The organism is Mesorhizobium sp. CNPSo 4671, from assembly GCF_057784245.1.
Genome location: NZ_JBWLUW010000005.1, coordinates 226,187 through 443,223 on the forward strand (window position 1 = coordinate 226,187; position 217,037 = coordinate 443,223).

Sequence of the window (217,037 nt, forward strand, 5' to 3'; positions counted from 1 at the left end):
GAACTGGCACTGCCCGTTCCAGCCGACCTGTCCACCGACGAAGATGAGCCGCCCGCGTGCCGCGACACCATTGGCGTAGCCGACCGGTTTGGCCCAGCCTTCCGGCTGCAAAATCTCATGCATTCATGCCTCCCGGTATTTCCGCAAAACCAAGTCTCAAAATCGAATACTCTTCAATTTCCCGTCGTGAGGCCGCGCCCATCACTTGCCGCGCGATGACCACCTTCTGCACGTCGGAAGCGCCCTCATAGATGCGCAGTGCTCGAATCTCGCGATACAGACTCTCGACGATGTGCCCCTTGCGCACACCGTCGCCGCCATGCAGTTGCACGGCCTTGTCGATCACCTCTTGCGCCTTGTCGGTGGCGAACAGCTTGGCCATCGCCGCCTCGCGGGTGACCCGCGCCGCACCCATGTCCTTGGTCCACGCGGCGCGGTAGACCAGCAGCGCGGCCGCATCGACGTCGAGCGCCATGTCGGCAATATGGCCTTGCACCATCTGCAGTTCGCCCATAGGCGCGCCGAACAGTTTGCGCTCTGCCACCCTCTTGATGCTTTCATCCAGCGCGCGGCGGGCAAAGCCAAGGGCTGCCGCACCAACGGTCGAGCGGAACACGTCGAGCACCGACATGGCGATACGAAAACCGTCGCCGGGCTTGCCGATCAGTGCGGCGGCCGGCAGGCGGACCTGATCGAAGGACAGCCGCGCCAGCGGATGCGGCGCGATCACTTCGAGGCGCTCGGCAATGCCGAGGCGCTTGGCGTCAGCCGGCACGACAAAGGCGGAAAGCCCCTTGGCGCCCGGTGCCTCGCCGGTGCGGGCAAAGACGATGTAGAGATCGGCAATGCCGCCATTGGAAATCCAGGTCTTTTCGCCGGTGAGCACATAAGCGTCACCGTCGCGGGTCGCCGTCATCTCGGTGTTGGCGACATCCGATCCCGAGCGCGGTTCCGACAGGGCGAAGGCCGAGATCGCCTTGCCGGCGCGGGTCTTGGTTAGCCACTGCTGCTGCTCCGCCGTGCCGAACAGGCTAAGCGCACCGGTGCCGAGCCCTTGCATGGCGAAAGCGAAATCGGCGAGACCGTCATGGCGCGCCAGCGTCTCGCGCGTGATGCACAAAGTGCGGACGTCGAGGGGGCCGGGATTGTCAGTGTCGACGGCTGTCGGTTTCAGCCAGCCGTCCTCCCCGAGTTTTTGCACCAGCTCGCGACAGGCGGCATCGACGTCATGGTGATCGACCGGCAAGTTCGTCGCGCACCATGCTTCCAGGCGTTCGGCCAGTTCGCGATGACGGTCCTCGAAGAACGGCCAGGAGAGGAAACTCTTGTCAGCCATCAATTGCCCTCGAACGCCGGCTTTTCCTTGGCCACGAATGCCTTGTAGGCGCGCTCGAAATCGCGCGTCTGCATGCAGATCGCTTGCGCCTGGGCTTCCGCCTCAATCGCCTGGTCGAGACCCATCGACCATTCCTGGTTGAGCTGCGTCTTGGTGATGCCATGGGCGAAGGTCGGGCCGGAGACGATGCGCGCCGCCATGTCGAGCGCGTCGGCTTCGAGTGCTGCCGCATCGACCAGCCTGTTGTAAAACCCCCAGCGCTCGCCTTCGGCGGCCGTCATGGTGCGGCCGGTGTAGAGCAGTTCGGCGGCGCGGCCCTGGCCGATGATGCGCGGCAGGATCGCGCAGGCGCCCATGTCGCAGCCGGCGAGGCCGACGCGGGTGAACAGGAAGGCGGTCTTGGCCTCCGGCGTGGCGATGCGGATGTCGGAACTCATGGCGATGATCGCGCCGGCGCCGACCGCGACGCCATCGACCGCCGCGATGATCGGTTTGCCGCAATTCAGCATCGCCTTGACGAAATCGCCGGTCATGCGGGTGAAGGCCAGGAGTTCCTTCATGTCCATCTTGACCAGCGGGCCGATAATGTCGTGAACATCGCCGCCGGAGCAGAAATTGCCGCCATTGGAGAGGAACACCACGGCATCGACATCGTCGGCATAGACAAGGTCGCGGAACGTGTCGCGCAACTCGGCATAGCTGTCGAAGGTCAGCGGGTTCTTGCGCTCCGGCCGGTCGAGCCGGATTTTCGCGATCCTGCCCTCGACCTCCCACAGGAAATGCTTCGGCTTGAGGCCGGCCATCCCGGTCATTCGCGTCCCTCCCAGTTGCTGCGGAACGAGGTCAGCATGCCGGTCAGCCGGCGGGCATCCTCCTCGCTGACCTTGCCCAGCAATTCGCCGATCCAGCCCTCATGCGCCGCGGCGATGGTGGCAAAGGATTTGGTGCCTTCGTCGGTCAGTCGCACCATGGACGTGCGGCGGTCACCATTGCGGCGCGCGCGGGCGACCAGTCCCTCTGACACGAGCCGGTCGACAATGCCGGTGACATTGCCGTTGGAGACCAGCAGGAAACGCGACAGGTCGCTCATCAGCATGCCTTCCGGCACGCGGTAGAGTGCGGCCATCACATCGAAACGCGGCAGCGTCGTATCGAATTCCTTCTTCAGGCGCTCGCGCAGTTCGGCTTCGATGGTGCGCGAAGCGCGCAGCAGCCTGATCCATAGGCGCAGCCTGTCCTTGCCGGGTCCCGACGGCGCGGGCAGGGGGCCGGCTACCATGTTTCGCCTCCTGAGATCGAGATTGCCTGTCCGGTGATCGATGCTGCCGCATCGCCGCACAGCCACAGCACGGCGGCGGCAACTTCCTGTGGCTGGATGAAGCGGCCCTGCGGGTTGGTCGAGGCGAGGCTGGCGCGCGCCTCACCGGCCGAGCGGCCGGTCTTTTCGATGATGCGCTGGATAGACTCCTCCAGCATGTCGGTCTCGACGAAGCCCGGGCAGACCGCATTGACGGTCACGCCCGATTTCGCCGTCTCGGCGGCAAGCGCCCGCATCAGTCCGACGACGCCATGCTTGGCGGCCACGTAAGGCGCGACATAGGCGTAGCCCTTCAACCCAGCCGTGGAGGCGACGAACACGATCCGCCCCGATTTCCGCGCGGCCATGCCGGCCAGTGCCGGCTTCACCGTCAGGAAGGCGCCGGTCAAATTGACGTCGAGCGTCCGCTGCCAGTCGGCCAGCGTGGTCTTGTGCGCCGGCGTGCTGCCGGCCATGCCGGCATTGGCGACGACGATGTCGAAGGCCCCGCGCGCGGCTTCCGCCGTCTGGTAAAGCGAGGCCATCGCCGTTTCATCGGTGACATCGGCGGCAATGGCGAAAATGCCTTCGCTTTCGCCGGCCACCTTGGCAAGCTCTGCTTCGCGGCGACCACAGATGGTCACGTCGATGCCCGCGCCCGCCAGCGCCAGCGCGATAGCGCGGCCGACACCGGAACCGCCGCCGGTGACCAGCGCATGCTTGCCGGCAATCGTTGTTGCGGCCGTCATACTTTCAGCCCTGCCGCAGCGTCACGCTCGGCCAGTCGGTAGAGCTGGTCGCGCCCGGGCAGATACGGATCCGGCCACTTCACGCCACGGTCACCGAGTGTGACGGCGGCATGCAGCGTCCAGTAGGGGTCGGCGAGATGCGGCCGTGCCAGCGCCACCAGATCGGCGCGGCCGGCCATCAGGATCGAATTGACATGGTCCGGCTCGTAGATGTTGCCGACCGCCATTGTCGCCATGCCGACCTCGTTGCGGATGCGGTCGGAAAACGGCGTCTGGAACATGCGGCCATAGACCGGCTTCGCCTGCGCCGAAGTTTGCCCTGCCGAGACGTCGCAGATGTCGACGCCGGCCTCATGCAGCAGCTTTGCGATCTCCACCGCGTCGGCGGGTGTGACGCCTTCGATGCCGACCCAGTCATTGGCCGAAATGCGCATCGAGATCGGCTTCTCCGCCGGCCATGCGGCGCGCACCGCATGGAAGATTTCGAGGGGATAGCGCATGCGGTTCTCAAGCGAACCGCCATATTCATCCGTGCGCCGGTTGGTGACCGGCGTGATGAAGGACGACAGGAGATAGCCATGCGCGGCGTGGATCTCCAGCATGTCGAAGCCGCAACGGTCAGCCATCTCGGCGGAGGCCACGAACTGGTCACGCACCAGATCCATGTCGGTGCGGTCCATCGCCTTCGGCACCTGGTTCTCAGGCGACCACGCAACCGCCGATGCCGCGATGACAGGCCAGTTGCCCGAGGCGAGCGGCACGTCGGTGCCTTCCCAGCCGAGCCTGGTCGAACCCTTGGCGCCGGAATGGCCGATCTGGGCGCAGATCTTCGCCTCGGTCTCGGCGTGGACGAAGTCGACCAGTCGCTTCCACGCCACCTCGTGTTCGGGCGCGTAGAAGCCGGGACAGCCGGGCGTGATGCGGCCTTCGGGGCTGACGCAGGTCATCTCGATATAGACGAGCCCCGCACCACCCTTGGCGCGCTCGGCATAGTGAGAGAAATGCCAGTCGGTCGGGCGGCCGTCGACGGCCTTGTACTGCGCCATCGGCGAGACGACGACCCGGTTTTGCAGCTTCATGTCGCGCAGCTTGAACGGCGCGAACATCGGCGCGCGGCGCAGCCTGTTGCCGCCGGCACCCGCCTGTCGCTGGAACCATTCTTCCGCGCCGCCCAGCCATTCGGCATCGCGCAGCCGCAAATTCTCGTGGCTGATACGTTGCGAACGGGTCAGCAGCGAATAGTTGAACTGCACCGGATCGAGCCCGAGATAGCGCTCGACCTCCTCGAACCATTCCAGCGAATTGCGCGCCGCCGATTGCAGCTTCAGCACCTCGGTGCGCCGTGCATCCTCATATCTGCGGAAGGCGGCATCGAGGTCTGGCTCGGTCTCGACATACTCGGCCAGCGCCACGGCACTTTCCAGGGCAAGTTTGGTGCCGGAGCCGATCGAGAAATGCGCCGATGCCGCCGCATCGCCCATCAATGCCAGGTTCTTGTAAGACCAGCGCTCGCACAGCACGCGTGGGAAATTGATCCAGGCCGAACCCCTGATATGGTTGGCATTGGTCATCAGCGCATGGCCGCCGAGATGTTTTTCGAAGATGCGCTCGCAGACGGCGATGGACTCCTGCTGCGACATCGCACCGAAGCCGAAGGCGGCCCAGGTCTGTTCGCTGCATTCGACGATGAAGGTCGCGGTCTCGCTGTCGAACTGGTAGGCATGCGCCCACACCCAGCCATGCTCGGTCTTTTCGAAGATGAAGGTGAAGGCGTCGTCGAATTTCTGGTTGGTGCCGAGCCAGACGAACTTGCATTTGCGGGTGTCGATGTCGGGCTTGAAGATATCGACGAAGGTGTTGCGCGCCCTGGAGTTCAGCCCGTCGGCGGCGACCACCAGATCATGCGTCTCCATGTAGGGGCGGGGGTCGGCGATGTCGGTCTCGAACATCAGCTTGACGCCGAGCTCGCGGGCGCGGCGCTGCAAAAGGATCAGCAGCCGCTTGCGGCCGATGCCGCAGAAGCCGTGGCCTGACGAGACCGTGCGCACGCCGTCATGGATGACGGCGATGTCGTCCCAGTAGGCGAAATGCTTCTTGATCCAGACGGCGCTGACCGGATCGTTTTTGGCGAGATTCTCGAGCGTTTCGGCCGACAGCACGACGCCCCAGCCGAACGTGTCGTCGGCGCGGTTGCGCTCGAACACCGTCACATCATGCGCGGCGTCCCTGAGCTTCATCGAAATGGCAAAGTAGAGGCCGGCTGGTCCGCCGCCGAGAACCGCAACCTTCATCTGTGCGATCTCCTCTTCGCTTGCTGTCTCGTCAAGTATCGCGCCGGAGGCAAGATATTTCAAGCTTAAAGTTTTATATCGAAATCATTGGGCGCATATCGGCAGCGCGCTTGCGTGTCGTCCCACAAGCGCGCCAAAAGCTCACTTTTCCGGGTTCTTCGGGCTCCAAAGCACCGTCTCGGCACCCTTCTCATAGGCCATGCCGTCGGGATAGCTGATCGCTTCCAGTTGCAGTCCCCAGGGCGCCTGGAAATAGAGGATGGTCTGGCCGGCGGCGGGGCCTTCCTTGACCGGCAAAGGCCCCATCCTGGTTTTGACACCCTTGCCATCGAGATAGGCCTTGGCGGCGGCGACGTCGTCGACATAGAGGGCGATATGGAAGCCGCCAATGTCGCTGTTCTTCGGCGTCAGATCCTTCTGGTCGGGCGCGGTGTATTTGAACAGCTCGATGTTCGAGCCATAGCCGCAACGCACCATCGTGACCTGCTCGATGACCGCCTTGGGATCGACGCCCAGAAGGTCTTGCATGAAGGTGCCTTTGTCGTCGGCGAACGGGCCGAACGACATTGCCTTCTTGCAGCCGACCACCTCGGTGAAGAAGTCGACCGCCTGCTTCATGTCGGGAACCGTGATGCCGGTATGGTCGTGGCCGCGCATGCCGGGGATCGAATCCGCGGAAGCCATGCCGGCGCTGCCAAGGATAGTGGCAGCGAGCGTTGCATTTCGAAGTATCGCCTTCATGTCAGTCCTCTCCATTGGCGGGACCTGGGTCTTTGCGGTCGCACGTCCGAAGCCCGCTTCTCGGCGTGCGTATGCATTCACGCCGGCGGCTTGGCCGCCGACGGGATGTCCAGCCATCCGGCGTCGATTTCAGGCAGCGGAATGGCTGCGATGAGGTCGCGCGTATAGGCCTCCCGGGGATTGTCGAACAAGGCGTCGGTGGCGCTGGCCTCGACGATCACGCCTTCGCGCATGACAATGACTTGCCGGCACAGCCGCCGGATGACCGACAGATCGTGGCTGATGAAGGCGACGGTCAGCCCCATCTCCGCCGCCAGTTTCTCCAGCAGGGTCAGGATCTGCGCCTGCGTCGACACGTCGAGGCCGGAGACGATCTCGTCGGCCAGCACGAATTTCGGTGAGAGCGCGAGCGCGCGGGCAATGCCGACGCGCTGGCGCTGGCCGCCCGACAGTTCGTGGCGGTAGCGGCCGGCAAAACTCTGCGGCAGCCCGACCCGCTGCAGCGCCTCGGCGACGCGTGCCTTCAGATTGTCGCCAAGCCCGTTCTGCTTCAGCGGCGCGGCGATGATGCTGGCGATGGTGCGGCGCGGGTTGAGCGACGACAGCGGATCCTGGAAGATCATCTGCAGGTCGCGGCGCAACGGCCGCAGCTCCGCCTCTGGCAGATGGGTGATGTCGCGGCCCTCGAAGCTGACGCTGCCGGCGCTCGGCTCAAGCAGCCTGACCAGCGCGCGCCCAAGCGTCGACTTGCCGGATCCGGACTCGCCGACAATGCCGGTCACCGAGCCGCTCGGCAGGTCGAAATCGAGACCTTTCAGGATCTCGGCCAAAGGCGCGCGACCGATCAACGGCTTGCGCGTCATGTCGGGCAGCGCGACCTTCAGCCCGCGCACGGAAAATAGCGGCTCAGCCATGCGGCGGCCTCCAGGCTTGGTCAGCGGCGGCGATCTCCGAAGCGAGCCCGGCCAGCACGGCATCGTCTACAGGCTTCAGCGAAGCAAACGGGTCCGTGTAGCGCGGCGTCGCCGCCATCAGCGCGCGTGTGTAGGGGTGCTGCGGCGTAGCAAAGAGCGCTGCCGTCTCGGCCTCCTCCACCACTTTGCCGGCATAGAGCACCGATACCTTCTGGCTGACCTTGGCCACGACGCCGAGATCATGGGTGACGAACAGGATCGCCGTGCCGTGCTCGCGCTGCAACGCGGCGATCAGGCGCAGGATCTGCTTCTGCACGGTGACGTCGAGCGCCGTGGTCGGTTCATCGGCGACGATCAGCCTTGGTTCGGCGGCGAAGGCGGCGGCGATCAGCACGCGCTGGCGCATGCCGCCGGAGAGCTCATGCGGATAGCTTTTCAGCACGCGGTCGGGGTCGCGGATCTGCACCTCGTCCAGCAACTGCCGGATGCGCGTGTCGGCCTTCCCGCCGCTCCAGCCGAGGATGCGCACCAGCCGGTCGGTCATCTGGGGGCCGATGCGGCGTGACGGGTTGAGCGCGGTCAGCGGATCCTGCGGGATCAGCGCGGTGCGTGCGCCGATCAGCGCGCGCCTTGCCTTGGGCTGCAGCTTGCCGAGGTCTTCACCCTCAAGCAGCATGTCGCCTTCGACGATGCGCACGCTCGACGGCAACACACCGAGCACCGCCTTGCCGATCATCGTCTTGCCGGCGCCGCTCTCGCCGACCAGCGCGCGGACCTCGCCGGGCTGCACGGAGAGTGATACCGAGCGCAGCACGCGCTGGCCGTTCGGCAGCACGGCGCTTAGATTGACGATGTCGAGACAGGCGCTCATCGCAGCACCGGGTCGAAACGCGCTTTCAGCGCCTCGCCGAACTGGCTGAACGACAGCACGGTGAGGATCAGCGTGATCAGTGGAAACACCAGCACCCACCAGGCCTGATGGATCGACAGCCGGCCCTCGGCGATGATGCCGCCCCAGGTCGGATCGTCGGTCGAGATCGACAGATTGACGAAGGACAGGATCGCCTCGACGATGACGGCGATGCCCATCTCCAAGGACAGCAGCGCCACGATCGACGGCACCACATTGGGCAGCACTTCGCGCAGCATGATGCCGATGCGGCCATAGCCGGCAATGCGGGCATTCTCGACATAATCCATGCGCGACTGGCCCATCGCTTCGGCGCGGATCACCCGGCAGAAGCGCGTCCAGTCGATGATGGCGATGGCGAGGATGACGGAGCTCAAGCCCGTGCCCAGCACCGCCACCAGCAGGATGGCGAACAGCACCGGTGGAAACGCCATCCAGATATCGACGATGCGCGAAATGATGCGGTCGGCCCAGCCGCCGAAATAGCCGGCGATCAGCCCGAGCGTCGAGCCGACGAGGCAGGCGGCGATGGCCGCGGCGAAGGCGACGATGAAGGCGATGCGGCCGCCGAAGATCAGGCGCGAGAGCAGATCGCGGCCGAGGCTGTCGGTGCCCAGCCAATAGCCGGGCTCGGCGCCGTCGAGCCAGAAGGGCGGCAGCCGCTCCAGCATCAGATCCTGCGCCAGCGGATCCTGCGGCGCGACAAGCGGCGCGAAGATTGCCGCCAGCAGCGCCAGCAGCAGCCAGCCGCCGGCGAGCCACAACCTGGGGCTCAGTCCGCGCCTTGAGGCCCTATCCATGGCGCAGCCTCGGATTGAGGAGCGCATACATCATGTCGACGGTGAGGTTGATCAGCACGAACAGCAGCGCGAAGACCAGCACGATGCCCTGGATCAGCGGCAGGTCGCGGTTGATGACGGCATCGATCGCCATGTTGCCGAGGCCTTCATAGGAAAACAGCCTCTCGACGATGACCGTGCCGCCGATGAGGAAGGTGAACTGCACGCCGACCAGGGTCAGCGTCGGCAGAGCGGCATTCTTCAGCGCCTCGCGCAGGATGACCTGCGTCTCAGAAAAACCCTTCACCCGCGCCAGCACGACATAGTCGAGGTCGAGCACTTCCTTCAGCGACTGTTTCAACAGCTGCGAGATGATCGCCGCCAGCGGCAGCGCCAGCGCTACCGCCGGCATCAGCATGTGTTTCAAGAGGTCCCAGGTCAGGTCGAAGCGCAGCCGCAGCAGGCTTTCGAAGAAATAGAACTGGGTGACGAAGGGCAGGTCGAGCTGCGGCGACACGCGGCCGGAAATGTCGAAGATCGGCACCAGCACGCCGAACAAAAGGATCAGCACCAGGCCCCACAGGAAATCGGGAATGGAAAGCGCCGCGCCGCTGGCGATGTCGATGCCGGCTTCCACCGCCGTGCCGAGTTCACGCGCGCCGAGCACCGCCGTCGTGCCGCCAAGCAGCACCGCCATGACAAGCGCGACGATGGCCAGCTCCAGCGTCGCCGGCAGCCGGTTGAAGACGAGGCCGAGCACATCCTGCCTGAGCGAAATCGAGGTGCCGAAATCGCCCCTGACGACGCCGGACAGCCAGATGAAGAATTGCTGCACGATGGTCTTGTCGAGCCCGTAGAGCGCGCGCAGGCGGGCGATGTCGTCATCCGTCGCACCGGGCGGCAGCATCATGGCGATCGGATCGCCGGGCGCGACGCGGATCACGACGAAGACGACGACGGCCACGCCGAACAGCGTGATCAGCATCGTCAGAAGACGGATCAGGAATCGTTGCAGGAGCATGTAAATCTTTGCGGGAGCCCGCAGGCTCGTATGCCGTAGAAATGCGCGCCGTCGCTATGGACGGCGCGCGGCAATTCCAGGCCGATATCAGGCCGGGGTCATCAAGGCGGGCAGCAGCGCGCCGGAAATGTGCTGCACGACATTGACCTTCTTGGAGTGCACGATCGGCTGGGCGTACTGGATCAGCGGCAGCACATAGGCCTCTTCGGCAATGTACTTGTCGACCGCTTTCCAGCCGGCGATGCGCTTGGCCTCGTCCTTCTCGCCCCAGAGCGGGCCGATCTTGGCATCGAGGTCGTCGGTCTTCCACGACGAATGCGGCGAGGGTCCGAACATGGCGAAGCCGGTCGAGGTGGTCGGATCGCCGATGGAATTGCCCCAGTTGTAGAACGCCGCCGGCGCCAGCTTGTGCGCGGCGCGCAGTTCATAGTGCTTGGCGATCTCGTAGACCTCGATCTCGGCCTCGATGCCGACCTTGCGCCACATGCCGACGATCGCCTGCACCATCTCGTAGTCCTTGGGCTTGAAGCCCTTGGTGGTCTGGATGGTGAACTTTGCCGGCTTCTTGGTCGAATAGCCGGAGGCGGCCAGCAATTCCTTGGCTTTTTCCGGATTGTGCTCGACCTTGATCGACGGATCGAAGGCCGCGTATTCCGGCGTCTCCAGCGTCGCGATCGGCAGGCCGTAGCCGCGCAGCAGCCGCTTGACCAACAGCTCCTTGTCCACCGCCATCACGGCCGCCTGGCGGACATTCTTGTCCAGCATGGCGTCCTTGTTGTTGAAGAAGATCATGCCGATGTCGGAGACGTTCTTGATCGAGCCGGCGAGTTCGCTCTTCTTGATGAGGCGGTCATATTCCTCATAGGGGATTTCAAGGGTCACCTGCGAGGAGCCGGACTCGATTTCGGCGACACGGCTCGCCGCATCGGTGACGAACTTGATCGTCACATTCTCGAAGGCCGGCTTGGTGCCCCAATAGTTCGGGTTGGCCTTGAGCCGCAGGAAGGCGTTGCGCTCGAATTTTTCGACCATATACGGACCGGTGCCGATCGGCGCTTTCTCGAAGCCTTCGGCGCCAACCTTCTCGTAGTAGGCCTTCGGCAGGATGTAGCCGGTCAGGAACGACATCCACTTGAAATAGACCGGGTCGAACTGCACCACGTCGCCGGTGATCTTGTTGCCGTCGATCTTGAAATTGTTGACGTTTTTCCAGACGAACTGGATCGGGTTGCCGGTCTTTTCGTCGCCCGCCCGCTGCAGAGACCAGACGACGTCCTCGGGCGTGAAGGGCGAGCCGTCATGCCATTTCACACCCTCGCGCACCGTCATCATCACCTTGGTGCGGTCGTCGTTCCAGCCCCATTCGGTGAGCAGGCCCGGCGCGAAGGACAGGTCCGGCTTTTGCGGAATGATCTGGTCGAACACCGACTGGTAGAGGCCCTGGATGGTCGGATTGACGGCCGAGGGTCCGGTTGTCGGATCCCAGGACGGCAGGTTGACATTGTAGGCGATGGTCAATTCGCCGGCAGCGGCCTTGGCTATTTTCGGCAGGCCAATGGCGGTCACGCCAAGGGCCGCGGCACTGTATCCCAGCAATTCGCGTCTGTTGATTTTCATGGTCGTTCCCCTTGTTGGTTATTGTCTTTGCGCGGCACTGTCCGTTCTTGGGTTCAGGCTTCGTGGGCAGCAGCGCCTTGCCTCTCGTCGCCTCGATAAAATCGTCGGAGCCTACCTCCCGCCAAGCTGTTGCGCGAGCATGAAACCCGAGGCCGCACCGGTGCCGGCGCCCGGCCATGTCGCGGCACCCGTGAGATGCAGATTGGTCACCGGCGTGTTCCAGCCGGCATAGCCCCGCGCCGGGCGAAACAAAAAGTTCTGCGCCAGATGGTGGCTGCCGCACACCTGGTCGCCGCCGACCAGATTCGGGTTCTCGCGCTCGAGATCGATGGGCGAGAACACCGAACGGCCGAGGATTTTGCTCCGCAGGCCGGGTGCATAGGTCTCGATGATGTCGAGCACGCGCTCGGCGTAGGCGTCCTTAACCTGATCCCAATGCGCGGGCGCGATCTTGGCCGACGCATCGCCCAGGATCTCGGCAGGCAGCATCCGCACCTGCACCCACAGCACATGCTTGCCCTGCGGCGCGCGCGACGGATCGATCGCTGAGGGCTGGCCGACGACCAGCACCGGTTCGTCCGGCAGCATGCCGGCCATCGCCTGCTGATAGGTGCGCGACATGGCGTCGAGCGACGGCGACAGATGCACATAAGCGAACTGCCGCAACTCGGCCCCGGCGCGCCAGTCCGGCAGGTCGTCGAGCGCCAGGTGGATCATCATCGTGCCTGGCGCATGGCGGAATTTCTGCATTGCCGTGTCGAAGCCGGTATTGCCGGAACCGCCGGGCAGCAGCTTGCTGGCCAGCGCCTTGGGCGCGACACCGGCGATGACCGCCTTGGTCGCTGTATGCGTCTCGCCGGAGGCGAGCCGAACACCGGTCGCCTTGCCGGCGGAAACGGTGATCTCGGCCACCTCGGCGCCAGTGACGATCTTGCCGCCGGCCGACGTGACCATGCCGGCCAGCGCCCGGATGATGGTATCGGCGCCGCCTTTGCCCAGCACCATGCCGAAACTCTGGTTGGCCATCGATTCCAGATAGGGGAACACTGCGCCGCCAGCGATGTCGGGAGCGAAGTCGAGATGCATGCCCCAGGTGGCGAGCGTCGCCCGCACATGCGCAGACTCGAAAGTTTCCTCCAGCCAAGCACGTGGCGACGACAGCAGCAGCCGGCCGGTGTCGAGCGCGCCGGCAACCCCCTTCTTGCGCCACAGGTTCCACGCGGTGCCTGCAAGCGCGCGGGCGCTCATCGGCGATCCCAGCAGCCGGAACAGATGCTCGGCCTCGGCCGGGAAGGCGGCAACCAGCCTGCGCCATGCCGCGGCGTCCGCAGCGGAGAAGGCAGCCATGCGCGTGGCGGTTTTTTCCAGGTCGTTGCTGACGCCGAACCAGCGTCCGTCCGGAAAGGCGCTGGCGAAACAGTCGGCGACCGGTATGAATTCCAGCCCCTGTGCTTTCAATTCATTTGCATATTTCTGGTGGAAGGCCGAGCCGGCAATAAGGCTCAGATTCATCGCGCCGAAATCGTGACGGAAGCCGGGAAGGGTGAATTCGCGGGTCTGCACGGCGCCGCCGATTGTTGCGCTGCGCTCGAAAATCCCGGTTTTCCAGCCTTTGAGCGCCAGATGCGCGGCGCATGCCAGACTGTTGTGGCCCGCCCCGACAAAGATGGCGTCGAACTCGCTCACGCCCCGTTCCCATTTCCTTTATGCTTAAAGATAATTGCAGATGCATATGTTTTCGTCTAGTAGGATATTAAGGGCCGAGACGAGCCTCGATCATCATCGACAAAGAGGGAACAGAGACCATGGACACCCAAAAACTCCTCGGCGAAGTCGCCGGCCAGCTGCTCTCAGGCGCCATCAAGGTGGTCGACCTCTCGGCGCAACTCGGACCGGACACGCCGCTGATCAAGCTGCCGCCGGAACTCGCGGTCGACACGCCGAAGGTCGAGATCCACTCGATCTCCCGTTATGACAAGAATGGTCCGTGGTGGGCGTGGAACTGGCTGAAGCTCGGCGAGCATTCGGGCACGCATTTCGATGCGCCGCAGCACTGGATCACCGGCAAGGATTATCCGGACGGCGCCACCGACACCATTCCGGCGCAGAATTTCGTCGGCCCGGTCAATGTCATCGACTGCTCCAAGGAAGCCGCCGCCGATCACGATTTCCTGCTCACCGTCGACCACATCAAGGCATGGGAAGCCAAGCATGGCGCCATCAACCCAGGCGAGTGGGTGGTGATGCGCACCGACTGGTACAAGCGCAACGCTTCGGAAGCCGAATTCCTCAACGCCAACGAAACCGGCCCGCACACGCCCGGTCCGACGGCCGAAGCCATCCAGTATCTGATAGCCAAGGACATCAAGGGCTGGGGCTCGGAGACGATCGGCACCGATGCCGGCAAGGCCGGCGGCATGGAGCCGCCATTCCCGGCGCACACGCTGATGCACAAGGCCAACCGCTACGGTCTCGCCAGCCTCTGCAACCTCGACCAGCTGCCGCCGAAGGGTGCCATCCTGATCGCGGCACCGCTCAAGATCGAGCACGGCACCGGCAGCCCGATCCGCGCGCTGGCGCTGGTGTCGGGGCAGTAAGGAGATCTTCGGGAGAAGATCATGCAGGTTGGCGAAGCGATAGAGAGGCAGGTTGGCGGCGCTCGCGCCCTACGGCGCCCCCCTCTGCCTTGCCGGGCATCTCCCCCACTTGGGGGGAGATTGGCGACTTTGGCGCCTCGCTCATTCCTGCAACGTCGGCGATTGGCGAAAGCCGAGATGACAATCGATCTCGATGTCCGGCAGGACAGAGGGGGGCGCCGTAGAACGCTAACCTATGCGCCTGAACGTCACTTCGCGACGACCGAGGGCATTCCCCAATGACCGCCCCCGATCACATCATCGTCGGCAGCGGCATCAACGCGCTGGTCTGCGCGGCGATGCTCGGCGGCAAGGGTGCGAAGGTGCTCGTGCTGGAGCGCAACGACCGCATCGGCGGCTGCATGCGCACCGAGGAGATCACCGCACCCGGTTTCATCCATGATGTGATGGCGACGACCTTCGTGCTGTTCATCACCTCGCCGGCCTTTGCGGCGTTGGGCGGCGATCTTGCACGGCACGGGCTGGAGTTCTGCCACACCGGCACGCCGACCGGCGTGCTGCGGCCGGACGGCAGCCATGCCGTGCTCACCACCAACCGCGCCGCCAACGTCGCCGCCCTCAACGCGATCGCGGCGGGTGATGGCGACCGGCACGCGGATGATGTCGGCGGCATCGAGCGCAATGCCGGCCTGCTGTTCGGCCTGCTCGGCGGCGCGCTGTGGTCCTATCCGACGGCCAAGCTGCTGGCCGGCGATGCCTGGCGGCGTGGCCCGCGTGGCCTTGCCGCCTTTCTCGGCGAAGCGCTGGCGCCGGCACGCGGCTGGCTGGAAAGCACCTACCAGTCCGAAACCATCCGCGCGTTGTGGGCGCCCTGGGTGCTGCATGCCGGGCTTGGGCCGGAAGACGCCTTCTCCGGCCAGATCGCCAAGGTGATCGCCTTCGCGCTGGAGGCCGCAGGCGCCCCGATCGTCAAGGGCGGGGCGAAGAACCTGTTGGCGGCCTTCGAGGCATTGATCACCGAGCGCGGCGGCGTCATCTCCACCGAAGCGGATGTTGCCTCCATCATCCTGGCTGGAGGCCGCGCCACCGGCGTGCGGCTGGCCTCGGGCGAAACGGTTCATGCGAAGAAGAGCGTGATCTGTTCGGTCACGCCGACGCAGCTTTATGGCCGGCTGCTGGGCAGCGAGGCGCCCAAAGCCGATATCGAGGCGACGCGGCAATATCGCTATGGCAAGGGCAATTTCCAGATCCACTATGCCTTGGACAAACCGCCGGCATGGCGCGGCGAAGGTCTGGACAAAGTGGCGCTGCTGCATCTGACGCCGGGGCTCGATGGCGTGTCGAAGGCCTGCAACGAGGCGGCACGCGGCATGTTGCCGGAAGTGCCGACCATTTGCGTCGGCCAGCCGCATGCGCTCGACCCGTCACGCCGTCCGGAAGGCAAGGCGATCCTCTGGCTGCAACTGCCCGAGGCGCCTCGCCACATCAAGGGCGATGCCGCCGGTAAGCTGCAGGCGCCGGCTGACGGACAATGGACCGACGCGCTGCGCGAAGCCTACGCCGACCGCGTCGAAGCCATCCTCGCCAGCCATATCGACGGCTTCAAGGGCAGCGTGATTGCGCGCCGCGCCTATTCGCCGGCTGATCTCGAAGCGATGAACATCAATCTGGTCGGCGGCGACCCCTATGGCGGCTCGTCGACCATCGACCAGGCCTTCCTGTGGCGGCCGTTCAAGACCAGCCGCAACCATAAGACCGGTATCAAGAACCTCTACCATATCGGCGCCTCCACCCATCCGGGCGCCGGCTTGGGCGGCGGCTCCGGCTTCCTCCTGGCGGGGAGGCTGTGATGGAGCAGAAGGTTGCGGAAAAGCGCCAGCGCATTTCGACGCTCGGTCAGATCGGCCTGCAGCAATTCGCGCCCTATCTGATGAACCGCATCATGGGCCGCTACAACGCCACCTTGCGTGATGATTTCCGCAAGCAGGGCCTGACCATTCCGCAGGTGCGCACGCTGGCGGTCCTGTCGGTCACCGATGGCGTCACCGTCAACGACCTCTCGGTCTACACGGTCATCGAGCAGTCGACCTTGAGCCGCACGCTCGACACGCTGGAGGGGCAAGGCTTCGTGCGGCGCGAGCAGGGCGTCACCGACAGCCGCATCCGCCATGTCTTCCTCACCGACGAGGGCCGCGCCGAGTTCACCCGCGCCTGGCCGGCCATGCATGACGCGTTCGAGGCGATGTTCCACGATATCGACGATACCGAATATGCGGCACTGATCGCCACGCTTTTGAAGATGCTGAAAAACATTCGCAAGCACGACATCTAGATGTACGCGCCGCCGACCAGCGGCGGCAAGGGAAGGAGGCAGAGATGGCCGAACGGTCTTTTGCCAAGGAAGTCGAAAAACTGAGGCTCGGCGCCGGCGAGGAGTTTGCCGGCGAGGGCATCCTCGCCATCACCAAGGCGCTGCTGCAATGCGGCGTCGGCTATGTCGGCGGCTATCAGGGCGCGCCGATCAGCCATCTGATGGACGTGCTGGCCGACGCGCAGGACATTCTGGGCGAACTCGGCGTGCATTTCGAGGCAAGCGCCTCGGAAGCCACCGCCACCGCCATGCTGGCCGCCTCGGTGCATTATCCCATTCGCGGTGCGGCCACCTTCAAGTCGACCGTCGGCACCAATGTCGCCTCCGATGCGCTGGCCAACCTCGCCTCCGGCGGCGTCACCGGCGGCGCGTTGATCATCGTCGGCGAGGATTATGGCGAGGGCTCCTCGATCATGCAGGAGCGCAGCCATGCCTTTGCCATGAAGAGCCAGGTCTGGCTGCTCGACCCGCGCCCGAACCTGCCGTCCATCGTCAAGGCTGTGGAAGACGGCTTCGAACTCTCCGAAATCTCCAACACGCCGGTCATGCTGCAGGTGCGCATCCGCTGCTGCCATGTGCACGGCCATTTCATCGCCAAGGACAACAAGCGCCCGCCGATGACGGTGGCCGATGCGCTGGAAGCCCCGCGCCGCGACACCGGCCGCATCGTGCTGCCGCCCGCCTCCTTCCTGCATGAGAAGGAGAAGGTCGCCAAACGCTGGCCGGCGGCGGTCGACTTCATCCGAAAGAACAAGATCAACGAATTCTTCGGCTCGGACCACGGCTCGGTCGGCATCGTCATGCAGGGCGGCATGTATAATTCCGTCATCCGCGCCTTGCAGCGGCTCGGCCTTGCCGACACCTATGGCGAGACCGATGTGCCGCTCTACGTGCTCAACGCCGTCTATCCCTTGATCGACGATGAGTTCCTGTCCTTCTGCGAGGGCAAGCAGGCTGTGCTGGTCGTCGAGGAAGGCCAGCCCAACTACATCGAGCAGGCCTTTGCCGCGATGCTGCACAAGGCCGGGCGTGGCACCCGATTGGTCGGCAAGGAATATCTGCCGATGGCCGGCGAATATACCGGCCAAGTGATGCTCGACGGCATCGGTACCTTCCTGCGCGCCGAGGCGCCGCATCTCTTGCCGGGCGAAGTGCGCGCGCCCAACAAGGTCGGCGACGGCGTCGACACCGCGGACCTGATCAACGTCGTGCCGGGCCGGCCGCCGGGCTTCTGCATCGGCTGCCCGGAACGGCCGATCTTTGCCGCGACAAAGCTGGTCGAACAGGAACTCGGCAAGCACCACATCGCATCCGACATTGGCTGCCATCTGTTCTCGATCATGCCGCCCTTTGAACTCGGCGCCACCACCATGGGCTATGGTCTCGGCCCGGCCTCGGCCTCGGCCTTCAATTCGCCCGACGCCAAGCGCCGCTCGATCTCCTTCGTCGGCGACGGCGGCTTCTGGCACAACGGCCTGACCTCGTCGATCGGCAATGCCGTGTTCAACAAGAATGACGGCGTCATCGTCATCGTCGACAATTTCTACTCGGCCGCCACCGGCGGGCAGGACATCCTGTCGTCGCGCGCGTGCAACAAGACCAAGTCGACAAAGCATCCGATCACCGAGGCGGTGAAAGGCATGGGCGTCAAATGGCTGCGCCATGTCGACCGCACCTATGACGTCGGCAAGATGCAGGACACGCTGCGCGAGGCGCTAACGACGGAAGAAAAGGGACCGAAGGTCATCGTCGCCTCGTCCGAATGCATGCTCAACCGCCAACGCCGCGAAAAGCCGCTGGTCGACAAGGCGATCAAGGGCGGTGAGCGCGTGGTGAAACCGAAGTTCGGCGTCGATGAGGACATCTGCACCGGCGACCATGCCTGCATGCGGCTGTCCGGCTGCCCGTCGCTGTCGGTGAAGTCGCTCGACGATCCGCTGCGCGATGACCCGGTGGCGAGTATCGACCAGAGCTGCGTCGGCTGCGGCAATTGCGGCGAGGTGGCGGACGCCGCCGTGCTGTGCCCCTCCTTCTACCGCGCCGATGTCGTGCACAATCCGAGCCGCTGGGACCGCTTCCTCGAATCCGCACGCCGCGCCACCATCGGCCTGCTGCAGCGCCGCCGCGAAAGCCGGCGCCTGACCTTCGCCGATGCTTGACGCTGTCCCGCCCTTTCGCGCCAAGGCCGGCGCCCAGGACGACGAGCGCGTCATCAAGCTTGCCGTGCTGGCGGTAGGCGGCCAGGGCGGCGGCGTGCTGGCCGACTGGATCACCGACGTTGCCGAGCGCAATGGCCATGTCGCGCAATCCACCTCGGTCGCCGGCGTGGCGCAACGCACCGGCGCCACGATCTACTATATCGAAATGGCCCGCGACACCGGCCGGCTGCCGGTCTTCGCACTGTCGCCCTCGCAGGGTGACGTCGACATCCTGATCGCGGCAGAGCTTATGGAAGCCGGCCGCGCCATCATCAGGGGCTTCGTCACGCCGGAACGCACGACGCTGATCGCCTCCTCGCACCGCATTGCCGCCGTGTCTGAGAAGATCGAGCCGGGCGACGGCCGCGCCTCGTCCTCCAAGGTGCATGCGACGGCGGAAGCGGCAGCCAAACGCTTCATCGCTTTCGACATGGAAAAGATCGCCGCCGACAATGGTTCGATGATCTCGGCCAGCCTGCTCGGCGCGCTGGCCGGGTCCGACGCGCTGCCGTTCACGCGCGAAAGCTACGAGCAGGCGATCGGTGCCGGCGGCCGCGGCGTCAAGGCCAGCCTTGCCGCCTTCGGTGCTGCCTATGACCGCGCGCGCGGCGCGGCCGCACCTGCGCCAAAGCCGGCCGAGCCGGCGATCGTCGAATCCGCCCTGGGGGCAGGGCGCGTGACCGGCCCGCAAAACCTGTTGCAGGGTTGGCAGGCGCTCGCCGCCCGCATCGACCTGATGCCAGTGGCGGTGCGCGACATGGCGCTGCGGGGCCTGAGAAAGGTCGTCGACTATCAGGACATCGCCTATGGGCGGGAGTATCTCGATCGGCTGGACACGGCCGTCGCGCTGGACGGCGCCGACCATGCCCATGCGTTTTCCATTGCCGCCGCCAAGCATCTCGCCAACGCGCTTTGCTATGACGATATGATCCGTGTCGCCGATCTGAAAACACGCTCGACGCGTGACAAGCGTGTGCGCAAGGAGGTCGGCGTCAAGGATGGCTCGATCCTGCAGGTGACCGAATATTTCCACCCGCGCATCGAGGAATTCTGCGGCACGCTGCCGGCGGGGCTGGGCAGCTATATCGAGAATCGGCCGAAACTCGCCGCCTTCCTCGACCGCCGCATCAATCACGGCCGCCGCATCCGCACCGACAGCTTTGCCGGCTTCGCGGCCCTCTGGTTTATCGGCGGCCTGCGCCGCTGGCGCCGTAGCCTGCTGCGCCACAAGGTCGAGATGAACCATCTCGATCGCTGGTACGCGCTGGCGCTCGGCCACGTGCCCCAGGATTACGCGCTCGCCGTCGAAATCCTCAACTGCCGCCGGCTGATCAAGGGCTACAGCGACACCCATGTCCGCGGCCAGTCGAAATTCGACCGCGTGCTGTCGGCGCTTCCCATGCTCGAAGGCCGGGCCGATGCCGCCGACTGGATCCGCCGCCTGCGCGAGGCGGCGCTGAAGGACGAGAAGGGCGACATGCTCGACGGCGCGCTGAAGACCGTGGCGACGCTCTGACCCGGTCCGGCAACCGGGGCGCCCTAATCCTGATAGACTCCACCGGCCGCCGGCTCCGTTTTTGGGCGCGGTGAACGCTGTTCATTTTTTGCTTGAACAATGTTCAAAACATGATAGATTACGATTATGAACGATGTTCAATTCTGGCGAACCGAAAAGCCACGGATGAGCATCAAGCACAGTAAGGAAGTTTAACCAGCTCAAGACTATCACTGAGATTGAAACAGCGCCTGCAACCCGCAGGGCCCACGGCACACCGCCGTAGGGTTCCGCCAAATGGAAATCGCCATGAACACGCATCTGATGTTGTCCCGGCGCTTTGCGCCTCTGTTCTGGACGCAGTTCCTGTCCGCCTTCAACGACAATTTCCTCAAGAACACACTGGTGTTCCTGATCCTCTTCACACTCGCCGCCGGCCAGGCGGCCTCGCTGGTCACGCTTGCCGGGGCCGTCTTCATGGCGCCCTTCCTGCTCTTGTCCGCCCTTGGCGGCGAGATTGCCGACCGCTTCGACAAGGCGCTGATCGCGCGTCGGCTGAAATTCGCCGAGATTGCCGCGGCGGCAGTCTCTGTCGCCGGCATCGCGCTGTCGTCGATCCCGGTTCTGATGACGGCGCTGCTGATGTTCGGCATCATCTCGGCGCTGTTCGGGCCAATCAAATACGGCATCCTGCCCGATCACCTCGAGCGCAAGGAACTGCCCAAGGCCAACGCCTGGATCGAGTCGGCCACGTTTGCCGCCATCCTCGGCGGCACCATCGCCGGCGGCGTCGTCTCGGCCGATGGCATCGGCGTCACCGTGTTCGGGCCGATCATGATGGCCCTGGCCGTCGGCTGCTGGTTCGTCAGCCGCTACATTCCGCCGACAGGTTCGGCGGCGCCCGACCTTGTCATCGACAAGAACATCTTCCGCTCGACCTGGCGCCAGGTCAGCGAATTGCGCACCGACACGCGCATCTGGCGCGCCGGGCTGATGACCTCGTGGTTCTGGCTGATCGGCGCCATCGTGCTGTCGATCCTGCCGACGCTGATCAAGGATTCGCTCGGCGGCAACGAGATCGCAGTAACCGTCTATCTCGCGGTGTTCGCCGCCTCGATCGCCATTGGATCGGCCATTGCCGCATGGATGTCACAGGGGCGCATCGTGCTTCTGCCCGCGCCAGTTGGCACCGCGTTGCTGGCGCTGTTCGGCCTGCATTTGGCCTGGACCATCTGGAGCATGCAGCCCTCGCCGAGGGCGGAGACCCTTGCCCTGTTCTTTGCCGGGCCAAACACGATCCGTGTCGCGATCGACCTCGCCGGCATGGCCATCGCCAGCGCCTTCCTCGTGGTGCCCACCTTCGCCGCCGTGCAGGCCTGGTCGCCGGAAGCGCGCCGCGCCCGCGTCGTCGCCGCCGTCAGCATCGTCAATGCCGGCTTCATGACGGTCGGCGGTATTGTCGTCGCCATGATCCAGACGAAAGTCTCCACCGGCGGGATCCTGTTCGGCCTCGCCGTGGCCAATGCCGTCGCCGCCTGGCTGATGCTGAAATTCCTGCCGACCAACGCCTTCCGCGACTTCGTCTCCATCCTGTTCCGCGCCTTCCATCGCCTGGAAGTCGAGGGCATGGACAACCTCAAGGCAGCCGGCAAGGCGCCCATCCTGGCGCTCAACCATGTCAGCTTCCTCGACGGTCCGCTGGCGCTGACGCTCACCGATGAGGAGCCGGTCTTCGCCATCGACTACACCATTGCCCAGGCCTGGTGGATGAAGCCGTTCATGAAACTCGCCCGCGCTTTGCCGCTCAATCCCGCCAAGCCGATGTCGACCCGCACGCTGATCAAGGTCGTGCAGGGCGGCGATCCGCTGGTCATCTTTCCCGAAGGCCGCATCACCGTCACCGGCGGCCTGATGAAGGTCTATGACGGCGCCGCCATGGTTGCCGACAAGACCGGCTCGATGGTCGTGCCGGTGCGCATCGACGGGTTGGAGAAAAGCTACTTTTCGCGGCTGACCTCGCAACATGTGCGCCGTCGGCTGTTCCCGAAGGTCAAGGTGACGATCCTGGAACCCGTCAGGCTCGAAGTGCCACAGGAATTGAAGGGTCGCAAACGCCGCGCCGCGGCGGGGGCTGCTCTCTATCAGGTGATGTCGGACCTCGTCTTCCGCACGCAGGACATCGACAAGACGGTCTTGGAAAAGATCATCCAGACGGCGAACGAACGCGGGATGGGAGAGCTTGCCGTGCAGGATCCGGTCACCGGTTCGCTGAGTTATGGCAAGCTGCTCACGGCGGCCGCCGTACTCGGTGAGAAATTCCAGAACCTTTATGCCGATCAGCAGACGCTCGGCATCATGCTGCCCAACGCCAACGGCTCTTGCGCCACACTGCTTGGCGTGATGTCGGCCGGCAAGGTGCCGGCGATGATCAACTTCACCGCAGGTGCCGCCAACATCCTGTCCGCCTGCAAGGCGGCGCAAGTCCGGACTGTGCTCACTTCTCGCGCGTTCGTCGAGCAGGCAAAGCTCGGCGCGGTCGTCGAGGAGATAGGCCGCTCGGTCGACATCGTCTGGCTCGACGATCTGCGCAAAACCATCGGTCTCAAGGACAAGTTGCTCGGCCTGCTGCGCAAGTCGACGCCGCGCGCGAAGCGCTTGCCCAACGACCCGGCGGTGATCCTGTTCACCTCGGGGTCGGAAGGCACGCCGAAGGGCGTGGTCCTTACCCACCGCAACATCCTGGCCAATGCCGCGCAGGCGGCCTCGCGCATCGACTTCCACTCGGGCGACAAGGTGTTCAACGTCTTGCCGATCTTCCATTCCTTTGGTTTGACGGCTGGCACGGTGCTGCCGCTGATTTCGGGTGTGCCGGTCTATTTCTATCCATCGCCGCTGCACTACCGCCTCGTGCCGGAACTGATCTACGCATCCAACGCGACCATCATCTTCGGCACGGATACGTTCCTCAGCGGCTATGCACGCACCGCGCACCCGTACGACTTCCGCTCGATACGCTATTGTTTTGCGGGCGCGGAGCCGGTCAAGGCAGCGACGCGCATGACCTATATGGAAAAGTTCGGCGTGCGTATCCTCGAGGGCTACGGCGTGACCGAAGCGGCACCTGTAATCGCCATCAATACGCCGATGTACAACAAGTCCGGCAGCGTCGGCAAAATCATGCCCGGAATGGAGTATCGCCTAGATGCGGTACCGGGCGTTGACGAAGGCGGACGTCTCTACGTGCGCGGCCCCAATGTAATGGCGGGCTATTTGCGCGCCGAGAAGCCGGGCGTGCTCGAAGCGCTGCCGGATGGCTGGCATGACACTGGCGACGTCGTCTCGGTCGACGAGGGCGGCTTTATCACCATTCGCGGCCGCGCTAAGCGTTTCGCCAAGATCGGTGGCGAGATGATTTCGCTCGCCGCCGTCGAGGCCTTGGCGGGGGAATTGTGGAAGGGCTCGTTGTCGGCCGTCGCTTCCGTGCCGGATGCGCGCAAGGGTGAGAAGCTCATTCTCATCACCGAGGCTCCCGGCGCCACGCGCCCGGATTTCCTGGCCTTTGCCAAAGCCAATGGCGCCATGGACCTGATGGTGCCTGCCGAAGTGCGCGTCGTCCAGAAAGTACCGGTGCTCGGCTCCGGCAAGCTCGACTTTGCCGGCGTGACCAAACTGGTGCGCGGAGAGGACGCGCCGGTCGCCAAGGTCGAGGCCGCCTGATCAAGGTGACGACAAGACGAACGCCGCTGAAGACCGTGGCGTCGCTTGGCGAGCGCTTTAACCTAACGAATATGTGATCGGACCACTCACCCGGCATTCAGCCAGGTGAGTGGTATGGTGTTTCCGGGAATGTCAACCATGGAGGACACAATCATGCTCACCAGATACATTCTGCCAATCGCAGTCGCAGCAGGCACGTTGATGCTGTCGAGCGTAGGCTCGCAGGCCCTGCCCATGGCAAAGCCCAGCGCCGCTCCGTCGCCAATCGAAAGCGTCGGCTGGAGATGCGGCCCTGGCTGGCACGTGAATCGGTGGGGAAATTGCGTGCCCAACCGTCGTCGCGTGATAATAGTCCGGCCGGGACATTGGCGGTACCATCACCACCATCGCTGGCACCACCGCTGGTGATCACTGAGCCGATCGACGCGGCGCCGCCTCCGAAGTGACCTGAGCGTTTTTTGCTAGAGGTGGCGTCCCCTGTGACGCCACCAGTCCTTTTCATACGACGAGATCACGCATCGGCTTCATCGCTGCGGATTCCGGAAACACCTTGTCGCCGAGCACGGCGGCCGAGAGGCCGAACTGGTCGGCGAGCAGGCCTTTCAGCACCGCCCTGACATCGCTGGTCGGCGCCAAATCGCGCTGTTCGTAGAGCTGGGCCGGCTTCAATCCCGGCCAGTCGGCGATCACGCGGCCGCCCTTGATCGCGCCACCTGCGAGCAGCACCACCGTGCCGGTGCCGTGATCGGTGCCAACCGTGCCGTTGATTTGCGCCGTGCGCCCGAACTCGGTGATGGCGACGACCGCCGTGTCCTTCCAGCGCTCGCCGAGACCCTTCTCGAACTCCTCGAAGGCGCCGTCGAGGCCGCCGAGCAGCGTGGCGAGCCGGCCGGTCGCGCCGCCTTCGTTGACATGCGTGTCCCAGCCGTCGAAGGCAAGGGCTGCAACGCGCGGCCCATCATCGGCCGCGATCAGCCTGGCCGCACCTTGCGCGGCCTGCCGCATCCCGGCGGCACTGCCGAGGCCGCCCTTCGGCTTCATAGCCTTGGCGCCCATCTGGTCGTCGAGCGCCATGCGGTCGGCGTCGAGACCTTTCTGCAGGGCCACCGCCAGCACCGGGTCGCGATGCTGGTAGAGGTCGAGAACCCGCGCCGCGAGATCGCCGGCAGGCTCCGGCAGCGATTGCGGCGCCCAGCCGAGCACGGGGGCAGCACCACGGATCACCAGCGGCGTCGAGGGGCCGACGGCCAGTCCGCCAAGCGTCGCCACGCGGTCGCCCGCCGGCAGGCTCTCCAGCGCCCGGTTGAGCCAGCCGGTGGCGACATGGCCTGGGCCGGCAAAACCACTTTCCAGCACGTCCTGCCCGTCGAAATGCGAGCGTTCCCGATAGCCTGTCGCCGCCGCGTGCACGACAGCGGCCTGCTTGTCCTTGAACAGGCGCGCAAACACCGGCATCGCTGGATTGACCGCGAAGAAACCATCGAGCGGCAGCGCCGCATGCGGGCCGGCGAGCGACAAAGCGATGTCGCCATGCAGGCCGGCATAATCGGGGTCGCCGACCGGACCGACCGCCGACAGGCCGTCGAGCGCGCCGCGCAGGACGATGACGATCAGGCGCGGATCGCGATTGTCGGCGGCACGGGCGAAACGCGGCAGATAGGCCCAGGCAAACAGGGCGCCGCCGGTCATCAGCACGGCGCGGCGGGAGGGGGTTTCACACAGCAGGCTCATGACTTGGTCTCCATGGGAGTTGTCGGCGCCGGACCTGTCGCTCGCGTTATCGTCTCTGGAATTCAGGCGCCATCAGCAGCAGCGCCAGGCCCTGCTGCTTGGACTCGGCACGGGCGACCGCTTGCCGCGTCTCCGGCGAGGCGGAAGGACCGATGACGGCGTCGAGCATGTCGCTGGGATTGCCGATATCCTTGACCTGGCGGGCCGCCTGCCAGGCGATGTCGAGGCGGATCTTCATGCCTTCGGCCGAGGCCCAGCTGTCCGCCTGGTCGGAAAAGCCGTTCGGCCCCGGCGGCTGCCAGAGCGGCTCGCCCAGCGCATTGAGCCAGTTGAGCGACTGGCCGGGATCGTTCGCCGGACCCGGGCCGGCCGCCCGGCGGATGGCGGCGATGTAGTCGAAGGGCGAGCGCATCTTGGTCAAGGGCGCCGACCAGGCTTCCGGCATGTCGATGAGGGTCGCCGCCAGTGCCCGGAGATTGCCGTCGCTCTTGGCGAAAACCTTGGCCAGGCGCGCGACCGCCGCGGGCGGCGGGTCGTCCGCGATGAAATGACGGGCGAGTTCCGTGGCGATGTGCTGCGCCGTCGCCGGATGGCTGGCAATGTCGTTGAGTGCCGCTTCGGCTTGGCCCATGCCGCCAGCCGGATAGGTCTTGCCGAGCAGCACCGCGTCGCCCGGCTCATGGGCATTGGCGTTGAAGACGGAGCTGCCGGGTTCGCCCAGCCGGCCTTCGCGCCCGGCCATCGTCCAGCCGGTCAGGATGCGGGCGAAGCTGGTGACATCGGCCTGGGTATAGCCGCTGCCGACGCCGAGCGTATGCAGTTCCATGATCTCGCGGGCGAGGTTCTCGTTGAGGCCGCGCTGGCGGTTTTTGCCGGCGCGGGAGTCCGGGCCGATCGACTGCTGGTTGTCGAGATAGAACAGCATCGCCGGATGCCGCTCGACCGCCATCAGCATGTCCGCGAAACGGCCGAGCACGAAGGGCCGGATGGCTTCCCGTTCGAAGGCGCCAGCGCTCGCCCGCACGATGTTGTCCTTCGCCACGGAGACGCAGAAATGGTTCGACCAGAAATAGACCAGGCGTTCGACAAAGCCGGCCTCGGCCCGCAGCGCCTTGTCGAAGCGCGCCTGGGCTTCGGCGCGAAACAGCGTGGCCTCGATCGGCGGTGTGGGTTTGGCCGTGGCCGCGGGCGGTGAAACGGGTTGGGCAGGCGCAATTGGGACCGATGTGGCCTGGGCCGGCATGGTCTGGGCGCTCGCCTTTGCCGGCTGTGCTGTGGCGGCCATATGCTCGCGGTCGAGCTTGCGTTGGAAATTCGCCGCCATGCTGGCCTGGATGGCCGGCGTGCTGCCCGGCAGGCTGGCATAGGCCGGATCGTAAAGCGAGATCAGGGCGATGTCGGGCTGCCGCAGTTCCGCCTTCAGGTAGCCGCGCGGGTCGTGGGCCACCCTGTCGCGGTCGCCGGGCCTTGCCCCGAGCCCGAAGCGGTTGAAAGCGACAAGGGCTGGATCTGGGGCTGGATCGGGCGGGGACTTGGAGGCCGGGATAGCCAAGTCAGCTCTCCATTGCTTGGGCTTCCCGCGCGCGGCGCAAGAAGCCCGTTCGAGCCGTTTCGTGCCTGTTCAACTGGGGTCAAGGGGCCGACGAAGGTGTCGGCCCCGCAGGCCCTTACCAGCGATGCCAGCGGTGCCAGTGACGGTGCGGATGCCATCCGTAGAAGGCCGGGCGATGCCAATAGTAGTAACCGGGGTAGACGACCACGCGATTGGGCACGCAGCGCCCCCAGGGATTGGGATGCCAGCCAGGCCCGCAACCCCAGGCGACGTGCTCGACCAGCGCCGGGGCGGCAAGCGGGGCCAGCGGCATCGCCGAGGATGCCGCAACCGTGGCAACCGTTCCTGTCACCGCGAGAGCGGCGGTGATCGCGTATTTTGTCAGATAGTTCATGACCATGCTCCGAAGGTGTCCGAGGTTGAAACCTGTCGGCACCAGATGGTCCGGCAGGTCCTGCCCTTCATTCCGTTAAACGGTCGCCGTCGGCATTTTCCGTCGGTCGTCACGGCGATTTTTTTGGCGGTGTCGACGGCTGCGGCCCGGCGCGCCTCGAGAGCCCTTCCGCCAGCACGCTGCGATCCTCGGCGGAGCCTGCCGCTGCGAACTCGATGATGCGCTGTTCCAGCCGCGTGCGCACGGTGACGTCGGCATTGCGGGCCCGCTCCAGGGCGGCCGCCAGGGCAGCCGTATCGAGGACGGGCTGCCGCAGCAAATCAGCCGCCTCGCGCCTGGCCTGCTGGCCGTCGCGAATGATTTCGCGCGACTCTTGGCGGATCTCGCGCAGCGCCTTGCGGAACAGCGTGCGCTGCTGGTCAGGAAGCCGGCCGCCGGCCGCCTCCAGCGAAGTGCCCTGGCCCTGCTTGCCGCTTTTTATCCAGACGGCCCCGCCGGCAAGCGCACCGGCCAGGAAGACGTTCAGCACCACCGAGGCGATGAGAAGGTTACGGCCGGTGCTCATAGGTCTTCCTCGATCGTCTCGGGTCCGGCATCGCCGAACGCCGTCGCATTGGCATCGAGCACGTAGTGGTCTGGCTGAACCTCGGGTGTAACGACGGTCACCAGGGCCAATCCGGCGATGGCGCCGGCGAGCCCGATGCCGGCAAGCCCCAACCCCAGCCACCAGAACCGCTGACGCCGGCGCCGGACGATGTGCCGGTTGGCAACCTGCAGGATGCTGTCGTGCAGCGCCCTGCCGGGGTGCGGGACACTGTAGCTGTCAAGCAGGGCGTCAAGCGTGCCGGCCTTTCGCGAAATGGCCTGGCCCGTCTCGCTTGAAGCAAAGGCGGAGGCTGCTTCGCGCTCCGCTTGCGGCCAGCGCCGCAAATCGCCGCCATAGGCTTCGGCCAGCGCGGCGAAACGCTTGACGTCCATTGCCGGGCCGTCCTCGATGTCTTCAGCCATATGTTTTCCCTTTGCCCCTTGCTGCCGCGTGCCCACGCGGGTCGGAAACGAGGCAGCCCCGCCGGACGCCGGCAAGGCGCGATGACTGTGCGCCATTCATGGCCGCGTTCTTCTCAGTCATGGACGCCATCCCTGGCCAATATCATGTGCAAGGCCCGCCGGCCGCGCGAGAGCAGACTCTCCAGCGCATCGACGCTGATCTCCAGGGTCGCGGCCGCCTCGATGTTGGACATCTCCTGATAATAGACCAGGATGATCGCCTCGCGCTGGCGCGGCGCGATCGCCTGCAGGGCCTGCTCGATCCGATGCGGCTCTTCGCGAGCATCGGGAAGCGGCGCCGGGTCGACCATATCCGGCAAATCGTCGGTCACCAACTCGCGGCGCCGGCGCAGCCGGTCGTAGCAAAGGTTGAGCGTCACCCGGTGGATCCAGCTGTCGAAGCGTGCATTGCCGCGCCGCCAGCTCGAGGCATGACGCCAGATGCGCACGAAGGTTTCCTGGGCGACATCCTCGGCCTCCGCCGCGTCGCCCAGCATGCGCACGGCAAGCGAAAGAATGCGCGGCAATTTGCGCGCGACGAGCGTCTGCACCGCCGCGGGATCGCCGGCACCGACCCGACGAACCAGCTCCTCGTCCGGATCGGCGCTCATCGGCTGGCGCACTCCCGATATCCATCACGCGTCATGGCCTCTTGGTCATTGCTCCGGCTTGGGAGCGGATTTGTGGCCTGGCATCTCGTCGGCCGTCAGAATGCCGTCGCCATTCTTGTCCAGTCTGGCAAAGCGCTTGGCGAAGAATGCGTCGAGCTCGGCGCGATCGATGAAGCCGTCATGGTTCGAATCGATGCGCGCAAAGGATTTGGCGGCGTCGCCCTTGACGTTGCGCTTGGCCTGAAAGGCCTCCCACTCCAGGAGGCTGATCTTGCCGTCGCCATCCGTGTCGGCGGCCATGATCGCCTTCTCCCGCCGCTTCTGGAACTTGGCCAGTGTGATGTCTGACTTGGCTTTTGGCGCGGCCGGCGCGGCGGCCGGCGGCGTGGCGCCAGGAGACGTGGCGGCAGGGGGCTGCGTCGCCGTCTGGGCGAGAGCCGCAACGGTCAGCAGGCTCAAGGCAGCGGCAAGGATCGAACGGCTTATCATGCTTCGGCATCTCCGGTTGGCGCGTCGGCCACGGCCATGCCATGGTCACGCTTCAACCGTTAAACGCCGCGGCGACGGAAATCCGTCGGTCGCCTGTGCCGATCATCCAATTTGGCGATGCCGCTTCAATGCTGGCCCCAGGCAGCGGCATGACACGCCATCCGGCGTCATCCGAATTCACGCCGGATCGGCCACCACCCGTGGCGAACGGGCAGGAGCTATGCCGATGGGTCGGCGGCCACCAATTGATCCGGCTTGAAACCCGCATGCTGCGGGATCCACACATCGCCCTCGCGGTTGAACCAGTGGCAGAGATACATGCCGGAAGCGGCACCGTCGCTGACCGTCATCTTCGGCCCTCCCGACTTCAGCCTGACGACGTCTCCGGTCTTGAAAGTATTGGGCATTTTCGACCTCCCATGCTGAGGCCCATGAGTTTCCCACCAAAGCTGAGTCTCGACAATGGCGGATATGGGGTGCCGGCAGCGCGATCCACCGCACCCCGCTCACAGGCCCTCGTCATTGTCGTCGTATTGCGCTCAGCCGAGTTCCTGGGCGAGGCCGATGAGAAGGCCTCCGGGTCCACGGATGTAGCAGAGCCGATAGACGTCTTTGTACCGGACGACTTCGCCTGCGAGCTGCGCGCCGCGCTTGCGGAGCCTTTCAAGCGTGTCGTCGATGTCGTCCACGGCGAACATGACGCGAAGGTAGCCCAGAGCGTTGACCGGAGCATTGCGGTGATCCTCGACGACAGGCGGCGTGAGGAAGCGGGACAGTTCGAGCCGGCTGTGGCCGTCCGGCGTGCGCATCATGGCAATCTCGACGCGCTGATCGCCCAGTCCGGTGACACGTCCGGCCCATTCGCCTTCGATCGTGGCCCGCCCTTCGAGCTCAAGGCCGAGCTCGCGAAAGAAATCGATCGTCTCTTCGAGATCGTCGACGACAATGCCGACATTGTCCATCCGTTTGAGCGCCATGTGTCCAATCTCCAAGGGGCCGTGCAGGCCGCAAACATAAAACTGCTCGCCAGGTGAGCAAGGGTTGATCCAGGGCTCTGGAGGCGAGCCTTGCAATGCGTCGCCGGTTTGAACTGACGGATTTTGAGTGATCGCTATGGCGCCACAAAGAGCAGGGCGCATATCCGCGGCTTTACGCTCGATGGCTTTGACCTTCGCCGAGGCCATGGCGGCGTAATTCCTTGACCTCGACCCACTGTGATCCTTCGTTCGCTACAGAGCCTCTTTGGCGAAGCGCGGACGCCGTCGCATCCTGAGCGTGCTCAAAATGACAGAGTTGATAGCGGAGCCGATACCAAACCTTCCGCTATCGCCTTTCTGAGCCACGATTTGGTGCCCGACATGGAGAACTTTGATTTCCTTGCGTCTGGAAGCCACGAAAACATTGATGGCTTCTTCCGGCCTCGTTTCGATCGGTTGTTGCCGTTCCCAAGCGTAATCGTCCCAGATAATGGTCCCGCCATTCTTGAGCAGAGGCCACGCCAGAAGGGAATCGACGTGAACCGCGTCCCGGTCGTGGGCACCATCGATATAGATCAGGTCGTAAGATCTTTTTTGGTCCTGCAGGTCGATCAATGCCTTGCTGGAAATCGACTTCAGCTTTGTGACGCGCCCGGCATACGAGGCCGTGTTGGCATCGAAGCGCCGTTCTACTTGGGCAAATCCGCCGGCCAAAGTTATGTATTCGTTCTGACCTCCAGCGAACGGATCGATGCACGTAATCCGCGACAGATGGCAGTACTCAAGAAAAAAGATCGCTGAACGTCCTTCCCAAGATCCGATTTCCAAGATGTTGAGAGGTCGATCCCGCATACTTGCAAGTAAAGAACTCCAGACATGGAAATTATTAGACGCCCAATCGGAGGAAAACTCTTTCCCGTCGTACCACTTAGCAAAATCGACCACTGCTCACTCCTCTATTCCAGGATTGTCTTGCGCCACTCTCCGCTTCAATGCAACCCGCAAGTGGGACCTATAATTGATCGTCATGTTATCGGGCTGCACGAACGTACCGCTTCCCAGCTTTATCAGCAGATCGGCGCGCTAAACCCGATGCAAGGCGATCTCACACCAAGAACAAAAAGGGCAAAAAGCGCCGCCAGGAAGTGCTGCCAGAGTGCTACGACGGCGTTTTTCGCTCTACGCCTCGGGAACCCGCAAACCCTTGGGAAATAATTGGTGCCGCTTAGGTGACTCGAACACCTGACCCCATCATTACGAATGATGTGCTCTACCAACTGAGCTAAAGCGGCCCGGGAGGCCAAGGCCTCCAAGATGGGCTGGGTGATAGACTCAACCGGCGGCGAATTCAAGATGCGACTTGCCAAATCATGCACGAGCGCTCGCCGCGGTCGAAACAAGGGCTTCACGCCACCCGGCATGCGGGAATCGCCAGCATGGTCCGATTTTATTTACCGGAATACCGCCAAGATGGACTTTGGACGGCCCGTCGAGGCAGAATGCGGCTGCCCGCCCGTTGATTGATTGGTCGCCTACCGCTAACCATCAGGGAAGATTGGGGCAATTTGCAGAGGGATCTCGCTTGGACGCGATCGAAAAAGCGATCCGGAACGCCTTGGAAAAGGGCAATGCCGAGGACCGCGCGTTCCGCGAAAGGGTCTATCGGTCGGCCTTTGCCGCGCTCGACCGCGCGCTCCAGGCCAATCCCGGCGTGACCGTGGAGGTCGCCATCAAGCGCCGCAAGGCGATCCAGGCGACGATCACCGAAATCGAATCCGAATTCCTGCCGGCGGTGCCGGATGTGGGCCTGGAGGTCGACGCACCGGCGGTCGAGTCCGCAGTCGCTGCGGCACCCGCGATCGAGATCGGCGACAAGACGCCATCGCCCGCCGTCACTGTCGACGGGCCCGCAGAGCCCGCGTCCGATGCGCCGCGCTCGCACGTGCTGCCGGTCGTTCCCGACATCATGCCGGACGCGACGCTTCCAGGTGCGCCGGCGATCGACATGTCCACCCCTGCCGCTTCGGGGGCAGCGACGGAAGTGGCGCCCGATCGCGATGAGCGGCGCATTCGTGGACGTCGCTTGCCGCTGACCGCCATTTTCTTCACCGTGACCCTGCTTGCGGCGATCGGCATCGGCGTGTTCTTCGCCATCCAGACCGGTGTGTTCAAGACGGCGGCACAGCTCAACACAGCGCCGCCGGAGGCGCCACCAACCGTCGAGGATGACGATTTCACCCCGGCTGACGGCGCCAACGCGCCGGCAAAGCCTGGTGCCGCGGACCAGTCGCGCAACTGGATCAATGTGTTCTCGCCGGCAGACCCGACGCATGTCGCCGCTCCGTCGGACGCCAAGGCCTCGGTGATGAAGGACGACACCGGTCCGTTCCTGCGCATCCAGTCCGGTCCCTCCGGTTCGGCAATCGCTTTCGATGTCGGGCAGGGCGTGCTGGAGAAGCTCGCCGGCAAGCACGCCGTGTTCGACATCATAGCGCGGGCCGAGGACGGCAAGGACACGCAGATCTCCGTCGATTGCAATTTCGGCGAGCTTGGCGATTGCGGCCGCAAGCGCTACGCGGTCGGCCAGCAGCGCAACGAATATCTGTTCGATGTGCAGTTCCCCGCCAAGCATCCGGGCTCGGCCGGAACCATCGCCGTCAATTCCGATTTCGACAAGCAGGGCAAGGCGGTCGACATCTACGAGATCCGCGTCTCGATCGAGCCGTAGGACTTTAGCGGTCGAGCAGCGCCTGCAGCGTCTCGATGCGGTCGGCTTCGTTGGCCGGCTTGTCCCACCGCAGCCGTGAGATGCGCGGGAAGCGCATGGCGACGCCGGATTTGTGCCGGGTCGAACGGTTGAGCCCCTCGAAGGCGACTTCCAGCACCAGGCCATTGTCGCGGTCGGCGCGCACTGAACGCACCGGCCCGAAACGCTCCACCGTGTTGTCCCGGACATATTTGTCGATCTGCTTCAGCTCCTCGTCGGTGAAGCCGAAATAGGCCTTGCCGACCGGCACCAGTTCCTCCTCGCCCTCAGCTCCGGACCAGACGCCGAATGTGTAGTCGGAGTAGAAACTCGAGCGTTTGCCATGGCCGCGCTGGGCATACATCAGCACCGCGTCCACCGTATGCGGATCGCGCTTCCACTTGAACCACGGGCCTTTCGGCCGGCCGGCCACATAGGGCGAATCCCAGCGCTTCAGCATCACGCCCTCGATGATCGGGTGCGGCGGCGCGCGGCGCAGGTCTTCCAGCGCCTGCCAGTCGGCGAAGGCGACGAAGGGCGACAGGTCGAAACGGCTGGGATCGAGCGTCTTGACAAAGGCTTCGAGGCGGCCACGCCGTTCCCGGAACGACAATGCGCGAAGGTCTTCGTCACCGAGCTGAAGCAGGTCGTAGCAGCGCATGAAGGCCGGATATTGCTGCTGCATCTTCGGTGTCACCGTCTTGCGGTTCAGCCGCTGCTGCAGGTCCGAGAAGGTTCCCGTCGCCTCTCGCGGGTCGCCGACGAGCAACTCGCCGTCCAGCGTCGCGGAAAAATGCATGGCGTCGGCGAGATCGGGAAAGGCGCCGGAGACATCGTCGCCGGTGCGCGAATAGAGCCGGCGGATGCCACCTTCCGCCACCGCCTGGACACGGATGCCGTCCCATTTCCATTCGGCCGCGTAGTCCGCCGGATCGAGCTTTTCCAGATCGCCGTCGCCGACAGGGTTCGACAGCATCACCGGGCGGAATAGCGCCATCGCCGTGTTACGCGGTTTTTCGGCCTTGCCTTCCAGCCAGGCGAACAGCCCCGTGTAGGGCGGCGATAGCCCGTGCCAGAGCTCCTCGATTTCGGCGACCTCGACCTTGCCGAAACCCGCCAGCGCCTGTTTGGCCAGCCGCGCCGAGACGCCGATGCGTAGGCCGCCGGTGACCAGCTTGATGATGGCAAAGCGCGCCGAGATGCCGGCGCTGTCGAGCAGGCTGGCCAGCACCTTCGGCCCGTCGGAGCGGCTTGCCGCCTGCAGTTTTGCCACGACCTCGCCAAGCGTCGGCTCACGGTTGGGGATCTTGCCTGATGTCTGCGGCCAGACCAGCGACACCGTCTCGGCGAGGTCGCCGACATAGTCGTAGGAATAGCCGAACAGCACCGGATCCATGCGTTCGGTGACCAGCATACGCAGCATCGCCGGCTTGACCGCAGCGATTGTGAGATCGCCGGTGATGGCGGCCAGCGCCAGCCCGCGATCCGGGTCCTCGACGGTTCGGAAATAGTCGACCAGCAGCGTCAGCTTGCCGTTGCGCGACGGCGTCAGCACCAGGCGGTCGAGGAGTTCGGCGAAGCGGTTCATGGCTGGGTGCGCCCCGCCAATAGCGAAAGCCGGCGCGAGGCACCCCTCTCTGGCCTGCCGGCCATCTCCCCCTCAAGGGGGGAGATCGGACGTCGCGCCGGCTTTCGCCAATTGCCGACGTTGCAGAAAGAGCGGAGCCAATGAGGCTGCCAATCTCCCCCCTTGAGGGGGAGATGTCCGGCAGGACAGAGGGGGGCGACATAAAGCGCTGCATCAACGATTGCTCTCATGCTCAATCGCCCTCATCCTCATAGCCCACCAGATGCAGTGGCCTCGCCGCTATGCCTTCCAGTTCGCACCAGCGGACCAGCGCTTCCTCGCGGCCATGCGTCACCCAGATCTCCTCGGCGCCGGTCTCCTTGATGGTGGCGGTGAGTTCGTCCCAGTCGGCATGGTCCGAGATGATCAGCGGCAGCTCGACGCCGCCTTGCTTGGCGCGCTGGCGGATGCGCATCCACCCCGACACGAAGCACGAGATCGGATCGGGAAAGCGCCGCGCCCAGCGATCGGCGAAGGCCGATGGCGGGCCGACCACGATGGCCCCGGTGAAGTCATCTTTGGCGCCCTCGACTGTCGCCGGTTCCAGCGTTCCCAGGTCAATGCCCTGGCTCTGGTAATACTCGCTGAGCCTGGCCAGCGCACCATGGATGTAGAGCGGCCTGTCATAGCCGGCGTCGCGCAACAGCCGCATCACACGCTGCGCTTTGCCCAATGCATAGGCGCCGACCAGATGCGAGCGTTCGGGAAACTGCGCCGCCGACTTCAGCAGGCGGGCGATTTCTTCCGTGTCGGGTGGATGGCGAAACACCGGCAGGCCGAAGGTCGCCTCGGTGATGAAGACGTCGCAGCGGATCGGCTCGAACGTCGCGCAGGTTGCGTCCTTGCGCCTTTTGTAGTCGCCTGAAGCGACGATGCGCATGCCCTGGTGCTCGACCGATATCTGCGCCGAGCCCAGCACATGGCCGGCCGGATGGAAGCTGACGCTGACACTGTTAAGGGCGATCGTCTCGCCGAGCCGTGCCGCTTGGGTCGTTCCGGCAAAGTCCTCGCCGTAGCGCAGGCCCATAATGTCCAGCGTCTGCTGTGTCGCCAGCACCGAGCGGTGGCCGGAACGCGCATGGTCGGAATGGCCGTGCGTGATCAGCGCCCGGTCCACCGGCCGCACCGGGTCGATGAAGAAATCGCCCGGCGGGCAGTAAAGGCCTTCGGGCCGGGGATGAAGCAGGTCGCTGGCTCGCATGGTCCCCAAGATAGGATATAATTCCGTTGCGGGAAGTCTGTTGCCACGGACTGCTGACTCCAGCATACAGCACCATCGGCCTCATGCGCCGATAGGACCCATGACATGAAACCGCTTCAGGCCTCGTCCGGCGACTTGAACGCCGATCGCCGCGCCGATTATGCCGAGATGCTCTTTGCGGATGGCGATCACGCCGCTGCGGCGGAATTGCTGCTCGGGGCACTCGAATTGACGCCGCAATGGGCGATGGGCTGGTTTCGTCTCGGCGAAATGCAGCAGGCGGCGGGTGCATCGGATCTGGCCGCGCAGGCATGGAGGGTGTCGCTGCAACTCGATCCGACGGATCGCCAGGGTGCCGCGCTGTACCTGCAATTGATCGGCAAGGCGCCGGCGTCCGACGCGCTCCCCAGCGCTTTCGTTGAAACACTGTTCGACCACTACGCCGGGAGCTTCGATGAATCACTGGTCGACAAGCTGGGTTACCGGCTGCCTGAGCTGCTGGATCAGGCGATTCGAACGGCAAGGCCGGGTCGCTTCCCGCTGGCGCTCGATCTCGGCTGCGGCACCGGCCTGATGGGGCAGAGGCTGCGGCCGATTGCCGGCCGGCTTGAGGGCTATGACATTTCGACCGGAATGCTGAAACGGGCGCGGGCCAAGGGCGTCTACGATTTCCTCGGCAAGGCCGATCTGCAGGATTTTTCCTATGCCGGCCCGAAGGCCGAGCTGGTGACAGTAGCCGACGTCTTCATCTATGTCGGCGCGCTCGACGGCATGGTGAAGACGATCGCCGGCTTGCTGGCCGAGGATGGCCTGTTGGCCTTTTCCGTAGAGAGGTTGAGCGGCAGTGGCGATTTCGTGTTGCTGTCATCGCGCCGCTACGCGCACTCTGAAACCTATGTGCGTGAAATCCTGGCCGCCAACGGATTTTCGATCCTGTCCCTGGAAACAACCGTGATCCGGCAGGATCGTCGGGAACCGGTCGACGGGCTGGTCGTTGTGGCCGGGAAAGTCCACGCAGCCTGAAGCGTTCACAATCGGGTCAATGCGGCGATCCTTCCCAACCTCAAAGGGGTACTGCCCCACTTGTCTCGGTGAAGCTTCTGCTGCGAAAAAGCCCGAATCGCGTGCGCGGTTAACACGGGGCGCGCGCGCGCGGAATATCAGGAGGGAGCATATTCGATGCGCTGGCACATGATGATCTTGGCATCTTGCCTGGCAACGGCCGGCTGCGTCGGCAATTCGATGTCCGAACGCCAGGACGCCAACATCGAGTCCTCCCTGCAGTATGACACCGTGCCATGCGATCAGTTGCTGGTGCAGCGCAATGACCTGGCGCAGCAGAACAACCTTCCGGTGACCGCAAAGCCGACCTTCTACAATCCCGCGATGGGTTTTGGCCCGTTCACGCCCGACATGCGCTCCAAAGCCCAGCGCGACAGCGACAAGGCGGCAGGCGAGATCGATGCCATGAACCGGTCGATCGAGCGCCGCGACTGCGGCAAGCCGGACAATCAGAAGAAGAAGCTCGCTCTGCCCAGTTGAAGATACGAAACAGCTATTGGCCGGGACTTTGTCGCGGACAGCAGGCCGCGTTCTCCTGAAGGTGCGATCGGATGAAACTCTCGGATCTTGGCGACCGCATCTGCATTCTGGGGCCGTCCAACAGCGGCAAGTCGACCCTGGCCGACGCGATTGCCCGCAAGCGTGGCCTGGAGCCCGTTCACCTCGATCTGCTTCATCATCTGCCCAACACCGACTGGGAGCCGCGTCCAAAAGGCGAATTCATTGCCTTGCACGACGCCGCGATCGCCGGCGAGCGTTGGGTCATGGACGGGAATTACTCGATCTGCATGCCGCAACGCTTTCAGCGGGCGACGGGATTGATCCTGCTGGATATCTCCACGGCGGCAAGTTTGTTGCGCTATTTCAGGCGAAGCTGGTTTGAGACGAACAGGCGCGGTGCCCTGGAGGGCGGGCGCGACAGCGTCAAATGGGACATGATCCACCATATTGCCGTGACCACGCCGAAAAACCGCCAGAGATACCAGGCGATGTTCGAGCAGCTCGACCTGCCAAAGCTGCAGCTATCATCTGTGAGGGCAATGAAGCAATGCTTCCGGCAGTGGGACCTGGCCAGGTAAGAGACCTGGTTAGTATCCCGCCTTGCGGTCCACCAGATTGTCCAACTTTTCGCCGCGCTCAAAAGCGTCCATCTGGCGCAGCATGATCGGCGCCAGGTGCATGGGATCGGAAGTCGCCGCGGCGTGCGGTGTCACGAACACCTTTGGATGGTTCCACAACGGGCTGGTCTTGGGCAGCGGTTCGACCTCGAACACGTCGAGGCTCGCCTCCTTCAGCGTACCGTCATCCAGCGCCCGCACGATGTCGGCATCCTTCTGCAGGCGGCCGCGTCCGGCGTTGATCAGCACCGAGCCGCCGAGGCCGTTGCGCTTGCGCAATTCCTTCAGCACGCCATAGTTGATGATGCCTTGGGTGTCCGGCGTCAGCGGCAAAAGCACGACAAGGATATCGGTCGCCTTGAGGAAGGGGATCAAACCGACCTCGCCGGAATAGGTCGCGACCCCTTGCATCGGCCGGTCGGTGCGCGACCAGCCATTGACCGCGAAGCCGAGCGACAGCAGCACCGAGGCCGCGGCGCGGCCGAGATTGCCGAGTCCCATAATGCCGACGGAAATGTCGCCGGCCGGTCGCTGCGGCGGCTCGTGCCAGATCTTCTTTTGCTGCTGCTGCCGGTAGAGCGGGCCCTGGCGATGATGATCGAGCACCCGCCAGACGACATATTCGGTCATGTATTGGGTAAGATTGTCGGCGACGACCCTAACGATCGGCACGTCGGGCAGGCCGGGGTCGGCGAAGACGTGGTCGACGCCGGCGCCGATCGAGAAGATGGCGCGCAGGTTGGGCAGCGACGACAACAGGTTCGGCTTCTGCTTCCACACCACCGCATAGGTGATGGACGGATCCTTGGCGCCGTCCGGCTCCAGCACCACCTCGCGCTCGGCCGACAGCAGGTCGCGCCAGCGCTGCGGATGAAAGCCGGTGACGGCAAGCAGGATGCGGCCTTTTTCCATTGCGGTTGGTCTAGTCCCTTTTAATGTCAATCACTGACTGACGATGCCGACCGGCGCCGTCTCTATCTTGAAGGCGGCCGAAATCAGCGCCCGAGTATAGCCGGTTTGCGGATTTTCAAAAATCTGCTGGGAAGGGCCGGCTTCGACGATCTGGCCATTGCGCATGACGATGACATCGTTGGCCAGCGCCCGGATGACCCTGAGGTCATGGCTGATGAAGAGATAGGCGAGGTCGTGCTTGGCCTGCAGACTGCGCAGGAGGTCGACGACCTGTGCCTGCACGCTCATGTCGAGCGCCGATGTCGGCTCGTCCAGCATGACGAAGCGCGGGTTGAGCACCATGGCGCGTGCGATCGCGACGCGCTGGCGCTGGCCGCCGGAAAATTCGTGCGGATAGCGGTTGCGGGTCGCCGGATCGAGGCCGACCTCGTTCAGCACGGCGGCCACCTTGTCGTCGCGTTCGTCGGGCGACAGCTTCGGCTCGTGGATCTTCAGGCCTTCCTCGATGATCTCGGCGATCGACATGCGCGGGCTGAGTGAACCGAACGGATCCTGGAAGACGATCTGTAGTTCGCGCCTGAGCGGCCGCATGGCGTTGAAAGTGAGCTGGTTGATGTCGCGGCCGTTGAACTGGATGGTTCCGGTCGACGAGATCATGCGCGCCAGCGCCAGGCCGAGCGTCGTCTTGCCGGAGCCGGATTCGCCGACTACGCCCAGCGTCTGGCCGGCGCGCACGGTGACATCGATACCGTCTACCGCCTTCACATAGTCGACCGTGCGGCGGAAGAAGCCCTGCTTGATCGGAAACCAGACCTTGATGTCCTTGCCGGTCATGACCGGCTTGGCGGTGGCGTTGGCGGCCGGCGGCTTGCCTTTCGGCTCGGCGGCCAGAAGGTGGCGTGTGTAGGGGTGCTGCGGGTTGGCGAAAATGTCCTCGGTCGGCCCGGTCTCGACGATCTTGCCCTTGGTCATCACGCAGACCCGGTCGGCAATCTTGCGCACGATGCCGAGATCGTGGGTAATGAACAGCATCGACATGCCCTTGCGGCTTTTCAAGCCCGCCAGGAGTTCGAGGATTTGCGCTTGCACGGTGACGTCGAGCGCCGTCGTCGGCTCGTCGGCGATCAGCAGTTCCGGTTCGTTGGCCAGCGCCATGGCGATCATGACGCGCTGGCGCTGGCCGCCGGACAGCTGGTGCGGATAGGCATCAAGCCGCTTCTGCGGATCGCGGATGCCGACCTCGTTCAGCAGTTCCAGCGTGCGCGCCCTGGCCGGGCGATCGGCCATGCCTTGATGCAGCTTCAGGATCTCGACGATCTGCTGCTCGATCGTGTGCAGCGGATTGAGCGAGGTCATCGGCTCCTGGAAGATCATGGTGATCTTGTTGCCGCGCACTTGCCGCAACTGCTTCTCGTTCATGGCCAGCAGGTCGGTGCCCCGGAACAGGATTTTTCCCGAGGGGTGGCTGGCGCTGGGGTAGGGTAGCAGCTTCAGCACCGACAGTGCCGAGACTGACTTGCCGGAACCGGATTCGCCGACCAGGGCCACCGTCGCGCCCTTGGCGATGTCGAAGGAGATGTGGTCGACGGCGACCGACTGGCCGCCGTCCTGGCTGAAGGCGACGCTGAGGTCCTGTACGCTGAGCAGGGGTGCTTCACTCATTTGAACGTCTTGCGCGGGTCGAAGGCGTCGCGCGTTGCCTCGCCGACAAAGACCAGCAGCGACAGCATCAGCGAGATGACGACGAAGCCGGAAATGCCGAGCCACGGCGCATTGAGGTTGCGCTGCGCCTGCTTCAGCAATTCGCCGAGCGAAGCGGACCCCGGCGGCAGGCCGAAGCCGAGATAGTCGAGCGAAGTCAGCGTCGAGATCGAGCCTGAGAGCAGGAAGGGCAGGAAGGTCAATGTCGCCACCATGGCGTTGGGCAACAAATGCCGGAACATGATGGTGTGGTTGGGCACGCCGAGTGCGCGTGCCGCGTTGACATATTCGAAGTTGCGGGCGCGTAGGAACTCCGCCCGCACCACGCCGACCAGCGCCACCCAGGAGAACAAAAGCATCAGCCCGAGCAGGATGAAGAAGCCCGGCGGCAGAATGGCGGCGACGATCAGCAGCAGATAGAGCACCGGGATCGCCGACCAGATTTCGATGAAGCGTTGGAACAGGAGGTCCGTCCAGCCGCCGAAATAGCCCTGCAGGGCGCCGGCGCCGACGCCGATCAGGGCCGAGCCGGCGGTCAGGATCAGGCCGAACAGCACCGAAATGCGGAAGCCGTAGATGACGCGCGCCAAGACGTCGCGCGCCTGGTCGTCGGTGCCGAGCCAGTTCCAGTTGCCGACGATGCAGGCCGGGTCATCGGCCCCTTTCGGATACTGGTTGCAGCGCATCTTGGCGTCATATTCCCATGACGGCTTGGCCGGTGCCGCTTCCGGAATGGCGTTGTTGACGGTCTGGTAGGAATAGCGGATCGGCGGCCAGATCATCCAGCCATTGGCGTTGATCTCGTCCTGGATCACCGGATCGCGATAGTCGGTCACGGCATAGAAGCCGCCGAATTTTTCCTCGGCATAGGCGACCAGCACCGGAAACAGGATCTCGCCCTTGTAGTAAGCGATGATCGGCTTGTCGTTGGCGATGAATTCGGCAAACAGCGACAGCACGAACAGGACGAGGAAGATCCACAACGACCAGAAACCGCGCTGGTTGGCTTTGAAATTCTGCAGGCGGCGCTTGTTGAGCGGCGACAGGAATGGCCGCTTGATTCGCGCGGGCACCGTCTCCGCGGTAGCACTGACCTCCGACATCAGATGTCTCTCCGCTCGAAATCGATGCGCGGATCGACCCAGGTGTACATGAGGTCGGACAGCAATCCGACGAACAACCCAAGCAGCGAGAAGATGTAGAGATTGGCGAACACCACGGGATAGTCACGCTCGACCACCGACCGGAAGCCGAGCAGGCCGAGGCCGTCGAGCGAAAAAATGTTCTCGATCAGCAGCGAGCCGGTGAAGAAGGCCGAGATGAAGGCGCCGGGGAAACCGGCAATGACGATCAGCATGGCATTTCGGAAGACATGGCCGTAAAGCACCTGCCGCTCCGACAGGCCCTTGGCGCGCGCCGTCACCACATACTGCTTGCGGATTTCCTCCAGGAACGAGTTCTTGGTCAGCAGGGTCGTCGTGGCGAAGGCCGACAGCACCAGCGCCGTCAGCGGCAGGGTCATGTGCCAGACATAGTCGGCGATCTTGCCCGGCCAGGACAGCTGGTCCCAATTGTCCGAGACGATGCCGCGCAACGGGAACCAGTCCCAGAACGAGCCGCCAGCAAAAAGCACCATCAGCATGATGCCGAACAGGAAACCCGGAATGGCATAGCCGACGATGACGACGCCGCTGGTCCAGACGTCGAAGGGCGTGCCGTCCTTCACCGCCTTGCGAATGCCGAGCGGGATCGAAATCACGTAGGACAGAAGCGTGATCCACAGGCCGATCGAGATCGAAACCGGCATTTTCTCGAGGATCAGGTCGAGCACCGAGATATCGCGGAAGTAGCTGTTGCCGAAATCGAACCGGGCGTAATTCCACAGCATCATGCCGAAGCGCTCGAGCGGCGGCTTGTCGAAACCGAACTGCTTCTCCAGCTTCTTGATGAATTCCGGATCGAGCCCCTGCGCGCCGCGATATTTCGAGCTGACGTCGCCGGCGGCGTCGAAGTTGGAGCCGCCCGCATCGCCGCCGCCACCGCCGAGGCGGTCGCTGCCGCCCTGATTGGTCAGCTTGGCGATGACCTGCTCGACCGGGCCGCCGGGCGCGAACTGGATGACGGCGAAGGAGATCGCCATGATGCCGAACAGCGTCGGGATCATCAAAAGGACGCGGCGCAGGATGTAGGCGCCCATCAGGCTTCCTGCCCTCTTTGGACTGCTGTCTCAGCCTTTGCCAATTTTTGCCGCCTTGCCCTTATCGACCCACCAAAGCGCCTCGACCGGAAAGCCGAAATCGGGCTTTTGTTCAGGGAAACCGAACATGTCCCAATAGGCGCTTCGGTGATTCGCCAGGAACCAACTAGGAATCCAATCGCATCGCGCGCGCAAGACCCGGTCGAGCGCCCGCATCGCGACGGTCAGGCTTTCACGGTCTTTTGCTACCCCCACCGTGTCGATCAGCGCATCGATCGCGGGGTCTGACGTGCCCGGCAGATTGCGTGAACCGGAGAGGTTGGCCGTCCTGGAATGGAAAAAGCCTTCGAGATCGTCGCGTGTCGGTGTCGCGCTGAACGAAAAAGCAGCTGACAGCAGATCGAAATCGAACGTCGCCTGCCTGGCTTGGTATTGCGCCGAATCCACCAGCCGGATCGTGGCGTCGATGCCGATCGCCTTCATGTTGGCGACCCAGGGCGAATAGACTTGAACGAAGGTGTCGTCGTCGACCATGAATTCGGCCGAAAGCCTGCCGCCCTTGCCGTTGACGACGAAATCGCCCGACCGTTTCCAGCCGGCTGCGGCCAGAAGCTTTGCCGCCTGGCCGAGCAGCTTGCGGTCGCGGCCGGAGCCGTCGGACGCGGGCTGGGTTACCGCCTCGCCGAAGACCGCCGCTGGCACCTGGCTTCGCAGCGGCTCCAGCAGCGCCAGCTCTTGCGGCGATGGCACACCTTCGGCGCGAAAATCCGATTTTTCGAAGCAGGATTGCGAGCGCTCGTAGGAGCCGTAGAAGAAGTTGCGTCGTGTCCACTCGAAATCGAAGCAGAGCGCGATCGCCTGGCGCACGCGCGGATCGCGAAACTGTTCACGCCGCTGGTTGACCGCCGTTCCCTGCATTGTCGGCCGCTTCTCGGCCGGGAATTCGTGCTTGATCACCTTGCCGGCGGTCAGTGCCGGGAAGTCGTACGCCGTCGCCCACACGCGCGAGGTGAACTCCTCGCGGTAGGTGATTTCACCCTTCTTGAAGGCTTCGAAGCCGGCCGTGCGGTTCTGGTAGAACTCGATGCGGATACGCTCGAAATTGTTCTGGCCGCGATTAACCGGAAGGTCGCGGCCCCAATAGTCCGCCACCCGCTCATATTCGATCCACGCGCCGGCCGAGAAGCGCCCGACCTTGTAGGCGCCGGAGCCAAGCGGCGGGTTCAACTGCGAAGAGTCGAACGGATTGGCCGTGTAGAAGGCCTTCGACAGGATCGGGAACTCCACGACGTTGAGCACGGTGCGGGCCGATTGCTTGCCGGAAAAAGTAAGCCGCAGCGTGCGGTGGTCGACGGCAACGGCCTCGACCATGTGCGTCAGGGAAAGCGACAGGTCGGGGTGGCCCTTGTCTTTGTAGAGCTTGAAGGTGAAGGCGGCGTCCTGCGCCGTCAGTGGTGACCCGTCATGGAAGTGCGCTTCCGGGCGAAGCGAGAAGGTGAAGGAGTTCCGGTCGTCGGACAGCGTTACGCCGTCGGCGATCTGGCCATAGACGGCGTCCGGTTCGTCGAGTGCCCGCACCATCAGCCCATCGAAACACATCTCCATGCGCGGCGGTGCATCGCCCTTGTCGGCGAAGGAGTTCATCGTGTTGAAGGTTTGTGTGTCCTGGTTGTAGCCCCAGTTCGGCGGCGAGAAATTGAAGATCCCGCCAGCTGGCGCGTCGACATTGACATAGTCGAAATGCGTGAAATCCGGTCTGTATTTGAGGTCGCCGAAGGCCGAGAGCCCATGCAGCTTGGTGCCGGTTGCAATGTCGGCGAAGGCTTTGCCCGGCAGCAATGCCGCGGCAGCGGCGCCGCCGCCCAATGCCAGGAAATCGCGGCGGGGCAGCACTGCCATCGATCGCCGCCCCATCAATTGCCACCCTTGTATTTGGCCGCCAGCGCCTTTTCCTTGTCGAGGTCGATCCACCAGGAGTCGGGATCATAGCCGGCATAGGCGGGCTGTTTCTCGGGAATGCCGAACTTGTTCCAGTAAGCCAGCCAGATCGCCGAGCGGTAATATTGCGGCACGACGTAGAAGTTCCACAAAAGCACACGGTCGAGCGCATGCGTGGCCGCGACGAGATCCGCGCGGTCGGTGGCGAAGATGACACGGTCGACCAGCGCGTCGACGGTCGGGTCCTTGATGCCCATGAGATTGCGCGAGCCGGGCGTGTCCGCGGCCTTCGAGCCCCAGAAGTCACGCTGCTCGTTGCCGGCCGAGTCCGATTGGCCGAACAGGCCCGTGACGACGTCGAAATCGAAATGGGTGACACGGTTGATGTACTGCGTCTGGTCGATGATGCGCAGGGAAGCGTTAACCCCGATCTTGCGCAGATTGGCGATGTAGGGACTGGCGATCACCTGGTCGGTGTCGTTCCAGCCGAGAATCTCGAACTTGAACGGTTCGCCGGTCTTGGCATTGACCATCTTGCCGCCTTTGATCACCCAGCCGGCCTTGGCGAAGAGATCGACCGCCTGTTTCAGGTACTTCCGTTCAGCTTGCGGCGAATCGTAGACCGGCAGCTTGAACTCTTGCGTGAAGAGCTCTGGCGGCAGCTTGTCGCGATATTTTTCCAGGATTTCCAGTTCCTTGCCTTGCGGCAGTCCGCTCGACGCCAGGTCTGTGCCCTGGAAATAGCTCGACGTGCGGGTGTTAAAGCCGAAAAACAAGGTGCGGTTCATCGACTCGAAATCGAACGGAATGGTCAGCGCCTCACGCACCAGCCGGTCCTGGAACAGTGGCCGCCGCTGGTTGAGGACGAAACCCTGCATCGGCTGCGGCGAGTGGCTCTCGAAACTCTTCTTGATGACGTCGCCAGCCTTGATGGCCGGGAAAGTATAGGCCGTCGCCCATTTGCGCGAGCTGTATTCGCGGTTGAGATCTTCCAGTCCGCCCTTGGTGAAAGCCAGCCATGCGGCATTGTCGTCTAGGATATAGGTAAAACGCTGCGTGTCGAAATTCTCCCGGCCGATCTTCACCGGCAGCTTGGCCGCCCAATAGTCCGGCACGCGCTGCCAGACGATTTCCGAGCCCGGCTTGAAGCTGGCGATCTTGTAGGCGGCTGAACCCAGCGGAATTTCCAGCGTCGGCTTGTTGACGTCGCGCTTCTTGCCGCTGGCGTCGGTGCCTTCCCACCAGTGTTTTGGCAGCACGGCAAGATCGCCGATGATCTTCGGCAACTCGCGGTTGCCTTTCTGGCTGAAATGGAACTCGACCTCGCGGTCGGAGATGGCAACCGCGTCGGTGACGTTCTCGAAATAGCGGCTGTATTGCGGGCTGTTGGCTTTCAGCACCTGGAACGACCAGATCACGTCGTCGACGGTGATCGGCTGGCCGTCATGCCACTTCGCGCGCGGATCGAGCCTGTAGGTCGCCGAGGAATAGTCAGCAGGATATTTGTAGGCATCGGCAATGAGCGGGTGGCTGGTGCTGCCCTCATCCGTCGCCTGCTCCATCAGCGTGTCGTAGAGCAGGCCGCCGCCGAAGCCGACGAGGCCCGCCGCCGGCGATCCCTGCACGATATAGGGGTTGAAGCTGTCATAGGTGCCGAGCACCACTGAATTCAGCGTACCGCCCTTGGGCGCGTTCGGGTTGACGTAGTCATAGTGCTGGAAATTGTCACCGTATTTGGAGTCGCCGATCAGCGATGAGGTGGTCCGCCACTCGTCGGCCCGGGTCGCCTGCAATCCCGCCGCCAGCAGGCCCGCCGCCAGCAGCGACTTGAGAAGCGTTCGGCCAACCGTCATGCACTATCCTCTTCGCGATGCGTGCCAGATCATCCAGAAGGGCAATCTAGATGATTTGGCGCGCGTGAAAACCGCCATGCGCGGCTTTGTCGCCGCATATGCGTTTTTCCTAACAAAAAAGCCGGGCTGAACCCGGCTTTTTCAAGATCGTCGCGATGCCAATTCGTTTATTTGGCCGGAGCCGCGGGAGCTGGTGCTGCCGGAGCCGCAGGCTTGGCGGGCGCCGCACCGTCAGCCGGCTTGGCCGGAGCGGCTGCATCGGCCGGCTTGGCCGGCGCCGTTGCGTCGGCCGCGGCACCCGGTGCCGGCAGCGGCTTGGGATTGTCCGACAGCGTGCGCAGATAGGCGATGACGTTGGCGCGGTCCTCGTCCTTGGGCAGGCCGGCGAAGCCCATGGCCGTGCCCTTCACGAACTTCTTCGGCGAGGTGATGAAGTGGTTGATGTTGTCGTAGGTCCACTTCTCGGTGCCGCCCTTGGAAAATTCCTTCATGCCGGCCGAATAGGCAAAGCCTTCATGCTCGGCGACCGGGCGGTCGACGAGGTCCCACAGATCGGGGCCGACCTTGTTGGGGCCGCCCTTTTCGCCGGAATGACAGGCCTGGCACTTCTTGAACACGGCAGCACCGGCCTCGATATTGGCGGTCTGCAGCAGATCGGCGATCGGCTTGGCTTCGGCGGCGGGTGCCGCCGGGCCGCCTTCGGCGGGCTCCGTGGCTTCGATGATGAAGCCGGGCTTTTCCGGGGCCGGCGAGGCAAACAGCGCGTCCGACACCAGGCCGACCGAGAAAACGACGAATACGGTTCCGAGCAATCCGGCGAGCAGTTTGTTGACTTCGTTGGAATCCATACGCCCCTTGCTCCCTTTTCCGGCGGACCGAACCGTCCACTCCGTCCGTCGGTATCGAGACCTGCCCTCCAGAGCCGGTCAAATCGGGCGGAAACTAGGTCTTTTGCTCGGGCGTTGCAACACCTATAAGGGCGCTGCCAGTGAGACCTTTTGCCACTTTTCCCCTCCTCTTTTCGAACGCCTTGCCATAGCGATGTCCACCTTGATCCTGATCCCGGCCCGCATGGCCTCCACCCGCCTGCCGGGCAAGCCGCTGGCCGACATTGCCGGCGCCCCGATGATTGTCCATGTCGCCCGCCGCGCGGCCGAAGCCGGCCTCGGCCGGGTGGTGGTGGCGACCGACACGCAAAGCGTCGCCGAAGCGGTGCGCACGCATGGTTTCGAGGCGGTGATGACGCGCATCGACCATGAATCCGGCTCTGACCGCATCTACGAGGCGCTGGTCGCGCTTGATCCCGGGCGCAAGGTGGAAACCATCGTCAATGTCCAGGGCGACCTGCCGACCATCGATCCCGGTATCATCGCCGCTTCGCTAAGGCCGTTCGAGAATGCGGCGGTGGATATCGCCACGCTCGGTGTCGAGATCGTCCGCGACGAGGAAAAGACCAATTCCAACGTCGTCAAGATCGTCGGGTCGCCGCTGTCGGCCACCAGGCTGAGGGCGCTCTATTTCACCCGCGCCACAGCACCTTGGGGCGAGGGGCCGCTCTATCACCATGTCGGCCTCTACGCCTATCGCCGCGCGGCACTCGAGCGCTTCGTCGCGCTGAAGCCGTCGCCGCTCGAGCGCCGCGAGCGGCTGGAGCAGTTGCGGGCGCTCGAAGCCGGTATGCGCATCGACGCCGAGATCGTCCAGTCGCTGCCGCTCGGCGTCGACACGCCGGAAGACCTTGAGCGCGCCCGAACGATCCTTTCAAACTGAGAAATTCGAACCTAGACACTGTGAATCGAGACTTGGCTATGCCTGAAAAGACCAACAGAATATCCTTCCAGGGCGAGCCGGGTGCCAATTCCGACACCGCCTGCCGCAACGTCTATCCCTCGATGGAGCCGTTGCCGTGCCCGACCTTCGAGGACGCGTTCAACGCGGTCGAGACCGGCAAGGCCGATCTCGCCATGATCCCGATCGAGAACACCATCGCCGGACGCGTCGCCGACATCCACCATCTTCTGCCGGAATCGCGGATGCACATCGTCGGCGAATATTTCTTGCCGATCCATTTCCAGCTGATGGTGCTGCCCGGCGTCAGGCGCGACGAGATCAAGACCGTGCATAGCCACATCCACGCGCTTGGCCAGTGCCGCAAATACATCCGCAAGAACGGCTGGAAGGCGGTCGTCGCCGGCGACACGGCGGGTGCGGCCAAGATGGTCTCCAAGGTCAAGGACCGCACTATGGCGGCGCTGTCGCCGACGCTGGCCGCGACGCTCTACGGGCTCGACATCATCGAGGAGAATGTCGAGGACACCGATTCCAACGTCACCCGTTTCGTCGTCCTGACCAAGAGCAAGCAGTGGGCTGAGCGCCCTTCACCGGACGTCAAGATGATGACCACCTTCATCTTCCGCGTCCGCAACGTGCCGGCCGCGCTCTACAAGGCTATGGGCGGCTTCGCCACAAACGGCATCAACATGACCAAGCTGGAGAGCTACCAGCTCGGCGCCTTCACGGCGACGCTGTTCTACGCCGACATCGAGGGCCATCCCGACGATCCGCTGGTCAAGCTGGCGCTGGACGAGCTTCGCTTCTTCTCCCGCGAGGTGCGGATCCTGGGCGTCTACCCGGCCAGCGAGTCGCGCGAGCAGTGGAAGGTGGCGGACTGATCGCTGTTGAGCATGATCTCGGACAAACGGAAACCGTTTGTCCGAGAAAACCGGTTCCCACTTTCCGGGATCATGCTCAAATCACCGCGCCCAGCGGCACATAGTCAATCTCGAGAAATTTCTCGACCTCCGGCACCCAGCGGTCGCGCACGAAGGCGACATGGTCGGGATGGTCGTTGTACCTGGTGTAGGCGGCCTGGTCGGCGAACTCCATCGAAAAGCCGAACCGATAGTCGTTCTTGGGGCTGATCTGCCGCAACTGTTCGAAATGCGTGACGCCCCGGATCGCGGTGAGGATTTTCTTGGCATCGACGAGGAACCGCTTTTCCTCGAGCGAGTGCGGTGCATGCTTCAGCGTGAAGACGACGGTGTGCCGGATCATTTGTCTCTCCTGCAGTGACTTCCAGTATTGGCTATTCGCTGTCGACCCAGGCGCGGATCAGGTGATGCGCGATCGCCCCTTTCGGCGGTGTGACCAGATTGTCGGCATGCTCCCGGGCCAGCATCAGGCGCACCTCGTCGCGGCCGAACCAGCGGCAGTCCTCCAACTCGTTGAGGTCAGGCTGGATGTCTTCGTTGAGCGGCTCGCCGAAGCAGCCGATCATCAGCGAATAGGGGAACGGCCATGGCTGACTGGCGTGGTAGACGACGCGGCCGAGCCGGATGCCGGCCTCCTCCAGCGTTTCGCGGCGCACCGCCGCCTCGATCGTCTCGCCCGGTTCGATGAAGCCGGCAAGCGCGGAATACATGCCCGGCGCGAAATGCCGGCCGCGCCCGAGCAGGCATTTTTCCCGCGTCGCCGTCAGCATGATCGCCACCGGGTCGGTGCGCGGGAAATGTTCGGTGCCGCAATTCGGGCAATGCCGCTTGTAGCCGCCGGCCCGCATCTGCGATTCGGTGCCGCATTTGCTGCAGAAGCGATGGCTGGCATGCCAGGCGAGCAGGGCAGCCCCTTGCGCCATCGCGCCGGCGGCCGCATCGTCGATGAGCCCTTGCATATAGACCGATCGGTAGTCGATCGCCTTGACGGTCTCGGGCAGCTGTTCGGCGTCGATTGCGACTGGCATCGCCAGCACCGGCCCCTGTTCGGAAAAGCCGAGCAGCACAGCCCCGGCAAAGGAAGGCTTGAAGGGCTCGCTGTCGGCGGCGCCGAACCATGGGTCCAGGCGGTCGCCCTGGCCGAGCTTCAAGTGGAGCCGGCCGCCATTCATCAAAAGCAGCCGCGTCGTTGGATCCGCCAGCGCCTTGTCGACCGAATCGTCGGCGCGATTCTCGGATTGCCGGTCGATCGTGTTGCCGGCAAAGCCGACGAACTGGCTCGGCTCGCGCAAAGGCGCGTCAAACAGGCGGAAGCTCATACGGACTCTGGATGCTTTGGGATGAACACTGGGGAAGGCTTATAGCGCCGCCCTTATCGTTTCGGCAAACCGGCGCAGGTCGGAACCTTGATAGGGCTCGCGCAGGCCGTGCCCCCACACCGGGCCGGGCCAACCGGGATCGCCTTCGGACCGTGCGACGATATGGATATGCAATTGACGCACGATATTGCCGAGCGCGCCGGTGTTGATCTTGGTGCAGCCGGTCACTTTCTTCAGCGCCTGCGCCACCATATTGGTCTCGAAGGTCAGCATCGCCTGGTCGAGCGGCGTCATGTCGTGGATTTCTTCCGCTCCTGGCCGCTGCGGCACCAGAAGCAGCCAAGGCCAGCGGCGATCGTTCATCACCCGCAATTCGCACAGCCCAAGCCACATCAACTGCTCGCTGTCCGCCTCCAGCCGGGCATCCAGCGTGAATCCGGCCTTCAGGCCCGGCAGCATCGGCGTTTCCCTTGCTTTTCTTGGTTTACTCAAACCATGAACGCTAGAGCGGCTACATCGGGGCTGCAAGCGAATCTCTTGTGTGATCGCGCCGATTTGCCTGCGCACTTGCATTTCGTCGCGCAATTGCCGATATGGACAGCGGGAGGTTGGTGGTGGACGATCCACTCGCCAACCGGGTCAGGTCCGGAAGGAAGCAGCCCTAACGAGCCCGGAACGGGTCATTGTTCCAGCCTCCCACCTCTTCGGCCCTCCTCGCCACATTGACGACGCATTGCAGCGCGGGCGAGATTATGCGCAGGAATCGGCGCCTTTGGGCGCGGCCTTTTGGAGCTTAACGGGCGAATGAGCGAAGCCGGAAATTCGGGGCCAAAAAGCCTGGAGCCAAAAAGCCCGGATAATGAAAAGGCTGCTGCCTACCGCGTTCTGGCGCGCAAATACCGCCCGTCGAATTTTTCCGAGCTGGTCGGCCAGGAGCCGATGGTGCGCACCCTCACCAACGCCTTTGCCACCGGCCGCATTGCCCAGGCCTGGATGCTGACCGGCGTGCGCGGTGTCGGCAAGACCACCACCGCGCGCATCCTGGCGCGGGCGCTGAACTACAAGACATCATCCGTGGACCAGCCCTCGGTCGACCTTGCCGTGCTCGGCGAGCATTGCCAGGCGATCATGGAAGGCCGCCATGTCGACGTCATCGAGATGGACGCCGCCTCGCATACCGGCATCGACGACATCAGGGACATCATCGAGCGCGTGCGCTACGCGCCGGTCTCGGCCCGCTACAAGGTCTACATCATCGACGAAGTGCACATGCTGTCGACGCAGGCCTTCAACGGCCTGCTGAAAACGCTGGAAGAGCCGCCGCCGCACGTCAAATTCATTTTCGCCACCACCGAAATCCGCAAGGTTCCGATCACTGTCTTGTCGCGCTGCCAGCGCTTTGACCTCAGGCGCATCGATGCCGGTGCGCTGGTCGCGCATCTCTCCTCGATCGCCGCCAAGGAAGGCATTTCGGTCGACGACGACGCGCTGGCGATGATCGCGCGCGCGGCGGAAGGCTCCGCCCGCGATTCGCTTTCCATCCTGGATCAGGCGATCGCGCACGGCGCCGGTTCCGTCAGCGCCGAGGCGGTGCGGGCCATGCTAGGCCTGGCCGACCGCGCCCGCATCGTCGACCTGTTCGAACATGTGATGAAGGGCGATGTGGCGGCAGCGCTTGCCGAATTCCGCACCCAGTATGACACCGGCGCCGATCCGGCCGCCGTTCTGACCGATCTCGCCGAGTTCAACCACCTCGTCACCCGGCTGCGTTTCGTGCCGACCGCCATGGACGATGCTTCGCTGTCGCAGGACGAGCGTGAGCGCGGAGCCGATTTCGCCAGGGCGCTGTCGGTCAGGGTGCTGTCGCGCACCTGGCAGATGCTGCTCAAGGGCATTCCCGAGGTGCAGTCCTCCAACCGGCCGGTCAGTGCCGCCGAAATGGTGCTGATCCGGCTGGCGCACGCCGCCGACCTGCCGACATTGGACGAGGCGCTGCGGTCATTGGACGGGGCGGCACCGGCTCAGAATGGCGCATCGCGCCCGAACGGCGCGCCTGCGGGCTCCGGCAACGGCAATGGCGGTGGTGCGAGCGCGGTGGCGCAGACGCGCATGCCGTCCGGGTCCGGTGGCGCGCAGACCATGCGGCTGGTCGAGGCCACGCCCGCGCCGGCCGCCTTCGTCGCGCCGCCCGCGCCAGTGTCCGAGCCGCAACACGTGCCGGTCAGGTCGCTGGCAGACATCGTTGCCCTTGCCGACGCGCAGCGCGACATCGCCTTCAAGGTGCTGGTCAAGCGCTGCATCCGTCCCGTGCGCTTCGAGCCCGGCCGCATCGATGTCAGCCTGACCGACGATGCGCCGAAGTTGCTGCTCAACGATTTGACGACGAAACTGCGTGCCTGGACCGGCCGCAGCTGGCTGGTGTCGCTGTCGAAGGAAGAGGGCGGCCAGACGCTGGCCGAAATGGAATCGACCAAGCGCGAAAACGCCTTCCTCGATGCCAAGAGCGATCCGACGGTTGCCGCCATCCTGGCGCGCTTTCCCGGTGCCAAGATCATCGACGTGCGCATTCCCGACGCGCCGGAGGCAGACACGACCGAGGCCGAAGTGCCGGTCGAGCCGCCGGCGGATGACGACGAGACCTGATAAACCAAGACAAGGATCGGACCATGAAAGATCTTCTCGGCCTGATGGGCAAGGCGAAGGAAATGCAGGCCAAGTTCCAGGCCATGCAGGATGAGATCGCCACGGTCGAATCCGTAGGCCATGCCGGCGGTGGCCTGGTCAGGGTCACCTTGAGCGGCAAGTTCGAGATGAAGGTGCTGAAGATCGATCCGTCTCTGTTCAAGGAGGACGATGTCGAGATCCTCGAGGACCTGATTCTTGCCGCCCACAATGACGCCAAGGCCAAGGTCGAGCAGATCATGCAGGAAAAGACCAAGGCGCTGACCGCCGGCCTGCCGATCCCGCCGGGAATGAAACTGCCCTTCTGATGCATGTCGCCCAGAACCGGTGCAGCGGTTTTGGGGCAACGACATGCATGAAAGTTGAACCCAGCGACGATGCGCCCATGACCGAAGAGCCGTCCGAAAGACTGATCGAGCAGCGTATCCGCAACAGGATCTACGAGATTCTGGAAATCCTCGCCGATAGCGATGCCGGCGTCGATATTGTCGGCATCAAGAGCTATTTCTACCTGTTCGAGGATTACGTGCACCGCCCGTCGATCGAGGCCAGCACATCGGCGCTTTCGAAGGAGGAGCGCGCGGTCGTGCTGGAAATCGCCGAATTCCTCGAGGCGGCCTCCGAAACAAATCCTGATTTCACCAGGGCCGAATTCATCGACAGCGACTGGCCGGGAAGGATCGCGCCGGCAGCCAGGAACGCGCGGGCACTGTTCCTTAGGCGCGGCCTGTTTTCAGAGAAGGTCGAGGAACTTGAGCCTGGTCAGCCGGCCACGATCGCGGCCGGGCGGTAGCGATTCCCCGGAAAACCTGACGCGGTTTTCGGCCAGCAATTGCGGCGAAACCAAGAGAGAGCGGTCATCGCTTTTGTGAAATGACGGCTCGATCTATCTGGAAAGCCTCGAAATTGTGCCTTTTCGGCAACAGTATGTTGTTAATAACGTTTTAGCCATCATTTTGCCTGAAAGTGTCTCATTCTTGCCGCAGCCTGGGGGCGGGCATCGAAGTGAGAGGGTAACCTGTTGATTGTTACGCGATGGAAGGCGCCGCTGTTGCTCGGCGTCATCACGTCTCCCCTGTTCCTGGCCGCCTGCAGCCAGACCACCTCGCATGGCATGTCCGTTGCAAGCCTGACCGATGCCATCACGCCGAGTTTCCTGAGCCGGCCCTTCAGCCACACGCCGAAGGACAGGGAATGCCTGGAAAGGGCGATGTTCTTCGAATCCAACCGGTCGAGCCGCGACGGCATGATCGCCGTCGGCACGGTGGTGATGAACCGCTTGCGCTCCGGCAACCACGGCAGCACCATCTGTGACGTGGTGGGTGAACCCGGGCAGTTCGCGCCGGGCGTCATGACCAGGCCGATGAATTCGCGCGCAATGCCCGATGTCGAGGAAGCCGCCGACGCCGTGCTCAAGGGCGAGCGCAAGGCCAAGCTGAAGAACACCATGTATTTCCACACCGCCGGCCTGCATTTCCCCTACAAGAACATGCACTACACCATGGTCGCCGGCGGCAACGCCTTCTACGAAAAGCGCGGCCGCAACTGGCAGCCGTTGCCCGATGAGCCAATGGTTGCCTCGGTGGCGCCGCAAGTGGTGAAGCCCGCCGCGCCGGTGACGATGGTCGCCTCGGCCGAGCCGGTGAGCACGGCCAAAACGTCCCGCACCGCTCCGGCGCAACAGGTCTTTATGACCGCCTCGGTGGAGCCGACGCGTCCGGCCAAAACCGCTGTTCGCACCGCTCCGTCGCAGCAGGTCTTTATGACTGCTGCTGCGGAACCGACACGTCAGCCCAAGACCAAGACCGCTCCGGTCCAAGAGACTTATGTGACCGCGGCTGCGGCGCCGACGGCAAAGTCGGCACGCGTGACCGTGAAGCAGACGGTGGTCGCCATGCAGGAACCGATGGAAGAACCGGATGCCGCCCGTTTTGGCGGAACCTTGAACACGAAGGTCATCAGGTCGGTTCAGGGGGAGCCGCAAGAGGCGGCGATGGGCTTCCAGTCGACGCCTGAGAACACCGACGCCATTGGCGCGATGATCGTCAGCCAGGGGCGGCCGCTCGAAGCCAACTGACCCGTATCGCCACGCTTCGCATGGCAGCATGATGGATCGTGCTGGACGGGAACTGTTCCAAAGCGCTCTGAAAAATCCTAGATCAGGGCGATGTCCAAGCGAATCGCCGGTCCCGAGATCGAACGCCTGATCCAGCTGCTCGCCAAAGTGCCGGGGCTTGGCCCCCGTTCGGCCAGGCGCGCCGCCCTTCATCTGATCAAGAAGAAGGAACAGCTGCTGTCGCCGCTCGCCGCCGCCATGGGCGAGGCAGCCGACAAGGTGCGTATCTGCACGACCTGCGGCAATGTCGATACATCAGACCCCTGCATGATCTGCACCGACCCGCGCCGCGACGCTACCACCCTTATCGTCGTCGAGGACGTTTCCGATCTCTGGGCGCTGGAGCGGGCGGCGGCGATGAACGTACGCTATCATGTGCTCGGCGGCACGCTGTCGCCGCTCGACGGCATCGGCCCCGACCAGCTCAACATCCGCTCGCTGATCGACCGCGTTGCCGGCGGCGAGGTCAAGGAGATCATCATCGCCGTCAACGCCACGGTCGAAGGCCAGACCACCGCGCATTATCTCACCGACCAGCTGTCCGGCTTCGACATCAAGGTGACAAGGCTGGCGCACGGCGTGCCGGTCGGCGGTGAGCTTGACTATCTCGACGAGGGCACGCTGGCCGCGGCGCTGCGCTCGCGGACGGCGTTTTGACAAGATTGCGGAAGGATGCGGATCATGACTGTTGCGCGTCCTTCCAGGCTAGTGCCAGGCACCCCCCTCTGTCCTGCCGGACATCTCCCCCTCAAGGGGGGAGATTGGCAGTTTCGCGCTTGGCATTTTTTCTTGAGCGGTGGTGGTTGGCGAAAGCAGAGACAACAGTCGATCTCCCCCCTTGAGGGGGAGATGTCCGGCAGGACAGAGGGGGGCGACACAGAACGCGGCCTTCGCCAGTTTTGTCTAATATTATTCCTGGCTGCTCTCGCCTTCCTTGTCTTTTCTGCCCCTGCCTCCGCCGCCAAGATCGACGACCAGTTCCGCACCTGGCTGCAGAACGACCTCTGGCCGGAGGCCAAGGCCAAAGGCATCCCCAAACAGACTTTCGATGCCGCCTTCGACGGCATAAAACCCAATCTGAAGCTGCCCGACCTTGTCATGCCCGGCGAGAAGCCCAAGACGCCGCAGAAGCAGCATCAGGCCGAGTTCGGCTCGCCCGGCGCCTATTTCGCCGAGAAGACGGTTCGTGCGGTGACATCGGGCGGACGCGCGCGCGAAGCCACCAACGCCACGACGCTGGCCGCGATCGAAAAACGCTACGGCGTGCCTGGCGAAATCCTTCTGGCGATCTGGGGCCGGGAGACCGGTTTCGGCGCGGCGAAGATGCCTTACGATGCCTTCGAGGTTCTCGGCACCAAGGCGTTCATGTCGACCAAGAAGGATTTCTTCCGCACTGAGTTGCTTGCCGCGCTGGAAATCGTTCAACGCGGCCTGGCCCCGGTCGGCGCGATGAAATCGTCCTGGGCCGGTGCGCTGGGCCAGCCGCAATTCATGCCGACCTCTTTCCTCAAGCATGCCGTGGATTTCGACGGCGATGGCCGTGTCGACATCTGGAACTCGACGCCCGACGTGCTCGCCTCGATCGCCAACTATCTCGTCCATTATGGCTGGGTGAGGGGACGCGGCTGGGGGTTCGAGGTGACCGTTCCCGAGAGCGTTTCCTGCTCGCTGGAAGGCCCCGATCAAGGCAAGAAGATATCTGAATGGGCGGCAATGGGCATCAAGCGCGTTGGCGGAAAGCCGTTTCCGCCGAGCGAGTTGAAGGCGGAAGGCTTCCTGCTGATGCCGGCCGGCCGCAGCGGGCCGGCTTTCATCGCCACCCCCAATTTCTACGTGCTGAAGGAGTACAACACCAGCGACCTCTACGCGCTGTTCATCGGCCATGGCGCGGACCGCATTGCGCATGGCGACCAGACTTTTTCCGGCAACTGGGGACCGGTCGGCGATCTCCACCGTTCCGACATTGCCGCCCTGCAACGGGCGCTGGAAGCCAAGGGCTATGATGTCGGCAGCGCCGACGGCCTGCCCGGCTTCAAGACCCGCCGCTCGATCGGCAAATGGCAGGTCAAGAACGGCCAGGCCGCGACCTGCTTTCCCGACGCCGGCCTGGTCGCCGCGCTGAAATAGCGCCGAAATTAGTAGATTTTTCCTTTTCCACGGCCTCGATTGGCCGGCCTGTTCGTCGACGTGCTGCCCGCCATTCTGGTCCAATAGGCCGTCGTATAAATGCTCGTTGCCGGCCACGAGGCCGCCGGATATGGTGTTGACCAACTGGACAAAAACCGCAACGGTAAGGGGTCGGAGGGCCGTCCTTAGGCCCCGAAAAGAGTTCTACAATCCTGAGCCGGGAACTCAGGTCAACAAACAACAAAACAGGGAACAATCACCATGATGATGGAAAAGTTTGCTCTACGCTCGCGCATCCTGCTTGCGGGTGCCGCCATGTCCGCGCTGCTTCTGGCGGGAGCGCCGGCGGGTGCGGTCACGCCCGCCGACACGCTGGTCGAAGGCTTCGCGATCGACGACATCATCTCCATGGATCCGGGCGAGGCCTTCGAGCTGTCGACCGCCGAAGTCACCGGCAACACCTATGATCTGCTTGTCCGCCTCGACCTCAGCGATACCTCCAAGGTCAAGCCCGATCTCGCCGCGAGCTGGACCGTTTCTGATGACGGCCTGACCTATACATTCAAGCTCAAGCCGGGCCTCAAATTCGCCTCGGGCAACCCGATCACCGCCGCCGATGTCGCCTATTCGTTCGAGCGCGCCGTCAAGCTGGACAAGAGCCCGGCCTTCATCATCGGTCAGTTTGGCATCAGCGGCGACAACGTCACCGAAAAGGCCAAGGCCGTCGACGACGCCACCTTCCAGTTTACCGTCGACAAGGCCTATGCGCCGAGCTTCGTGCTGAACTGCCTCTCGGCAACGGTCGCCTCGGTGGTCGACGCCAAACTGGTCAAGGAACACGTCGCGGCGGTGACGCCGAGCGCCGACTACAAATGGGACAATGATTTCGGTAACGCTTGGCTGAAGACCGGCTATGCCGGTTCCGGCGCCTACAAGCTGCGCGAATGGCGCGCCAACGAGGCGGTCGTCATGGAGCGCAACGACAATTATTACGGCGAGAAGGCCAAGCTCGCCCGCGTCATCTACCGCAACATGAAGGAAAGCTCGGCGCAGCGCCTGGCGCTCGAAGCCGGCGACATCGACGTTGCCCGCAACCTCGAGCCGAACGATCTCGACGCCATTGCCAAGAACGCGGATCTTACCACCACCAGCGCGCCGAAGGGCACGGTCTATTACATCAGCCTCAACCAGAAGAATCCGAATCTGGCCAAACCCGAGGTGCGGCAAGCCTTCAAATATCTGGTCGACTACGATGCGCTGAGCACGACCATCCTCAAGGGCATCGGCGAGATCCACCAGTCCTTCCTGCCCAAGGGCGACCTCGGCGCTGTGGACGACAACCCGTTCAAGCTGGATGTCGCCAAGGCCAAGGAATTGCTGGCCAAGGCCGGCCTGCCCGACGGCTTCAGCGTCACCATGGACGTGCGAACGGGACAGCCGACGACAGGCATGGCGGAATCGATCCAGCAGACGCTGGGACAGGCCGGCATCAAGCTGGAGATCATTCCTGGGGACGGCAAGCAGACGCTGACCAAATACCGCGCCCGCAACCACGACATCTATATCGGCAATTGGGGCCAGGATTATTTCGATCCGAACTCCAATGCCCAGACCTTTGCGTCGAACCCCGATAATTCGGATGCCGGCAAGTCGCACACGCTCGCCTGGCGCAACTCTTGGGACATTCCGGACCTGACCAAGGAAACGGAAGCGGCCCTGCTGGAGAAGGATTCTGGCAAACGCGCCGACATGTACAAGGATCTGCAGAAGAAGATCCTCGACACCAGCCCCTTCGTCATCATTCACCAGCAACTGGAAGTGGTTGGTCTGCGCAAGAACCTCAAGGGCCTCGTGCTCGGCCCGAGCTTCGACACCAATTTCGTCGGGTCGGTCTCGAAGGAGTAACGCCTACGGACGCGCCGCATGAGCGCGATTGAAAACGAGAGCGGGCGCGGTAGCGCCCGCGCCGTCGCCCTTGCATCGGCGATCGGCCGCTTCCTGGTCATCGCGGTCACGACCTATCTTGGTCTGCTCGCGGTCACCTTCTTCATTGGCCGGGTCATCCCGATCGATCCGGTGCTGGCCGTGCTCGGTGATCGCGCGCCTCTCAATGTCGTCGAACGCACGCGCCGCGAGATGGGGCTCGACCTGCCGCTGGTCGAGCAGTTCTACATCTATGTGAAGAATGCCCTGAGCGGCGATTTCGGCACGTCGGTGCTGACCACCAATCCGGTCATGACCGACATCCGCCGCGCGCTTCCGGCAACGACGGAACTGGCGACGCTGGGGACACTGATCGGCGCGCTGTTTGGCGTACCGCTTGGCGTGCTGGCCGCAGTCAAGCGCGGCAGCCTCATCGACCAGGTCGTGCGTGTCATCGGCCTGATTGGTTATTCCGTGCCCATCTTCTGGCTCGGCCTGCTCGGGCTCGTGCTGTTCTACGCGAAGCTGCAATGGGTGGCCTTCCCGGCACGGCTCGACGTCGTCTACGAATACACCTTCACGCCGATCACCGGCTTCTATCTTCTCGATTCGGCGATGCAGGGTCAGTGGGATGTCTTCTGGGACGCCTTCCGGCACATCATTCTGCCGGCCTCGCTGCTCGGCTATTTTTCGCTCGCCTATATCAGCCGCATGACGCGCTCGTTCATGCTCAACGAACTGACGCAGGAATACATCGTCGCGGCGCGCGCCAAGGGCTTGTCGGAAGCCCGCATCATCTGGGGACACGCGCTGCGCAACGCTGCCGTGCCGATGGTCACGGTGATCGCGCTTTCCTATGCCGGGCTGCTCGAAGGCTCGGTGCTGACGGAGACCGTTTTCTCCTGGCCGGGCATCGGCCTCTATATCACCAACTCGCTGCAGAACGCCGACATGAATGCCGTGCTCGGCGGCACCATCGTCATCGGCTCGGTGTTCATCGGCATCAATCTCCTGTCCGACCTGCTTTACCGTGTGCTCGATCCAAGGACGAAATCCGCATGAGCGCCGAGGCGATCCAGAGCCGTCGCGACTGGCTGCTCAGCGAGCGGCCGGCCTCGCGCATGCAGGCAAGGCTCGGCCGCGCCTATGTCGCGTGGCGGCGTTTTTCCGCCAATCGGCTGGCCTTTGTCGGCCTGCTGATCATCATTGCCCTGCTGGTCATCGCAGCCCTCGCCGGCGTGCTGGCACCTTACTCGCCGACATTCGGCGATCTCAAGAATTCGCGGCTGCTGGCGCCGAGCGCCGAACACTGGTTCGGCACCGACGACCTCGGCCGCGATATACTGTCGCGCATTCTCTACGGCTCGCGCTGGACGCTCTATGTCGTCATTCTGGTCGCCATCATCGCCGCCCCCATCGGCCTTCTGGTCGGCACCGTCGCCGGCTATGCCGGCGGCTGGACCGACGCGATCCTGATGCGCATCACCGACATTTTCCTCGCCTTCCCCAAGCTGATCCTGGCGCTGGCGTTCGTCGCAGCGCTGGGGCCGGGCATCGAGAATGCGGTGCTGGCCATCGCCATCACCTCCTGGCCGCCTTATGCGCGAATTGCCCGGGCGGAAACGCTGACGGTACGCAATTCCGATTATATCAAGGCCGTGCAATTGATGGGCGCCTCGCCCTTCCGCATCGTGCTGCGCCACATCATGCCGCTCTGTATCTCCTCGCTGATCGTCAGGGTGACGCTCGACATGGCCGGCATCATCCTGACCGCCGCCGGCCTCGGCTTTCTCGGCCTCGGCGCGCAGCCGCCGCTGCCGGAATGGGGCACCATGATCGCGTCGGGCCGCCGCTTCGTGCTCGACCAGTGGTGGGTGGCCGGCGCGCCGGGTTTTGCCATCCTCATCGTCAGCCTCGGCTTCAACCTGCTTGGCGACGGCCTGCGCGACGCGCTCGATCCCCGGAGTGGTGACCAATGAGCGGCGACCAATGAGCACGGAGACGAAGACACTTCTCGGCGTCGACGATCTGCGCGTCACCTTCCCGACCCGCACCGGGCTGATCGAGGCGGTGCGCGGCGTATCCTTCTCGCTTGGCCGCGAACGGCTCGGCATCGTTGGCGAGTCCGGCTCGGGCAAGTCGCAGACCGGCCGCGCCATCATGGGCCTGACGCCGCCGCAGGCCAGGATATCGGCCAACAAATTGGCCTTCGATAGCATCGACCTGCTCGGTATCTCGCCACGCGAACGCCGGGCGCTGCGGGGCAACCGCATCGCCATGATCCTGCAGGATCCGAAATATTCGCTCGACCCGGTGATGAGCATCGGCCGCCAGATCGTCGAAACACTGCGCACGCATGAGAAAGTCTCCAAGGCAGAGGCGCGCGAGCGCGCGCTGGCCATGCTGGAAGCCGTGCAGATCCGCGATCCCAAGCGAGTTTACGACCTGCATCCGCACGAAGTCTCGGGCGGCATGGGCCAGCGAGCGATGATCGCCATGATGCTGATCGCTGGGCCGGAGATGATGATCGCCGACGAGCCGACTTCGGCGCTTGACGTCACGGTGCAACTCGACGTGCTCGGCATCCTCGATAAATTGGTCAGCGATCGTGGCATGGGGCTGATTTTCATTTCGCATGATCTGCGTCTGGTCTCGTCCTTCTGCGATCGCGTCATCGTCATGTATGCCGGCAAGGTGGTCGAGCAGCTCAAGGCCTCCGAACTCGGCCAGGCCCAGCATCCCTACACGCGCGGCCTGTTCAACTGCATGCCCAGGATCGGCTTCGAACGCCATCCGCTGCCGGTGCTCGACCGCAAGCCGGAGTGGGCGGCATGACAGCTGCGATCACCGTCGACGGGCTGGAAGTGATCTTCGACCGGTTTCGCGCGCTGAAAGGCGTCAGCCTTGAAGTGAGGTCAGGCGAATCCTTCGGCCTGGTCGGCGAGAGCGGTTCCGGCAAATCGACGCTGCTCAGGGCCATCGCCGGCCTCGCGCCGGTCGCATCGGGCAGCATCACCGTCAACGGCAAGAAGCTTGGCGCGCGCCGCGACAAGGCCTTTTACCGCGAGGTGCAGATGGTCTTCCAGGACCCGTATGGCTCGCTGCATCCGCGCCAGACGGTGGACCGTCTGCTGCAGGAGCCGCTGGCCATCCATGGCTTTGCCGACGGCGAAAAGCGCATCCAGCAGGCGCTCGACGAGGTTGGCCTCGGCAACGGTTTCCGTTTCCGCTACTCGCACCAATTGTCGGGTGGCCAGCGCCAGCGCGTCGCCATTGCCCGCGCGTTGATCCTCGAACCCTCGATCCTGCTGCTCGACGAGCCGACCTCGGCGCTCGATGCCTCGGTGCAGGCGGAAGTGCTCAACCTGCTGGAAGAAGTCCGCCGGCGGCGCAAGCTGACCTTCCTGATGGTCAGCCACGACCTCGCCATCGTCACCCATATGTGCGAACGGCTGATGGTGATGCAGGGCGGCGAGGCGGTTGAGAATCTCACGGCGGCCCAACTTGTCGCGCACCGCGTGACAGAGGATTTCACGCGCAATCTGTTGCGGGCCAGCGAGGGGTTTGTGAGGACAGCCTGAATTCGTTTCTTGCTCTGTGCAGAACAGTCGTCTTGGGGAATTCCCATGGAGAAATGGAAGTTTGCGGACCCACCCAACGTCGCGGTGTTTCTGGATAGGGGCATCATAACTCGCGGCGATTGGATTGCATACGTCTCGCATGACGATGACGACGGCAGTTGGCAATTCCACAACAGCGAAACTGGACCTGTTGACGAAGGCGACATAATGATCGTCAGCTTGCAAAACGTTGTGCAGCGAGATGAAAGCATCCTGGCGTTGGCCGACTTGCCGGAAGGCTGGCACGCCTGGCGCACTTCAAGATCGTCGCCGTGGCAGCGCGCCAGGTCGCGCCCTGTACCCTCCAACGACAACGAATGACCCGTCAAAACCTTAAGCTGGATCTTGCACTGGCTCGCCATTCTCCGGAACGGGCGGTTCTTTTCTGCCCTTCGGCTCCTTGATCCGGAACCACGTCACATAAAGCGCTGGCAGGAACAGCAACGTGATCGCCGTTCCCGCGATGATGCCGCCCATCATGGCATAAGCCATCGGTCCCCAGAACACTTCGCGCGCGATCGGAATCAGCGCCAGGCTCGCTGCGGCTGCCGTCAGCGCGATCGGCCGCATGCGGTGTTCCGTCGCTTCGATGACCGCCGCCCAGCGATCCTTGCCTTCTTTGACGAGATCCTCGATCTGTACGATGAGGATGACCGAGTTGCGGATCAGGATGCCGATCAGCGCCAGCACGCCGAGGATGGCGACGAAGCCGAGCGGCGCGCCGCTCGGCACCAGGGCCGCGACCACGCCGATCAGCCCGAGCGGCGCCACAGCCACGACCAGGAACAGGCGCTGGAAGCTCTGCAACTGGATCATCAGGATCGTGGCCATGACGAAAAGCATCAGTGGCACGACGGCCGCGATCGGTCCCTGGCTTTTGGCGCTTTCCTCGACCGAGCCGGCGGTCTCGACCGAATAGCCCGGCGGCAGCTTGGCGATGAAGGCATCGACCGACGGCTTCAGCTCGTTGACCACGGTCGCCGGCAGCACGTCGCCGACCAGGCCGGCGCGCACGGTGATCGTCGGAATGCGGTCGCGCCGCCATACTGTCGGTTGCTCCAGCTCGTAGCGGAAATTGGCCACCGCCGCGAGCGGGATGGCCTCGCCGGTGCTGGTCGGCAGCTGCATGTTCTGCAGCGTGCCGATCGAGCCGCGCTCGGCGTCGCGTGAGCGCGCCACGACATTGATCAGATAGGTAGCGTCGCGCACCTGGGTGATGGTGGCGCCGCCGACCGTGCTGTTCAGCGCGCTGGCGATATCGGAGGAGGTGATGCCGAGCTGGCGCGCCTTGTCCTGCAGCACGTCGACCCTCAGCACGCGTTGCGGCTCGTTCCAGTCGAAGGTCGGTGCCGCGAGCTTCGGATTGGCCGAGATGAGGCCGGCGAATTGCTGCGCCAGTCCGCGCACGGTCTGGATGTCGGGGCCGCCGACACGGTACTGCACCGGACGGCCGACCGGCGGTCCGAGTTCGAGCAATTTGACGAAGGCGTCGGTGCCGACAAATTCCTCCCGCAGCAGCTTCTCCAGCGCCGGCTTGACCCGGTTGCGCGCCTCGAGGCTCTTGGTGACGATCACGGTCTGGCCGAAATAGGGGTTGGCCGGCTGCACGTCATAGGCCAGCACGAAGCGCACCGCGCCCTGGCCGATATAGGACGAGAAATGGTCGATGTCGGGATTGCCGACCAGCGCCCGCTGCTCGAAGCGCTCCATCTGGTCGCGCGTCTCGGCGATCGAGGAATTCTGCGGCAGGTTCCAGTCGACGATCAGCTCGGGCCGATCGGAAGGCGGGAAGAACTGCTGCTGGACGAGGCCGAAGCCGGCGATCGAGGCAGCGAACAGAAGCACCGTGACGATGATGGTCAGCCAATGGCGGCGCACCGAGCCGACAAGCACGCTCCGGAACAGCGAGGTGAAGCGTCCCGGCTGGTCGTGGTGCTTCGCCTTCATAGTCGCCGGCAGGATGGTGACGCCGAGCAGTGGCGCGAACAGCACCGCCACGATCCATGACACCAAAAGCGACACGGCGATGACGACGAACAGCGTGAAGGTGTATTCGCCGGCAGCACTCGAATTGAGGCCGATCGGGATGAAGCCAGCGACCGTCACCAGCGTCCCGGTCAGCATCGGGAAGGCGGTCGATGTGTAGACATAGGTCGCCGCCTTGCGCAGATTGTCACCGACCTCCAGCCGCGCCACCATCATCTCAACGGCGATCATCGCGTCGTCGACCAGCAGCCCAAGCGCGATGATCAGCGCCCCGAGTGAAATGCGCTGCAGCGAAATGCCGAGATAGGCCATGACCGTGAAGGTGATGGCCAACACCAGCGGAATCGACAGCGCCACGACGAAGCCGGCACGCATGCCGAGGCTGATGAACGACACCGCGAGCACGATGGCCACCGCCTCGAACAGAGCGCGGGTGAAGCCTGAGACAGCTTCCTCGACGATGACCGGCTGGTCGGCGACCAGATGCACGCCGACACCGACCGGCAGGTCGGCCAGCACCTTGTTCATCTCCTCATGCAGCGCCTCGCCGAACTGCAGCAGATTGGCGTTTGGCTTCATGCCGATGGCGAGCCCGATCGCGTCCTGGCCGTTGAAGCGGAACAGCGCCGTTGGCGGATCGACATAGCCGCGTGTGATCGTCGCCACGTCGCTCAGCCGGAAGAAGCGGTCGTTGACGCGCAGGTTGATGGCACGAAGGCTGTCCTCCGAGGTGAACTGGCCGCCGACACGCACGCTAATACGTTCGGGACCGGACTGGATGACACCGGATGGCGTGATCGCGTTCTGCGCCTGCAGGCTTGCCACGATAGCCTGCTGGTTGAGGCCGAGCGCCGCGATCTGGCGGGTCGAGAATTCGAGATAGATGGCCTCGTCCTGCGCGCCGACCAGGTCGACCTTGCCGGCATTGGGCACGGTCAGGATCTTGGTGCGGACATCCTCGACATAGTCGCGCAATTGGCGCGGCGTCAGCCCGTCCGAGGTGAAGGCGTAGATGTTGCCGTAGACGTCGCCGAAGCGGTCGTTGAAGAACGGCCCCTGCACGCCTTGCGGAAACTGCGCCTTGATGTCGTTGACCATGTTGCGCACCTGAATCCAGTTCGGCACGACATCGCGCGCCTTGGTGGTGTCCTTCAGGTTGACGAAGATGACGGTCTGCCCAGCGGTGGTGACGGACTTGGTATAGTCGAGGCTGTCGAGCTCCTCGAGCTTCTTCTCGATGCGATCGGTGACCTGTTGCAATGTCTCCTTGACCGACGCGCCCGGCCAGTTGGCCTGGATGATCATCGTCTTGATGGTGAAGTTGGGGTCTTCCTCACGACCGAGATTGAGATAGGAGAAGATGCCGGCCACCACGAAGACCAGCATGAAATACCAGACCATGGAGCGGTGGCTGAGCGCCCAGTCGGACAGATTGAAGCCCTTCATCAGACGCCGCCCTCCGGCACTTTGACCTTCTGGCCTTCGCTCAGGCTGTGGACGCCTGCGGTGACCACGCGCATGCCTGCCTCCAGCCCTTCGGCGACCGTGAAGGTGGCGGCGCCCTTGGCGGCCACCTTGATCTCTTTCGCGCTCACGCTGGAGGTTTGTGGGTCGACGATCCACACCTTGTCGGCACCGTCCTTTTCGAGCAGTGCCGACATGGGCAGTTCGATGGTCGGCACCACCTTGGTCATGCGGGTCGCCGTCACCGTCGAGCCGAGCCTGAAGGCCTGCGGCGGATCGGTGAGCGTCAGCTTGACGCGCCGGGTGCGGGTAGAGCCCTCGGCTTGCGGCGCGATTTCGCGCAGCTTGGCCTCAGTCTCGATCGTCGGCAGCGATTGCAGGATGACCTGGAACGGCGTGCCGGCGGTGAGGTCGCCGGTCAACTGATCGGGAATATCGACCACCGCTTCACGCAGATCCGACCGCGCCACGGTGACGACCGTCTGGCCGGCCGAGACCGTCTGTCCGACCTCGGCGCCGACTGCGGTGACGACGCCGTCGAAATCCGAAAACAGCCTGGCATAGCCAAGCTGTTCCTGCGATTTCGCCAACGCGGCCTTGGCCCGTTCGACGTTGGCTTCCGCTGCTTTGCGTGCCTGCTGCGCGGCATCGAAGACGGCCTGCGTGGTATTGGCCGAGGCGAGCAGCTGGCGCTGACGCTCCTCGCTGGCGGCGGCGTTGGCGAATTGTGCCTCGGCATTGGAGAGCTCGGCCGTGGCCGCTTGCACCGCCAACTCCAGCGCGGTCGGGTCGAGCGCGGCGATCGTCGTGCCCTTGCTGACTATGTCGCCGACCTTGACGTCGCGCGAGACGACCCGGCCGAGCAGGCGGAAGGCAAGGTCAGCGCTGATCTGCGGCTCGATCGAGCCGGCAAAGCCGAAGGTCTGGGTGGTGCGCGGCTCGACCACGACCGACAGCACCGGCCGGATGACCTCCGGCGGCTTTTCATCCGATTTCGAACAGGCGGCGAGCGCGCCAAGCGCGAACAGGCCAAGCAGGATCCGTGGCGGCCGGTTCATTGGCCCGCTCCCAATATCTCGACAGTCTGGCCGGGATTGAGCAACTGCCCGCCTGCGGTCACGACGCTTTGGCCTTCGTTCAGCCCGCCGGCGATGACGACCGTGCCCGAATCGTAGGCCAGCACCTCGACCGGCGTCGGCGTCACCGCCTTGGTCGAGGGATCGACGATCCAGACCGCCGGTTTGCCGGCGCTGGAGGTCAGCGCCTGCCAGGGCAACAGGATCGCCTTCGTCGGCTTGGCGCTGACCGAGCCGATGACGGCCGCCCCCAGCGGCATGCCGGCGGGCGTGTCGGCAATGCCGATCTTGACCCGGATCGAACCGGAGGCCTGGTCGACCGCCGGTGAGATTTCGCGCACCTTGCCTGTCGCCCGGACCTGCGGGTCGGACCACAGCGTGATCGTCACCGCCGGCGAGGGCGGCGTCCTGGCGACCAGCGTCTCCTGCACGTTGAACACCGCGTCGCGGTCACCGTCCTCGGCGATGGTGAAGACGGTTTGTGCCGCTTGCACCACCTGGCCGGTTTCGACCTGGCGGGCGGTGATGACGCCGGGCGCGCCGGCCTTGAGCTCGGTGAAGGACAGGTTTTGCTGGGCGTTGGCGAATGCGCTCTGCGCGGCATCGACGCTGCCTTGCGCCACTTTCAGCGCCTGGTCGGCGGCGTCATAGTCGCGCCTTGTGGTGAAACCCTGGGCAAGCAGCGTCTTCTGTCGCTCGAAGGCGGCGGCGGACTGGGTCAGCTGCGCCTGTGCCGCGTCAAGATCGGCCTGTGCCGAGCGCAGATCGGATTGTTGTTCCTGCGGATCGATTCGGGCAAGCACGGCACCCTTGTCGACGTGCTGGCCGACATCGACAAGCCGCTCGGCGACGCGGCCGCCGACCCGGAACGACAGATTGTTCAGCGTGCGCGCGGCGATCACCCCGGTCAGCGAGGTCCTCGGCGCATAGTCGGCCATGGCCACCGTTTCGGTGCGCACCATGACCGGCAGTTTCTTGTCCGCCGCTTCCTGCTTCTGGCAACCGGCCAACAGCAAGACGGCTGCGCAGGCGCACGCCGAGGCGATTGGAAAAGACGAAAGGCTGGAGGTTTTGACGGATGGCGGCGAGACGGACGATGTCGCGTTCCTGCTCATGGGCTCCCCCAGCCGCCGGTCGCTCGCTGACAGCGATGCCTTGCGGATGTCAGGAGGATAATCGATCTCCGCAAAAAGGAAACCGGTCTCGTACGCGTATCGGATGACTGGTTAAGGAGGCACCGAGATCAGGCCCAATCGCCAACCGGTGGTGCCGACTTGAGGAAAACGTGAAATAAGGTCAGAAGACATCTGATCAACGAGAACGGGCGCCGGCCCGATGAGGGATATCATGAAGAATTCAGCCATTTCCGAACGCAAGAACCAGTCGATCTCGCGCGGCGTCGGCATGACCACGCAAATCTATGCCGACCGGGCCGAAAATTCGGAAATCTGGGATGTCGAAGGCCGTCGCTACATCGACTTTTCCTCGGGCATCGCCGTCGTCAACACCGGCCACCGCCATCCCAGGGTCATCGAGGCGGTCAAGGCGCAGCTCGACCGTTTCACCCACACCTGCCACCAGGTCGTGCCCTATGAGAGCTATGTCAGGCTGGCCGAACGCCTGAACGCCATGCTGCCCGGCAAGTTCGACAAGAAGACGATCTTCGTCACCACCGGTGCCGAGGCGGTCGAGAACGCCATCAAGATCGCCCGCAACGCCACCGGCCGCCAAGCCGTCATTGCCTTCGCCGGCGGCTTCCATGGCCGCACCTTCATGGGCATGGCGCTGACCGGCAAGGTCGTGCCCTACAAGGTTGGCTTCGGCGCCATGCCGGGCGACGTCTACCACGCACCGTTCCCGGTGCCGCTGCACGGCGTCTCAGTCGCCGATTCGCTGGCCGCGCTCGACCGGCTGTTCAAAGCCGATGTCGATCCGGCCCGCGTCGCCGCCATCATCGTCGAGCCGGTTCAGGGCGAGGGCGGCTTCTACGAGGCGCCGCGCGAATTCCTGACTGCGCTGCGCAAGCTCTGCGACCAGCACGGCATGCTGCTCATCGCCGACGAAGTGCAGACCGGCTTTGCCCGCACCGGCAAGATGTTCGCGATGGACCATCATGAGGTCGCGGCCGACATCACCACCATGGCCAAGAGCCTGGCCGGCGGCTTCCCGCTGTCGGCCGTGACTGGCCGCGCCGAGATCATGGATGCGCCCGGCCCAGGCGGCCTCGGCGGCACCTATGGCGGCAGCCCGATCGGCGTTGCCGCGGCACACGCCGTGCTCGACGTGATCGAGGACGAAAAACTGTGCGACCGCGCCAACACGCTGGGTGCGCGGCTGAAGCAGCGCCTGCAGTCGATCCGTGACGACGTACCCGAGATCGTCGACATAAGGGGCCTCGGCTTCATGAACGCGGTCGAGTTCAACGACGTCAAGAAGGGCCTGCCGTCGGCCGAGATCGCCAACGCCGTCCGGCTGAAGGCGCTGGACAAGGGCCTGATCCTGCTGACTTGCGGCGTCTACGGCAACGTCATCCGCTTCCTGGCGCCGATCACCATCCAGGACGAGGTGATGAACGAGGCGCTCGACATTCTGGAAAGCTCGATCCGCGAAGTCTGCGCTGCCTAGCGTTCCACCTCCCCCTCGTGGGGAGGTCGGACCGAAGGTCCTGGTGGGGGGCTTGGCGCCGACCCCCACCCTGCTGCTTCGCAGAGACCCTCCCCGCAAGGGGGAGGGTAAGGGTGTCTATCCCGCAGCCCTTGCAGGCCCCTCCTGCTGAAAAGCAGCCAGCGCCGCTTTCAAGCCTTCAGGACCCATGGCCACGGTTTCCGGCGTCGGCGAGAAGCCGGCGCCGAGCATCTTGCGGCCGAGCATGTGGTCGCCGGGGCGGTTGACGGATTCGATGCCGAGCATCCGGTCGCCGGCATAATGATAGACGGAAAACTTGTTGTCGGGCAGGTCGCCCAGCACGACATGGCTGTCGCCGCCGGCGGTCAGCCCGACCATCTGCAGCTTCATGTCGCCAATGTCGGACCAGAACCATGGCACCGCCGAATAGGCGTCCGCGTGACCGGTAATCGTGCGCGCCGCAAGGCGGGCCTGGTCGGTGGCATTCTGCACCGATTCCAGCCGCACGTCGCCGCCGCTGAACCAGTGCCGGTAAGAGGCGGCGTCGCCGATCGCCAGGATTTCCGGCACCGAGCTGCGCATATGGTGGTCGACGCGGATGCCATTGGCGATGGTGAGGCCGGCGTCCTGCGCCAGTTCGACATTGGGCACGGCGCCGATGCCGACAATGACCATGCGCGCCGGCAGCCTTTCGCCCGACGAGGTGATCGCGGCGACGACATGGCCGTTTTCGCCTTCGAGCCTTGAAATCGAGGTTCCGGTGAGGATGCGCACGCCTGTCGCCTCCAGCCTTTGCCGGACATGGCTCGCCACCACGGGTGCCACGGCGCGGCCGAGCAGCCTGTCGACCGCTTCCACCACTGTTACCGTGCGGCCGGCCGCCCGCAGCGTCGCGGCGATCTCTAGTCCGATAAAGCCGCCGCCGAGGATGACGACATCTTCGCTCTGCGCGCTCAAGTCACGGATCAACCGTGCATCGGCCAGCGAACGCAACGACAAAACGCCGGACAGGTCCGAGCTAGGCAGCGGCAAGGTGCGCGGGCGCGATCCGGTCGCCAGGATCAGATGGTCGAAGGCAAGCGCGCCGCCGCCTGATATCTCCAGGCAGCGTCCGCCGGCATCGATACGGTCGATCCGCATGCCCGGCCGGTAGTCGATGGTGTTGCCGGTATAAAAGGCCTCGCCACGCAAGGGTTGCGGCTTGGCCTCGGCGTCCTTGATGAAAGTCTTCGACAGCGGCGGCTTGTGATAGGGCAGCTCGTTCTCGTCGCCGATAAGGATCACCGGTCCGTCATAGCCGTCCTCGCGCAGACTGGCGGCCGCTTGCACGCCCGCATGACCCGCACCGACAATGACCACGCCGTTCTTCATCGCATTCCAATCCTGATTCGATCCTAGGATGTCTCGCCAGGTGGCAATTGTCTGGCGCCGCCGCAAGACGGCGTTTGCGGGTCGCACCCGGAATGGTGGCTGTCAATCGTACAGTTCCGCAGCGAGACCGGCGCAGGATGGTGTAAAGTTGAGCTTTGTAGTTTAGAATAATTCTAAACTATTGTTTCGATTGGCTTTTCCTGTCGATTTTCATTGACTTCCACCGACGTCGAAGCTTTATGGAAGCCTGCGCGTTGGCGCATCCCTTTGATGTTTGGGCCTTGAACCCGTTCGATTGGAGGCATTTTGGTGTCTTTCTTCCGCGAACCGCGCGATGACGCGGCAAGTTTTGCGCCTTTTGGCATCGAAATGGCCTGGCGCCGGCCGCCGCGCGCGGCGTTTATGGAATTTCCGAGAAACTGGAGAGCGATAATGACAGCACGATACGGCGGCAGGTTTGCGGCGATTGGTGCCACGGCGCTGCTGACGGCGGCGGTGTTTGTGTTGCCTGCCAAGGCGGAGACCGACGCAAAGGCCGTTATCAAGACCTATGCCGACATCGGGCTCGCCAAATACGAGGATTCGCTGACCACGGCGCAGGCACTCGACAAGGCGGTCGACGCGCTGCTGGCCAACCCGTCGGCGGACACGCTCAACGCCGCCCGCGACGCCTGGAAGGCCGCGCGCGTGCCCTATCAACAGACCGAAGTCTATCGCTTCGGCAACAAGGTCGTCGACGATTGGGAAGGCGAGGTGAATTCCTGGCCGCTGGATGAAGGCCTGATCGACTATGTCGCCAAGAGTTATGGCACGGAATCGGACGCGAATTCGCTCTATACGGCCAATGTGATCGCCAACAAGGAAATCGAGATCAACGGCAAGAAGGTCGACGCCTCGAAGCTTTCGCCGGAATTCCTCTCTGGCACCTTGCAGCAAGCCGGCGGCATCGAGGCCAATGTCGCCACCGGCTATCACGCCATCGAATTCCTCCTCTGGGGCCAGGACCTACACGGCACCGGCCCGGGCGCCGGCGAGCGCCCCTACACCGACTACGACCTCAAGAACTGCACCGGCGGCAATTGCGATCGCCGTGCCGAATATCTGAAGTCCGTCACCACCCTGCTGGTTTCGGACCTGCAGAAGATGGTCAACGACTGGAAGGAAGACGGCGCGGCGCGCAAGAACCTCGTCGATGGCGAGCCGAATACGGCGATCTCGGTCATCTTCACCGGCATGGGCTCGCTGTCCTATGGCGAACTGGCCGGTGAACGTATGAAACTCGGCTTGCTGCTGCATGATCCCGAGGAGGAGCAAGATTGCTTCTCCGACAACACCTACAATTCGCACCTCTATGACGCGATTGGCATCCGGGCCGCCTACCTCGCCAACTACACACGTCTCGACGGCACCGTCGTTTCTGGACCTTCGGTGCACGACATGGTCAAGGCGGCCGATCCAGCGATCGACAAGGAACTGTCCGACAAGCTCGATGTCAGCGTCGCCAAGATGGAGGCGATCAAGGCGCGGGCACTGGCCGGTGAGGCTTATGACCAGCAGATCGCCGAAGGCAACACGGCAGGCAACGCCACGGTGCAGGCGGCGATCGACGCGCTGATCGACCAGACCAAATCGATCGAACGTGCCGTCGGTTCGCTGAAACTCAACGCCATCGCCTTCGAAGGCTCCGACAGCCTCGACGCACCCGACAAGGTGTTCAAGTAAGCACCGAAACCTGGAGCCCGGTCCGAAGCTGATAATCGGGTCCGGAATGGGGTCCGGGACCAGAACAAGCCACACGGCGCGGGAGGCGCCGTCAGCCATCCGAGCACTGTAAATGCTGATCTGCCATTGCAACATCATCACGGAGAAGGAGATCGAGCAGACGATCATCGGGCTGCTGGACCAGGATCCCTGGCAACTCATCGTGCCGGCCAAGGTCTATCACGCGATGCAGAAGCGCGGTCGCTGTTGCGGCTGCTTCCCGAATGTGGTCGAAACGATCATTCGGGTCACCGAAAATTATCACGCCCGCTCGGAGGCGAGCGGCGTGGATGTCGTTTCACATCTGGATCGCGTCAGGGGCCTGCGCGTCCAATACGGGAGCAGAACCCATGAAAGGCGAAATTCAGATCATCGAGCGGCTTAACGAGGCTCTTTTCCTGGAGCTCGGAGCCGTCAATCAATATTGGCTGCATTTCCGTCTGCTCGAGGACTGGGGATACACCAAGCTGGCCAAGAAGGAGCGGGCCGAATCGATCGAGGAGATGCACCACGCCGACAAGCTCATCGCCCGTATCATCTTCCTTGAAGGCCATCCGAACCTGCAGTCCGTGGCGCCGCTGCGCATCGGCCAGAACGTCAAGGAAGTGCTCGAATCCGACCTTGCCGGCGAATATGACGCGCGCACTGCCTACAAGCGCTCGCGCGAGATCTGCCACGAGATTGGTGATTACGTGACGATGAAACTGTTCGAGGATCTGCTGGCTGACGAGGAAGGTCACATCGACTTCCTCGAGACGCAGCTCGACCTGCTCGCCTCGATCGGCGAGGAGAAGTACGGCCAGCTCAACGCCGAGTCGGCCAACGAGGCGGAGTAAAGGCATGCGGGAATGCGGCGCCTCTTAGAATTGCTGCGCCGCTCGCGGCGGGCCGCCGGCTCGTCGCTTCTCCTGAAAAGACCCGCCGGATCGGCTCGTCGGTGCTGCACCGTTCTTGTGCTGGCGCTGACATCATCCGCGATTGCCGGCGACCTTCAGCCAGTCGGGCTCGCCACCACGCGCAGCGACCTCGATCCAAAGGATCAGGCGCGCGTCATCGCCGTCACCAGGCCGACCACGGATTTCTCAGAACCCGAACCGTTCGAATTGATGCAAGGCGGCGCCGGCACGTCTGAGAAAGACGTCAGCCGCGACGCCTTCTCGCAATCCTCGGCCAACCTCACCTTCGAGGAAGAGGGCACTTTCAAGCTCGGCAACGCTTTGTTTCGCAAGAACTGGGTGTCGTCGCCATCCTCGACACAAGCGTCCGACGGGCTTGGTCCGCTGTTCAATGAACGCGCTTGCCAGAACTGCCACCTGAAGGACGGCCGCGGTCGTCCGCCACAAGGCGATACCGGCACCACCTCTATGTTCCTGCGGCTGGCGCGCGACGCCAGCAGCGCCGACGAAAAAGCAGCCATTGCCAGCCACCAGATGCTCAATTTTCCCGATCTGGTCTATGGCACGCAGTTGCAGGAACTGGCGGTGCCCGGCCTGCCCGGCGAAGGCCGCATGCATGTCGACTATCAGGAACGTAAGGTGGAGCTGACGGATGGCGCCGTGGTTTCGCTGCACGAGCCCAGCTACTCCGTCACCGATCTCGGCTACGGGCCGCTCGATCCGCGCACCACCCTGTCGCCGCGCCTGACGCCGCCGATGATCGGCCTTGGCCTGATCGAGCAGATCGCGCCGGCCGATATTTTGGCTCATGCCGATCCGGACGATTTGGACGGTGACGGCATTTCCGGCAGGCCCAACACTGTGCGCGACGGTCAGACCGGTGAGCTGACGCTTGGCCGTTTCGGCTGGAAGGCGCAGACCGCGACGATCCGTCAGCAGGCGGCGGATGCCTTCGCCGGCGACATCGGCATCTCGACGCCGGAAGAACCAAAACACTGGGGCGATTGCACCGCGGCGCAAGCAAAATGCCTCGCCATGCCGAATGGCGTGCAGGCGCGCCTCGGTCCGGTCGAGGCGCCGCCGCCAGTGATGGATCTCGTCACCTTCTATTCGCAGAACCTGGCCGTGCCGGCACGCCGTGACCTCGCCGCGCCTGACGTGCTCGCCGGCAAGAAGCTCTTCTACGAGATCGGCTGCGTTGCCTGCCACACGCCGAAATTCGTCACCCGTCGCGATGCGCCCAATAAGGCGCAAGCCTTCCAACTGATCTGGCCCTATTCCGACTTCCTGCTGCACGACATGGGTCCCGACCTGGCCGACGGCCAGGCGGTGGGCGATGCGACGGGCAGCGAATGGCGCACCCCGCCACTGTGGGGCATCGGCCTCACCGAGACCGTGAACGGCAATTCCTTCTTTCTGCACGATGGCCGCGCGCGCAGCCTGGCCGAGGCGATCCTGTGGCATGGTGGCGAGGCGCAGAAGGCGCGCGCCCGCTTTGCCGCTGCCAACGCGGCCGAGCGCGATGCGCTGGTCAAATTCCTGGAGTCACTGTGATGCTGAAGCGCTCTGCCCTGGTTCTCATTCTTCCGCTGGCTTTGCTCGGTGTTTTCCCGGCCTCGGCGGCGGTGAAAGCCTCCGACATCATCCAGCGGGCGATCGACGGCTTTGTCCGCCCGGCCTATGCCGATTTGCACCAGCATGCCGAAACCCTGACGAAGGCGATGCACAAGCTCTGCGAAGCACCCTCGCAAGGGGAACTCGATGCGGCGCGGGCCGAGTTCTCGGCCACGGTCTATTCCTGGTCGTCGGCCGAAATCATCAGCTTTGGGCCGATCAAGGAGAACAACTGGCAGGAGCGCATCCTCTACTGGCCGGATCGCAAGAGCATTGGCCTCAAACAGGTGCAGGCGGCACTGGCGGACAAGGATCCGACCGTCACCAATCCGAAACAACTGGCCGGCAAGAGCGTCGCCATGCAAGGGCTCGGCGCGCTGGAATTCATGCTTTTCGGCGACGGCGCCGACGCACTGTCGGGCAAGGACGATCCCTATCGCTGCGCCTATGGCGCGGCGGTTGCCGGCAATATCGAAACCATGGCCGGCGATGTCAGCGCGGCCTGGAACAAGCCGGACGGCTTTGCCGCACTCTGGGCCAATCCGGGACCACAGAACCCGCTCTACCGCGACGGCAACGAAGCGGTCACCGAACTGGTCGGCGTCTTTATCAACGAGTTGGAGATGGTGAGGGATGTCCGCCTGAAAGGTTTCCTTGGCGGCAGGCCGGATGCGGATAAGCCGAAGCAGGCGATCTACTGGCGGTCGCAAAACACCGCCAATGCGCTGGCCGGAAATCTCGCCGGCATCGATGCGCTGTTCCAGGCCTCGAAGCTTGGCGATGCCTTGCCTGAAGATGCGCGCTGGATGGCGGAATCGATCCATATCCAACTGGTCAACGGCGTCGCGACCGCGAAGTCGATTCAGGGTCCTATCGACAAGACGCTAGCCGACCCGGCGCTGCGCGGAAAGTTTGAGCATTTCGCCCTGATCACCTCCAGCCTGTCGACCCTGATCGGCACCAGACTGACCGCCGAATTCGGTCTGACCGCTGGGTTCTCCTCGCTGGATGGGGACTGAGCATGCGCACGCCGCTCGTTGATCGTCGTGACTTTCTGAAAGCCGCAGGCATCGGCTTCGTCGCCGCAATGACGCCGTCTGCCTGGGCAAAGACGCTTGCTGCCGACGCCGTCTTCGCCACCGCTTTCGTCAAACGTGACGGCAGTTTTGGCGCGGCCGTCCTGTCCGAGGCCGGCAAGGTGCTGCATGCGATCGACCTGCCCGATCGCGGCCATGACGTCACCTTCGATCCCCTGTCGAAGCGTTCGGTGGTCTTCGCCCGCCAGCCCGGTACCTTCGCCGTGGTGTTCGACCACACCGGGCGCGATGCCCCGCAGACCATCGCCAGCATCACTGGCCGACATTTCTTCGGTCACGGCGTGTTCTCACCCGACGGCGCGCTGCTCTATGCCACCGAGAATGATTTCGACAACGCGGCCGGCGTCGTCGGCGTCTATGATGCGCGGGCGAAATTCAGCCGTATCGGCGAATTCCCGACCTATGGCATGGGCCCGCACGAGCTTCTGCTCATGGGTGACGGCCGGACGATCGCGGTCGCCAATGGCGGCATCGAAACCCATCCCGATTATGGCCGCGCCGAGCTCAACATCGCCACCATGAAGCCGTCCTATGTGCTCATCGACCGCGTCACCGGCGACCTCATCGAAAAGCATGAACTGCCGGCTTCCCTGCACCAGCTGTCGATCCGGCATATGGACACCGATCCATCCGGCACCGTCTGGTTTGGCTGCCAGTATCGGGGACCGGATACCGATCGCCCGCTGCTGGTCGGCCGCGCCGTGTGCGGCAAGGAGTTGCAGCTTCTCGACATGCCGCAGGAGGTATTGTCCGGCTTCCGCAACTACATCGGCTCGGTCGCCGCCAATCCCTTGGCCGGCACCGTCGCCGTCTCGTCGCCGGAAGGCAATTCGCTTGTGGTGATCGATGCGGCCAGCGGCCGGGTCGTCTCATCCAGCGCGCTGGTCGAGGTCTGCGGCCTGGCGCCGGACGGGTCGGGCTTCATGGCCAGCACGGGCGCCGGCGAGATCGTCGAGGACAGCGGCGCGACGCGGGTAGAACCGGACTATGTCTGGGACAACCACATGCTGCGCATCGAACGGGTCTGACAGCGCGCTGGCGGAACCGAAGCCGCTTAACAAATTATGCTTGCGGTGGCGCGCCGTGGCGGGCACAGGGAAGTTGTTTTTCGGAACCGGTCGTTTCATGAAAGTGCTTGCCATCGACTGTGCTGCCAGCCTCTGCGCCGCTTGCGTCTACGACGCGGCGGCCGGGCGGGAGCTTGGCCGCACGGTGCTCGATCTCGGCAAGGGCCATGCCGAGCACCTGATGGCCGTCATCGCCGAGGCGTTGAAGGCGGCCGAAACCGACTATCCCGGTCTCGGCGCCATTGCCGTCTCTGTCGGTCCCGGTTCCTTCACCGGTCTGCGCGTCGGCGTTTCGACCGCGCGTGGCCTGGCGCTGGCGTTGAAAATTCCGGCGATCGGTGTGACGACGCTCGAAGCATTGGCCGCCGAGGCCGCGGTGGCATTTCCCGGCCGCGCCGTGCTGGCGGCGCTCGATGCCGGCCGTGAGGAAATCCATGCCGCGCTGTATGACAAAGCGTTAGTTTTGACTTACGGTCCAACCGTCGCCACATTACCAGAAGCCACTGCCTTGGCGATGGACTACTCTGTGGTGCTGGCTGGTACCGCTGCGGCATTGATCACGGCCTCGGCCGGGCGCGGTTTCGATATTGGGCCTCAGACGGCGACCGCTGATATTCTCACCTACGCCCGTCTGGCTGCGGCAAAGGGGCAAGGCGAAAGGCCGAAACCCCTTTATCTGCGCGGTGCCGACGCCAAGCCGCAGGCCGGATTCATTTTATCAAGGCAACAAAATTAATGCGCATACCTTTTCTCCACCCGCGCCGCCGCGACTATGCTCTCGAGCCGCTCAGGATTACCGACAGCCCGGCTGTGTCGTTGCTGCATCGCGAGGACTTTGTTCGTCCGTGGACTGATGGCGAGTTCGCCGCTCTGCTCGAACAGAACACCGTGTTCGGTTATGCCGCACGCGAAACCGGGCAGGGCTCCAAGCCGCCTGTCGGCTTCGTGCTGGCCCGGCTGGCGGCCGGCGAGGGCGAGATCCTGACAGTCGCGGTGGCGCGCTCGCATCGCCGCCAGGGTCTTGGCTGGCAGTTGATGGATGCGGTGCTGCGCGAACTGCACGCGCAGCGCGCCGAAGCTCTGTTCCTCGAGGTCGACGAAACCAATGTCGCCGCGATCGCTCTCTACCGTCGGCTGGGCTTCCGCGAAGTCGGCAAGCGCCCGGACTACTACAAGTCGCCCGATCGCGGGCCGACCGGTGCGCTTGTCATGCGCCGCGATCTTCGCTAGCCAGAGATCGGGTAGGCGCAGGACAGCATGATCGGAAAAATCAGGATTTTCCTGGCCCTGGGCCTTGTCGTCGCCGGTTCTCTGGTCCTTGTGCCATTGCAGATCCTGTCGATGAAGACCGGCTGGTGGCCGGAAACCGTCATTCTCAAGATATGGCACAGGCTCATCCTCAGGGCGCTTGGCATGCGCGTCCATGTCAAGGGGACGCTGTCCGACAAGCGGCCCTTGCTGGTTGCCGCAAACCACATCTCCTGGACCGACATCATGGTGCTGGGCTCTTTTGCCGATGTGAAATTCATCGCCAGGGCCGATATGGAAGGCTGGCCGCTGATCGGCATGCTGTCGAAACTGCAGCGCACCGTCTTCATCGAGCGCGAACGCAAGCGTTCCTCGGGCGACCAAGCCAGCGAGATCGCCAGCCGCATGGCCAAGGGCGACGCCATGGTGCTGTTCGCCGAGGGCTCGACCGGTGACGGCAATGCCGTCCTGCCGTTCAAGAGCACGCTGTTCGGCGCCGCCTCGATGGCGATTTCGGAGGGGGCGGCCGAGCAGGTGTTCATCCAACCGGTGGCGATCGCCTATACGCGCCTGCACGGCGTGCCGCTCGGCCGCCGTCACCGGCCGATCTCGGCCTGGATCGGCGACGAGGATCTGATGCCGCATCTGAAAGTGCTGATGACGGAAGGCGCGCTCGACGTCGAGGTGCATTTCGGCGAACCGATCGCCTTTGCCAGGGGCTCGAACCGCAAGGAAACGGCCAGGCTGATGGAAAGCCAGGTGCGCGAGATGATGCGGGCGGCACTCGCCGATCCGCGCCCGAGCCGCTAGCCCAAGCCCTGCGCCTTCGGGTGTACGCCGAGAATCGTCTGTTTTTTGTCACGGAAAGGCGTTAGAAGCCGCCGGATGGACTTGAACACGATCGAAAACGACAACATCGCTACCTCGGCCGAAGAGCCGGCGGTGCGTGCCACGGCAGCGAAGAAGGTCTTCATCAAGACCTATGGCTGCCAGATGAACGTCTATGATTCACAGCGCATGGGCGATGCGCTGGCCGCCGACGGCTATACCGCGACCGATGCCATCGGCGAGGCCGATCTGGTGCTGCTCAACACCTGTCATATCAGGGAGAAGGCGGCCGAAAAGGTCTATTCCGAGCTCGGCCGTATCCGCGACATGAAGGCGGAACGCGCCATTGCCGGCCGCGAAATGCTGATCGGCGTTGCCGGCTGCGTGGCGCAGGCCGAGGGTGCCGAGATCATTAGGCGCTCGCCGGCCGTCGACCTGGTCATCGGGCCGCAGACCTATCACCGTCTGCCCGATGTGCTGGCGAGGGTGCGCGGCGGCGAGAAGATCGTCGAGACCGACTATGCCATCGAGGACAAATTCGACCATCTGCCGCAGCCCAAGCGCGCCGAGGTGATCAAGCGCGGCGTCACCGCCTTCCTCACCGTGCAGGAAGGCTGCGACAAGTTCTGCACCTTCTGCGTCGTGCCCTATACCAGGGGCTCGGAAGTGTCGCGGCCGGTGGCGCAGATCGTCGCCGAGGCTGAACGTCTGGCCGGGGCCGGCGTGCGCGAGGTGACGCTGCTTGGCCAGAACGTCAATGCCTGGCACGGCCAGGGCGACAATGGCGAGGAATGGGGCCTTGGCCGCCTGCTGTTCCGGCTGGCCGAAATCCCCGGACTGGCGCGGCTGCGCTATACCACCAGCCATCCGCGTGACATGGACGATGAACTCATCGCTGCCCACCGCGACCTGCCGTCGCTGATGCCTTATCTGCATCTGCCGGTGCAATCGGGGTCGGACCGCATCCTGAAAGCGATGAACCGCAGGCATACCGCCAGGGATTATCTGGCGCTGCTCGACCGCATTCGCACCGCCCGGCCCGATATCGCTTTGTCAGGCGACTTCATCGTCGGCTTCCCCGGCGAGACGGAGGCCGATTTCGAGGCGACCATGGAACTGGTGCGCCAGGTGAACTACGCCTCGGCCTTTTCGTTCAAATACTCGCCGCGCCCCGGCACGCCGGGCGCCGAAATGGCCGATCATGTGCCCGAAACGGTCAAGGACGAGCGCTTGCAGCGCCTGCAGGCATTGCTCTTGAAGCAGCAGCAGGACTTCGGCTCCAGCCTGGTCGGCAGCACAATCGACACGCTGATCGAGAAGCCCGGCCGGCAGGCCGGCCAGAAGGTCGGCCGCTCACCTTGGCTGCAGCCGGTTATTGTTGATGAAAAGGCCGGCGAAATCGGTGACATTATCCAGGTGCGAATCACGAAGACGGGCTACAATAGCCTGTTCGCCGAGTTGGCCTGATGCATGTCGCTCAAAAGTGGTCCCGGTTTTGGGACAACGACATGCATCGCAACAGATCTCGGCAGATGAGGAGAGACGGTTGAGCGCAGCAGAGCTGAAGAACCTGCCCCCGGTACCGGCATCTGGGGCTTCTGACATGGCGCACATCGTTCTGACTTTCGACAACAACAAGCTTGCCAGCGCCCTTTACGGTCAGTTCGACGAGAACCTCGCCCGGCTCGAGCAGAAGCTCGGCGTCGACATCCGCTCGCGCGGCAACCAGCTGACCATCAAGGGGTCGGCTTCTGCCGCCGAACAGGCGCGCCGCGCCTTGGACAATCTCTACGGGATTTTGCAGAAAGGCGTCGATATCGGCCAGTCCGACGTCGATGGCGCCGTGCGCATGGCGGTCGCCGCCGACGATCAGCTGACCCTGCCGACGCTGGAGCGCAAGGGCAAGGTCTCCGCCGCCCAGATCGCCACCCGCAAGAAGACGATCTATGCCCGTTCGCTGAACCAGGACGCCTATATGCGGGCGCTGGAGCGGTCGGAACTGGTGTTCGGTATCGGTCCGGCCGGCACCGGCAAGACCTATCTGGCGGTGGCGCACGCGGCGATGCTGCTCGAGCGCGGCATGGTCGAGCGCATCATCCTGTCGCGGCCGGCCGTCGAGGCCGGCGAGCGGCTGGGCTTCCTGCCCGGCGACATGAAGGAAAAGGTCGATCCCTATCTGCGGCCGCTCTATGACGCGCTTTACGACATGATGCCGGCCGACAAGGTCGAGCGCGCCATTGCCGCCGAAGTCATTGAAATCGCCCCGCTTGCCTTCATGCGCGGCCGCACGCTGGCGCATGCCGCGGTCATCCTCGACGAGGCCCAGAACACCACGCCGATGCAGATGAAGATGTTCCTGACCCGTCTCGGCGAGAACTCGCGGATGATCGTCACCGGCGATCCGACGCAGATCGACCTTCCGCCGAGCACCAAATCAGGCCTGGTCGAAGCCTTGCGTGTCCTCGACGGTGTGGCCGGCGCGGTCACCGTGCGTTTCAACGATGTCGATGTCGTTCGCCATCCGCTGGTGGCCGAGATCGTCAGGGCCTATGACCGTGACGCCAAGCTGGCGCGCGGCCTCGGCGCCGAGAATTGATTTTTGACGATGCGGCTTCATGCCTGAAGACAAAATATCCGGCGACGGGAGGCCTCCCGTCGACATAGATATATCGGTCGAAGCGGGCGACTGGCCCGATGAGGCAAGGCTGACGCGGCTGGTCGATCGCGCGGTTGACGCGGCTTTCGCCGAGACCGGCGTGACGGGCCGTTCCGAACTCAGCATCGTTTTTTCCGACGACTCCCATATCCGGACACTCAATGCCGACTGGCGCGGCAAGGACAAACCCACCAACGTCTTGTCTTTCCCGGCTTTTCCGTTTGTGGAAGGCGGCCCACTGCCGCCCATGCTGGGCGATATCGTGCTCGCCGCCGAGACGGTTTCACGCGAAGCGGCACTGGAAGACAAGCCGGTGCAGAACCATATCACCCATCTCGTCATCCACGGCCTGCTGCATTTGCTGGGCTATGATCACGAGACCGATGCCGAGGCCGAGGAGATGGAGGCCATCGAACGCGCAGCGCTCGCAAGGCTTGCCATTCCCGATCCCTACGCGTAACTACATCTGACAATTGACCGGACGACGATGAACGACAAACCAGAGACTGCCGCCCGCCCCGACGCCGGCAGTGCGCCCAAGGCTTCCGATACATCGGAAGAGGGATCAAGTCCGAGTACCGTAACCGGCAGCGCTGCCAGCGAGCCTTCGCCTGCCGGACCTTCCCTGTTCGACCGTGTCTTGGGCTTGTTTCGGCAACGCAACGGCACCAGCCTGCGTGAGGAAATCGCCGGCGCGCTGGCCGAGACCGCCAGCGACGCCGAATCCTTCTCGCCTGGCGAGCGCGCCATGCTCAACAACATATTGCGCCTGCGCGAGGTGCGCGTCGAGGACGTCATGGTGCCGCGCGCCGACATCGAGGCGGTCGAGATCACCACGACGCTCGGCGATCTCCTGGGCACCTTCGAACAATCCGGCCATTCCCGCATGCCGGTCTATTCCGAAACGCTCGATGACCCGCGCGGCATGGTCCATATCCGCGACGTGCTGGCCCACATCACCAAGCTCGCGCGCGTCAAGAAGGGCCGCACAACCCGGAAAACGCCTGTCGCCACGCAGCTCGATCTCGCCCAGGTCGACCTTGCGCGCACCATCGGCGAGCTCAATCTGATCCGCCAGGTTCTCTTTGTGCCGCCATCGATGCTTGCTTCCGACCTGATGGGCCGCATGCAGACGACGCGCACGCAGATGGCGCTGGTCATCGATGAGTATGGCGGCACGGACGGGCTCGTCTCGCTCGAGGACATTGTCGAGATGGTCGTCGGCGACATCGAGGACGAACATGACGACGACGAGCCGATGATCACCCAGGCCGGCGACGGCGCCTTCATCGTCGACGGCAAGGCCGAGATCGACGAGGTCGCCAAGATGATCGGCGAGGACTTCGCCGCCGGCGAACATGGCGAATATGTCGATACGATCGGCGGCATGATCTTCAACACGCTCGGCCGCGTGCCGGCGCGGGGCGAGGTGGTGCAGGCCATTCCGGGCTTCGAGTTCCATGTGCTCGATGCCGATCCGCGCCGCGTCAAGCGTGTGCGCATCGTGCAGAGCCAGAAGGGCGAGCGCCGCCGGCGCGCCACGGCCCGTACCGAACAGGCCTGAGATCTCCGCTCGCCGATGACGATCGATGACCCGTTCAAGCATGCGAGCCTTGGGTCCGGCGTCTTCTACAGGGATCCTCGCGCGGCACTGGTGTGGCTCGAAGCGGCTTTCGGCTTCGAGCGCAGCATGGTGGTGAGCGATGCGGAGGGAAAGCTGATCCACGCCGAGATGCGGTTCGGCGACAGTTACATAGTCGTCGATTCCGAATGGGCTGATTATGTCGCGAGCCCGGCTTCGGTCTCGGGCAAGAACACGCAGTCCGTGTATGTCAGGCTGAGGAACGGCCTGGATGCGCATTGCGAGCAGGCGCGGGCGGCCGGCGCTGACATAATCCAGGAGCCCACGGACCAATTCTACGGCGAACGTCAGTATCGGGCGCGCGATCCCGAGGGTCATGTCTGGACCTTCACGCGGCCCATCCGTTCCGTTTCCCGCGAAGAGGCCGAGCGGTTGAGCGGCCTGCGCATCGAGGGTTGGCACCGGTAGAGCGCGACGGGTCATCGCCGCTGACAGCCCGGCGTTTGGAGCGCGGGCCGCGGCCTGATAAATCTTGCGTCCTGATTCGCGCGACTCGGAAGTATGCATGGAGCGCCTGGCCGGCCGGATAATTCTGCTTTGGGGTTGGCGGCGGGCGCTGGTGGCCTTTCTGGCCGGGGCGCTGGCGGTGCTTGGCCAGGCACCCTACGATTTCTTCGCCGCCTGCTTCATCTCGTTTCCGCTGCTGGTCTGGCTGCTCGACGGCGCGACCGGCGAAGCCTCCGGCAGCCTGTTCCGGCGCTTGCGGCCGGCCTTCGCCGTCGGCTGGTGGTTCGGTTTCGGCTATTTCCTCGCCGGTCTCTGGTGGATCGGCTCGGCGCTGCTGGTCGAGGCCGACGAGTTTGCCTGGGCGCTTCCCTTCGCCGTGGTCGGCATTCCGTTCGCGCTCGCCTTTTTCTATGGCTTCGCGACGATGGTCGCCCGGCTTCTGTGGAGCAGCGATATCGGACGCATCGCCGCCCTTGCCTTCGGCTTCGGGTTGACCGAGTGGCTGCGCGGCTTCCTGTTCACCGGTTTTCCCTGGAATGCCATCGGCTACGCGGCAATGCCGGTGCCTCTTCTCATGCAAAGCGTGTCGGTGACAGGCATGATCGGCATGAACGCGCTCGCGGTGTTTCTTTTCGCGCTGCCGGCGCTGCTGGCGGCGCGCCGGCATCTTCGCCTGGGCGCGGCGCTGTTCGTCCTGCTTGCCTCAGCCCATGTCGGCTTCGGCTATGTCAGGCTTGCCGCACCGGAAAAGCCGGCGGAGCGCAGCCTGGATGTCCGCATCGTTCAGCCGGCCGTCGACCTCAGTGAAAAATGGGACGCTTCGGTGCGCGATCGCATATTCGCCACCTTGCTCGGCCTGTCCGCCAAGGCGCCGGACCCTGGTCACGGCAAGCCGCAACTCATTCTCTGGCCGGAAACCTCGGTGCCGTTCCTCTTCACCGAACGCCCCGACGCGCTGACGGCGCTGGGCGACATGCTGGCGGATGGCCAGATGCTGATCGCCGGCGTCGTTCGCGAGGAAGGTGGCTCGGCGGCCAGCGCCGACAGCCGCTATTACAATTCCGTGGTGGCGATCAACGACAAAGGTGAAATCGCCGACGCCGTCGACAAGGTCCATCTGGTGCCGTTCGGCGAATATCTGCCTTTCGCCGACCTGTTCAACCGTTTCGGCATCGCACAGCTTGTCGCCGGCCCGGTGACGTTCGCCGCCGGCAACGAGCGCCACGCCATCACGCTGCCGGGCGGCATCCGTGCCTTGCCATTTATCTGTTACGAGGTGATCTTTCCCGATCTTGTGGCAGTTGACGCTACGTCAGCGCAGCTTATTGTGAACGTTACCAATGATGCCTGGTTCGGGGACACACCGGGACCGTATCAGCATTTCAGGCAGGCCCAGATTCGCGCGGTGGAGAACGGATTGCCCTTGCTGCGTGCTGCCAATAACGGCATCTCGGCCGTCGTCGACCCACACGGACGCATCGTCGACGCGCTGGCGATCGATGCGCGCGGAGCCATCGATGTGAAGGTGCCGATTTCCGCACAGGCGGTCGTTTCCGCGGGCCAGCGGCGCATTAACGGAATGCTGATCATGTTGCTGTTTGCGCTTGTGGGGGCGCTGTCGAACGTAAGGCAAAGGCTACGGGTGAATTGACAGTCGACACATTAGAAACTCATACTGTATCGCCTGAAATTTCTCGAAGCCGGTGGAACGTTCTGTTGGGGCAGTCGCCCCCGGCTTTTTTTGGGCGGGAAAAAAATCACAAAGCCGAAAAAATTCGGCGAGGAAAAAATGACAGAAGAAAACAAGAAGAAACCGAATCCGATCGACATCCACGTTGGAAGCCGCGTCCGGCTTCGCCGCAACATGCTCGGAATGAGCCAGGAAAAGCTGGGCGAAAATCTCGGCATCACATTTCAACAGATCCAGAAATATGAAAAAGGCACCAACCGCGTCGGCGCCAGCCGGCTGCAGGCGATAGCCTCCATACTCGGCGTGCCTGTCGCTTTCTTCTTCGAGGATGCGCCGGGCCAGGAAGCCGTGGCTGGCCGGGGCTTTTCCGAGGATGCATCGATGGCTTTCGCCGTCGAATTCTGCGGCAGTCCCGAAGGCCTTCAGCTCAACCGGGCCTTCGTCAAGATCGCCGACGTCAAGGTGCGCCGCAGGATCATCGACCTGGTGAAGTCGCTCGCTGCCGACGATCTCGACTGACCGACAAGGCGCTGCCAACCGGCGGCAGTCGCCGCCGGTAGCACAAGATATCGACATCGACAGTCGTGCCAGAATGGCGGCAACGCTTGACGAGCGGCGCTTTGCCCCGCTAACACGTGGCGCGCCAAAATCGGCAGCCTGCCGATCGTTTTTCAAGAGGGGACACCCGTGACGCGGCAGAACTACTTCTTTACCTCGGAATCCGTTGCCGAGGGCCATCCCGACAAAGTCTGTGACCGGATCTCCGACGAGATTGTCGATCTGGTCTACCGTGAAGCCAAGAAGACCGGCATGGACCCGTGGAAAGTCCGTGTCGCCTGCGAGACGCTGGCGACCACCAACCGTGTCGTCATTGCCGGCGAAGTGCGCGTCCCCGAGACGCTGCTGAAGAAGGACAAGGCCGGCAACATCCTCAAGGATGCCGCGGGCCACCCGGTCGTGAACCCGGCAAAATTCAAATCCGTCGCCCGCAAGGCGATCCGCGAGATCGGCTACGAGCAGGCCGGCTTCCACTGGAAGACGGCCAAGATCGAGGTTCTCCTGCACGGCCAGTCGCCCGACATCGGCCAGGGCGTCGACAACGCCGCCGACCGACAGGGCGAGGAAGGTGCAGGCGACCAGGGCATCATGTTCGGCTACGCCTGCCGCGAGACGCCGGATCTGATGCCGGCGCCGATCTACTACAGCCACAAGATCCTCGAACTTCTGGCCGCCGCCCGTCACGAAAACAACGGCGAGGCCGGCAAGCTCGGCCCTGACGCCAAGAGCCAGGTCACGGTCCGCTACATCGACGGCAAGGCCGCCGAGGCAACGCAGATCGTGCTGTCGACGCAGCATCTCGACGCGACCTGGGACTCCAAGAAGGTCCGCAAGGTCGTGGAACCCTACATCCGGGAGGCACTTGGTGATCTCAAGATCGCCGACGATTGCATGTGGTACATCAACCCGACCGGCAAGTTCGTCATCGGCGGTCCGGACGGTGACGCCGGCCTCACCGGCCGCAAGATCATCGTCGACACCTATGGTGGCGCGGCACCGCATGGCGGCGGCGCCTTCTCCGGCAAGGACACCACCAAGGTCGACCGTTCAGCGGCTTACGCGGCGCGCTATCTGGCCAAGAATGTCGTGGCGGCGAAGCTTGCCGACCGCTGCACCATCCAGCTTTCCTACGCCATCGGCGTCGCACAGCCTCTGTCAGTCTATGTCGACCTGCACGGCACCGGCAAGGTCGACGAAGCGAAGCTCGAGGATGCGCTCCGCACGGTGATGGACTTGTCGCCGTCGGGCATTCGCCGTCATCTCGACCTCAACAAGCCGATCTACGCCAAGACGTCGTCTTACGGCCATTTCGGCCGCAAGGCAGGCCGTGACGGGTCTTTCTCCTGGGAAAAGACCGATCTCGCCAAGGCGCTCAAGGATGCTGTCGCGGCCTGAGCCGCGACAGACCTGCCACCAGATGAGCCCGCAAGACAGGCCAAGCCGTGCGACCGAAGCTTTCTTCGGTCGTCGGCGCGGCAAGCCGGTTCGCCCGCAGCAGGCGGCGGCCCTGGAAAGCGGGCTTGGCGCCTACCGGCTCGATCTGGCGGCTGAGGCGCCGTCGGATCTGCGCACTTTGTTTGAGACTGAAGTTTCGACTGTCCGGCTCGAAATCGGCTTTGGCGGCGGCGAACATCTTCTGCACCGCGCCATCGAGGCGCCGACAACCGGCTTCATTGGCGTCGAGCCCTTCGTCAACGGCATGGCCAAGATGATGATGGCGGTGCGGGCGAGGCCGCTGGCCAATCTCAGGGTCCATGATGACGACGCCACCCGGCTGCTCGACTGGCTGCCGCCGGCCTCGCTCGATGGTCTCGATCTTCTCTATCCCGATCCCTGGCCGAAGAAGAAGCACTGGAAGCGGCGTTTCGTCAGCCCCGTCAATCTCGACCGTTTCGCGCGCGTCCTGAAACCGGGCTCAAAATTCCGCTTCGCGTCCGATATCGACACCTATGTGAACTGGACCTTGCTGCATTGCCGGACGCATGGCGCCTTCGCATGGCAGGCAGCTGAAGCTGCCGACTGGCACCGCCCCTATGAGGGCTGGCCGGGCACGCGTTACGAGGCGAAGGCCATTCGCGAGGGCCGGCGGCCAGCCTATCTGACCTTTATCAGGAAATAGGCGTATCAGGAAATAGGCGGCCTCGAGGCTGCTCGCCAGATTTTCAGAAACGGCCGATTCTGTTGAAGATGGCCGGATCCATGCCGAGCTTGCGCAAATCGTCGGCGCGCGGCTTGCGGCCGGCTTCCACGGCGCGTGACGCGGCGACCGCGCTGCCAAATGCGGTGAAGAGATCGCCCAGGGCGGAAAATAGTCTGCGGTTGCTCATGATCTTGTCCTTTCGCGCGCCACCGCGCGCCGCTTCTGTTCGTGTCGTGGCTAACAAATAAGAGCGCCCCGCCGGCTCTCACAGGGGGATCGGCGCATGGTGGCCATGCGCCTGGAGCAATGCTGCGCCGTCAGGCCTTTTGCCGAACCGGTACGGCGGGCTTGAAACACCGGCCATGTTGGTTTATATCAGCCTCAAATTCTTGGTCGGTATGACGAAGAGTGGGTCCACCCGGTCCCGCTCTTTTTTATTACCTGCCGATAGGTTCGAAACGACAGGTACTTGATGACTGCAACGGCAAGCGAAGGTGACGACCGCATCATCCGCGAAAGCGGCATCGATGCGCGCATTGCGCTGATCGTTCAGCCGGTGCTGCGCGGCATCGGCTTTCGCCTCGTGCGGGTGCATCTGTCCGGCCAGAACGGGCTGACGCTGCAGATAATGGCCGAACGCGAGGACGGCACAATGACCGTCGAGGATTGCGAAGAGGTCAGCCGCGCGGTGTCGCCGGCGCTCGATGTCGATGATCCGATCGAAAAGGCCTATCATCTCGAAGTCTCTTCGCCTGGCATCGACCGGCCGTTGGTGCGCAAATCGGATTTCGTGACCTGGACCGGTCATCTGGTGAAGATGGAAACGTCGGTCATCGTCGCGGATCGCAAGCGCTTCAAGGGCAAGATCGCCGAGGCCGGCGAGAACGACGTGCTGATCGAGCGCGACAAGGCGGCCTATGGCGAGGAGCCGACAGTGCGCGTGCCTTACGACGCCATTGCCGAAACCCGGCTGATCCTGACTGACGACCTCATCCGCGACGCGTTGTCGAAGGACAACAGGGCGCGCAAGGAAGCCAAGAAACGCCGCGGCGAACCGGATGACGACGTGCCCGAGGGTGCGGAAGCTGACGCCAAGGAAGAACACGAACAGGAAAGTTGATTGAGCTGCCGGGCGCAAAGGTCCGGCAAACAGGCTCGGGAGAAAAAACATGGTTGTAAGCGCCAACAGACTTGAACTGCTGCAGATTGCCGACGCGGTCGCGCGTGAAAAGTCGATCGACAAGTCGATCGTCATCGCCGCCATGGCCGACGCGATTCAGAAGGCGGCGCGCTCGCGTTATGGCCAGGAGACCAACATCCGCGCCGACATCAACCCGAACACCGGCGAGATGAAGCTGCAGCGGCTGATGGAAGTGGTCGAAAAGGTCGACGACTACGCCACGCAGATCGCCATTTCCTCGGCCCGCGAGCGCAATCCCGACGCCCAGCTCGGCGACTTCATCGCCGAACAGCTGCCGCCGATGGATTTCGGTCGCATCGCCGCGCAGTCGGCCAAGCAGGTCATCGTGCAGAAGGTGCGCGAGGCCGAGCGCGACCGGCAGTATGACGAGTACAAGGACCGCATCGGCGAGATCGTCAACGGCACCGTCAAGCGTGTCGAATATGGCAATGTCATCGTCGATCTCGGCCGTGGCGAGGCCATCATCCGCCGCGACGAGCTGATTCCGCGCGAAAACTACAAATATGGCGACCGCGTCCGCGCCTATGTCTACGACGTGCGCCGCGAGCAGCGCGGCCCGCAGATTTTCCTGTCGCGCACCCATCCGCAGTTCATGGCCAAGCTCTTCACCATGGAAGTGCCGGAAATCTATGACGGCATCATCGAGATCAAGTCGGTTGCCCGCGACCCCGGTTCGCGCGCCAAGATCGCCGTCATCTCGCGCGATTCCTCGATCGATCCGGTCGGCGCCTGCGTCGGTATGCGCGGCAGCCGCGTCCAGGCCGTCGTCGGCGAACTGCAGGGCGAGAAGATCGACATCATTCCGTGGTCGCCCTCGGCGGCCTCCTTCATCGTCAATGCGCTGCAGCCGGCGGAAGTCGCCAAGGTCGTGCTCGACGAGGACGCCGAGCGCATCGAAGTGGTGGTTCCCGACGATCAGCTGTCGCTGGCCATCGGCCGCCGCGGCCAGAACGTGCGTCTCGCCTCGCAGCTCACCGGCTGGGATATCGACATCCTGACCGAGGCCGAGGAATCCGAGCGCCGCCAGAAGGAATTCGTCGAGCGCTCGGCGCTGTTCATGGAAGCCCTCGATGTCGACGAGATGGTCGGCCAGGTGCTGGCCTCCGAAGGCTTCACCAGCGTCGAGGAAGTCGCCTATGTCGACGCCGGTGAAATCGCCTCGATCGACGGTTTCGACGACGATACCGCTTCGGAAATCCAGACCCGTGCCCGCGAATACCTCGAAAAGATCGAGGCCGAGCATGACGACAAGCGCAAGGCGCTGGGCGTCAAGGACGAGCTGCGCGAAATCCCCGGCATCACCACCGCCATGATGGTGACGCTCGGCGAGGATGGCGTGAAGACGATCGAGGATTTCGCCGGCTATGCGGCCGACGACCTGACCGGCTGGAAGGAACGCAAGGACGGCGAGACCAAGGTCTATCCGGGCGTGCTGGCCAATCACGGTGTTTCGCGCGCCGACGCCGAGCAGATGGTGCTCAATGCCCGTCTCAAGGCCGGCTGGATTTCCGAAGACGAGCTTGCGGCCGAAGAAGCATCGGCTGACGAAGCCGTTGGTGCGTGAGGTGAAACCGCATCGCACACAACCCGCCCTTGGACGAGATGAACGATCGCACCTGCATCGTTACCCGCAAGCAGGCCGAACCGGATGAACTGATCCGGTTCGTCGTCGGCCCGGATTCGGCCGTCGTTCCCGATCTCAAGAGAAATCTGCCCGGCCGCGGTTGCTGGGTGAGCGCTGACCGCCTACATATCGACAAGGCGGCGGCCAAGAACCTTTTTGCCCGCGCCTTCAAGGCACAGGTGATCGTGCCGCCCGATCTTGGCGGCATGGTCGATGGGCTGCTTTCCAGATCCGCTCTGGGCATGCTGGGCCTCGCCCGCAAGGCAGGTGCAATTTCTCTTGGTGCCACCAAGGTTGAGAGTGCCGTGCGCGGCGGGCTGGCGCTTTTCGTGCTCCACGCAACCGAAGCGTCGGACGATGGCGTGCGCAAGATCAGCCAGGCGCGGCGGGCGACCGTCCATATTGGCGGCCCTTCCATCCTTGCCTACAAACTTTTCTCCGAGGCCGAGTTGAGCTTGGCATTGGGGGGCACAAATGTGATACATGCTGCCGTCCTCGCGGGAGACGCGGGTAAGGCGGTCCAGAAGCGCATGGTTGCGCTCGACCGATATCGGGGCGGTACCCCGGACGATCTGGCAATGCTTGCGGCCGTTGCTGACGAAGATGAGCCCGCAGAGGATATGGAATGAGCGATACGAAATCGGGCGACGACAAGACGTTGAGTGTTACACCGAAGAAGACCTTGACGCTGAAGCGCCCCGGCATGGAACAGGGCACCGTGCGCCAGAACTTCTCGCATGGCCGTACCAAGTCGGTCGTGGTCGAGACCAAGAAGCGCAAATTCTCCCTGCCCGGCGATAAGCCGGAGCCGGTTGCCGCTGCCCCTGTGCCCGTCTTCACGCCGAAGCCGCCGGTTGCCGCGGCACCTGTCGTGCAGGAAGCGCCCAAGGCGCCGCCTCCGCCTCCCGCGCCGCCTCAGGTCGAGCGCAGCGGCATGGTGCTGAACGAGCTGTCGCGCAGCGAAATGGAAGCGCGCCGCAGGGCGCTCGAGGGCTCGAAGGTCCGCGAGGTCGAAGACCGTCAGCGCGCCGCCGAAGAGGCCAAGCGCCGGGCCGAGGACGAAGAGCGCCGCAAGCGTGAGCGCGAAGAATCCGCGCGCCGCCAGGCCGAGGAAGAGGCGCGGTTGCAGACCGAAGCCGAATCGCGCCGTCGCGCCGAGGAAGAGGCACGCCGCCGCGCGCCGCTGGCCGCCGAGCTGGCAACCGCGGACGAAGAGGAAGAGGCCAAGCCGAAGCGGACGGGCGCCGGTGCACCGGTACGCCGCCTGGTCACGCCCGAAGTGGCGCGCCCGGCCAAGCCGACCAAGGGCGAGGAAGATCGTCGCCGTGGCAAGCTGACGTTGAATTCCGCGCTGTCCGATGAGGATGCGCGGGCCCGTTCGCTGTCGTCGATGCGTCGCCGCCAGGAGAAGTTCAAGCGCGCGATGCATAATGAGCCGCGCGAGAAAGTCATGCGCGAAGTGATCCTGCCCGAGACCATCACCATCCAGGAACTGGCGCAGCGCATGTCCGAACGTGCGGTCGATGTGGTCAAGTTCTTCATGAAGCAGGGCCAGATCCTGAAGCCGGGCGACGTCATCGACGCCGACACGGCCGAACTGGTCGCCACCGAATTCGGCCACACGGTCCGACGCGTCGCCGAGTCCGACATCGAGGAAGGCCTGTTTAACATCGCCGATCGTCCGGAAGACCTCGTGTCGCGTCCGCCGGTGGTGACGATCATGGGTCACGTCGACCACGGCAAGACCTCGCTGCTCGATGCCATCCGCAATGCCAATGTCGTCTCCGGCGAGGCCGGCGGCATCACCCAGCATATCGGCGCCTATCAGGTCGAGAAGAACGGTCAGAAGATCACCTTCATCGACACGCCCGGCCACGCCGCCTTCACGGCGATGCGTGCTCGCGGCGCCCAGGCCACCGACATCGCCATCCTGGTGGTGGCGGCTGATGACAGCGTCATGCCGCAGACGATCGAATCGATCAGCCATGCCAAGGCGGCCGGCGTTCCGATCATCGTGGCTATCAACAAGATCGACAAGCACGACGCCGATCCGCAGAAGGTGCGCTCCGAACTGCTGCGCCATGAGGTCTTCGTCGAATCGATGGGCGGTGAAGTGCTGGACGTCGAAGTGTCGGCGACCAAGGGCACCAATCTCGACAAGCTGCTCGAGGCGATCCTGCTGCAGGCCGAAATCCTCGACCTGAAGGCCAATCCGGACCGTACCGCCGAAGGCGTCGTCATCGAGGCGCAGCTCGACAAGGGCCGTGGTCCCGTCGCCACCGTGCTGGTGCAGACCGGCACGCTGATGCCGGGCGACATCCTCGTCGCCGGCAACGAATGGGGCCGCGTGCGCGCTCTGGTCAACGATCGCGGCGAGCAGATCAAGGAAGCGCCGCCGGCAATGCCGGTCGAGGTGCTCGGCCTTCAGGGCACGCCGCAGGCTGGCGACCGCTTCGCCGTGGTCAACAACGAGGCCCGCGCCCGCGAGATCACCGAATATCGCCAGCGTCTGGCGCGCGAGAAGGCGGTGGCCAAGCATGCCGGCCAGCGCGGCTCGCTCGAACAGATGATGTCGCAGTTGCAGACGAGCGGGCTGAAGGAATTCCCGCTGGTCATCAAGGGCGACGTGCAGGGTTCGATCGAGGCGATCAACGCCGCGCTGGACAAGCTCGGCACCGACGAGGTGCGTGCGCGTATCGTCCATGCCGGCGCCGGCGCCATCACCGAAAGCGACGTCTCGCTGGCGGAAACCTCTGGTGCGGCAATCATAGGTTTCAACGTCCGTGCAAACGTGCAGGCACGTGCCGCGGCCGCGGCCGCGGGCATCGAAATCCGCTACTACTCGATCATCTACAACCTCGTGGATGACGTGAAGGCGGCTTTGTCGGGCCTGCTGTCGCCGGAGCGTCGCGAGACCTTCATCGGCAATGCCGAGATCCTCGAGATCTTCGACATCACCAAGGTCGGCAAGATCGCCGGCTGCCGTGTCACCGAAGGCAAGGTCGAGCGTGGTGCGGGCGTGCGCCTGATCCGCGACAACGTCGTCATTCACGAAGGCACGCTGAAGACGTTGAAGCGCTTCAAGGACGAGGTTTCGGAAGTCCCCGGCGGCCAGGAGTGCGGCATGGCCTTCCAGAACTACGAGGACATGCGCGTCGGCGACATCATCGAGTGCTTCCGCGTCGAGATGGTGACCCGGACACTCTGAGTTCGAGTGACTTGTCCATTCCAGGCGGTGGTCTGACGACCGCCGCCTGGAGTTTATTGTGAAACTACGCATCGTGCTTTTCGAAACCGAATTCGATTTCGGGCCGATGCGTTGACATATGAGACATGCGGCACGGTCCCATCCCGCGCCTCACGCTTCAGGATTGAGAAAAATGCCCCGTCCAACCACATCCAGCCCGTCCCAGCGCATGCTGCGCGTTGCCGAACAGGTGCGCCACGCGCTCTCCGAAACCTTGCAGCGCGGCGAGATCATCGATCCGCTGATCGAGAACACCGTGGTTTCGGTCTCGGAAGTGCGCATGTCGCCCGACCTGAGGGTTGCCACCGCTTTCGTCTCGCCGCTCGGCGCAAAGGACACGGATGCGGTTGTCGAGGCGCTGAACAAGCATGCGAAATTCGTCAGGGGCCGGGTCTCCGGCGCTCTGCGGCAGATGAAGTTCATGCCGGAGTTCCGCTTCAAGCTCGACACGTCCTTCGACAATTTCGCCAGGATCAACGATCTCCTGAAGTCGCCCGAAGTGGCGCGCGATCTCGATGCGGACGACGACAAGACCAAGGATGACGGGGCCAAAGACGACAGGGCCAAAGACGACAAGGACAGCGAATAATGGGGCGCCGCGGCAAGAAGAAGGGCCGGCCGGTCTCCGGCTGGGTGGTGCTGGACAAGCCGGTGGGCATGGGCTCGACCGAGGCCGTGTCCAAGATCAAATGGCTGTTCCAGGCGGAAAAGGCCGGCCATGCCGGCACGCTCGATCCGCTGGCTTCCGGCATGCTGCCGATCGCGCTCGGTGAAGCGACCAAGACCGTGCCCTATGTGCAGGATGGCGCCAAGATCTATCGCTTCACCGTCGCTTGGGGGCAGGAGCGTTCCACCGATGATCTCGAAGGGCCGGTGACCAAGAGTTCCGACCTGCGTCCGGTGGAAGCCGAGGTCAAGGCGCTGCTGCCGAAATACACCGGCGTCATCATGCAGACGCCGCCGCAATTCTCGGCCATCAAGATTGCAGGTGAACGCGCCTATGACCTCGCCCGCGAAGGCGAGACGGTCGACATTCCCGCGCGCGAGATCGAGATCGGGCGTTTGGATGTCATCGAGCACCACGCCGACCACACCGTTTTCGAAATCGAATGCGGCAAGGGCACCTATGTGCGCTCGCTGGCCCGCGACATGGGCCGCGACCTCGGCTGCTTCGGCCATATCAGCGAATTGCGTCGGGTCGAGGTCGAGCCGTTCACGCCTGAGGATTTCGTCACCATCGCCGAATTGGAAGCGGCCCGCTTCGGCACGCAAGGCGAGGATAAACCCGAGCCTGCCGACGATGCTGATGCGATTGACGTGCCGGTGGACTTCGGCGCGATCGACGCGCTTCTGGTCGATACGTCAGCGGCTCTCGACTGCCTGCCGCAGGTCGCCATCAGCGACGATGCGGCGACGAAGATCCGCCTCGGCAATCCGGTTATCATTCGTGGCCGCGATGCGCCTGTCGAGGCAGAGGAAGCCTGTGCGACGGCCCGCGGCAAACTGGTTGCCATCGGCGCGATCGAACAAGGCATGTTCAAGCCCAAGCGGGTCTTTGCCGGGTGACGGCTAAAGCAATTCCAGGAAAAGTGTGAAACGGTTTTTCCGTTCGGAATTGCGAGAAAATAAGGCTCTAATTTCAGCTGGACGCTACACTCGAGGGGCACATGGCAAAGGCCGATGCGGTGAAAAAGCGGGCGCCGGTGAAGACGCGGCGGCCGCCGGTCGGCGCCTCGCCGGGCACGCTGATCGCCGATCCGGCGGCGCGGCGCAGCGAGCTCAGGCTGACACTGATTTCGCCCGAAAAATTCAAGACCATCGACAATGCCAGCATCGATGATCTCAATACCCATTGCGACCATTGGCCGGTCGTCTGGCTGGACTGCACCGGGCTCGCCAATATCCAGCTGATCGAAGAGATCGGCCGGATCTTCAGCCTGCATCCGCTGGCCCTGGAGGATGTCGTCAACACCGGCCAGCGGCCGAAGGTCGATTTCTTCGAGGACCACGCCTTCGTCGTTGTGCGCATGATCGACGACGTCACGGCCCATCGCTACGAGCAGATCGCTGTGTTCTTCGGCAAGAATTTCGTCGTCACTTTCCAGGAACGCGAGGGCGATCCCTTCGATCCCGTACGCAAGCGTATCGAGAGTTCCGCGCCCAACCGGTTGCGGGCCCGCGGCGCCGACTATCTCGCCTACGCGCTGATCGACGCCATCGTCGACAGCTATTTTCCGCCGATCGAGGCGGCTGGCGACCTGGTCGACGCTATCGAAGATGAGATGCTGCATTCAACACACAAGCATCAGATGCGGCAACTGCACGAATTGCGGCGCGACGCCAATGTGCTGAAGGGCGTGCTGTGGCCGATGCGCGATGCCGTGGCGACGCTGATCCGCAACGATGTGCCCTATGTGAAGGCCGAGACCAAAATCTTCCTCAATGACACACTTGACCACACGCTGAGGCTGATCGAACTGGTCGAGACCCAGCGAGACATGCTGACCGGCCTGATCGAGATGCATCTGTCGCTGAGCCAGGCGCGCACCAACGACGTCATCAGCTATCTCACCATCGTCTCGGTCATCTTCATGCCGCTCACCTTCCTGGTCGGCGTCTGGGGCATGAATTTCAGTCCCGACGCCTCGCCATGGAACATGCCGGAGCTGCGGGCCTACTACGGTTATCCCGCTTCGCTCCTGTTCATGGCCGTTGTCGCGATCGGCTTGATTGTCTTCTTCAAATGGAAGAAATGGCTTTAACAGCGGTAAAACTGGCCATTTCGGGCTGAAAAGCCGGCTTCGTGAATTGGGCTGGTGTTTTCCCGGGAATTGCACTATATGCGCCGCAGCATAGCGCCACGACGCTTTGCTTGCACCGGCCCCTGCTGGACGACATCCCGGCTGAGGGCGACCCGTTTCCTCAAACAGATAAGGAAAAACACGATGTCGATTACTGCCGAGCGCAAAAAGGAATTGATGGGTGAATTCGCGACCGCCAAGGGCGATACCGGGTCTCCGGAAGTCCAGGTGGCCATCCTTTCCGAGCGCATCAAGAACCTGACCGACCATTTCAAGGACCACAAGAAGGATAACCATTCCCGCCGTGGTCTGCTCGCTCTCGTGTCCCAGCGCCGCAGCCTGCTTGATTATCTCAAGCGCAAGGACGACGCGCGCTATCAGACACTGATCGAGAAGCTCGGTCTGCGCCGTTGACGAATTGACCGGCGGGCTCTCTCAAGGAGTCCGCCGGTCGCGCATTTGAGCCACCGGACCAATCCGATCTCGAATGCAGGACTGGAGCGCCGCACCCATCCGGATGCCGGACGGACGCTCCAACAAGTGAATTTGCGCATGACGCGTTCCGCAAGCCGTAGGTTTCGGGGTCATGCGCAGGCCGATCGATCGATTGGCCATATCCGGCTTCGAGCGCGCAGAGGGCCACTCGAAGCCACCCATGGACGGTCATGGGGCAGGATTGCAGGACGCTCGTATGGCCACCGTGCCGATGAAACCCGAGCCTCCCGTTGTCTTGCCCGTGGCTGCCCGAGAAAGGAAGCCAGAGGAAAGGGCACCCGCGCACGCTGAAACGGCGCGGCCCTTCCTCATATAAAGGACAAGACATGTTCAATCAGCACAAAGTGGAAATCGAATGGGGCGGTCGCCCGCTCATCCTCGAAACCGGCAAGATCGCGCGTCAGGCTGACGGCGCCGTGCTCGCCACCTACGGCGAGACCAAGGTTCTGGCCACCGTCGTTTCGATGAAGGAGCCCAAGCCCGGCCTCGATTTCTTTCCGCTGACCGTCAACTACCAGGAAAAGACCTATGCCGCCGGCAAGATCCCGGGCGGCTACTTCAAGCGCGAAGGCCGTCCGAGCGAAAAGGAAACGCTGGTTTCGCGCCTCATCGACCGCCCGATCCGTCCGCTCTTCGCCGACGGCTACAAGAACGATACCCAGATCGTCGTCACTGTTGTCCAGCATGATCTGGAAAATGATCCGGACATCCTGTCGATCGTTGCCACCTCGGCCGCTCTGACGCTGTCGGGCGTTCCCTTCATGGGCCCGGTCGGCGGCGCCCGCGTCGGTTACATCAACGGCGAATACGTTCTCAACCCGCACATCGACGAGATGCAGGAATCCAAGCTCGACCTCGTCGTCGCCGGCACCGCCGACGCCGTGCTGATGGTTGAGTCGGAAGCCAAGGAACTTGGCGAAGAGCTGATGCTCGGTGCCGTCATGTTCGGCCACAGGGGCTTCCAGCCGGTCATCGACGCCATCATCAAGCTGGCCGAAGTTGCCGCCAAGGAGCCACGCGACTTCACCGCGCCGGACTATTCCGCGCTTGAAGCAGAGATGCTGAAGATCGTCGGCGACGAGCTTCGTGAGGCTTACAAGATCACCGACAAGCAGCAGCGCTATGCCGCCGTCGACGCCGTCAAGGCGAAGGTCAAGGCAGCCTATGCTCCGGCCGAAGGCGAAGACGCCAAGTATACCTCCGAGCAGATCGGTTCGGTGTTCAAGGAACTCCAGGCCAAGGTCGTGCGCTGGAACATCCTCGACACCGGCTCGCGCATTGATGGCCGTGACCTCAAGACGGTCCGCAAGATCGTCTCCGAAGTCGGCGTCCTGCCGCGCACCCACGGTTCGGCGCTGTTCACCCGCGGCGAGACCCAGGCGCTGGTCGTTGCCACGCTCGGCACCGGCGAAGACGAGCAGTATGTCGATTCGCTGACCGGCATGTACAAGGAGAAGTTCCTCCTTCACTACAACTTCCCTCCCTACTCCGTCGGTGAGACCGGCCGCATGGGTTCGCCGGGCCGCCGCGAAATCGGCCACGGCAAGCTCGCCTGGCGCGCCATTCGTCCGATGCTGCCGAGCGCTGACCAGTTCCCCTACACGCTGCGCGTCGTCTCGGAGATCACCGAGTCCAACGGTTCGTCCTCGATGGCCACCGTCTGCGGCACCTCGCTGGCGCTGATGGATGCCGGCGTTCCGCTGGCGAAGCCCGTTGCCGGCATCGCCATGGGCCTGATCAAGGAAGGCGAGCGCTTCGCGGTGCTCTCCGACATCCTGGGTGACGAAGATCACCTCGGCGACATGGACTTCAAGGTCGCTGGCACCGCCAACGGCATCACCTCGCTGCAGATGGACATCAAGATCGAGGGCATCACCGAGGAGATCATGAAGATCGCGCTGGACCAGGCCAAGGACGGCCGCCAGCATATCCTCGGCGAAATGGCGCATGCCCTGACCGGCGCCCGCCCCGAACTCGGCGAGTTCGCGCCGCGCATCGAGGTCATGCACATCCCGACCGACAAGATCCGCGACGTCATCGGTTCGGGCGGCAAGGTTATCCGCGAGATCGTCGAGAAGACCGGCGCCAAGATCAACATCGAGGACGACGGCACGGTCAAGATCGCTTCCTCGAACGCCAAGGAGATCGAGGCGGCGAAGAAGTGGATCCACACCATCGTTGCCGAGCCGGAAGTCGGCGAAATCTACGAAGGCACGGTCGTCAAGACCGCCGACTTCGGCGCTTTCGTCAACTTCTTCGGCCCGCGTGACGGTCTCGTCCACATCTCGCAGCTCGCCAATGAGCGCGTTGCCAAGACCTCCGACGTCGTCAAGGAAGGCGACAAGGTCTGGGTCAAGCTGATGGGCTTCGACGAGCGCGGCAAGGTCCGCCTGTCGATGAAGGTCGTCGACCAGGCCACCGGCAAGGAAATCGTGCGCGAGAAGAAGGCCGAAGGCGAAGAAGACGCCGCCTGATCGGTCTGACAGAAAAATCGGAGCGGGCGCGGCTGATGTCGCGCCCGCTTTCGTTTGGAAGGTAGAGGGAATGTCCGCTGAAGCGCTGAAGACGCTCTTCCACCCGTTCGAGGCCGAGGCGCTTGCTTTGCCGCGCAAGAGTGAGCGCGTTCTTTTTCTAGGGGCCGAGCCGGGCCTGCGCCCGCCGCACGGTTTCGAGGCCGGGCTAAATCTCGTACAAGGCTTCCGGCCACATTTCCGCGCTTTGCAGGCGGCAGGTTTCACGGTCACGCCGACAACCGAGGGTGACGGTTTTGATGCCGCGCTGGTGCTCGCTGGCCGTCATCGCGGCCAGAACGAGCTGCGTATTGCCGAGGCCCTCGAGCGGGTGGCACCGGGCGGACTGGTCGTCATCGCCGGTGGCAAGGACGATGGCGTTGCCAGCCTGCGCAAGCGCGTCGACGAGCTTGTGCCGCTTGACGGCCATATGCCGAAATATCACGGCATCGCCTTCTGGCTGCGCCGCCCGGCGGATGTGCAGGCTGCCGCGGCACTTCGCGCCGCCAACCCAGCGCAACGGGTAGAGGGCCGGTTTCACACCGCACCCGGCATGTTTTCCTTCGACCGCATTGACACCGGTTCGAAGCTTCTGGCCGACAACTTGCCTGGTGATCTGCGCGGCAGCGCAGCTGATTTCTGCGCCGGCTGGGGCTATGTGGCGGCTGAGATGGCTGCCCGTTCCTCGGGCCTGTCAGGCCTTGATCTCTACGAGGCCGATTTCGATGCTTTGGAGGCCGCCAAGGGCAACCTCGGCAACACCGTGGCGCAAGGCTTCTTTTGGACGGATCTGCTCGCTGAGCCTGTCGAGCGGCGCTACGACGTCATCGCCATGAATCCACCCTTTCACCGCAGTCGCGCGGCCGAGCCCGAGATCGGTGCCGGCATGATCCGCGCGGCAGCCAAGGCGTTGAAGCCCGGTGGCAGGCTGTTCATGGTCGCCAACCGCCAGCTTCCCTATGAGCCCGTGCTGTCGGCCGCCTTTGCCAGCCACGCGGAACTCGCCCGCGACGGCATGTTCAAGGTGTTTTCCGCTCGTCGCTGATTGCTCAATGCAGGTTGGCGACGCGCCGCACGTCCTCGCCGGCGTGCTCGTCGCCAAGCCTGATCTTGAGTGGCGCCGGCCGGCCGAACAGGTAGCCCTGCACCACTTCGCAGCCGGCGGCCCGCAAGAGTGTCGCCTGGTTCTCGGTTTCGACGCCTTCGGCGATGATGCTGACGCCGAGTGCGCGCGAAAGTCCGACAATGGTCGAGACGACGGCGCCGGAGCTGGCATCCGTATCGATGCGGCTGACGAAGGAACGATCGATCTTCAGCTTGCCGAACGAGAAATCGATCAGATAGCTGAGGTTCGAATAGCCGGTGCCGAAATCATCGACGGCAACGGAGATGCCCATGTCGGCAAGCTCCTTCAGGATGGCGGCCGCGCGGTCGCGGTCCTGCATCATCGCCGTTTCGGTGACTTCCAGCTCCAGCCGCGACGGCTTGATGCCGGTGGCCCGCATCGTGTCGCGCACGATGCCGACGAAGTCCTTGGTCATGAACTGGACCGGCGAGATGTTGACGGCGACAAAGCAGTCGTCCGGCAAATGGCGGGCGTCGTTGCAGGCCTTGCGCAGAACCCATTCGCCGATCGGGTTGATCATCCCGGTTTCCTCGGCGATCTGGATGAACTCCATCGGCGGGATCATGCCGCGTTCGGGATGGTTCCAGCGGATCAGCGCTTCATAGCCGATGATACGGCCGGTCGGCAGGTCGAGCTGCGGCTGATAGTGGAGGTCGAAGTCTCCGCGTTCGAAAGCGGTGTGCAATTCGGATTCGACCCATTGGCGATAATCGGCGACACGCCCCATCTCGCTGTCGAATACCGACCAGTTGCCGACGCCGCTGGCGCGCGCATTCTGCAGCGCCAGATTGGAACGGCGCAGGATAAGGACCGGATCGACGCCATCCTTGGGCATGGCGACAATCCCCACCGACAGGCTCACCGATTGCTGATGGCTGCTGAGTTCATAGGGCTCCATCATCTCGTCGATGAGCCTTTCGACCATGCTTTCCATCGTTCCTTGGATCTGATGATCCGCAAGCAGCACCGCGAACTCGCCGGCGCCGATACGTCCGATCACGGCGCGTGCGGGCACACTCTCTTGCAGCCGCTTGGTGAAGGCGCGGATCAACTCATCGCCCTGGCTATAGCCGATCGCGTCGTTGATCTGCTTGAACCGGTCGATGTCGATGTCGATCAGGAACACCGGTTCCCCGGTCCGGCTTGTCGCGCATGCCGCCTCGGCGATCTTGCCGACCATCGCAGGGCGCGCCAACAGTCCGGTCAGCTTGTCGAAATGGGTTTCGTTGAACACGTAATCCGCCGATTCATCGATACCGGCGAAGAAGGACATTGCCGCCACCGAAGCCGCCAGCGCGCAAAGCGCGGCCATGATCGCGACCATCATATCCACCGAAATGCCGGCAAACCCGTCGCCGAGACCGTGCTTCAGGCCCCAGATGCCGAGCACGAAACTGCCAATGCCCGAACTTGCTATCGTGAGCAGTCGGAACACCGGTGTTCGCTTCGGGTTGCTAACGGCAGACATTCAAAGGTCCCCAGATTGCGGGACTCTATAGCGGAAATCCTCTTAAAATGAGTTTCCGCGAATGCATCCAATTTTACTGGAGAAGAATTATTTCGTTACTGGAAAAGCACCATTTCTCCGAAACGGTTGCCCAAAGCGTGTCGCCTTGATCCGTTTGCGGGCTGGTTAACCATCCGTCTGCTTCAACTCATCGAGCGTCGGCATCGAGACGATGTGATAGCCGGAATCGACATAGTGGATTTCACCGGTGACGCCGGAGGCGAGGTCGGACAGCAAATAAAGCGCCGAGCCGCCGACTTCGTCGATGGTCACTGTACGGCGCAGCGGCGAGTTGCGCTGCTGGTAGGAAAACATGTGGCGGGCGTCCGAAATGCCGGCGCCGGCGAGCGTGCGTACTGGCCCCGCCGAGATGCCGTTCACCCGGATGCCGCGCGGACCGTAGTCGTTGGCAAGGTAGCGCACGCTGGCCTCGAGGCCGGCCTTGGCGACGCCCATGACATTGTAGTTCGGCATGACGCGGACTGAACCGGCATAGGTCAGCGTGATCATCGAGCCGCCCTGCGTCATCAGCGGCGCGGCGTTGCGGGCCACTTCCGTGAAGGAGTAGCAGGAGATCACCATGGTGCGGACGAAATTGTCCCGGCTGGTGTCGGCGTAAAGGCCCTTCAACTCATTCTTGTCGGAAAAGCCGATGGCATGGACGACGAAGTCCAGTCCGCCCCATTCCTTGCCAAGCGTCTCGAACGTGGCGGCGACCGAAGCGCTGTCCTCGACATCGCAGGGAACGACCAGCGAAGCGCCCAGTCTGTCGGCGAGCGGCTTGACCCGCCGGCCGAAGGCCTCGCCCTGGTAGGTGAAGGCGAGCTCCGCGCCATGTTCGGACAATTTCTGCGCGATGCCCCAGGCGATCGAATGATCGTTGGCAACACCCATGACAAGCCCGCGCTTGCCCTTCATCAGTCCGTCCATGGCTGGCAATCCCTTTAGAAAAAACGCTGGCCTTATGCGGAGTAGCGCTGGAAAACGAGCGTCGCGTTGGTGCCACCGAAACCGAAGGAATTCGACAAAACGGTGTCGATCTTGGCGTTGTCGATGCGCTTGCGCACGATCGGCATGCCCTCGAATTCAGGGTCGAGTGTCTCGATATGGGCGCTTTCGCCGATGAAGCCGCCTTGCATCATCAGGATCGAATAGATCGATTCCTGCACGCCGGCCGCGCCCAGCGAATGGCCGGTCAGTGATTTGGTCGAGGTGATGAACGGCATTTTTTCGCCGAACACTTCGCGGATGGCGCCCATTTCCTTGGAATCACCTACCGGTGTCGAGGTGCCATGGGTGTTGATGTAGTCGACCGGCGTGGTCACTGTCGCCAGCGCCTGGCGCATGCAGCGGACCGCGCCTTCGCCGGAGGGCGCCACCATGTCGTAGCCGTCCGAGGTCGCGCCGTAGCCGACGATCTCGGCGTAGATCTTGGCGCCGCGCGCCTTGGCATGCTCCAGTTCTTCCAGCACCAGAACACCGGCGCCGCCGGCGATGACGAAGCCGTCGCGATTGGCGTCATAGGCGCGCGAAGCCGCCGATGCCTGGTCATTGTACTTCGACGACATGGCGCCCATGGCATCGAACAGGTCCGACATCGTCCAGTCGAGATCCTCGTGACCGCCGGCAAAGACGATATCCTGCTTGCCCCACTGGATCAGCTCGTAGCCATTGCCGATGCAATGCGCCGAGGTCGAGCAGGCCGACGAGATCGAGTAGTTGACACCGTGGATCTTGAACCAGGTGGCCAAAGTCGCTGAGGCCGTCGACGACATCGCCTTTGGCACGGCGAAGGGGCCGATACGCTTGGGGCTGCCGTTCTTCAGCGTCGTTTCGGCCGCCTCGACGATGGTGCGGGTGGAGGGGCCGCCCGAGCCCATGACGATGCCGGTGCGTTCATTGGTGATGTCGCTTTCGCCGAGGCCGGCGTCGGCGATCGCCTGGTCCATGGCGACGTGGTTCCAGGCCGCGCCTTGGCTCAGGAAGCGCATCGCACGGCGGTCGATCATGGCGGAGGGGTCGAGCGTCGGTGCGCCCCAGACCTGGCACCGGAAGCCATGCTCGGCGAAGGAATCGGAAAAGCTGATGCCGGATCTGGCGTCATGCAGCGAGGTCTGCACCTCGTTGGCATTATTGCCGATCGACGACACGATGCCGAGGCCTGTGACTACGACACGTCTCATTCGCAACTCCTTCCAGGGATGCTGGCCAATGGGCAGGCCAAGGCTGCGGTCAAGCGACCGCCGACTGCTTGGACAGACCGACCTTCAGGTCCGTCGCCGCATATATGGGCTCGCCATCCGCCTTCATCCAGCCATCAGCGATGCCCAGAACCAACCGGCCGCGCATCACGCGCTTGAAATCCACGCCATACTCGACCTTCTTGACCGATGGTGTGACCATGCCCTTGAACTTGACCTCGCCGGTCGACAGCGCCATTCCCTTGCCGGGCTCGCCGAGCCAGCCGAGATAGAATCCCGTCAACTGCCACAAGGCGTCGAGGCCGAGGCATCCTGGCATGATCGGATTGCCGATGAAATGGCAGGCAAAGAACCACAGGTCCGGCTTGATGTCGAATTCCGCACGGATGAAGCCCTTGTCGAAAGCGCCGCCGGTCTCGCTGATCTCGGTGATACGGTCGAACATCAGCATCGGCGGGTAGGGCAGCTGGGCATTGCCCTCTCCGAACAGCTCGCCGCGGGCGCAGGCCAGCAATTCTTCGTAGTCGTAGCTGGATTTACCCGCCATCAATCTCGTCCCCATATCGTCCGGGCGGTAGCGCGCCCTTGTCGTTGGTGTCCTAACACAATCTGTTTCAGGCCGGAAACCGGCGTTTGCGCTTAACCCGCAAGTCTGCCCGGGTCAATGCGCGCTATTGATCGCTTTCGGACGACAGAATATATGTCAACAGGGGTCCGGTTTCGGCAGACGTTCATTTTTTTGCCATTCTGGGCGTGTCTTGAAGCGGGACTGCGAGCTTGGAAGACCAGATGGACCGGGGCTGCCGGAAGGAAAATGTCGCTGTGGACAAGCGGGTACGTGAAGCCGGCCTGAGGCCGACGCGGCAGCGTATCGCGCTGGCCGACCTGCTTTTCGCCAAGGGCGACCGTCATCTCTCAGCCGAGGAACTGCATGAGGAGGCGCTTGCCGCCGGGGTGCCGGTATCGCTGGCCACCGTCTACAACGCGCTCCACCAGTTCACCCAGGCGGGACTGCTGCGCATCCTCGCCGTCGAGGGCGCCAAGACCTATTTCGACACCAACACCTCCGACCACCACCATTTCTACATCGAAGGCGAAAACCGGATTTTCGATATCGAAAGCGGCCCGGTGACCGTCTCCAACCTGCCGGAGCCTCCCGAAGGCATGGAGATCGCCAATGTCGATATCGTGGTAAGGCTGCGCGCCAAGCGCCAGGAATGACCGGCCAGACCAGCCCAATCGGCCACGCCAGAATGATCGGTCAGGCCCGAATAATCGGTCAGGGATGAAGCCTCTCGACCTGATCATCCGGTTCGAATGGGCTGCCGTGGCCGCGGTCGCGGTCGTCTTCTACGCTTCGTCGGGCGTTTCCTGGTGGCTCTTTGCAGTGCTCATCCTGGCGCCGGACCTGTCGATGTTCGGCTATCTCGGCGGACCGCGCATCGGCGCCATAGCCTACAATGCCTTGCACATCCTCATCGTACCGGTGCTGCTGCTGCTCGTCGGCTACCTGTCCAATCATGCGGTCGCGATCGCGGTCGCACTGATCTGGATCGCCCACATCGCCATCGATCGTGCGCTAGGTTACGGCCTGAAACTGTCAACCGGTTTTCAGGACACCCACCTTGGCCGTATCGGGCGCAAGCGGAACGACCTCAGTCCTTGACCCGCTCGCCTGGATAGGCGCCCCAGACCGCCGCTTGGGCGAGCCAGCCGGTGTGGCCGTCAAGCGTCATTTCGCACCACTGGCCATCGCAGGACTTGATCGCGCCCATGACGCCGGGCTCGACGATCGCCACCACACGGGCGTCCTTGTCGGGACTTTTCATAAGATTGATCTGGGCGCCCTTGCCGCGCTGCCAGGGCGCGATGATTGCGGTGCGCCGGCCCGACAGCAGCGACTGGTTGATCCAGCCCTCGGAACCGTCGGCATCGCGCACGCGACGCCAGGTATCGAATTCCTGGATGATCTCCATCGGCAGGCCGGCCTTCAGATACATCCAGTCGACCGAGTAGTTGGCGCCGGGGCCGACGCGAGAATTGACGCGGCCGGACTTCAGGCTGACGAATCGCGGCAGCGGCAGGCCGCTCGGCCCGAGCGTGACGGCGCTCTGGGCGGGTGCGGCCGCGCTCTGCGCCACGGCAAGCGGGGAATAGAGGAGAGCGCCGAGCAATGCTGCGCTGAGGGCCAGGCGAAGCGACGCGAAACCAGACACTTTCGTTCCTTTCGGCGCTTGCCTCTCGGCCTCGGCGCCCCTTTTTCTTTGTCTTCGGCGGCACCGCTTGTTACATGGGTAAATCGGCTACCGCGACCGGCTTTCAGTTTCGCCGGTCTTGGTTAAAGAGGTCTCAACGAGGGAAACAATGGCAGGCAAAAAGAAGCCTCTCGTGGTCATCACGCGAAAGCTGCCCGACCCGGTCGAGACCCGCATGCGTGAGCTGTTCGACGCCAGGCTGAATGTCGAGGACCGGCCGATGACGCAGCCGGAACTGGTTGCGGCGGTCAAGGAAGCCGACGTGCTTGTGCCGACGGTCACCGATCACATCGACGCGGCGCTGATCGCCCAGGCCGGCGACAACCTCAAGCTGATCGCCAATTTCGGCAACGGTGTCGACAAGATCGACGTGACGGCGGCGGCCAAGAAAGGCATCACCGTCACCAACACGCCCAATGTGCTGACCGAAGACACTGCCGACATGACCATGGCGCTGATGCTCGCGGTGCCGCGACGCCTGGCGGAAGGCGCCAATGTGCTGACCGGCGACAAGAAATGGGCCGGCTGGTCGCCGACCTGGATGCTCGGCCGGCGCATCTGGGGCAAGCGGCTCGGCATTGTCGGCATGGGCCGTATCGGCACTGCCGTTGCCAGGCGGGCCAAGGCCTTCGGCCTTTCCATCCACTACCACAACCGCCACCGCGTATTGCCGGCGGTCGAGGACGAACTGGAGGCGACCTATTGGGAGAGCCTTGACCAGATGCTGGCCCGCATGGACATCATCTCGGTCAATTGTCCGTCGACGCCGGCGACCTTTCATCTCCTGTCGGCGCGGCGGTTGGCGCTGCTGCAGCCCACGGCCTACATCGTCAACACCGCGCGCGGCGACATCATCGACGAGGATGCGCTGGTCAAGCTGGTCCAGGACGGCAAGCTCGCCGGCGCCGGCCTCGACGTCTACGAGCATGAGCCGGCGCTCAATGCCAAGCTGCTCAAGCTCGCCGCCAGAAACAAGGTCGTGCTTTTGCCGCATATGGGCTCGGCGACGCTCGAGGGCCGCATCGATATGGGCGAGAAGGTCATCATCAACATCCGGGCCTTCGTTGACGGTCACCGTCCCCCGGATCGTGTGTTACCGCTCAGAACGTGATGTTATCGGCGCTCATCGTCCTTTAAGTAAGTAAAAACTCACGAAAGCGCCTTGCGCATCGAGATAGAGGTCGGCCTGGCGTAGCCTTCATGCGCCGTCCGGCCGGTCTCGTGAAAGCCGAGGCGGGCAAAGGCGGCGTGATTGGCGGTGAGCTCGATCCGCGTCTGCAGTTCCAGCGCTGCCTTGCCGCGGTCGAGCGCAAGAATTTCGATCGCCCGCATCAGTCGCCGGGCGATGCCTTGCCCCTGGCAGTCCGGGGCGACGGCGAGCTTGCCGACATAAAAGTCGTCGGCCCTCTCAAGAGCAAAGACGCAACCGACGATCCTGTCGCCGTCGAGCGCCACGAAACCGGTCTCCTGTCGTGCCTTGTCGCGCAGTGTGTCGACGGTGAGCAGGTGGGCCGAGGACGGCGGGTCGATGATCCCGTCCATGAAGGCGAAGGCACGCATGATCAAGGCAAGCACCTCGTCCCAGCGGCTGAAATCGGCCGCAATGCGGTCGATGGAAAGGGGTACGGTCCGCTCCAAGATCAGCGCCTGGCGTAGCGGATCGTTTCGAAGCGCGCGGCGAGCGCATCGTAGAGCAGCAGTCGGCCGACCAGCGGCTCGCCGATGCCGGTGATCAGTTTGATCGCCTCCATCGCCTGCAGCGTGCCGATGACGCCGGTCAGCGCGCCAAGCACCCCGGCCTCGGCGCAGGACGGCACCAGGCCAGGCGGTGGGGCTTCGGGAAAGAGATCGCGATAGCCAGGGTTCGGCTTGCCATCCTTGCCGTTCTCGAAAGGCTTCAGCACCGTCACCGAGCCGTCGAAGCGGCCGACGGCGGCATGCACCAGCGGTTTGCGCTCGTTCGCACAGGCATCGGCCACCGTATAACGGGTCTCGAAATTGTCGGACCCGTCGACGGTGATGTCATAGCCGGCGATCAGGGCAGGGGCGTTGTCCGTGTTCAGCCGGACTGTGTGCGTCTCGACCGCCGTATTGGGATTAATGCGGGTGATTGCCGCCTTGGCGCTGTCGGTTTTCAGCATGCCGACCGTATCGGTGCCGTGGATGACCTGGCGCTGCAAATTGGAGAGCGACACGGTGTCGTCGTCGACGATGCCAAGCGTGCCGACGCCGGCCGCCGCAAGATATTCGAGCACCGGCGCGCCCAGGCCGCCGGCGCCGATCACCAGGACCCGCGCTTGCTTGAGCTTCTGCTGGCCCGCGCCGCCGACCTCGGGCAGCACGATGTGGCGGGCATAGCGTTCGATCTCGTCAGCGGTGAGTGCGGTGGTCATGTCAGCAGCATATAGCGGCTGAAAAACCTTGTCAGGCGTCTTCGGTTGGCCCAACCGTGCCGTGGTCGACGGTCAGGAATTGCGCACGCCCCTTGAGGCTGGAAAACAGCGCCGCATCGGTCCCCGTCATGAACGCCTGACAGTTCAATTCCTCCAGGATCGAAAACAGTGCCGCGCGCCGCCCACCGTCGAGATGGGCGGCGATTTCGTCGAGCAGCAGGATCGGTGTCATACCCGACATCTCGCCGGTCAGCCGGGCATGCGACAGGACGATGCCGACCAGCAGCGCCTTCTGCTCGCCGGTCGAGCAAAGCTCGGCTGGCATCGCCTTGGGCCGGTGCCTGACCAGGAGATCGGAACGGTGCGGGCCTTCGAGTGTTCGTCCCGCGGCGCGATCGCGATCGCGGCCACCGGCAAGCGCCCGGCGGAACCGCTCCTCGACATCGACCGCCGGCGCGGTGGAAACCTCGGCTTCCAGATCGCCGGAAAGGCTGATATCGGCCTGCGGGAACGGTCCCGTGTCGGGCAGCCTGTCGATCATGGCGGCGAGCAGCCGCACCAGTTCGGCTCGCGCCGCCGCAATGGCGACGCCGGTTTCGGCCATCTGCGTCTCGATCGCCTCGAACCAGCGATCATCCCGCGAGCCCTCGGTAAGCAGACGATTACGGCCGCGCATCGCCTTTTCGTAATCAAGAGCGCGCTGGCCGTGGCCCGGATCGATCGCCAGCACCAGCCGGTCGAGGAAGCGCCGGCGGTCCGCGGCCGGTCCGGTGAACAGCGCATCCATGGCCGGCGTCAGCCACACGACGCGCAGCCATTCCAGCATCTCCTCGGCCGAGCGGGCAGTCGCGCCATTGATGCGAACCCGCCGCCCGCCTTCGCCCTCGCCAACCGAAATCCCCGTGCCGATCTCGATCTGACCGTCGGGTCCGTCGAGCCGGGCGTGCAGCGCAAAGCCGCCGTCGCCGCCCTCGCGCGCGACATCGGCGTAAGGGGCACGGCGCAGGCCGCGCCCGGGCGTCAGAAAAGAAATCGCTTCGAGGAGATTGGTCTTGCCCGCGCCGTTGTCGCCGGAAAACACCACGGCGCCCGGGGCGAGATCGATCGCAAGCGCCGCATAATTGCGGAAATTAGTAAGTGTAAGCTTACTTATATGGATTTGTCCGGGCAACCGCTATCCGCCTGTAGAAGTCGCCGCAACCATTGTACTTGCTACCGGTCCCGTCGCAGAGCCGGATCGACGATGCAGCGCCGGCTACACCCGCATCGGCATCAGCACGTAAAGTGCGGTCTCGTCGGCCATGTCGTGGATCAGCGTCGGCGAACCGGCATCGGCCAGCATGAATTTGGCTTCCGTTCCGGTCAACTGAGCAGCGACGTCGAGCAGATATTTAGCGTTGAAGCCGATCTCGATCGGGTCGGACGAATAGTCGGCGGCCAGTTCTTCGGTGGCGCTGCCTGAATCCGGATTGTTGACCGCAAGCGTCACCTGGCCTTCGCTGATCGAAAGCTTCACCGCACGGCCGCGTTCGGAGGAAATGGTCGAGACGCGATCGACCGCCGCGGCAAAGCTCTGGCGGTCGAGGATCAGCTTCTTGTCATTGCCGGTCGGAATGACCCGTTGATAATCCGGGAAGGTGCCGTCGATCAGCTTCGAGGTCAGGACCACGCTGCCGATGGTGAAGCGGATCTTGGTGTCGGACAGTTCGGTGGTCACGGCGACATCCGGATCATCGACCAGCTTCTGCAACTCGCTCACCGTCTTGCGCGGGATGATGATGCCCGGCATGCCCTCGGAACCCGCCGGCGCGTCGATTTCGGCCCGCGCCAGGCGGTGGCCGTCGGTGGCCACCGAGCGCAGCTTCAGCTTGCCGCCGACCTCATGCGTGTGCAGGTAGATGCCGTTGAGATAATAGCGCGTCTCCTCGGTGGAAATGGCGAACTGCGTCTTCTCGATCAGCCCCTTCAAGGCAACCGAGTCGAGCCGGAAGATATGCGAGAAGGATCCGGCCGAAAGCTCGGGAAAGTCGGATTGCGGCAGGCACTGCAGGCGGAAGCTCGAGCGGCCCGACGTCACCGTCATGGCGTTGCCGTCCTCATCCGTCTTCAGCATCACCTCGGCGCCGTCCGAGAGCTTGCGCACGATGTCGTAGAGCAAATGCGCCGGAACCGTCGTCGCCCCGCCGCGCTCGACCTTGGCGGGCGTCGCCTCCGTCACCTCCAGATCGAGGTCGGTCGCCTTCATTTCAAGGCTGGCGCCCTCGGCGCTGAGCAGCACGTTGGACAGGATCGGTATCGTGTTGCGCCGTTCGACCACACGGTGGACGTGGTTGAGCGACTTCAGGAGATTTGACCGTTCCAGGATAACACGCATGACGAAACAGGCTCGCTTGAAAGGATGAGCGGGTCTCCGGCTGGCGGCGCCCCGCGAAAGGTCTGAACAGGCTCAGAATCTGCGTAAACTGACAGGAAAAAGCCAGCAAACGCAAGCCCGCGCCACCGGTTCCGGCCGGCTGCGCGGGCTTTCTGGGGATAAAGGCCGAGAAGACCGCCAGCCGGTGTGCTGAATCCGGAATCCGGATCGTCGCCGAGCTCTGTTTTGACGCAACTCCGGACGGAAAACCGTTTCACACTTTTCCTGGAATTGCCCTAAGCCGCGAACCCATTTCGAGCTCACGGCTGGAAAGGCAAGCCGTTGAATTCCAGCGCAGTTCTGGCTTGCCTGTCCTGAGCCGGTCAGGCCTGGTCGTTGATCAGCCGTCGCAGCAGTTCGAGTTCCTGGGCCAGCGTGTTGTCGTTGCCGGAAAGGTCCTCGATCTTGCGCACGGCGTGCAGCACCGTGGTGTGATCGCGGCCGCCGAAGCGCCGTCCGATTTCGGGCAGCGAGCGCGGCGTCATCACCTTGGATAGGTACATGGCGACCTGCCGCGGCTTGACGATGGTGCGCGTGCGCCGGTTGGACAGCAATTCCGTCTTCGACACGTTGTAGTGGCGCGCCACGATGCGCTGGATATCCTCGATGCGAACCCGCTTCGGCTCGCCGGTGCGATAGATGTGGCCGAGGATCTCGTCGATGCGGTCGATGGTGATCTGCGGCTCGAACGACTGGCGGAACAGCAGCTGATTGAACGCGCCCTCCAGTTCGCGTCCGCTGCCGGTCACGGTGCGGGCGACGTGGTTGAGGATTTCGTCGGAAATATCGAGCGACGCGTCGTCGACCCTGGCCGTCGCCAGGCGCAGTTTGAGCATGCCGAGGCGCATGGCGAAATCAGGCGCCGACATTTCAAGCGCGACGCCGCCATTGAGGCGCGAGCGGACGCGCGGCTCGAGCGATTCCAGCTCGGACGGCGGCCGGTCGGCGGCGACGACGACCTGCTTGGCGCTGTCGAGCAGCATGTTGATCAAATGGCAGAATTCATGCTGGATCGACTTGCCCTGCAGGAACTGCATGTCGTCGATGATCAAGAGGTCGATGTCGCGCAGCTGCTCCTTGAGCGTCAGCGCATTGTTGTCGCGGATCGCGGTGGCGAAGCGCCACATGAAATATTCCGCGGTGAGATAGACGACGCGGGATTTCGGGTTCTGCTTCAGCGATTCCGCCGCGATGGCCTGCAGCAGGTGGGTCTTGCCGAGCCCCACGGTCGCGTGCAGGAAAAGCGGGTTGAAGCGCACGGCGCTAGACTGCGATTCCGCCACGGCCTTGGCGGCGGCGAAGGCCACCCGGTTCGACGGGCCTTCGATGAAGGAGCCGAACGTGTAGCGGGGATCAAGCGGGGATCCCAGCACGTTGTGGCGGAACTCGGTCTCGACCGCAGCACCCGGGCGCGGCACGGGAGGCCGTTCCACCCTGCCAGGGCTCACAGTACCGGCGGCCAGCACCGTCTGTGTCTGCCGTGTCATCTTGCGCGCCGGCGCCAGTTCCGGCTCGACATGGCTGCGCCCCTGGCGGGTGGCCGTACGCACCACGATCTCGATCTTGAGGAGATCGGCATCCTCCTGCTTCCACAACTCGGAGATGAGGTCGAGATAGTGGCCGTTGATCCACGAGCGCAGGAACGCGGTGGGCACCGAGATGCGGACAATGCCCTTGGACGCCTCCGCGACCTTCATCCGGCCGAACCAGCTCGAATAGACTTCAGCCCCCAGGCGCGCCTTCAACTGGGTCTTGACCCGGTCGAACTTCTGTTCCGCGTCGCTGGAGACCGCCATCTCGTTTGCTCCGATCAAAGTTCCAGGAAATGGGAGGTCGCCCGTAAGCTCCCTTTCGATGCCGCTCTGCATGATCGAGTTCCTTGCTTTTCTGTACCTGTTTTTTCGCCGGGGATGCGCCTCCTGCATCCTTATTTCCGGCGACTGTGTCTTCGCTACGATGCCCGTTGCCGCCGCCGGCAATGAACGTCGCCCACTATTCGGAGGGAACCGGTGCCGGCCCATGGAAGCCAGTCCGCGTTGGGTATGTCAGGGCAATACAACACCGTCCGGCGAAAGAGCGCCGGCGCGCCGTCTACCTGCCATGTCTCGTTACGCCAGTCCCCTACCGTATCGAAAAAGAGCAAACCAAAGCCGTCCGCGGACTTGATCCGCGTCGCAAATCCCGCCAATTTAAGCTGGCTGCGTCAGGCTGGGTTAGGGCCAGAGGCCCGTCCCTTTCGATGGATCGACATTACCGAAATCGCTGTGGATAGGGCAAGGCCACGTCTAACGGATTTTTAAGGAATCTGGTTACCTCCGGCGCCTTCAGGCGCCATGCCGCAGCGGTATATTTTGACAAAGCCATTGTGATTCAAACCCTTTTCCGGCGAATATGAAAAAGCCGGCCCGCTGCGAAATATTCTGAAATAATTCGCTTGACAGCCAGTTGTCCTCCCGTCCCCTCGTGGCGCTGTGGACAGGCTGTGGATGACCATGGGTAACTATTTGAAAAATATCGCTTATTTTTGATAGTTAAGAATCTTTAAGCCGCCACTTTTCAAGCATGTCAACCATCAGCAGGCATGCATGTGCCGGCAAAGCATTTCGAAGTCTGGAATCTGCTTTGGGCGCCGTTTCCGAGCATTCTTTTTAAGTACTTGCCGGCAAACGAAAAAACCCGGCACGATCGGCCGGGTTTTAAGGAAGCTTAGTCTGTAAAGGCGATATCAGGCCGACAGCACCTTGAGGCGCGCGGCCAGACGCGACACCTTGCGGGACGCGGTGTTCTTGTGGATCACGCCCTTGGTCGCGGCGCGCATCAATTCCGGCTCGGCGGCCTTGAAAGCGGCCTGAGCGGCAGCCTTGTCACCGGAGGCGAGTGCCTCCTCGACCTGGCGGACATAGGTGCGCACGCGCGAGCGGCGGTTCTTGTTGATCGCTGCGCGGCGGGCGATCTTGCGCGTTGCCTTTTTGGCCGAGGATGTGTTGGCCATGATGCCTCTCTTCTGATCTGGTCGGCGCACGCGGCATGCCGCAGGGCGCAAAAAACAAACGGGCAGCCACAGGGCCGCCTCGGTTGGTGCGGCTTATAGTTCAGCTTTTCCGGCGCGTCAACGCTGCCTGGCGTTCTTTTTGGCCGATGCCACAGGGTTTCGATCGCGGGCCGGCAACACTCTACCGATTGGTGAAATTCGGTTTCCGCTTTTCGGCAAAGGCCGCCATGCCTTCCTTCTGGTCTTCGAGCGCGAAAAGCGAGTGGAACAGACGGCGCTCGAACCGCAATCCCTCGGCCAACGTCGTCTCATAGGAACGGTTGACGGCTTCCTTCGCCATCATCACCGACGGCAGCGAGAAATCGGCGATCTTGGCCGCCGCCTTGACCGCCTCCTCGACAAGCCCGGCGGCGGGCACGACCCGCGACACCAGGCCTGAGCGCTCGGCTTCCGCGGCATCCATCATCCGTCCGGTCAGGCACATATCCATCGCCTTCGACTTGCCGACGAACCGGGTCAGGCGTTGCGACCCGCCCATGCCGGGAATGACGCCGAGCGTGATTTCGGGCTGGCCGAATTTGGCGGTGTCGGCGGCAATGATGAAGTCGCACATCATGGCCAGCTCGCATCCGCCGCCGAGCGCATAGCCGGCCACCGCCGCAATGATCGGCTTGCGCGTGCGCGTGAACTCTTCCCAACCCGCGAAGAAGTTTTGGCTATAGGCGTCCACATAGGAGATCGCCTGCATCTCCTTGATGTCGGCACCAGCGGCGAAGGCCTTGTCGGAACCGGTAAGAACCATGGCGCCGATGCCAGGATCGGCGCCGAAACCGTTCACGGCTGCGACGAGTTCAGCAAGGATCTGGGAATTCAGAGCATTAAGCGCCTTTGGCCGGTTCAGCGTGATCAGCCCGACCTTGCCGCGCGTCTCGGTGATGATCGTTTCATAGGCCATGGCTGCTTCTCCTCACTCGGCCCGGTCCATCTCATTGCTTGACGCAATTCCCTAGGGAAAGCGCTATGCGCTTTTCCCGGGGAAAACCGTTCACACTTTTCCTGGAATTGCTCTAACTCAGCTCTGACACGTCCGGCAATAGAAGGTCGAGCGTCCGCTCTGCACGACACGCTCGATATGGCCGCCGCAGCCGGGCTTCGGGCAGGGCTCGCCTTCGCGGTCGTAGACGGCGAAGGAATGCTGGAAATAGCCCAGCGATCCGTCGGTATGCACGTAATCGCGCAGCGACGACCCGCCGGCGGCGATGGCATCTGATATGACCGAGCGGATCGCCTCGGCTAGGCGTTCGCTTTGCTCCCTGGCCTTCTTGCCCGGCTTGGCGATGGTGCCCGCCGCGCGCAAGGGCGACAGGCCGGCGCGCCAAAGCGCCTCCGACACGTAAATATTGCCAAGCCCCGCGATCAGCTTCTGGTCAAGAAGTGCTGCCTTCAGCGGTGATCCGCGGCCCTTCAGCAGCGAGGCGAGCAGCGCGCCGTCCAGCGCGTTGCCCGTAGGCTCGACGCCCAGTCCGGCCAGCATCGGATGCGTCTCCGGCGATCCTTCCGCAAACAGCATGAAACCGAAGCGGCGTGGGTCGTTGAAGATCACGCGGGACCGGGCGCCGTCGGCGGCGGCGACATCGAACACGACATGGTCGTGGGTCGTGCTTTTCGAGCGTTCGTGGTGGAACACGCCCGGTGTCTCGTTATCGTCTTCGGTCTCGATGCGAAACGAGCCCGACATGCCGAGATGGCAGATCAGCACCGGGCCGTCCTGCACATGCATGGTCAGATATTTGGCCCGGCGGCCGAGCGCCGTGATCGTCTTGCCGGTCAGCCGTTCCGCAAACCGTTCGGGAAAGGGAAAGCGCAAATCCGGCCGCCGCGCCTCGACCTTGGTCAGGCGGGCACCTTCCAGGACCGGCTGCAGCCCACGCCGCACCGTTTCGACTTCGGGCAACTCAGGCATGGCCGCCAATCATCGCATGGAAAGAAGTGCCGTGGCGGCCGGGCGCCAGGCCGAGGTGTTCGGCGACGGTCTCGCCAATATCGGCGAATGTCGTTCTCAGTCCGATGTCGCCACCTGTCAAACCCGGTCCCATGCCGATCACCGGGATACGTTCACGCGTATGATCGGTCCCTCGCCACGTCGGATCATTGCCGTGGTCGGCCGTCAGGATGAGAAGGTCGCCCTGCCGCAGTTTTGCGAATGCTTCCGGCAGCCGCCGGTCGAAGGCCTCGAGCGCGGCGGCATAGCCGGCGACATCGCGGCGATGGCCGAATTCGGTGTCGAAATCGACGAAATTGGCAAAGACGAGATCGCCGTCGCCGGCATCATCCATCGCACCGAGCGCCTTGTCGAACATGGCCATGTTGCCGGCCGCCTTGCGCACTTCCGAAACCCCGCGATGGGCGAAGATGTCGCCGATCTTGCCGACGGCGATGACGCGGCTTCCCCGCGCCGTCAGCCGGTCGAGCAAGGTCGGCTCCGGCGGCGGCACGGCGTAGTCATGGCGGTTGTAGGTCCGCTGGAAGGTGCCGGCGGTCTCGCCGACGAACGGCCGTGCGATCACGCGCCCGATCCTCAGCGGATCGACCAGCCGGCGCACCACCTGACAGAATTCATAAAGCCGCTCCAACCCGAAATGGACTTCATGCGCGGCGATCTGCAGGACCGAGTCGACGGAGGTGTAACAGATCGGCTTGCCGGTGCGGATGTGTTCCTCGCCGAAGCGTTCGATGATCTCGGTGCCGGACGCATGGCAGTTGCCGAGAATACCTGAAACCTCGCCCTCGCGGATCATCGCCGCGGTCAGATCTGCCGGAAAGGCGGGAACCGTATCCGGGAAATAACCCCAGTCGAAGCGAACCGGCAGGCCTGCGATCTCCCAGTGACCGGAAGGGGTGTCCTTGCCGCTCGAGACTTCCTGCGCCGCGCCATGGAAGGCATTGGCGGCCAAATCCGTCCCGAAATGGGCAAAAGCCAATCCTGTCGCCGTCTCGGCTGCCTTGCCGAGCCCGAGAGATGCCATGTGCGGGACAAACAGCGGCCCCTGACGAAGCCGCTCGCGATCCGCGCGCCCTTCGGCGCAGGCTTCGGCGATGTGCGCAAGCGTGTTGGCGCCGGCGTCACCATAGCGTTCAGCGTCGGCCGCGCCGCCGACGCCGAAGGAATCCAGGACAAAGAGGAAAGCACGCGCCATCGGGTCATTGTTGCCAGTTTGGACGCCCAGACATAGGGTTCCACGGCGGTGTTGGCAATTCGGAAACCAAACGGCAACGGCTGGCGTGGATAGTCCAGTGCATGTCGCCCAAAAGTGCGCAGCGGTTTTGGGGTGACGACGACAGACGTAATCCAAGATTAAAAGTATTACGGCGCACCAGGCATGGGCATGGATCGAAGAAAACCCAAGGACGGTCTTTTTATGAACGCTGCGCTGAAGGCATGTGCTGCCGTGGTGGCCGTGCATGGCGCCCTCTGGTGTGGTCCGGCGCGGGCCGACTGGCGCGATGATATCGGCACATTTCGCATTGGCATCGTCGCCGAGCCTGGCGCCGGCAACACCGTTCCGGGGCTGGCGCTGTTGACGCAATCCTTTACCAATGCGCTTGGCATGAAGGTGGAGTTCGTCGTTGCGCGCGACTATGCGGCACTGATCGAGGCGCAGGCCAACGCCCGGATCGAGTACGCCATCTATTCGGCAACGGCCTACGCCACGGCGCTGCAACGTTGCGGATGCATCGAGCCGCTTGTGGCACCGGTTGATTCCGATGGTGCGGCCGGCATCCGTTCCGTGCTGCTGACCAGGGACGGCAAGCTGTCCGGCCTGGGCGCGATTGAGACGCACCGGATCGCCATGCCGCCGCCGGACAGCGTCGGGGGCTCGCTTCTGCCGCTGGCGGAACTGGCCGCCGAACACGTCAAGATCACCGAAGATTCACCGTTTCTGGTTCATGCCGATTCAGCGTCGGCGGCGGAAAAAATGCTCTTCGATGGTCAGGTCGACGCCTTATTCGGTTGGGTGACGGCGACGGCCGACGGCCAGCCTCTATTGTCTGATGGCACGCAGGTAAGGCTCGAATTGGCCGGCCTTTCGCCGTCGACGTTCCAGGTCATTTGGACGTCCGGCTTGCTGAGATACGGTCCCCATGCCGTACGCACTGATCTCGACCCGGAAGCCAAGCGCCGGCTGACCGTGTTCCTCACCAACCTCAAATCGACGACGCCGGATGTCTACGATCTCCTGGAATCGAAACACTCTGGCGGCTTTTTGACCGTGTCTCCAAAGGATTATTCGGCGGCGGAAGCCATCGTGCGCCTGGTGTCGGCCGACGGTGGGCAGCAGTAAAAGTCTTCAGCAATCGCCGCAGGGGATCGTCAGGCTTCTGCGCGGTCGCAGATAGTAGGTCTCGCCCATCGGGATCGTGGTGGTTAGAGATTGGGTCAGTCCAAGCTTTTGCTGGGTATCCGTCGTCCAGCCGATAATCGGCGCATAGCTAAGGTTGCTGTCAACGCGGATGAGGAAGGTACCGGCGACCTTGAGCGTTGTCGGAACCGTGGTGGTCGTGCCTGCGGTGGCCCCGACACTGTAGGTACCATTGACGACCTTGCGTGACCACACCACCAGGACCTTGGGCGGCGTATCGGTGGTGACCTGTATCGCCGTGATGGTGATGTTCGGCGTCGAACGGTTGTAGGGCTGAATGGTCGAGGTGCCGATTTTCATGATGGCGTCGAGATCCGCCTTGACGATGGTCGGCTGCTGCGTGACGAGATCCGCGACCATGCTGCCGATGCGGCTGACCTTCTTGCTCGTCTCGATGGCCTGCGACGCCTCCATGGTCATGAAGTACATGATCAGCAGGATAGGCACGATCAGAGCGAACTCGACCGCCGCCACTCCACGGCGATTGGAGCAGAATCCGACCGCCTTGCTCCAGAGTCCGGCAATTCCCGGATGTGCCCCCGCACGCATCATGTCATTGCCTTTTTTCTTGTTGGTGCTTGCGAACTCAATTGTCGAACGGCTCGTTCTGCCAGGTCACCGACGCAAAATGCAGTGTCCTGCCACCGCTCAGATTGGCCATCGACCTGGCCATCAGATCCGTCACGACAGGCCATTTGTAGAAGACCCGCAGCATGTTCTTCGATTCCGCCAGGCCAGGCGTGTTAGCGAATGTCTGTGAGTTCGTGCCTTGCATCAGCACGACATCGCCGTTCTGGATCTTGAACGTCGCAGTCGCCGCGTCTGCGAAAGTCGGATACTCGCGAAGGTCGACGAGCAGCTGTTGCGGGCAATCCGTCGAGACGATGATCTGCAGTCTGCTGCAGATCAGGGTCGTCAATTTGCTCCCGGCGACATCGGCCGGCCTCAACTGGCCCGTGCGCAACTGGCGCGCGACATCGTCGGTGATGTTGGCCATCACTTCCTGGCCGGCAAAAGAGATGCAGCTTTCGAGGATGCCAAAGACAAGAAGCGCGAACGGCAATGCAAGAATTGCGAATTCGATGGCCGTGCTGCCACGGCGGTTGCGAACGAAGCGCTTCAAAAACCTGGCGCGCTCCACCTTGTGCTGACCTGTCGAGCCGAATTCGTTGCTCATGCCCTGTTCCTGCCACCCCTGGACGGTTCCGGCAGATGTATTAGCGCAAACCAATTGAGGTCCGGTTTGGATGATCGTTAAAGTCGGCGCGGGCGTCTTAACCGGCCAGTAACCTGGACGGCAATTGGGGCCGCGCAGCCTATTTGCTCACGCTCATCTCGGCTTCGGAGGATTTTTCAGCCTCGCTCTTGTAGGAGCTTTCGCAATAGGGCGTGCACGACATGGTCTGGACCTCCGCACGCCGGTAAATGCGAACCGACGAGGCCGCCTGCCGCACGACGGTAACCTGCGCGTCGACGATCGGGCTGCCCTCCTGGTCGAGAACGACGAGATTGGTGACGCCGAAACCCTTGCCGGTAAGCACGATCGTCGAGGCGTCCTGGACGGAGGCATCGGCGATGGCCGGGTTGCCGACAACGATCGTGTCGGCGGGGCGCGACAGTTTCACGATCTTGGCCTGATTCATGGTGACTTGGATATCGGCACCGGCCCTGGCCGGCGTGATCAAGCTCGTGGCGGCAAGAAGCACGGCAATCGCGATTGAGGATCTCTGCACGGCCATCGAGGCGCTCCACGCAAGCAAACTGTTCAACGGAACATGAACGAGATTGGTGAACCAACGGTTAAGTCGGCTTGCCGGCGCCGGATGTAGCGACCGGCATGGCTGTTCGCATGGCCGGATCCGCGCCGGGTCGCAAGCTCCCTTAAGCCCTTGCCTTTTGCGGCGTTGGCTCGGGAAACGGCTGTTTAGCCAGCGCTTAGCATGGAGTTAACCACGCACTCCGTTCGAGCCGGGAAAGGAATCGGTAAGGCTGTTTATTAAGCCGATCGAAAGAGCTTCTCCCTAGATTGGCAGCATCCGATCAACCATTACAGAAGTTGACGGAAGTGCTGTAACACGTGGAGTAGGAGCTCTCGAATGTCTAACCTTTTTGCACGTTTCGTGAAGGACGAATCCGGCGCGACCGCTATCGAATATGGTCTGATCGCCGCCCTCATCGCGCTCGCCATCATCACCGGCGCCGGCGCCCTTGGCAATGCGATCAACGCCAAGTTCACCGCAATCGGCAACACCCTGAACACCAGCGGCAGCTAATCTGCTTATTGCTGGATATTCAGATTGCGTTCTGGAAAAGGGCCGCCACGTTTGCGGCCCTTTTTCTATGTCGTAGCCAACACAGGCGTCTTTTCGTTTACAGGTCTCATCAATCGTTAATCGAACATGCATAGATTGAGGCCGGTGGAATTCGCACAATAGGCATAGCGCCGATGCTTGAAGCCCTGATATTCGTCGTCTTTCCGTTCTGCATGCTGTTTGCCGCGATCTCCGACATGCTGTCGATGACGATTGCCAACCGCGTGTCGGTGCTGCTTGTCGTCGTCTTCGCGCTGGTTGCGCCGCTGACGGGTATGGAATGGGCAGCCTACGGATGGCATTTCGCCGCCGGCGCCCTGGTCCTTGCAGTGACGTTCGGCCTGTTCGCCATGGGTGGCATGGGCGGAGGCGACGCCAAGTTGCTTGCCGCCACGGCCGTGTGGATGGGGTTGAACATCCATCTCGTCGAATACCTCGTTGTCTCGACGATCATCGGTGGTCTGCTGACGCTCGCCATCCTGTTTTACCGGAAGTCGCCGCTGGCGATTATTACCGGCCGCAATCCATTCCTGCGTCATTTCGCGGATGACACGACCGGCGTTCCCTATGGGATCGCGCTCGGCGTGGGTGGATTGCTGACCTATCCGGATTCGCCTCTGATGGTGTGGGCGCTGGCAAGGCTTGCGAGCTGAACACGATCTGATTTCCGTTATCCTTGACCGCGTTTGCCCGACCCCTTTGAAAGAGCCGTGGCCGGGCTCTTTGCGTCCGTCACGGCGCGATCCAGCTAATTTATGTAAACCTTAAATTAATCACGATCGTAAGCATTGCATTAACCTTGTTTTGACGATTGCCGCTGCAAAGTCCGGCTTGGCTACGTGGTTTGCCAAGGGCGAGGGTTCGGACAGATGCCAGCATCCCGACTGATTATTCTGAGCGTGGCGGTGGCCGCGGCGGGTGGCGCTGGCTATGTCGCAAAAAATATGGTCGCCGCGCCGCCGCCGCAGATCGTCGTCGATTCCGGCACCCAGGCTCCCGCCGTCCCCCTGCAGGACGTTCTTGTGCTCTCGGGCGATGTCGCGATGGGCAACGCGCTTCAGAACAACATCTCCTGGCAATCCTGGCCGGCCGACGGCGTCAACGCGAATTTCATCACCAAGGCCACTGCTCCCGACGCCCTGGAGAAATTGAAGGGGTCGATTGCCCGTGTGCCGATGTATGCGGGTGAGCCTGTGCGACGTTCCAAGCTGATCGGCGAGGGGCAGAGCTTCATGTCGTCCATACTGCCTTCCGGGATGCGCGCGGTCGCCACAACCATATCGGCCGACACTTCGGCCGGCGGCTTCATCCTTCCAAACGATTTCGTCGACGTCATCATGACCCGCAGGGCGGATGCCAGTGGCGGCGGCACCGGTTTCAACACCGAAACCATCCTCAAGAACATCCGCGTCCTGGCAATCGACCAGACCATCCAGGAGGACGAGGAGGGTAAGAAGACCAGGGTCGGCCAGACCGCCACATTGGAACTCACGCCCAAACAGGCTGAGATCATCACCGTCGCCCAGCAGATGGCCGATCGCCTGACCCTGGCGCTGCGGGCGATCACGGACACCCAGGAAAAGAATGTGGATGAGGCCGACTATCTCGTTTCCGGCAATGGCCGCAAGGGAACGGTGAGACTGATCAAGTCGGGTGAAGTTTCCGAAGTAGGGGCAAGGAAATGAGGCTAAGCGGTAAACTGCCGGCAATCATAGCCGCGGCATTCGGCCTGCTGCTCGTCGGAACGAATGTGCAGGGCGTTGTCGAGGCGAAAAGCACAAAGGTGACGGCCACGACCGCCAACCAACGCGTCAAGCTTGGCCTCAACAAATCGGTGGTCATAGACCTGCCGAGCGATGCCTACGACATTCTTGTCGCCAATCCGACCGTTGCCGATGCGGTGACCCGCACCGCAAGGCGTATCTACCTGTTCGGCAAAGCAGTCGGCGAAACCAACATCTTCGTCTTCGGCCCGAACGGCGAACAGATCGCCAGCCTGGATCTGGCCGTCGAACGCGACGTTGCCGGCCTGGAGGACTACATCAAGCGCTTCCTTCCGACCTCGGACGTCAAGGTGGAACTGCTGAACGACAACGTCATCTTGACCGGAACGGTCGATACGCCGCTGGACGCGAAGCGGGCAGTGGACCTGGCGACGATCTTCGTCTCGGGCGGTGAAGCGACGACGGGTCAGTATTCGCAGACCGCGGCAGGCGGCTCGGCCCAGAGTGGCGTCGACATCAACAACCCCGACCAGGAACGCCGTACCAGCAAGATCGTCAACCTGCTGCAGATCATCGGCGACGACCAGGTCACGCTGAAGGTTACCGTCGCCGAGGTCAGCCGCTCTGTGATGAAACAGCTCGGCGTCAACATGGTCGGCAACGGCGGCAGCAACGGCATCAGCTATGGCGCGCTCAGCGACAATTTCACCGGATTGGGCAAGCAGCTGTCGAATTCGGGCTTCAACATCGGCAACTCGGCACTGATGGCCTATATCAACGCCATGGAGCAGTCCGGGGTCATGAAGACGCTGGCTGAGCCGACCTTGACCGCCGTATCCGGCGAGAAGGCGACCTTCAAGGTCGGTGGCGAATACAACATGGTGTCCGGCGTTTCCCAGAACGTATCCACCGACAACCAGACCGGCCTGAAAACCTATACCATCGACAAGATCGAGTATGGCATCGGCCTGGAATTCCAGCCGGTGGTGCTGTCCCCCGGCCGCATCAGCCTGAAGGTCAGAACCTCGGTTTCCGAACCGACGACCGAAGGATCCGTGTCGCTTTCCTCTGGCGTAACGAGCCCCGGCACGAATATCCTGTCGCTGCGCAAGCGTCTTGCCGATACGACGGTCGAATTGCCCTCGGGCGGTTCCATGATGATCGCTGGCCTGGTTCGCGACGATGTCAGGCAGGCCGTCAACGGCCTGCCCGGACTGACGAAGATTCCCGTGCTTGGAGCGCTCTTCCGCAGCAGGGACTTCGTGCGCAACGAAAGTGAGCTCGTCATCATCATCACGCCCTATCTGACGAAGCCGGTGGCACGCAACGATCTCGCCAAGCCGGACGACAATTTCAATCCTCCGAGCGACGGCGCCGGCATGTTCCTAGGCAAGGTCAATCGCGTCTACGGCACCATGCAGACCAACAAGCCCAACGGCCGGTACCACGGCGTTGTCGGCTACATCTACAAGTGAATGGGAAAGCGGACATGTCTCAGTCAGCGTTGAAGACAAGGACCATCGCCTCGACGATGCGCACCGGCCGTTCGCGGGCCGGCCTGCGGGCGCTGCCGCTCCTGGCGGTGGCGGTGACGGCCTTGCTGGCCGGCTGCGCCCAGCGCGACAGCATCACCGTTGGCGCCATTCCGGACGACTATCGCACCAACCATCCGATCGTCATCGCCGAGAAGAACCAGAAGATCGACCTGCCTGTCGGCGCCGGCGACCGTGGCATGACCGGCTCGCAGCGCGACACGCTGCTCGGTTTCCTCGACGGTTATGACAAGAGTGCCGCGCCGACATTGACCATCCAGATTCCGAGCGGATCGGCCAATGAGGTCGCGGCGTCGGCGGCCGGCCGTGATTTCGCCAGGCTCGCGGTCGCCAGCGGCATCAAGCGCAACCGCATCGTCGTGGTCTCCTATCAGGCTGGATCTAGCGAGACATCCGCGCCGGTTCGCGTCTCTTTTATCGCCGTGAGAGCCCAGACCGACAGATGCGGCCGCTGGCCCGACGATCTCGCTGAGACCTCGGAAAACAAGCACTATGCCGACTTCGGCTGCTCCTATCAGAACAATCTCGCCGCCCAGGTTGCGAATCCGTCCGACCTGCTCGGGCCGCGCAAGCAGACCACCATCGACGCGGAAAATCGCGGCGCGGTGATCGATATCTACCGCAGCAGGGGTATTTCGGATGAATTCCTCGGCAATTCGGAAGTGACGTACTGAGCCGAGCCTCGAGGAAAGAGAAGCCACGGAAAGAGCATGACCATGAGCAACCTTGCCTATGACGCCACCGTGGACGGCGGTGATACATCACCGCAGGACATCGCCGCGATGCAGGCGTTGCGCCCGGTTCCGCGCATCTCGATCCAGGCATTCTGCGAGACCGAGGGCGTTGCCAATCCAGTCGAGCGCGCCGGCGAGGACCGCCGCATGACCAAGGCGCATCTCAAGGTTCATATGGGCGGCGTTCCCACCGCAATCGAGTTCTATCAGTCGGCGCCGACGCCGAACCTGATCCTGCTGGAGTCGCGCAGCGAACCCAAGCAATTGCTGGAGCAGCTCGCCCAGCTCTCGGAATACTGCGACCCATCCTCGAAAGTGGTGGTGATCGGCCACTACAATGACGTCGGTCTCTATCGCGAGCTCATCCGCTCCGGCATCTCGGAATATGTCATCGCGCCGGTGTCGATGGCCGACATCGTCAGTGTCGTGTCGTCGATTTTCGTCGATCCGGAGGCAGAACCGCTCGGCCGTTCGGTCGCCTTTATCGGCGCCAAGGGTGGCGTCGGGTCATCCACCATCGCCCACAATGTCGCCTGGGCAATGTCCTCCCTGTTCAAGTCCGAGGTCGTTGTTGCCGACCTCGACCTCGCCTTCGGCACGGCCAACATCAATTTCGACCAGGACCCGGCACAGGGCATCGCTGAAGCGGTGTTCTCGCCCGAACGCGTCGACGAGGTCTATCTCGACCGGCTGCTGACCCAGTGCGCCGAACACCTGTCGTTGCTCGCGGCGCCCTCGACGCTGGAGCGTGTCTACGACTTCGATCCCGAAGCCTTCGCGCAACTTGTCGATACCGCGCAGCGCAGCGTGCCGCTTCTGGTGCTGGACGTTCCCCATGTCTGGACGGGCTGGGCCAAGAACACGCTGGTCAAGGCCGACGAGATCGTCATCACGGCGACGCCGGAATTGGCCAATCTGCGCAATACCAAGAACCTGGTCGACATGTTCAAGCGGCTTCGCCCCAACGACCCGCCGCCGAAGCTGATCATCAACCAGGCCGGCGTCCCCAAGCGGCCGGAAATTTCGCCGTCCGATTTCGCCGAGCCGCTCGGCCTGACGCCGATGTCGGTCATTGGCTTTGATCCGTTGCTGTTCGGCAATGCCGCCAACAACGGGCGTATGCTCGGCGAGATGGATGCCAAGAACCCGGTTGTGGCCATGATCAATGAGATTGCTCATGTGCTGACCGGGCGAAGCGAAATCCGGACGAAAAAGAAGGCTGGCCTGGGCAGCCTGCTCGGCAAGCTCTCGCGCAACAAGAAGTGACGTTTTGGAACCGGTAGTCGATCATGTTCGGTAAAAGAGGCAACGACGACGGCAACCGGTTCACGCCGGAATTCCGCCAGCCAGCACCGGCGCCGGCCGCCCCGCCGCCCGCGGGTTCGGCGGATACGGCGGTTCTTGCCCGGCCCACGGCACCGCCGCCGCCGAGCGCACCTGTCGCGCCGCCGGCCCGCCGCGCGGTCGAGGCGCCGCCCATTGCGCCGGAGGCGAGGCGGGGCCGCGAAAAGAGCGAGACCTACTATGACACCAAGAGCCAGGTTTTCTCGGCGCTCATCGACACGATAGACCTGTCGCAGCTCGCCAAGCTCGACCCCGAAACCGCGCGCGAGGAAATCCGCGACATCGTCAACGACATCATCGCGATCAAGAATTTCGCGATGTCCATCGCCGAGCAGGAGGAACTGCTCGAGGATATCTGCAACGACGTGCTTGGCTACGGACCGCTCGAGCCATTGCTCGCCCGCGACGACATCGCTGACATCATGGTCAACGGCTCCAAGAACGTTTACATCGAAGTCAACGGCAAGGTCGAGCAGACCGGCATCCGCTTTCGTGACAACCAGCAGCTGCTCAACATCTGCCAGCGTATCGTCAGCCAGGTCGGCCGCCGTGTCGATGAATCCAGCCCGATCTGCGACGCCCGCCTTCCCGACGGCTCCCGCGTCAACGTCATCGCACCGCCGCTCGCCATCGACGGCACCGCGCTCACCATCCGCAAATTCAAGAAAGACAAGCTGACGCTCGATCAGCTGGTCAAGTTCGGCGCCATCTCGCCCCAGGGCGCCGAAGTTCTCAAGATCATCGGCCGTGTCCGCTGCAACATCGTCATTTCGGGCGGCACCGGCTCGGGCAAGACGACACTGCTCAACTGCCTGACCAACTACATCGACCGCGATGAGCGCGTCATCACCTGTGAGGACTCGGCCGAACTGCAACTGCAGCAGCCGCATGTCGTGCGCCTGGAGACCCGCCCGCCCAACCTCGAAGGCGAAGGCGAAGTGACGATGCGCGACCTGGTCAAGAACTGCCTGCGCATGCGGCCCGAGCGCATCATCGTCGGCGAAGTGCGCGGACCCGAAGTGTTCGATCTTCTGCAGGCGATGAACACCGGCCATGACGGCTCGATGGGAACGATCCACTCGAACAGCCCGCGCGAATGCCTGAACCGTATCGAATCCATGATCGCCATGGGTGGTTATTCGCTTCCGCAGAAAACCGTGCGCGAAATCGTCGTCGGCTCCATCGACGTGATCATCCAGGCGGCGCGTCTGCGCGACGGATCGCGCCGCATCACCCACATCACCGAGGTCATCGGGATGGAAGGCGACGTCATCATCACCCAGGACATCGTCCTCTACAACATCAAGGGCGAGGACGCCAACGGCAGGCTGCTGGGCGAGCACGTCTCGACCGGCATCGGCCGCCCGCATTTCTGGGACCGGGCTCGCTACTACGGCGAGGAACAGCGCCTCGCCACCGCGCTCGAGGCGATGGAGAAACGTGCTGACTGAGGTATCCGCGGGCGTGAAGGTTGTGGTCGATGTTTGGAATTGACGGCACCGTATTGGCGTTTGTCGTGCTCGCCGGTTTCAGCGCCGGCGCGGTCGCCTATGCATTCTTGGCCAACCAGATCAGCAATGAGAAACAGGCCGGCAAGCGGCTTGAAACGATCAAGGCCGCCGAGACGGACCGTTCCATCGTCAAGGCCTCGCGCGACCGCGCGGCTGACGCGGCCAAGCGCCGTAAATCGGTGCAGGATTCGCTGAAGGAACTCGACGAGAAGCAGAAAACCAAGGACAGCGCCGTCAAGAAGCCGCCACTGAAGGCTCAGCTTCGCCAGGCCGGCATGAAGGTTTCGGTCGAACGTTTCTACATCTACTCGGCCATATGCGGCCTCGCGCTGGTGGTGGTCGCCTTCATGGCCGGCGCGCCGATGCTTGTTTTGCCCGGTGTGCTGTTGGCCGGCGCACTCGGCCTGCCGCGCTGGTTCGTCTCGTTTCGCCGCGCGCGCCGGGTCAAGGCATTCCTCAACGAATTTCCAAACGCCCTCGACATTATCGTGCGCGCGGTCAAGTCCGGCCTGCCGCTGAACGACGCCATACGCCTGATTGCCAACGAATCCCCCGAGCCGGTGAAGGCCGAGTTCCGACGCATCGTCGATTCGCAGCAGATGGGCCTGTCGATCCCCGATGCGACCTTGCGCATGCCTGAAACCATGCCATGCACCGAGGCAAGTTTCTTCGGCATCGTCATCCAGATCCAGTCGCAGGCCGGCGGCAATCTGTCCGAGGCGCTGGGCAATCTTTCGCGCGTGCTTCGTGATCGCAAGAAGATGAAGGCCAAGGTGCAGGCGCTGTCGATGGAGGCGAAGGCGTCCGCCGCCATCATCGGCGCGCTGCCCTTCATCGTCGCCTTTCTGGTCTACCTTTCGAGCCCGCTCTACCTGATGCCGCTGTTCAACACCAGTGTCGGCAATCTGATCCTCGGCGTTTCCGCCATCTGGATGTCGATTGGCATCTTCGTGATGCGCAAGATGATGAACTTTGAAGTCTAGGGCCGAGGCATGAGCGAACAAGTCATCAAGTCACTGACGGATCCCAGCCTCCTGATCGCACTGCTGGTCGGCATCGCCGTGTTCGCGACCGTCTTTACGCTGCTGCCGGCGCTTGGCGGCAACCAGCTCAAGGCGCGCATGAAGTCGGTCGCGCTGGAGCGCGATGAGCTTCGCGCCAAACAGCGCGCGCGGCTTGCGAACGAGGCCGATCGCCGCCGCAAGGGCCTGCGCGAGCAACAGTCGGAAGGCATGCGCAACATCGTCGACCGGCTTGACCTGCGGCGCGCGCTGGCCGACGAGAACACTTTGCAGAAGCTCAAGGTCGCCGGCTTTCGGGGACAGAACCCGCTGACGCGTTTTCTCTTCTTCCGCCTCGTCCTGCCCTTTGTCGGCTTCGCACTGGCTCTGGTCTACATGTTCGTGTTCGGAGGATTGCCGGACAAACCATTGGTCGTCCGGCTGTTCGTCTGCGTCCTCGTTGCCTATGGCGGCTTCTACACACCGGTCCTCTATGTCAACAACCGCGCCACCAAGCGCAAGCAGTCGATCCAGATGGCTTGGCCGGATGCGCTCGACCTGATGCTGATCTGCGTGGAATCGGGCATGTCGGTCGAGGCGGCGCTGCGCAAGGTCGCCGACGAGATCGGCGCGCAGTCGGTGGCTCTGGCGGAAGAATTCATCCTGACCAATGCCGAGCTTTCCTATCTGCAGGAGCGCAAGCAGGCCTACGAGAATCTTGCAAGCCGTACCGGCCTGGAATCGGTCAAATCGGTGTCGCAGGCGCTCGTCCAGGCCGAACGCTACGGCACGCCGGTGGCGCACGCGCTGCGCGTGCTTGCCGCCGAAAGCCGCGACATGCGCATGAACGCCGCCGAGAAGAAGGCCGCCGCTCTGCCGCCCAAGCTCACCGTGCCGATGATCCTGTTCTTCCTGCCGGTGCTTTTCGCCATCATCCTCGGCCCCGCCGGCATCCAGGTCAGCCAGCGCGGCATCTTCGGCGATCATTCCGGGGCGGCGGCGTCAGCCACCCAGTAAAGGCAGGGCAATCCTTGCGCAAATACGAAAGCCGCGCTGCATGCAGCGCGGCTTTCAACGTCTGTTGACGAAATCTCTGCGTCAGTTGGTTGCCGGCTTCGACTTGTCCTGATCCTTGAGCTGGCTCCAGGCATTCTGTTGGGCCAGCATCTGCCTGAGATAGGCGACATTGGCCTGTGCCTGCTCGGGCGAGAGTTCCTGCGAGGCGATCTTCTCGGCCTCGTCGAAACGGCCCTGCAGGCCGACGACCAGCGCCAGGTTCTGGCGCACGCGGCTGTCGGCGTTGGGCTGCTGCGCGGCCGAACGCATATAGGTTTCGGCGGTGCGCAGATCTCCTTCCAGCACATAGGACATGCCGAGATTGGAGAGCACCGAGGGCTCGTTCGGCTTGAGTTCGAGGGCCTTGCGGTAGAGCTGGCGCGCGTCGTTCTTCTGGCCGATCTGATCAAGGATGGCGGCTTCCGCCGACACCAGCTTCCAGTCGGGATATTCCGGCGTCTGGGCGCGGCGCACGGCGTCGAGCGCGGCCTCGAACTGGCCGTTGGCGGCCAGAGCCTTGCCGTAGGCGGCGAGCACGTCGCGGTCCTTGGGGTAGGTGATCGCCAGCTTGCGCATCACGGCAAGCGACTGGTCGGCATCGCCGTCCATCTGCAAAGCGGCCGCAAAGTTGGTTGCTATACGCTTGTCGTTGGGGTTCTTGGCGTAGGACTGGCCAAGGGCGGCGGTGGCGTTGTGCACTTCTCCCGCCGACATGGTCTCCAGCGGCTTGCCGCCGCTGCGGCCGATCGAGCCCGTGGTCATCCTGCTGGTCCCGCATCCGGCGACGCCTGCCGCGAGCGCCAGCATGAGGGCCGTGGTGACGAGCCGTTTTCCCCTGGCGTTCACTGTGCGGTTGGTCGGCATGACACCCTAGGCCTCCATTCATACGCGCGGCCATTGCGTGGCCATCTTCCCTCCCGCAGAAATATTCTGTTAACCCTAACGGAGAGTTAAGAAACGCCGACTCGGGGGCTCGGGTCGGCAGGAGAACATCGAATGCCTGTCGAACTCGTCGAGACGAAATTGCAAGGCGCGCTGCCGGTGCATCTGGTGGCCCGTGACGGACTGGAGGCCGCCGGCCTTGCGCCATCGACCATTGCATGGGCCAAGGCCAACGGATTTTCCGGCGAGGCAGGCAGGACACTGGCCGTGCCTGGCGAAAGCGGCGCGCTCGCCGGCGCGCTGTTTGGTATCGGCGACGGCGAGGGCACGCTCGCGCTCGGCGCACTGTCGAAAGCCCTGCCAGAGGGCGATTGGCAATTCGCCTCCATTCCTGCCGAGCCGGAACTCGCGGCAATCGCGCTGGCGCTCGGCGGCTATGTCTTTACCCGTTATGGCAAGAAGCCGGGCAAGGCGCTGCGCTTCGACGTGCCGGCCGGTGTCGACGCGGCGCGTGTTCGCCGCATCGCCGATGGCGTCTTCCTGGCCCGTGACTTGGTCAACACACCGACCAGCGACATGGGACCGGACGATCTGGAGAAGGCGGTGCGCACCCTGGCCGCGGCGCACAAGGCCGAAGTCTCCGTCATCAAGGGCGACGATCTGCTGACGCGGAATTTCCCGATGATCCATGCCGTCGGCCGGGCATCTGTCGGCGCGCCGCGGCTGATCGATATGATCTGGGGGCAAGAGGGCGCGCCGAAGGTGACGTTGGTCGGCAAGGGCGTCTGTTTCGACACCGGCGGTCTCGACATCAAGCCGTCGTCCAGCATGCTGCTGATGAAGAAGGACATGGGCGGCGCGGCCAATGTGCTTGGCCTGGCCTCGATGATCATGGCTGCGGGGCTGAACGTGCGGCTGCGCGTGCTGATCCCCGCGGTCGAGAATTCGATTGCCGGCAATGCTTTCAGGCCGGGTGACGTGCTGGCGAGCCGCAAGGGCATCACTGTCGAGATCGGCAACACGGACGCCGAAGGCAGGCTTGTGCTCGGCGACGCGCTGGCGCTGGCCGACGACGAGGAACCGCAGCTGCTGGTCGACATGGCGACGCTGACCGGAGCCGCCCGTGTCGCGCTTGGCCCTGATCTGCCGCCTTTCTACACCGGTGACGACGCACTGGCCTCCGAGCTGGCGGCGGCATCGCTGGCGGTCGAGGATCCGCTGTGGCGCATGCCGCTGTGGCGGCCTTACGATGCGAAACTGTCGTCGAAGATCGCCGACATCAACAATGTCACCACGGACGGGTTCGCCGGTTCGATCACAGCGGCGCTGTTCCTTAAGCGTTTTGTCGAGAAGACGGCGAGCTGGGCGCATTTCGACATCTTCGCCTGGAACCCCGCCGATCGTCCGCACGGCCCCGCTGGCGGCGAGGCGCAAGGCATTCGGGCTCTGGAGCGGATCATTTCCAGGCGTTTCGGCCAACCATGATCCCGAAAAGTGGTAGCCGGTTTTCGGATAAGATCATGGTTCAACAAGAAATTCGAAACTGAAACGGAACCGAAACAATTTGCCGTCATGCTGGCCTGATGTCGATTGCGATGCGCCCAAGCCAGGCCTTGCGACTGTGGCAGCAAGTGATGCTGTCGCAGGTGCGCGACGACGCCCCCGACCTGACCATGCGCCAGACGGCCATCCTGTTCACCATCTATCTCGATCCGCCGCCGCACACGGTGCGCGGGCTCGCCGCCCGCCTCAACGTCACCAAGCCAGTCATCACCCGCGCGCTCGACACGATGGGCGCGCTGAAGCTGGTGTCGCGCCATCGCGACGAACTCGACAAGCGCAATGTACTGATCAAGCGCACGGTCGAGGGCGCGCTCTTTGTCGAGCGCTTCGGCGATGGTATCATCGCCAAGGCGCACGAACTGCCGATTTGACCGTTTGCCCATACAACAGGGTTGCCGATTTTGACTGCTCACGATGCACGCCTGCACGCCTTCCGTTCCGACCTCGCCGACGCGAGGCTGAAGGGCGAGGTTACTGCCGAGCGTTTCGTCGCCGGCCGGCCATCACGGATTTCGGTCCCGGTGGCCGACATCCGCAACGCGCCCAAGCCGGATGCCGGTATCAACACACAGGCCCTGTTCGGCGACGATGTGCTGGTTTTTGAGGACGCCGAAGGCTGGGCCTGGATCCAGGCTGAACGCGACGGCTATGTCGGCTATGTCGCCGCAACGCAGTTGAGCGGACGCGACCATGCGCCCACCCATATCGTCTCGGTGCCCCGTACCTTCCTCTATCCCGGTCCGGACCTGCGCTTTCCGATCGCGGGACAGCTGTCGATGGGATCGACGGTGACGGTGACGGGTGCCGCCGAGACGCGCGGCACGCACTATGCCGTCCTACCGTCAGGCGAAGCGATCATCGCTGGCCACCTCAGGCCAATCGGCGAAGTTGCCGCGGACTATGTCGCGGTTGCCGAGACGTTTCTTGGCACACCTTATCTGTGGGGCGGTGCCTCCGGCTTCGGCATCGATTGCTCGGGTCTGGTGCAACTGGCGATGCGCATGGCCGGCAGGGACGTGCTGCGCGATTCCGATATGCAGGCGGCAAGCATAGGCGAGCCCCTTGAGCCTGGCCCGGACTATGCCGGATTGCGCCGGGGCGACCTTGTGTTCTGGAAGGGCCATGTCGCTGTCATGACCGACGCCGAGACCATGATCCACGCCAACGGCCACACCATGCTGGTCTCGCGCGAAGGGCTGAAGGATGCCATCGCCCGGATAGGCTATCTCTATGGCGGCCCGACGGGATTTCGCCGGCCATAAGCTTCTTCCTTCTCCCCGTCTTACGGGGAGGTGAGGAGTGGTCCGCGCAGCGGGCGAAGGCCAATTGCTTGGCTTTTCGAACGACGAACGCCCGAAGGGCGGATGAGGGGCAGCGCGAGCCTGCGAGTGATCGCGCCAACACCCCTAATTTGTGATCGCTGGCGCTGCCCCTCACCTGCCTGCCGGCATCCTCTCACCGTATAGTACGGGGAGAGGGGCGCTCTCCTCGATCCCCTTTTGTTCCGATTTTCCTTGGCGATCGCCCGTAGCCGCGCTACCTCTGGCGCGTGACAGTTGAGCCGCGCCTTGCCGAGCAGAATGCCGCCATTGCCCTGCCCGAGCCATTCCTCAGATGGTTCGGCGAGAAAGGCTGGTCGCCGCGCGCCCATCAGGTCGAATTGCTGGCGAAGGCTCAAGGCGGCCAATCGGTGCTTTTGATCGCGCCGACCGGGGCCGGCAAGACGCTGGCCGGTTTCCTGCCCTCGCTGACTGAACTCGCCGTCAGGCCAAGGCGCAAGCCGGGCCAGGCGCATCGCGGCATCCACACGCTCTACATCTCGCCGCTCAAGGCGCTCGCCGTCGACATCGAGCGCAATCTCGGCAAGCCGGTCGAGGAGATCGGTCTCCCGATCAGCATCGAGACACGCACCGGCGACACGCCTTCCCATAAGCGCCAGCGACAGAAGCTGGCGCCGCCCGACATCCTGCTCACCACGCCGGAGCAGCTCGCCCTGCTGATCGCGGCCGGCGATGCCAGACGCTTCTTCGAGGACCTGCGCTATGTCGTGCTTGATGAGCTGCATTCGCTGGTGACCTCGAAACGCGGCCATCTCTTGGCGCTCGGTCTGGCGCGGCTGCGCAGTTTTGTCCCCGACCTGCAGACAATCGGCCTGTCGGCGACGGTGGCCGAACCGGACGAGTTGCGGCGCTGGCTGGTCAGCCAGAACCCACCCGGCGACATGTCCGAATTGATCGTCGTCACCGGCGGCGCGAAGCCTGATATTTCCATCCTCGATTCCGAGGAGCGCGTCCCTTGGGCGGGACATTCGGCGCGCTACGCCACGCCGGAGATCTATCGCGAGATCAAGCGCCACAAGACGACCCTGCTGTTCGTCAACACCCGCAGCCAGGCGGAGCTGTTGTTCCAGGAATTGTGGCGGGTCAACGAGGACACCTTGCCGATCGCCTTGCATCATGGCTCGCTGGATGTCGGTCAGCGCCGCCGCGTCGAGAAGGCGATGGGCGAGAACGCGCTGCGCGCCATCGTCGCGACATCGACGCTCGATCTCGGCATTGACTGGGGCGATGTCGACCTGGTCGTCCATGTAGGCGCACCGAAAGGCGCCAGCCGACTGGCGCAGCGCATCGGCCGCGCCAATCACCGCATGGACGAGCCGTCCAAGGCGATCCTCATCCCGGCCAATCGCTTCGAGGTGCTGGAATGCCGGGCCGCGCTCGATGCCAACTATCTCGGTGCGCAGGATACGCCGCCGCTGGTCAATGGCGGCCTCGATGTGCTGGCGCAGCATGTGCTCGGCTGTGCCTGCGGCGCACCGTTCCGCGCCGATGATCTTTTCGAGGAAGTGCGAACGGCGGCACCCTATGCCAGCCTCGATCGGCCGACCTTCGACCGCGTCATCGATTTCGTCGCCACCGGCGGCTATGCGCTGAAGAATTACGAACGCTACGCCCGCATCCGCTTGAACAAGGACGGACTGTGGCGCGTCTCCAATCCGCGCATTGCCCAGCAATACAGGCTGAATGTCGGCACCATCATCGAAGTGCCGGCGCTCAACGTGCGTTACGTCAAAGCTGGCAGTAAGGGCTCCGCTTCGCGTGGCGGCGCCGTCCTCGGCAAGATCGAGGAGGCCTTCCTCGAAACGCTCACCCATGGCGACACCTTCATGTTCGCCGGCAAGGTGCTGCGCTTCGAAGGCATTCGCGAGAATGAATGCTTTGTGTCGAATGCACCCGGCAGCGACGCCAAGGTGCCCTACTATGGCGGCGGCAAGTTCCCGCTTTCGACCTACCTTGCCGAGCAGGTTCGCATGATGCTGGACGATCCGCAGCGCTGGAAGAAGCTGCCGGAGCAGGTGGCTGACTGGCTGCGATTCCAGGCCGACAAATCGGTATTGCCGAAGCGCGATGACCTGCTGATCGAGACCTTTCCACGCGGCAACCGCTATTATCTGGTCGCCTATCCCTTCGAAGGCAGGCTGGCGCACCAGACGCTGGGCATGCTGCTGACCCGCCGTCTCGACAGAGCGGGCGCCAGGCCGCTCGGCTTTGTCGCCACCGACTATGCCTTGGCCATATGGTCGCTGGGCGATATGGGCGCGATGTTCAAAGCCCGGAAGCCGTCGCTCGGCGCGCTGTTCGACGAGGACATGCTGGGCGACGACCTCGAAGCCTGGTTGGCCGATAGCTGGCTTCTCAAGCGGACCTTCCGCAATTGCGCGCTGATTTCGGGGCTGATCGAGAAACGCCATCCGGGCCAGGAGAAAAGCGGCCGCCAGGTCACCGTGTCGACCGACCTGATCTACGACGTGCTGCGCAGCCATGAGCCTGACCATATCCTGCTGCAGGCGACGCGTGCCGATGCGGCGGCCGGTCTGCTCGATGTCAGCAGACTTGCCGACATGCTCTCGCGCGTCCGGGGTCGAATCATGCATAAGAATCTCGAGCAGATTTCGCCGTTAGCCGTGCCGATCATGCTCGAGATCGGCAAGATGCCGGTGAATGGCGAAGCCGATGAAACACTGCTGATGGATGCGGCGACGTTGGTCGAGGAGGCCATGGGGCCAGGAATGGTAGAGGAATGAATTTCTCGCTGACACGAGCATCGCTGATTGCCGAGGCCGACTTGATCGGCATCGCCGGCGAGTGCGCGGTCTGCGATCCGCGCGGGGTGCTCTATTTTCCAGAGCTCAGGCTGTTGGCTGTATCCGACCTGCATCTGGAAAAGGGCTCGTCGCTGGCAAGGCGCGGCGCGCTGATCCCGCCCTACGACACCGGCGCCACTTTGCTCAGACTGCAGGCCGTCATATCGGATTACCAGCCGTCGATCGTCATCAGCCTGGGTGACTCCTTTCACGATGGCGGCGGCGCCGAGCGCATGCATGCGAGCTTTCGCGAGCGGCTGGAAGCGCTGATGGCAGGCCGCGACTGGTTCTGGGTCGCCGGCAACCATGATCCGGGAGCGCCGGCCGATCTGCCCGGCGAAACGGTGCGGGAACTGGCTATCGGCTCGCTGCTGTTCCGGCATGAGCCGTCCAAGGTGCGCGTCGAGGGCGAGATCGCAGGCCATCTGCATCCCTGCGCGCGCATCGTCCAGCGCGGCCGTTCGGTGCGGCGGCGCTGCTTTGCCGGCGATGGCGGCCGCATGATCATGCCGGCCTTCGGTGCCTATACCGGTTCGCTCAACGTGCTCGACCGCGCCTATGCCGGGCTGTTCCGGCTGGAAACGCTGATGGCCTACATGCTTGGCGCCGACCGCATCTTCGCCATCTCCCGTTCGATGCTGCGGCCGGGCTGACCTCAACGTCCGTAGTACAGGGTAACCGTGTGCTTCGCCTCGGCGAAGAACAGCCAGCGTTCGACCAGCATGCCGGCGAACTGGACGATCGCGGCGAGTACTGACGGCACCGCCGCAAAGGGCCAGGGCAAGGCAAAGGTGGCGGCGAGCAGCAGGACGGGCAAGGCGAAGGCCAACCCCTGTGTGAGCATCCGCAGCTTCGCACTGTGCTTGCGCGCGATGCGAAAGCCCATTTCCTTGAGCAGGTAATTCTCCTCTGTATGCGGCCATTCCAGCGAGCGCACCGTGCCGCCGGCCAAACCGGTCGCGGTGTTGGCGGTGGTCGGAATCTCGAGCCGGTCATTGTACCGCCAGGTCACGAGCTTCCAGCCCCATCCGGCAAGAGTGGCAAGCAACGAGAGCGCCAGCACGGCCATTGAGGCGACGCCAAAACCTTGCAGCAGCGCGTTCAACAGAACGCTGCCGGTCATGGTCGCGAAGATAAGATAAGCCGGCAAAGTATACCGGCTGTGCCACTGGGCGATCGGCTTTAGCGACGCATAGATCATCCCTGTGGTGCAGACAGTGACGACCGCACCGCAGGCCGCCAGCAATCCGGCAATGGCTACCCAGCCGCCAGTGCGGCTAAAGAACAGCCAGCCGATGCCGAACAATCCCGCCGGTATGAAAGTGATGACCGAGGCTACGCCTTCGCGCGACAGCCAGGAACTGCGCCATTGCGAGAACGCCCGCCAGGCGCGTTCCGGTCTGCCGAGATGGCCGGTCGAGGACAATAGGCCGGCGGCGATCAGGCCGAGCGCCAGCCCCAGCCCGGTGAAGCCGAGCCAGAAATCGGGCGGAATGATCTGGAGCCCGCCGAGCACGCCAAGCAGCGCGAGCAGCCCGTAGCCGGCGCCGGTGGCGGTGGTGAAGAAGACGACGGAGAAGGCTGGATGCATGGGTTAGTTCGAAAGCATGCGGTCGACCCAGCCGAGGAAGCCGCCTTCGGCCCGCACCGGCTCCAGCGCCTTCGCCGGCACCGATGCTGCGCGTTGCGTATGCGCGCGGGGCGGCAGGTATTTGTTGGTCGGGTGATAGCCTAGCTCAGGCATCAGGTCGACACCGCCGCGCTCCGCCACCAGCTGCGAGACGGCGGAGTGGGGATCGCCGAGATCGCCGAAATGCCGGGCGCTGGTCGGGCAAGCGGCGACGCAGGCCGGCACGCGGTCTTCCTCGGCCAGATTGTCATTGTAGATGCGGTCTACACACAGCGTGCATTTCTTCATCACGCCGACATCGGTGTCGAATTCGCGTGCGCCATAGGGGCAGGCCCAGCTGCACAATTTGCAGCCGATACACTTGTCCTCGTCGATCAGCACGATGCCGTCCGAGGCGCGCTTGTAGGAGGCGCCAGTCGGGCAGACGGTGACGCAGGCGGGCGTCTCGCAATGCAGGCAGGAGCGCGGGAAGTTGACGGTGCGCCCGCCCATCTCGGTGGTGTGCTCATAGCTGTGCACGCGGTTGAACCAGACACCGTCGACATGGCCGCCATACGGGTCGATGTCGGTCAGCGGCGCCATGTGGCCCCCGGTGTTCCATTCCTTGCAGGCAGTGACGCAGGCCTGGCAGCCGACGCAGGTGTCGAGGTCGATGACGAGACCGAGCTTCTTGTCGGTATGGGCGGGGAGGCATGTCATTCGGCGGCCTCTCTTGCCCGGCGGAATTCGGCGCCGAAACTCAGCTTGTCGGGCGCGGGCTCGAAATGTGGCGGCTGCTGAAAGCGCTCGAACTGCGGCTCGGTAAAGCCGGCTTCCTCAGCCGCGCATTTGACGATGCGCACACGCAGATCGAACCATGCCGCCTGGCCGGTCACCGGATCCGAATTCGAATAGCGCTTGCCCTGTGCATCGGCCGAGGTCTGGTCGCCGATGATATGGTTGAGCAGAAAGCCGCACTTGCTCTCGGCGGCATCGTCCTTCAGGCCCCAACTGCCGCGCCTCTTGCCGATCGCGTTCCAGGTCCAGACCGTGCTTTCGTTCACCCCGTCGACCAGCTTGATCTGCCCCTTCACACGGCCATTGATGCTTTCGATCCACACCCAGTCATCGTCAACGAGACCGAGGTTGGCGCCGGTGCGGTGATGCACGAACAGCCGGTTCTGGCTGGTAATCTGCCGCAGCCACGCATTCTGCGAACCCCAGGAATGATACATGTGCATCGGCCGCTGCGTCAGCGCGTGCAGCGGGTATTTTTCGAGGTCGACGACCGCCTCCTCGAAGGGCATGTACCAGAACGGCAGCGGGTCCATATAGGTCTCGATGCGCTGGCGCTCGCCCTCGGGTGGCAACACCCGGCCATGGCCGCGTGCGGCCAGCCGAAAGCGCTGCAGCGGCTCGGAATAGAGCTGGAAGACGATCGGCTCCGCCTTCGGGATGAAACCCATCTGCACCGCGAAATCGAGATAGGAGCGGTTGGCCATCTTGTAGTAGCGCTGATCCTCTGCGAAGTCGTGATGCCAGAAGCCGCCATTGTCGATGTAGCGCTGCAACTGGTCCGGATTGACTTCACCCTTGCCGATCGACGTCCCGTCCTTGCCACGCCAGCCGGCCAGCGGTCCGATGCCCGGTGTGCGCTCATGATTGACGATGTAGTCGGCATAGTCGGTATACTTGGCCGATCCGTCATCATTGACAAAGCCGGGCAGGCCGAGCCGCGCGCCGAGCTCGATCAGCACCGACTGGAACGGCCTGACGTCGCGGTCCGGCTCGACCACGGGATGGCGGATGGCGTCGCCCGGCCCGTCGGCATGGCTGATAGGCCGGTCGAGCAGGCTGATGCAATCATGGCGCTCGAGATAGGTCGTATCCGGCAGCACGAGGTCGGCGAACGGCACCGTCTCTGAATAATAGGCGTCGGAATAGATGATGAAGGGGATCTTGTAGTTGCCCGCCTCATCGTGGTCGGTCAGCATGGCAATGGTCTCGACGGTGTTCATCGAGGAATTCCAGGCCATGTTCGACATGTACATCATCAGCGTGTCGATCGGGTAGGGATCGCCCGCCCAGGCATTGCGGATGACGGTATGCATCAGCCCGTGCGCGGCGAGCGGCGCCTCCCAGGAATAGGCTTTGTCGATGCGAAGCGGCGTGCCTGCCTCATCGACCAGCAGATCGTCCGGCCCGCAGACAAAGCCGAGCGGCATGCCGTCCAGCGGCGTCATTGGCTTGACCGTCTTGCCCGCGGGTTTCGGGCCTGGCGGCGCCGACCGGGGATAGGGCGGCTTGAAACGAAAACCGCCGGGAACATCCACCGTGCCCAACAACACCTGCAGCAGGTGGATGGCGCGGCAGGTATGAAAACCGTTCGAATGGGCTGATATACCGCGCATGGCATGCATCGATACGGGCCGGCCCGTGATCGTCTCGTGCCGGCGTCCGGCCCAGTCGGTCCATACGACCGGCAGTTCGATCGTCTGCTCGAAGGCGACATGGGCAAGTTCAGCGGCGATCCGGCGGATCGTATCGGCAGCAATACCGCAGCGCTCCGCGACCGCATCCGGCGCATAGCTGTCATCGAGATAGCGATCGGCGAACAGCTGGAACACCGGCGTGCAGCGGCGGCTGGCGACTTCAAAGCTGCCGGTCAGCGCCGGCTTCGCTTTCGGGTCAGCTGCCTTGACTGAGGTCTTCGCCACCCTGTCCCAGGTCAGCGGATTGCCATCGGCGTCGCGGACGAACAACCCGTCGTCGAAGGCACCGGGCTCCTGCACGACGAGGACATGGGCGTTGGTGTAACGGAGCAAGTAATCGAGATCGACGCGGCCGGCCTTCAACAGTTCGTGGATGAGCGCGAAGACGAACAGGCCGTCTGTGCCGGGCCGGATGCCGATCCAGTCATCGGCAATCGCATTGTAGCCGGTCCGGCACGGGTTGATCGACACAATCTTGGCGCCGCGTGCCTTGAGCTTGCCCAGCCCGATCTTGATCGGGTTGGAATCGTGGTCCTCGGCGACGCCGAACAGCATGAAGTATCTTGTGTTGTCCCAGTCGGGCTCGCCGAACTCCCAGAATGAACCGCCGATCGTGTAGAGGCCCCCGGCCGCCATATTGACCGAACAGAAGCCGCCATGGGCGGCGAAATTCGGCGTGCCGAACTGGCTCGCCCACCAGCCGGTCAGGGATTGCGACTGGTCGCGGCCAGTGAAGAAGGCAAGTTTCTTCGGATCGGTGCGACGGATCGCGGAGAGCCGCTCCGTCGCGATCGAAAAGGCTTCCTCCCACTCGATCTCGCGAAACGCGCCGGAGCCGCGCGGCCCGCTGCGCAGCAAGGGCTTCTTCAGCCGGGCCGGGCTGTAATGCTGCATGATGCCGGAACTGCCCTTGCCGCAGATCACGCCGCGATTGACCGGATGGTCCCTGTTGCCGTTGATGTAGCGGACCTTGCCGTCTTTGATGTGCACGTCGATACCGCAGCGGCAGGCGCACATGTAGCAGGTCGTCTTGGCGATGCTGTCCGAAACACTTGGCGAGGTGTCGACGCCGTCGCCCTCATCTGGCGCGCGCGTATCGGCTAGCGGGCGTTGCGATGGTGCCGAATTCGCGCCGCGCTGCGGTCGGTGGTTCATGAGCCGGCGGTGCCAGCGCGGCCGGCTGATTTGGCGCGCGTCTTCGGCCCGGGGCCGCGCATATAGTGCTCTTCGGGGTGATAGCGATCGCCGGCGAGCCGTCTGCGGATGCCGCGGGTCCAATGCGCGAGAAGGGACTTGAACCGCCAGATCATTTTAGTCTCTGCCATCCGCTGGCGAATTTTTTCTAACTTCGCGTGAAAATGTAGAATGAAGCTATCGATCCGTCTAATCAGTTGTTCTTGTAAATTCGATCGATATTGGTTCTTAATGTCACCATGACCCTGGATCAGTTGCGCATTTTCGTCGCCGTCGCCGAGCGCGGCCACATGACCAAGGCGGCGGAGCTTTTGGGCATTTCGCAGTCTGCGGCATCGGCTGCCATCCGCGCGCTTGAAGAGCAGCACGGCGTCCACCTGTTCAACCGCGTCGGCCGCAACATCGAGCTTGCCCAGACCGGCCACCGGTTCCTGCCGGAGGCCAAGGCCGTGCTGGAGCGAGCCGCCGCCGCCCGCAATGTGCTGGAACATGTCTCACAGACGGTCGCCGGCAGTCTCTCCATCGCCGCCAGCCTGACCATCGCCAGCTACTGGCTGCCGCGCCGGCTGGCGTCCTTCCACGAGGCCTACCCTGCGGTGCGGCTGAGCGTCAGCATTGGTAACACAAGGCAGGTCGAGGCCAGTGTGCTGGATGGAACCGCCGACCTCGGCCTGGTCGAGGGGCGCACCGAGTCTGACATATTGCGCCGCGCCAAGGTCGACACCGACCGGCTGATGCTGGTGGTCGCCGCGTCACATCCCGAGATCGCCGAAACCGCGCCGGGCCGCCCCGACATCAAGGGCCTGCGCTGGATCATCCGCGAAGGCGGTTCGGGCACGCGCGAGGTGCTGGAGGATCTGGCGCGGCGCGAAGGGATTTCGCTAGCCGATTTGCAGGTGTTCCTGGTGCTGCCCAGCAACGAGGCGGTTCGCCAGGCGGTCGAGGCGGGTGCCGGCGCCACCATCATTTCGGAGCTCGTTGTCGGACGCGCCGTCGCCGAAGGCAGCCTGCGCTCCGTGCCACTCGAACTGCCGAAACGCGACTTCGCCATGATCACGCACCGCGATCGCCAGGCAAGCCTCGCCCAGATGGCGCTCAAGGCACATCTGGGTACCGAATCCGCAGGGAGCGGCTCAGCGTAGTTAGGCGAACTTCCGTTGCGCATCCAGCGCCAGGCCAAGCCCGACCGAGCCGAACATGTCGCCGTCGATCACCGAAGCCTGCGGCACCAGCGACAGGATTTCCCGTCTTGCCAGCGGGATCGCGGTCGAGCCGCCGGTCAGGAATACCGCGGTGATGTCGGACGGCGTTACCCCGGCGTCGCGCATGGTCTCAGCCACCGTCGCGGTGACCCGCTCGATGTCCCTGGCGATCGCGGCGTCCAGCCCGTCGCGCGTGATCTCAGCGGCGAACTCCACGTCAGATAGCCTCACCGCGACTTCGGCCAACGATTGGTCGGTCAGTTCTATCTTGGCCTTTTCGACCAATGCCGCCAAAGCGTGCCCATAGCGGTGCTCGACGATGTGGATGAAGCGGTCGACAAGGTCGGCGCGCGCGGCCTCGTAGCGGATCTGGCGCAGATGCGTCATCGCCTTGGCGGTGTAGACCAGGTTGATGCGCTGCCATGTCGCCAGATCGATGAAGTAGCTGGCCGGCAGATTGCGCTTGCCGTCCTTGGTCGGGGTCAAATAGCCGAGCTGCGGCATGACATGGGCGATGCTGAGCAGCCGGTCGAAATCGGTGCCGCCGATATGGACACCCCTGCTGGCCAGGATATCGTCCTTGCGGTCGAGGGATCGGGCACGCTCCGGCGAGACGCGCACGACCGAAAAGTCAGACGTGCCGCCGCCCATGTCGATGATCAGCGCCAGCTCCTCGCGTGTCACCCTCTGCTCATAGTCGAGCGCCGCGGCGATCGGCTCGAATTGGAAAGCGATGTGCTTGAAGCCCTGGGCATGCGCGGCCTTTTCCAGGTCGCTCTGTGCGTTGGCGTCGGCTTGCGCATCGTCATCGACGAACTGCACCGGGCGGCCGAGCACCACGGTCTCGACCAGATCGCCGCCATCCTCCTCCAGCCTTTTCCTGAGATGCCCAAGGAACAGGCCGATGATCTCCATGAAGCCGATCGAGCGCGCCTTGATGCGCGTCTTTTCATGCGCCAGCGAACTGCCGAGCACGCTCTTCAGCGAACGCATCAGCCGGCCTTCCACGCTGTCGGTGTAGTTGGCGATGGCCCGGCGGCCAAAACAGATGCGGCCGTCCTCGAAATTGAAGAACACCGCACTGGGCAGTGTGACCTGGTTGTCTTCGAGCGCGACGAGGTGGGGTTGCCCGTTGCGGACTACACCGACCGTGGAGTTCGACGTGCCGAAATCGATACCGGCGAATGCTGGTCGCAAAGCAGCCTCCTCATTGGCGCCAGGCAGCGGATCGGCGCTCGCGGAAGAAGCGTGCGCTGCGGTTTCGGGCGACCGGACCGCTCTGCCGAATTGAATTGTGCGTGCTTGCCCGTTGGGCGGGGAGGTGCGGTCTATAGCATGACGCGGGAAAGGGAAACCCCTTTTGGGCGCCTCAGTCCTTGCGGAAGATCAGCCTGCCGAGCCAGCCCGTCAGCATGGCCAGCGATATGGCGAAGACGCCATAGAGGAAGGAGTAGTTGTGGGCGACCCGGAAGATCGACTGTTCGAAACCGGATTTGCGGATTTCGAGCTGGGCCGAACTTTCCTTGATGAACAGGCCGCTCTTGAACAGGAAGGCACGTGCCTTGTGGGTCCCAACCGGCACATTGGGCGCCAAGCGCACGGTGGCGCGGAACAGGTTCTGCGACAGGAACTGCACGCCGCCGACATTCTCGCTGTAGAGGCCGGTCGCCGCTTTGCGTTCGCGCAAGGCCGTGGTGAATTCTTCGATCGTCGCCGGGCTGTCGCCGGCGTCGGCTGGCTGCATGTAGAGATTGGAGGCACCGAGCGACAGCTGCTTGTAGCTGTTCGGCTCGGTGATGTCCTGCAGCGGCCGCGTCGTCGCCACCGAATAGGACATCGGCACATTCTCGAAGGTTTCGGAGTCCAGATTGACCCACACGCCGAGCACCCGGTCCTTGCGGCGCACCACCACCGGCTTGGGTGGCCCTTCGAGCACGACGATGACGTCGTAGCGCCCCTGTCGGGCGACCAGCGGGTCAGGGTTTTCCAGCGAGCCGAAAATGGTCAGGTCGGCACCGGAAAAGCCGGCGGTGATCGAAACATTGTCGGTGGAGAGCCCGATCTGGATGCCTTCCGGCAGTGGCGTCTGTGCCTTGGCAGGTACGACGACCGCAAGCAGTGACAGGAAAATGGCGGTTGCGAACGCTTTGCGGCCCGTCATCAGTTGAGGCCCAAGGCAGACAGCGAATAGAGATTGGGCGGGGTGACGAAAAGATCGATGGCAAGTCTGATCGCCACAGCCAGCACCAGCAAGGCCAGCAATGCCCTGAGCTGCTCGCCGCGCAGCCGCTGGCCAGCCTTGGCGCCATATTGCGCGCCGGCGACGCCACCCGCCATCAAAATGAAGGCCAGCACGACATCGACCGTCTGGTTGGTGGTGGCGTGGACCAGCGTGGTGTAGGCGGACGTAAAGATGATCTGGAACAGCGAGGTGCCGATAACGACATTGGTCGGCACCTTGAGCAGATAGATCAGCGCCGGCACCATGATGAAGCCGCCGCCGACGCCCATGATCGACGACAGGAAGCCGATGCCGGCGCCAAGGCCCAGCACCGGGATGACGCTGACGAACAGTTTTGATGCCCTGAAGCGCATCTTCAGCGGCAGCCGGTGGATCCAGTTGTGCTGGCCGGATTTCTTCAGCACCGGCGCGGCGCCGCTGCGTGTGGCACGCAGCGCATTGATGCTTTCGACCAGCATCAGCCCGCCGACCGTGCCGAGCAGCACGACATAAAGCAGCGAGATGAACAGGTCGAGCTGGCCGAGCCGGCGCAGGAAGGCGAAGACGTAGATGCCGGCGGTGGAGCCGATGATGCCGCCCGCGAGAAGCACGCCGCCCAGCTTGAAGTCGAGCGTGCCTCGCTTCATGTGCGAGAGTACGCCGGAGACGGAAGAGGCGATGACCTGGTTGGCGCCGGTGGCAACCGCGATCGCCGGGGGGATGTTGTAGAAGATCAGGAGCGGCGTGATGAGGAAGCCGCCGCCGACGCCGAACATGCCCGACAGGAAGCCCACCGCCGCACCCATGGCCAGCAGCACGAAGACGTTGACGGAAATTTCCGCAATCGGGAGATAGATGCCCACCCGTCAGTCTCGATCAGTTTGCCTGTCGGCGAATACAGCCGTTGTCGGCAGTCTCGCACCGAAAAGCCAATTTTTCCTTGCGCCGACGCGGCGGCGGGGTCAAACCCCGTCGCCGCGCCGAAACAAAAAATATCTCAATCAGTTAACAGGCAAATGTGTGGCAGGAGCGTCGTGGAAACGACGCTTCCTCTTGTTATTTGCGCGCCAGCAGCGCCCGCACCAGTTTTTCATCGACGGCGCCGGTCGCCGGCAGCTTGTTGTCGGTCTGGAAAGCGATGATCGCGTTCTTGGTCTTCTCGCCCATGACGCCGTCGGCGCCGCCGGCATCGTAGCCGTTCTTGTTGAGGATGAGCTGGATGTTCTTGACCGCCTTCTTCATGTCGATACCGGCGGTCGTCTGCGGCGTGCCTTCCTGCCAGGATTCGGGAATGTCGGCCGAATTGGTCGCCGCGTTGAGCGGCTTGGCCTTCCACAATTCGGTCGCGGCGCGCGCCCGCTCGAGCTGCTCGGGCCGCAGCGCATTGGCGATCTCGTCGCGCTTGGCGGCCGCATCCTTGTCGCCGGTCTTGGCGACGAGCGCGAACCATTTGTAGGATTCCTCGAGGTTCTGCTTCATGCCGACGCCCTTGGCGGCGAGGATGCCGAGATTGAACTGGCTGTCCTTGACGCCGAGGTCGGCGGCTTCCTGGAACCAGTGTGCGGCCGATTCATTGTCGGTCACTCCATCGGCGGCCATGGCGAACAGCACGGCCAGATTGTGCATGGCGCTGGCATTGCCCTGCTCGGCGGCGAGCTGGTACCAGGTCTTCGACTTCTTGATGTCGCGGGCGACGCCGATGCCCTTCTCATAGAAATTGCCGATGCGGTATTCGGCCGGCGCGAAGCCGAGTTCAGCCGATTTCTCGTACCATTTGGCGGCTGCCGCCATGTCTTCCTTGACGCCGCGCGACTCGGCGTAGCGCGAGCCGATCTCGAACAGCGCCTTGGGGTCGCCACCGGCGGCGGCATCGCGCAGCGCGGCCGGGCCGGCCTCGGCCGGAATGTCGAACTTGGGCGTGGCCGCTGCCGCGGGGGCATCCGCCGGCGCGACCGCACCAGTGGTGTCCTTGGCGGTGGCTTCGTTGGCCGCCGTCGGCGCAGCCGGGGCCGGCTGGGCATCGGTATCCGTCGCTTGTGCACCGCCATTGACGGCGGCCGGCTCTGAAGCCGTCGTATCCATCGGGGTCGTAGCAATGGGCGCGGATGGCGCCGGAGCGGCCGAAGCCATCGGGCCGGAAGAGGCGGCTGGCGCGGGCTCCGCGACCGGTGCTGTATTCGCCATCGCGTCCGTGTCCGACGGCATCGCCAGGGCGGTCTGCGCCATCACGTCGTCCTTGCTTGCCGGCACGGATGGTTCGGCCTGCCTGACGGCGCGGGCCGGGGCGTTGTCGGTCGCTGCCGGCTGGGCTTCCGCCTTCGGCTGGCTCGTGTCGACGGATGCGGTTTGCACCGGCTGCGCGGCAACGATCGGCGCCGCGTCGTTGCTGGCTACCTGGGCCGGGTCCGAGAGAAACGCCTTGCCGAGCTGCAGGCCGGCAAGCGCCAGCATGATCGCCGCCGCAGCCATCAGGATCGGCTTGCGCCGCGCCTTGAGCAGGTCGCCTATCCTGAGCGCCTTCACCGGCCCTTTCACCGTCGACTGGCGCTTCAAGGCGTCGGCCTCTGCGGCGGCCGCCTGCGCCGCGCGCCGCGCGGCAGCGATGAAATCCGATTTCGCGGCGTCGCTTTCGCTGAGCTTGGCCGGCTGGCCGCGCTCGTCGCGCACTCGCTTCATGATGGCATTGAGGTCGGGCGCGCCGGAGCCGGGTTCCAGCGGTCGGTTGGCCACTTTCGGATCGAGCGGCTCGTCGAGATCGACACTCGGTATGTCGGTGCTGGCAGCCGAGCGGGCCGATGGTGGATTTTCTGCCGCCTTCTTGCCCTTGAAGGCGCGTGCCAACCCGCCGAACATCGACTTGCGGCCTGCCGGCTGGTCTTTCTCGGCGATGGTGTCGGAACCGAGCGCGGCCATGGCGGCGGCGGCGGCGGCTTCCGCCGGCGAGCGCGTACCCAGATCGCTACGCATGCCGAAATCTCCACGCGGCCCCGGCTCGTTGCCCAATATGGCGGCGGCCCGGCCGTCGAGATCGGCCATGTCGCCGGTCAGCGGCATCGGTTCGTCGATATCCAGGGACGGCGCCTCGACAGCCATCTTGGCGGTCCGCGCGCGGCGCTTGCCGACGGCCTCGTCGTGGCGCGTGTCGAGCAGCTCGCTTACCGCCTCGGACGGTTCGCTGGTCTCCAGCGAACCCAGCCTGTCGACGATCTTGAGCAGCGTGTCATGGATGGCTTCGAAGGTTCTCGAATTGCGCTCGTCGGAACGCCGCGTCAGCGTTTCCAGCGTCTTCAGATCCTGGGCGAGGCCGGAAACTGCTGACGCGTTGGCATTCGACCCGGCCAGCGAACGCACCGCGTTCTCGGCGGCTTCGCGTGCCGCGCCGAGAATGGAATCGCGGGTGCCGGCCAGCGTCTTCTCGATTTCGTTGAGGCGCGGGCTGATGTCCTCGAATTCCGGCAGCGGGGTGCTCGGCCTGGAAAGATGGGCGGACAGGCCGGCGACCTGCGCTTCCAGGCTGCGGATCAGCGCCGGATCGATGCCGGCCACCTGGGCCGCCGATGCGTCGAGCCGGCTGGAAATATCCTCGAGCCGGCTTTCCAGCCCACGGATCGCCGCTTCGCCGGCGGGATCGGGAGCGCGCGTCTCCATGCGCGTAGCGAGCGCGGTGAAGCGGGCATCGATGGCTTCCATGATGCCGGCGCTGTCGATCTGCGGCGTCATGCGCTGGTCGAGCCGGTCGGCAACCTCGTCCAGACGGCGCTCCAGATCGCGGAACAGCATATTGCCCTGTTCGATGGCGTCGCCCTGGCGGCGTTCCATCATGCCGGACAGCACGTCGAAGCGCTGCTCAAGCCCTTGGAAGATATAGTCGGCGTCGGGCATGGCCGGCGCCTGGTCGATCTTGTCGGCGATGAGGGTGATCTGTTTGGCCAGCCGTTCCATCGCCTGTTCGGGCAAATTGGCGCGGCCGGCGAGTTCGTCGACCCGGCTCGACAGCGTGCCCAGGCGATCCATGACCGCATTGCCGGGGTGGTCCTGGGCCACTTCCTCGATCTGCCGGGCGAGCGAGTCGATCCGCTTCTCAATACGTTCAAAGGCTTCGTGGTCGACCGAATTGGCCTGGGCCGCGACGGTCGAGGCTACGATGGCGCGGGAAATCTCGTCCAGCCGCTCGTCGATCATGGCAAGCGTGTCGCTGCCGCGATTGTCCTGCTGGCCCGCGAAGTGTTCGACGGCGCCGGCGAGCGTACGGACCTTTTCCTCGAGCGAGCGCAGCGACAGCGATTCCGGCAGATTGTTGACGGCATTGCTGATCTGCTCCAGGCGGTCGGTCAGGGCCGCAAGGGCGGGATCGTCGGACCGTTTGCGCTGGTCGGCGTCGACGCGGTCCTCGAAAGCTGTCCAGCGGCGGTCGAATTCGTCCCAGCGGCGGTCGACCTTCTGCACGCTCTCCTCGCGCGCCAGCGTGTCGAGCGCGGCCTTGACCTGCTCGAGCTCCAGCCGCAGCAGGTTGACGCTTCTGTCGTCGCTCTTCTCCGACAGCGTTTTGATGGCGCCGGAAAGCCGTTCGAATTCGACGCCGAGTTCGGCGCTGCCCTTGCCTGCCGCGCCGGGCTTGGCGTTCGCCTGGAAAGCGCGATCGATATCCTTGCGCAGCGCGTCGAATTCGCGCTGCAGGCCTGCTGTCATCTGGTGGCGCAGCTCCTCGCGCATGCCGCGCAGTTCGCCAGCGATCTTGCCAACCATGGCGACGCTGTCTTCCTGGCCGCGCACGCGGTCGATGTCGCGGGCGATGGCCTGGTAGTTCTGGTCGAAGCCGGGGGCGGGTGCCGGGTTCTGTGGGCGCGGCGCCGGCTGCGGGTTCTCGTACCAGCGCTGCTGGGCGGTTGGTTGCGTGGCGGGATAACGCGGCTCCGCGGTGGGAGAGCGCGGATCGGGGGCCTGGTAGCGCGGATCGGCGCCATATTGGCGCGGAGCGGGACGTGCCGTCACCTCCTCGCGGGTCTGCCCCAGTCGCTGTTCCAGCGTCTCCAGCGAGCGGTTCAATTGCTCGAGCGTGGTCTGCGGCCTGCGCTGCCTGCCGGCGTTGAGTGTGTCGAGATAGGACCGCTTGCTGTTCATCGGTGCGTCCGTCTTTCAGATTGGCCGGCTTGCGACCAGCTCCCCAAGTCCCTGCCGGAACGAAGGCGACCGCGCTGCCACGGTGGAAGACGAGCTTCCCGGGGTTTCACCCGCGCTCCGAAAAACCGTGAAAAATTCGATACAGGATAAACACGGGTAGCCGACGCGCCCACATTTCCCCCAACGTGGTAAACAACGCGTTAACCAAGCTTAAGAAGTTGCAAGGAAGTTGGCTGTCGGCGTCCGCGCTGCGGCATAAAGCACCTTCTCAGAACGCCCCTTGCGTCATGAGGCGGCTATCGGTATAGAATTGACGTAAACGTAAAAGGCGCATTTGAGTGTGCTGTTTGCGATTTTGTTTGTCGAAACCACGGCCGGAAGCACGCCCCCGCTTCCAGTCAGGCGACGCATGGTCCAGGACCGCGACGCCACCAGACGGGGAAAGCCAGTGACCATGAAGCTTATCTCGGCCGGCGAGACCGCGGCCAATACCAATAATGTATATGTCGAAGCCGGTGAGGATCTCGCCCGCATCGGCGAAATGGCGAAGAAGTACGGTGTGACGCTGCGCACGCTGCGTTTCTACGAAGACAAGGGCCTGCTCAACCCGCAGCGTGACGGTTCGACCCGTCTCTACACGCGCCGCGACAAGGCCAGGCTGAAGTTGATCCTGCTCGGCCGCAAGGTCGGGTTCTCGCTGCGCGACGTCAAGCAGATGATGGATCTCTACGATCCGACCGGTTCCAACACCAAGCAACTGCGGTTGGCGCTGGACAAGTCGGAAAAGCAGCTTGCCCGCCTGCAGAAGCAGCGGGCGCTGATCGACGATGCCATCAACGAGCTCTCCGGCTCGATGTCGGCGGTGCGCCAGATGTTGGCCGAGCGCACGGCGCAGGCGAGCGTCGCGAGCTAAACAAGTCTGCTGAACTTCTGACGATCAAAGCCGCGTGGCTCTGCTGCGCGGCTTTTTCTATGGTTCAGGTCAGCGCGGCTCCCGCTTCAGGATGCCTGCGTCTGAGAGTTGCTGATCCGCAAGCCGGCTGTACCCGCAGCCTCAAGAAGCGCGAGCAAACTCCAGAATGCGTCGGGAGAAGCCGTTCCCAAGTCCACGCTCAGCGCCTTGGGCCGGATGGAAAGCGAATGGATGATGTTGCCGAACTCGGCGCCCTCCACGTAACGCTCGTCATCGGGGTCGAACCAGTGCTGGAACCAGGCCCCTATCTGGTCGAGTGGAGACGCCGCGAGCGTGTGATGGATCACGACATCATTCCATTGCAACTGCTCGATCAGCAGTTCGGCGAGACCAAGCCGACCCGATATCGGCTCGAACGTGACGAAATCCGGCTGAAGTTCCGCAGGCTCGACCTGTCCGTCATTCTTGATAAAGTCGACGCAACAAAGCCCCCGAAAGAGCCCGCTCTCCTCGCCGATCTGGAATTTTACTTCCGCTTGACCCCTGGATGCAGTTCCGCCGTTGCTCTTCGACGAACACCCGGAACTGATCCAAATAGTGGCTCTGAATGCTGATTATGAATGCGGCACGGGTCATTCAGCGAAATTGCCTCGCCGCGAACGGATCGGCAAGCGGCCTTTCCCGATCGCCAAAGGCTGTCAAAATTTTCTTCGACACAAAGAATTGACGTTTACGCAAACGTCAATATTTGCTATTGCGGCTTCGACATTGGCCCGCTTGCCGCGCACGGCTGGATTTCGGGGCCTAATCCGCATGGTGGAGGAAAAGCATGCCGATCTACAGGGCCCCGGTCCAGGACACGCTGTTCGTGCTCAACGAGGTGCTGGGCTATCAGCGCTATTCCAACCTTCCCGGATTTGCCGACGCCACGCCCGACGTGCTGGAGGCGATCCTCGCCGAGGGCGCCAAGCTCGCCGAGAACGTCATGCATCCGCTCAACCGTGTCGGCGACATGGAAGGCTGTGTGCGCCACGACGACGGCTCGGTGACGACGCCGAAAGGTTTTAAGGAAGCCTTCGACCAGTATCGCGAGGGCGGCTGGATGGGGCTGGCGGCGCCGATCGAGTTCGGTGGTCAGGGGTTGCCCTACATGGTGCACCAGGCGGTCTCCGAATACATGGTCTCGGCCAACATGGCGCTGATGATGTATCCCGGCCTGACCCAGGGCGCGATCGCGGCGATCATCACCCACGGCACCGACGACCAGAAGGCGACCTGGCTGCCGAAGCTGGTCGAGGGTGCCTGGACCGGCACCATGAATCTGACCGAGCCGCATTGCGGCACCGACCTCGGCCTGCTGCGCACCAAGGCGGTGCCGAACGGCAATGGTACCTACAGGATTTCAGGCCAGAAGATATTCATCTCGGCCGGCGAGCATGACATGTCGGATAACATCGTCCATCTGGTGCTGGCCCGCATCGAGGGCGCGCCGGAAGGCGTCAAGGGCATTTCGCTATTCATCGTGCCGAAGCTCAAGCTCGATGCTTCGGGCAATCCGGGCGAGCGCAACACGCTCTCCTGCGGCTCGATCGAGGAGAAGATGGGCATCCACGGCAATTCGACCTGCGTCATGAACTATGACGAGGCTGAAGGCACGCTGCTCGGTGAGGAGAATGGCGGCCTCAAGGCGATGTTCACGATGATGAACGAGGCGAGGCTCGGTGTCGCCTTGCAGGGGCTGTCGATCTCCGAAATTGCCTACCAGAATGCCGTTTCCTACGCCAAGGACCGGTTGCAAGGCCGTTCCCTGTCGGGGCCGAAGGCACCGGACAAGAAGGCTGACCCGATCATCGTCCATCCCGACATCCGCCGCTCGCTGATGACCATGAAGGCGTTCAACGAGGCCGGCCGCGCGCTGGCCTTGTGGACGGCGATCAAGTCCGACATCGCGCATCGTTCCCCCGACGACAAGGACCGACAGGCCGCCGAGGACTACACAGGCCTGATGACCCCGGTGGTCAAGGGCGTGTTCACCGACAAGGGCTTCGACCACGCCGTCATGGCCCAGCAGGTGTTCGGCGGCCACGGCTATATCGAAGAGCACGGCATGAGCCAGTTCGTGCGCGATGCCCGTATCGCCATGATCTATGAGGGCGCCAACGGCATCCAGGCGCTCGACCTCGTCGGCCGCAAGCTCGGCCTGAATGGCGGCCGCGCCATCCAGGCTTTCTTCAAGGAGGTCGGTGAATTCTGCGAGGAAAACCGCGCCGACGAGAAGATGACGCCGTTCACCAAGGGGTTGAAGAAGGGCCTCAACGATCTGCAGGCGGCGACCATGTGGCTGGTGCAGAACGGCATGGCCAAACCCGACAATGCCGGTGCGGCCTCGACCGACTACATGCATCTCTTCGGCCTTGTCGCGCTGGGCTACATGTGGGCGCAGATGGCCAAGGCAGCACAAGGCAAGACCGGCGCCAACGGCTCCCAGCCCTTCTACGACAACAAGGTGGTGACGGCGCGCTTCTTCATGGAGCGGATCATGCCGGAGACGTCGGCGCATCTTGCCCGTATTTCGAGTGGCTCGGACACGCTGATGGCCCTACCGGCGGAAGCGTTCTAAAGATGGTTGCCCTCTCCCTCGAGGGGAGGGTCGGTTGAGGCCTGCGTGACGTGCGCCGGCCTCAACTCCGACGATGCGCTCTGGGAGGAGTATCATATCCACATGACCAACCCCGCCGAAATCCTTGGCCTCCCCAAACCCGCCTGGGCGGCGGACGAGGTCGGCATGCTCTACGACATGGCGACCCGCTTCATGTCGGAGGAGATCGCACCGCGCTACGACGAGTTCGAGAAGAACGAGATGGTCGATCGCGAGAGCTGGCTGAAGGCGGGTGCTGCCGGTCTGCTCTGCGCGTCAATGCCGGAGGAATATGGCGGTTCCGGCGGCACCTTCGCGCATGAGAGCGCCATCATCGAGGCGATCGGCCATGTCGGCGTCGACGGTTTTGGCATCGGCCTGCACAATTCGATCGTCGCGCCCTACATCCTCCACTACGGCTCCGAGGAGCAGAAGAAGAAGTGGCTGCCGAAGCTCGCCACCGGCGAACTGATCGGCGCCATCGCCATGACCGAGCCGGGCGCCGGTTCCGACCTGCAGGGCGTCAAGACGCGGGCGGAGAAGGACGGCAATCAGTACAAGGTCAACGGCTCCAAGACCTTCATCACCAACGGCCAGCTCGCCAACTTCATCATCGTCGTCACCAAGACCGATCCGGAAAAGGGCGCCAAGGGCACCTCGCTGATCGTCGTCGAGACCGACGAGGTCGAGGGTTTCGAGCGCGGCCGCAACCTCGACAAGATCGGCCTGAAGGCCAACGACACGTCGGAGCTGTTCTTCAACGACGTGCGCGTGCCGACATCCAACCTGCTCGGCCACGAAGAAGGCCAGGGCTTCATCCAGCTGATGCAGCAATTGCCGCAGGAGCGGCTGCAAATCGGCACTGGCGCCATCGCCATGATCGAGCGGGCGCTGGCGCTGACCATCGACTACGTCAAGGAGCGCAAGGCCTTCGGCAAGGCGATCATCGACTTCCAGAACACCCAGTTCAAGCTCGCCGAGCTGAAGACCGAGGCGACGATCGGCCGGGTCTTCTACAATGACTGCGTCACCCGCCACATCAATGGCGGGCTCGATCCGGTGACGGCGTCGATGGCGAAATATTGGCTCTCCGACCTGCAGGGCAAAGTCGTCGACGAATGCCTTCAATTGCATGGCGGCTATGGTTACATGAATGAATACCCGATCGCTCGCATGTTCCGCGACGCTCGCGTCCAGCGCATCTACGGCGGCACCAACGAGATCATGAAATTGCTGATCGGACGCTCGCTCTGAGAGTGGCGACCGGCAAACCCAAGGAGCACGAAAATGGCTGAGGCTTATGTCTATGACGCCGTGCGCACGCCGCGCGGCAAGGGCAAGAAGGACGGATCGCTGCACGAGGTTCCGGCGGTGCGGCTTGCCGCCAAGACGCTGGAAGCGCTGCGCGACCGCAATGGGCTCGACACCGGCACTGTCGACGACATCATCTTCGGCTGCGTCGATCCGGTTGGCGAGGCGGGCTCGGTCATTCCGCGCGCGGCCGCCTTCGAGGCAGGCTACGACACTAAGGCGCCCGGCATGCAGATCTCGCGCTTCTGCGCCTCGGGTCTCGATGCCATCAATTTCGGCGCCGCCAAGATCGCGCAGGGCGCCGACGAGATCGTCATTGCCGGTGGCGTCGAATCCATGTCGCGCGTCGGCATGGGCGCCTCCGGCGGTGCCTGGTTCATGGACCCTTCGGTCGGCCTGCCTGGCTGGTTCGTGCCGCAAGGCATCTCGGCCGATCTGATCGCCACCAAATACGGTTTTGCCCGCGACGACGTCGATGCCTATGCGGTCGAGAGCCAGAAGCGTGCGGCCAAATCCTGGGCCGACGGCCGCTTCAAGAATTCGGTGATCCCGATCAAGGACCAGAACGGCCTCACCATTCTCGACCATGACGAGCACATGCGGCCTTCGACCGACATGCAGTCGCTGGCTTCGCTTAACCCGTCCTTCGTAATGCCGGGTGAAATGGGTGGCTTCGACGCGGTCGCGGTGCAGAAGCACCCCGAGGTGGAAGAGGTCAATCACGTCCATCACGCCGGCAATTCGTCCGGCATCGTCGATGGCGCCGCGGCCGTGCTGCTCGGCTCGAAGAAGGCTGGCAAGGCGATGGGCCTCAAGCCCCGCGCGCGCATCCGCACCTTTGCCAATATAGGCTCCGAGCCGGTGCTGATGCTGACCGGCCCGGTCGACGTCACCGAGAAGCTCCTGAAGCGAGCCAAGATGAAGCTGTCCGACATCGACCTGTTCGAGCTCAACGAGGCCTTCGCCTCGGTGGTGCTGCGCTACATGCAGGCCTTCGAAATCCCGCACGACAAGATCAACGTCAATGGCGGCGCCATTGCCATGGGCCACCCGCTCGGCGCCACCGGCGCGATGATCTTCGGCACGGTGCTGGACGAACTCGAGCGCCGTGACCTCAACACCGCGCTGGTGACGCTGTGCATCGGCGCCGGCATGGGCACCGCAACGATCATCGAACGCGTCTGACGGGGAGAGAAACCATGAGCTACACCAATTTCACCCTCGACACCGACGCCGACGGCATCGCGCTCGTCACCTGGAACATGCCGGATCGCTCGATGAACGTGTTCACCGAGGAGGTGATGGGCGAACTCGACAAGATCATCGACCAGGTGGTGGCCGACGCCGGCATCAAGGGTGCGGTGATCACCTCGGGCAAGGACAGCTTCTCCGGTGGCGCCGATCTCACCATGCTGCAGAAGATGCTGGCGGTCTTTGCCAAGGAGAAAGGCAAGGACCCGGAGAAGGCGGCAAAGCTGCTGTTCGACAATGCCGGACGCATGGGCGGCCTGTGGCGCAAGCTCGAAACATCGGGCAAGCCTTGGGTGTCGGCGATCAACGGCACCTGCATGGGCGGCGCCTTCGAATTGTCGCTGGCCTGCCATGGCCGTGTCGCCGCTGACTCCGACAAGGTCAAGATGGCCTTGCCGGAAGTCAAGGTCGGCATCTTCCCCGGCGCCGGCGGCACCCAGCGTGTGCCGCGGCTGACCGATCAGCAGCAGGCGCTGCAGATGCTGACCTCGGGCCAGAATCTGTCGCCGCAGAAGGCGAAGGCCATGGGCCTGATCCATGAGATCGCCGAGCCGGCCAAGCTGATCGAGACCGCCAAGGCGATGATCAAAAATGGTCTGAAAGCCGTCCAGCCCTGGGACGAGAAGGGCTTTAAGCTGCCTGGTGGCCAGATCTATACGCCTGCCGGCTTCAATTTGTGGCCGCCGGCAATCGCCATTCTGCGTCGCGAGACCTATGGCAACTATCCGGCCGCCGCCGCCATCCTGAAATGCGTCTATGAAGGCCTGCTGGTGCCGTTCGATACCGGCCTCAGGATCGAGCAGCGCTATTTCACCGAGATCATGCAGACCAAGGAAGCGGCGGCGATGATCCGCTCGCTGTTCGTATCGCTGCAGGAGCTGAACAAGGGCGCCCGCCGTCCTGCCGGCGTGCCGGAAACCAAGTTCAAGAAGATCGGCATTCTTGGCGCCGGCTTCATGGGTGCCGGCATCGCCTATGTCACCGCCAAGGCCGGTATCCCGGTGGTTCTGCTCGACCGCGATATCGAGTCCGCCACTAAGGGCAAGGCGCATTCCGACAATCTGGTCTCGGATCAGGTCAAGAAGGGCCGCGCCAAGCCTGAGGAGAAGGACAAGCTCTTGTCTTTGATCACGCCGACAGCCGACTATGCCGACCTTGCCGGTTGCGACCTCGTCGTCGAGGCGGTGTTCGAGGATTCCGCCGTCAAGAAGGCCGCCACCGAACAGGCGGAGGCCGTGCTGAAGTCGTCGGCGATCTTCGCCTCCAACACCTCGACCATTCCGATCACCTCGCTGGCGAAGAATTCGGCGCGACCGAAGAATTTTATCGGCATCCACTTCTTCTCGCCGGTCGACAAGATGATGCTGGTCGAGATCATTTTGGGCAAGAAGACGGGCGACAAGGCGCTGGCAACAGCGATCGATTTTGTCCGTGCCATCAAGAAGACGCCGATCGTCGTCAACGATACGCGCGGCTTCTACGTCAATCGCTGCGTGCTGCGCTACATGTCGGAAGCCTACAAGATGCTGATCGAGGGCGTTCCCGCGCCGATGATCGAGAATGCGGCGAAGGCCGCCGGCATGCCGGTCGGCCCACTGGCGCTGACCGACGAGACCGCCATCGATCTTGCCCAGAAGATCATGAAGCAGACCATCCGGGATCTCGGCGACAAGGCCGTCGACCCCAAGCAGATGGCGCTGATCAACACCATGGTCGACGACCATGGTCGCTTCGGCCGCAAGAACGGCAAGGGCTTCTATGATTATCCGGCCAAGCCCGCCAAGAAGAAGCTGTGGCCGGGTCTGAAGGACCTCTACCCGCAGCTTGCGCCCGAGAAGGTCGATTACGAGGAGTTGCAGCAGCGGCTGCTGGTCACCATCGCGCTGGAAGCGGCGCGGGTGATGGAAGAGGGCATCGTCACCGACCCGCGTGAGGCCGATGTCGGCTCGATCCTGGCCTTCGGCTTCGCGCCTTACACGGGCGGCGCGCTGTCCTATATCGACGGCATGGGCGCCAAGGAATTCGTCAGGATCGCCAAGGGACTGCAGAAGAAATACGGCGCCGAGTTCAAGTCGCCCAAGCTGCTCATCGACATGGCCGAAAAAGGCGAAACCTTCTACCAGCGCTTCGATCCCTACGCCAAGGGCGACGTGAAGCAGGCTGCCTGACGAAAGACCATGTACGTCTGGGCGCGCATGGCGCGCATGCTGGCCACGGCGCGAAGCCGTGGCCCCTATGTGATGGGCGGTGAAAGCCGGCTGGCCTTTCGCTGCCTGCCGACCGACATCGATTTCAACATCCATCTCAACAATGCGCGCTACATGATGCTGGCCGACCTCGGCCGCATCGACCTGTTTGTCCGCGCCGGGCTGATCACGCTGGCGCGCAAGAACGGCTGGGCGCCGATGATGGGCGGGCTGCAGGCGGTCTATGCGCGTGAGATCAAGCTGTGGCGCCGCTTCGAAGTGGTCTCCTCGATCGAAACCTGGGAAGGCAGCCAGGTCATCGGCAAGCATCGCTTCGTCCTCGACAATGGCGAGACAGCCGCCTTGATCCTGACGACGGCCGGCGTCTACGACCGCAAGGCTCGTCGCTTCCTTGATATTGACGAGGTCGTCGCCGCGCTTGGTCGCTCGGTGAACCCGCGCTCGCCGACAGAGGCGGAGCGGATCTTCATGACGTCGCACCAGGGGCTGCGCAGTCTGACCAAAGGGGCCGACTGACCAGCGGAGATCATCATACCCGCAGCCTTCACGAAGGTGTGCCGTCAGAGTGTGTCCGGTGGACAAACCGGGATGCAGAGACTAGAAGGGAAAGGCATTTTTTCCTGTCTCGAAGGAGAGCACGACATGCTCTCGCACGACCGCGTCTGGGCTGCCATCGATGCTCTTGCCGAGCGTTATTCGCTTTCGGCGTCAGGTCTGGCAAGGCGCGCGGGCCTCGATTCGACCGCCTTCAACAAGTCGAAACGTCTGTCCTCCGACGGCCGGCCGCGCTGGCCTTCGACCGAATCGCTGGCCAAGATCATCGAGGCGACGGGGGCGTCACTCGACGAGTTCACCGGGCTGATCGAAGGCCGTATGGGCGCCGCACCCGCTCCCAGACGAGCCGTGCCTTTGCTTGGCTTTGCCCAGGCCGGCGCCGGCGGCTTCTTCGACGATGCCGGCTTTCCTGCGGGGCAGGGCTGGGATCTGGTCGAACTGCCGGCGCAATCGACCGAGAGCTCCTATGCGCTGCAGGTGCAAGGCGATTCCATGCTGCCGCTCTACCGCAATGGCGACGTCCTCATCGTTGAGCCGGGCGCGGTCACCCGCAAGGGCGATCGCGTCGTCGTCAAGACCACGTCAGGCGAGGTGATGGCCAAGGTGCTCGAGCGCCAGACCGTCAAGTCGATCGCGCTGGTCTCGCTCAATCCCGATCACCCCGACCGCGACATTCCCATGCGCGAGGTCGAATGGGTGGCGCGGATTGTCTGGGCAAGCCAGTAGGCCGGGCTGGTGCGGCTTCCCTATCTTGTCCTTGCGGTTGTGATGGTCCCTGTGATGGCGGCCCTGGTCGTCGCCGGCGGTCGCACGCTGAAAGGAAGCGAGGGCACCGTTACCGTGGACCAGATCGATCCCGGCGCGGACACGATCTCGCAAGCGGGCGCCGATGCCGGGCCTGAAGAGCCGGCCACCTCAGCTATTCCTGCGCCTAACGCTCCGCTGCCGCCGAAGCCGCTGGTGCATTCGCGGGCAATCGATCCGGATGTCGTTGCGCCGCCGGAACTGCCCGCAGGCGAGCTTGAGCGGGTCGAGCCGCGCGAGCCGTTGAGCAAGCTGGCGCTGGCCGTGCCACCCAAGCCGAAGATGCCCGATGACTGGAATGGCACGAAGCTGTTCCAGCCGGTCGCGACGGCTGCCGGCCTGATCGAGGCGAAAGGCTATTCAGTTGCCATTTCGGGCATTGATGTCGTCCCACAGGACGAGACCTGCACCACCGACGGCAAGTCCTGGCCGTGCGGCATCCGTGCGCGCACGGCGTTCCGCGCCTTCCTGCGCGGCCGCGCTGTGGTCTGCACGGTGCCGCCCGAAGGCGGCCGCGACCGGATCGCGGCGCAATGCCGGATCGGCAAGCAGGATGTCGGTCAATGGCTGGTCGACAATGGCTGGGCGCGTGCCGCCAAGGGCGGCCCCTATGTCGAGGCCAGCGAAAAGGCGCAAAGCGCCAAGAAGGGCATTTTCGGATCGGCGCCGAACCTTGCCGGCATCTCAGCGGTGCCGGACGCGCCGGCCCCGGCGCCTCAGGCGCCGGGTTCGATCCTGGAAGAGGTCGACGGTGCCCTCAAGCCAGCTGACCAGCCAGCGCCTGCTGAATGAGCGCGCGGGTCTCGGCGACGCCGTAGAGCGCGGCGAACGAGCCGAAGCGCGGGCCACGTTCCTGGCCGATGAGCACCTGGTAGATCATCTGGAAGAAGGCGCCCGACACGCCCGGGCCGCCTTCCGGGCTCTGCTTGGAGTGATCCTGATAGCGTTCGATCTTGCGCGCCACGTTGAGCGAAGCATTCTGGATCGCCTCGCCGCCGGCATCCGGCGGCAGTGTGCCAAGCGCTGCGTCCAGCGCCTGCAGCGCTTCGCGCTCGACCTCGTCGGCCGGGCGGAAGGTTTTCGTCGGCCGCACGAAATCGTCGAAATAGCGGATCGCATGGCCGACCAGCTGGTCCAGCTCCGGGTGCGTCTTCGGCGTCACATTGGTGGCATGGCGCGAGATGAAGCCCCACAGCACGTCCTTGTTCTGCGCATTGGAGGCGCTGACCAGGTTGAGCAGCAGCGAGAACGGCACCGGCATGTCGATGGCCGGCGGGTTGCCGTCATGCATATGCCAGACCGGATTACCCAGCCGCTCCTTCCAGTCCTGCCTGGGGTAGGCGGCGAGAAAGGTGTAATATTCGTCCACGGCCCTCGGAATGACGTCGAAATAGAGCTTCTTGGCCTGCCGCGGCCGCTGGTACATGTAGAGCCCCAGGCTCTCGGTCGGCGCATAGGTCAGCCATTCGTCGATGGTCAGCCCGTTGCCCTTCGACTTCGAGATCTTCTGGCCGTTTTCGTCGAGGAACAGTTCGTAGACGAAATGCTCCGGCGCGCGTCCGCCCAATATATTGCAGATGCGGTCATAGACCACGGCATTGGTCTGGTGGTCCTTGCCGAACATTTCGAAATCGACGCCGAGCGCCGCCCAGCGCATGCCGAAATCCGGCTTCCACTGCAGCTTCACCCGGCCGCCGGTGATCGAAAGCGTGGTCTCGGTGCCTTCATCGTCGAAAGTGATGGTGCCGGCCTTGGCGTCGACATGCTTCATCGGCACGTAAAGCACGCGGCCGCTCTTCGGGGAAATCGGCAGGAACGGGCTGTAGGTCGCCTGCCGCTCCGGCCCGAGCGTCGGCAGCATCACCGCCATGATCTTGTCGTAGCGTTCGGCGGCGGTGAGCAGCATCGCGTCGAAACGGCCGGACTTGTAGTACTGCGTCGCACTGGCGAATTCGTAGTCGAAGCCGAACGTGTCGAGGAAGCGGCAGAGCATCGCATTGTTGTGGTCGGCGAAGCTCGCATAGTCGCCGCCGAACGGATTGGGCACCGAAGACAGCGGCTTGTGCAGATGCGGTTCGAGCGCGGCGCGATCCGGCACGCTGTCGGGGATCTTGCGCATGCCGTCCATGTCGTCGGAAAAGCACAAGAGCTTGGTCGCGACCTTGTCCTGCGTCAGCACGCGGAATGCATGGCGCACCATCGAGGTGCGTGCCACCTCGCCGAACGTGCCGATATGCGGCAGACCCGACGGACCATAGCCGGTCTCGAACAGGATCGTTTCGGGAAAGTCGCTGCCCTTGTAGCGCTCGATGATCTTTTTGGCTTCCTCGAACGGCCACGCCTTGCTCTCGGCCGCAGCTGCCAGCAGTTCGGGGTTGAGATCGAGGATGTTTGATCCCGCCATGGTCGTGTTTTCCAAATTATTCGCCGGCCAGATTATTCGCTGGTATGGCCGCAGTGTCGATTTTCAACCGGTCCTCTAGGCGTGCATGGCCGGAGCGTCAACGCGTGGGGCGCTTTTTCCTTGCGACGCAGTTGGCGCCTGCCTACCTTCGAAGTCCGTTCAAGGAGTAAAGAATGCCGTCGCCGACCCCGCATGAAGCCCTGATCTACCTGATGGTCATCACCTCGGCCTCCGATCGCGACATGACCGATGTTGAACTGGCCAGGATCGGCGAGGTTGTCCGTTCATGGCCGGTGTTCGAGGATTTCAAGCAGGACCGGCTGGTTTCTGTCGCCCAGGCTTGTCAGAAGCTGTTGCAAGAAAAGGATGGCCTGGAGGGTGTCCTGGCCCAGATTGCCGAAGCCCTGCCGGAGCGTTTGCGCGACACCGCCTATGCCGCGGCCTTCGAAGTCGCCGCCGTCGATCTCGAAATGCGCCTGGAGGAAGTGCGGGTGTTGCAACTGATCCGTCGCCAGCTCGATCTCGATACGCTGACCGTCGCCGCCATCGGCCGCGCGGCCAAGGCGCGGCTGCGCACCCTGACCTGAATATCGACAGCCCCTAGAAAAAGCTGACCGGAAAATAGCGCAGATAGAATTCGGCGAAGGTGCCTTTCATCGAAATCTCCTGCAGCGCGTAGTCGATCGCCGCGGCCAGCGCCGGATTGTCCGCCCGCGTGGCGATGGCCATGCCGGTGCCCAGATATTCGGGCGCCAGATAGGGGCCGCCGGCAAACCGGCAGCAGCCGGCCGCGTCCGAGCCGCCCAGCCAGAAGGCGAAGCGCATGCCGTCACCGAAGGCGGCATCGATCTTGCCAGCCTTGAGATCGCTGTAGAGGGCTTCCGGTCCGTCGAAGGAGACGATTTGGACCGTGTTGAAATAGTCGCGCAGCATGCGCTCATGCGCCGAGCCGGCGAGCACGCCGACGCGCTTGCTGCGCAGCTTGTCGAAAATCGGTTCCACAAACGCCTTGGTCTTCGGCATGATGAAGCGCGCCGGAAACTGCAGATAGGAGCGCGAGAAGGCGTATGCCTGGCGCGATTGCGGCGTCGCGGCGATGCCGGCGATGATGGCTTCGCCTTCGCCTTTATCGAGCGCGCCTTCGAGCTCGCCCCAGGGCAATGCCTGGATCTGGCATTTGTCGACAATGCCGAGTTCGGCGCAGATGGCGCGTGCCAGGTCGATGTGGAAACCGGACAGCTTTCCGGCGCCATCAAGGAAATTGAAGGGCGGAAAATCCGTGGTGGTCAGGAATCGCAGCCGTGGCAGTGCCGAAAGGTCGGGCTTCGGCAACCGTTCCTTGGCGTCCCACAAAACCGGCACCTGCGGTTCCGTCGCGCGTGCCCCGGAAGCCAATGGCAGCGCCGCGATCAGCAGCGACGCCAGCACCAGGGACCTCCATTGGAACGCCACGATAGACTCCGCCGCACTCATCTTCGCACCGGTTTTGGTACGAAAATGGTACAGGCACAATGGTTTTTGATTTCAACGCGCCGATTTCAGGATATGCTTTAGCGCGTTTGCAAACAGCGGTGGCTGCCCTGGTTGGGGGACCAGGGTCGAGAACCACAACCGGAGATGTGCGCGTTGCAATCCGCGGTCGGTGGCCAAATGCAGACAAGGCGTGGACCATTGATCTCAATGCATGAGGCAACATGGGGTTGATGTTGCGATGGGTCAATTTGATCGTACGCTGGAATACATAGACCAACTGCAACACGCCGGAACGCCGGCGGCGGTCTGCGAGAAGCTGTTGGGCATAACGTCGGATTTCGGTCTGACGGCGCTGATGGCCGGAACCGTTCCGCAGCCGGGCACGCCGACCGGGCAGCAAAAGCAGCATGTGCTGCTTTGCGACTGGCCCGTCGAATGGCTGGAGCGCTACGTGGCGCGCAACTATGTCGACCACGATCCGGTGGTCAGCCATATGAAGCAGTTGCAGGCGCCGTTCCAGTGGCGCGAAGCCGCCCAGGGCATTCGCATCGACAAGAGCAGCGGTGAGGTGATGGGCGATGCCGGCGCTTTCAAGCTGCGCGACGGGCTGGCCTTCCCGTTGATCACGCTCGATGGCCAGATTGTCATGGTGTCGCTGGGTGGCGAGGCTGTGGAACTGTCGGCGGCCGAATTCGGCCTGGTGTCGCTGGTCTCGACCTATGCCGTTGGCCGCGCCATGCAACTCCACACCATGGCCGGCAAGACCATCGACCATATCGAACTGACGCCGCGCGAGCGCGAATGCCTGCAATGGGCCGCCGTTGGCAAGTCGGAATGGGAGATTTCGCAAATCCTCGGCATCTCCGAACACACGTCGGAGAAACATCTTCTTAACGCCAAAAGCAAACTCGGTGCCGTCAACCGGGTCCAGGCTGTCGCAGAAGCGATAAGGCGCGGCTACATTAGCTAGATCGGCCGTGCCGATCTAGAATTCTTGCCTACGCGATCACGCAATTTTCTCGTTGAAGCACGGCCGTATCTTCCTCTTAAACCCAGGAGACGACGGCATGCTTTTTTGTCTTACAACTCAAGAATTGATGGAACGCCCCGACCTTTGGGAGGCAGTCCATCGTCTGCGCTACCAGATATTTGTCGAGGAGATGGGGTGGGAGGACCTGCGGCGCCCGGACGGATTCGAGGTCGACCAGTTCGACCATGACGAGGCAGTGCATCAGATCGTCATCAGAGGCAACGAAGTCGCGGGCTATCAAAGGATGTTGCCGACCACACGGCCCCATCTGCTGACCGATGTTTTGGCCGACCTTTCCGAAGGAACGCCACCATCGGGTCCTAACATCTGGGAATTGACCCGCTATGCGGTGGCTCCCGGTTTCCGCGATGGCCGTCGCGGCGTCTCGACCGTTGGCACCGAATTGATCGCCGGCTTCGTCGAGTGGGGGCTGAAGCGCGGCGTTGACAAGGTGATCATCGAGTTCGAGCCGATGTGGGTGTTGCGTGCCTTGCAGTTGCATTTCCTGGCGACACCGCTGGGTTATCAGCGCACCTACGGCAATCAGCAGGTCGTGGCGACACTGCTCTCCTTCAACGAGCACACGCTGGATGTGGTGCGTTCGCGCCGCAATCATCATGCTCCGGTTCTGGCCAGGGGATATCCCGACATGTTTGGCCAAAGGAGGGCGTCATGAGACTGGAGACCACGGTGAATCCACACCCGCAGCCAGAACTGCGCAACCACACGCTGATCGTCACCGTGTCGTCGAATGACGGCCGGCCGGTGCTCGACAGAAAGGCCTATGAAAGCCTTGCCAGGACGTTCCATGAAGCCGCCGACAATGACGAAGTGCGTGTCGTCGTGCTGCGTGGCCTGGCAGGCTGCTTCTGCCTTGGCGGCGACTTTTCCGAATTCCTCGACGCCACCAAGCATCAGAAGCTGATTGCCGCCGTCACCGACATGTTCCGCACGCTGGCGACGTTCCCCAAACCTATCCTCGCCTGCGTCGATGGTGATGCCGTCGGCGTCGGCTGCACCATCCTGTTCCACTGCGACATGGTGATCGCCTCGAATGAAAGCACGTTCCGGGTGCCGTTCGTCGACTTCGGCCTTGTGCCGGACGCGGCGACCAGCATCCTGGCGCCGCAGAAGCTCGGCTATGCCGGCGCCTTCCGCTTCTTCTGCCTCGGCGACACACTTCACGCCGAGGACGCCAGGGCACTCGGCCTCGTCGCCGAGATCGTGCATGACGGCGTGGAGGAGGCGACGCTCGGCCGCGCCAGGCAGCTCGCCAAGAAGCCGGTTGCCGCCCTGCTGCAGACCCGCGGCCTGCTGAAGGGAAACACCGGCGCGCTGTGCGACCGGATCGACCAGGAGATATCGCTGTTCCAGCAGGCGTTGCAGGACGACGTCACGCTGCGGCGATTGCAGCGGATTGCCAGGCTCGCGGCCTGAGCGACCACGAAGATACCGCGCCGCGCTGCCCAGTGGCCGCGCGGCGCGAAAGCATCAACCTTCTTTGCCGAGGAATGACGGCCCTTCGCCGATGATCTTCTTGTCTTCCTTGCCGACGATATCGAGATCGCGGCCGTCATAGGGCAGTGACAACAGGATGCGCCGCATCACCGCCAGCCGCGCGCGGCGCTTGTCATTGGCCCGCACGATGATCCATGGCGCGAACTCTTTGTGTGTGCGTTCGAACATGGTGTCGCGCGCCTTGGTGTAATCGTCCCATTTGGTGATGCCGGCGACGTCGATCGGCGAGAATTTCCAGCTCTTCAGAGGGCTGTAGCGGCGATCGTGAAAGCGCTCGAGCTGTGTTTCCCGGCCGATGTTCAGCCAGAATTTGAAGAAGTGGATGTCGTCATTGACGATCATCCGTTCGAAATGCGGCGTCTCGTCGAGAAATTTCTCATGCTGCTCCGGCGTGCAGAAGCCCATCACCGGCTCGACGCCGGCGCGGTTGTACCAGGAACGGTCGAAGGTGACGAACTCGCCCGATGTCGGGAAATGGTCGACATATCGCTGGTAGTACCATTGTCCCAGTTCGGTGGGGGTCGGCTTGGTCAGCGCCACGTTGCGCGCCGTGCGCGGATTGAGGTACTGGCGCACCACGAAGATCGTGCCGCCCTTGCCGGCGGCGTCGCGGCCCTCGAACAACGCCATCACCCGCTTGCCGCTGGCCTGCAGCCAGGCCTGCGCCTTGACCAGTTCGACCTGCAATTTCTCGAGCGTCTCGTCATACTCGTCGCTGTTCATCTTCTTGTCATAGGGGTAGCCGCCCGCAGTCAGCTTGTTGTCCTCGACCCAACTGGGAAGCTCGGGATTCTCGATGTCGAACTCCCGCTCTTTGCCGTCGATCTTGATCTTCAGCGGACCCGGAGCCGGCGCGGCGGAAGTTTCCTTGGCTTTTTTCATCGAGACGAACCCTTTTCAGCTTGCGGACTCATGCTATTGGGAGCCTCCAAGCCGGTCTAGCAGGAAGTTGCCGTACGGCCGGACAGCGCCTGAGAGGGCTATAGGACGCGCGGATGGCTGAGCAAAGCGCAGAGCAGGCAAGTGTGGCGCAAGCCATGGCCATCCGGCTATGGCACAGCCGCTGGCTGCTCGCGGCCGGTGTCGTCGCAGTTCTGACAGCTTTTGCCTTTGCCAATATTTCCGCCTACGTGCTGGTGCCGGCGCTGCTCCTGTTGCTCGTCGCCGCGATGCTGCCAGCCGCGGGCCTGCGCCAGTACGGCGAGAATACCGCCGCGATCGAGGCGATCGGCCTGCAGCGCCTGTCGGGCGAATATCTGGCAGCGGCCGTCGCCGACCCGCTCATCATTTTCGACCGCTCCGCCACCATCGTCCATGCCAATGCCGCCGCCTTTGCCGCTTTCGGCGGGATCGCACCAGGCCTGTCGCTGCCGCTGAAATTCCGGGCGCCGGAGATGCAGACCCTGCTTGACAGCGTGCTGTCGGGCACGATCGCCTCGGATGTCGTCGACTATACCGAGAAGCTGCCGGTCGAGCGGGCCTACCGGGTCAGTGCGTCCTCGGTCGGGCATGGTACCGACCTCTATGTGCTGGTGTTCAAGGACCAGAGCGAGGCGCGCCGCATCGACCGCATGCGCGCCGACTTCATCGCCAATGCCAGCCACGAATTGCGTACCCCGCTCGCTTCGATCGCCGGTTTCATCGAAACACTGCGCGGACCGGCCCGCAACGATCCGGCGGCGCGTGAGCAATTCCTGCAGATTATGCAGAACCAGACCGGCCGCATGGCGCGTCTGATCGATGATCTGCTGTCGCTGTCTCGGCTGGAGATGAAGCCCTATCTGAAGCCCGGAACCGAGGTCGATCTACGCCAGACCGTCGACAGCGTCATCGACTCGCTGGCTCCGCTTGCCCGCGAAAACAACGTTGCCATCGAGCGCGATTTCGCCACGGGGCCTCTCAATGTGCCGGGCGATCGCGACGAGCTGTTCCAGGTTTTCGAGAACTTGCTGGAAAACGCCTGCAAATACGGCCAGTCTGGGGGCCGTGTTCTGGTGTCGATCGCGCGCGCCGACGACGGTTCCGAACCCGGCATCGACGTGACGATCAGGGATTTCGGCCCCGGCATTCCTGAGGAGCACATTCCGCGCATCACCGAGCGCTTCTATCGCATCGATGTCGAGACCAGCCGGACCCAGAAAGGTACAGGCCTTGGACTGTCGATCGTCAAGCACATCCTGACGCGCCACAATGCCAGGCTGACGATCTGGTCCGAGGTCGGCGAGGGCGCTGCCTTCTCGGTTCATTTGCCGACGCACTGATAACGCCCTAGTTTTCCAAGGGACCGTTTCTTTTTTCTGTCATCCGGCTAGCGTATCAGTGGGGATTCGAGGAAACGACTCAAGATCAAGAACCCGTGGGAAGGCATTTCATCCATGCAGTCCGTGCACATCATGAGCGCCTTTGACGAGGAGCTGAAGTATCTGTCGAAGCGCATCGCAGCGATGGGCGGCCATGCCGAGCGTATGGTCGAGCAGGCGGTCGCCGCTCTCGTCAATGCCGATCCGGGACTGGCAGAGAAGGTCATCCGCGACGACGCGGTGCTCGACGAAGGGCAGCGCGAGATCGACGACAAGGCGATCATCATTATCGCCAAGCGCCAGCCGATGGCGACGGACCTGCGCGAGATCGTCGGCGCTATCCGCATTTCCGCCGACCTCGAACGGGTCGGCGACCTCGGCAAGAACGTTGCCAAGCGCGTGGTCGCCGTCATCGACGGCCGTCAGCCGACCAGCCTGTTTCGTGGCCTGGAGGCCCTGGCCAATCTGGCGCTCACCCAGCTCAAGGAAGTGCTCGACGTCTATGCATCGCGCTCGGTCGACAGGATCGGCTTCGTGCGCGACCGCGACGATCAGATCGATGCCATGTACACCTCGCTGTTTCGCGAATTGCTGACTTACATGATGGAAGATCCGCGCAACATCACGCCCTGCACGCATCTTCTGTTCTGCGCCAAGAACATCGAGCGCATCGGCGATCATGCCACCAACATCGCCGAGACCATCTATTACATTGTCACCGGCGACCAGATGCCGGCCGAGCGGCCTAAAGGCGACAAGACGGACAAGATCAGCGTGTCGGCGACGCTCCCGGCGAAATGAACGTTCGTCCTCTCGAACGCTAGATCATATTGCGCTAAACTATCCCGGCGTTAAGCTTCTCAGGCCTTAAAGGTCCTGCTTTCAGGAGGCTGCGATGGAATATGTTCGAGAGTTCAAGCCCGCGGCGCCGACATCGGGCATCATCGCCTCCAGTGTCTACACGGCCGGGCGGCGCATTGCCGACATTCCCATCGAGGAAGCCGGCGAATGGGCCAAGAAATCAGGACACGTTGTCTGGATCGGACTGCTCGAACCTGACCGCGAACTCCTGCTGCGCGTCCAGGCGCAATTCCATCTGCATGAGCTAGCGATCGAGGATGCCGAGCATCCGCACCAACGGCCGAAGATCGAGCAGTATGGCGACGCGCTGTTCATCGTCGCCCGCACCGCGCAGCTGATCGAGGGCCGCGTCACCTTCGGCGAGACGCATCTGTTCGTCGGCTCGGGCTACATCGTCAGCGTCAGGCATGGCCCTTCGACGTCCTACGCCGCCGTGCGTCAGCACTGGGAAAGCTGCCCGCATTCGCTGGCCAAGGGCGAGGATTTCGTCCTCTATGCCATTCTCGATTTCATCGTCGACAATTACATGCCCGTGCTCGAGCAGATCGAGGACGAGGTCGAGGCGATCGAGGACAGGGTCCTTTTGAAGCCGATGACCGGTCCCGACATCGAGCGGCTCTACATGCTGCGCCGCGATCTCCTGCGACTGCGAAATGCGGCACTTCCGCTGGTGGAAGTCTGCCGCCGGCTGACCAGCGCCGAGCTGCCGCAGATCCATTCAGCCATGCATCCGCTGTTTCGCGATGTGACCGACCACATCCGCACCGTCCAGGAAAAGATCGACAGTCTGCGCGAGGTGCTGGCGTTTGCCTTCGAGGCGAGCCTTCTGGTCGGTCAGAGCCAGGAGACGGCGATCTCGAAGAAGCTGGCCTCCTGGGCCGCCATCCTGGCCGTGCCGACGGCATTCGCCGGCATCTACGGCATGAACTTCACCGACATGCCGGAACTGAAGATGGAATACGGCTACCCGATCGTGCTGACCACCATCGCGCTGATCTGCTCGTTTCTCTACTGGCGGTTCCGCAAGAATGGGTGGCTGTGAGGGAGGGCAGTAGGGCAGTAGGGCAGTAGGGCAGTAGGGCAGTAGGGCAGTAGGTTAAGACAAGGCGCTCATCAGCGCAGCTCAAAACATATTGCCCTACTGCCTTACCGCCCTATTCCCCTTAGCGATTGCGCCTCCGCTCCGCTGCCGGCTGGAAGGCCACGCGGGCGTGATATTTGCAATACGGACCGGTTTCGGCGGCCTCGTTGCCGCAGAAATTGAAGTCCTCCGACAACGGATCGCCGTTCGGCCATTTGCAGGTGCGCTCGGTCAATTCGACGAGCTGCAGATGCCGTGAGATCGGTACCACGACATTTTCGACCGGACGGATGTAATGATGGCGTGCGACGGGCTCGGCATCAAACTGGGTCTGCAGGGCCGTTGCGCCGATCGAAGTCGTGACATGGCGTGCCGTGCTCGCGGCGCGCGCCACCGATTTCTGGACGGTCGATCCCTGAGCCGTCTTCTTCTGGCGTGCCGGCGTCGCCGTTGCGCGCCCGCGGCCCGACAGCTTCAGCCGGTGCACCTTGCCGATGACGGCATTGCGGCTCACCCCTCCAAGCTGGGCAGCGATCTGGCTTGCGCTCAGACCCTCCGACCACAGTTTCCTGAGAAGTTCAACCCGCTCGTCAGTCCAGTTCATGAGACCGCGCTCCTGCTAAGCGTGCGCAATCGGAATCCCTTCCCGACCCAGCAACCTTGCTGGGGCAGACACCACATATATCTGGTGATTAGGTCCGCCGCACGAAATCTAGTTATTTCTCGACTACAATTACCTTATGCGCTGACTCGGTGACAAGAGTCCCAAGTGCAACACGAATCGGTTTTTTCGGTTTTCCCCAACTTGCCCGGTCGCTCATGAGCCGGCGTCGAGTTAGGGGGCTTATCACGCGCCACTACGTGACGTTTTCGTTGACTTCATGGCCGAAAAACACGATAAGCCGCACAAGGCCGCCGCTTTGGCGGCTTTTTTGATTTTCCGGTACCGGAGACGCATATAATGAGCGGTTCGGCGCTTTACGAGACCTTTGCTCGCGCTCCCCTGGCTTTCGACCACGGGGAAGGCACTTGGCTGGTTACCGACAAAGGCGAGCGATATCTCGATTTTGCCGGCGGTATTGCGGTCAATTCGCTCGGCCACAGCCATCCGCATCTGGTCGCGGCTCTTACCGAGCAGGCGGGAAAACTCTGGCACGTCTCCAATCTCTACGAGATTCCGGGGCAGAGCCGGCTTGGCGAGCGCCTGGCCGATGCCACCTTCGCCGACAAGGTGTTCTTCACCAATTCCGGGGCCGAGGCGCTGGAATGCGCCATCAAGACGGCGCGGCGCTATCACTTCGTCAAGGGTCATCCCGAGCGCTTCCGCGTCATCACCTTCGAAGGCGCCTTCCATGGCCGCACGCTGGCCACCATCGCGGCCGGCGGCCAGTACAAATACCTCGAAGGCTTCGGACCCAAGGTCGAAGGTTTTGACCAGGTCGGCTTCGACGACATCGATGCCGCCGAGAAGGCGATCACGCCGGAAACCGCCGCGATCCTGATCGAACCCGTGCAGGGCGAGGGCGGTATCCGCCCGGTGCCGACACAATCGTTGAAGCGGCTGCGGCAGCTTTGCGACCAGCACGGCCTGTTGTTGATCTATGACGAGGTCCAGTGCGGCATCGGCCGCACCGGCAAGCTGTTCGCGCATGAATGGTCAGGCGTGGCGCCCGACATCATGGCGATCGCCAAGGGCATTGGCGGCGGCTTCCCCATGGGCGCCTGCCTGGCCACCGATGAAGCCGTGGTCGGTATGACGTCGGGCGTGCATGGCACCACCTTCGGCGGCAATCCGCTGGCCATGGCGGTCGGCAACGCCGTGCTCGATGTGGTGCTGGAAGACGGCTTCCTCGAAGACGTCCAGCGCAAGGCATTGCTGATGAAGCAAGGCCTGGCGGCGATCGCCGACGAGTTTCCGGATGTCATCGAAGACATCAGGGGCACCGGCCTCATGCTTGGCCTCAAATGCGCCATGCCAAACACCAAGGTGAACATGGCGCTACGCGACCAGCATTTGCTGGCGGTTCCGGCCGGCGACAACGTCATTCGCCTGTTGCCGCCGCTCACCGTCACCGACGCCGAGATCCACGAAGCGCTCAACCGCATCCGCGCTGGTGCCAAAGGCCTGGCGGATGCCATCGCCGTGGCCGCCGCGAAGTAATTCCGGAATATTGCTGATGTCAGTTCGCCATTTCACCGATCTGTCCACTGTTTCCGAGGGCGACCTGCGCTTCATGCTGGACGACGCGGTGGTGCGAAAGGCGCGCCTCAAGGCCGGCGAGCGCACCAGGCCGCTCGAAGGCAAGGTGCTGGCGATGATCTTCGACAAGCCGTCGACGCGCACGCGCGTCTCCTTCGACGTCGGCATGCGCCAGCTTGGCGGCGAGACCATCATGCTGACCGGCACCGAGATGCAGCTCGGCCGTTCCGAAACCATCGCCGACACCGCCAAGGTGCTGTCGCGCTATGTCGATGCGATCATGATCCGCACCACCTCGCATGACCGGCTGCTGGAGCTGACCGAGAATGCCACGGTTCCGGTGATCAACGGACTGACCGACGACACCCATCCGTGCCAGTTGATGGCCGACATCATGACCTTCGAGGAGCATCGCGGTCCGGTGGCCGGCAAGACCATTGCCTGGACCGGCGACGGCAACAATGTGCTGCACTCGCTGCTCGAGGCCTCGGCGCGGTTCCGCTTCAACCTCAACGTGGCCGTGCCCGAAGGCAGCGAGCCGGCGCAGAAGCACATCGACTGGTCCAAGGCGCATGGCGGCAAACTCCACTTCACCCGCTCACCCGAGGAAGCCGTCGATCAGGCCGACTGCATCGTCACCGACTGCTGGGTGTCGATGGGTCAGGAGCACCGCGCCCGCGGCCACAACGTGTTCTCGCCCTACCAGGTCAATGCCAAGCTGATGGCGCACGCCAAGCCGGACGCGCTGTTCATGCATTGCCTGCCGGCGCATCGCGGCGAAGAAGTGACCGACGAGGTCATCGACGGGCCGCATTCGGTGGTCTTCGACGAGGCCGAGAACCGGCTCCACGCCCAGAAGGCGGTGCTTGCCTGGTGTCTTGGTGCTTGACGTGTCGGGGCGCTTGAAGTGTCCGGGCGCTTGATCTGCGGGCGCACGATGCCTATCTGCGCCGCATCACGCAAATCAAGCGCGTTTGGACGCATGCACCCCAGGGGGCGGCATGGCCGCGCCCTGGAGCTTTGTCATGTTGGAAACGCATCAAGTGACTGAACATCACCCCAAACTCGGCGAGTTCGGCTATGCCGGCGACGACCATGTCGTGCCGTTCGAGGTCGGCCCGCTCGACGTGCGCGGCCGCACCGTGCAACTCGGACCGATGCTCGACGCCATCCTTGGCCGCCACGACTACCCCGAGCCGGTCGCCCGCCTGCTGGCGGAAGCCTGTGTGCTGACGGTGCTGCTCGGCACCTCGCTCAAATTCGAGGGCAAGTTCATCCTGCAGACCCGCACCGACGGGCCGGTCGACATGCTGGTGGCGGATTTTTCGACGCCGTCGGCGCTGCGTGCCTATGCGCGCTTCGATGCGGATCGGCTCGAGGCGCTCGTCGCGGCAGGCGAAACATCCCAGCAGACGCTGCTTGGCAGCGGCGTGCTGGCGCTGACCATCGACCAAGGCGCCCACACCCAGCGCTATCAGGGCATCGTTCAGCTTGACGGCGAAACGCTGGAGGACGCTGCGCGCACTTATTTCCGCCAGTCGGAGCAGATCCCGACGGATGTCAGGCTCTCGGTGGCCAAGCTTTTGACGCCCGGCGTCGGCGGCGCGCGTGAGCAGTGGCGCGCGGGCGGCATTTTGGCGCAGTTCCTGCCGCAGTCACCCGAGCGCATGCGCGTGCCCGACATTTCGGGCGGCGACGGCGATCCGCGCGACGTGACGCATGAACCGGCAGACAATTCCTGGCAGGAACTGGTGGCGCTGCTCGGCACCATCGAGCCGACCGAACTGATCGATCCGACGATCGGTGCCGAACGGCTGCTCTATCGCCTGTTCCACGAGCATGGCGTGCGCGTCTTTGGTGGCGCCCCGGTCGCCGACCAGTGCTCATGCTCCAGGGACAAGATCCGCGGCATCCTCGAGGGTTTTTCCGCGCAGGAGATCAAGGACTCGACCGAGGATGGCGGCATCCACGTCGCTTGCGAATTCTGCTCGAAACAGTACGATTTCGACCCGGCGGAATTCGCGGCGCAGTAAAGTCCTTCCTTCTCCCCGTTTCACGGGGAGAAGGTGGCCGAAGGGCGGATGAGGGGCGGCGCTAACTTCGGCGAATAGCCGTGCGCAAACCCCGTCCTCGACGATATCTCAGGAAGGCTCGACGCCGCCCCTCGTTGCCCTGCCGGGCATTTCTCCCCGTATAGTGACGAAGACGCTAATTCACCGTGCGCCGCGTCCCCGGCAGATCCAGCGAAAACGCCGGGATGGCGATATCAAAAGTCTCGCCGCGCTTGTTGCGCATCGTGTAGTGCCCGACCATGATCCCTGACGGGGTCGAGAGCGGGCAGCCGGACGTATATTGATAGCTGTCGCCGGGATTGAGCTCGGGCTGGTCGCCGACGACGCCCGGGCCGCGCACTTCCTCGACCCGGCCGGCACCGTCGGTGATGTGCCAATAGCGCGACAGAAGCTGCACGAATTCGTCCGACTGGTTGTCGATCGTTATCTGATAGCCCCAGACATAGCGGTTCTCGGAAGGATCCGAGCGGTCCTCGAGGTAGAACGGCCTGACCTGCACTTCGATGTTGCGCGTGACGGCGCGGTACATAAGCGGCTCCAAAACAATCTCAAGCATGATCCCGAAAAGTGGGAACCGGTTTTCTCGGGCAAACGGGTTTCCGTTCGTCCAGAGATCATGCTCAACAAACAGAACCTTTCGGCGCTCCCGGCGAGCAGGTCAACATGCGCGTCTTGTCGCGCCTCGTCTTGAAACGCAGGTGCCGGCAAAGAATGTCATTTAAGTGACACATGACAATGATGGTGTGCACCAACCGAGCGACTCGGCGCTCTGTCGAACTGTTGAAAACGGCCACGATGCTGGCTGTCTTTTCTGGAGTGACCAGATCTCGATGGAACTCACTCTTATAGCCGCCTCGCTTTCGACTGCTCTTATCCTTTCAAACGCCGCCAGTATCCTGCTCGCCGCTTCACAACTGAAACAGCGCACTACCATCGCACGGCCAGCCGGCAAATCGCCGCCGGTGTCGATTGTCATCCCGTCGCGCGGCGTCGAACCGTTCACGCATGAGACACTGGAGCGCGCCTTCTCGCTCGACTGGCCGCGCTACGAGCTGATCTTCTGCGTCGCCCATGCCGACGATCCGGTGGTCAGTCTGATCAGACAGGCCATCGCCCGCTTCCCAAAGGTGCCGACCCGGCTGTTGATCGGTGACGACCGCGTCAGCGCCAATCCCAAGCTCAACAATTGCGTCAAGGGCTGGGAAGCCGCGCGGCACAACTGGGTCGTCCTGGCCGACTCCAACGTGCTGATGCCGAGAGACTACATCCAGCATCTGATGGCGGCGTGGCGGACGGATACCGGCCTTGTCTGCTCGACGCCGATCGGCTCACGGCCGCAGGGCTTCTGGGCCGAGGTCGAATGCGCCTTCCTCAACACGCTGCAGGCGCGCTGGCAGTATGCCGGCGAGGCGCTCGGCCTTGGCTTTGCCCAGGGTAAGAGCATGTTGTGGAACAAGCCGATGCTGGATGCCAATGGCGGCATTCGAGCGCTGGCCGCCGAAATCGCCGAGGACGCCGCCGCGACCAAGCTGGTGAACAGCCTTGGCCTGCGCGTCAATCTCGTCGCCGCACCCTTCGAGCAGCCGCTCGGCCGGCGCAGGCTTGGCGAGATCTGGTCGCGCCAGGCCCGCTGGGCGAGGTTGCGCCGCGTCACCTTCCCGCTGTTCTTCGCGCCCGAGATCCTGACCGGCGCGGTGGTGCCGCTGGCGCTTGCGCTGGTTGCGGCTGCCGGCGCCGGCTTCAGCCTGCCGCTGATGGCCATTGGCGTGCTGGCGGCCTTCTACCTTCCGGAATGTGCCCTGGCCTGGTCCAAGGGCTGGCACCTGTCGCCGCGCTCGGTCGCGGCAATCGTGGCGCGCGACCTGATCCTGCCGGCGATGTGGGCACGCGGCTGGCTGGGCGGGGCCGTCGACTGGCGCGGCAATGCGATGACCATCGGAACCAAGGCGGCCGAACTGGAAGAGACGCCGTCGCGCGCCTGATCTTGGCGGCTCAGCGACGCGACCTGGACGCTCTTACTTGGCGGCCTTCAGCGCCTGCGCGATATCCTCCAGCAGATCGTCGGTATCCTCCAGGCCGACCGACAGCCTGAGCGTGCCTGGTCCGATGCCGAGTTCGGCGCGTGCCTCGTCGCTCAAATTCTTGTGCGTCGTCGTCGCCGGATGGGTGATCAAGCTCTTGGCGTCGCCAAGGTTGTTGGAGATCAGCACGATGTCGAGCGCGTTCTGCAGCGCGAAGGCCGCCTGCTTGCCGCCCTTGACGTCGAGGCAGATCAGCGTCGAGCCGCCCGACATCTGCTTCTTGACGATATCGGCCTGCGGATGGTCGGCTCGGCCGGGATAGATGACGCGGGCGATCTGCGGCTGCTCGGCGAGGAAATCGGCGATCTTGCCGGCGCTCTCCGTCTGCTGGCGCACGCGCAGCGGCAGCGTCTCCAGGCCCTTCAGCAGCGTCCAGGCATTGAAGGGCGACAGGCTGGGGCCGGTGTGGCGGAAATAGTCGTGCAGGTTCTCGTCGATCCACTTCTTGTCGGAGAGGATGACACCGCCGAGACAGCGGCCCTGGCCATCGATGTGCTTGGTCGCCGAATAGACGACGATATGCGCGCCAAGCTGCAACGGCTTCTGCTGCAAAGGCGTGGCAAAGACATTGTCGACCACAAGCCGTGCGCCGATCGAGTTGGCCAGCGAAGCGACAGCGGCAATGTCGACCACTTCCAATGTCGGGTTGGTCGGGCTTTCCAGGAAGAACAGCTTGGTGTTTGGCCTGACTGCCTTTTCCCAGTTGGCGATGTCGGTGCCGTCGACCAACGTCGCCTCGATGCCGTAGCGAGGCGCCAGCGTTTCGACCACCCAGCGGCAGGAGCCGAACAGCGCGCGCGCCGCCACGATGTGGTCACCGGCCTTGACGCTGCACAGAAGCGCCGCCGTTACCGCCGCCATGCCCGATGCCGTGGCGCGTGCGTCCTCGGCGCCTTCCAGCGCGCACATCCGCTTTTCGAACATGTCGACGGTCGGATTGGCGTAGCGCGAATAGATGAAACCGGGTTCCTCGCCTTTGAAACGGGCTTCGGCGGCCTGGGCTGTCTGATAGACATAGCCCTGGGTCAGGTACATCGCCTCGGAGGTCTCGCCGAAGCCGGAACGCAGGGTTCCGCTGTGCACGAGGGCTGTCTGAGGCTTCCAGTTGCGCTTCTTGCTGCTCATCGCTCTTGTTCCAGACACAAAAAAACCGGCCGCGAAAGTCGCAACCGGTCCATACGGCCTCGCGGCCAACGGTCCTTTAGCGACTTGTTTAACGTGGCTGCAAGCCGACCGGCCAAATCACCACGGGATAACGACCCTTTAGACCCGTACCACGCTTGCGTCAATTGCCGGCTTCATTAAGAGGTTTGTACCAAGCAGGTTTCGCCAAAAGCCTGCCCTCTAGGAGCGAAGCCTTGCGGCAGACAGGCATTCTTCCCGATCAGGACATTGCGGCGCTGTTCCAGTCCGGTGCGCTGAAGTCGCCGCGCGCGCTCGATGCCGACCAGATCCAGCCGGCCAGCCTCGACCTCAGGCTCGGCGACAAGGCCTGGCGGGTGCGCGCCTCCTTCCTGCCGGGTCCCAACCACAAGGTTTCGGAAAAGCTCGACAGGCTGAAGCTGCACGAGATCAATCTGGCCGAAGGCGCGGTGCTGGAGACCGGCTGCGTCTATATAGTGCCGCTGCTCGAAAGCCTGGCATTGCCGGCCGAGATCTCCGCCTCCGCCAATCCGAAGAGCTCGACCGGACGGCTCGACATCTTCACCCGTGTCATGACCGACCGTGGCCACGAGTTCGACAAGATCGCTGCCGGCTACAACGGTCCGCTCTACCTGGAAGTCAGCCCGCGCACCTTCCCGATCGTCGTGCGCACCGGTTCGCGCCTGTCGCAGATCCGCTTCCGCACCGGCAACGCGCTTCTCTCGGAAGCCGAATTGCATGAATTGCATCGCGCGCAGATGCTGGTCGCCACCGAACCGCCGAATATTTCGGGCGGCGGCATCGCGCTGTCGATCGATCTCAATGGCGACAGCGACGGGCTGGTCGGCTATCGCGGCAAGCATCACACAGGCCTTGTCGATGTCGACAAGCGCGCGGCGCAGGATGTCGTCGATTTCTGGGAGCCGATCCACAAGAGCGGCGCCGGCGAACTGGTGCTGGATCCCGACGAATTCTACATCTTGGTCAGCCAGGAAGCGGTGCATGTGCCGCCGCTTTATGCCGCCGAGATGACGCCTTTCGATCCGTTGGTCGGCGAATTCCGCGTCCATTACGCCGGCTTCTTTGATCCAGGCTTTGGCCATTCAGCGGCCGGCGGCACCGGCAGCCGGGCGGTGCTTGAAGTGCGCAGTCACGAAGTGCCGTTCATCCTCGACCATGGCCAGATCGTCGGCCGGCTGGTCTACGAGCACATGCTGAAGCGGCCGCAGGCGCTCTACGGCACCGATCTTGGCTCCAACTACCAGGCGCAGGGCCTGAAACTCTCCAAGCATTTCCGCGCGGCGCGCTGAACCCCGATTTACCGCGTACTTGCCCGCGCTGGCGCATCATGCTTGGCTGGCTTGTCGGTCGCAGCGATGCGGCGCTCGAGGGGAACAAGAAAATGCAGATTTCAAAATGGATCCTATCGACGGCAGGCGCTGCCATGTTGGCGATGGCTGCCGGCTCTCTATCGGCGCAGGCCGCCGAGAAATTGAAAATCGGCACCGAGGGCGCCTATCCCCCGTTCAACACCATCACCTCGGACGGCAAGGTTGTTGGCTTCGATATCGACATCGCCAATGCGCTGTGCGCGCAGATGGCGCGAAGGATCGCGACCTCTCCCTGCCGGTAGCCAAGAATAGCCGGCAGTCAAAGTTATCGTTTGAGACGCTGGCGGGACAGCGCCCCCTCTGGCCTGCCGGTCATCTCCCCCACAAGGGAGGAGATCACGCTCTCACAGCGCCTTCACCGCCACCTTCACCGGCTTTTCGATCTCGAGCGGGTTGCGCAGCGGCAGGCCGAAATCCCCGGCCTCGATCTCGAACACATCGCCGGCCTCGGTCTTGACGCCGTCGGCAAAGGACAGCGTCGCCGTGCCGAACATATGCACATGCACGTCGCCCGGCTGGCGGAACGCCGAATATTTGAAATGATGGTGTTCGAGATTGGCAATGGTGTGCGACATGTTTGCTTCGCCCGACAGGAACGGCTTCTCCCACAGCGTGTTGCCGCCGCGCACGATGCGCGAGGTGCCGCGGATGTCGGAGGGCAGGTCGCCGATCAGGATCTCCGGGCCGAACGAGGCGTTGCGCAGCTTGGAATGGGCGAGGAAGAGATAGTTCACGCGCTCGGTTACATGGTCGGAAAATTCATTCGACAGGGTGAAGCCGACACGGAAGGGGGCGCCGTCATCGCCGATGACATAGATGCCGGCGATTTCAGGTTCCTCGCCGGCGTCCTTGGCGAAGGCCGGTGACAGCAGTGCGGCACCCGGCGCCACGGCCATCGTGCCGTTGCCCTTGTAGAACCATTCCGGCTGCACGCCGATCTGGCCTTTGGCGGGCTTGCCGCCCTCCAGCCCCATGCGGAACATCTTCATGGAATCGGTGAGCTGTTCCTCGCCATCGGTGCTGAGCTTCTTGTGCATGGAATCGCGCGTCGCCGCCGAGCCGAGATGGGTCAGTCCGGTGCCGGTCAGGTGCAGGTGAGCAGGATCGGGGTGATTGATCGGCGACAACAGCCGCCCCTTCTTGTAGGCGGCATCGAGATCGATCGTCTCGCCGAGCCCCTTGCGTTCGATCAGGGTGGCGAGGCCGACGCCGGTGCGGGCAGCCTCCATCGCCAGAGAGTAGACGCTGCGGGCGCCGTTGATGATCCGGGTCTTGCCGCCATTGCGGGCAACGACACGGATGGTCTCGGCGTCGTCGAGAATCTGCGAGATCAGCATGATCAGTCCTCTCTCATGTGTGGTTGCCTCTTGGCAAACCTTAACCTGCGCGGCTCGGACCTAGCCGCGCCACGGGTGAAATTCTTCGTCCGGATTGCGCTCGCGGGCTTGATCCCCTGGGGGGATTTCTTGATGCCGACAACTCGCCGGCAGCGCCGCGATCGTATGCCTCCTACTTGCCTCGCCTAAGCCTGTCAGGCTTTGTTCTTGTTGTAGACGTCGAAGATCACGGCGCCGAGCAGCACCAAGCCTTTGACCACCTGCTGCCAGTCGACATTGACGCCCATGATCGACATGCCGTTGTTCATCACGCCCATGATGAAGCCGCCGACCACCGCGCCGATGACCTGGCCGACGCCGCCCATTGCCGAGGCGCCGCCGATGAACACGGCAGCGATGACGTCGAGCTCCGAGCCCAGACCCGCAGCCGGCACGGCCTGGCCGAGACGCGCCGCGATGATCAGACCGCCCAGCGCCGACAGCACGCCCATATTGATGAACACCCACAGCGTCAGCCGCTCGGTGTTGATGCCTGACAGCTGCGCCGCCTTGGGGTTGCCGCCCATCGCATAGATGCGGCGGCCGATGGTCATGCGCTTGGTGACGAAGACGAACAGCGAGATCAGCACGCCCATGACGAGCAGCACCACCGGCAGGCCCCTGTAACTGGCGAACTCATAGACCAGGAACAGCGCCAGGGCGCTGGCGACCAGCGTCTTGACGACGAACAGGGGGAAGGGCTCGGCTTCATAGCCATGGCGCTCGCGCTTGCGCCGGGTGCGAAGCCCGAAATAGGCATAGGCCACCACGGCGATCACGCCGAGCACCACCGTCGTCATGTGCAGCGTCAGACCGCTGCCCAAGATGGTCTTGCCGGCGGCATTCACCGTCGGCGGGATCAGCGTCAGGGGGCCGATCACGTCCGGGATGAAGCCGGAGCTCAGTGCCTTGAAGTCGTCCGGAAGAGGCCCCACCGAGGATCCGCCGCCCAGCAGCGCCTGACAGATGCCGCGGAAGATCAGCATGCCGGCCAGCGTGACGATGAAGCTCGGTATCCGGTGATAGGCGATCCAGTAGCCTTGCGCCGCGCCGATCAGGCCGCCCACGATCAGGCAGAGGATCGAAACCACCAGCGGATTGCTGAGCGGTCCGAGCTGCCAGATGACCATCATGTTTGCCGCCAGCGCGCCGATGAAACCGGCGACCGATCCGACGCTGAGGTCGATATAGCCGGAAACGATGACCAGCAGCATGCCTAGCGCCATCACGATGATGAACGAGTTCTGCTGCACCAGATTGCTGAGGTTGACCGGCTTGAACAGCGTCCCCGACGTGGTGAACTGGAAGAACAGCATGATGACGATCAGTGCGATAATCAGACCGTATTCGCGCAGGTTCGTCGTCAGCGCCGAGACGGCGATGCGTGGACGCTGTTCTTCGGCGACGTTGCCCTGCGGGGCGGGGGCAATTTCGGTGCTCATGCTGCTTTTCCTTCTCCGCGAACGATGGCGCGCATTATTTTTTCCTGGCTTGCGTCCGCCGCCGGCATTTCGCCGACGATGCGCCCTTCGTTCATGACGTAGATGCGGTCGGTGATGCCGAGCAATTCCGGCATTTCCGACGAGATGACCACGATCGCCTTACCTTCCGAGGCAAGGCGCGCGATGATCGTGTAGATTTCGTATTTGGCGCCGACATCGATGCCGCGCGTCGGCTCGTCGAGGATCAGCACTTCCGGGTCGGCGAACAGCCATTTCGACAGCACCACCTTCTGCTGGTTGCCGCCGGAAAGATTGCCGGTCATCTGATAGACGCTCGAAGCGCGGATATTGGTCTTCTTGCGATAGTCGTTGGCAACGGCAAGCTCGCGCAAATCGTCGATCACGCTGTGACGCGAGACGCCGCCGAGATTGGCGAGCGTTATGTTGTGCTTGATATGGTCGATGAGGTTGAGACCGTAGGTCTTGCGGTCCTCGGTCACGTAGGCAATGCCGTGTTCGACCGCCTTGCTCACCGACGACACATCGATCGGCTTGCCCTTGAGCAGCACCTCGCCGGTGATGCGGCGGCCATAGGAGCGGCCGAACAGGCTCATGGCGAATTCGGTGCGGCCGGCGCCCATCAGCCCGGCTATGCCGACCACCTCGCCCTTGCGCACGTTGATGTCGATGCCCTTGATCACCTGCCGCTCGGCATGGATCGGGTGATAGACCGACCAGTTCTTCACTTCGAACACGACCTCGCCGATGTCAGGCTCGCGCGGCGGGTAGCGGTCGTCGAGCGAGCGGCCCACCATCGAGGTGATGATGCGGTCCTCCGAAATGTCCTTCCTGGCCAGCGTCTCGATGGTGCGCCCGTCACGGATGACGGTAACCTTGTCGGCGACCCTATTCACCTCGTTGAGCTTGTGCGAGATCAGGATCGAAGTCATGCCTTGCCGCTTGAATTCGAGCAAAAGGTCGAGCAGCGCCTGGCTGTCCTTTTCGCTGAGCGATGCGGTCGGCTCGTCGAGGATCAGGAGTTTGACTTCCTTGCTCAGCGCCTTGGCGATCTCGACCAGTTGCTGCTTGCCGACGCCGATATTGGTGATCAGCGTCTTGGGGTCCTCCTTGAGGCCCACCTTCTTCAACAGCGCGCTGGTGCGGGCCTCGTTGGCGTCCCAGTCGATCACGCCGTATCTGGCATGTTCGTTGCCGAGGAAGATGTTTTCGGCAATCGACAGCATCGGCACCAGGGCAAGCTCCTGGTGGATGATGACGATGCCCTTGTGTTCGCTGTCATGGATGCCTTTGAACTGGCATTCCTGGCCCTGAAAAATGATCTGGCCGTCATAGGTGCCTACGGGATAGACGCCCGACAGGACTTTCATCAGCGTCGACTTGCCGGCGCCGTTTTCGCCGACCACGGCGTGGATCTCGCCTTCCTCGACACTGAGATTGACGTTCGACAGCGCCTTCACACCGGGAAACGTCTTGGTGATGTCGCGCATCTCCAAAATCGTCGAGGTCATCAGATCAAGCTCCCAGACTTTCTTGTTTTTACGCAATTCCCAAGGGGAAAGCGCCACGCTTTTTCCCGGGAAAACCGCTGCGCACTTTTCCTGGAATTGCTCTAGGCCGGCAGAAACAATACCGGGGTCGCTTGTGAACGAAAAGGGGCCCTGCGTTGCGCAGGACCCCTGATTTTACAACCGAGATTACTTCAGGTCTTCGGCCTTGATGTAGCCGGAGTCGACGACCAGCTTCTGGTAGTTCGACTTGTCGACTTCATGCGGCGTCAACAGGATCGAGGGAACGACCTTGACGTCGTTGTTGTAGGTCTTTTCGTCGAGGCCGTCGGGCTTGCCGCCCGAGAGCACCTTGTCGACCAGCTGGACAGTGGCCTTGGCGAGGTCGCGGGTGTCCTTGAACACGGTCGAGTACTGTTCGCCCGTGATGATCAGCTTGACCGAGGCGGTCTCGGCGTCCTGACCGGTGACGATCGGCCAGGGCTGTGCGTCCGTGCCGTAACCAACGGCGCGGAGCGAGGCGGTGATGCCGCGCGACAGGCCGTCATAGGGCGACAGAACGCCATCGACACGGCTGCCGTCCGAGTAATTGGCCGAGAGCAGGTTGTCCATGCGCGCCTGGGCGGTAGCCGCCAGCCAGCGCAGCGTGCCGACCTTGTCCATGCCGGTCTGGCCCGACTTGATCTTGATCGAGCCGTCGTCGATCAGCGGCTGAAGGACGGAAATCGCGCCATTGTAGAAGAAGAAGGCGTTGTTGTCGTCGGGCGAGCCGCCGAACAGTTCGACGTTCCACGGCTTGGTGTTCGGGAAGCGCTCCTTGAGGCCCTTGACCAGCGAATTCGCCTGGATCACGCCGACGCCGAAATTGTCGAAGGTGGTGTAGTAGTCGACATTCTTGGTCTTCTTGATCAGGCGGTCATAGGCGACGACGACGACGCCCGCGTCAGCGGCCTTCTGCAGTGCATCCGACAAAGTGGTGCCGTCGATCGAGGCGATGATCAGCGCCTTCGGGCCCTTGGTGATTTCGTTTTCCAGCTGGCTGAGCTGGTTGGGGATGTCGTCCTGCGCGTACTGCAGGTCGACGGTGTAGCCGAGAGCCTCGAGCTGGGACTTGACGGCGTCGCCGTCATTGATCCAGCGCTGCGAAGTCTTGGTCGGCATCAGCACGCCGACAAGACCCTTGTCGGCTGCGTGCGCCGAGTAGGTCATGGCAGCGATGCCAAGCGCCGCGACTGCGGCCAGTGTCTTGATGATTTTCACGTAACTCTCCCTGGTTGATGGACGCAGCACCCCGGGGGTCGCGGGCCGCGCAATCGTGCAGAAGCGCCAAGGCACTGCTGCCGTCATATCGATCTCCGGTATCCTCCCATGGCCCCGAGCTGCTGATTTCAATCGATACGATTTTTATCGTCGGCGACCGTTGCGTCTCGGAACGCGCTGACGTTGTGACCCTTTTGCCATAACTGTCAAATGCGATCTTTGATGGTTGCTATACCGAGAGTGGTATATGGTATGGGGCGTCACAGATTGCTGGCAAACGCCAGAGGGTTGCGAGTGGAGGCTGGGAAGACAATGGCGGCGCTACGGAATTCGTCTTCAATTTCAAACGGTTATAATGAAACTCCGGGTGATGGCGAAACCCTGCTGCGCAGTGGTCTCAGCCTGCGTCACATGCGCATGATCGTCGCGCTCGACGATCACGGCCGGGTGAGCGCGGCGGCGCAGGTCATGAACATTTCACAGCCGGCGGCATCGCGCATGATCGCCGAGATGGAGGCGGTGCTCGAGGTCAAGCTGTGCGAGAGGCTGCCGCGCGGCATCACGCTGACGCCCTACGGCAAGGCGCTGGCCAGGCGTGCGCGCTCGATCCTGCTGGAGATGCGCGAGGTCGACCGCGAGATTTCCGAGCTAAAGGCGGGCAAGGGCGGTTCCGTGTTTCTCGGTGCCGTGACGGCGCCGGCGATCGAGCTGGCGGTGCCGGCGATCCGCGAAATCCGCCGCATCTATCCACGCATCGAGATCACCATGCAGGTCGAGACCTCCAATGTGCTGGCGCGCGAACTGATCGCCACCCGCCATGATTTCATTATCGCCCGCATCCCCGACGACCTCAATCCGCGGCTGTTCGAATCGCGTGTCATCGGCGTCGAGAAAGCCTGCCTGATCGTACGCCGTGGCCACCCGCTCACCAGGGGCAGCGTGGTGCGGCTGGAAGATACCGCCGCTTATGACTGGGTCTTCCAGTCGGGCGGCTCGCCGTTGCGCCAGGCGATGGAGAGCAATTTCCTCAACCGCAACATCGCGCTGCCGGACCGGATCCTCAACACCAGTTCGCTGCTCCTGACGCTGGTCATGGTCGCGCAGTCCGACGCCATCGCGCCGGTTTCGGTGCAGGTGGCGAAATTCATCCAGAATCCCGACGGGCTCGCCGGCGCCATCGACGTCGTCCAGACCGAGTTCGACATCGAGGTCAGGCCCTACAGCCTAATCACGGTCAGGAATCGCGTACTGTCGCCGGCCGCCAAGATGCTGCACGATTTCATCCTGCGCGAAGTGGGCTGATGGAACAACAAGTGCACTGGCGCGTTCACGCCCAATCGGCATTCTCGCTGGAGCCCGTTTTGGGCGAGGGAACGAGGTGCCGATGTCAACAACTCGGGAGGTCTTGATGGAACGTCGGTTGTTTCTCACTGGAATGCTAGGCGTTGCGGGGGCCGTGGCGTTTGCGGGCGTAGTCGGACCCGGCCGCGCCGTTGCCGGTATTCCCCAGGGCAACGGAATTCTCGATGAACTGGACAAGCCGGATCCGGCTGTCTTCGAAGGGGATGACGGGGTCGAGGTCGAGCAGGTCTCCCATCGTCGTTGGCATCATCGCTACTACGGAGATCGCTATTATGGAGGCAGACGGCGCCGCCGCGGTTGGAGACGGGTTTGCCGTCGCTATTGGCGCCATGGCCGCCGTCATGTGCGTTGCTGGCGCGAGCGGGTTTGGCTCGGCGTCTGGCTGTGACGAACCGTTGACGAAAGGCCGGCCACCGCAGCGTGGCCGGTATCGTCACTGCGTAGATTTTCAGGGTCCAAGGCTTGCGTCTTGCAATCGGTGCCGGGGTTGGCACCGATCATCCAACCGTGACGGAATGGGCCACCCACTTAGCCTAGGATCGGCTGGGTGAAATCATATTAGACTTTACTAATTGATTGCTGTCAGGCAGACCATGCCGAGGGCCTATCAAGGAGCAGAATCATATCCCGTAACGTCGACGACATGTCTACAGACCAGAGGTGATCGGCCCGCATGAAAGGTGTGGCGATACTGACAGAAGCCCGCAGCGGCTCCGAATGGCTCGGCAGCCTGGCAAACAGCACCGGAACATTGGGGCAGTCGGCCGAATGGCTCGATACGGACACGCTGGGATGCAGGCCGAAATCCTTCGACGAACTCCTGTCCGCCGTGATCGATCGCGGCGGGACCGAAAATGGCAGGTTCGCTGTAAAGCTGTTTCCACGGCACCTTCACTGGTCGCAGGCCAAATATGGAGCCGACTTCCTCGCTGAATGCGTCCGACGCCATGCCATGGGTTTGATCCTGCTGGAACGGCGGGACCGCCTTCGCCAGGCGATCTCCTATAGCCGGGCAAAGGCGTCAGGTCGTTGGAGAAGCACGATGGACGGCGCGGATATGGTCCCGCAATACGACTTCGCCGGTATCTGCCAGGCCTATTTCCTGATTGGGCAGAGCTATGCCTTCTGGGAGGCCTATCTGCACATGGCCGATCTGCCCTACGACCATTTGTTTTATGAAGATCTCCTGGACGACCCTCGTCCTTACGTCGCATCGGTGGCCCGGCAGTTGTCTGTTGAAATGCCAAATGGCGAGTTCAAGACGAATTTGCGCCTACAGCGCGACAGCTACACCGAAGAGTGGGCCGAGCGGTTCCAGAGCGACGCCAAATCCAAGGGCCTGCTGGCGCATCTCCCCAAGAAGGTGGCGCCGCGAAATATCAAAAACCTCGCCCGGTTCCTTCTCAAGAAGCAGATGCGTATCGGCCAGGCTTAGATATGCCTGACCAATGCCGTGCCGAACCCTGCTATGTGGACATGTTTCCAGCGCCGACCAAATCTTAGGCGAGAGGTTGGAGCGGGTAGCGGGAATCGAACCCGCGCGTTCAGCTTGGGAAGCTGACAGGCTACCATTACATCATACCCGCGCGAGCCCTCGTTACCATGAGGGTCGGCCTTCGGGCAATCGCAAAGCGGCTCTCGAAACACACTCTTTCAGCGGTTCCCTCAGCGCTGGCCTGCGTTTTTATTTTGCCTTCGCGACTTTGTTGCTGGCGGCAAAGCTTGGCCAGTACTTCGAGATGGCGAGCGTCGCGCCGGCGGACGAGAAGTGGCCGTAGTCGAAGTAGAGAAACTGCCTGGTGCCGGCATCGGCATAGGAACAACCCGCCGCGTCGCACAGATAGGCCAGCGGGTCGATGAAATCCGCCCCTTTGACGAATGGCAGCACCTGTTTGTTGATGTCCGGATCCATGGCCATCGGCCAGGATGTGCTCGCGACATGCTCCCGCCGTGCGAAGAAAGCGATTTTCTGGACGTCGGCGATGAATTCCGGAGACTGACCGATGACATAGACCTTGACGCCCATGTCGCGCAGCCGGTCGACCGTCTTCTGCAGGCCGTCGAAGCCTCTGGCCTGGTAGTCGGTCCAGCGGCCGCTCAGGATCACGGCCTGGATGTTTGCCTCGCGGATGATCGACAGCGCCCGTTCGTTGAAGCGTGTGCAGGCCGGCCGAGCATAGGAGAAGTAGCTCAGGTTGGGTGGGCAGCCGGCATAGGTGTACTGGATGACATTGGCCTGGATCTTCTCGGCATTGGCTTCCAGCCCCGACACATAATGCGCGGCGAAGGAATCGCCCCACAGCAGCACATTGGTGGCAAAGCCATGCGTGCGGGTGCAGTCGCCGAGGTTCCAGTCCTCGATTCGATTCGCGCCCTCGTTGAAACAGACGCCATTGCGCCAGTCTCCCACCAGGACCCGTTGCGTCGAGAAGTCCGGGAACCGTTGCGGAAAACCCTTGCCCAGCACACCGACCACGCCGCCGATGCACAGCAAGGCGATCGCCGTCGCCGAGAAGGCGAAGATCGGCAGCGGGGCGGTGAACGCCCGCTTCTGGCGGAAGGGCTGCTCGACATACTTCCACGAGAATGTCGCCAGGGCGACGCTCGCCACCACCATCGCCATGATCGTCGGCACGTCGATGGCTTTCAGCGAGAGATAGTGGACGAACGAATTGATCGGCCAGTGAACGAGGTAGAGCGAATAGGAGATGAGCCCGACCCAGACCAGCGGGGTGAGCCGAAGCACCTGCGTGGCGACCGGCACCGGCCTGTCGGCGTGGGGCTGGCCCGCATAGATGAGCAGCGCCGTTCCGATGCATGGAAACAGGGCATTGTAGCCCGGAAACGGATCGCTCTCCGAAATCGTCAGAAAGCCGAAGGCGATCAGGCCAAAACCGGTGAGGCCAATCAGTTCCGTCAGCGGACGGCTGGCAAGCGTCGGCGGCTTTCTCAGCATCAGCATGGCGCCCAGCGCCAGTTCCCAGATGCGCGTCGGCAACAGGTAGAAGCCGGCGGTCGGCGCCAGCGTGGTCGCCATGACCGCCAGGGCAAAGCTGGCGATGGCGATCGGCAGCAATATCGTCAGCCAGCGCTTCGCGGCGTATCGGTAGATCAGATACACCAGGATCGGCGCGAAGATGTAATACTGCTCCTCGACCGAAAGCGACCATGTGTGCAGCAGCGGCCGCAATTCCGCGTCGATGGAAAAATAGTTGGTCGTTTTCCAGAAATAGATGTTCGACCAGAAGGTCGAGGCCGCGATCACGCTCAGACTGTATTCGTGCAGGTCGGACGGCAGAAGGATGAACCAGGCGGCGATGCTCGCAAGCAGGATGACGAAGGTGAGCGCTGGCAGGATCCGCCGCGCGCGGCGCCAGTAGAAGCGGCCGATCGAGAACTGGCCGCGCTCCAGATCGTCGAGCAGGCTGCCGCTGATCAGATAGCCCGATATGACGAAGAAGATGTCGACGCCGGTGAAGCCGCCGGGAATGGCGGACACGCCGAAATGGAAGAGCACCACGGGCAGCACCGCAACAGCGCGCAAGCCATCGATGTCGCGCCTGTAGTTCATTCGGCTGGTCCGTGTGGTGCGGTCGGCGGTATTGGTGCGGCGCAACTTGCTGTGCTGCTCATGCGGCAACGTCCTGATACTGTGAAAAATGCCGGTTCGTTGGTCGCACAGGCTCATCCTCTGTTGCACAACTTTGCTGCACTGCAACATGAGTGTCAAGGCGCGAAAACCGACGGTTCGATTGGCGAACCCGATTGGCACAGGCGCCGAAAAATCAGGCGCCGGGCAGGTAGATCACGGCGTCGTTGTCCGCATAGGCCCGTTTCCAGCCCAACTCAGTGAAAAAGGGGATGCGGGTGTCATCGGCCGTAAGCAATGCCCAGCCGATGGCATATTTCTTCAACTGGGCCTCAAGCAGCGGTTTTCCGTCGCTGTGCCCCGTCGCGTCGTCGGTTTTCGTGAACCCGCCCAGGAACAACTGGTCCGTCCTGCCGTCGATGTAGGTCTTGATGCCGTGGAAAATCAGCGTGCCGCCGAAATTGTAGGAGTTCAGCACGTTACCTGTGAGCTGGTGATCCCTGGCGAATGCGAGGGCGCCAGTGGCGGATGTCTTTGGGCTCGGCGCCACCTGATAGGCATTGCCGAGGAACACGACCGCGCCGACCAGCAAGACGGCTATGGCGCCGCAGATCACATGGAACCGGCTGGCGAAGAGTTTTTCCAGCCCGTCACGCCTTTCCGCCAACCAGGCCGTGGTCGACAGCGAAGGGTATTGCTGTGCGATCTCGGCCGCGATCACCAGGGGGATCAACAGGAAGGGCAGATACACAAATCGCAGATGGGCGAGATAGACATGCAAGGCGAAAACGATGAATAACGCTTTGGCCCAGCCGATCCGCGGCCTCGATATCAATAGCCCGAACAGCGCCAACAGCATCGCCGCTTCCTGGAAGACCTGCTCCTGGGCATTGAACGCTTGCCACTCCAGGATAAGGGGCACCGCCTCGTTGCCATAGGCCACCGTGAACGTCGCCAGGATGGCTTTCACGCCATAGGGATGCAGCAGGCTGACCAGTGGGCAGAGCAGACCGAAACCCACCCATTTTGCCAGGATGACGGGTTTCGACAGGCCCGAGCGCGCCAGGAGAGCGAGCCCGGCAAAGGCGGCGATGACGAAACTCAGGGTGAACGTGGCATGCAGGTTGGCCCACAAGACGACAAGTAGCAGCAGCCACAAAGGCGGAGCCTTCTCCTCCTGCGCGGCACGAAACAGCATTGCTGTCCAGACGACGATGATTGGCAAGGTGAAGACGTGGGGGCGTGCCGTGTAGATTGAAGCGATCAGGAAGGCCGCTGCAAAGGCCAGCGCTATCGCCAGTATCGGCTTCAGCCATGCGCTGAGGAACCATGCCATCAGGAAGACGGTCAGGCCGACCGTGGCGATGATCAGCGTGACGACGCCATTCCAGCCGCCCGCACGGTAGGCAAGGGCCAGAAAGACCTGCCCCAGCCATTCCTTGGCGATCCAGGGTTGGCCGGCGAACGTATAGGAATAGGGGTCGACGGCCGGAAACGTCCGGTTTTCCAGGAAGTCCAGTCCGACCTTCACCTGCCACCAATTGTCGGGGTCCTGCAGGATTGCGCCGGCAAAGTTGGTGAGCACAGAGGCCACGACACAGGCGCCGAGAAGGCAGAATATCAGCCTGATGCGTTGCACGTCCCCGAGCGAAGCTGTCGCCGTCGCGATTGCTGTGGCCTGGTTCATGTCGCAGCTCCGGGTGACTGCGTGCCCGTCACGATTGCTGTGGCCCGGTTCATGTCGCGGCTCCGGGCAATTTCGCGTTCGTCGCGGCCAGGGTGTCAGGGTCGTCCGCGCCTCCGACAAAGACGAACCGGGCCGAGCCAAGATAAAAGATGATCGAGTAGAGGCAATTTCCCGCCAGATGGACAAACGGGTTCTCGATGAAGCCCGCAGACATGGCGGCGATCACGACGCCCAGATTGGCGCTATAGGCGACGACAAAGGTGATCGCGTATCGTGCGACGGCGCCTGGGCGAAAGCCGCCGGCACGTCCGAACGTCCATTGGCGATTGAGGAAGAAGCCAAGGGTGAGGCCTGCGGCATAGCCTGCCGCATTGGAAACGATATCGCCGAGGCCCAGCGCAAGCCCTGCCAGGATCAGCGAATATCCAAGCGCCGTGTTGAGAAGCCCGACGGCGCCGAAGCGCAACATCCGCCCGATATCAAACGGAAGCGCCGACCACATTCTGCCCACGCCATTCCTGTTGCATCCGCTCGACCTTCGCCTCAGCCACGCGCGGCTCTTTTCGCCATCTCCTGCAGGCGATGGACGGGCAGGTCTCTGTCCTTGGCGGGCCGGTCGCGCGAAACGATTTCGCTGACGAAATAGAGCGGCCGCCGCTTCGTCTCCATATACATGCGGCCGAGATACTCGCCGAAGATGCCGAGCACCAGGAGTTGGACGCTGCCCAGGATCAGCATGATCGCGGCAAGGCTCGTCCAGCCGGGTACCACGTTGCCCCTCGACCATTCGAGCAGCGTATAGCCAAGCACGACCAGGCCGAGCAGACCAAACATCATGCCCAGCATCGAGGCAAACCGCAAAGGCACGATCGAAAAGCTGGTCATCGCATCGACCGCCAGCAGAACCATCTTCTTCAGCGGATAGTGTGTGGTGCCGGCAAAGCGCCGGTGCCGCTCGTAAGGGAAGGCGACCTGCTTCAACCCTATCCAACTCACCATGCCGCGAATGAACCTGTAGCGTTCGGGCATCGCGTTCAGATGGTCGAGCGCCCGGCGGCTCATCAACCGGAAGTCTCCGGAGTCCGGCGCGATCTCGACATCGACCATCCGGCCGAGCAAGCGGTAGAACATCGAGGCGGAAGCCCGCTTGAACCAGCTTTCGCCGTCGCGCTTCACCCTCTGGCCGTAAACGACGTCGAAGCCTTCGTCCATCTTCGCCATCATCGCGCCAAGCAGTTCGGGCGGATCCTGGAGATCGGCGTCGAGAATGAGGATGCGCTCGCCGCGGCAGAACTCCAGCCCCGCGCTCAAGGCGATCTGGTGGCCGTAATTGCGGGCAAGGTCGATGGCGACCACATGGTCGTCCTTTTCGGCCAGTTCGAAAATGGCCTCGCGGGTGCCGTCGGTCGCCCCGTCGATGACAAGCACGATCTCGTAGGAAGGGCTTTGCTCGAGGCATACGGCACTGACGCGTCGGTGAAGCTCGGCGACGCCGTCGCGCTCATTGTAGCATGGCACGACGACCGACAGCGTGACTGCGCGGTGCGCGCTGATTTTTCCCGTTCCCACCAAAGCCTGGCTCCCGCTCTTGGAATGGCAATAGCGGCAATTGGTTAGAAAACAGATAAGCTAGGGGTCGACATCGAGGCATCGGTCGGCTGACGCGATGGACTCGGCACGGTCACGAACGCACCGGCAGTTCCATGCGGATGCGGGCGCCGCGCCACGAACCCGTCAGGATGCGGATCGTGCCGTCATGCAGCAGCGCAATCTGCCGGGCAAGATTCAGGCCCAGCCCCGCCCCGCGCGACTGCGGCTGCAAGCGGTAGAAGGGCTCGAAGACGTTCTCGCACTCTTCCGCGGGAATTCCCGGCCCTTCGTCGCGTACCTCGATGCCGCCGGTCCCGTCGATGGCGATCGTGATCGTGCCGCTGCCACCGCCATGCTCGATTGCGTTGCGCACGAGGTTGGCGAGCGCCCGCTCTATCTGCAGCACATTGACCTCTATCCGGGCCTCGTTGGGCGATGGCTCGAAGGCAAGGTCATAGCCGGCCTCGATGGCGAGCGGGGCGAAGTCGGCGGCGACCCGGCTGACGAGATCGTCGAGGTCGACGATCTCGCGCTGGTCCGACGGCCTGTCGAGCAGCTGATGGTCGAGCAGTTGCTGGGCAAGGTGCGACAGGCGCTCGATGTCGCGCAGCAGCCGCGCGCTCTGCGGCTCCTGCTTCAAGAGTTCGGCGCGTGTGCGCAGGATGGCGATCGGCGTGCGCAGTTCGTGCGCCGCGTCGGTGAGGAAACGGTTGTGGCGGTCATAGCCCTGGGCGAGGCGGGCAAGCGCCTCGTTGAAGGCGTGCACCAGCGGCGCGATTTCCTGCGGCACCTGCTTGACCGGCAGTTGCATGGCGCGGGTGCCGATGTCGATGCGCGCCGCCTGGCGGACCGTTTCGACAAGGCCAGCAAAGGAGCGGCGTACCACGGCTGGCGTCGTCACCAGCGTCGTCGCGCCCATGACGAGGATTATCGGCAAAAGCAGGATCGCGATCACGAGCGCGAGCGCCGGCAGGGCGCGCTCCCAGTTCCTGCTGCCGTCCGGATTGCGGGCGACTTCGACGGTGGCCGAAATGTTGATTTCGAGGCCGTCGGTCTGCTGGCGCGACGACTGCGTCGCGGCGATGATCTGCACCGTGCCGGCTCTGGTCGAAGCGTTTTCGATATAGGCTTCCGGCCGCATGTCCTTGTCGGAGAATCCGACCGTGGCATGATCGGCCTCGCCAAGCAGGGCGCCGAAGCTCTTGGTGTAGATGCCGGGTATGTTGCCGGAGCGGACGCTCTCGCCGCTGCCATCGCGAACGATGTACCAGACATTGGGGAAGCCTTCGCGAAACGCGGTGAGTTCTTCCGTATCGCGCACGATCAGCCTGCCGTCCCTGTCTCGGTCGACGGCATCCTTGACCGCGGCGACGGCGGCCTCGTTGTCGATCAAAAGGCGCGGATTGGCGATCCAAAGGGCTGCCGCGCAAAGCACGATGAAGATCAGCAGCGTCGCCGCCTGCAGCAGGATCAGCCGTCGGACCAGGATCCATTGCAGCGAGCCTGTGCGGACCTTCTTCACGAGGCCGCCCGCAACAGATAGCCGAGGTTGCGGATCGCCCGGATCTCGATGCCGGCGGCGACATCGTCGAGCTTGCGGCGCAGCCGCGAAATGTGGGCATCGAGCGCATTGGAACCGATCTCGTCGTCGAGCGCGTAGACAGCCTCCTCCAGCGCGCTGCGCATGATGGTTCGGCCCGGCCGGCGGATCAGCGTTTCGAGCACCAGCCTCTCGCGCCGGGGCAGATCGAGCGCCTGGTCCTCGACCAGCGCCTCGCGGTGGCGGAAATCATAGGTGAGGCGGCCGACCATCGTCTGGTTGGCGCGCGAGGTGAACGAGCGCCGGTGCAGGGCATGAAGCCGCGCGACGAGTTCCACCGTGGCGAAGGGCTTGACCATGTAATCGTCGGCGCCGGCATCGAGCCCGGCGACGCGGTCATCCAACCCGCTCATCGCCGTCAGCGCGATGACGGGCACATCCAGATGCAAGGCACGCAGGCGCGGTATGAGGCTGAGGCCGTCGCCATCCGGCAGCCGGCGGTCCAGCACCACGGCGTCGTGATAGCCCAGACGCGCCACCGCCTCGGCATCGGCCAATGTCGCGGCATGGTCCACGATGATGTCCAGGCGCTCGAGCGCGGCCTTCAGCACGGAGGCCATTTCCGGTTCGTCCTCGATCAACAGGACGCGCATAAATATTCTCCTTTATCCGCGGCCGGTCGGGGGCCGCGGCCATTCATTCGCATTCCAGCTTGGGCTGGCGGAAATTGGTGATGAACCAGCGGCCGCCGGAAGCGCGGGCGTAGAATGTGTAGAAGCATTCCTGACGCTCGATATAGCCGGGCGTCTCGGTCTCTTCATAGACGGTTCCGTGTTTTGTCTGGCGAACCTCGCCGCTCGATGTCCCGGAAACCGCTGACGTCGACACCTTGCGCCACTGATAGGCGCGTTCGCCCTGACCGAGATCGACGATCGCCGTTGGGGGACCATAATCCAGGACCACCGATTCGACCGGCTGTCCGACATAATTCTTCATGATGTCGGAGGCACAGCCCGCCAGCGCGAGCGCGATTGCGATGAAGACGATCTTCGGAGCCCGTATCAGGAGGCCGGCGCCACGCGTGGTCATATCGGAACAGATTCCCATCATGAAAATTACGCGGGACCTAGATCGCGAAGATTGCATCGACATTGCAACGGGCGCGGAAAGCAGGTCCGGTGCCGAAAAAAGCCGGCCATCCGGTACCGGCGCGCATCGAATCACAGGGTTTGCGCGATGACCCTGCGGCCACCGCGCAATCCAGTTCGCCCGTTCTAGAACCGGTAATTGATGCCGGCCTTCAGTTCATGGCTACCGATCGTCGTCTTGGAGGTGCCAAGAGCCGATGTCGTCTCGACGCCGGGGGTGCGGACATAGTCGTACTCGACCTTGGCGGACAGCCCGCCGGCAAAGCCCTGTTCGATGCCGGCGCCAAGGAGATAACCGACCTTCCATCCGTCGGCGTTGCTGACGTTGTTGCTCTTGTCGAATTTGGTCAGTGCAACACCGCCGGTTCCAAACAGCAGCGTCTGGTCGAAGCTCACGCCTGCCTTGGCCTTGGCGGCCCCGCGCCATTTCTCCTTGATCTTGCCGCCATGGACGTCGTGTTCGGCGCCGCCAAGATAGGAACCCTCGATCTCGGCGCCAAGAACGGCGGGACCCATTTGCTGGTTGTAGCCGGCCTGAACGCCGCCAGCGAAGCCGTTCCGATCAGCGAACGGATTGGGCATCTTCGTGAACGCCGTGCCGCCATGGACGCCGACATAGGCGCCGCTCCACTGGAAGGCGGGGGGATCATTGTAGGTCGGTGAAAGGTCGGCGGCCATCGCCGGCCCGAGAAGGCAGATGCCAAGGACACCGGCCGTCAGGACGATCTTTGCTTGAGAGGACACGAGCATTACTCCAACACAAACGCGCATCCGGCAAATCGGTACGCAGGTTAACTCCCGGGGAGCCTGACCGTTGGGGTGGTCGGGCTCCGATTTGGTGTCTTCCAGGGATGGCTGCACAGTCCTGAAACTGGCGTTCGCCAGCTGTGGTAGGGGGTCAGAGCGCCGCGCAACCAGTCACCTGAAAGACGCCGACTGTCTCGCAGGTGAAAATTGCACGCACATTGCGCAAAATTGAAAAATGACGATTTTGTGCTTTATTTTCAATAAATTAAAATGATCTTGTTTACCCATATTTAAGAATTTCGAACGTGTTCACCACTCGGCCAGATGCTCGAGCAATGCGGACCACGGCAGTCGGCAGGTAGCCGCGGCCTGTCAGGTTTCGCGCACAGACCGTGCTGGCTTGATGGATGGCCGTCAAGCACGTATCTCTGGGCCGTGCCCATGAGTCCGGGCATCTCAATTGGGAGACGGCCTTGTCCGCACTGACGCGCTTTCTCGGCGACTCGCCGCTCAGGGTGATCCTGAAGCTGCTGGTGGTGTCGTTCCTCGTCGGCCTTGTCATGAATGCCTTCGGCTGGTCGCCGATGGATGTGTTCTACAGCATCCAAAGGTTCTTCATCGACCTCTGGAACCTGGGCTTCCACGCCATCGACCGCTTCCTCGGCTATATCCTGCTCGGTGCGGCGATCGTCGTGCCGGCCTTCATCCTGCTCAGGATCGCCAATTACCGGAAGTGAACTGTCAGGTATAGCTGGAGGCGACCTCGAACAGGATGGCGTGCCGCGCCGCAAGGGCGGGCACGTCGGTGGAATAGCCGCCACCGATGACGCCGCAGACCGGAATACCAAGCGCACGAAAATGCCTGATGACCATCTCATCGCGGGCGCGCAGGCCGTCATCGGAAAGCGTCAGCCTGCCGAGCCGGTCCTGCGCATGGACGTCGACGCCGGCATTGTAGAAGACGATGTCCCAATGCGCCCGGGCAGACAACTCCGGCAGGATGGCGGCCAGCCTTTCGAGATAGGCGGCATCGCCCGTGCCGTCGGGCAGCGCGATATCGAGGTCGGAGGCGATTTTGCGGACGGGGTAGTTGCGATCGCCGTGCATGGAGAAGGTGAACACGCGGGGCTTGTCGCGCAGAATATCCGCCGTGCCGTCGCCCTGATGCACGTCGAGATCGACGACCAGGATGTTTTGGGCGGCACCCTCTGCGAGCAACACCAGCGAGGCGACGGCGACGTCGTTGAAGGTGCAGAAGCCGGCACCTTGCGCGCGCCGCGCATGATGGCTGCCACCGGCGGTGTTGCAGCCAATGCCGTGGCGCAAGGCAAGCCGCGCCGCCAGCACCGTGCCGCCGGCGGCAAGCTGCGCGCGCAGCGAAACGCGGGGGCCGACCGGAAAGCCGATCTCGCGTTCGATTTTTTCCGGCACCGAACAGCTGATGACCTGGTCGACATAGTCGCCCGCATGGGCAAGTTTCAGCCATGACGCCGGCGCGGGGTCCGCTGTGTTGAGCACCCCGGGACCGGCCAGGCCACGTGCGCGCAAGGCCTCCATCAGCAGCGGATACTTGCTCATCGGGAAGCGATGGTTGGTGGCGAAGCCGGCGTCGTAGTCGGGGTGGTGGACGATCTGCAGGGGCATGAACGGGATCCGGCGGCTTCGCGCCAGACCGGGATTTCGGTTGGCCGTCGCGGGAAGAGTGATTGCGCGGTGGCCGGAAAATGGGGCACATCGGCTCTTCGATCAAGCCGCAATCAGCAAGGCAGCAATCCTTTGGACAAGGGTGCAACCCCAGCCGACGCCAGATCTTTTATCGTCACCAACCGCTCGGTGCTCGCCATCGCGGTGCCGATGACGCTCGCCTATCTGACCACGCCGATGCTTGGCCTGGTCGACACGGCTGTTGTCGGACAGTTCGGCGACGCGGCTCTTCTCGGCGGCCTGGCGGCCGGCGCGCTCGTTTTCGATGTCGTCTTCACCAGTTTCAATTTCCTGCGCTCCGGCACCACCGGCCTCGTCGCCCAGGCTTTCGGGCGTGGCGACGCGCTCGAGGAACAGGCGGTGTTCTGGCGCGCCGTGCTGATCGCGGTCGTTGCCGGCATCGTACTGGCGGCGCTTTCGCCGCTGATCGCCATCGGCGGCCAGTGGTTCATGGGCGCCGAACCGCGCGTCAGCGAGGCGATGGGGGTCTACATCAGGATCAGGCTGCTTGCCGCACCGTTCTCGCTGATCAACTACGCCATTCTCGGCTATGTCCTGGGGCGTGGCGAGGGCGGGCTCGGGCTTGTGCTGCAACTGGTGCTGAACGGCATCAACATCGCGCTCTGCTTCCTGCTTGGCCTGAAGCTCGGCTGGGGCGTTGCCGGCGTCGCCTGGGCGACCGTCACGGGTGAATTCCTGGCCATGCTGCTGGGGCTCGCCATCGTGGTCCGCCGCTTTCGCGCGAGCCCGCCCTTGCCGCGCCATCGGCTGCTCGACATGGCCGCCTTCCTGCGCATGCTGTCGCTCAACCGCGACATCATGATCCGCTCATTCTCGCTGCTCGCGGCCTTTGCACTGTTCACCCGCCAGGGCGCGCAGTTCGGCACGGTGACGCTGGCCGCCAATGCGGTGCTGATGAATTTCTTCCTCGTCGCCGGCTATTTCCTCGACGGTTTTGCCACCGCCGCCGAACAGCTCGCCGGCCGTGCCGTCGGCGCGCGTGCCGAGCAGCCTTTCCGGCAGGCGGTGCGGTTGACCCTGTTCTGGGGTTTCGGACTGGCCGGCGCCGCGACCCTTGTGCTGCTCTCGGCCGGCGCCAATCTGGTCGCCATCGTCACGACCTCGCAGGAGGTCCGCTCGGTCGCCGACATCTATCTGCCCTGGGCGGCGTTCACCGCGCTGAGCGGCGTGCTGGCGTTCCAGATGGACGGCGTCTTCATCGGCGCGACCTGGTCGCGCGACATGCGCAACATGATGTTGCTGTCCTTCCTCGTCTTTGCCGTCGCTTTGCTGACGCTCGCACCCGCCTTCGGCAATCACGGCCTGTGGGCGGCACTGCACGTGTTCCTGCTGGCGCGCGGCTTCAGCCTGCTGGCGATCCTGCAGCTAAGGGTGCGGACAGCGTTCAGCTGAGTGGCTTGGACGCCCATCGATCGAGATGGCTGTCGCGCAGTTCGCGAATGGACTTCAGCCGCTCGGTTTCGGCAAATCGCGCCATCCCGGCGACGATCCGACCCGGAAGCGCCGGCCCGGCATAGATCATGCTGGTGTAGAGCTGCACCAGATCGGCCCCGGCGCGGATCTTCTCCAGTGCCGCATCGGCAGAATCGACGCCGCCGACCCCGACGATGGCGATATCCGGGCCAAGCAGCTTGCGCATCTTCGCCAACACGATGGTCGAGCGTTCGAACAGCGGTTTTCCTGAAAGCCCGCCGGTCTCGCGCGCCGCGTCGCCGCTGCGCAGCGGCGGCCGCGAAATGGTGGTGTTGGAGACGATGATGCCGTCGATCCGTTTTTCAACGACCTCGGCGGCGATGTCCTCCAGTTCGGCTTCGACCAGATCCGGCGCAATCTTCAGGAAGACCGGCGGTTGCGCTGTTGCAGCGGCGCGTGCGGCCATGACGCGCGACAGCAATTCGCCGAGCTGCTCGCGCGCCTGCATGTTGCGCAGGCCGGGCGTGTTGGGCGAGGAGATGTTGACCGTCAAATAGCTGGCATAGGCGGCAAAGCGCGCGACCCCGCGCTCATAGTCGCCGATACGATCGGTGCTGTCCTTGTTGGCGCCGATGTTGACGCCGACAATGCCGGGACGTCCCTTGCGCGCGGCAAGGCGCTTTTCGGCCGCCGCATGGCCTTCATTGTTGAAGCCCAGCCGGTTGATAACCGCGCCGTCGGCCGTCAGCCGGAAGATGCGCGGCTTCGGATTGCCGGCCTGCGGCAGCGGCGTGACGGTGCCGACCTCGGCAAAGCCGAAGCCGAGGCCAAGCAGCGCGTCGGGCACCTCGGCGTTCTTGTCGTAGCCGGCCGCCATGCCGAGCGGGTTGGGGAAATCGAGGCCGCAAAGGCTGACCTTCAGCCTGATGTCGCGCACCGCCCGCGCGCCGACCGGCAATCCGGAACGCAGTGCGGCGATCGACATCCCATGCGCGGTTTCCGGATCGAATGTGAAAAGCAGTTTTTGGCCAAACCGGTCGAACAGACTCATTCGGCCTCCAGCGGCGGGAACTGGTGCGCGCCGTCGGCGCCAAGCGGCAGCGGCTTGACCCACTTGACGGTGTTCAACTCCAGCACGTCGTAGAGATGCGGAAACAGTGCGCCGCCGCGCGAAACCTCGTATTTCAGGGCAGGCCCCAGGCTGGCCTTGTCGATGGCCACCAGCAGCAGGTCCGTCTGGCCGGCAAAATGCTTTGCCGCGGTTTCCCGGACCTGCGCTGCCGTGGAGAAATGGATGAAGCCGTCGGCGACGTCGATCGGCGCGCCAGTAAAGCGGCCGCCGGCTTCGGCCTCGCGCCAAAGCGCTTGCGGGGTTATTTTGTAGATAAACTGAGACATGGTTGCGCTATAGTCCGAACCAGTCGTGCGGGGAAGGCCACGCCAAGGGTCTTCCCCATTTCCGGCGCAAACATGCGATATTTCAGGCTTTGGCCATGGAGGACAACATGCGTCTGCAACACATCTTGATCCCCGCCGCGCTGGTTTCACTGGTCGCGGCCTCCGCCTCTTCGGAAGAAACCGACCGCTACCGGCTGGAAAAATCCGCCAACGGCTATGTCCGCATGGACACGCAGACCGGTGCGATGTCGATCTGCGAGGAACGCTCGGGCCAGCTCGTCTGCAAGGTGGCGGCCGACGAACGCGCCGCGTTCCAGGACGAAATCGACCGCCTGCAAACCTCGATGAAGGCGATGGACGAGCGCGTCACCAAGCTCGAGAATTCGCTGTCCGCCCGGCTCGAATCGAAACTGCCGAGCGAGGAGGATTTCAACAAGACGATGAGCTACATGGAGCGCTTCCTGAAGGGCTTCATGGGCATCGTCAAGGATATGGACAAGGACAACGGTGGCGGCGCCCAGCTCAATTCGGAGAAGACCTGAGCTTCCTACAGCGTCCTTTGCGCGTCCTTTTGGACGCGCAAAGGACGCTGTAGTACTTTGATCTTGCGAAGTAGGGAAAACGCGGCGCGCTGGTTTTGCAGCTTGAAAACAGCGCGCGGCCCCTCATAATCGTCCAACTGATCCCGAAAAGCTTAAAAATCATCGACGGGATTCGGGGAGGGACATTTGCCGTCAGGCTATTCTTTCGTCATCGCCGACGATCACCCGCTGTTTCGCGGTGCTCTGCGCGAAGCGCTTGCCGGCATAGGCAATGTCGCTGCCATCCACGAGGCCGGCGACTTCGAAAGCGCTAAGGCGCTGGTGGTGGCCAATGAGGATGTCGATCTGGTGCTGCTCGACCTGTCGATGCCTGGCGCCAGCGGTCTCTCCGGCCTGATCTCGCTGCGCGGCATCCATCCCGCGGTGCCGCTTATCGTGGTCTCGGCGCATGATGATCCCGCGACCATCAGGCGCGCACTCGATCTTGGCGCCTCCGGCTTCATCTCCAAATCGGCCAGCATGGAGGAGATCCGCAACGCCGTGCAATCGGTGCTGGCCGGCGACATCGCCGCGCCCGTCGGTGTCGATCTCGGCGTCGAGCGCGATCCAGAGATATCGGACCTGATCAAGCGCCTGCAGGCGCTGACGCCGCAACAGACCCGCGTGCTCGGTATGCTGGCCGAGGGTCTGCTCAACAAGCAGATCGCCTATGAACTCGGCGTCTCCGAGGCGACCATCAAGGCGCATGTCTCGGCCATCCTGCAGAAGCTCGGCGTCGACAGCCGCACCCAGGCGGTGATCCTTTTGTCCAAGATCGGCAGCGACCCGTTGCAGACCAACAGCTGAGCGCTTGCGTCGTCCACTCAATCGGAACATTCAACCTCTTTTCGCACAGGCCGGGCGTTGAAGCTCGCGAAGCTGATGGCGGCCATGATCCAGACGCCGATGCCGCCATAGAGCATCACCCAGCCAAAGCCGTTGCGCAACGCATTGTGGACGACGGAATCAGCAAGATCGGTATTGGGGTTTCCTGCCGCGATGCCGTCGGCGAACAGACGCAGCTGGTTGGCGTCGAGGTCGGGCAGTGCAACGCTCAGATGCGCCAGCACGCCACTCGCCAGGATGAAGCCCATCACCGCTATGTTCACCGCCAGTGAAACCATGCGGGCGCTCATGTCGATGCCGGACGCCATGCCCGCCCGGTCGCTTGAAACGGAGCCCGTCGTCGTGTTGGTGACGGGCGTATTGGTGATGCCGAGGCCGGTTCCGGCGATCAGGCAGCCTGGCAGCATCGTCAGCCAATCCGGCCGCGCGGCGGCGCTGCCGAACTTCATCAGGATGAAACCGACGCCGATGATGACGAGCCCGGCCGGAATGATGACGCCGGGCTGGTAGCGCAGCGAAAGCCGCTCCGCCAAGGGCGGCATGGCGAGTGTCGGCAGCGTGTAGGCGAGCAGGGCAAGGCCGGTGGCGACGCTGTCATAACCAAGCCCGGCATGGAACCAGATCGGCAGGTAGATCATGAACGGCCAATAGGAGAGGTTCATCGCCGCCGAGCCGACGATCGCGCCGGAAAACGGCCGGATCTGGAAGACCGAGAAGTCGAACACCGGCCGCTGGCTGATCCGCTCGGCGATGAGGAAGGCGATGAAGCTCGCAATCGAGATGCCGAGGATCGCCAGCGCCGCCGGACTGGCGAAACCGAGATCCGGTCCCTGCGTGATGTAGAAGACGAGACAGAAGACTGATGGCGACAGCGTCACGATGCCCGCCAGGTCGAGCTTGCCCGCCTGTGGGTCCTTCGATTCATGGACGCCGGTCAAAGCCAGTACGAAGGCCACGGCCGCTGCCGGCACGTGGATGAGGAACACCCATTCCCAGCTCGAGACCGCGACGATGCCACCGCCGATGATCGGCCCGAAGCCGAGGCCGACACCGAAGATGACGCCCCACCAGCCCCAGGCGACGGCGCGCTCGCGCCCTTCCGTGAATTCGTAAGACAGCACGGCGAGCTGGCAGATCAGCATCGCGCCGCCGCTCAAACCCTGCAGGAACCGGGCGACGATCAAGGTCGATACGTCGTCCGCCAGGCCGCAGATCAGCGACGTCAGACCGAAGGCGGCGATGGAAACCAGGAAGACGCGCTTGCGTCCGTAGCGGTCGGCGATGGTGCCGACCGCCATCAGCACGGTCGTGACCGCGATCGTGTATGCGTTCATCACCCATTGCAATTGCCTGAAGTCGGCATGCAGCTCTTGCTCCAATGTCGGCAGGATGGTGGGAACGCTTGAAATCTCCAGCCCGAACATCAGGCATGCCAGGCATGCGGCAGACACAACGACGATGCCGCGACGGGTCAGGGCAGTGGGCATGATCAAACCTTTCGACTTCTTGGGCAGGACGAGTCGGTATGACGGCCGCCCCGCTCAACCCAGACTAGGTCAGGCTTGATCATTTTAGAATTGCATGGTTGGCTATTTCAGAGACAACAAAATGAGATAACTGACATGGCGCTGGACGTAGATGCGGTGAAAGCTTTCGTCGCCGTCGCCGAGTTGCGCAGTTTTACACGCGCGGCCGAGGCGCTTGGCAGCACGCAAGGCGCAATCAGTGTCAAGCTGAAGCGGCTTGAGGATCGGGTGGGGCAGAAGCTGATCGAGCGGACGCCGCGACTGGTGCGCCTTTCAGCGCGAGGTGCGGTGTTCCTCGAACCGGCGCGCGATCTGCTCGCCGCGCACGACCGTGCCGTCGCCAGCCTCGCCGCTGTTCGCCGCCACTTTCGGCTGGGCATTGCCACCCATGTCGGCGGTGCCGAAGTGCCGACCTTGCTGGCGCGCCTCAATGCGCATGATCCCGCCTTGACCATCGAGGTGCGGCTCGACGACACGCGCGAGTTGATCGCTGCGTTCGATCGTGGCGACCTCGATGCCGCGATCGTCCGGCGCGAGGACGACCGCCGCGACGGCGAGGTGCTGGCGCCCGAACATTTCGGCTGGTACGCCACGCCGGATTTCGTCTACCGCGCCGGCGAGCCACTGCGGCTGGCGGCCTCCGCGCCTTCCTGCAGCATCCGCGACGTCATCACCGGCACGCTCGATGCGGTTGGAATGCCGTGGACGCAGGTTTTCCTTGGCTGCGGCTCTTTCGCCGTTGCCGAGGCCGTTTCCGCCGGCCTCGCCGCCGGGGCCTTCTCGTCTCGCCTGGTTCCGCCTGGCACCATCGAGGTCAGCCGAAAGTTCGGCCTGCCGCCGCTGCCGGCGTCGGAGATCATGCTCTTGTCCACGCTCTCGGACGCTCAATCGCGCGATGCGTTGCGCACCCTTGCCATGGCGTTTCGCGAGCATCGTCCATCGCCGGCAGCCAACGGCGCGAAGCCCCGGTTCCGCAATTCGCAGATGGTGGACAGCTCCGTCTGAGGCTGTCGACCCGCGTCTGCGCGATGACGCCGAACGAGTGTCTCAGCGATAGTTTTCGACGGCTGAGCCCAGTTGCGGCGTGGCATCCTCCTCGGTCGGCCGCGAAGGGTTCCGCGCCCGGCCGATGGCCGCGCCAAGGCCGAGCGATGCGACGGCCACCAGCGGAATGCCGGCGATCCAGGGCAGGCGCGGTGCCAGCGCGTAAAGCGCCGTGCCGATCGACGGTCCTAGCGAGTCCTTGAGGTCGACCGCAACCGACGAAGCCGCCATGTAGGAGGCGCGTCGTGCGGGCGGCGCCAGCGCATTAACGGCGGTAGGCACCAGCGGCCCGACCAGCATCTGCGCGATCGAGCACAGGCTGACGGCTCCGATCAGCGTCAGCATTGCAGGCGAGGCGGCCAGCAGCGCGAAGGCGAGCATCGTCGCGAGGCCGGCACCGACCGTCAGCCACAGCGCCGACCGTGCCTCGATCAACCGGCTGACCAGCATCTGCAGGCCGACCGTCAACGCGGCGGCATAGGCGAACAGTGCGCCGACGCCGGATGGCGTCAACGTCCCGGCATCCTGCGCGTAGAGCGGGATCACCGCCTCGATCCAGTTGCCGGCGACCTCGAAGAGCACGACCCAGAGCAGCAGCTTCGCCAGCCGGCCGTCGCGGAACGCCGGCAGCAGCGCGGACAGGCCCTCCTCTTCATCGTCCTCACCGTCGTGGCGGTCATCACCGGTGCCGACGCCGATCGTCTCACTCAGGGCGAAGAGCATCACGATGCCACCCAGCACAAGCGTGGTGCCGCCGGCAAGAAACACGCTGCGCAGCGACACGAGCGCTAGCAAGGCGCCGCAGGCCGGTCCAAGGATCTGCCCAGCGCTTGAACTCACGCGCGCCAGGCTGAACCAGCGCGGATGCGTCGATGGCGGGGTCACGTCTGCGATCGCGGCCAGAATCGTCGGATGAAGCACCGATTCGCACATGCCGGTCAGAAGCAGCACGATTGCGGTGACGGTGACGCCATGCACGAAGAACAGGGCCAGGAAGCCGGCCCCGACGCCGAGCGACGAGGCTATCAGCACCGGTCGCCGGCCGACCCGGTCGGCGATGCCGCCGATCAGTGGTGCCGCCAGCAACTCGCCGCCGGCATAGCAGCCGAACAGCAGGCCGATCGCGCCGACGGGAATGCCCGCCTCGCTGCTCGCCCAGAGCGGAAAGAAAGGCATCAGTGCGCCATCGGCGAAACCCGCACAGAAGAAGAGCAGAAGCCCCAACAGGGCTGGGCGAGGGGCAGCGCGAAAGGAGGAAAGAAGCGTGTTGATCATGGCGTCACCTGCGCATGGAGGCCCGACTGTCGTCGACGGTCTGGAAGATTGCGCGTTGGTTGACGTAAACGCCTACGGTCGCCAGCAGCGACAGGGAGGTTTGAGCCGCATGGTTGAAACCCATGCGGCGATGGAAGCGTTCAGCCGAGCCGCACGGACAGTTCGACGTCCTCGCCAAACGGCGTGGACATGTAGCCCGATGCCGGCGAGCGTACCCGCTCCAGATATTCAGGCGAGAAGTCGGCATTGTCGGCGATGACCAGCGCGCCGGGCCTGAGCCGGCTCTCGACCAGGCTAAGGATCTCCGGATAGATCGCCTTGGCGCCATCGAGCAGCAAAAGGTCGATCGTCTCAGGCAGGTCGGCGCTCAGCGTCTCAAGCGCGTCTCCCTCGCGGATCTCCACCAGGTCGATGAGGCCGCCCTCGGTCAGATTGGCCTTGGCCCGCATCACCTTGGACGGTTCGAATTCGGTGGTGATCAGGCGGCCGCCGCCATTGTCCTTGAGCGCCGCCGCAAGATAGAGCGCCGAGATGCCGAACGAGGTGCCGAACTCGATGATGATGCGCGCGCCGCTGCTGCGCGCCAGCATGTAGAGCAGCGTGCCGGTCTCCGGCGAGATCGCCAGCCAGAGGTCCTTCAGCCGTCCGTAGAAATCGACATATTCGGTCTTGCTGTTGAGCAGGCGCGCCCGCTCTTCTTGCGAGAGCGCGGCCACCGCCGGACTGGTCGTGGCATTGGCTTCCTTGAACAGGCGGGCGAGCAGGGGGCCCAGCGGGGCGTTGGTCAGCGTCGTCATGAAAACTCTCCGGTCGAAAATGACTGCGTTCTTGTGTCGGGCTGAAAATACGAATAATCCTTCAGGTTTCCAATTCGCATTGCCGAGCCGAGACATGACCGGACGCCCAAGCCATTCGATTTCCTCACGAAAACAGCCCAAACAGGCTCGCGCCGCGGACCTTGTTGAGGCGATTTTGCAGGCTGCTGTTCAGGTTTTGGCGAGCGAAGGCGCGCAGCGTTTCACCACCACGCGCGTGGCCGAAAAGGCCGGCGTCAGCGTCGGCTCGCTCTATCAGTATTTCCCCAACAAGGCCGCACTTCTGTTCAGGCTGCAGAGCGATGAATGGCGGCAGACGGCCGGCCTGCTGCGCACCATACTCGAGGATGATCGGAAACCGCCGCTCGAACGGCTGCGTGCCCTTGTCCACGCCTTCATCCGCTCCGAATGCGAAGAGGCCGAGGTGCGCGTGGCACTCAATGACGCCGCCCCTCTCTATCGCGACGCACCGGAGGCGCACGAGGCGAGAGCCTCGGGAGAGCGCACCGTCCAGACCTTTCTGCGGGAGGCATTGCCCGAGGCCCCGGAGGCCGTCCGCGCCCTGGCCGGCGATCTGATCAAAACGACACTCAGTGCGGTGGGGAAGGATTTTTCGGAAAGCCCGCGAACACCGGCCGAGATCGAAACCTATGCCGATGCGATGGCCGACATGTTCTGCGCTTACCTCGAAAGTCTCGGACATCGCTGAGGCGATGATAGCTCGCTATTTGGCGGCCGCACCCAGGGGGTGATCCAGTAGCGATCCGCTACAGCCGGTGGGATAGTGATTCCACGACGATGAACCGCCCAGGCGCGGCTCGGCGTCAATCTTTCACTGGAGTGGATCGACCCGCTTCGCGTCGATAACTGAGTAGGTCGCGTCCGCTTCTTTCCCCGATCCTCGTCGCCCAATTTCTTCGATAAGAACATTTGCAAACGAAGCGCCCGCTCCTAACACGACCCAGAGCGGCACATCGATAGCTGTTCCAAGCGCGGCAATTCCGGCACTCTGGGTTCCAAAGAGGGCAATTCCTGCGGCGGCTCCTGCAACCCCTAGTCGCCCGGTACGGCTGCGATTGTCCCAGCCAACCTGTTTTGTTTTGAGAGCTATAATCTTCATCGTCGCCCAAACAACACGACTCTTCAGTGTTGCGCCAATCGCCGCCTTGGCTTTTTTCGACTTGGGGAGGTCTGACGATCGAATATCAAGAAGCTCATTGGCCCACGCCCGAAGGGCCAAAAGCTCCGAAGGCGAAGCGGTATCGGTGATTAACGTTGCGAGCTGCCTGCCTGTCGGCTCATCTTCTGCCATCGCGACTTCGTTCTGTCAGGGTTTCAAATTCTCAACCTCGGTACGGTTATTCAGCCGATGCCAGCGGCCTGACCCTGGCCATCATCGAGCGCAACACCGCCGGTTTCAACGGCTTGTTGATCACCGGAATATCGAGCCCGCTTGCTGTCGCCCGCACTTCGTTGGAACGGTCTGCAGTGACCAGCACGGCCGGCAGGTCGTCGCCATGGATGGCGCGCAACCTGGCAATGATGTCGAGACCGGTTTCGCCGTCGAGATGATAGTCGGCAAGCACGATGTCCGGTCGGTGTGGCTCGGCGTTCTCCAGATCGCGTGAGCCGGACACCGTGTCGACCTTGCATCCCCAGCCTTCGAGCAGCGACCTCATCCCGTCGAGGATGCGGGCGTCGTTGTCGATGCAGAGCACATGCAGTCCGGCAAGCGAAGCCGCGGCCCGGGCGGGAGCCTTGCTTTCGACCTCGCGTCGCGGCTCCTGCACCGCCGCGACGGGCAGGATGACGGAAAAGCGCGTGCCCTTGCCCGGATTGGAGAAGATGCGGATTTCAAGCCTGAGCACCCGGGCGATGCGGTCAACGATGGAGAGGCCAAGGCCAAGGCCTTCGGCCTCGCGAGCGCCCTCATCCAACCGGGTGAACTCATGGAAGACGGTGTTCAGCTTGTCGCCGGCGATGCCGATACCGGTGTCGATCACCTGGATTTCCGCCAGTTTACCGCGCCGCCGCACGCCGACCAGGATATGGCCCTTGCGGGTATATTTAATGGCGTTGGAAACGAGATTCTGGATCAGGCGGCGCAGCAGATTGCGGTCGGTCACCACCGTCAGAGACGACGGCATGATCGTCAGACCTAGCTTTTTCTCCGCCGCCATTGGGCGAAAATCATTGCCGATCTGGCGCAGCAATCCGTCGAGGTTGAAAGCGGTGTCGTCCGGCTTCATCGCGCCGGCATCGAGGCGCGAAATGTCGAGCACGGCGCCCAAAATGGTCTCGACCGATTCCAGCGAGGACTCGATGTTGACCGCGGCCTTGCCGGCCGGCCCTTTGCCGGCCTTCTCGATCAGCGACGAGCAATAGAGCCGGGCGGCGTTCAGCGGCTGCAGGATGTCGTGGCCGGCAGCGGCGAGGAAGCGCGTCTTGCCGAGATTGGCCTCCTCGGCCAGCATCTGCGCCTGCGCCAGCTCCTCGTTGACCCGGGTCAACTCCTCATTGACCCTAGTCAGTTCGATAGTGCGGGTCTTGACCCGCTGTTCCAGCGATTCATTGGCGCGCTTCAGCGCCAGATCCTGCTCGACGCGCCCGGAAATGTCGGCATAGGTGGCGACGATACCGCCATCCGGCATCTCGTTGGAGCGCAGCTCCAGGATGCGGCCGCTGGTCTTCAGCTCCATCTGCCAGGGGCTGACAAAGCTGGTCAGCCGGTTGAGCATCGTCACGCGCTGGTCGGCGGGGATGTCGCCGCGCTCGGCGAGATGGCGCAGGATCTGGTCGAGCGAGACGCCGACCTGGCCCATCTCGTCGGGCAGGTCGAACAGCGTCCGGTACTGGCGGTTCCAGCAGATCAGGCGGAAATCCCGGTCGAAGACGGTGATGCCTTGCTCCATCTGGTCGAGCGCGATCTGTAGCAGGTCGCGATTGTGCTGCAGCGCCTCGGTGGCGTCGTCGAGCAGGCGGAAGGCATCCCGGGATTCGCGGTCATGGCGTCGAAACAGCAGCGACAGGATCAGCCGCGCCGAGGAGGAGCCGACGGCGCTGGCCAAAAGCTGCTCCGAAAAGCGGATGACGTCCATGCTCGCCTGCTCCTTGCCGTGCAGCGAGGTGCCGTTGGTCTTCTCGAACGACTGGAAGGAGCGCTCGGTGCGCTCGACGCCGAGGTAGCGGCCGATCGTGTCCTTGAGGTCGTTGACGGTGATGGCGGTGCGGAAGCGGCGCAGGCTCGGCATCGGGCCGGCGTCGCGCGGCACGAAGATCGACGCCTGGATGCGTTCCAGCGGCACCGACGCGCGCGACAGCGAGCCGAGGACGAAAAACAGCGTGTTGATCGACAGGCTCCACAACACGCCATGGTTTAGCGGTTCGGCCACGGTGCCGAACAGCGCCTGCGGCCGCAGCGCCTCGAAACCGAACAGCCCGTGCACGAGGATGTCGGTATCGGGCGCGACAAACGACGGCAGGAGCAACGTGTAGCCCCAGACGAGGATGCCGGCGACCATGCCGAGTGCGGCACCCCTGCCGTTGGCGCCGCGCCAGATCAGCCCGCCGATGAGCGCTGGTGCGAATTGCGCGATGGCCGCGAAGGACATCAGCCCGATCGACGACAGCCGCGCTGAGTTGGTGCTCTCGCGATAGTAGAGGAAGGCGATGAACAACAGGATGAAGATCGCCCCGCGCCGCACATTGAGGATGAGTGTCGACCAGTCCTCGTTCTCGGAGGTCGAGGTCTTGAGCAGGCGGCGCACGAACAGCGGAATGACGAGGTCGTTGGAGATCATGATCGACAGCGCCACGCTTTCGACGATCACCATGGCGGTTGCCGCCGACAGCCCGCCGATGAAGGCCGCCATGGCGAGCACGTCGTGGCCGCTGAACAGTGGCAGCGACAGCACGTAGAGATCGCTGCTGGTCCCGTTGCCGACCAGCGACAGGCCGGCAAAGGCGATCGGCAGCACGAACAGGTTGATCGCCACGAGGTAGAGCGGAAACACCCAGGTCGCGGTGCGCAATTCTGCCTCGCCGCGGTTCTCGACGATGGTGACGTAGAACTGCCGCGGCAGCATGATGATGGCAAAGCCACTCAAGCCCGTCAGCACCAGCCAGGTGGCGAGCGAGGTGTTGTAGCCCATCGCCTGGCGCACCTGCGCATTCTCAGCCAGCTTTGCGAACATGTCGCCCGGGCCGCCGAAGATCAGGAAGGTGACCATCAGGCCGATCGCCAGGAAGGCGGCGAGCTTGACCAAGGTTTCGACTGCCACCGCCAGCACCAGCCCGTCCTGGTGCTCGGTGGCGTCGGCATGACGGGTGCCGAACAGCACGGCAAACAGCGCCAGCAGCATGGCGACGACCAGCGAGATGTCGCTGACGAACGGGTCGAAGGAAGGCGGCGACCCCGTATAGTGCTCGACCATCAGGCTGACCGAACCGGAGATCGCCTTCAGCTGCAGCGCGATATAGGGCACCGCGCCGATGGTGGCGATCAGCGTGGCGATCGCCGCGACCGTGAAACTTTTGCCGTAGCGCGCGCCGAGGAAGTCGGCGATCGAGGTGATCTTCTCGTTCTTGGCCAGCCGCACGATGCGGTTGAGCAGCGGAAAACCGAATACGAACACCAGCACCGGGCCGGTATAAATGCCGAGGAATTCGAGACCGCGTTCGGAGGAGAGACCGACCGAGCCGAAGAAGGTCCAGGACGTGCAATAGATGGCCAGGCTGAGCGCATAGATGAAAGGCCGCGCTCGGCTCGGCCCGGATGTCGCCGAGCGGCGGTCGCCCAGGCTGGCGATTGCGAACAGCAGCGTCACATAGGCGATCGCGATGATGACGATGAACAAGCCCTGCACGCCTGGATTTTCCTCCTTTGCCGTCTTTCTATCCGGCTTGTCCGAACGCAATCACAGCTTGGCGCTGGAGTCCATTGCGGCTTTGGCAGCATCGTTGTGGTGCAAGATTCAGGAGGGAGGCCGAGGTGCCGTGACGGAAGGACAAAGCGGTTGCTTTCTCCTTTTTGCCCATGTTGCAACCGCAGGTTTTTGTTATGTTGCCGCCGGGTCGATGCCGCAAGGACGGAACGGCAGCACGGCCGGTCATGGCAAGGAGGGTCGAATGCTGAAAGAATTCCAGGAATTCATTTCCAAGGGCAATGTGATGGATTTGGCCGTCGGCGTCATCATCGGCGCGGCCTTCGGCAAGATCGTCGATTCCCTTGTCAATGACATCATTATGCCCTTCATCGGCGCGCTCGGCGGCGTCGACTTTTCCAACTACTTCATTGGCCTGTCGCACGCCGTGACCGCCACCAACCTGGTTGACGCGCGCAAGCAAGGCGCCGTTTTTGCGTACGGCAATTTCATCACCGTGGCGTTGAACTTCATCATCCTCGCCTTCATCATCTTCCTGATGGTCAAGGCCGTGAACAACCTGCGCCGGCGGCTCGAGCGCGAGAAGCCGGCTGCCCCGGCCGCGCCGCCGCCCGCCGATGTCGCGCTGCTCACCGAAATCCGCGATCTGCTTGCGAAGCGATAATTCAGCCAGCCATTGCTGGACCAAAACCCCGGTCGTTCGCGGCTGGGGTTTTCTGTTTTCGCATCTGGTAAAGAGCGGCAACCCCAAGGGAAAACGGATTTGTCCATGAGCCTGATCGATAGCTTTCGCGCCGAAGCCCGCGCCGCACCGGAAAGCGGCATTGTCGCCGTCGTCAACTACGGCCGCCTGCGCGAGGGCTTGATCCCGCTCTGGGCCGGCGAGGGCGATCTGCCGACGCCCGCCTTCATCACCGATGCCGCGTCGAAGGCGCTGGCCGGCGGCGAGACGTTCTACACCTGGCAGAGGGGTATCCCCGATCTCAGGCAGGCGCTGGCACGCTACTACGCCAGGCATTTCGGCAAGACCTTTCCGGAGGAGCAATTCATCGTCACCGGATCCGGCATGCATGCCATCCAGATGTCGCTTACCGCTCTCGCCGGCGCTGGCGACGAGGTGATCTATCTGTCGCCCGCCTGGCCGAATTTCGACGCCGCCGCCGCCCTGTCAGGCGCCGTTCCGGTGCCGGTCACGCTCGATCATTCCGGAAATGGCTGGTCCTGCGACGTCGAGAAGATTGTCGCGGCGATCACCCCGCGCACCAGGGCGCTGTTCATCAACACGCCGTCGAACCCGACCGGCTGGACCGCCGATCACGAGACCTTGCAGGCGATCCTCAACCTTGCTCGCGCCAAAAACCTCTGGATCATCGCCGACGAGATCTATTCGCTGTTCCACTATGGCCATGGCCGTGCGCCGTCCTTCCTCGACATCGCGACGGCGGAGGACCGCATCCTGTTCGTCAACTCCTTTTCCAAGAACTGGGCGATGACCGGCTGGCGCGTCGGCTGGATCAAGACGCATCCGAGCCTCCAGCAGGTGTTCGAGAACCTGATCCAGTATTCGAATTCCGGCGTTGCACAGTTCATGCAGCGCGGTGCCGTTGCCGCGCTCGACGAGGGCGATGGTTTCGTCGTCGAACAGGTGGAGCGGGCAAGGAAGGCGCGCGATCTGGTCTGCGGCATTCTCGGCGCCACCGGTCGGGCCGGGTTCACCGTGCCGCAGGGCGCCTTCTATCTGTTCTTCACCGTTGACGGCATTACCGATTCCCGTGCCGCCGCCTTTGACATCGTCGACAAGGCCAATGTCGGCCTGGCGCCCGGCACCGCCTTCGGTCCCGGCGGCGAAGCATTCCTACGACTGTGCTTCCATCGTCGCCTCGACCAGGTCGAGGAAGCGGCGCACCGGCTGGCGAAATGGATGAAGACGATTTGAGCCGCTGAAGTCCGAATTGAAACCGCGCCGGCGAGCCAGAAGCCGCCGAAGAATTTCAAAATGGCTTCAGCCGCCCGACTTGGGCACCAGCAGCGGAACGATCCGATCGCTCTTGGCCACGGCGGGCCGTCCTGCCGAGCCGTAGGGAATGCCGAGCGCATCCCAGGTCTCGACCAGCGCGTCCTGCAGTCCCGCGATTAGCGCATCGGAATGGAACGGCGTCGGCGTGATGCGCAGCCGCTCCGTGCCGCGCGGCACGGTCGGGTAGTTGATCGGCTGGATGTAGATGCCGTGCACGCCAAGCAGGCGGTCGCTGGCCATCTTGCAGAGTTCCGGATCGCCAACCAGCACCGGCACGATGTGGGTCGGAGAGTCCATCACCGGCAGGCCGGC

At 63.4% G+C, this 217,037-nt stretch carries 201 protein-coding genes, 2 tRNA genes, 1 other RNA gene, 1 pseudogene and 1 riboswitch (1 of these 206 cut by a window edge); of the genes and pseudogenes, 108 read left to right on the top strand and 97 right to left on the bottom strand.

Translation table 11 applies throughout. The annotated features are described in order from the left end of the window. From AC04SF_RS17015 to AC04SF_RS17075, 13 genes are all read right to left on the bottom strand, one after another. Positions 1-123 carry the 5' end (the start) of a RidA family protein gene (locus AC04SF_RS17015; protein WP_488478780.1) on the bottom strand. Its footprint begins 273 nt before the window's first position, so the window shows 123 of its 396 coding nt (coding positions 1-123); the start codon lies at positions 121-123; the stop codon falls past the left edge of the window. Then, a complete protein-coding gene (locus AC04SF_RS17020) occupies positions 116-1,336 on the bottom strand; it encodes an acyl-CoA dehydrogenase family protein (protein WP_488478781.1) in 1,221 nt (406 codons plus the stop codon). The genes AC04SF_RS17015 and AC04SF_RS17020 overlap by 8 nt, the downstream gene beginning before the upstream one ends. Then, on the bottom strand, positions 1,336-2,148 hold the full coding sequence (locus AC04SF_RS17025) for an enoyl-CoA hydratase family protein (RefSeq protein ID WP_488478782.1): 813 nt from the start codon (positions 2,146-2,148) through the stop codon (positions 1,336-1,338). Before AC04SF_RS17025 ends, AC04SF_RS17020 begins: the two co-directional genes overlap by 1 nt. Next, positions 2,145-2,615, bottom strand: coding sequence for a MarR family winged helix-turn-helix transcriptional regulator (locus AC04SF_RS17030; RefSeq protein ID WP_027043615.1), 471 nt, complete (start codon positions 2,613-2,615; stop codon positions 2,145-2,147). Before AC04SF_RS17030 ends, AC04SF_RS17025 begins: the two co-directional genes overlap by 4 nt. After that, on the bottom strand, positions 2,609-3,382 hold the full coding sequence (locus AC04SF_RS17035; protein WP_488478783.1) for an SDR family NAD(P)-dependent oxidoreductase: 774 nt from the start codon (positions 3,380-3,382) through the stop codon (positions 2,609-2,611). Before AC04SF_RS17035 ends, AC04SF_RS17030 begins: the two co-directional genes overlap by 7 nt. After that, a complete protein-coding gene (locus tag AC04SF_RS17040; protein ID WP_488478784.1) occupies positions 3,379-5,673 on the bottom strand; it encodes a bifunctional salicylyl-CoA 5-hydroxylase/oxidoreductase in 2,295 nt (764 codons plus the stop codon). Before AC04SF_RS17040 ends, AC04SF_RS17035 begins: the two co-directional genes overlap by 4 nt. 141 nt (positions 5,674-5,814) lie before the next feature. Continuing rightward, complete coding sequence (locus tag AC04SF_RS17045) at positions 5,815-6,414, bottom strand: VOC family protein (RefSeq protein WP_488478785.1); 600 nt, start codon at positions 6,412-6,414, stop codon at positions 5,815-5,817. Positions 6,415-6,491: 77 nt separating this feature from the next. Continuing rightward, positions 6,492-7,328 carry an ATP-binding cassette domain-containing protein gene (locus AC04SF_RS17050; protein WP_488478786.1) on the bottom strand — a complete coding sequence of 279 codons (837 nt, stop codon included), beginning with the start codon at positions 7,326-7,328 and terminating at the stop codon, positions 6,492-6,494. Then, entirely contained in the window at positions 7,321-8,199 is an 879-nt protein-coding gene (locus AC04SF_RS17055; RefSeq protein WP_488478787.1) for an ABC transporter ATP-binding protein, read from the bottom strand. The genes AC04SF_RS17050 and AC04SF_RS17055 overlap by 8 nt, the downstream gene beginning before the upstream one ends. Then, positions 8,196-9,065 (bottom strand): ABC transporter permease, encoded by an 870-nt coding sequence (locus tag AC04SF_RS17060; RefSeq protein WP_488478788.1) that lies wholly within the window; start codon positions 9,063-9,065, stop codon positions 8,196-8,198. Before AC04SF_RS17060 ends, AC04SF_RS17055 begins: the two co-directional genes overlap by 4 nt. Continuing rightward, positions 9,031-10,038, bottom strand: coding sequence for an ABC transporter permease (locus tag AC04SF_RS17065; RefSeq protein WP_488478789.1), 1,008 nt, complete (start codon positions 10,036-10,038; stop codon positions 9,031-9,033). Before AC04SF_RS17065 ends, AC04SF_RS17060 begins: the two co-directional genes overlap by 35 nt. A gap of 87 nt (positions 10,039-10,125) precedes the next feature. Next, the gene (locus AC04SF_RS17070) at positions 10,126-11,655 is read right to left on the bottom strand and encodes an ABC transporter substrate-binding protein (protein ID WP_488478790.1); all 1,530 of its coding nucleotides are present in this window, start codon (positions 11,653-11,655) and stop codon (positions 10,126-10,128) included. A 111-nt stretch (positions 11,656-11,766) separates the two neighbouring features. Next, a complete protein-coding gene (locus tag AC04SF_RS17075; RefSeq protein WP_488478791.1) occupies positions 11,767-13,341 on the bottom strand; it encodes a phytoene desaturase family protein in 1,575 nt (524 codons plus the stop codon). A gap of 119 nt (positions 13,342-13,460) precedes the next feature. On the opposite strand from AC04SF_RS17075, the gene AC04SF_RS17080 reads away from it, so the two are divergent. The 7 genes from AC04SF_RS17080 (at position 13,461) to AC04SF_RS17110 (ending at position 24,441) form a co-directional block, all read left to right on the top strand. Beyond that, entirely contained in the window at positions 13,461-14,252 is a 792-nt protein-coding gene (locus AC04SF_RS17080; protein WP_488478792.1) for a cyclase family protein, read from the top strand. Positions 14,253-14,530: 278 nt separating this feature from the next. Beyond that, positions 14,531-16,102, top strand: a complete 1,572-nt coding sequence (locus AC04SF_RS17085) for a phytoene desaturase family protein (RefSeq protein WP_488478793.1) — start codon at positions 14,531-14,533, stop codon at positions 16,100-16,102. Further along, positions 16,102-16,584: a MarR family winged helix-turn-helix transcriptional regulator gene (locus AC04SF_RS17090; protein ID WP_488478794.1), complete on the top strand. Its 483-nt coding sequence runs from the start codon at positions 16,102-16,104 to the stop codon at positions 16,582-16,584. Before AC04SF_RS17085 ends, AC04SF_RS17090 begins: the two co-directional genes overlap by 1 nt. 44 nt (positions 16,585-16,628) lie before the next feature. Next, positions 16,629-18,782 (top strand): thiamine pyrophosphate-dependent enzyme, encoded by a 2,154-nt coding sequence (locus tag AC04SF_RS17095; RefSeq protein ID WP_488478795.1) that lies wholly within the window; start codon positions 16,629-16,631, stop codon positions 18,780-18,782. After that, positions 18,775-20,337, top strand: a complete 1,563-nt coding sequence (locus AC04SF_RS17100; RefSeq protein ID WP_488478796.1) for an indolepyruvate oxidoreductase subunit beta family protein — start codon at positions 18,775-18,777, stop codon at positions 20,335-20,337. The genes AC04SF_RS17095 and AC04SF_RS17100 overlap by 8 nt, the downstream gene beginning before the upstream one ends. 288 nt (positions 20,338-20,625) lie before the next feature. After that, complete coding sequence (locus AC04SF_RS17105) at positions 20,626-24,033, top strand: acyl-[ACP]--phospholipid O-acyltransferase (RefSeq protein ID WP_488478797.1); 3,408 nt, start codon at positions 20,626-20,628, stop codon at positions 24,031-24,033. Positions 24,034-24,186: 153 nt separating this feature from the next. After that, a complete protein-coding gene (locus AC04SF_RS17110; RefSeq protein ID WP_488478798.1) occupies positions 24,187-24,441 on the top strand; it encodes a GCG_CRPN prefix-to-repeats domain-containing protein in 255 nt (84 codons plus the stop codon). Between the two features lie 90 nt (positions 24,442-24,531). Here AC04SF_RS17110 and AC04SF_RS17115 read toward each other — a convergent pair whose 3' ends face one another. The 11 genes from AC04SF_RS17115 to AC04SF_RS17165 form a co-directional block, all read right to left on the bottom strand. Next, positions 24,532-25,764, bottom strand: coding sequence for a DUF1501 domain-containing protein (locus AC04SF_RS17115; protein ID WP_488478799.1), 1,233 nt, complete (start codon positions 25,762-25,764; stop codon positions 24,532-24,534). 46 nt (positions 25,765-25,810) lie between these two features. Beyond that, positions 25,811-27,316 (bottom strand): DUF1800 domain-containing protein, encoded by a 1,506-nt coding sequence (locus tag AC04SF_RS17120; RefSeq protein WP_488478800.1) that lies wholly within the window; start codon positions 27,314-27,316, stop codon positions 25,811-25,813. A gap of 115 nt (positions 27,317-27,431) precedes the next feature. After that, positions 27,432-27,710, bottom strand: a complete 279-nt coding sequence (locus AC04SF_RS17125; RefSeq protein WP_096453220.1) for a GCG_CRPN prefix-to-repeats domain-containing protein — start codon at positions 27,708-27,710, stop codon at positions 27,432-27,434. A 109-nt stretch (positions 27,711-27,819) separates the two neighbouring features. Continuing rightward, positions 27,820-28,275, bottom strand: a complete 456-nt coding sequence (locus tag AC04SF_RS17130; RefSeq protein ID WP_488478801.1) for a periplasmic heavy metal sensor — start codon at positions 28,273-28,275, stop codon at positions 27,820-27,822. Next, a complete protein-coding gene (locus AC04SF_RS17135; protein ID WP_488478802.1) occupies positions 28,272-28,718 on the bottom strand; it encodes a hypothetical protein in 447 nt (148 codons plus the stop codon). The genes AC04SF_RS17130 and AC04SF_RS17135 overlap by 4 nt, the downstream gene beginning before the upstream one ends. A 113-nt stretch (positions 28,719-28,831) precedes the next feature. Next, positions 28,832-29,368 (bottom strand): RNA polymerase sigma factor, encoded by a 537-nt coding sequence (locus tag AC04SF_RS17140; RefSeq protein ID WP_488478803.1) that lies wholly within the window; start codon positions 29,366-29,368, stop codon positions 28,832-28,834. Positions 29,369-29,413: 45 nt separating this feature from the next. Then, positions 29,414-29,857, bottom strand: a complete 444-nt coding sequence (locus tag AC04SF_RS17145) for an EF-hand domain-containing protein (RefSeq protein WP_488478804.1) — start codon at positions 29,855-29,857, stop codon at positions 29,414-29,416. A 218-nt stretch (positions 29,858-30,075) separates the two neighbouring features. After that, on the bottom strand, positions 30,076-30,264 hold the full coding sequence (locus AC04SF_RS17150) for a YodC family protein (RefSeq protein WP_032932854.1): 189 nt from the start codon (positions 30,262-30,264) through the stop codon (positions 30,076-30,078). A 132-nt stretch (positions 30,265-30,396) separates the two neighbouring features. Beyond that, on the bottom strand, positions 30,397-30,834 hold the full coding sequence (locus tag AC04SF_RS17155) for a VOC family protein (RefSeq protein ID WP_488478928.1): 438 nt from the start codon (positions 30,832-30,834) through the stop codon (positions 30,397-30,399). Positions 30,835-31,086: 252 nt separating this feature from the next. Beyond that, positions 31,087-31,779 carry a class I SAM-dependent methyltransferase gene (locus AC04SF_RS17160; protein ID WP_488478805.1) on the bottom strand — a complete coding sequence of 231 codons (693 nt, stop codon included), beginning with the start codon at positions 31,777-31,779 and terminating at the stop codon, positions 31,087-31,089. Positions 31,780-32,050: 271 nt separating this feature from the next. Continuing rightward, a tRNA-Thr gene (locus tag AC04SF_RS17165) sits at positions 32,051-32,126 on the bottom strand. A 290-nt stretch (positions 32,127-32,416) separates the two neighbouring features. Here AC04SF_RS17165 and AC04SF_RS17170 point away from each other — a divergent pair. Continuing rightward, entirely contained in the window at positions 32,417-33,562 is a 1,146-nt protein-coding gene (locus AC04SF_RS17170) for a hypothetical protein (protein ID WP_488478806.1), read from the top strand. Positions 33,563-33,566: 4 nt separating this feature from the next. Here AC04SF_RS17170 and AC04SF_RS17175 read toward each other — a convergent pair whose 3' ends face one another. Both AC04SF_RS17175 and AC04SF_RS17180 read right to left on the bottom strand, forming a co-directional pair. Continuing rightward, complete coding sequence (locus AC04SF_RS17175; RefSeq protein WP_488478807.1) at positions 33,567-35,168, bottom strand: cisplatin damage response ATP-dependent DNA ligase; 1,602 nt, start codon at positions 35,166-35,168, stop codon at positions 33,567-33,569. A 232-nt stretch (positions 35,169-35,400) separates the two neighbouring features. After that, positions 35,401-36,408: a ligase-associated DNA damage response exonuclease gene (locus AC04SF_RS17180; protein WP_488478808.1), complete on the bottom strand. Its 1,008-nt coding sequence runs from the start codon at positions 36,406-36,408 to the stop codon at positions 35,401-35,403. A gap of 105 nt (positions 36,409-36,513) precedes the next feature. Between AC04SF_RS17180 and AC04SF_RS17185 the strand changes: the two genes are divergently transcribed. The 3 genes from AC04SF_RS17185 (at position 36,514) to AC04SF_RS17195 (ending at position 38,549) form a co-directional block, all read left to right on the top strand. After that, positions 36,514-37,431 carry a class I SAM-dependent DNA methyltransferase gene (locus tag AC04SF_RS17185; RefSeq protein ID WP_488478809.1) on the top strand — a complete coding sequence of 306 codons (918 nt, stop codon included), beginning with the start codon at positions 36,514-36,516 and terminating at the stop codon, positions 37,429-37,431. 156 nt (positions 37,432-37,587) lie between these two features. Next, on the top strand, positions 37,588-37,950 hold the full coding sequence (locus tag AC04SF_RS17190; RefSeq protein ID WP_202351726.1) for a hypothetical protein: 363 nt from the start codon (positions 37,588-37,590) through the stop codon (positions 37,948-37,950). 71 nt (positions 37,951-38,021) lie between these two features. Next, a complete protein-coding gene (locus AC04SF_RS17195) occupies positions 38,022-38,549 on the top strand; it encodes a P-loop NTPase family protein (RefSeq protein WP_488478810.1) in 528 nt (175 codons plus the stop codon). A gap of 9 nt (positions 38,550-38,558) precedes the next feature. Here AC04SF_RS17195 and AC04SF_RS17200 read toward each other — a convergent pair whose 3' ends face one another. The 6 genes from AC04SF_RS17200 to AC04SF_RS17225 are packed head-to-tail and all read right to left on the bottom strand — an operon-like array spanning position 38,559 to position 47,189. Beyond that, positions 38,559-39,500 (bottom strand): 2-hydroxyacid dehydrogenase, encoded by a 942-nt coding sequence (locus tag AC04SF_RS17200; RefSeq protein ID WP_488478811.1) that lies wholly within the window; start codon positions 39,498-39,500, stop codon positions 38,559-38,561. Positions 39,501-39,530: 30 nt separating this feature from the next. Then, entirely contained in the window at positions 39,531-41,162 is a 1,632-nt protein-coding gene (locus AC04SF_RS17205; RefSeq protein ID WP_488478812.1) for an ABC transporter ATP-binding protein, read from the bottom strand. Beyond that, positions 41,159-42,304 (bottom strand): ABC transporter permease, encoded by a 1,146-nt coding sequence (locus AC04SF_RS17210; RefSeq protein ID WP_488478813.1) that lies wholly within the window; start codon positions 42,302-42,304, stop codon positions 41,159-41,161. Before AC04SF_RS17210 ends, AC04SF_RS17205 begins: the two co-directional genes overlap by 4 nt. Beyond that, positions 42,304-43,398: a microcin C ABC transporter permease YejB gene (locus AC04SF_RS17215; protein WP_488478814.1), complete on the bottom strand. Its 1,095-nt coding sequence runs from the start codon at positions 43,396-43,398 to the stop codon at positions 42,304-42,306. The genes AC04SF_RS17210 and AC04SF_RS17215 overlap by 1 nt, the downstream gene beginning before the upstream one ends. 30 nt (positions 43,399-43,428) lie before the next feature. Then, positions 43,429-45,297 (bottom strand): extracellular solute-binding protein, encoded by a 1,869-nt coding sequence (locus AC04SF_RS17220; protein ID WP_488478815.1) that lies wholly within the window; start codon positions 45,295-45,297, stop codon positions 43,429-43,431. Between the two features lie 14 nt (positions 45,298-45,311). Further along, a complete protein-coding gene (locus tag AC04SF_RS17225) occupies positions 45,312-47,189 on the bottom strand; it encodes an extracellular solute-binding protein (protein WP_488478816.1) in 1,878 nt (625 codons plus the stop codon). Here AC04SF_RS17225 and AC04SF_RS17230 point away from each other — a divergent pair. Further along, positions 47,188-47,319, top strand: a complete 132-nt coding sequence (locus AC04SF_RS17230; RefSeq protein WP_488478817.1) for a hypothetical protein — start codon at positions 47,188-47,190, stop codon at positions 47,317-47,319. The genes AC04SF_RS17225 and AC04SF_RS17230 overlap by 2 nt on opposite strands. Positions 47,320-47,356: 37 nt before the next feature. On the opposite strand, the gene AC04SF_RS17235 is transcribed toward AC04SF_RS17230, so the two are convergent. Then, positions 47,357-48,037, bottom strand: coding sequence for a c-type cytochrome (locus AC04SF_RS17235; RefSeq protein WP_488478818.1), 681 nt, complete (start codon positions 48,035-48,037; stop codon positions 47,357-47,359). Positions 48,038-48,230: 193 nt separating this feature from the next. Here AC04SF_RS17235 and AC04SF_RS17240 point away from each other — a divergent pair, with 193 nt between their 5' ends. Together AC04SF_RS17240 and AC04SF_RS17245 are read left to right on the top strand one after the other, a co-directional pair. Beyond that, a complete protein-coding gene (locus tag AC04SF_RS17240; protein ID WP_488478819.1) occupies positions 48,231-48,959 on the top strand; it encodes a 3-deoxy-manno-octulosonate cytidylyltransferase in 729 nt (242 codons plus the stop codon). A gap of 38 nt (positions 48,960-48,997) precedes the next feature. Beyond that, positions 48,998-49,861, top strand: coding sequence for a prephenate dehydratase (locus AC04SF_RS17245; RefSeq protein ID WP_488478820.1), 864 nt, complete (start codon positions 48,998-49,000; stop codon positions 49,859-49,861). Between the two features lie 76 nt (positions 49,862-49,937). Here AC04SF_RS17245 and AC04SF_RS17250 read toward each other — a convergent pair whose 3' ends face one another. Genes AC04SF_RS17250 through AC04SF_RS17260 form a run of 3 tightly spaced genes read right to left on the bottom strand, consistent with a single transcriptional unit; the run spans position 49,938 to position 51,678 of the window. Further along, entirely contained in the window at positions 49,938-50,243 is a 306-nt protein-coding gene (locus AC04SF_RS17250; protein ID WP_095198416.1) for a Dabb family protein, read from the bottom strand. A gap of 31 nt (positions 50,244-50,274) precedes the next feature. Beyond that, a complete protein-coding gene (nudC, locus tag AC04SF_RS17255) occupies positions 50,275-51,219 on the bottom strand; it encodes an NAD(+) diphosphatase (protein ID WP_488478821.1) in 945 nt (314 codons plus the stop codon). Positions 51,220-51,258: 39 nt separating this feature from the next. Beyond that, positions 51,259-51,678 (bottom strand): HIT family protein, encoded by a 420-nt coding sequence (locus AC04SF_RS17260; protein ID WP_096453256.1) that lies wholly within the window; start codon positions 51,676-51,678, stop codon positions 51,259-51,261. Between the two features lie 144 nt (positions 51,679-51,822). On the opposite strand from AC04SF_RS17260, the gene ffs reads away from it, so the two are divergent. The 13 genes from ffs to AC04SF_RS17325 all read left to right on the top strand — a co-directional run bounded on the left by ffs (position 51,823) and on the right by AC04SF_RS17325 (position 64,008). Continuing rightward, an RNA gene (gene ffs, locus AC04SF_RS17265) (signal recognition particle sRNA small type) lies at positions 51,823-51,919 on the top strand. A gap of 104 nt (positions 51,920-52,023) precedes the next feature. Beyond that, positions 52,024-53,862, top strand: coding sequence for a DNA polymerase III subunit gamma/tau (locus tag AC04SF_RS17270; RefSeq protein WP_488478822.1), 1,839 nt, complete (start codon positions 52,024-52,026; stop codon positions 53,860-53,862). A gap of 23 nt (positions 53,863-53,885) precedes the next feature. Next, a complete protein-coding gene (locus AC04SF_RS17275; protein ID WP_488478823.1) occupies positions 53,886-54,209 on the top strand; it encodes a YbaB/EbfC family nucleoid-associated protein in 324 nt (107 codons plus the stop codon). Positions 54,210-54,286: 77 nt separating this feature from the next. After that, the gene (locus AC04SF_RS17280; RefSeq protein WP_488478929.1) at positions 54,287-54,694 is read left to right on the top strand and encodes a hypothetical protein; all 408 of its coding nucleotides are present in this window, start codon (positions 54,287-54,289) and stop codon (positions 54,692-54,694) included. Between the two features lie 228 nt (positions 54,695-54,922). Continuing rightward, positions 54,923-55,978, top strand: a complete 1,056-nt coding sequence (locus AC04SF_RS17285) for a cell wall hydrolase (RefSeq protein WP_488478824.1) — start codon at positions 54,923-54,925, stop codon at positions 55,976-55,978. Between the two features lie 90 nt (positions 55,979-56,068). After that, positions 56,069-56,674, top strand: coding sequence for a recombination mediator RecR (gene recR / locus AC04SF_RS17290; RefSeq protein WP_488478825.1), 606 nt, complete (start codon positions 56,069-56,071; stop codon positions 56,672-56,674). A gap of 192 nt (positions 56,675-56,866) precedes the next feature. Continuing rightward, on the top strand, positions 56,867-58,144 hold the full coding sequence (locus AC04SF_RS17295) for a lytic murein transglycosylase (protein ID WP_488478826.1): 1,278 nt from the start codon (positions 56,867-56,869) through the stop codon (positions 58,142-58,144). Positions 58,145-58,405: 261 nt separating this feature from the next. Further along, positions 58,406-60,049: an ABC transporter substrate-binding protein gene (locus AC04SF_RS17300; RefSeq protein WP_096453270.1), complete on the top strand. Its 1,644-nt coding sequence runs from the start codon at positions 58,406-58,408 to the stop codon at positions 60,047-60,049. 18 nt (positions 60,050-60,067) lie between these two features. Further along, a complete protein-coding gene (locus AC04SF_RS17305) occupies positions 60,068-61,129 on the top strand; it encodes an ABC transporter permease (RefSeq protein ID WP_488478827.1) in 1,062 nt (353 codons plus the stop codon). Continuing rightward, positions 61,126-62,046, top strand: coding sequence for a nickel transporter permease (gene nikC / locus AC04SF_RS17310; protein ID WP_202351714.1), 921 nt, complete (start codon positions 61,126-61,128; stop codon positions 62,044-62,046). The genes AC04SF_RS17305 and nikC overlap by 4 nt, the downstream gene beginning before the upstream one ends. 10 nt (positions 62,047-62,056) lie before the next feature. After that, the gene (locus AC04SF_RS17315) at positions 62,057-62,902 is read left to right on the top strand and encodes an ABC transporter ATP-binding protein (RefSeq protein WP_488478828.1); all 846 of its coding nucleotides are present in this window, start codon (positions 62,057-62,059) and stop codon (positions 62,900-62,902) included. Further along, positions 62,899-63,648: an ABC transporter ATP-binding protein gene (locus AC04SF_RS17320; RefSeq protein WP_488478829.1), complete on the top strand. Its 750-nt coding sequence runs from the start codon at positions 62,899-62,901 to the stop codon at positions 63,646-63,648. The genes AC04SF_RS17315 and AC04SF_RS17320 overlap by 4 nt, the downstream gene beginning before the upstream one ends. Positions 63,649-63,693: 45 nt before the next feature. Beyond that, positions 63,694-64,008: a hypothetical protein gene (locus AC04SF_RS17325; RefSeq protein ID WP_488478830.1), complete on the top strand. Its 315-nt coding sequence runs from the start codon at positions 63,694-63,696 to the stop codon at positions 64,006-64,008. A 12-nt stretch (positions 64,009-64,020) separates the two neighbouring features. Here the strand turns inward: AC04SF_RS17325 and AC04SF_RS17330 are convergent, their stop codons facing one another. The 3 genes from AC04SF_RS17330 to AC04SF_RS17340 are packed head-to-tail and all read right to left on the bottom strand — an operon-like array spanning position 64,021 to position 69,175. After that, entirely contained in the window at positions 64,021-67,119 is a 3,099-nt protein-coding gene (locus AC04SF_RS17330; protein WP_488478831.1) for an efflux RND transporter permease subunit, read from the bottom strand. Beyond that, complete coding sequence (locus AC04SF_RS17335) at positions 67,119-68,195, bottom strand: efflux RND transporter periplasmic adaptor subunit (RefSeq protein WP_488478832.1); 1,077 nt, start codon at positions 68,193-68,195, stop codon at positions 67,119-67,121. The genes AC04SF_RS17330 and AC04SF_RS17335 overlap by 1 nt, the downstream gene beginning before the upstream one ends. Continuing rightward, complete coding sequence (locus AC04SF_RS17340) at positions 68,192-69,175, bottom strand: efflux RND transporter periplasmic adaptor subunit (RefSeq protein WP_488478833.1); 984 nt, start codon at positions 69,173-69,175, stop codon at positions 68,192-68,194. Before AC04SF_RS17340 ends, AC04SF_RS17335 begins: the two co-directional genes overlap by 4 nt. Here AC04SF_RS17340 and AC04SF_RS17345 point away from each other — a divergent pair. Both AC04SF_RS17345 and AC04SF_RS17350 read left to right on the top strand, forming a co-directional pair. Then, the gene (locus tag AC04SF_RS17345; protein WP_488478834.1) at positions 69,150-69,389 is read left to right on the top strand and encodes a hypothetical protein; all 240 of its coding nucleotides are present in this window, start codon (positions 69,150-69,152) and stop codon (positions 69,387-69,389) included. The genes AC04SF_RS17340 and AC04SF_RS17345 overlap by 26 nt on opposite strands. A gap of 171 nt (positions 69,390-69,560) precedes the next feature. Next, positions 69,561-70,838: a 4-aminobutyrate--2-oxoglutarate transaminase gene (locus AC04SF_RS17350; RefSeq protein WP_096453286.1), complete on the top strand. Its 1,278-nt coding sequence runs from the start codon at positions 69,561-69,563 to the stop codon at positions 70,836-70,838. Between the two features lie 117 nt (positions 70,839-70,955). On the opposite strand, the gene AC04SF_RS17355 is transcribed toward AC04SF_RS17350, so the two are convergent. Further along, a complete protein-coding gene (locus AC04SF_RS17355; RefSeq protein ID WP_488478835.1) occupies positions 70,956-72,209 on the bottom strand; it encodes an NAD(P)/FAD-dependent oxidoreductase in 1,254 nt (417 codons plus the stop codon). A 432-nt stretch (positions 72,210-72,641) separates the two neighbouring features. On the opposite strand from AC04SF_RS17355, the gene AC04SF_RS17360 reads away from it, so the two are divergent. The 18 genes from AC04SF_RS17360 to trmB all read left to right on the top strand — a co-directional run bounded on the left by AC04SF_RS17360 (position 72,642) and on the right by trmB (position 89,832). Then, positions 72,642-73,931: an imelysin family protein gene (locus AC04SF_RS17360; RefSeq protein WP_488478836.1), complete on the top strand. Its 1,290-nt coding sequence runs from the start codon at positions 72,642-72,644 to the stop codon at positions 73,929-73,931. Positions 73,932-74,043: 112 nt separating this feature from the next. After that, entirely contained in the window at positions 74,044-74,355 is a 312-nt protein-coding gene (locus AC04SF_RS17365) for a (2Fe-2S)-binding protein (RefSeq protein ID WP_488478837.1), read from the top strand. After that, on the top strand, positions 74,321-74,806 hold the full coding sequence (gene bfr / locus AC04SF_RS17370; RefSeq protein ID WP_488478838.1) for a bacterioferritin: 486 nt from the start codon (positions 74,321-74,323) through the stop codon (positions 74,804-74,806). Before AC04SF_RS17365 ends, bfr begins: the two co-directional genes overlap by 35 nt. 12 nt (positions 74,807-74,818) lie before the next feature. Further along, positions 74,819-76,420: a di-heme oxidoreductase family protein gene (locus tag AC04SF_RS17375; protein ID WP_488478839.1), complete on the top strand. Its 1,602-nt coding sequence runs from the start codon at positions 74,819-74,821 to the stop codon at positions 76,418-76,420. Next, entirely contained in the window at positions 76,420-77,499 is a 1,080-nt protein-coding gene (locus tag AC04SF_RS17380) for an imelysin family protein (RefSeq protein WP_488478840.1), read from the top strand. The genes AC04SF_RS17375 and AC04SF_RS17380 overlap by 1 nt, the downstream gene beginning before the upstream one ends. Before the next feature lie 2 nt (positions 77,500-77,501). Further along, complete coding sequence (locus AC04SF_RS17385) at positions 77,502-78,605, top strand: DUF1513 domain-containing protein (RefSeq protein ID WP_488478841.1); 1,104 nt, start codon at positions 77,502-77,504, stop codon at positions 78,603-78,605. Between the two features lie 97 nt (positions 78,606-78,702). Continuing rightward, positions 78,703-79,380 (top strand): tRNA (adenosine(37)-N6)-threonylcarbamoyltransferase complex dimerization subunit type 1 TsaB, encoded by a 678-nt coding sequence (tsaB, locus tag AC04SF_RS17390; protein WP_488478842.1) that lies wholly within the window; start codon positions 78,703-78,705, stop codon positions 79,378-79,380. Then, positions 79,380-79,874 carry a ribosomal protein S18-alanine N-acetyltransferase gene (gene rimI / locus AC04SF_RS17395; protein ID WP_488478843.1) on the top strand — a complete coding sequence of 165 codons (495 nt, stop codon included), beginning with the start codon at positions 79,380-79,382 and terminating at the stop codon, positions 79,872-79,874. Before tsaB ends, rimI begins: the two co-directional genes overlap by 1 nt. Before the next feature lie 27 nt (positions 79,875-79,901). Beyond that, positions 79,902-80,702, top strand: a complete 801-nt coding sequence (gene olsA, locus AC04SF_RS17400; RefSeq protein ID WP_488478844.1) for a lyso-ornithine lipid O-acyltransferase — start codon at positions 79,902-79,904, stop codon at positions 80,700-80,702. 75 nt (positions 80,703-80,777) lie between these two features. Further along, positions 80,778-82,187, top strand: a complete 1,410-nt coding sequence (gene miaB / locus AC04SF_RS17405; RefSeq protein WP_488478845.1) for a tRNA (N6-isopentenyl adenosine(37)-C2)-methylthiotransferase MiaB — start codon at positions 80,778-80,780, stop codon at positions 82,185-82,187. A 136-nt stretch (positions 82,188-82,323) separates the two neighbouring features. Next, a complete protein-coding gene (locus AC04SF_RS17410) occupies positions 82,324-83,316 on the top strand; it encodes a PhoH family protein (protein ID WP_019863063.1) in 993 nt (330 codons plus the stop codon). A 19-nt stretch (positions 83,317-83,335) separates the two neighbouring features. Further along, complete coding sequence (gene ybeY / locus AC04SF_RS17415) at positions 83,336-83,836, top strand: rRNA maturation RNase YbeY (RefSeq protein ID WP_488478846.1); 501 nt, start codon at positions 83,336-83,338, stop codon at positions 83,834-83,836. Between the two features lie 27 nt (positions 83,837-83,863). Further along, complete coding sequence (locus AC04SF_RS17420; RefSeq protein ID WP_202351699.1) at positions 83,864-84,940, top strand: hemolysin family protein; 1,077 nt, start codon at positions 83,864-83,866, stop codon at positions 84,938-84,940. A gap of 15 nt (positions 84,941-84,955) precedes the next feature. Further along, positions 84,956-85,426: a VOC family protein gene (locus tag AC04SF_RS17425; RefSeq protein ID WP_488478847.1), complete on the top strand. Its 471-nt coding sequence runs from the start codon at positions 84,956-84,958 to the stop codon at positions 85,424-85,426. A gap of 97 nt (positions 85,427-85,523) precedes the next feature. Then, complete coding sequence (lnt, locus tag AC04SF_RS17430; RefSeq protein WP_488478848.1) at positions 85,524-87,116, top strand: apolipoprotein N-acyltransferase; 1,593 nt, start codon at positions 85,524-85,526, stop codon at positions 87,114-87,116. Positions 87,117-87,254: 138 nt separating this feature from the next. Beyond that, positions 87,255-87,674, top strand: coding sequence for a helix-turn-helix domain-containing protein (locus AC04SF_RS17435; protein WP_027032979.1), 420 nt, complete (start codon positions 87,255-87,257; stop codon positions 87,672-87,674). A gap of 168 nt (positions 87,675-87,842) precedes the next feature. Further along, positions 87,843-89,108 (top strand): methionine adenosyltransferase, encoded by a 1,266-nt coding sequence (metK, locus tag AC04SF_RS17440; RefSeq protein WP_095198385.1) that lies wholly within the window; start codon positions 87,843-87,845, stop codon positions 89,106-89,108. 22 nt (positions 89,109-89,130) lie between these two features. Then, a complete protein-coding gene (trmB, locus tag AC04SF_RS17445; RefSeq protein WP_488478930.1) occupies positions 89,131-89,832 on the top strand; it encodes a tRNA (guanine(46)-N(7))-methyltransferase TrmB in 702 nt (233 codons plus the stop codon). Between the two features lie 43 nt (positions 89,833-89,875). Here trmB and AC04SF_RS17450 read toward each other — a convergent pair whose 3' ends face one another. Next, on the bottom strand, positions 89,876-90,040 hold the full coding sequence (locus tag AC04SF_RS17450) for a hypothetical protein (RefSeq protein ID WP_096453312.1): 165 nt from the start codon (positions 90,038-90,040) through the stop codon (positions 89,876-89,878). A gap of 285 nt (positions 90,041-90,325) precedes the next feature. Between AC04SF_RS17450 and rimP the strand changes: the two genes are divergently transcribed. The 10 genes from rimP to AC04SF_RS17500 all read left to right on the top strand — a co-directional run bounded on the left by rimP (position 90,326) and on the right by AC04SF_RS17500 (position 102,776). Beyond that, complete coding sequence (rimP, locus tag AC04SF_RS17455; protein WP_488478849.1) at positions 90,326-90,973, top strand: ribosome maturation factor RimP; 648 nt, start codon at positions 90,326-90,328, stop codon at positions 90,971-90,973. Positions 90,974-91,022: 49 nt separating this feature from the next. Continuing rightward, positions 91,023-92,618 (top strand): transcription termination factor NusA, encoded by a 1,596-nt coding sequence (gene nusA, locus AC04SF_RS17460; protein WP_284275020.1) that lies wholly within the window; start codon positions 91,023-91,025, stop codon positions 92,616-92,618. A 38-nt stretch (positions 92,619-92,656) separates the two neighbouring features. Next, positions 92,657-93,307, top strand: coding sequence for an RNA-binding protein (locus AC04SF_RS17465; RefSeq protein WP_096458470.1), 651 nt, complete (start codon positions 92,657-92,659; stop codon positions 93,305-93,307). Next, on the top strand, positions 93,304-95,886 hold the full coding sequence (infB, locus tag AC04SF_RS17470; RefSeq protein ID WP_202351695.1) for a translation initiation factor IF-2: 2,583 nt from the start codon (positions 93,304-93,306) through the stop codon (positions 95,884-95,886). The genes AC04SF_RS17465 and infB overlap by 4 nt, the downstream gene beginning before the upstream one ends. Positions 95,887-96,058: 172 nt before the next feature. Next, positions 96,059-96,514 (top strand): 30S ribosome-binding factor RbfA, encoded by a 456-nt coding sequence (rbfA, locus tag AC04SF_RS17475; protein WP_202356333.1) that lies wholly within the window; start codon positions 96,059-96,061, stop codon positions 96,512-96,514. After that, on the top strand, positions 96,514-97,491 hold the full coding sequence (truB, locus tag AC04SF_RS17480; protein WP_488478850.1) for a tRNA pseudouridine(55) synthase TruB: 978 nt from the start codon (positions 96,514-96,516) through the stop codon (positions 97,489-97,491). Before rbfA ends, truB begins: the two co-directional genes overlap by 1 nt. Positions 97,492-97,592: 101 nt before the next feature. Next, positions 97,593-98,687, top strand: coding sequence for a magnesium/cobalt transporter CorA (gene corA / locus AC04SF_RS17485; RefSeq protein WP_488478851.1), 1,095 nt, complete (start codon positions 97,593-97,595; stop codon positions 98,685-98,687). 78 nt (positions 98,688-98,765) lie between these two features. Beyond that, positions 98,766-99,140, top strand: a complete 375-nt coding sequence (rpsO, locus tag AC04SF_RS17490) for a 30S ribosomal protein S15 (RefSeq protein WP_269465810.1) — start codon at positions 98,766-98,768, stop codon at positions 99,138-99,140. 407 nt (positions 99,141-99,547) lie between these two features. Next, on the top strand, positions 99,548-101,695 hold the full coding sequence (pnp, locus tag AC04SF_RS17495; protein WP_488478852.1) for a polyribonucleotide nucleotidyltransferase: 2,148 nt from the start codon (positions 99,548-99,550) through the stop codon (positions 101,693-101,695). A 70-nt stretch (positions 101,696-101,765) separates the two neighbouring features. Then, positions 101,766-102,776: a class I SAM-dependent methyltransferase gene (locus AC04SF_RS17500; protein ID WP_488478853.1), complete on the top strand. Its 1,011-nt coding sequence runs from the start codon at positions 101,766-101,768 to the stop codon at positions 102,774-102,776. Between the two features lie 4 nt (positions 102,777-102,780). Here the strand turns inward: AC04SF_RS17500 and AC04SF_RS17505 are convergent, their stop codons facing one another. The 4 genes from AC04SF_RS17505 to fabA all read right to left on the bottom strand — a co-directional run bounded on the left by AC04SF_RS17505 (position 102,781) and on the right by fabA (position 107,112). Beyond that, positions 102,781-104,325 carry a putative bifunctional diguanylate cyclase/phosphodiesterase gene (locus tag AC04SF_RS17505; protein ID WP_488478854.1) on the bottom strand — a complete coding sequence of 515 codons (1,545 nt, stop codon included), beginning with the start codon at positions 104,323-104,325 and terminating at the stop codon, positions 102,781-102,783. 165 nt (positions 104,326-104,490) lie between these two features. After that, entirely contained in the window at positions 104,491-105,294 is an 804-nt protein-coding gene (gene fabI / locus AC04SF_RS17510; RefSeq protein ID WP_095198374.1) for an enoyl-ACP reductase FabI, read from the bottom strand. 32 nt (positions 105,295-105,326) lie between these two features. Further along, a complete protein-coding gene (gene fabB / locus AC04SF_RS17515; RefSeq protein ID WP_488478855.1) occupies positions 105,327-106,547 on the bottom strand; it encodes a beta-ketoacyl-ACP synthase I in 1,221 nt (406 codons plus the stop codon). Positions 106,548-106,596: 49 nt separating this feature from the next. Then, positions 106,597-107,112, bottom strand: a complete 516-nt coding sequence (gene fabA / locus AC04SF_RS17520; protein WP_010913332.1) for a 3-hydroxyacyl-[acyl-carrier-protein] dehydratase FabA — start codon at positions 107,110-107,112, stop codon at positions 106,597-106,599. A gap of 242 nt (positions 107,113-107,354) precedes the next feature. Between fabA and irrA the strand changes: the two genes are divergently transcribed. Beyond that, a complete protein-coding gene (irrA, locus tag AC04SF_RS17525) occupies positions 107,355-107,786 on the top strand; it encodes an iron response transcriptional regulator IrrA (protein ID WP_096453333.1) in 432 nt (143 codons plus the stop codon). 64 nt (positions 107,787-107,850) lie between these two features. Continuing rightward, positions 107,851-108,231 (top strand): DUF4260 domain-containing protein, encoded by a 381-nt coding sequence (locus tag AC04SF_RS17530; protein WP_488478856.1) that lies wholly within the window; start codon positions 107,851-107,853, stop codon positions 108,229-108,231. Here AC04SF_RS17530 and AC04SF_RS17535 read toward each other — a convergent pair. Then, a complete protein-coding gene (locus AC04SF_RS17535; RefSeq protein ID WP_488478857.1) occupies positions 108,221-108,781 on the bottom strand; it encodes an SH3 domain-containing protein in 561 nt (186 codons plus the stop codon). The two genes, AC04SF_RS17530 and AC04SF_RS17535, sit on opposite strands and share 11 nt — an antisense overlap. A 148-nt stretch (positions 108,782-108,929) precedes the next feature. Here AC04SF_RS17535 and AC04SF_RS17540 point away from each other — a divergent pair, with 148 nt between their 5' ends. Beyond that, positions 108,930-109,931, top strand: a complete 1,002-nt coding sequence (locus AC04SF_RS17540; protein ID WP_202351689.1) for a 2-hydroxyacid dehydrogenase — start codon at positions 108,930-108,932, stop codon at positions 109,929-109,931. A gap of 38 nt (positions 109,932-109,969) precedes the next feature. Here AC04SF_RS17540 and AC04SF_RS17545 read toward each other — a convergent pair whose 3' ends face one another. The 9 genes from AC04SF_RS17545 to AC04SF_RS17585 all read right to left on the bottom strand — a co-directional run bounded on the left by AC04SF_RS17545 (position 109,970) and on the right by AC04SF_RS17585 (position 119,815). Continuing rightward, complete coding sequence (locus tag AC04SF_RS17545; RefSeq protein ID WP_488478858.1) at positions 109,970-110,458, bottom strand: GNAT family N-acetyltransferase; 489 nt, start codon at positions 110,456-110,458, stop codon at positions 109,970-109,972. Between the two features lie 2 nt (positions 110,459-110,460). Continuing rightward, the gene (locus tag AC04SF_RS17550) at positions 110,461-111,213 is read right to left on the bottom strand and encodes a molybdopterin-synthase adenylyltransferase MoeB (protein WP_488478859.1); all 753 of its coding nucleotides are present in this window, start codon (positions 111,211-111,213) and stop codon (positions 110,461-110,463) included. 31 nt (positions 111,214-111,244) lie between these two features. Next, positions 111,245-112,384: a DNA replication/repair protein RecF gene (gene recF, locus AC04SF_RS17555; protein ID WP_488478860.1), complete on the bottom strand. Its 1,140-nt coding sequence runs from the start codon at positions 112,382-112,384 to the stop codon at positions 111,245-111,247. Between the two features lie 84 nt (positions 112,385-112,468). Next, positions 112,469-113,587 (bottom strand): DNA polymerase III subunit beta, encoded by a 1,119-nt coding sequence (gene dnaN, locus AC04SF_RS17560; protein WP_010913340.1) that lies wholly within the window; start codon positions 113,585-113,587, stop codon positions 112,469-112,471. Between the two features lie 362 nt (positions 113,588-113,949). After that, the gene (dnaA, locus tag AC04SF_RS17565) at positions 113,950-115,494 is read right to left on the bottom strand and encodes a chromosomal replication initiator protein DnaA (RefSeq protein WP_096453343.1); all 1,545 of its coding nucleotides are present in this window, start codon (positions 115,492-115,494) and stop codon (positions 113,950-113,952) included. 857 nt (positions 115,495-116,351) lie between these two features. Next, complete coding sequence (rpsT, locus tag AC04SF_RS17570) at positions 116,352-116,618, bottom strand: 30S ribosomal protein S20 (RefSeq protein ID WP_010913342.1); 267 nt, start codon at positions 116,616-116,618, stop codon at positions 116,352-116,354. Between the two features lie 181 nt (positions 116,619-116,799). Continuing rightward, the gene (locus tag AC04SF_RS17575) at positions 116,800-117,573 is read right to left on the bottom strand and encodes an enoyl-CoA hydratase (protein WP_488478861.1); all 774 of its coding nucleotides are present in this window, start codon (positions 117,571-117,573) and stop codon (positions 116,800-116,802) included. A 117-nt stretch (positions 117,574-117,690) separates the two neighbouring features. Continuing rightward, complete coding sequence (mutM, locus tag AC04SF_RS17580) at positions 117,691-118,581, bottom strand: bifunctional DNA-formamidopyrimidine glycosylase/DNA-(apurinic or apyrimidinic site) lyase (protein WP_488478862.1); 891 nt, start codon at positions 118,579-118,581, stop codon at positions 117,691-117,693. Next, on the bottom strand, positions 118,574-119,815 hold the full coding sequence (locus AC04SF_RS17585) for a phosphopentomutase (protein WP_096453347.1): 1,242 nt from the start codon (positions 119,813-119,815) through the stop codon (positions 118,574-118,576). Before AC04SF_RS17585 ends, mutM begins: the two co-directional genes overlap by 8 nt. 222 nt (positions 119,816-120,037) lie before the next feature. On the opposite strand from AC04SF_RS17585, the gene AC04SF_RS17590 reads away from it, so the two are divergent. Next, on the top strand, positions 120,038-120,961 hold the full coding sequence (locus tag AC04SF_RS17590) for a phosphate/phosphite/phosphonate ABC transporter substrate-binding protein (protein WP_488478863.1): 924 nt from the start codon (positions 120,038-120,040) through the stop codon (positions 120,959-120,961). 6 nt (positions 120,962-120,967) lie between these two features. Here AC04SF_RS17590 and AC04SF_RS17595 read toward each other — a convergent pair whose 3' ends face one another. The 3 genes from AC04SF_RS17595 to AC04SF_RS17605 form a co-directional block, all read right to left on the bottom strand. Continuing rightward, a complete protein-coding gene (locus AC04SF_RS17595) occupies positions 120,968-121,591 on the bottom strand; it encodes a TadE/TadG family type IV pilus assembly protein (RefSeq protein WP_488478864.1) in 624 nt (207 codons plus the stop codon). Between the two features lie 34 nt (positions 121,592-121,625). Further along, entirely contained in the window at positions 121,626-122,216 is a 591-nt protein-coding gene (locus AC04SF_RS17600; protein WP_488478865.1) for a TadE/TadG family type IV pilus assembly protein, read from the bottom strand. A gap of 139 nt (positions 122,217-122,355) precedes the next feature. After that, positions 122,356-122,778 carry a pilus assembly protein N-terminal domain-containing protein gene (locus AC04SF_RS17605; protein ID WP_096453355.1) on the bottom strand — a complete coding sequence of 141 codons (423 nt, stop codon included), beginning with the start codon at positions 122,776-122,778 and terminating at the stop codon, positions 122,356-122,358. A 357-nt stretch (positions 122,779-123,135) separates the two neighbouring features. On the opposite strand from AC04SF_RS17605, the gene AC04SF_RS17610 reads away from it, so the two are divergent. The 9 genes from AC04SF_RS17610 to AC04SF_RS17650 all read left to right on the top strand — a co-directional run bounded on the left by AC04SF_RS17610 (position 123,136) and on the right by AC04SF_RS17650 (position 132,235). Continuing rightward, positions 123,136-123,312 (top strand): Flp family type IVb pilin, encoded by a 177-nt coding sequence (locus tag AC04SF_RS17610; RefSeq protein WP_096453357.1) that lies wholly within the window; start codon positions 123,136-123,138, stop codon positions 123,310-123,312. Between the two features lie 173 nt (positions 123,313-123,485). After that, entirely contained in the window at positions 123,486-124,004 is a 519-nt protein-coding gene (locus AC04SF_RS17615; protein WP_096453359.1) for an A24 family peptidase, read from the top strand. A gap of 216 nt (positions 124,005-124,220) precedes the next feature. Further along, positions 124,221-125,036, top strand: a complete 816-nt coding sequence (gene cpaB, locus AC04SF_RS17620; protein ID WP_096453361.1) for a Flp pilus assembly protein CpaB — start codon at positions 124,221-124,223, stop codon at positions 125,034-125,036. Continuing rightward, entirely contained in the window at positions 125,033-126,550 is a 1,518-nt protein-coding gene (locus AC04SF_RS17625; protein ID WP_488478866.1) for a type II and III secretion system protein family protein, read from the top strand. Before cpaB ends, AC04SF_RS17625 begins: the two co-directional genes overlap by 4 nt. A 14-nt stretch (positions 126,551-126,564) precedes the next feature. Beyond that, positions 126,565-127,302: a CpaD family pilus assembly protein gene (locus tag AC04SF_RS17630; RefSeq protein WP_488478867.1), complete on the top strand. Its 738-nt coding sequence runs from the start codon at positions 126,565-126,567 to the stop codon at positions 127,300-127,302. Positions 127,303-127,338: 36 nt separating this feature from the next. Next, positions 127,339-128,628 carry a CpaE/TadZ family protein gene (locus AC04SF_RS17635; RefSeq protein ID WP_095198351.1) on the top strand — a complete coding sequence of 430 codons (1,290 nt, stop codon included), beginning with the start codon at positions 127,339-127,341 and terminating at the stop codon, positions 128,626-128,628. 23 nt (positions 128,629-128,651) lie between these two features. Beyond that, positions 128,652-130,157 carry a TadA family conjugal transfer-associated ATPase gene (locus tag AC04SF_RS17640; protein ID WP_096453367.1) on the top strand — a complete coding sequence of 502 codons (1,506 nt, stop codon included), beginning with the start codon at positions 128,652-128,654 and terminating at the stop codon, positions 130,155-130,157. A gap of 29 nt (positions 130,158-130,186) precedes the next feature. Then, the gene (locus AC04SF_RS17645; RefSeq protein WP_488478868.1) at positions 130,187-131,200 is read left to right on the top strand and encodes a type II secretion system F family protein; all 1,014 of its coding nucleotides are present in this window, start codon (positions 130,187-130,189) and stop codon (positions 131,198-131,200) included. 9 nt (positions 131,201-131,209) lie between these two features. Further along, the gene (locus AC04SF_RS17650) at positions 131,210-132,235 is read left to right on the top strand and encodes a type II secretion system F family protein (protein WP_096453369.1); all 1,026 of its coding nucleotides are present in this window, start codon (positions 131,210-131,212) and stop codon (positions 132,233-132,235) included. Between the two features lie 81 nt (positions 132,236-132,316). On the opposite strand, the gene AC04SF_RS17655 is transcribed toward AC04SF_RS17650, so the two are convergent. Next, the gene (locus AC04SF_RS17655; RefSeq protein ID WP_488478869.1) at positions 132,317-133,138 is read right to left on the bottom strand and encodes a tetratricopeptide repeat protein; all 822 of its coding nucleotides are present in this window, start codon (positions 133,136-133,138) and stop codon (positions 132,317-132,319) included. A gap of 132 nt (positions 133,139-133,270) precedes the next feature. Between AC04SF_RS17655 and AC04SF_RS17660 the strand changes: the two genes are divergently transcribed. From AC04SF_RS17660 to pdeM, 5 genes are all read left to right on the top strand, one after another. Then, positions 133,271-134,641, top strand: a complete 1,371-nt coding sequence (locus tag AC04SF_RS17660; protein WP_488478870.1) for a leucyl aminopeptidase family protein — start codon at positions 133,271-133,273, stop codon at positions 134,639-134,641. Positions 134,642-134,739: 98 nt separating this feature from the next. After that, entirely contained in the window at positions 134,740-135,090 is a 351-nt protein-coding gene (locus tag AC04SF_RS17665) for a MarR family winged helix-turn-helix transcriptional regulator (protein WP_096453375.1), read from the top strand. Between the two features lie 30 nt (positions 135,091-135,120). Beyond that, on the top strand, positions 135,121-135,981 hold the full coding sequence (locus AC04SF_RS17670; protein WP_488478871.1) for a C40 family peptidase: 861 nt from the start codon (positions 135,121-135,123) through the stop codon (positions 135,979-135,981). A gap of 287 nt (positions 135,982-136,268) precedes the next feature. Further along, positions 136,269-138,803 carry a ligase-associated DNA damage response DEXH box helicase gene (locus AC04SF_RS17675; protein ID WP_488478872.1) on the top strand — a complete coding sequence of 845 codons (2,535 nt, stop codon included), beginning with the start codon at positions 136,269-136,271 and terminating at the stop codon, positions 138,801-138,803. Next, a complete protein-coding gene (pdeM, locus tag AC04SF_RS17680) occupies positions 138,800-139,516 on the top strand; it encodes a ligase-associated DNA damage response endonuclease PdeM (protein WP_488478873.1) in 717 nt (238 codons plus the stop codon). Before AC04SF_RS17675 ends, pdeM begins: the two co-directional genes overlap by 4 nt. 2 nt (positions 139,517-139,518) lie before the next feature. On the opposite strand, the gene AC04SF_RS17685 is transcribed toward pdeM, so the two are convergent. Genes AC04SF_RS17685 through AC04SF_RS17700 form a run of 4 tightly spaced genes read right to left on the bottom strand, consistent with a single transcriptional unit; the run spans position 139,519 to position 144,274 of the window. After that, the gene (locus AC04SF_RS17685) at positions 139,519-140,454 is read right to left on the bottom strand and encodes a dimethyl sulfoxide reductase anchor subunit family protein (RefSeq protein ID WP_488478874.1); all 936 of its coding nucleotides are present in this window, start codon (positions 140,452-140,454) and stop codon (positions 139,519-139,521) included. Between the two features lie 3 nt (positions 140,455-140,457). Further along, complete coding sequence (locus AC04SF_RS17690; RefSeq protein WP_488478875.1) at positions 140,458-141,192, bottom strand: 4Fe-4S dicluster domain-containing protein; 735 nt, start codon at positions 141,190-141,192, stop codon at positions 140,458-140,460. Further along, positions 141,189-144,119 carry a molybdopterin oxidoreductase family protein gene (locus AC04SF_RS17695; protein ID WP_488478876.1) on the bottom strand — a complete coding sequence of 977 codons (2,931 nt, stop codon included), beginning with the start codon at positions 144,117-144,119 and terminating at the stop codon, positions 141,189-141,191. The genes AC04SF_RS17690 and AC04SF_RS17695 overlap by 4 nt, the downstream gene beginning before the upstream one ends. Then, positions 144,116-144,274 carry a hypothetical protein gene (locus AC04SF_RS17700; RefSeq protein WP_202351678.1) on the bottom strand — a complete coding sequence of 53 codons (159 nt, stop codon included), beginning with the start codon at positions 144,272-144,274 and terminating at the stop codon, positions 144,116-144,118. Before AC04SF_RS17700 ends, AC04SF_RS17695 begins: the two co-directional genes overlap by 4 nt. A gap of 123 nt (positions 144,275-144,397) precedes the next feature. Between AC04SF_RS17700 and AC04SF_RS17705 the strand changes: the two genes are divergently transcribed. Beyond that, positions 144,398-145,300 (top strand): LysR family transcriptional regulator, encoded by a 903-nt coding sequence (locus AC04SF_RS17705; RefSeq protein WP_096453387.1) that lies wholly within the window; start codon positions 144,398-144,400, stop codon positions 145,298-145,300. On the opposite strand, the gene AC04SF_RS17710 is transcribed toward AC04SF_RS17705, so the two are convergent. The 4 genes from AC04SF_RS17710 to AC04SF_RS17725 form a co-directional block, all read right to left on the bottom strand. Next, positions 145,301-146,557 carry an Hsp70 family protein gene (locus AC04SF_RS17710; protein ID WP_488478877.1) on the bottom strand — a complete coding sequence of 419 codons (1,257 nt, stop codon included), beginning with the start codon at positions 146,555-146,557 and terminating at the stop codon, positions 145,301-145,303. It abuts the gene before it with no gap. 172 nt (positions 146,558-146,729) lie between these two features. Further along, positions 146,730-147,521, bottom strand: coding sequence for a TIGR02186 family protein (locus AC04SF_RS17715; RefSeq protein ID WP_477222982.1), 792 nt, complete (start codon positions 147,519-147,521; stop codon positions 146,730-146,732). Next, entirely contained in the window at positions 147,521-148,444 is a 924-nt protein-coding gene (locus AC04SF_RS17720; protein WP_095198337.1) for a sulfite exporter TauE/SafE family protein, read from the bottom strand. Before AC04SF_RS17720 ends, AC04SF_RS17715 begins: the two co-directional genes overlap by 1 nt. Positions 148,445-148,637: 193 nt before the next feature. After that, positions 148,638-152,702, bottom strand: a complete 4,065-nt coding sequence (locus AC04SF_RS17725; protein ID WP_488478878.1) for a peptidoglycan-binding protein — start codon at positions 152,700-152,702, stop codon at positions 148,638-148,640. 454 nt (positions 152,703-153,156) lie between these two features. Between AC04SF_RS17725 and AC04SF_RS17730 the strand changes: the two genes are divergently transcribed. Then, positions 153,157-153,615: a MerR family transcriptional regulator gene (locus AC04SF_RS17730; RefSeq protein ID WP_488478931.1), complete on the top strand. Its 459-nt coding sequence runs from the start codon at positions 153,157-153,159 to the stop codon at positions 153,613-153,615. Positions 153,616-153,701: 86 nt separating this feature from the next. Here the strand turns inward: AC04SF_RS17730 and AC04SF_RS17735 are convergent, their stop codons facing one another. After that, on the bottom strand, positions 153,702-153,962 hold the full coding sequence (locus AC04SF_RS17735) for a hypothetical protein (RefSeq protein ID WP_488478879.1): 261 nt from the start codon (positions 153,960-153,962) through the stop codon (positions 153,702-153,704). On the opposite strand from AC04SF_RS17735, the gene AC04SF_RS17740 reads away from it, so the two are divergent. The 8 genes from AC04SF_RS17740 to AC04SF_RS17775 all read left to right on the top strand — a co-directional run bounded on the left by AC04SF_RS17740 (position 153,954) and on the right by AC04SF_RS17775 (position 163,173). Continuing rightward, positions 153,954-154,229, top strand: coding sequence for a hypothetical protein (locus AC04SF_RS17740; RefSeq protein ID WP_488478880.1), 276 nt, complete (start codon positions 153,954-153,956; stop codon positions 154,227-154,229). The genes AC04SF_RS17735 and AC04SF_RS17740 overlap by 9 nt on opposite strands. Before the next feature lie 215 nt (positions 154,230-154,444). Next, on the top strand, positions 154,445-156,235 hold the full coding sequence (locus tag AC04SF_RS17745) for an acyl-CoA dehydrogenase (RefSeq protein ID WP_488478881.1): 1,791 nt from the start codon (positions 154,445-154,447) through the stop codon (positions 156,233-156,235). A 102-nt stretch (positions 156,236-156,337) separates the two neighbouring features. Beyond that, complete coding sequence (locus AC04SF_RS17750) at positions 156,338-157,507, top strand: acyl-CoA dehydrogenase family protein (protein ID WP_096458487.1); 1,170 nt, start codon at positions 156,338-156,340, stop codon at positions 157,505-157,507. Positions 157,508-157,540: 33 nt separating this feature from the next. Continuing rightward, complete coding sequence (locus AC04SF_RS17755) at positions 157,541-158,749, top strand: acetyl-CoA C-acetyltransferase (RefSeq protein WP_488478882.1); 1,209 nt, start codon at positions 157,541-157,543, stop codon at positions 158,747-158,749. A 14-nt stretch (positions 158,750-158,763) separates the two neighbouring features. Then, positions 158,764-160,983 carry a 3-hydroxyacyl-CoA dehydrogenase NAD-binding domain-containing protein gene (locus AC04SF_RS17760; RefSeq protein ID WP_488478883.1) on the top strand — a complete coding sequence of 740 codons (2,220 nt, stop codon included), beginning with the start codon at positions 158,764-158,766 and terminating at the stop codon, positions 160,981-160,983. Positions 160,984-160,992: 9 nt separating this feature from the next. Next, positions 160,993-161,538 (top strand): thioesterase family protein, encoded by a 546-nt coding sequence (locus tag AC04SF_RS17765; protein WP_488478884.1) that lies wholly within the window; start codon positions 160,993-160,995, stop codon positions 161,536-161,538. 126 nt (positions 161,539-161,664) lie between these two features. Beyond that, positions 161,665-162,303 (top strand): S24 family peptidase, encoded by a 639-nt coding sequence (locus AC04SF_RS17770; RefSeq protein ID WP_096453403.1) that lies wholly within the window; start codon positions 161,665-161,667, stop codon positions 162,301-162,303. Between the two features lie 9 nt (positions 162,304-162,312). Continuing rightward, positions 162,313-163,173 (top strand): thermonuclease family protein, encoded by an 861-nt coding sequence (locus tag AC04SF_RS17775; RefSeq protein ID WP_488478885.1) that lies wholly within the window; start codon positions 162,313-162,315, stop codon positions 163,171-163,173. Here AC04SF_RS17775 and AC04SF_RS17780 read toward each other — a convergent pair. Then, on the bottom strand, positions 163,139-164,785 hold the full coding sequence (locus AC04SF_RS17780) for a lysine--tRNA ligase (protein ID WP_488478886.1): 1,647 nt from the start codon (positions 164,783-164,785) through the stop codon (positions 163,139-163,141). The genes AC04SF_RS17775 and AC04SF_RS17780 overlap by 35 nt on opposite strands. Before the next feature lie 173 nt (positions 164,786-164,958). Between AC04SF_RS17780 and AC04SF_RS17785 the strand changes: the two genes are divergently transcribed. Then, entirely contained in the window at positions 164,959-165,372 is a 414-nt protein-coding gene (locus AC04SF_RS17785; RefSeq protein ID WP_488478887.1) for a tellurite resistance TerB family protein, read from the top strand. A 13-nt stretch (positions 165,373-165,385) separates the two neighbouring features. Here the strand turns inward: AC04SF_RS17785 and AC04SF_RS17790 are convergent, their stop codons facing one another. Further along, positions 165,386-166,237 carry an ABC transporter substrate-binding protein gene (locus tag AC04SF_RS17790; RefSeq protein WP_488478888.1) on the bottom strand — a complete coding sequence of 284 codons (852 nt, stop codon included), beginning with the start codon at positions 166,235-166,237 and terminating at the stop codon, positions 165,386-165,388. Between the two features lie 259 nt (positions 166,238-166,496). On the opposite strand from AC04SF_RS17790, the gene AC04SF_RS17795 reads away from it, so the two are divergent. The 3 genes from AC04SF_RS17795 (at position 166,497) to AC04SF_RS17805 (ending at position 168,725) form a co-directional block, all read left to right on the top strand. Further along, the gene (locus AC04SF_RS17795; protein ID WP_096453409.1) at positions 166,497-167,228 is read left to right on the top strand and encodes a helix-turn-helix transcriptional regulator; all 732 of its coding nucleotides are present in this window, start codon (positions 166,497-166,499) and stop codon (positions 167,226-167,228) included. A 97-nt stretch (positions 167,229-167,325) separates the two neighbouring features. After that, complete coding sequence (locus AC04SF_RS17800; RefSeq protein WP_096453411.1) at positions 167,326-167,964, top strand: acyl-homoserine-lactone synthase; 639 nt, start codon at positions 167,326-167,328, stop codon at positions 167,962-167,964. Beyond that, positions 167,961-168,725 carry an enoyl-CoA hydratase-related protein gene (locus AC04SF_RS17805; protein WP_488478889.1) on the top strand — a complete coding sequence of 255 codons (765 nt, stop codon included), beginning with the start codon at positions 167,961-167,963 and terminating at the stop codon, positions 168,723-168,725. Before AC04SF_RS17800 ends, AC04SF_RS17805 begins: the two co-directional genes overlap by 4 nt. 54 nt (positions 168,726-168,779) lie before the next feature. On the opposite strand, the gene ppk2 is transcribed toward AC04SF_RS17805, so the two are convergent. Then, positions 168,780-169,688: a polyphosphate kinase 2 gene (ppk2, locus tag AC04SF_RS17810; protein ID WP_488478890.1), complete on the bottom strand. Its 909-nt coding sequence runs from the start codon at positions 169,686-169,688 to the stop codon at positions 168,780-168,782. A gap of 113 nt (positions 169,689-169,801) precedes the next feature. Here ppk2 and AC04SF_RS17815 point away from each other — a divergent pair, with 113 nt between their 5' ends. The 3 genes from AC04SF_RS17815 (at position 169,802) to AC04SF_RS17825 (ending at position 173,009) form a co-directional block, all read left to right on the top strand. Beyond that, positions 169,802-171,067, top strand: coding sequence for a sensor histidine kinase (locus tag AC04SF_RS17815; RefSeq protein ID WP_488478891.1), 1,266 nt, complete (start codon positions 169,802-169,804; stop codon positions 171,065-171,067). A 114-nt stretch (positions 171,068-171,181) separates the two neighbouring features. Beyond that, positions 171,182-171,907, top strand: coding sequence for a phosphate signaling complex protein PhoU (gene phoU, locus AC04SF_RS17820; protein ID WP_488478892.1), 726 nt, complete (start codon positions 171,182-171,184; stop codon positions 171,905-171,907). 94 nt (positions 171,908-172,001) lie between these two features. Continuing rightward, entirely contained in the window at positions 172,002-173,009 is a 1,008-nt protein-coding gene (locus tag AC04SF_RS17825; protein WP_096453419.1) for a magnesium and cobalt transport protein CorA, read from the top strand. Positions 173,010-173,130: 121 nt separating this feature from the next. Here the strand turns inward: AC04SF_RS17825 and AC04SF_RS17830 are convergent, their stop codons facing one another. Then, positions 173,131-173,652 carry a GcrA family cell cycle regulator gene (locus tag AC04SF_RS17830; protein WP_027043472.1) on the bottom strand — a complete coding sequence of 174 codons (522 nt, stop codon included), beginning with the start codon at positions 173,650-173,652 and terminating at the stop codon, positions 173,131-173,133. Positions 173,653-174,009: 357 nt separating this feature from the next. Here AC04SF_RS17830 and AC04SF_RS17835 point away from each other — a divergent pair, with 357 nt between their 5' ends. The 3 genes from AC04SF_RS17835 (at position 174,010) to AC04SF_RS17845 (ending at position 177,281) form a co-directional block, all read left to right on the top strand. Beyond that, a complete protein-coding gene (locus AC04SF_RS17835; protein ID WP_488478893.1) occupies positions 174,010-175,209 on the top strand; it encodes an acetylornithine transaminase in 1,200 nt (399 codons plus the stop codon). Positions 175,210-175,225: 16 nt separating this feature from the next. Continuing rightward, complete coding sequence (argF, locus tag AC04SF_RS17840; protein ID WP_488478894.1) at positions 175,226-176,137, top strand: ornithine carbamoyltransferase; 912 nt, start codon at positions 175,226-175,228, stop codon at positions 176,135-176,137. Between the two features lie 112 nt (positions 176,138-176,249). Then, entirely contained in the window at positions 176,250-177,281 is a 1,032-nt protein-coding gene (locus AC04SF_RS17845) for an Hsp33 family molecular chaperone (RefSeq protein ID WP_488478895.1), read from the top strand. A 175-nt stretch (positions 177,282-177,456) separates the two neighbouring features. Here the strand turns inward: AC04SF_RS17845 and apaG are convergent, their stop codons facing one another. Then, on the bottom strand, positions 177,457-177,849 hold the full coding sequence (gene apaG / locus AC04SF_RS17850; RefSeq protein ID WP_010913396.1) for a Co2+/Mg2+ efflux protein ApaG: 393 nt from the start codon (positions 177,847-177,849) through the stop codon (positions 177,457-177,459). A 301-nt stretch (positions 177,850-178,150) separates the two neighbouring features. On the opposite strand from apaG, the gene AC04SF_RS17855 reads away from it, so the two are divergent. Continuing rightward, on the top strand, positions 178,151-179,302 hold the full coding sequence (locus tag AC04SF_RS17855) for a ceramide glucosyltransferase (RefSeq protein ID WP_488478896.1): 1,152 nt from the start codon (positions 178,151-178,153) through the stop codon (positions 179,300-179,302). Between the two features lie 33 nt (positions 179,303-179,335). On the opposite strand, the gene AC04SF_RS17860 is transcribed toward AC04SF_RS17855, so the two are convergent. Next, entirely contained in the window at positions 179,336-180,526 is a 1,191-nt protein-coding gene (locus tag AC04SF_RS17860; protein ID WP_488478897.1) for an O-succinylhomoserine sulfhydrylase, read from the bottom strand. Between the two features lie 56 nt (positions 180,527-180,582). Continuing rightward, a riboswitch (SAM riboswitch) is annotated at positions 180,583-180,660 on the bottom strand. A gap of 99 nt (positions 180,661-180,759) precedes the next feature. Between AC04SF_RS17860 and AC04SF_RS17865 the strand changes: the two genes are divergently transcribed. Both AC04SF_RS17865 and AC04SF_RS17870 read left to right on the top strand, forming a co-directional pair. Then, positions 180,760-181,854, top strand: a complete 1,095-nt coding sequence (locus AC04SF_RS17865; protein WP_488478898.1) for a 2'-deoxycytidine 5'-triphosphate deaminase — start codon at positions 180,760-180,762, stop codon at positions 181,852-181,854. A 92-nt stretch (positions 181,855-181,946) separates the two neighbouring features. Then, positions 181,947-182,144, top strand: a pseudogene (locus AC04SF_RS17870) (transporter substrate-binding domain-containing protein); the annotation flags it as partial. A gap of 135 nt (positions 182,145-182,279) precedes the next feature. On the opposite strand, the gene araD1 reads toward AC04SF_RS17870, so the two are convergent. The 4 genes from araD1 to chvE all read right to left on the bottom strand — a co-directional run bounded on the left by araD1 (position 182,280) and on the right by chvE (position 187,539). Then, positions 182,280-183,272, bottom strand: a complete 993-nt coding sequence (araD1, locus tag AC04SF_RS17875; protein ID WP_488478899.1) for an AraD1 family protein — start codon at positions 183,270-183,272, stop codon at positions 182,280-182,282. 194 nt (positions 183,273-183,466) lie between these two features. Beyond that, on the bottom strand, positions 183,467-184,753 hold the full coding sequence (mmsB, locus tag AC04SF_RS17880) for a multiple monosaccharide ABC transporter permease (protein WP_096453435.1): 1,287 nt from the start codon (positions 184,751-184,753) through the stop codon (positions 183,467-183,469). After that, complete coding sequence (gene mmsA / locus AC04SF_RS17885) at positions 184,750-186,282, bottom strand: multiple monosaccharide ABC transporter ATP-binding protein (protein WP_488478900.1); 1,533 nt, start codon at positions 186,280-186,282, stop codon at positions 184,750-184,752. Before mmsA ends, mmsB begins: the two co-directional genes overlap by 4 nt. A 186-nt stretch (positions 186,283-186,468) precedes the next feature. After that, positions 186,469-187,539: a multiple monosaccharide ABC transporter substrate-binding protein gene (gene chvE, locus AC04SF_RS17890; protein WP_027060955.1), complete on the bottom strand. Its 1,071-nt coding sequence runs from the start codon at positions 187,537-187,539 to the stop codon at positions 186,469-186,471. A 312-nt stretch (positions 187,540-187,851) separates the two neighbouring features. Here chvE and AC04SF_RS17895 point away from each other — a divergent pair, with 312 nt between their 5' ends. Then, positions 187,852-188,841 (top strand): LysR family transcriptional regulator, encoded by a 990-nt coding sequence (locus AC04SF_RS17895; RefSeq protein WP_096453439.1) that lies wholly within the window; start codon positions 187,852-187,854, stop codon positions 188,839-188,841. A gap of 136 nt (positions 188,842-188,977) precedes the next feature. Here the strand turns inward: AC04SF_RS17895 and AC04SF_RS17900 are convergent, their stop codons facing one another. Next, positions 188,978-189,136: a hypothetical protein gene (locus AC04SF_RS17900; protein WP_488478901.1), complete on the bottom strand. Its 159-nt coding sequence runs from the start codon at positions 189,134-189,136 to the stop codon at positions 188,978-188,980. 438 nt (positions 189,137-189,574) lie between these two features. On the opposite strand from AC04SF_RS17900, the gene AC04SF_RS17905 reads away from it, so the two are divergent. Continuing rightward, positions 189,575-190,336 carry a Stf0 family sulfotransferase gene (locus AC04SF_RS17905; RefSeq protein ID WP_488478902.1) on the top strand — a complete coding sequence of 254 codons (762 nt, stop codon included), beginning with the start codon at positions 189,575-189,577 and terminating at the stop codon, positions 190,334-190,336. Between the two features lie 77 nt (positions 190,337-190,413). On the opposite strand, the gene AC04SF_RS17910 is transcribed toward AC04SF_RS17905, so the two are convergent. From AC04SF_RS17910 to AC04SF_RS17950, 9 genes are all read right to left on the bottom strand, one after another. Continuing rightward, positions 190,414-190,487 (bottom strand) — tRNA-Gly (locus AC04SF_RS17910). A 98-nt stretch (positions 190,488-190,585) separates the two neighbouring features. Continuing rightward, positions 190,586-192,472 carry an acyltransferase family protein gene (locus AC04SF_RS17915; RefSeq protein ID WP_488478903.1) on the bottom strand — a complete coding sequence of 629 codons (1,887 nt, stop codon included), beginning with the start codon at positions 192,470-192,472 and terminating at the stop codon, positions 190,586-190,588. Positions 192,473-192,686: 214 nt separating this feature from the next. Continuing rightward, the gene (locus AC04SF_RS17920) at positions 192,687-194,177 is read right to left on the bottom strand and encodes a hypothetical protein (RefSeq protein WP_488478904.1); all 1,491 of its coding nucleotides are present in this window, start codon (positions 194,175-194,177) and stop codon (positions 192,687-192,689) included. 49 nt (positions 194,178-194,226) lie between these two features. Continuing rightward, on the bottom strand, positions 194,227-194,679 hold the full coding sequence (locus AC04SF_RS17925) for a GtrA family protein (protein ID WP_488478905.1): 453 nt from the start codon (positions 194,677-194,679) through the stop codon (positions 194,227-194,229). Between the two features lie 41 nt (positions 194,680-194,720). Continuing rightward, positions 194,721-195,746 carry a glycosyltransferase family 2 protein gene (locus tag AC04SF_RS17930; protein WP_488478906.1) on the bottom strand — a complete coding sequence of 342 codons (1,026 nt, stop codon included), beginning with the start codon at positions 195,744-195,746 and terminating at the stop codon, positions 194,721-194,723. A gap of 112 nt (positions 195,747-195,858) precedes the next feature. After that, positions 195,859-197,289 (bottom strand): sensor histidine kinase, encoded by a 1,431-nt coding sequence (locus AC04SF_RS17935; RefSeq protein WP_488478907.1) that lies wholly within the window; start codon positions 197,287-197,289, stop codon positions 195,859-195,861. Continuing rightward, positions 197,286-197,960, bottom strand: a complete 675-nt coding sequence (locus AC04SF_RS17940; RefSeq protein WP_096453453.1) for a response regulator transcription factor — start codon at positions 197,958-197,960, stop codon at positions 197,286-197,288. The genes AC04SF_RS17935 and AC04SF_RS17940 overlap by 4 nt, the downstream gene beginning before the upstream one ends. A gap of 43 nt (positions 197,961-198,003) precedes the next feature. Further along, positions 198,004-198,396 (bottom strand): hypothetical protein, encoded by a 393-nt coding sequence (locus AC04SF_RS17945; RefSeq protein WP_488478908.1) that lies wholly within the window; start codon positions 198,394-198,396, stop codon positions 198,004-198,006. Positions 198,397-198,581: 185 nt separating this feature from the next. Beyond that, a complete protein-coding gene (locus AC04SF_RS17950) occupies positions 198,582-199,199 on the bottom strand; it encodes an outer membrane protein (protein ID WP_488478909.1) in 618 nt (205 codons plus the stop codon). 476 nt (positions 199,200-199,675) lie between these two features. Between AC04SF_RS17950 and AC04SF_RS17955 the strand changes: the two genes are divergently transcribed. Further along, a complete protein-coding gene (locus AC04SF_RS17955) occupies positions 199,676-199,939 on the top strand; it encodes a DUF6460 domain-containing protein (RefSeq protein ID WP_095198509.1) in 264 nt (87 codons plus the stop codon). A gap of 4 nt (positions 199,940-199,943) precedes the next feature. On the opposite strand, the gene AC04SF_RS17960 is transcribed toward AC04SF_RS17955, so the two are convergent. Next, on the bottom strand, positions 199,944-200,846 hold the full coding sequence (locus AC04SF_RS17960; RefSeq protein ID WP_488478910.1) for a histone deacetylase family protein: 903 nt from the start codon (positions 200,844-200,846) through the stop codon (positions 199,944-199,946). A gap of 132 nt (positions 200,847-200,978) precedes the next feature. On the opposite strand from AC04SF_RS17960, the gene AC04SF_RS17965 reads away from it, so the two are divergent. Then, positions 200,979-202,319 carry an MATE family efflux transporter gene (locus tag AC04SF_RS17965; protein WP_488478911.1) on the top strand — a complete coding sequence of 447 codons (1,341 nt, stop codon included), beginning with the start codon at positions 200,979-200,981 and terminating at the stop codon, positions 202,317-202,319. On the opposite strand, the gene AC04SF_RS17970 is transcribed toward AC04SF_RS17965, so the two are convergent. Together AC04SF_RS17970 and AC04SF_RS17975 are read right to left on the bottom strand one after the other, a co-directional pair. After that, entirely contained in the window at positions 202,312-203,391 is a 1,080-nt protein-coding gene (locus tag AC04SF_RS17970; RefSeq protein WP_488478912.1) for a quinone-dependent dihydroorotate dehydrogenase, read from the bottom strand. The two genes, AC04SF_RS17965 and AC04SF_RS17970, sit on opposite strands and share 8 nt — an antisense overlap. Next, entirely contained in the window at positions 203,388-203,738 is a 351-nt protein-coding gene (locus AC04SF_RS17975; RefSeq protein WP_488478913.1) for a DUF952 domain-containing protein, read from the bottom strand. Before AC04SF_RS17975 ends, AC04SF_RS17970 begins: the two co-directional genes overlap by 4 nt. A 107-nt stretch (positions 203,739-203,845) precedes the next feature. Between AC04SF_RS17975 and AC04SF_RS17980 the strand changes: the two genes are divergently transcribed. Both AC04SF_RS17980 and AC04SF_RS17985 read left to right on the top strand, forming a co-directional pair. After that, positions 203,846-204,280 (top strand): hypothetical protein, encoded by a 435-nt coding sequence (locus AC04SF_RS17980; RefSeq protein WP_096458508.1) that lies wholly within the window; start codon positions 203,846-203,848, stop codon positions 204,278-204,280. A 186-nt stretch (positions 204,281-204,466) separates the two neighbouring features. Next, positions 204,467-205,126, top strand: coding sequence for a response regulator transcription factor (locus AC04SF_RS17985; RefSeq protein WP_258585807.1), 660 nt, complete (start codon positions 204,467-204,469; stop codon positions 205,124-205,126). Positions 205,127-205,143: 17 nt separating this feature from the next. Here AC04SF_RS17985 and AC04SF_RS17990 read toward each other — a convergent pair whose 3' ends face one another. Then, on the bottom strand, positions 205,144-206,652 hold the full coding sequence (locus tag AC04SF_RS17990) for an MFS transporter (RefSeq protein ID WP_488478914.1): 1,509 nt from the start codon (positions 206,650-206,652) through the stop codon (positions 205,144-205,146). Between the two features lie 135 nt (positions 206,653-206,787). Here AC04SF_RS17990 and AC04SF_RS17995 point away from each other — a divergent pair, with 135 nt between their 5' ends. Then, positions 206,788-207,696, top strand: a complete 909-nt coding sequence (locus AC04SF_RS17995; RefSeq protein ID WP_488478915.1) for a LysR family transcriptional regulator — start codon at positions 206,788-206,790, stop codon at positions 207,694-207,696. Positions 207,697-207,738: 42 nt separating this feature from the next. On the opposite strand, the gene AC04SF_RS18000 is transcribed toward AC04SF_RS17995, so the two are convergent. After that, entirely contained in the window at positions 207,739-209,010 is a 1,272-nt protein-coding gene (locus tag AC04SF_RS18000) for an MDR family MFS transporter (RefSeq protein WP_488478916.1), read from the bottom strand. A 140-nt stretch (positions 209,011-209,150) separates the two neighbouring features. Beyond that, complete coding sequence (locus AC04SF_RS18005; RefSeq protein ID WP_488478917.1) at positions 209,151-209,807, bottom strand: O-methyltransferase; 657 nt, start codon at positions 209,805-209,807, stop codon at positions 209,151-209,153. A 94-nt stretch (positions 209,808-209,901) separates the two neighbouring features. Between AC04SF_RS18005 and AC04SF_RS18010 the strand changes: the two genes are divergently transcribed. Then, positions 209,902-210,534, top strand: a complete 633-nt coding sequence (locus tag AC04SF_RS18010; RefSeq protein ID WP_488478932.1) for a TetR/AcrR family transcriptional regulator — start codon at positions 209,902-209,904, stop codon at positions 210,532-210,534. 123 nt (positions 210,535-210,657) lie between these two features. On the opposite strand, the gene AC04SF_RS18015 is transcribed toward AC04SF_RS18010, so the two are convergent. Together AC04SF_RS18015 and AC04SF_RS18020 are read right to left on the bottom strand one after the other, a co-directional pair. Further along, positions 210,658-211,137, bottom strand: coding sequence for a hypothetical protein (locus AC04SF_RS18015; RefSeq protein WP_488478918.1), 480 nt, complete (start codon positions 211,135-211,137; stop codon positions 210,658-210,660). 46 nt (positions 211,138-211,183) lie between these two features. Beyond that, positions 211,184-214,690: a PAS domain-containing hybrid sensor histidine kinase/response regulator gene (locus tag AC04SF_RS18020; RefSeq protein ID WP_488478919.1), complete on the bottom strand. Its 3,507-nt coding sequence runs from the start codon at positions 214,688-214,690 to the stop codon at positions 211,184-211,186. Between the two features lie 262 nt (positions 214,691-214,952). On the opposite strand from AC04SF_RS18020, the gene mscL reads away from it, so the two are divergent. Both mscL and AC04SF_RS18030 read left to right on the top strand, forming a co-directional pair. Beyond that, positions 214,953-215,372, top strand: a complete 420-nt coding sequence (gene mscL / locus AC04SF_RS18025) for a large conductance mechanosensitive channel protein MscL (RefSeq protein WP_488478933.1) — start codon at positions 214,953-214,955, stop codon at positions 215,370-215,372. A 105-nt stretch (positions 215,373-215,477) separates the two neighbouring features. Beyond that, positions 215,478-216,644: a pyridoxal phosphate-dependent aminotransferase gene (locus tag AC04SF_RS18030; RefSeq protein ID WP_488478920.1), complete on the top strand. Its 1,167-nt coding sequence runs from the start codon at positions 215,478-215,480 to the stop codon at positions 216,642-216,644. A gap of 66 nt (positions 216,645-216,710) precedes the next feature. Here the strand turns inward: AC04SF_RS18030 and AC04SF_RS18035 are convergent. After that, a partial coding sequence (locus AC04SF_RS18035) for an aminotransferase class I/II-fold pyridoxal phosphate-dependent enzyme (RefSeq protein WP_488478921.1) occupies positions 216,711-217,037 on the bottom strand: 327 nt, incomplete at its 5' end.

Excerpts from the sequence above, each read along its gene's own strand:
- AC04SF_RS17715 (WP_477222982.1), bottom strand. The coding sequence starts at position 147,521 with ATGACGGGCCGCAAAGCGTTCGCAACCGCCATTTTCCTGTCACTGCTT.
- AC04SF_RS17215 (WP_488478814.1), bottom strand. The coding sequence starts at position 43,398 with ATGGGCGCCTACATCCTGCGCCGCGTCCTTTTGATGATCCCGACGCTG.
- AC04SF_RS17295 (WP_488478826.1), top strand. The coding sequence starts at position 56,867 with ATGTCCGGCAGGACAGAGGGGGGCGACACAGAACGCGGCCTTCGCCAG.
- AC04SF_RS17250 (WP_095198416.1), bottom strand. The coding sequence starts at position 50,243 with ATGATCCGGCACACCGTCGTCTTCACGCTGAAGCATGCACCGCACTCG.
- olsA (WP_488478844.1), top strand. The coding sequence starts at position 79,902 with ATGATCGGAAAAATCAGGATTTTCCTGGCCCTGGGCCTTGTCGTCGCC.
- argF (WP_488478894.1), top strand. The coding sequence starts at position 175,226 with ATGTCAGTTCGCCATTTCACCGATCTGTCCACTGTTTCCGAGGGCGAC.
- AC04SF_RS17895 (WP_096453439.1), top strand. The coding sequence starts at position 187,852 with ATGGCGGCGCTACGGAATTCGTCTTCAATTTCAAACGGTTATAATGAA.
- AC04SF_RS17125 (WP_096453220.1), bottom strand. The coding sequence starts at position 27,710 with ATGAACTATCTGACAAAATACGCGATCACCGCCGCTCTCGCGGTGACA.
- miaB (WP_488478845.1), top strand. The coding sequence starts at position 80,778 with ATGGACTTGAACACGATCGAAAACGACAACATCGCTACCTCGGCCGAA.
- AC04SF_RS17705 (WP_096453387.1), top strand. The coding sequence starts at position 144,398 with ATGACCCTGGATCAGTTGCGCATTTTCGTCGCCGTCGCCGAGCGCGGC.
- AC04SF_RS17600 (WP_488478865.1), bottom strand. The coding sequence starts at position 122,216 with ATGAGCAACGAATTCGGCTCGACAGGTCAGCACAAGGTGGAGCGCGCC.
- AC04SF_RS17785 (WP_488478887.1), top strand. The coding sequence starts at position 164,959 with ATGCCGTCGCCGACCCCGCATGAAGCCCTGATCTACCTGATGGTCATC.
- AC04SF_RS17615 (WP_096453359.1), top strand. The coding sequence starts at position 123,486 with ATGCTTGAAGCCCTGATATTCGTCGTCTTTCCGTTCTGCATGCTGTTT.
- AC04SF_RS17605 (WP_096453355.1), bottom strand. The coding sequence starts at position 122,778 with ATGGCCGTGCAGAGATCCTCAATCGCGATTGCCGTGCTTCTTGCCGCC.
- AC04SF_RS17770 (WP_096453403.1), top strand. The coding sequence starts at position 161,665 with ATGCTCTCGCACGACCGCGTCTGGGCTGCCATCGATGCTCTTGCCGAG.
- AC04SF_RS17315 (WP_488478828.1), top strand. The coding sequence starts at position 62,057 with ATGAGCACGGAGACGAAGACACTTCTCGGCGTCGACGATCTGCGCGTC.
- AC04SF_RS17045 (WP_488478785.1), bottom strand. The coding sequence starts at position 6,414 with ATGAAGGCGATACTTCGAAATGCAACGCTCGCTGCCACTATCCTTGGC.
- infB (WP_202351695.1), top strand. The coding sequence starts at position 93,304 with ATGAGCGATACGAAATCGGGCGACGACAAGACGTTGAGTGTTACACCG.
- nusA (WP_284275020.1), top strand. The coding sequence starts at position 91,023 with ATGGTTGTAAGCGCCAACAGACTTGAACTGCTGCAGATTGCCGACGCG.
- pnp (WP_488478852.1), top strand. The coding sequence starts at position 99,548 with ATGTTCAATCAGCACAAAGTGGAAATCGAATGGGGCGGTCGCCCGCTC.
- AC04SF_RS17595 (WP_488478864.1), bottom strand. The coding sequence starts at position 121,591 with ATGATGCGTGCGGGGGCACATCCGGGAATTGCCGGACTCTGGAGCAAG.
- AC04SF_RS17185 (WP_488478809.1), top strand. The coding sequence starts at position 36,514 with ATGAAACCGCTTCAGGCCTCGTCCGGCGACTTGAACGCCGATCGCCGC.
- AC04SF_RS17730 (WP_488478931.1), top strand. The coding sequence starts at position 153,157 with ATGAAGCTTATCTCGGCCGGCGAGACCGCGGCCAATACCAATAATGTA.
- AC04SF_RS17035 (WP_488478783.1), bottom strand. The coding sequence starts at position 3,382 with ATGACGGCCGCAACAACGATTGCCGGCAAGCATGCGCTGGTCACCGGC.
- AC04SF_RS17575 (WP_488478861.1), bottom strand. The coding sequence starts at position 117,573 with ATGGCCTATGAAACGATCATCACCGAGACGCGCGGCAAGGTCGGGCTG.
- pdeM (WP_488478873.1), top strand. The coding sequence starts at position 138,800 with ATGAATTTCTCGCTGACACGAGCATCGCTGATTGCCGAGGCCGACTTG.
- AC04SF_RS17190 (WP_202351726.1), top strand. The coding sequence starts at position 37,588 with ATGCGCTGGCACATGATGATCTTGGCATCTTGCCTGGCAACGGCCGGC.
- AC04SF_RS17695 (WP_488478876.1), bottom strand. The coding sequence starts at position 144,119 with ATGAACCACCGACCGCAGCGCGGCGCGAATTCGGCACCATCGCAACGC.
- AC04SF_RS17725 (WP_488478878.1), bottom strand. The coding sequence starts at position 152,702 with ATGAACAGCAAGCGGTCCTATCTCGACACACTCAACGCCGGCAGGCAG.
- AC04SF_RS17100 (WP_488478796.1), top strand. The coding sequence starts at position 18,775 with ATGCTTGACGCTGTCCCGCCCTTTCGCGCCAAGGCCGGCGCCCAGGAC.
- AC04SF_RS17755 (WP_488478882.1), top strand. The coding sequence starts at position 157,541 with ATGGCTGAGGCTTATGTCTATGACGCCGTGCGCACGCCGCGCGGCAAG.
- AC04SF_RS17155 (WP_488478928.1), bottom strand. The coding sequence starts at position 30,834 with ATGGCGCTCAAACGGATGGACAATGTCGGCATTGTCGTCGACGATCTC.
- AC04SF_RS17110 (WP_488478798.1), top strand. The coding sequence starts at position 24,187 with ATGCTCACCAGATACATTCTGCCAATCGCAGTCGCAGCAGGCACGTTG.
- AC04SF_RS17065 (WP_488478789.1), bottom strand. The coding sequence starts at position 10,038 with ATGCTCCTGCAACGATTCCTGATCCGTCTTCTGACGATGCTGATCACG.
- AC04SF_RS17690 (WP_488478875.1), bottom strand. The coding sequence starts at position 141,192 with ATGACATGCCTCCCCGCCCATACCGACAAGAAGCTCGGTCTCGTCATC.
- AC04SF_RS17920 (WP_488478904.1), bottom strand. The coding sequence starts at position 194,177 with ATGAACCAGGCCACAGCAATCGCGACGGCGACAGCTTCGCTCGGGGAC.
- AC04SF_RS17270 (WP_488478822.1), top strand. The coding sequence starts at position 52,024 with ATGAGCGAAGCCGGAAATTCGGGGCCAAAAAGCCTGGAGCCAAAAAGC.
- ppk2 (WP_488478890.1), bottom strand. The coding sequence starts at position 169,688 with ATGAAAAAAGCCAAGGAAACTTCCGCCGCGCCGGCTCCGGGTCCGCTG.
- fabA (WP_010913332.1), bottom strand. The coding sequence starts at position 107,112 with ATGGCGGGTAAATCCAGCTACGACTACGAAGAATTGCTGGCCTGCGCC.
- AC04SF_RS17825 (WP_096453419.1), top strand. The coding sequence starts at position 172,002 with ATGGAATATGTTCGAGAGTTCAAGCCCGCGGCGCCGACATCGGGCATC.
- AC04SF_RS17055 (WP_488478787.1), bottom strand. The coding sequence starts at position 8,199 with ATGAGCGCCTGTCTCGACATCGTCAATCTAAGCGCCGTGCTGCCGAAC.
- AC04SF_RS17845 (WP_488478895.1), top strand. The coding sequence starts at position 176,250 with ATGGCCGCGCCCTGGAGCTTTGTCATGTTGGAAACGCATCAAGTGACT.
- AC04SF_RS17940 (WP_096453453.1), bottom strand. The coding sequence starts at position 197,960 with ATGCGCGTCCTGTTGATCGAGGACGAACCGGAAATGGCCTCCGTGCTG.
- AC04SF_RS17235 (WP_488478818.1), bottom strand. The coding sequence starts at position 48,037 with ATGGATTCCAACGAAGTCAACAAACTGCTCGCCGGATTGCTCGGAACC.
- AC04SF_RS18015 (WP_488478918.1), bottom strand. The coding sequence starts at position 211,137 with ATGGCAGAAGATGAGCCGACAGGCAGGCAGCTCGCAACGTTAATCACC.
- AC04SF_RS17080 (WP_488478792.1), top strand. The coding sequence starts at position 13,461 with ATGGACACCCAAAAACTCCTCGGCGAAGTCGCCGGCCAGCTGCTCTCA.
- nikC (WP_202351714.1), top strand. The coding sequence starts at position 61,126 with ATGAGCGCCGAGGCGATCCAGAGCCGTCGCGACTGGCTGCTCAGCGAG.
- AC04SF_RS17300 (WP_096453270.1), top strand. The coding sequence starts at position 58,406 with ATGATGATGGAAAAGTTTGCTCTACGCTCGCGCATCCTGCTTGCGGGT.
- AC04SF_RS17130 (WP_488478801.1), bottom strand. The coding sequence starts at position 28,275 with ATGAGCACCGGCCGTAACCTTCTCATCGCCTCGGTGGTGCTGAACGTC.
- fabI (WP_095198374.1), bottom strand. The coding sequence starts at position 105,294 with ATGGACGGACTGATGAAGGGCAAGCGCGGGCTTGTCATGGGTGTTGCC.
- AC04SF_RS17540 (WP_202351689.1), top strand. The coding sequence starts at position 108,930 with ATGGCAGGCAAAAAGAAGCCTCTCGTGGTCATCACGCGAAAGCTGCCC.
- AC04SF_RS17780 (WP_488478886.1), bottom strand. The coding sequence starts at position 164,785 with ATGGCGGGATCAAACATCCTCGATCTCAACCCCGAACTGCTGGCAGCT.
- AC04SF_RS17195 (WP_488478810.1), top strand. The coding sequence starts at position 38,022 with ATGAAACTCTCGGATCTTGGCGACCGCATCTGCATTCTGGGGCCGTCC.
- AC04SF_RS17205 (WP_488478812.1), bottom strand. The coding sequence starts at position 41,162 with ATGAGTGAAGCACCCCTGCTCAGCGTACAGGACCTCAGCGTCGCCTTC.
- AC04SF_RS17990 (WP_488478914.1), bottom strand. The coding sequence starts at position 206,652 with ATGCCCACTGCCCTGACCCGTCGCGGCATCGTCGTTGTGTCTGCCGCA.
- bfr (WP_488478838.1), top strand. The coding sequence starts at position 74,321 with ATGAAAGGCGAAATTCAGATCATCGAGCGGCTTAACGAGGCTCTTTTC.
- AC04SF_RS17970 (WP_488478912.1), bottom strand. The coding sequence starts at position 203,391 with ATGAGTCTGTTCGACCGGTTTGGCCAAAAACTGCTTTTCACATTCGAT.
- AC04SF_RS17740 (WP_488478880.1), top strand. The coding sequence starts at position 153,954 with ATGGATCACGACATCATTCCATTGCAACTGCTCGATCAGCAGTTCGGC.
- mmsB (WP_096453435.1), bottom strand. The coding sequence starts at position 184,753 with ATGAGCACCGAAATTGCCCCCGCCCCGCAGGGCAACGTCGCCGAAGAA.
- AC04SF_RS17360 (WP_488478836.1), top strand. The coding sequence starts at position 72,642 with ATGACAGCACGATACGGCGGCAGGTTTGCGGCGATTGGTGCCACGGCG.
- AC04SF_RS17175 (WP_488478807.1), bottom strand. The coding sequence starts at position 35,168 with ATGAACCGCTTCGCCGAACTCCTCGACCGCCTGGTGCTGACGCCGTCG.
- AC04SF_RS17685 (WP_488478874.1), bottom strand. The coding sequence starts at position 140,454 with ATGCATCCAGCCTTCTCCGTCGTCTTCTTCACCACCGCCACCGGCGCC.
- rimP (WP_488478849.1), top strand. The coding sequence starts at position 90,326 with ATGACTGCAACGGCAAGCGAAGGTGACGACCGCATCATCCGCGAAAGC.
- mutM (WP_488478862.1), bottom strand. The coding sequence starts at position 118,581 with ATGCCTGAGTTGCCCGAAGTCGAAACGGTGCGGCGTGGGCTGCAGCCG.
- AC04SF_RS17385 (WP_488478841.1), top strand. The coding sequence starts at position 77,502 with ATGCGCACGCCGCTCGTTGATCGTCGTGACTTTCTGAAAGCCGCAGGC.
- corA (WP_488478851.1), top strand. The coding sequence starts at position 97,593 with ATGGCAAAGGCCGATGCGGTGAAAAAGCGGGCGCCGGTGAAGACGCGG.
- irrA (WP_096453333.1), top strand. The coding sequence starts at position 107,355 with ATGGACCGGGGCTGCCGGAAGGAAAATGTCGCTGTGGACAAGCGGGTA.
- AC04SF_RS17060 (WP_488478788.1), bottom strand. The coding sequence starts at position 9,065 with ATGCGCTCCTCAATCCGAGGCTGCGCCATGGATAGGGCCTCAAGGCGC.
- AC04SF_RS17860 (WP_488478897.1), bottom strand. The coding sequence starts at position 180,526 with ATGAGCAGCAAGAAGCGCAACTGGAAGCCTCAGACAGCCCTCGTGCAC.
- AC04SF_RS17765 (WP_488478884.1), top strand. The coding sequence starts at position 160,993 with ATGTACGTCTGGGCGCGCATGGCGCGCATGCTGGCCACGGCGCGAAGC.
- tsaB (WP_488478842.1), top strand. The coding sequence starts at position 78,703 with ATGAAAGTGCTTGCCATCGACTGTGCTGCCAGCCTCTGCGCCGCTTGC.
- AC04SF_RS17275 (WP_488478823.1), top strand. The coding sequence starts at position 53,886 with ATGAAAGATCTTCTCGGCCTGATGGGCAAGGCGAAGGAAATGCAGGCC.
- AC04SF_RS17855 (WP_488478896.1), top strand. The coding sequence starts at position 178,151 with ATGGAACTCACTCTTATAGCCGCCTCGCTTTCGACTGCTCTTATCCTT.
- dnaA (WP_096453343.1), bottom strand. The coding sequence starts at position 115,494 with ATGCAGAGCGGCATCGAAAGGGAGCTTACGGGCGACCTCCCATTTCCT.
- AC04SF_RS17915 (WP_488478903.1), bottom strand. The coding sequence starts at position 192,472 with ATGAACTACAGGCGCGACATCGATGGCTTGCGCGCTGTTGCGGTGCTG.
- AC04SF_RS17040 (WP_488478784.1), bottom strand. The coding sequence starts at position 5,673 with ATGAAGGTTGCGGTTCTCGGCGGCGGACCAGCCGGCCTCTACTTTGCC.
- AC04SF_RS17305 (WP_488478827.1), top strand. The coding sequence starts at position 60,068 with ATGAGCGCGATTGAAAACGAGAGCGGGCGCGGTAGCGCCCGCGCCGTC.
- AC04SF_RS17505 (WP_488478854.1), bottom strand. The coding sequence starts at position 104,325 with ATGTCTGCCGTTAGCAACCCGAAGCGAACACCGGTGTTCCGACTGCTC.
- AC04SF_RS17320 (WP_488478829.1), top strand. The coding sequence starts at position 62,899 with ATGACAGCTGCGATCACCGTCGACGGGCTGGAAGTGATCTTCGACCGG.
- AC04SF_RS17420 (WP_202351699.1), top strand. The coding sequence starts at position 83,864 with ATGAACGACAAACCAGAGACTGCCGCCCGCCCCGACGCCGGCAGTGCG.
- AC04SF_RS17960 (WP_488478910.1), bottom strand. The coding sequence starts at position 200,846 with ATGCCCCTGCAGATCGTCCACCACCCCGACTACGACGCCGGCTTCGCC.
- AC04SF_RS17835 (WP_488478893.1), top strand. The coding sequence starts at position 174,010 with ATGAGCGGTTCGGCGCTTTACGAGACCTTTGCTCGCGCTCCCCTGGCT.
- rpsT (WP_010913342.1), bottom strand. The coding sequence starts at position 116,618 with ATGGCCAACACATCCTCGGCCAAAAAGGCAACGCGCAAGATCGCCCGC.
- AC04SF_RS17830 (WP_027043472.1), bottom strand. The coding sequence starts at position 173,652 with ATGAACTGGACTGACGAGCGGGTTGAACTTCTCAGGAAACTGTGGTCG.
- AC04SF_RS17900 (WP_488478901.1), bottom strand. The coding sequence starts at position 189,136 with ATGGGAGACCTGCTCGACCTCGACCCCGTCATCCCCTTCGAAGACAGC.
- dnaN (WP_010913340.1), bottom strand. The coding sequence starts at position 113,587 with ATGCGTGTTATCCTGGAACGGTCAAATCTCCTGAAGTCGCTCAACCAC.
- AC04SF_RS17350 (WP_096453286.1), top strand. The coding sequence starts at position 69,561 with ATGAAGAATTCAGCCATTTCCGAACGCAAGAACCAGTCGATCTCGCGC.
- AC04SF_RS17590 (WP_488478863.1), top strand. The coding sequence starts at position 120,038 with ATGAACGCTGCGCTGAAGGCATGTGCTGCCGTGGTGGCCGTGCATGGC.
- AC04SF_RS17020 (WP_488478781.1), bottom strand. The coding sequence starts at position 1,336 with ATGGCTGACAAGAGTTTCCTCTCCTGGCCGTTCTTCGAGGACCGTCAT.
- apaG (WP_010913396.1), bottom strand. The coding sequence starts at position 177,849 with ATGTACCGCGCCGTCACGCGCAACATCGAAGTGCAGGTCAGGCCGTTC.
- AC04SF_RS17610 (WP_096453357.1), top strand. The coding sequence starts at position 123,136 with ATGTCTAACCTTTTTGCACGTTTCGTGAAGGACGAATCCGGCGCGACC.
- AC04SF_RS17635 (WP_095198351.1), top strand. The coding sequence starts at position 127,339 with ATGACCATGAGCAACCTTGCCTATGACGCCACCGTGGACGGCGGTGAT.
- AC04SF_RS18010 (WP_488478932.1), top strand. The coding sequence starts at position 209,902 with ATGACCGGACGCCCAAGCCATTCGATTTCCTCACGAAAACAGCCCAAA.
- AC04SF_RS17135 (WP_488478802.1), bottom strand. The coding sequence starts at position 28,718 with ATGGCTGAAGACATCGAGGACGGCCCGGCAATGGACGTCAAGCGTTTC.
- AC04SF_RS18005 (WP_488478917.1), bottom strand. The coding sequence starts at position 209,807 with ATGACGACGCTGACCAACGCCCCGCTGGGCCCCCTGCTCGCCCGCCTG.
- AC04SF_RS17380 (WP_488478840.1), top strand. The coding sequence starts at position 76,420 with ATGCTGAAGCGCTCTGCCCTGGTTCTCATTCTTCCGCTGGCTTTGCTC.
- AC04SF_RS17150 (WP_032932854.1), bottom strand. The coding sequence starts at position 30,264 with ATGCCCAATACTTTCAAGACCGGAGACGTCGTCAGGCTGAAGTCGGGA.
- AC04SF_RS17140 (WP_488478803.1), bottom strand. The coding sequence starts at position 29,368 with ATGAGCGCCGATCCGGACGAGGAGCTGGTTCGTCGGGTCGGTGCCGGC.
- nudC (WP_488478821.1), bottom strand. The coding sequence starts at position 51,219 with ATGAGCTTCCGCCTGTTTGACGCGCCTTTGCGCGAGCCGAGCCAGTTC.
- truB (WP_488478850.1), top strand. The coding sequence starts at position 96,514 with ATGGGGCGCCGCGGCAAGAAGAAGGGCCGGCCGGTCTCCGGCTGGGTG.
- AC04SF_RS17325 (WP_488478830.1), top strand. The coding sequence starts at position 63,694 with ATGGAGAAATGGAAGTTTGCGGACCCACCCAACGTCGCGGTGTTTCTG.
- AC04SF_RS17640 (WP_096453367.1), top strand. The coding sequence starts at position 128,652 with ATGTTCGGTAAAAGAGGCAACGACGACGGCAACCGGTTCACGCCGGAA.
- AC04SF_RS17795 (WP_096453409.1), top strand. The coding sequence starts at position 166,497 with ATGGGTCAATTTGATCGTACGCTGGAATACATAGACCAACTGCAACAC.
- AC04SF_RS17630 (WP_488478867.1), top strand. The coding sequence starts at position 126,565 with ATGTCTCAGTCAGCGTTGAAGACAAGGACCATCGCCTCGACGATGCGC.
- AC04SF_RS18030 (WP_488478920.1), top strand. The coding sequence starts at position 215,478 with ATGAGCCTGATCGATAGCTTTCGCGCCGAAGCCCGCGCCGCACCGGAA.
- rbfA (WP_202356333.1), top strand. The coding sequence starts at position 96,059 with ATGCCCCGTCCAACCACATCCAGCCCGTCCCAGCGCATGCTGCGCGTT.
- AC04SF_RS17645 (WP_488478868.1), top strand. The coding sequence starts at position 130,187 with ATGTTTGGAATTGACGGCACCGTATTGGCGTTTGTCGTGCTCGCCGGT.
- AC04SF_RS17345 (WP_488478834.1), top strand. The coding sequence starts at position 69,150 with ATGGCCACCGTTTCGGTGCGCACCATGACCGGCAGTTTCTTGTCCGCC.
- lnt (WP_488478848.1), top strand. The coding sequence starts at position 85,524 with ATGGAGCGCCTGGCCGGCCGGATAATTCTGCTTTGGGGTTGGCGGCGG.
- AC04SF_RS17230 (WP_488478817.1), top strand. The coding sequence starts at position 47,188 with ATGCACTATCCTCTTCGCGATGCGTGCCAGATCATCCAGAAGGGCAAT.
- cpaB (WP_096453361.1), top strand. The coding sequence starts at position 124,221 with ATGCCAGCATCCCGACTGATTATTCTGAGCGTGGCGGTGGCCGCGGCG.
- phoU (WP_488478892.1), top strand. The coding sequence starts at position 171,182 with ATGCAGTCCGTGCACATCATGAGCGCCTTTGACGAGGAGCTGAAGTAT.
- araD1 (WP_488478899.1), bottom strand. The coding sequence starts at position 183,272 with ATGCTGATCTCGCAGATTCTCGACGACGCCGAGACCATCCGTGTCGTT.
- AC04SF_RS17105 (WP_488478797.1), top strand. The coding sequence starts at position 20,626 with ATGAACACGCATCTGATGTTGTCCCGGCGCTTTGCGCCTCTGTTCTGG.
- AC04SF_RS17435 (WP_027032979.1), top strand. The coding sequence starts at position 87,255 with ATGACAGAAGAAAACAAGAAGAAACCGAATCCGATCGACATCCACGTT.
- AC04SF_RS17805 (WP_488478889.1), top strand. The coding sequence starts at position 167,961 with ATGAGACTGGAGACCACGGTGAATCCACACCCGCAGCCAGAACTGCGC.
- AC04SF_RS17425 (WP_488478847.1), top strand. The coding sequence starts at position 84,956 with ATGACGATCGATGACCCGTTCAAGCATGCGAGCCTTGGGTCCGGCGTC.
- recR (WP_488478825.1), top strand. The coding sequence starts at position 56,069 with ATGTCCAAGCGAATCGCCGGTCCCGAGATCGAACGCCTGATCCAGCTG.
- AC04SF_RS17180 (WP_488478808.1), bottom strand. The coding sequence starts at position 36,408 with ATGCGAGCCAGCGACCTGCTTCATCCCCGGCCCGAAGGCCTTTACTGC.
- AC04SF_RS17365 (WP_488478837.1), top strand. The coding sequence starts at position 74,044 with ATGCTGATCTGCCATTGCAACATCATCACGGAGAAGGAGATCGAGCAG.
- AC04SF_RS17200 (WP_488478811.1), bottom strand. The coding sequence starts at position 39,500 with ATGGAAAAAGGCCGCATCCTGCTTGCCGTCACCGGCTTTCATCCGCAG.
- AC04SF_RS17905 (WP_488478902.1), top strand. The coding sequence starts at position 189,575 with ATGAAAGGTGTGGCGATACTGACAGAAGCCCGCAGCGGCTCCGAATGG.
- AC04SF_RS17145 (WP_488478804.1), bottom strand. The coding sequence starts at position 29,857 with ATGATAAGCCGTTCGATCCTTGCCGCTGCCTTGAGCCTGCTGACCGTT.
- AC04SF_RS17925 (WP_488478905.1), bottom strand. The coding sequence starts at position 194,679 with ATGTGGTCGGCGCTTCCGTTTGATATCGGGCGGATGTTGCGCTTCGGC.
- mmsA (WP_488478900.1), bottom strand. The coding sequence starts at position 186,282 with ATGACCTCGACGATTTTGGAGATGCGCGACATCACCAAGACGTTTCCC.
- AC04SF_RS17815 (WP_488478891.1), top strand. The coding sequence starts at position 169,802 with ATGGCTGAGCAAAGCGCAGAGCAGGCAAGTGTGGCGCAAGCCATGGCC.
- fabB (WP_488478855.1), bottom strand. The coding sequence starts at position 106,547 with ATGAGACGTGTCGTAGTCACAGGCCTCGGCATCGTGTCGTCGATCGGC.
- AC04SF_RS17660 (WP_488478870.1), top strand. The coding sequence starts at position 133,271 with ATGCCTGTCGAACTCGTCGAGACGAAATTGCAAGGCGCGCTGCCGGTG.
- trmB (WP_488478930.1), top strand. The coding sequence starts at position 89,131 with ATGAGCCCGCAAGACAGGCCAAGCCGTGCGACCGAAGCTTTCTTCGGT.
- AC04SF_RS17465 (WP_096458470.1), top strand. The coding sequence starts at position 92,657 with ATGAACGATCGCACCTGCATCGTTACCCGCAAGCAGGCCGAACCGGAT.
- AC04SF_RS17330 (WP_488478831.1), bottom strand. The coding sequence starts at position 67,119 with ATGAAGGGCTTCAATCTGTCCGACTGGGCGCTCAGCCACCGCTCCATG.
- AC04SF_RS17650 (WP_096453369.1), top strand. The coding sequence starts at position 131,210 with ATGAGCGAACAAGTCATCAAGTCACTGACGGATCCCAGCCTCCTGATC.
- AC04SF_RS17700 (WP_202351678.1), bottom strand. The coding sequence starts at position 144,274 with ATGATCTGGCGGTTCAAGTCCCTTCTCGCGCATTGGACCCGCGGCATC.
- AC04SF_RS17335 (WP_488478832.1), bottom strand. The coding sequence starts at position 68,195 with ATGAACCGGCCGCCACGGATCCTGCTTGGCCTGTTCGCGCTTGGCGCG.
- AC04SF_RS17625 (WP_488478866.1), top strand. The coding sequence starts at position 125,033 with ATGAGGCTAAGCGGTAAACTGCCGGCAATCATAGCCGCGGCATTCGGC.
- rimI (WP_488478843.1), top strand. The coding sequence starts at position 79,380 with ATGCGCATACCTTTTCTCCACCCGCGCCGCCGCGACTATGCTCTCGAG.
- AC04SF_RS17115 (WP_488478799.1), bottom strand. The coding sequence starts at position 25,764 with ATGAGCCTGCTGTGTGAAACCCCCTCCCGCCGCGCCGTGCTGATGACC.
- AC04SF_RS17050 (WP_488478786.1), bottom strand. The coding sequence starts at position 7,328 with ATGGCTGAGCCGCTATTTTCCGTGCGCGGGCTGAAGGTCGCGCTGCCC.
- AC04SF_RS17030 (WP_027043615.1), bottom strand. The coding sequence starts at position 2,615 with ATGGTAGCCGGCCCCCTGCCCGCGCCGTCGGGACCCGGCAAGGACAGG.
- AC04SF_RS17980 (WP_096458508.1), top strand. The coding sequence starts at position 203,846 with ATGCGTCTGCAACACATCTTGATCCCCGCCGCGCTGGTTTCACTGGTC.
- AC04SF_RS17750 (WP_096458487.1), top strand. The coding sequence starts at position 156,338 with ATGACCAACCCCGCCGAAATCCTTGGCCTCCCCAAACCCGCCTGGGCG.
- AC04SF_RS17500 (WP_488478853.1), top strand. The coding sequence starts at position 101,766 with ATGTCCGCTGAAGCGCTGAAGACGCTCTTCCACCCGTTCGAGGCCGAG.
- ybeY (WP_488478846.1), top strand. The coding sequence starts at position 83,336 with ATGCCTGAAGACAAAATATCCGGCGACGGGAGGCCTCCCGTCGACATA.
- AC04SF_RS17085 (WP_488478793.1), top strand. The coding sequence starts at position 14,531 with ATGACCGCCCCCGATCACATCATCGTCGGCAGCGGCATCAACGCGCTG.
- AC04SF_RS17800 (WP_096453411.1), top strand. The coding sequence starts at position 167,326 with ATGCTTTTTTGTCTTACAACTCAAGAATTGATGGAACGCCCCGACCTT.
- AC04SF_RS17745 (WP_488478881.1), top strand. The coding sequence starts at position 154,445 with ATGCCGATCTACAGGGCCCCGGTCCAGGACACGCTGTTCGTGCTCAAC.
- AC04SF_RS17410 (WP_019863063.1), top strand. The coding sequence starts at position 82,324 with ATGGCGCACATCGTTCTGACTTTCGACAACAACAAGCTTGCCAGCGCC.
- AC04SF_RS17450 (WP_096453312.1), bottom strand. The coding sequence starts at position 90,040 with ATGAGCAACCGCAGACTATTTTCCGCCCTGGGCGATCTCTTCACCGCA.
- AC04SF_RS17245 (WP_488478820.1), top strand. The coding sequence starts at position 48,998 with ATGCCTGAAAAGACCAACAGAATATCCTTCCAGGGCGAGCCGGGTGCC.
- AC04SF_RS17225 (WP_488478816.1), bottom strand. The coding sequence starts at position 47,189 with ATGACGGTTGGCCGAACGCTTCTCAAGTCGCTGCTGGCGGCGGGCCTG.
- AC04SF_RS18000 (WP_488478916.1), bottom strand. The coding sequence starts at position 209,010 with ATGATCAACACGCTTCTTTCCTCCTTTCGCGCTGCCCCTCGCCCAGCC.
- AC04SF_RS17375 (WP_488478839.1), top strand. The coding sequence starts at position 74,819 with ATGCGGCGCCTCTTAGAATTGCTGCGCCGCTCGCGGCGGGCCGCCGGC.
- AC04SF_RS17975 (WP_488478913.1), bottom strand. The coding sequence starts at position 203,738 with ATGTCTCAGTTTATCTACAAAATAACCCCGCAAGCGCTTTGGCGCGAG.
- AC04SF_RS17945 (WP_488478908.1), bottom strand. The coding sequence starts at position 198,396 with ATGACCACGCGTGGCGCCGGCCTCCTGATACGGGCTCCGAAGATCGTC.
- AC04SF_RS17340 (WP_488478833.1), bottom strand. The coding sequence starts at position 69,175 with ATGGTGCGCACCGAAACGGTGGCCATGGCCGACTATGCGCCGAGGACC.
- AC04SF_RS17585 (WP_096453347.1), bottom strand. The coding sequence starts at position 119,815 with ATGGCGCGTGCTTTCCTCTTTGTCCTGGATTCCTTCGGCGTCGGCGGC.
- AC04SF_RS17530 (WP_488478856.1), top strand. The coding sequence starts at position 107,851 with ATGAAGCCTCTCGACCTGATCATCCGGTTCGAATGGGCTGCCGTGGCC.
- AC04SF_RS17760 (WP_488478883.1), top strand. The coding sequence starts at position 158,764 with ATGAGCTACACCAATTTCACCCTCGACACCGACGCCGACGGCATCGCG.
- AC04SF_RS17665 (WP_096453375.1), top strand. The coding sequence starts at position 134,740 with ATGTCGATTGCGATGCGCCCAAGCCAGGCCTTGCGACTGTGGCAGCAA.
- AC04SF_RS17355 (WP_488478835.1), bottom strand. The coding sequence starts at position 72,209 with ATGAAGAACGGCGTGGTCATTGTCGGTGCGGGTCATGCGGGCGTGCAA.
- mscL (WP_488478933.1), top strand. The coding sequence starts at position 214,953 with ATGCTGAAAGAATTCCAGGAATTCATTTCCAAGGGCAATGTGATGGAT.
- AC04SF_RS17090 (WP_488478794.1), top strand. The coding sequence starts at position 16,102 with ATGGAGCAGAAGGTTGCGGAAAAGCGCCAGCGCATTTCGACGCTCGGT.
- AC04SF_RS17260 (WP_096453256.1), bottom strand. The coding sequence starts at position 51,678 with ATGCTGCCGGGCCTGAAGGCCGGATTCACGCTGGATGCCCGGCTGGAG.
- AC04SF_RS17280 (WP_488478929.1), top strand. The coding sequence starts at position 54,287 with ATGACCGAAGAGCCGTCCGAAAGACTGATCGAGCAGCGTATCCGCAAC.
- rpsO (WP_269465810.1), top strand. The coding sequence starts at position 98,766 with ATGCGCCGCAGCATAGCGCCACGACGCTTTGCTTGCACCGGCCCCTGC.
- AC04SF_RS17995 (WP_488478915.1), top strand. The coding sequence starts at position 206,788 with ATGGCGCTGGACGTAGATGCGGTGAAAGCTTTCGTCGCCGTCGCCGAG.
- AC04SF_RS17655 (WP_488478869.1), bottom strand. The coding sequence starts at position 133,138 with ATGCCGACCAACCGCACAGTGAACGCCAGGGGAAAACGGCTCGTCACC.
- AC04SF_RS17210 (WP_488478813.1), bottom strand. The coding sequence starts at position 42,304 with ATGTCGGAGGTCAGTGCTACCGCGGAGACGGTGCCCGCGCGAATCAAG.
- AC04SF_RS17070 (WP_488478790.1), bottom strand. The coding sequence starts at position 11,655 with ATGAAAATCAACAGACGCGAATTGCTGGGATACAGTGCCGCGGCCCTT.
- AC04SF_RS17220 (WP_488478815.1), bottom strand. The coding sequence starts at position 45,297 with ATGGCAGTGCTGCCCCGCCGCGATTTCCTGGCATTGGGCGGCGGCGCC.
- AC04SF_RS17240 (WP_488478819.1), top strand. The coding sequence starts at position 48,231 with ATGTCCACCTTGATCCTGATCCCGGCCCGCATGGCCTCCACCCGCCTG.
- AC04SF_RS17025 (WP_488478782.1), bottom strand. The coding sequence starts at position 2,148 with ATGACCGGGATGGCCGGCCTCAAGCCGAAGCATTTCCTGTGGGAGGTC.
- AC04SF_RS17095 (WP_488478795.1), top strand. The coding sequence starts at position 16,629 with ATGGCCGAACGGTCTTTTGCCAAGGAAGTCGAAAAACTGAGGCTCGGC.
- AC04SF_RS17550 (WP_488478859.1), bottom strand. The coding sequence starts at position 111,213 with ATGACCACCGCACTCACCGCTGACGAGATCGAACGCTATGCCCGCCAC.